This is a genomic window from Arthrobacter sp. TE12231 (assembly GCF_054062895.1).
Map to the genome: position 1 here is coordinate 2688220 of NZ_JBSSFS010000001.1, position 227021 is coordinate 2915240.

General features: G+C 67.6%; 212 protein-coding genes, 3 tRNA genes and 2 riboswitches. Of the genes, 63 read left to right on the forward strand and 152 right to left on the reverse strand.

The window, feature by feature from the left end:
* Positions 1–6: 6 nt before the first annotated feature.
* From ACVWYS_RS12110 to pheS, 3 genes are read right to left on the reverse strand one after another with little or no spacing between them, the layout of a single operon-like run.
* Positions 7–768, reverse strand: a complete 762-nt coding sequence (locus ACVWYS_RS12110) for a 4'-phosphopantetheinyl transferase family protein (protein ID WP_456509816.1) — start codon at positions 766–768, stop codon at positions 7–9.
* A gap of 48 nt (positions 769–816) precedes the next feature.
* Entirely contained in the window at positions 817–3360 is a 2544-nt protein-coding gene (gene pheT / locus ACVWYS_RS12115; protein ID WP_344362392.1) for a phenylalanine--tRNA ligase subunit beta, read from the reverse strand.
* A gap of 2 nt (positions 3361–3362) precedes the next feature.
* Complete coding sequence (gene pheS / locus ACVWYS_RS12120) at positions 3363–4424, reverse strand: phenylalanine--tRNA ligase subunit alpha (protein ID WP_091249929.1); 1062 nt, start codon at positions 4422–4424, stop codon at positions 3363–3365.
* A 387-nt stretch (positions 4425–4811) separates the two neighbouring features.
* Here pheS and ACVWYS_RS12125 point away from each other — a divergent pair, with 387 nt between their 5' ends.
* Both ACVWYS_RS12125 and ACVWYS_RS12130 read left to right on the forward strand, forming a co-directional pair.
* Positions 4812–5255 carry a hypothetical protein gene (locus ACVWYS_RS12125; protein ID WP_456509817.1) on the forward strand — a complete coding sequence of 148 codons (444 nt, stop codon included), beginning with the start codon at positions 4812–4814 and terminating at the stop codon, positions 5253–5255.
* 27 nt (positions 5256–5282) lie between these two features.
* Positions 5283–5921 carry an SIMPL domain-containing protein gene (locus tag ACVWYS_RS12130; RefSeq protein ID WP_456509818.1) on the forward strand — a complete coding sequence of 213 codons (639 nt, stop codon included), beginning with the start codon at positions 5283–5285 and terminating at the stop codon, positions 5919–5921.
* A gap of 51 nt (positions 5922–5972) precedes the next feature.
* On the opposite strand, the gene pcp is transcribed toward ACVWYS_RS12130, so the two are convergent.
* Complete coding sequence (gene pcp, locus ACVWYS_RS12135; protein WP_456509819.1) at positions 5973–6614, reverse strand: pyroglutamyl-peptidase I; 642 nt, start codon at positions 6612–6614, stop codon at positions 5973–5975.
* A gap of 278 nt (positions 6615–6892) precedes the next feature.
* Entirely contained in the window at positions 6893–7675 is a 783-nt protein-coding gene (gene map / locus ACVWYS_RS12140; protein WP_456509820.1) for a type I methionyl aminopeptidase, read from the reverse strand.
* A gap of 63 nt (positions 7676–7738) precedes the next feature.
* Between map and ACVWYS_RS12145 the strand changes: the two genes are divergently transcribed.
* Positions 7739–8041 (forward strand): helix-turn-helix domain-containing protein, encoded by a 303-nt coding sequence (locus ACVWYS_RS12145; RefSeq protein WP_116767789.1) that lies wholly within the window; start codon positions 7739–7741, stop codon positions 8039–8041.
* Between the two features lie 131 nt (positions 8042–8172).
* Complete coding sequence (locus tag ACVWYS_RS12150; protein ID WP_456509821.1) at positions 8173–9366, forward strand: Rv2578c family radical SAM protein; 1194 nt, start codon at positions 8173–8175, stop codon at positions 9364–9366.
* A gap of 20 nt (positions 9367–9386) precedes the next feature.
* Here ACVWYS_RS12150 and ACVWYS_RS12155 read toward each other — a convergent pair whose 3' ends face one another.
* The 4 genes from ACVWYS_RS12155 to ACVWYS_RS12170 all read right to left on the reverse strand — a co-directional run bounded on the left by ACVWYS_RS12155 (position 9387) and on the right by ACVWYS_RS12170 (position 12849).
* Positions 9387–10760 (reverse strand): NAD(P)(+) transhydrogenase (Re/Si-specific) subunit beta, encoded by a 1374-nt coding sequence (locus ACVWYS_RS12155; RefSeq protein WP_456509822.1) that lies wholly within the window; start codon positions 10758–10760, stop codon positions 9387–9389.
* Positions 10757–11152, reverse strand: a complete 396-nt coding sequence (locus tag ACVWYS_RS12160) for an NAD(P) transhydrogenase subunit alpha (protein ID WP_344362412.1) — start codon at positions 11150–11152, stop codon at positions 10757–10759. The genes ACVWYS_RS12155 and ACVWYS_RS12160 overlap by 4 nt, the downstream gene beginning before the upstream one ends.
* A complete protein-coding gene (locus ACVWYS_RS12165) occupies positions 11152–12294 on the reverse strand; it encodes a Re/Si-specific NAD(P)(+) transhydrogenase subunit alpha (protein WP_456509823.1) in 1143 nt (380 codons plus the stop codon). The genes ACVWYS_RS12160 and ACVWYS_RS12165 overlap by 1 nt, the downstream gene beginning before the upstream one ends.
* A gap of 90 nt (positions 12295–12384) precedes the next feature.
* Positions 12385–12849 (reverse strand): (deoxy)nucleoside triphosphate pyrophosphohydrolase, encoded by a 465-nt coding sequence (locus ACVWYS_RS12170; RefSeq protein WP_344362417.1) that lies wholly within the window; start codon positions 12847–12849, stop codon positions 12385–12387.
* A gap of 203 nt (positions 12850–13052) precedes the next feature.
* Between ACVWYS_RS12170 and ACVWYS_RS12175 the strand changes: the two genes are divergently transcribed.
* Positions 13053–14261: an MFS transporter gene (locus tag ACVWYS_RS12175; RefSeq protein WP_116767801.1), complete on the forward strand. Its 1209-nt coding sequence runs from the start codon at positions 13053–13055 to the stop codon at positions 14259–14261.
* 157 nt (positions 14262–14418) lie between these two features.
* Here ACVWYS_RS12175 and ACVWYS_RS12180 read toward each other — a convergent pair whose 3' ends face one another.
* A complete protein-coding gene (locus ACVWYS_RS12180) occupies positions 14419–15339 on the reverse strand; it encodes a cation diffusion facilitator family transporter (protein ID WP_116767803.1) in 921 nt (306 codons plus the stop codon).
* A gap of 230 nt (positions 15340–15569) precedes the next feature.
* Here ACVWYS_RS12180 and ACVWYS_RS12185 point away from each other — a divergent pair, with 230 nt between their 5' ends.
* Complete coding sequence (locus tag ACVWYS_RS12185) at positions 15570–15839, forward strand: GlsB/YeaQ/YmgE family stress response membrane protein (protein ID WP_091249893.1); 270 nt, start codon at positions 15570–15572, stop codon at positions 15837–15839.
* A 143-nt stretch (positions 15840–15982) separates the two neighbouring features.
* Here the strand turns inward: ACVWYS_RS12185 and ACVWYS_RS12190 are convergent, their stop codons facing one another.
* The 4 genes from ACVWYS_RS12190 to infC form a co-directional block, all read right to left on the reverse strand.
* Complete coding sequence (locus tag ACVWYS_RS12190; RefSeq protein ID WP_344362423.1) at positions 15983–16879, reverse strand: TrmH family RNA methyltransferase; 897 nt, start codon at positions 16877–16879, stop codon at positions 15983–15985.
* A gap of 65 nt (positions 16880–16944) precedes the next feature.
* Positions 16945–17415: a 50S ribosomal protein L20 gene (gene rplT, locus ACVWYS_RS12195; protein ID WP_091249887.1), complete on the reverse strand. Its 471-nt coding sequence runs from the start codon at positions 17413–17415 to the stop codon at positions 16945–16947.
* A 120-nt stretch (positions 17416–17535) separates the two neighbouring features.
* Complete coding sequence (rpmI, locus tag ACVWYS_RS12200; protein WP_009358635.1) at positions 17536–17730, reverse strand: 50S ribosomal protein L35; 195 nt, start codon at positions 17728–17730, stop codon at positions 17536–17538.
* 115 nt (positions 17731–17845) lie between these two features.
* Positions 17846–18922, reverse strand: coding sequence for a translation initiation factor IF-3 (infC, locus tag ACVWYS_RS12205; protein WP_237563488.1), 1077 nt, complete (start codon positions 18920–18922; stop codon positions 17846–17848).
* 440 nt (positions 18923–19362) lie between these two features.
* Here infC and ACVWYS_RS12210 point away from each other — a divergent pair, with 440 nt between their 5' ends.
* Positions 19363–19749: a DUF1844 domain-containing protein gene (locus ACVWYS_RS12210; protein WP_091249882.1), complete on the forward strand. Its 387-nt coding sequence runs from the start codon at positions 19363–19365 to the stop codon at positions 19747–19749.
* A gap of 172 nt (positions 19750–19921) precedes the next feature.
* On the opposite strand, the gene ACVWYS_RS12215 is transcribed toward ACVWYS_RS12210, so the two are convergent.
* The 8 genes from ACVWYS_RS12215 to ACVWYS_RS12250 all read right to left on the reverse strand — a co-directional run bounded on the left by ACVWYS_RS12215 (position 19922) and on the right by ACVWYS_RS12250 (position 26194).
* A complete protein-coding gene (locus ACVWYS_RS12215) occupies positions 19922–21235 on the reverse strand; it encodes an MFS transporter (protein ID WP_456509824.1) in 1314 nt (437 codons plus the stop codon).
* Positions 21236–21298: 63 nt separating this feature from the next.
* Complete coding sequence (locus ACVWYS_RS12220) at positions 21299–22225, reverse strand: SseB family protein (protein ID WP_344362432.1); 927 nt, start codon at positions 22223–22225, stop codon at positions 21299–21301.
* A 13-nt stretch (positions 22226–22238) separates the two neighbouring features.
* A complete protein-coding gene (gene priA / locus ACVWYS_RS12225) occupies positions 22239–22985 on the reverse strand; it encodes a bifunctional 1-(5-phosphoribosyl)-5-((5-phosphoribosylamino)methylideneamino)imidazole-4-carboxamide isomerase/phosphoribosylanthranilate isomerase PriA (RefSeq protein WP_344362433.1) in 747 nt (248 codons plus the stop codon).
* A 48-nt stretch (positions 22986–23033) separates the two neighbouring features.
* Positions 23034–23192 (reverse strand): hypothetical protein, encoded by a 159-nt coding sequence (locus ACVWYS_RS12230; RefSeq protein WP_175460408.1) that lies wholly within the window; start codon positions 23190–23192, stop codon positions 23034–23036.
* The gene (gene hisH / locus ACVWYS_RS12235) at positions 23193–23924 is read right to left on the reverse strand and encodes an imidazole glycerol phosphate synthase subunit HisH (protein ID WP_344362438.1); all 732 of its coding nucleotides are present in this window, start codon (positions 23922–23924) and stop codon (positions 23193–23195) included. It abuts the gene before it with no gap.
* Complete coding sequence (gene hisB / locus ACVWYS_RS12240) at positions 23921–24547, reverse strand: imidazoleglycerol-phosphate dehydratase HisB (RefSeq protein WP_091249867.1); 627 nt, start codon at positions 24545–24547, stop codon at positions 23921–23923. Before hisB ends, hisH begins: the two co-directional genes overlap by 4 nt.
* A 70-nt stretch (positions 24548–24617) precedes the next feature.
* Positions 24618–25736, reverse strand: a complete 1119-nt coding sequence (locus tag ACVWYS_RS12245; RefSeq protein ID WP_456509825.1) for a histidinol-phosphate transaminase — start codon at positions 25734–25736, stop codon at positions 24618–24620.
* A gap of 68 nt (positions 25737–25804) precedes the next feature.
* Positions 25805–26194: a LysM peptidoglycan-binding domain-containing protein gene (locus tag ACVWYS_RS12250; protein ID WP_344362445.1), complete on the reverse strand. Its 390-nt coding sequence runs from the start codon at positions 26192–26194 to the stop codon at positions 25805–25807.
* A 353-nt stretch (positions 26195–26547) separates the two neighbouring features.
* Between ACVWYS_RS12250 and lexA the strand changes: the two genes are divergently transcribed.
* Positions 26548–27297 (forward strand): transcriptional repressor LexA, encoded by a 750-nt coding sequence (lexA, locus tag ACVWYS_RS12255; RefSeq protein WP_091250045.1) that lies wholly within the window; start codon positions 26548–26550, stop codon positions 27295–27297.
* Positions 27298–27378: 81 nt separating this feature from the next.
* Here lexA and ACVWYS_RS12260 read toward each other — a convergent pair whose 3' ends face one another.
* Positions 27379–29526 (reverse strand): ATP-dependent DNA helicase, encoded by a 2148-nt coding sequence (locus ACVWYS_RS12260; RefSeq protein ID WP_456509826.1) that lies wholly within the window; start codon positions 29524–29526, stop codon positions 27379–27381.
* A complete protein-coding gene (gene hflX / locus ACVWYS_RS12265) occupies positions 29519–31117 on the reverse strand; it encodes a GTPase HflX (protein WP_116767818.1) in 1599 nt (532 codons plus the stop codon). Before hflX ends, ACVWYS_RS12260 begins: the two co-directional genes overlap by 8 nt.
* Positions 31118–31825: 708 nt before the next feature.
* Here hflX and ACVWYS_RS12270 point away from each other — a divergent pair.
* The gene (locus ACVWYS_RS12270) at positions 31826–32440 is read left to right on the forward strand and encodes a class I SAM-dependent methyltransferase (RefSeq protein ID WP_116767819.1); all 615 of its coding nucleotides are present in this window, start codon (positions 31826–31828) and stop codon (positions 32438–32440) included.
* On the opposite strand, the gene dapF is transcribed toward ACVWYS_RS12270, so the two are convergent.
* The 6 genes from dapF to ACVWYS_RS12300 all read right to left on the reverse strand — a co-directional run bounded on the left by dapF (position 32421) and on the right by ACVWYS_RS12300 (position 38319).
* Positions 32421–33374 carry a diaminopimelate epimerase gene (gene dapF / locus ACVWYS_RS12275; protein WP_344362452.1) on the reverse strand — a complete coding sequence of 318 codons (954 nt, stop codon included), beginning with the start codon at positions 33372–33374 and terminating at the stop codon, positions 32421–32423. The two genes, ACVWYS_RS12270 and dapF, sit on opposite strands and share 20 nt — an antisense overlap.
* A 51-nt stretch (positions 33375–33425) precedes the next feature.
* Entirely contained in the window at positions 33426–34355 is a 930-nt protein-coding gene (miaA, locus tag ACVWYS_RS12280; protein WP_344362526.1) for a tRNA (adenosine(37)-N6)-dimethylallyltransferase MiaA, read from the reverse strand.
* A gap of 61 nt (positions 34356–34416) precedes the next feature.
* Positions 34417–36018, reverse strand: coding sequence for a tRNA (N6-isopentenyl adenosine(37)-C2)-methylthiotransferase MiaB (gene miaB, locus ACVWYS_RS12285; RefSeq protein ID WP_344362455.1), 1602 nt, complete (start codon positions 36016–36018; stop codon positions 34417–34419).
* A gap of 79 nt (positions 36019–36097) precedes the next feature.
* Entirely contained in the window at positions 36098–36577 is a 480-nt protein-coding gene (locus ACVWYS_RS12290; protein WP_344362457.1) for a regulatory protein RecX, read from the reverse strand.
* 190 nt (positions 36578–36767) lie between these two features.
* Positions 36768–37820, reverse strand: coding sequence for a recombinase RecA (gene recA / locus ACVWYS_RS12295; protein WP_018774457.1), 1053 nt, complete (start codon positions 37818–37820; stop codon positions 36768–36770).
* Between the two features lie 262 nt (positions 37821–38082).
* A complete protein-coding gene (locus ACVWYS_RS12300; RefSeq protein ID WP_116767821.1) occupies positions 38083–38319 on the reverse strand; it encodes a DUF3046 domain-containing protein in 237 nt (78 codons plus the stop codon).
* 41 nt (positions 38320–38360) lie between these two features.
* Here ACVWYS_RS12300 and ACVWYS_RS12305 point away from each other — a divergent pair, with 41 nt between their 5' ends.
* Entirely contained in the window at positions 38361–38888 is a 528-nt protein-coding gene (locus ACVWYS_RS12305; RefSeq protein ID WP_116767822.1) for a MarR family winged helix-turn-helix transcriptional regulator, read from the forward strand.
* 60 nt (positions 38889–38948) lie between these two features.
* On the opposite strand, the gene ACVWYS_RS12310 is transcribed toward ACVWYS_RS12305, so the two are convergent.
* From ACVWYS_RS12310 to ACVWYS_RS12340, 7 genes are all read right to left on the reverse strand, one after another.
* On the reverse strand, positions 38949–39401 hold the full coding sequence (locus tag ACVWYS_RS12310) for a helix-turn-helix domain-containing protein (protein WP_066434909.1): 453 nt from the start codon (positions 39399–39401) through the stop codon (positions 38949–38951).
* Between the two features lie 139 nt (positions 39402–39540).
* Complete coding sequence (locus ACVWYS_RS12315; RefSeq protein WP_344362465.1) at positions 39541–40083, reverse strand: CinA family protein; 543 nt, start codon at positions 40081–40083, stop codon at positions 39541–39543.
* Positions 40080–40718 carry a CDP-diacylglycerol--glycerol-3-phosphate 3-phosphatidyltransferase gene (gene pgsA / locus ACVWYS_RS12320; RefSeq protein ID WP_456509827.1) on the reverse strand — a complete coding sequence of 213 codons (639 nt, stop codon included), beginning with the start codon at positions 40716–40718 and terminating at the stop codon, positions 40080–40082. Before pgsA ends, ACVWYS_RS12315 begins: the two co-directional genes overlap by 4 nt.
* Before the next feature lie 26 nt (positions 40719–40744).
* Complete coding sequence (locus tag ACVWYS_RS12325) at positions 40745–43726, reverse strand: DNA translocase FtsK (protein WP_456509828.1); 2982 nt, start codon at positions 43724–43726, stop codon at positions 40745–40747.
* A 298-nt stretch (positions 43727–44024) separates the two neighbouring features.
* The gene (locus ACVWYS_RS12330) at positions 44025–45716 is read right to left on the reverse strand and encodes a ribonuclease J (protein ID WP_116767825.1); all 1692 of its coding nucleotides are present in this window, start codon (positions 45714–45716) and stop codon (positions 44025–44027) included.
* 60 nt (positions 45717–45776) lie between these two features.
* On the reverse strand, positions 45777–46685 hold the full coding sequence (gene dapA / locus ACVWYS_RS12335) for a 4-hydroxy-tetrahydrodipicolinate synthase (RefSeq protein ID WP_116767826.1): 909 nt from the start codon (positions 46683–46685) through the stop codon (positions 45777–45779).
* A 104-nt stretch (positions 46686–46789) separates the two neighbouring features.
* Positions 46790–47554, reverse strand: coding sequence for a carbon-nitrogen hydrolase family protein (locus ACVWYS_RS12340; RefSeq protein ID WP_456509829.1), 765 nt, complete (start codon positions 47552–47554; stop codon positions 46790–46792).
* A 112-nt stretch (positions 47555–47666) separates the two neighbouring features.
* On the opposite strand from ACVWYS_RS12340, the gene ACVWYS_RS12345 reads away from it, so the two are divergent.
* A complete protein-coding gene (locus ACVWYS_RS12345; protein WP_456509830.1) occupies positions 47667–47939 on the forward strand; it encodes a hypothetical protein in 273 nt (90 codons plus the stop codon).
* Between the two features lie 131 nt (positions 47940–48070).
* A complete protein-coding gene (locus tag ACVWYS_RS12350) occupies positions 48071–49324 on the forward strand; it encodes a heparan-alpha-glucosaminide N-acetyltransferase domain-containing protein (protein ID WP_456509831.1) in 1254 nt (417 codons plus the stop codon).
* 101 nt (positions 49325–49425) lie between these two features.
* Here ACVWYS_RS12350 and ACVWYS_RS12355 read toward each other — a convergent pair whose 3' ends face one another.
* The 10 genes from ACVWYS_RS12355 to ACVWYS_RS12400 form a co-directional block, all read right to left on the reverse strand.
* Positions 49426–50163, reverse strand: coding sequence for a VOC family protein (locus tag ACVWYS_RS12355; protein ID WP_456509832.1), 738 nt, complete (start codon positions 50161–50163; stop codon positions 49426–49428).
* A 54-nt stretch (positions 50164–50217) separates the two neighbouring features.
* Positions 50218–50700: a hypothetical protein gene (locus ACVWYS_RS12360; RefSeq protein ID WP_091249818.1), complete on the reverse strand. Its 483-nt coding sequence runs from the start codon at positions 50698–50700 to the stop codon at positions 50218–50220.
* A gap of 5 nt (positions 50701–50705) precedes the next feature.
* Complete coding sequence (gene dapB, locus ACVWYS_RS12365; protein WP_091249815.1) at positions 50706–51464, reverse strand: 4-hydroxy-tetrahydrodipicolinate reductase; 759 nt, start codon at positions 51462–51464, stop codon at positions 50706–50708.
* Positions 51465–51533: 69 nt separating this feature from the next.
* Positions 51534–52040, reverse strand: a complete 507-nt coding sequence (locus ACVWYS_RS12370) for a molybdenum cofactor biosynthesis protein MoaE (RefSeq protein WP_456509833.1) — start codon at positions 52038–52040, stop codon at positions 51534–51536.
* On the reverse strand, positions 52030–52542 hold the full coding sequence (locus ACVWYS_RS12375) for a MogA/MoaB family molybdenum cofactor biosynthesis protein (protein WP_116767833.1): 513 nt from the start codon (positions 52540–52542) through the stop codon (positions 52030–52032). The genes ACVWYS_RS12370 and ACVWYS_RS12375 overlap by 11 nt, the downstream gene beginning before the upstream one ends.
* Positions 52539–53090: a cyclic pyranopterin monophosphate synthase MoaC gene (gene moaC / locus ACVWYS_RS12380; protein WP_456509834.1), complete on the reverse strand. Its 552-nt coding sequence runs from the start codon at positions 53088–53090 to the stop codon at positions 52539–52541. The genes ACVWYS_RS12375 and moaC overlap by 4 nt, the downstream gene beginning before the upstream one ends.
* Positions 53078–54301 (reverse strand): molybdopterin molybdotransferase MoeA, encoded by a 1224-nt coding sequence (locus ACVWYS_RS12385; protein WP_456509835.1) that lies wholly within the window; start codon positions 54299–54301, stop codon positions 53078–53080. Before ACVWYS_RS12385 ends, moaC begins: the two co-directional genes overlap by 13 nt.
* Positions 54302–54327: 26 nt before the next feature.
* Entirely contained in the window at positions 54328–56211 is a 1884-nt protein-coding gene (locus ACVWYS_RS12390; RefSeq protein WP_456509836.1) for a molybdopterin-dependent oxidoreductase, read from the reverse strand.
* 35 nt (positions 56212–56246) lie between these two features.
* Positions 56247–57611, reverse strand: a complete 1365-nt coding sequence (locus tag ACVWYS_RS12395) for a sensor histidine kinase (RefSeq protein WP_456509837.1) — start codon at positions 57609–57611, stop codon at positions 56247–56249.
* Positions 57598–58341 carry a response regulator transcription factor gene (locus ACVWYS_RS12400; protein ID WP_456509838.1) on the reverse strand — a complete coding sequence of 248 codons (744 nt, stop codon included), beginning with the start codon at positions 58339–58341 and terminating at the stop codon, positions 57598–57600. Before ACVWYS_RS12400 ends, ACVWYS_RS12395 begins: the two co-directional genes overlap by 14 nt.
* 132 nt (positions 58342–58473) lie before the next feature.
* On the opposite strand from ACVWYS_RS12400, the gene moaA reads away from it, so the two are divergent.
* Positions 58474–59613 (forward strand): GTP 3',8-cyclase MoaA, encoded by a 1140-nt coding sequence (gene moaA / locus ACVWYS_RS12405; RefSeq protein WP_456509839.1) that lies wholly within the window; start codon positions 58474–58476, stop codon positions 59611–59613.
* A 7-nt stretch (positions 59614–59620) separates the two neighbouring features.
* Entirely contained in the window at positions 59621–59887 is a 267-nt protein-coding gene (locus tag ACVWYS_RS12410) for a MoaD/ThiS family protein (RefSeq protein ID WP_456509840.1), read from the forward strand.
* Positions 59888–59916: 29 nt separating this feature from the next.
* On the opposite strand, the gene ACVWYS_RS12415 is transcribed toward ACVWYS_RS12410, so the two are convergent.
* The 9 genes from ACVWYS_RS12415 to ACVWYS_RS12455 all read right to left on the reverse strand — a co-directional run bounded on the left by ACVWYS_RS12415 (position 59917) and on the right by ACVWYS_RS12455 (position 71056).
* Entirely contained in the window at positions 59917–60414 is a 498-nt protein-coding gene (locus ACVWYS_RS12415; protein ID WP_456507097.1) for a DUF1579 domain-containing protein, read from the reverse strand.
* A 78-nt stretch (positions 60415–60492) separates the two neighbouring features.
* Positions 60493–61836 (reverse strand): M16 family metallopeptidase, encoded by a 1344-nt coding sequence (locus tag ACVWYS_RS12420; RefSeq protein ID WP_456507098.1) that lies wholly within the window; start codon positions 61834–61836, stop codon positions 60493–60495.
* 197 nt (positions 61837–62033) lie between these two features.
* The gene (locus tag ACVWYS_RS12425; RefSeq protein ID WP_116767853.1) at positions 62034–64286 is read right to left on the reverse strand and encodes a polyribonucleotide nucleotidyltransferase; all 2253 of its coding nucleotides are present in this window, start codon (positions 64284–64286) and stop codon (positions 62034–62036) included.
* Positions 64287–64532: 246 nt separating this feature from the next.
* Positions 64533–64802, reverse strand: coding sequence for a 30S ribosomal protein S15 (gene rpsO / locus ACVWYS_RS12430; protein WP_091249788.1), 270 nt, complete (start codon positions 64800–64802; stop codon positions 64533–64535).
* 202 nt (positions 64803–65004) lie between these two features.
* Positions 65005–66264 (reverse strand): kynureninase, encoded by a 1260-nt coding sequence (gene kynU, locus ACVWYS_RS12435; RefSeq protein WP_456509841.1) that lies wholly within the window; start codon positions 66262–66264, stop codon positions 65005–65007.
* Positions 66261–67115, reverse strand: a complete 855-nt coding sequence (gene kynA, locus ACVWYS_RS12440; protein ID WP_091249783.1) for a tryptophan 2,3-dioxygenase — start codon at positions 67113–67115, stop codon at positions 66261–66263. Before kynA ends, kynU begins: the two co-directional genes overlap by 4 nt.
* Before the next feature lie 99 nt (positions 67116–67214).
* Positions 67215–68198: a bifunctional riboflavin kinase/FAD synthetase gene (locus tag ACVWYS_RS12445; RefSeq protein WP_116767843.1), complete on the reverse strand. Its 984-nt coding sequence runs from the start codon at positions 68196–68198 to the stop codon at positions 67215–67217.
* Positions 68199–68400: 202 nt separating this feature from the next.
* Positions 68401–68784, reverse strand: coding sequence for a hypothetical protein (locus ACVWYS_RS12450; protein WP_456507101.1), 384 nt, complete (start codon positions 68782–68784; stop codon positions 68401–68403).
* A gap of 295 nt (positions 68785–69079) precedes the next feature.
* Positions 69080–71056, reverse strand: coding sequence for a DUF222 domain-containing protein (locus ACVWYS_RS12455; protein ID WP_456507102.1), 1977 nt, complete (start codon positions 71054–71056; stop codon positions 69080–69082).
* A 583-nt stretch (positions 71057–71639) separates the two neighbouring features.
* Between ACVWYS_RS12455 and ACVWYS_RS12460 the strand changes: the two genes are divergently transcribed.
* Positions 71640–72194: an NUDIX domain-containing protein gene (locus ACVWYS_RS12460; protein WP_116768807.1), complete on the forward strand. Its 555-nt coding sequence runs from the start codon at positions 71640–71642 to the stop codon at positions 72192–72194.
* Between the two features lie 82 nt (positions 72195–72276).
* On the opposite strand, the gene ACVWYS_RS12465 is transcribed toward ACVWYS_RS12460, so the two are convergent.
* The 3 genes from ACVWYS_RS12465 to truB all read right to left on the reverse strand — a co-directional run bounded on the left by ACVWYS_RS12465 (position 72277) and on the right by truB (position 74112).
* The gene (locus ACVWYS_RS12465; RefSeq protein ID WP_116768809.1) at positions 72277–72711 is read right to left on the reverse strand and encodes a hypothetical protein; all 435 of its coding nucleotides are present in this window, start codon (positions 72709–72711) and stop codon (positions 72277–72279) included.
* A 73-nt stretch (positions 72712–72784) separates the two neighbouring features.
* The gene (locus ACVWYS_RS12470) at positions 72785–73138 is read right to left on the reverse strand and encodes a hypothetical protein (protein ID WP_456507104.1); all 354 of its coding nucleotides are present in this window, start codon (positions 73136–73138) and stop codon (positions 72785–72787) included.
* On the reverse strand, positions 73138–74112 hold the full coding sequence (truB, locus tag ACVWYS_RS12475; protein ID WP_456507105.1) for a tRNA pseudouridine(55) synthase TruB: 975 nt from the start codon (positions 74110–74112) through the stop codon (positions 73138–73140). Before truB ends, ACVWYS_RS12470 begins: the two co-directional genes overlap by 1 nt.
* A gap of 108 nt (positions 74113–74220) precedes the next feature.
* Between truB and ACVWYS_RS12480 the strand changes: the two genes are divergently transcribed.
* Positions 74221–75447, forward strand: a complete 1227-nt coding sequence (locus ACVWYS_RS12480; protein ID WP_456507106.1) for a pyridoxal phosphate-dependent aminotransferase — start codon at positions 74221–74223, stop codon at positions 75445–75447.
* 91 nt (positions 75448–75538) lie between these two features.
* The gene (locus ACVWYS_RS12485; protein ID WP_091249763.1) at positions 75539–75748 is read left to right on the forward strand and encodes a hypothetical protein; all 210 of its coding nucleotides are present in this window, start codon (positions 75539–75541) and stop codon (positions 75746–75748) included.
* Between the two features lie 31 nt (positions 75749–75779).
* Here the strand turns inward: ACVWYS_RS12485 and ACVWYS_RS12490 are convergent, their stop codons facing one another.
* The 7 genes from ACVWYS_RS12490 to rimP all read right to left on the reverse strand — a co-directional run bounded on the left by ACVWYS_RS12490 (position 75780) and on the right by rimP (position 82829).
* The gene (locus ACVWYS_RS12490; RefSeq protein ID WP_116768803.1) at positions 75780–76127 is read right to left on the reverse strand and encodes a CU044_2847 family protein; all 348 of its coding nucleotides are present in this window, start codon (positions 76125–76127) and stop codon (positions 75780–75782) included.
* 65 nt (positions 76128–76192) lie between these two features.
* The gene (gene trxA / locus ACVWYS_RS12495) at positions 76193–76615 is read right to left on the reverse strand and encodes a thioredoxin (RefSeq protein ID WP_456509063.1); all 423 of its coding nucleotides are present in this window, start codon (positions 76613–76615) and stop codon (positions 76193–76195) included.
* Positions 76616–76815: 200 nt separating this feature from the next.
* Complete coding sequence (gene rbfA, locus ACVWYS_RS12500) at positions 76816–77325, reverse strand: 30S ribosome-binding factor RbfA (protein ID WP_091249753.1); 510 nt, start codon at positions 77323–77325, stop codon at positions 76816–76818.
* 239 nt (positions 77326–77564) lie between these two features.
* Positions 77565–80468, reverse strand: a complete 2904-nt coding sequence (infB, locus tag ACVWYS_RS12505; protein WP_456507107.1) for a translation initiation factor IF-2 — start codon at positions 80466–80468, stop codon at positions 77565–77567.
* A gap of 152 nt (positions 80469–80620) precedes the next feature.
* Positions 80621–81049: a YlxR family protein gene (locus tag ACVWYS_RS12510; RefSeq protein WP_425547149.1), complete on the reverse strand. Its 429-nt coding sequence runs from the start codon at positions 81047–81049 to the stop codon at positions 80621–80623.
* A gap of 182 nt (positions 81050–81231) precedes the next feature.
* Positions 81232–82212 (reverse strand): transcription termination factor NusA, encoded by a 981-nt coding sequence (gene nusA / locus ACVWYS_RS12515; RefSeq protein ID WP_091249742.1) that lies wholly within the window; start codon positions 82210–82212, stop codon positions 81232–81234.
* Positions 82212–82829: a ribosome maturation factor RimP gene (rimP, locus tag ACVWYS_RS12520; protein WP_116768785.1), complete on the reverse strand. Its 618-nt coding sequence runs from the start codon at positions 82827–82829 to the stop codon at positions 82212–82214. Before rimP ends, nusA begins: the two co-directional genes overlap by 1 nt.
* Before the next feature lie 87 nt (positions 82830–82916).
* Between rimP and ACVWYS_RS12525 the strand changes: the two genes are divergently transcribed.
* The 3 genes from ACVWYS_RS12525 to ACVWYS_RS12535 all read left to right on the forward strand — a co-directional run bounded on the left by ACVWYS_RS12525 (position 82917) and on the right by ACVWYS_RS12535 (position 86182).
* Entirely contained in the window at positions 82917–84182 is a 1266-nt protein-coding gene (locus tag ACVWYS_RS12525) for a ferritin-like domain-containing protein (RefSeq protein WP_456507108.1), read from the forward strand.
* Positions 84183–84262: 80 nt separating this feature from the next.
* Positions 84263–84991 (forward strand): VIT1/CCC1 transporter family protein, encoded by a 729-nt coding sequence (locus ACVWYS_RS12530; RefSeq protein ID WP_116768786.1) that lies wholly within the window; start codon positions 84263–84265, stop codon positions 84989–84991.
* A 51-nt stretch (positions 84992–85042) separates the two neighbouring features.
* A complete protein-coding gene (locus tag ACVWYS_RS12535) occupies positions 85043–86182 on the forward strand; it encodes an aminoglycoside phosphotransferase family protein (protein ID WP_456507109.1) in 1140 nt (379 codons plus the stop codon).
* Here the strand turns inward: ACVWYS_RS12535 and ACVWYS_RS12540 are convergent.
* The 10 genes from ACVWYS_RS12540 to dxr form a co-directional block, all read right to left on the reverse strand.
* Positions 86179–87588 carry a pyridoxal phosphate-dependent decarboxylase family protein gene (locus tag ACVWYS_RS12540; protein WP_456507110.1) on the reverse strand — a complete coding sequence of 470 codons (1410 nt, stop codon included), beginning with the start codon at positions 87586–87588 and terminating at the stop codon, positions 86179–86181. The two genes, ACVWYS_RS12535 and ACVWYS_RS12540, sit on opposite strands and share 4 nt — an antisense overlap.
* Before the next feature lie 99 nt (positions 87589–87687).
* Entirely contained in the window at positions 87688–88482 is a 795-nt protein-coding gene (locus ACVWYS_RS12545; RefSeq protein ID WP_456507111.1) for a sulfite exporter TauE/SafE family protein, read from the reverse strand.
* A 13-nt stretch (positions 88483–88495) separates the two neighbouring features.
* Entirely contained in the window at positions 88496–90307 is a 1812-nt protein-coding gene (locus ACVWYS_RS12550; RefSeq protein WP_456507112.1) for a proline--tRNA ligase, read from the reverse strand.
* A 434-nt stretch (positions 90308–90741) separates the two neighbouring features.
* Positions 90742–91629 carry a GNAT family N-acetyltransferase gene (locus ACVWYS_RS12555; protein WP_456509064.1) on the reverse strand — a complete coding sequence of 296 codons (888 nt, stop codon included), beginning with the start codon at positions 91627–91629 and terminating at the stop codon, positions 90742–90744.
* On the reverse strand, positions 91592–92758 hold the full coding sequence (gene ispG, locus ACVWYS_RS12560) for a flavodoxin-dependent (E)-4-hydroxy-3-methylbut-2-enyl-diphosphate synthase (protein WP_091249715.1): 1167 nt from the start codon (positions 92756–92758) through the stop codon (positions 91592–91594). Before ispG ends, ACVWYS_RS12555 begins: the two co-directional genes overlap by 38 nt.
* 49 nt (positions 92759–92807) lie before the next feature.
* Positions 92808–93101: a YciI family protein gene (locus tag ACVWYS_RS12565; protein WP_091249712.1), complete on the reverse strand. Its 294-nt coding sequence runs from the start codon at positions 93099–93101 to the stop codon at positions 92808–92810.
* A 57-nt stretch (positions 93102–93158) separates the two neighbouring features.
* Entirely contained in the window at positions 93159–93665 is a 507-nt protein-coding gene (locus ACVWYS_RS12570) for a hypothetical protein (RefSeq protein WP_456507113.1), read from the reverse strand.
* Positions 93662–94309, reverse strand: a complete 648-nt coding sequence (locus tag ACVWYS_RS12575; protein WP_456507114.1) for a MarR family transcriptional regulator — start codon at positions 94307–94309, stop codon at positions 93662–93664. Before ACVWYS_RS12575 ends, ACVWYS_RS12570 begins: the two co-directional genes overlap by 4 nt.
* Positions 94310–94605: 296 nt before the next feature.
* Positions 94606–95937 (reverse strand): M50 family metallopeptidase, encoded by a 1332-nt coding sequence (locus ACVWYS_RS12580; RefSeq protein WP_091249703.1) that lies wholly within the window; start codon positions 95935–95937, stop codon positions 94606–94608.
* Between the two features lie 19 nt (positions 95938–95956).
* Complete coding sequence (gene dxr, locus ACVWYS_RS12585) at positions 95957–97141, reverse strand: 1-deoxy-D-xylulose-5-phosphate reductoisomerase (RefSeq protein WP_456509842.1); 1185 nt, start codon at positions 97139–97141, stop codon at positions 95957–95959.
* Between the two features lie 175 nt (positions 97142–97316).
* Between dxr and ACVWYS_RS12590 the strand changes: the two genes are divergently transcribed.
* A complete protein-coding gene (locus ACVWYS_RS12590) occupies positions 97317–98795 on the forward strand; it encodes a lipase maturation factor family protein (protein ID WP_456509843.1) in 1479 nt (492 codons plus the stop codon).
* Positions 98796–98815: 20 nt separating this feature from the next.
* Here ACVWYS_RS12590 and ACVWYS_RS12595 read toward each other — a convergent pair whose 3' ends face one another.
* Together ACVWYS_RS12595 and ACVWYS_RS12600 are read right to left on the reverse strand one after the other, a co-directional pair.
* Positions 98816–99478: a response regulator gene (locus ACVWYS_RS12595; RefSeq protein ID WP_456509844.1), complete on the reverse strand. Its 663-nt coding sequence runs from the start codon at positions 99476–99478 to the stop codon at positions 98816–98818.
* Complete coding sequence (locus ACVWYS_RS12600) at positions 99468–101249, reverse strand: sensor histidine kinase (RefSeq protein ID WP_456509845.1); 1782 nt, start codon at positions 101247–101249, stop codon at positions 99468–99470. The genes ACVWYS_RS12595 and ACVWYS_RS12600 overlap by 11 nt, the downstream gene beginning before the upstream one ends.
* A gap of 242 nt (positions 101250–101491) precedes the next feature.
* Here ACVWYS_RS12600 and ACVWYS_RS12605 point away from each other — a divergent pair, with 242 nt between their 5' ends.
* Genes ACVWYS_RS12605 through ACVWYS_RS12615 form a run of 3 tightly spaced genes read left to right on the forward strand, consistent with a single transcriptional unit; the run spans position 101492 to position 104290 of the window.
* Complete coding sequence (locus ACVWYS_RS12605; protein WP_456507118.1) at positions 101492–102310, forward strand: ABC transporter ATP-binding protein; 819 nt, start codon at positions 101492–101494, stop codon at positions 102308–102310.
* 24 nt (positions 102311–102334) lie between these two features.
* Positions 102335–103228 carry an ABC transporter permease gene (locus tag ACVWYS_RS12610; RefSeq protein ID WP_344363854.1) on the forward strand — a complete coding sequence of 298 codons (894 nt, stop codon included), beginning with the start codon at positions 102335–102337 and terminating at the stop codon, positions 103226–103228.
* A 3-nt stretch (positions 103229–103231) separates the two neighbouring features.
* Positions 103232–104290 carry an ABC transporter substrate-binding protein gene (locus ACVWYS_RS12615; RefSeq protein WP_456507119.1) on the forward strand — a complete coding sequence of 353 codons (1059 nt, stop codon included), beginning with the start codon at positions 103232–103234 and terminating at the stop codon, positions 104288–104290.
* 151 nt (positions 104291–104441) lie between these two features.
* Here ACVWYS_RS12615 and ACVWYS_RS12620 read toward each other — a convergent pair whose 3' ends face one another.
* The 7 genes from ACVWYS_RS12620 to ACVWYS_RS12650 form a co-directional block, all read right to left on the reverse strand.
* On the reverse strand, positions 104442–105281 hold the full coding sequence (locus ACVWYS_RS12620; protein WP_456509846.1) for an HpcH/HpaI aldolase/citrate lyase family protein: 840 nt from the start codon (positions 105279–105281) through the stop codon (positions 104442–104444).
* On the reverse strand, positions 105278–105850 hold the full coding sequence (locus tag ACVWYS_RS12625) for a MaoC family dehydratase (protein WP_456507121.1): 573 nt from the start codon (positions 105848–105850) through the stop codon (positions 105278–105280). The genes ACVWYS_RS12620 and ACVWYS_RS12625 overlap by 4 nt, the downstream gene beginning before the upstream one ends.
* The gene (locus ACVWYS_RS12630; RefSeq protein WP_116768223.1) at positions 105847–106608 is read right to left on the reverse strand and encodes a CoA transferase subunit B; all 762 of its coding nucleotides are present in this window, start codon (positions 106606–106608) and stop codon (positions 105847–105849) included. Before ACVWYS_RS12630 ends, ACVWYS_RS12625 begins: the two co-directional genes overlap by 4 nt.
* 2 nt (positions 106609–106610) lie before the next feature.
* Positions 106611–107411, reverse strand: coding sequence for a CoA transferase subunit A (locus ACVWYS_RS12635; RefSeq protein ID WP_456507122.1), 801 nt, complete (start codon positions 107409–107411; stop codon positions 106611–106613).
* Between the two features lie 39 nt (positions 107412–107450).
* Entirely contained in the window at positions 107451–108614 is a 1164-nt protein-coding gene (locus tag ACVWYS_RS12640) for an acyl-CoA dehydrogenase family protein (protein ID WP_116768225.1), read from the reverse strand.
* A gap of 63 nt (positions 108615–108677) precedes the next feature.
* A complete protein-coding gene (locus ACVWYS_RS12645) occupies positions 108678–110927 on the reverse strand; it encodes an acetyl/propionyl/methylcrotonyl-CoA carboxylase subunit alpha (RefSeq protein ID WP_456509847.1) in 2250 nt (749 codons plus the stop codon).
* Between the two features lie 7 nt (positions 110928–110934).
* Entirely contained in the window at positions 110935–112542 is a 1608-nt protein-coding gene (locus ACVWYS_RS12650; protein ID WP_456509848.1) for a carboxyl transferase domain-containing protein, read from the reverse strand.
* 149 nt (positions 112543–112691) lie between these two features.
* Between ACVWYS_RS12650 and ACVWYS_RS12655 the strand changes: the two genes are divergently transcribed.
* Positions 112692–113381, forward strand: coding sequence for an SACE_7040 family transcriptional regulator (locus tag ACVWYS_RS12655; RefSeq protein ID WP_456509849.1), 690 nt, complete (start codon positions 112692–112694; stop codon positions 113379–113381).
* A 176-nt stretch (positions 113382–113557) separates the two neighbouring features.
* Here ACVWYS_RS12655 and ACVWYS_RS12660 read toward each other — a convergent pair whose 3' ends face one another.
* From ACVWYS_RS12660 to pdhA, 3 genes are read right to left on the reverse strand one after another with little or no spacing between them, the layout of a single operon-like run.
* Entirely contained in the window at positions 113558–114964 is a 1407-nt protein-coding gene (locus ACVWYS_RS12660) for a dihydrolipoamide acetyltransferase family protein (protein ID WP_456509850.1), read from the reverse strand.
* The gene (locus ACVWYS_RS12665) at positions 114961–115971 is read right to left on the reverse strand and encodes an alpha-ketoacid dehydrogenase subunit beta (protein ID WP_456509851.1); all 1011 of its coding nucleotides are present in this window, start codon (positions 115969–115971) and stop codon (positions 114961–114963) included. Before ACVWYS_RS12665 ends, ACVWYS_RS12660 begins: the two co-directional genes overlap by 4 nt.
* Positions 115971–117149 carry a pyruvate dehydrogenase (acetyl-transferring) E1 component subunit alpha gene (gene pdhA, locus ACVWYS_RS12670; RefSeq protein WP_456509852.1) on the reverse strand — a complete coding sequence of 393 codons (1179 nt, stop codon included), beginning with the start codon at positions 117147–117149 and terminating at the stop codon, positions 115971–115973. Before pdhA ends, ACVWYS_RS12665 begins: the two co-directional genes overlap by 1 nt.
* Positions 117150–117344: 195 nt before the next feature.
* On the opposite strand from pdhA, the gene ACVWYS_RS12675 reads away from it, so the two are divergent.
* Positions 117345–117818, forward strand: coding sequence for an Lrp/AsnC family transcriptional regulator (locus ACVWYS_RS12675; protein WP_091249664.1), 474 nt, complete (start codon positions 117345–117347; stop codon positions 117816–117818).
* 631 nt (positions 117819–118449) lie between these two features.
* A complete protein-coding gene (locus tag ACVWYS_RS12680) occupies positions 118450–118863 on the forward strand; it encodes a hypothetical protein (RefSeq protein ID WP_237563540.1) in 414 nt (137 codons plus the stop codon).
* A gap of 140 nt (positions 118864–119003) precedes the next feature.
* Here ACVWYS_RS12680 and ACVWYS_RS12685 read toward each other — a convergent pair whose 3' ends face one another.
* Together ACVWYS_RS12685 and ACVWYS_RS12690 are read right to left on the reverse strand one after the other, a co-directional pair.
* Complete coding sequence (locus ACVWYS_RS12685) at positions 119004–120620, reverse strand: solute symporter family protein (protein ID WP_456509853.1); 1617 nt, start codon at positions 120618–120620, stop codon at positions 119004–119006.
* The gene (locus ACVWYS_RS12690; protein WP_116768233.1) at positions 120617–120997 is read right to left on the reverse strand and encodes a DUF485 domain-containing protein; all 381 of its coding nucleotides are present in this window, start codon (positions 120995–120997) and stop codon (positions 120617–120619) included. Before ACVWYS_RS12690 ends, ACVWYS_RS12685 begins: the two co-directional genes overlap by 4 nt.
* A 251-nt stretch (positions 120998–121248) precedes the next feature.
* On the opposite strand from ACVWYS_RS12690, the gene ACVWYS_RS12695 reads away from it, so the two are divergent.
* The 4 genes from ACVWYS_RS12695 (at position 121249) to ACVWYS_RS12710 (ending at position 125162) form a co-directional block, all read left to right on the forward strand.
* Positions 121249–122460, forward strand: a complete 1212-nt coding sequence (locus tag ACVWYS_RS12695) for a sensor histidine kinase (protein ID WP_091250010.1) — start codon at positions 121249–121251, stop codon at positions 122458–122460.
* A gap of 47 nt (positions 122461–122507) precedes the next feature.
* Positions 122508–123227 (forward strand): LytR/AlgR family response regulator transcription factor, encoded by a 720-nt coding sequence (locus tag ACVWYS_RS12700; protein WP_456509854.1) that lies wholly within the window; start codon positions 122508–122510, stop codon positions 123225–123227.
* On the forward strand, positions 123224–123598 hold the full coding sequence (locus ACVWYS_RS12705) for a hypothetical protein (RefSeq protein WP_456509855.1): 375 nt from the start codon (positions 123224–123226) through the stop codon (positions 123596–123598). The genes ACVWYS_RS12700 and ACVWYS_RS12705 overlap by 4 nt, the downstream gene beginning before the upstream one ends.
* Positions 123599–123689: 91 nt before the next feature.
* The gene (locus ACVWYS_RS12710) at positions 123690–125162 is read left to right on the forward strand and encodes a sodium/solute symporter (RefSeq protein ID WP_116768236.1); all 1473 of its coding nucleotides are present in this window, start codon (positions 123690–123692) and stop codon (positions 125160–125162) included.
* Between the two features lie 25 nt (positions 125163–125187).
* Here the strand turns inward: ACVWYS_RS12710 and ACVWYS_RS12715 are convergent, their stop codons facing one another.
* The 6 genes from ACVWYS_RS12715 to rpsB form a co-directional block, all read right to left on the reverse strand.
* Positions 125188–125814, reverse strand: a complete 627-nt coding sequence (locus ACVWYS_RS12715) for a DivIVA domain-containing protein (RefSeq protein WP_456507129.1) — start codon at positions 125812–125814, stop codon at positions 125188–125190.
* Positions 125815–125847: 33 nt separating this feature from the next.
* On the reverse strand, positions 125848–126768 hold the full coding sequence (locus ACVWYS_RS12720; protein WP_116768238.1) for a phosphatidate cytidylyltransferase: 921 nt from the start codon (positions 126766–126768) through the stop codon (positions 125848–125850).
* Positions 126768–127325 (reverse strand): ribosome recycling factor, encoded by a 558-nt coding sequence (gene frr / locus ACVWYS_RS12725; RefSeq protein ID WP_091249643.1) that lies wholly within the window; start codon positions 127323–127325, stop codon positions 126768–126770. The genes ACVWYS_RS12720 and frr overlap by 1 nt, the downstream gene beginning before the upstream one ends.
* A 132-nt stretch (positions 127326–127457) precedes the next feature.
* Positions 127458–128195 (reverse strand): UMP kinase, encoded by a 738-nt coding sequence (pyrH, locus tag ACVWYS_RS12730; RefSeq protein ID WP_116768239.1) that lies wholly within the window; start codon positions 128193–128195, stop codon positions 127458–127460.
* A gap of 187 nt (positions 128196–128382) precedes the next feature.
* Positions 128383–129219: a translation elongation factor Ts gene (gene tsf, locus ACVWYS_RS12735; protein WP_116768240.1), complete on the reverse strand. Its 837-nt coding sequence runs from the start codon at positions 129217–129219 to the stop codon at positions 128383–128385.
* 143 nt (positions 129220–129362) lie between these two features.
* Positions 129363–130244 carry a 30S ribosomal protein S2 gene (gene rpsB, locus ACVWYS_RS12740; RefSeq protein ID WP_091249638.1) on the reverse strand — a complete coding sequence of 294 codons (882 nt, stop codon included), beginning with the start codon at positions 130242–130244 and terminating at the stop codon, positions 129363–129365.
* A 952-nt stretch (positions 130245–131196) separates the two neighbouring features.
* Between rpsB and ACVWYS_RS12745 the strand changes: the two genes are divergently transcribed.
* A complete protein-coding gene (locus ACVWYS_RS12745; protein ID WP_456509856.1) occupies positions 131197–131802 on the forward strand; it encodes a M23 family metallopeptidase in 606 nt (201 codons plus the stop codon).
* 109 nt (positions 131803–131911) lie between these two features.
* Here the strand turns inward: ACVWYS_RS12745 and ACVWYS_RS12750 are convergent, their stop codons facing one another.
* From ACVWYS_RS12750 to ACVWYS_RS12775, 6 genes are all read right to left on the reverse strand, one after another.
* On the reverse strand, positions 131912–133102 hold the full coding sequence (locus ACVWYS_RS12750) for an acyl-CoA dehydrogenase family protein (protein WP_456507133.1): 1191 nt from the start codon (positions 133100–133102) through the stop codon (positions 131912–131914).
* A 198-nt stretch (positions 133103–133300) separates the two neighbouring features.
* Positions 133301–133374 (reverse strand) — tRNA-Ile (locus ACVWYS_RS12755).
* 249 nt (positions 133375–133623) lie between these two features.
* Complete coding sequence (locus tag ACVWYS_RS12760; RefSeq protein WP_425547161.1) at positions 133624–134814, reverse strand: glycosyltransferase; 1191 nt, start codon at positions 134812–134814, stop codon at positions 133624–133626.
* A gap of 110 nt (positions 134815–134924) precedes the next feature.
* Positions 134925–135827 (reverse strand): DMT family transporter, encoded by a 903-nt coding sequence (locus ACVWYS_RS12765; RefSeq protein WP_344363900.1) that lies wholly within the window; start codon positions 135825–135827, stop codon positions 134925–134927.
* The gene (locus tag ACVWYS_RS12770) at positions 135827–136450 is read right to left on the reverse strand and encodes a CDP-alcohol phosphatidyltransferase family protein (protein ID WP_116768245.1); all 624 of its coding nucleotides are present in this window, start codon (positions 136448–136450) and stop codon (positions 135827–135829) included. The genes ACVWYS_RS12765 and ACVWYS_RS12770 overlap by 1 nt, the downstream gene beginning before the upstream one ends.
* 55 nt (positions 136451–136505) lie before the next feature.
* Positions 136506–137396 (reverse strand): phage holin family protein, encoded by an 891-nt coding sequence (locus tag ACVWYS_RS12775; RefSeq protein WP_456507134.1) that lies wholly within the window; start codon positions 137394–137396, stop codon positions 136506–136508.
* 184 nt (positions 137397–137580) lie between these two features.
* Here ACVWYS_RS12775 and ACVWYS_RS12780 point away from each other — a divergent pair, with 184 nt between their 5' ends.
* Positions 137581–138804 carry a multidrug effflux MFS transporter gene (locus tag ACVWYS_RS12780; protein ID WP_456509857.1) on the forward strand — a complete coding sequence of 408 codons (1224 nt, stop codon included), beginning with the start codon at positions 137581–137583 and terminating at the stop codon, positions 138802–138804.
* A 510-nt stretch (positions 138805–139314) separates the two neighbouring features.
* Positions 139315–139722 (forward strand): hypothetical protein, encoded by a 408-nt coding sequence (locus ACVWYS_RS12785; RefSeq protein ID WP_116768248.1) that lies wholly within the window; start codon positions 139315–139317, stop codon positions 139720–139722.
* A gap of 480 nt (positions 139723–140202) precedes the next feature.
* Here ACVWYS_RS12785 and ACVWYS_RS12790 read toward each other — a convergent pair.
* From ACVWYS_RS12790 to ACVWYS_RS12845, 12 genes are all read right to left on the reverse strand, one after another.
* Positions 140203–140275 (reverse strand) — tRNA-Asn (locus ACVWYS_RS12790).
* A 137-nt stretch (positions 140276–140412) separates the two neighbouring features.
* A tRNA-Asn gene (locus ACVWYS_RS12795) sits at positions 140413–140485 on the reverse strand.
* Between the two features lie 53 nt (positions 140486–140538).
* Entirely contained in the window at positions 140539–142536 is a 1998-nt protein-coding gene (dnaG, locus tag ACVWYS_RS12800; protein WP_456507135.1) for a DNA primase, read from the reverse strand.
* A 48-nt stretch (positions 142537–142584) separates the two neighbouring features.
* Entirely contained in the window at positions 142585–142836 is a 252-nt protein-coding gene (locus ACVWYS_RS12805; RefSeq protein ID WP_456507136.1) for a ferredoxin, read from the reverse strand.
* The gene (locus ACVWYS_RS12810; RefSeq protein WP_456507137.1) at positions 142833–144089 is read right to left on the reverse strand and encodes an NADH-ubiquinone oxidoreductase-F iron-sulfur binding region domain-containing protein; all 1257 of its coding nucleotides are present in this window, start codon (positions 144087–144089) and stop codon (positions 142833–142835) included. The genes ACVWYS_RS12805 and ACVWYS_RS12810 overlap by 4 nt, the downstream gene beginning before the upstream one ends.
* Positions 144086–144643, reverse strand: coding sequence for a ferric reductase-like transmembrane domain-containing protein (locus ACVWYS_RS12815; protein ID WP_456507138.1), 558 nt, complete (start codon positions 144641–144643; stop codon positions 144086–144088). The genes ACVWYS_RS12810 and ACVWYS_RS12815 overlap by 4 nt, the downstream gene beginning before the upstream one ends.
* The gene (locus tag ACVWYS_RS12820; protein WP_456507139.1) at positions 144636–145655 is read right to left on the reverse strand and encodes an FAD:protein FMN transferase; all 1020 of its coding nucleotides are present in this window, start codon (positions 145653–145655) and stop codon (positions 144636–144638) included. The genes ACVWYS_RS12815 and ACVWYS_RS12820 overlap by 8 nt, the downstream gene beginning before the upstream one ends.
* A gap of 1 nt (position 145656) precedes the next feature.
* Positions 145657–145959, reverse strand: coding sequence for a hypothetical protein (locus tag ACVWYS_RS12825; RefSeq protein WP_344363923.1), 303 nt, complete (start codon positions 145957–145959; stop codon positions 145657–145659).
* Positions 145960–146077: 118 nt separating this feature from the next.
* On the reverse strand, positions 146078–147376 hold the full coding sequence (locus tag ACVWYS_RS12830; protein WP_175460403.1) for a deoxyguanosinetriphosphate triphosphohydrolase: 1299 nt from the start codon (positions 147374–147376) through the stop codon (positions 146078–146080).
* On the reverse strand, positions 147360–148538 hold the full coding sequence (gene dusB / locus ACVWYS_RS12835) for a tRNA dihydrouridine synthase DusB (protein WP_091249593.1): 1179 nt from the start codon (positions 148536–148538) through the stop codon (positions 147360–147362). Before dusB ends, ACVWYS_RS12830 begins: the two co-directional genes overlap by 17 nt.
* A 100-nt stretch (positions 148539–148638) precedes the next feature.
* Complete coding sequence (locus ACVWYS_RS12840) at positions 148639–150174, reverse strand: YibE/F family protein (protein WP_456509858.1); 1536 nt, start codon at positions 150172–150174, stop codon at positions 148639–148641.
* A 125-nt stretch (positions 150175–150299) separates the two neighbouring features.
* Positions 150300–151673 (reverse strand): FAD-binding oxidoreductase, encoded by a 1374-nt coding sequence (locus ACVWYS_RS12845; RefSeq protein ID WP_344363930.1) that lies wholly within the window; start codon positions 151671–151673, stop codon positions 150300–150302.
* 249 nt (positions 151674–151922) lie between these two features.
* Here ACVWYS_RS12845 and ACVWYS_RS12850 point away from each other — a divergent pair, with 249 nt between their 5' ends.
* The 3 genes from ACVWYS_RS12850 (at position 151923) to ACVWYS_RS12860 (ending at position 154438) form a co-directional block, all read left to right on the forward strand.
* Positions 151923–152681, forward strand: coding sequence for an alpha/beta hydrolase (locus ACVWYS_RS12850; RefSeq protein WP_344363933.1), 759 nt, complete (start codon positions 151923–151925; stop codon positions 152679–152681).
* Complete coding sequence (locus ACVWYS_RS12855) at positions 152681–153493, forward strand: DUF1295 domain-containing protein (RefSeq protein WP_456507142.1); 813 nt, start codon at positions 152681–152683, stop codon at positions 153491–153493. The genes ACVWYS_RS12850 and ACVWYS_RS12855 overlap by 1 nt, the downstream gene beginning before the upstream one ends.
* Positions 153494–153583: 90 nt before the next feature.
* On the forward strand, positions 153584–154438 hold the full coding sequence (locus ACVWYS_RS12860) for a lysophospholipid acyltransferase family protein (RefSeq protein ID WP_456509859.1): 855 nt from the start codon (positions 153584–153586) through the stop codon (positions 154436–154438).
* Positions 154439–154525: 87 nt separating this feature from the next.
* Here the strand turns inward: ACVWYS_RS12860 and ACVWYS_RS12865 are convergent, their stop codons facing one another.
* From ACVWYS_RS12865 to ACVWYS_RS12875, 3 genes are all read right to left on the reverse strand, one after another.
* Positions 154526–155536, reverse strand: a complete 1011-nt coding sequence (locus ACVWYS_RS12865; protein WP_456509860.1) for a GNAT family N-acetyltransferase — start codon at positions 155534–155536, stop codon at positions 154526–154528.
* Between the two features lie 2 nt (positions 155537–155538).
* Complete coding sequence (locus tag ACVWYS_RS12870; protein WP_116768259.1) at positions 155539–156924, reverse strand: glycine--tRNA ligase; 1386 nt, start codon at positions 156922–156924, stop codon at positions 155539–155541.
* A 149-nt stretch (positions 156925–157073) separates the two neighbouring features.
* Complete coding sequence (locus ACVWYS_RS12875; protein WP_456509861.1) at positions 157074–158039, reverse strand: DMT family transporter; 966 nt, start codon at positions 158037–158039, stop codon at positions 157074–157076.
* 33 nt (positions 158040–158072) lie between these two features.
* Between ACVWYS_RS12875 and ACVWYS_RS12880 the strand changes: the two genes are divergently transcribed.
* Positions 158073–158309, forward strand: coding sequence for an RNA-binding S4 domain-containing protein (locus tag ACVWYS_RS12880; RefSeq protein ID WP_091249566.1), 237 nt, complete (start codon positions 158073–158075; stop codon positions 158307–158309).
* A gap of 31 nt (positions 158310–158340) precedes the next feature.
* On the opposite strand, the gene ACVWYS_RS12885 is transcribed toward ACVWYS_RS12880, so the two are convergent.
* Positions 158341–158997, reverse strand: coding sequence for an alpha/beta hydrolase (locus ACVWYS_RS12885; protein ID WP_344363944.1), 657 nt, complete (start codon positions 158995–158997; stop codon positions 158341–158343).
* A gap of 94 nt (positions 158998–159091) precedes the next feature.
* On the opposite strand from ACVWYS_RS12885, the gene ACVWYS_RS12890 reads away from it, so the two are divergent.
* Together ACVWYS_RS12890 and ACVWYS_RS12895 are read left to right on the forward strand one after the other, a co-directional pair.
* Positions 159092–159955, forward strand: a complete 864-nt coding sequence (locus ACVWYS_RS12890; RefSeq protein WP_116768281.1) for an SGNH/GDSL hydrolase family protein — start codon at positions 159092–159094, stop codon at positions 159953–159955.
* Between the two features lie 87 nt (positions 159956–160042).
* Positions 160043–160696 (forward strand): hypothetical protein, encoded by a 654-nt coding sequence (locus tag ACVWYS_RS12895; protein WP_456510288.1) that lies wholly within the window; start codon positions 160043–160045, stop codon positions 160694–160696.
* A gap of 2 nt (positions 160697–160698) precedes the next feature.
* Here ACVWYS_RS12895 and ACVWYS_RS12900 read toward each other — a convergent pair whose 3' ends face one another.
* From ACVWYS_RS12900 to ACVWYS_RS12915, 4 genes are all read right to left on the reverse strand, one after another.
* A complete protein-coding gene (locus ACVWYS_RS12900; protein ID WP_456509862.1) occupies positions 160699–161259 on the reverse strand; it encodes an isochorismatase family protein in 561 nt (186 codons plus the stop codon).
* A gap of 174 nt (positions 161260–161433) precedes the next feature.
* Positions 161434–162816 (reverse strand): MFS transporter, encoded by a 1383-nt coding sequence (locus ACVWYS_RS12905; protein ID WP_116768264.1) that lies wholly within the window; start codon positions 162814–162816, stop codon positions 161434–161436.
* Between the two features lie 169 nt (positions 162817–162985).
* The gene (gene metX / locus ACVWYS_RS12910) at positions 162986–164161 is read right to left on the reverse strand and encodes a homoserine O-acetyltransferase MetX (protein ID WP_456509863.1); all 1176 of its coding nucleotides are present in this window, start codon (positions 164159–164161) and stop codon (positions 162986–162988) included.
* Positions 164162–164172: 11 nt separating this feature from the next.
* Positions 164173–164288, reverse strand: a riboswitch (SAM riboswitch).
* A gap of 115 nt (positions 164289–164403) precedes the next feature.
* Positions 164404–165720, reverse strand: a complete 1317-nt coding sequence (locus tag ACVWYS_RS12915; protein ID WP_456507149.1) for a bifunctional o-acetylhomoserine/o-acetylserine sulfhydrylase — start codon at positions 165718–165720, stop codon at positions 164404–164406.
* A gap of 60 nt (positions 165721–165780) precedes the next feature.
* Positions 165781–165896: riboswitch (SAM riboswitch) on the reverse strand.
* 154 nt (positions 165897–166050) lie between these two features.
* Here ACVWYS_RS12915 and ACVWYS_RS12920 point away from each other — a divergent pair.
* Positions 166051–166689, forward strand: a complete 639-nt coding sequence (locus ACVWYS_RS12920) for a VOC family protein (protein ID WP_091249549.1) — start codon at positions 166051–166053, stop codon at positions 166687–166689.
* Positions 166690–166804: 115 nt separating this feature from the next.
* On the opposite strand, the gene ACVWYS_RS12925 is transcribed toward ACVWYS_RS12920, so the two are convergent.
* Positions 166805–167572: a CPBP family intramembrane glutamic endopeptidase gene (locus ACVWYS_RS12925; RefSeq protein WP_116768267.1), complete on the reverse strand. Its 768-nt coding sequence runs from the start codon at positions 167570–167572 to the stop codon at positions 166805–166807.
* A 120-nt stretch (positions 167573–167692) separates the two neighbouring features.
* Here ACVWYS_RS12925 and ACVWYS_RS12930 point away from each other — a divergent pair, with 120 nt between their 5' ends.
* Complete coding sequence (locus ACVWYS_RS12930; protein ID WP_116768268.1) at positions 167693–168373, forward strand: histidine phosphatase family protein; 681 nt, start codon at positions 167693–167695, stop codon at positions 168371–168373.
* 10 nt (positions 168374–168383) lie between these two features.
* Here ACVWYS_RS12930 and ACVWYS_RS12935 read toward each other — a convergent pair whose 3' ends face one another.
* The 5 genes from ACVWYS_RS12935 to tdh all read right to left on the reverse strand — a co-directional run bounded on the left by ACVWYS_RS12935 (position 168384) and on the right by tdh (position 175046).
* The gene (locus tag ACVWYS_RS12935) at positions 168384–169781 is read right to left on the reverse strand and encodes a phenylacetate--CoA ligase family protein (RefSeq protein WP_456507150.1); all 1398 of its coding nucleotides are present in this window, start codon (positions 169779–169781) and stop codon (positions 168384–168386) included.
* 54 nt (positions 169782–169835) lie between these two features.
* Positions 169836–171077, reverse strand: a complete 1242-nt coding sequence (locus tag ACVWYS_RS12940; protein ID WP_456507151.1) for an amidohydrolase family protein — start codon at positions 171075–171077, stop codon at positions 169836–169838.
* Positions 171078–171088: 11 nt separating this feature from the next.
* Positions 171089–172234, reverse strand: a complete 1146-nt coding sequence (locus ACVWYS_RS12945; RefSeq protein ID WP_456507152.1) for an NAD(P)/FAD-dependent oxidoreductase — start codon at positions 172232–172234, stop codon at positions 171089–171091.
* Between the two features lie 471 nt (positions 172235–172705).
* A complete protein-coding gene (locus ACVWYS_RS12950; RefSeq protein WP_456507153.1) occupies positions 172706–173914 on the reverse strand; it encodes a glycine C-acetyltransferase in 1209 nt (402 codons plus the stop codon).
* Between the two features lie 85 nt (positions 173915–173999).
* Positions 174000–175046, reverse strand: coding sequence for an L-threonine 3-dehydrogenase (gene tdh, locus ACVWYS_RS12955; RefSeq protein ID WP_116768272.1), 1047 nt, complete (start codon positions 175044–175046; stop codon positions 174000–174002).
* A 173-nt stretch (positions 175047–175219) separates the two neighbouring features.
* Between tdh and ACVWYS_RS12960 the strand changes: the two genes are divergently transcribed.
* Complete coding sequence (locus ACVWYS_RS12960) at positions 175220–176128, forward strand: LysR family transcriptional regulator (protein ID WP_116768273.1); 909 nt, start codon at positions 175220–175222, stop codon at positions 176126–176128.
* A 12-nt stretch (positions 176129–176140) separates the two neighbouring features.
* Here the strand turns inward: ACVWYS_RS12960 and gatB are convergent, their stop codons facing one another.
* From gatB to ACVWYS_RS12980, 4 genes are all read right to left on the reverse strand, one after another.
* Positions 176141–177646, reverse strand: coding sequence for an Asp-tRNA(Asn)/Glu-tRNA(Gln) amidotransferase subunit GatB (gene gatB / locus ACVWYS_RS12965; protein ID WP_456507154.1), 1506 nt, complete (start codon positions 177644–177646; stop codon positions 176141–176143).
* Entirely contained in the window at positions 177646–179235 is a 1590-nt protein-coding gene (gene gatA, locus ACVWYS_RS12970; RefSeq protein WP_456509864.1) for an Asp-tRNA(Asn)/Glu-tRNA(Gln) amidotransferase subunit GatA, read from the reverse strand. The genes gatB and gatA overlap by 1 nt, the downstream gene beginning before the upstream one ends.
* 4 nt (positions 179236–179239) lie before the next feature.
* The gene (gatC, locus tag ACVWYS_RS12975) at positions 179240–179536 is read right to left on the reverse strand and encodes an Asp-tRNA(Asn)/Glu-tRNA(Gln) amidotransferase subunit GatC (protein ID WP_091249523.1); all 297 of its coding nucleotides are present in this window, start codon (positions 179534–179536) and stop codon (positions 179240–179242) included.
* A 371-nt stretch (positions 179537–179907) separates the two neighbouring features.
* Positions 179908–181389 (reverse strand): CitMHS family transporter, encoded by a 1482-nt coding sequence (locus tag ACVWYS_RS12980; RefSeq protein ID WP_456509865.1) that lies wholly within the window; start codon positions 181387–181389, stop codon positions 179908–179910.
* A gap of 180 nt (positions 181390–181569) precedes the next feature.
* Between ACVWYS_RS12980 and ACVWYS_RS12985 the strand changes: the two genes are divergently transcribed.
* Positions 181570–183279 carry an ATP-binding protein gene (locus ACVWYS_RS12985; protein WP_456509866.1) on the forward strand — a complete coding sequence of 570 codons (1710 nt, stop codon included), beginning with the start codon at positions 181570–181572 and terminating at the stop codon, positions 183277–183279.
* Complete coding sequence (locus tag ACVWYS_RS12990) at positions 183272–183943, forward strand: response regulator (protein WP_456509867.1); 672 nt, start codon at positions 183272–183274, stop codon at positions 183941–183943. The genes ACVWYS_RS12985 and ACVWYS_RS12990 overlap by 8 nt, the downstream gene beginning before the upstream one ends.
* A gap of 67 nt (positions 183944–184010) precedes the next feature.
* Here the strand turns inward: ACVWYS_RS12990 and ACVWYS_RS12995 are convergent, their stop codons facing one another.
* The 10 genes from ACVWYS_RS12995 to ACVWYS_RS13040 form a co-directional block, all read right to left on the reverse strand.
* Positions 184011–185729, reverse strand: a complete 1719-nt coding sequence (locus ACVWYS_RS12995; RefSeq protein WP_344363985.1) for a SulP family inorganic anion transporter — start codon at positions 185727–185729, stop codon at positions 184011–184013.
* A gap of 65 nt (positions 185730–185794) precedes the next feature.
* Positions 185795–186178 (reverse strand): RidA family protein, encoded by a 384-nt coding sequence (locus tag ACVWYS_RS13000; RefSeq protein ID WP_091249516.1) that lies wholly within the window; start codon positions 186176–186178, stop codon positions 185795–185797.
* An 83-nt stretch (positions 186179–186261) separates the two neighbouring features.
* Complete coding sequence (locus tag ACVWYS_RS13005) at positions 186262–186765, reverse strand: GNAT family N-acetyltransferase (RefSeq protein ID WP_344363988.1); 504 nt, start codon at positions 186763–186765, stop codon at positions 186262–186264.
* A gap of 99 nt (positions 186766–186864) precedes the next feature.
* Positions 186865–187707, reverse strand: a complete 843-nt coding sequence (locus tag ACVWYS_RS13010) for an inositol monophosphatase family protein (protein WP_116766104.1) — start codon at positions 187705–187707, stop codon at positions 186865–186867.
* Positions 187704–190043: an NAD-dependent DNA ligase LigA gene (ligA, locus tag ACVWYS_RS13015; protein WP_456509868.1), complete on the reverse strand. Its 2340-nt coding sequence runs from the start codon at positions 190041–190043 to the stop codon at positions 187704–187706. The genes ACVWYS_RS13010 and ligA overlap by 4 nt, the downstream gene beginning before the upstream one ends.
* Before the next feature lie 67 nt (positions 190044–190110).
* Positions 190111–190899 (reverse strand): PP2C family protein-serine/threonine phosphatase, encoded by a 789-nt coding sequence (locus ACVWYS_RS13020; protein ID WP_344363994.1) that lies wholly within the window; start codon positions 190897–190899, stop codon positions 190111–190113.
* Positions 190900–191062: 163 nt separating this feature from the next.
* Positions 191063–192373, reverse strand: a complete 1311-nt coding sequence (locus ACVWYS_RS13025) for an adenylate/guanylate cyclase domain-containing protein (RefSeq protein ID WP_456509869.1) — start codon at positions 192371–192373, stop codon at positions 191063–191065.
* Positions 192363–192962 carry a PH domain-containing protein gene (locus ACVWYS_RS13030; RefSeq protein WP_116766133.1) on the reverse strand — a complete coding sequence of 200 codons (600 nt, stop codon included), beginning with the start codon at positions 192960–192962 and terminating at the stop codon, positions 192363–192365. Before ACVWYS_RS13030 ends, ACVWYS_RS13025 begins: the two co-directional genes overlap by 11 nt.
* Positions 192955–193896 (reverse strand): biotin--[acetyl-CoA-carboxylase] ligase, encoded by a 942-nt coding sequence (locus ACVWYS_RS13035; RefSeq protein WP_456507162.1) that lies wholly within the window; start codon positions 193894–193896, stop codon positions 192955–192957. Before ACVWYS_RS13035 ends, ACVWYS_RS13030 begins: the two co-directional genes overlap by 8 nt.
* 186 nt (positions 193897–194082) lie before the next feature.
* Positions 194083–194973 (reverse strand): SDR family oxidoreductase, encoded by an 891-nt coding sequence (locus tag ACVWYS_RS13040; protein WP_456507163.1) that lies wholly within the window; start codon positions 194971–194973, stop codon positions 194083–194085.
* Positions 194974–195177: 204 nt separating this feature from the next.
* On the opposite strand from ACVWYS_RS13040, the gene ACVWYS_RS13045 reads away from it, so the two are divergent.
* The 4 genes from ACVWYS_RS13045 to ACVWYS_RS13060 all read left to right on the forward strand — a co-directional run bounded on the left by ACVWYS_RS13045 (position 195178) and on the right by ACVWYS_RS13060 (position 200530).
* On the forward strand, positions 195178–196761 hold the full coding sequence (locus tag ACVWYS_RS13045; RefSeq protein ID WP_344364005.1) for an acyl-CoA carboxylase subunit beta: 1584 nt from the start codon (positions 195178–195180) through the stop codon (positions 196759–196761).
* Between the two features lie 5 nt (positions 196762–196766).
* Positions 196767–197018: an acyl-CoA carboxylase subunit epsilon gene (locus ACVWYS_RS13050; RefSeq protein ID WP_175460409.1), complete on the forward strand. Its 252-nt coding sequence runs from the start codon at positions 196767–196769 to the stop codon at positions 197016–197018.
* Positions 197019–197106: 88 nt separating this feature from the next.
* The gene (locus tag ACVWYS_RS13055; RefSeq protein WP_425547155.1) at positions 197107–198807 is read left to right on the forward strand and encodes a DUF885 domain-containing protein; all 1701 of its coding nucleotides are present in this window, start codon (positions 197107–197109) and stop codon (positions 198805–198807) included.
* Between the two features lie 268 nt (positions 198808–199075).
* The gene (locus tag ACVWYS_RS13060; protein WP_456507164.1) at positions 199076–200530 is read left to right on the forward strand and encodes a dicarboxylate/amino acid:cation symporter; all 1455 of its coding nucleotides are present in this window, start codon (positions 199076–199078) and stop codon (positions 200528–200530) included.
* Positions 200531–200630: 100 nt separating this feature from the next.
* On the opposite strand, the gene ACVWYS_RS13065 is transcribed toward ACVWYS_RS13060, so the two are convergent.
* On the reverse strand, positions 200631–201191 hold the full coding sequence (locus ACVWYS_RS13065) for a Clp protease N-terminal domain-containing protein (protein ID WP_344364010.1): 561 nt from the start codon (positions 201189–201191) through the stop codon (positions 200631–200633).
* Positions 201192–201431: 240 nt separating this feature from the next.
* Between ACVWYS_RS13065 and ACVWYS_RS13070 the strand changes: the two genes are divergently transcribed.
* The 3 genes from ACVWYS_RS13070 to ACVWYS_RS13080 are packed head-to-tail and all read left to right on the forward strand — an operon-like array spanning position 201432 to position 205157.
* On the forward strand, positions 201432–201830 hold the full coding sequence (locus ACVWYS_RS13070; RefSeq protein WP_116766095.1) for a YbjQ family protein: 399 nt from the start codon (positions 201432–201434) through the stop codon (positions 201828–201830).
* 56 nt (positions 201831–201886) lie between these two features.
* Complete coding sequence (locus ACVWYS_RS13075; RefSeq protein WP_344364014.1) at positions 201887–202588, forward strand: TetR/AcrR family transcriptional regulator; 702 nt, start codon at positions 201887–201889, stop codon at positions 202586–202588.
* A 1-nt stretch (position 202589) separates the two neighbouring features.
* Entirely contained in the window at positions 202590–205157 is a 2568-nt protein-coding gene (locus ACVWYS_RS13080; protein ID WP_456507166.1) for an MMPL family transporter, read from the forward strand.
* Positions 205158–205214: 57 nt separating this feature from the next.
* On the opposite strand, the gene ACVWYS_RS13085 is transcribed toward ACVWYS_RS13080, so the two are convergent.
* Genes ACVWYS_RS13085 through ACVWYS_RS13095 form a run of 3 tightly spaced genes read right to left on the reverse strand, consistent with a single transcriptional unit; the run spans position 205215 to position 207072 of the window.
* Positions 205215–206147, reverse strand: coding sequence for a hypothetical protein (locus ACVWYS_RS13085; protein ID WP_456509870.1), 933 nt, complete (start codon positions 206145–206147; stop codon positions 205215–205217).
* 17 nt (positions 206148–206164) lie between these two features.
* Positions 206165–206908, reverse strand: coding sequence for a cytochrome b N-terminal domain-containing protein (locus ACVWYS_RS13090; RefSeq protein WP_456509871.1), 744 nt, complete (start codon positions 206906–206908; stop codon positions 206165–206167).
* Positions 206905–207072, reverse strand: a complete 168-nt coding sequence (locus tag ACVWYS_RS13095; protein ID WP_456509872.1) for a hypothetical protein — start codon at positions 207070–207072, stop codon at positions 206905–206907. Before ACVWYS_RS13095 ends, ACVWYS_RS13090 begins: the two co-directional genes overlap by 4 nt.
* Positions 207073–207250: 178 nt before the next feature.
* Between ACVWYS_RS13095 and ACVWYS_RS13100 the strand changes: the two genes are divergently transcribed.
* From ACVWYS_RS13100 to ACVWYS_RS13110, 3 genes are all read left to right on the forward strand, one after another.
* A complete protein-coding gene (locus tag ACVWYS_RS13100; RefSeq protein WP_456509873.1) occupies positions 207251–207946 on the forward strand; it encodes a Maf family protein in 696 nt (231 codons plus the stop codon).
* 156 nt (positions 207947–208102) lie between these two features.
* Entirely contained in the window at positions 208103–209956 is a 1854-nt protein-coding gene (locus tag ACVWYS_RS13105; RefSeq protein WP_456509874.1) for an acetyl/propionyl/methylcrotonyl-CoA carboxylase subunit alpha, read from the forward strand.
* A 79-nt stretch (positions 209957–210035) separates the two neighbouring features.
* Entirely contained in the window at positions 210036–210767 is a 732-nt protein-coding gene (locus ACVWYS_RS13110) for a glutamine amidotransferase (protein ID WP_456507170.1), read from the forward strand.
* Positions 210768–210882: 115 nt separating this feature from the next.
* On the opposite strand, the gene ACVWYS_RS13115 is transcribed toward ACVWYS_RS13110, so the two are convergent.
* Positions 210883–212295, reverse strand: coding sequence for an MFS transporter (locus ACVWYS_RS13115; RefSeq protein WP_116766089.1), 1413 nt, complete (start codon positions 212293–212295; stop codon positions 210883–210885).
* Between the two features lie 316 nt (positions 212296–212611).
* Between ACVWYS_RS13115 and ACVWYS_RS13120 the strand changes: the two genes are divergently transcribed.
* From ACVWYS_RS13120 to ACVWYS_RS13130, 3 genes are read left to right on the forward strand one after another with little or no spacing between them, the layout of a single operon-like run.
* Positions 212612–214003, forward strand: a complete 1392-nt coding sequence (locus ACVWYS_RS13120; RefSeq protein WP_456509066.1) for an MFS transporter — start codon at positions 212612–212614, stop codon at positions 214001–214003.
* A 1-nt stretch (position 214004) separates the two neighbouring features.
* On the forward strand, positions 214005–216284 hold the full coding sequence (locus ACVWYS_RS13125) for a molybdopterin oxidoreductase family protein (RefSeq protein ID WP_456509875.1): 2280 nt from the start codon (positions 214005–214007) through the stop codon (positions 216282–216284).
* Complete coding sequence (locus ACVWYS_RS13130; protein ID WP_456509876.1) at positions 216281–217840, forward strand: FAD-dependent oxidoreductase; 1560 nt, start codon at positions 216281–216283, stop codon at positions 217838–217840. Before ACVWYS_RS13125 ends, ACVWYS_RS13130 begins: the two co-directional genes overlap by 4 nt.
* A 145-nt stretch (positions 217841–217985) precedes the next feature.
* Here ACVWYS_RS13130 and ACVWYS_RS13135 read toward each other — a convergent pair whose 3' ends face one another.
* Positions 217986–218312, reverse strand: coding sequence for a hypothetical protein (locus tag ACVWYS_RS13135; protein WP_456509877.1), 327 nt, complete (start codon positions 218310–218312; stop codon positions 217986–217988).
* Between the two features lie 419 nt (positions 218313–218731).
* Here ACVWYS_RS13135 and ACVWYS_RS13140 point away from each other — a divergent pair, with 419 nt between their 5' ends.
* Positions 218732–218953 carry a hypothetical protein gene (locus ACVWYS_RS13140; protein ID WP_456509878.1) on the forward strand — a complete coding sequence of 74 codons (222 nt, stop codon included), beginning with the start codon at positions 218732–218734 and terminating at the stop codon, positions 218951–218953.
* A 524-nt stretch (positions 218954–219477) separates the two neighbouring features.
* On the opposite strand, the gene ACVWYS_RS13145 is transcribed toward ACVWYS_RS13140, so the two are convergent.
* A complete protein-coding gene (locus ACVWYS_RS13145; RefSeq protein WP_456509879.1) occupies positions 219478–219729 on the reverse strand; it encodes a hypothetical protein in 252 nt (83 codons plus the stop codon).
* A 504-nt stretch (positions 219730–220233) separates the two neighbouring features.
* On the opposite strand from ACVWYS_RS13145, the gene ACVWYS_RS13150 reads away from it, so the two are divergent.
* Together ACVWYS_RS13150 and ACVWYS_RS13155 are read left to right on the forward strand one after the other, a co-directional pair.
* A complete protein-coding gene (locus tag ACVWYS_RS13150) occupies positions 220234–220872 on the forward strand; it encodes a hypothetical protein (protein ID WP_456509880.1) in 639 nt (212 codons plus the stop codon).
* Between the two features lie 67 nt (positions 220873–220939).
* Positions 220940–221644 (forward strand): hypothetical protein, encoded by a 705-nt coding sequence (locus tag ACVWYS_RS13155; RefSeq protein WP_456509881.1) that lies wholly within the window; start codon positions 220940–220942, stop codon positions 221642–221644.
* A gap of 21 nt (positions 221645–221665) precedes the next feature.
* On the opposite strand, the gene ACVWYS_RS13160 is transcribed toward ACVWYS_RS13155, so the two are convergent.
* Positions 221666–222211, reverse strand: coding sequence for a flavodoxin domain-containing protein (locus ACVWYS_RS13160; protein ID WP_116766081.1), 546 nt, complete (start codon positions 222209–222211; stop codon positions 221666–221668).
* A gap of 220 nt (positions 222212–222431) precedes the next feature.
* Here ACVWYS_RS13160 and ACVWYS_RS13165 point away from each other — a divergent pair, with 220 nt between their 5' ends.
* Positions 222432–223889, forward strand: a complete 1458-nt coding sequence (locus ACVWYS_RS13165) for a benzaldehyde dehydrogenase (protein ID WP_116766127.1) — start codon at positions 222432–222434, stop codon at positions 223887–223889.
* Between the two features lie 11 nt (positions 223890–223900).
* On the opposite strand, the gene ACVWYS_RS13170 is transcribed toward ACVWYS_RS13165, so the two are convergent.
* Together ACVWYS_RS13170 and ACVWYS_RS13175 are read right to left on the reverse strand one after the other, a co-directional pair.
* Positions 223901–224626, reverse strand: coding sequence for a hypothetical protein (locus ACVWYS_RS13170; protein WP_456509882.1), 726 nt, complete (start codon positions 224624–224626; stop codon positions 223901–223903).
* A 19-nt stretch (positions 224627–224645) separates the two neighbouring features.
* Positions 224646–226061 (reverse strand): NAD(P)H-quinone dehydrogenase, encoded by a 1416-nt coding sequence (locus tag ACVWYS_RS13175; RefSeq protein ID WP_456509883.1) that lies wholly within the window; start codon positions 226059–226061, stop codon positions 224646–224648.
* Positions 226062–226191: 130 nt separating this feature from the next.
* Between ACVWYS_RS13175 and ACVWYS_RS13180 the strand changes: the two genes are divergently transcribed.
* Positions 226192–227010, forward strand: a complete 819-nt coding sequence (locus tag ACVWYS_RS13180; protein WP_456509884.1) for a purine-nucleoside phosphorylase — start codon at positions 226192–226194, stop codon at positions 227008–227010.
* The last annotated feature ends 11 nt before the right edge of the window (positions 227011–227021 follow it).

Consider the following 227021-nt stretch of genomic DNA (forward strand, 5'->3'; position numbering starts at 1 on the left):
AAGCGCCTAGGGATAGACCGCCACGGCGACGGCGGCCACGAGGTATGCGGGCAGCCCGGCCTCTGCCGGCGGCAGGTCCCGGAGCCCGGCACGGCCGTTGACGTCCCCCTCCAGCACGTCATCCGGGGCGTCATCGAACACGTCGACGGTGTCCGGAGCCGTCTGCAGTCCCGTGCCGGTCATCTTGAGCCAGGCCTCCTTGCGCGCCCACAGCCGTGCCCGCGCGCGCAACAGCTGGGTGCCGGTGAGGGCCGCGAGGTGGGCGCGTTCCGCCGGGGTCAGCACTACGGCGTCGAAACCCTCGAAGTCGGTCCTGGCCGGATCCTCAACGTCGATCCCCAGGCGCAGGGCCGGGTCCGGGTCAACGATTCCGGCCAGCAGCGTCCAGCCGGCCGCACGGGACAGGCTGAGCAGCAACGGCGCCGCTGCTCCCCCGATCAGGTAGCCGGGACGGCCGTGGGAGATCTGCGTGCCGGTGCCGCAGCGCGGACAGCTGTACCAGGCTGTGAGGGCCGACGCCGGCACACCCAGCAGCCCGGCGGCAAACCTCCGCTGCGCCAGCCGTCCGGCGAGGAAGTCCTCCCGTGTCCGGGCGGTCATGGCCCGTGCCCGGTCCAGCTCCGGTCCGTCCAGAAGGGAACGCGCGTCGCTCTCCAGGAGCGAGGCAGCTGCCGCCGTTGCCGCGGCTGGTGCGGGGTCCAAGGGATCGCCGGAGCTCACGGGGACGCGAAAGGGCGGGCAGGCACGCACAACAAGGTGTGATGCCATGACCCGCCCTTTCAGCTCGCCAGCGCCGTCGTCAGCTCAGTGCCGCAGTTAGCGCTGCACAGCCCCGAAGCGTTCGTGGGCAGCGGCGACGGCACCCTCGCGGGCCGCCGATGCCTCGTCCGCCGTCAGGGTGCGGTCGTCGGCGCGGAAGCGCAGGCTGAACGCGAGCGACTTCTTGCCGTCCTCGATGCCCTTGCCCGCGTAGACGTCGAACAGTGCGACGTCCTCGAGCAGTTCGCCGGCGCCTTCACGCAGGGCCGTAAGCACCTCTCCGGCCGGGACGTCCTGCGGGACCACGAGGGCCACATCCTGGGTCGCCACCGGGTACGTCGAGATGTGCCGGGCCACGATCACATCGGCGGCGGCCTCGAACAGGGCGTCGGCGTTCAGTTCCAGCGCCACGGAGCGGGCCGGCATGTCGTAGGCTGCCAGCAGCTTCGGGTGCAGCTCCCCGGCATAGCCCACTACCTCGCCGGTGCGCAGGGCAATCTGCGCGGCCCGGCCCGGGTGGAAGGCCTGGTGCCGGCCCTGAGTGACCACGAGGTCGACGCCGAGCACGTCGCCGGCGACACGGGCGATATCCAGGGCGTCGGCCCAGTCCCACGCCCGCGGGGCGTGGCCCGGGGCTGCGGGAGAGTCGTGCCCCGTGAGAACCGCGGCGAGGTGCAGCGGCTGGTCCGGGACGCCGTCGTACAGGGCATCCAGCACCTCGTCGCCGGGTTTGACGCCGAGCGGCGGAATCGAGGCGGTGCCCAGCTGCTCGCCGGGCAGGAACACGAGCCCGGCCTCGAAGAGGGCGAGGTCGCGGAAACCGCGGGAGTGGTTGCGCTTGGCCACCTCGATCAGGCCCGGCAGGATGGAGGTCCGCAGGAAGCCGTGCTCCTCGCTGATCGGGTTCGCCAGTTTGAGGGCCGTGCGCGCCGCACCCTCGGCAGGAACGCCGAAGGTGTCGTTGGCGGCCTTGGACACGAACGGGTAGGCCAGCACTTCGGTAAGTCCGGCGTCGGCGAGGGCCTGGATCAGGCGTCGGCGCTGCTGCTGGACACGGGTCAGGCCACGGCCCGGCGGCGCAACCGGCAGGGTTGCCGGGATCTTGTCGTAGCCGACCAGCCGGGCGATTTCCTCGGTGAGGTCGTCTTTGGTTTCGAGGTCGTTGCGCCAGCTCGGGGCGGTCACCGTGTGGCCGGCGGCGCTCGTTTCGACGACGGCGCCGAGGTCCTCGAGCGAGGTCACGATGTGGTCCTCGGTGAAGTCGATCCCGATCCGGGCGGCAGCGTAGCCTGCCGGCAGTTCGATGGTGACGGCGTCCGGTGCAGTGCCGACGTCGGTCCCCGCCTCGTCGGCGGTGCCGCCGGCGAGTTCGACCAGCAGGTCCACCACGCGCTGGGCGGCGACGTCGGCAACCTGCCAGTCCACGCCGCGTTCGAAGCGCTTGGACGCCTCGGATGGGAGCTTGTGGCGGCGGCGCGATCGCGCGATCGAGACTTCGTCGAAGTGCGCGGCCTCGACCAGGACGTTGGTGGTGGAGTCCGATACCTCGGTGTGGGCACCGCCCATGACGCCGGCGATCCCGATGGGCCCGGAGGCGTCCGTGATGAGCAGGTCCTCGGCGTCGAGCGTGCGCTCCTTGTCATCCAGGGTGGTGATCTTCTCCCCTGCCGCGGCCCTCCGGACCACGATGTCGCCGGACAGCTTGTCCAGGTCATAGCAGTGGTTCGGCTGCCCGAGCTCGAGCATGACGTAATTGGAGATATCCACCGGCAGGGAGATGGACCGGATGCCGGCGAGCCGGAGGCGGGACGTCATCCACGGCGGGGTGGGCCGGGTGGCGTCCACGCCGCGCACGGTGCGGGCCACGAAGCGGTCGCAGCCGGGCTTGCCGTAGATCGGGGCGTCGTCGTTGAGCTTGACGCCGTAGCCGCCGGACAGCACCTGCGGGGCGTGGACCTTGGATGCCGGGTCTGTGAACTCGGTGCCGGTGGCATGCGCGTATTCACGGGCCACTCCGCGGATGGAGAAGCAGTAGCTGCGGTCCGGGGTGACGTTGATTTCGGCGGCCTGGTCATAGAGGCCCAGGAGTTCCATGGCGTCGGTGCCCAGTTCGGGGTCGAGGCCGATCCGGGACAGGACCAGGATGCCGTCGTGATCCTCGCCGATGCCGAGTTCACGCACGGACGCGATCATGCCGGCGGAGAGGTGGCCGTAGGTCTTGCGTGCGGAGATGTGGAAGTCGCCCGGCAGTACGGCACCGGGGAGGGTGACAACCACCTTGTCGCCTTCGACGAAGTTGTGGGCGCCGCAGATGATGCCCTGCACACCGGAGGGGTCGATGCCCTCACCGGTCAGGGTCTGCTGCTGGCCTTCGGGGACCACGCGGACCTGGCACCAGTTGATGGTCTTGCCGTTGGTCTGGGGCTCCTTGACGATGCTGAGCACCTGGCCCACCACGATCGGACCCTGGATGGTGTCCGTGGGACGGTGGACCGCTTCTTCTTCGAGTCCGACCTTGACGAGCTCGGCCATGACGTCTTCGGCCGTTGCTTCGGCCGGTACCTGCGCGAATTCGCGCAACCAGGAAAGTGGGATACGCACTGTTAGATCTCCATCCCGAAGTGCTCGCTGAAACGTACGTCGCCTTCAATCATGTCGCGCATGTCGCCAACCTCATTGCGGAACATGAGGGTGCGCTCGATGCCCATACCGAAGGCAAAACCTGAATAAACGTCCGGATCGATGCCGGCGGCGCGCAGGACGTTCGGGTTGACCATGCCGCAGCCGCCCCACTCGATCCAGCTGGGGCCGCCCTTGGCGCCCGGGTGCCAGATGTCCAGCTCGGCGGAGGGCTCGGTGAACGGGAAGTAGTTCGGGCGCAGCCGAATCTGTGCTTCGCCGCCGAACATCTGCCGTGCGAAGTGCTCCAGGGTGCCGCGGAGGTCGGCCATGCTCAGCTTCTTGTCGATGGCCAGGCCCTCGAACTGGTGGAAGACCGGGGTGTGCGTCGCGTCGAGTTCATCCGTGCGGAACACTTTGCCCGGGCACAGCACGTAGATGGGCAGTTCGCGTTCCAGCATGGAGCGAACCTGCACCGGTGAGGTGTGAGTGCGCATGAGCAGGTGCGCCTCGGGCGGCTCGACGAAGAACGTGTCCTGCATGTCGCGGGCGGGGTGGTCCGGCTTGAAGTTCAGGGCATCGAAGTTGAACCATTCGGACTCGACCTCGGGCCCCTCGGCGATCTCCCAGCCCATGCCAACGAAGATGTCCGCGACGCGGTCCTGCAGCGTGGAAAGCGGGTGGCGTGCACCGGCCCGGCGCCGGCGGGGCGCCGCCGTGACGTCGACGGTCTCTTCGACGAGGATCCGCGCGTCATTCTCGGCTTCGAGCTCGGCCGTACGGTCCGCGAGCGCCTTGTTGACGCGTCCGCGGGAGGCTCCCATGAGTTTGCCGGCGGCGGCCTTCTGGTCCTTGGGCAACGCGCCGATCTCGCGGTTGGCGAGGCTCAGCGCGGACTTCTCACCCGTGTGCGCGAGGCGCACGGCCTTGAGTTCATCGAGGGTCGCGGCAGCGGCGATGGCGGCAACGGCTTGGTCTACGGCAGCGGTAATGGCGGCTTCATCCAGAGGATTCGGGACGGCGGCGCCCGGCAAAGTTTCAGTCATCTACTGTTCTTAGCTACGAGTCGGATCATGCCGGCGGCACGCACGCAGGGCGCGAGTTGTCGGCAAGGCTTATTGTCACAGTTCATTGTCACAGCCCGTGATCACTGTTCCTGATCACTGTTCGCTGTCACAGTTCATTGTGCTGGATTCATTGTGCTGGATTCATTGTGCTGAATTCATAGTGCAGGCCAGCCGAAATCCCTCCGGCGGGCACTTCCTTCAGTCTAGTAGACGGCCGTCGGCCGCACGGCAACGCCCGCGTGACGTGACACATCACGGCGGCTCTCCTAAGGTCCCCGGCGCGCCCCCGGGGTCGGGCTTGCCTGACCACCGGACATGTCCCCCGCTCCCCTGACCCGTGGACATGTCCCCGGCTACCATGGCCTCATGACGTCCGGTCAACGGCTGCGGCAGATCGCCAACATGCTCAACGGCACCACCCTCCTGGGGCTGGTGCTGGCGGTCTGTGCCGGGACGAACGTCGGCAGGGGTCCGCGTGGGCTGCTGATCGCGAGCCGCTACCGCTGGCGGCTTCCCTTGGCCGGGGCCTTCACGGTGGGCAACGTGATCCTCTTCCGTGCCGGCCCGGAAGCCGCCCGCGCCAATCCGGCACTGCTGGGACACGAGGAGCGCCACAGCACCCAGTACGCCTGGTGCCTGGGGCTGCCCTTCCTGCCCCTGTACTTCATCGCCGCGGGCTGGTCGCTCTGGCGGACGGGCAACCCGGGCAGCGCGAACTTCTTCGAGCGCCACGCCGGGCTGGAAGCAGGCGGCTATCCCCGCGCGAGCGCCCCGGCGACCGATCCGCGAACAAACCGCACACGGGCGTGACGGCCCCCGAGCGATACGAGGCCTGACATGACACACAATCCCAGAAGCATTTCGGTCACCGGAACCGGCAGCGCGGAGGCGGTGCCTGACCTCCTCACGTTGTCAGTTGGCGTCGAATGCCGCCGGGCTACCGTGGCCGAGGCCTACGGCGACGCCGGAACACGCTCGGCCGCCATCACCTCGGCGCTCCGGCAGCACGGGGTGGACGGCCCCGACATGTCCACCTCCGGGCTGAACGTCCGGGCCGAAGTGAACTGGCAGGAGGGCCGCGGACAGACCGTCACCGGCTATCTGGCCTCAAGCACGCTCACCATCAGGATCCGAACGCTGTCTGCGTCCTCGGAGATCATTGCCGCGGCCGTTGCCGCCGGCGGGGACGACGTCCGGCTGAACGGCCTGACGCTCGGCTTCGCGGATTCCGCCGGCGTCGAGGTCCGGGCGCGGGAGGCTGCGTGGCAGGATGCCCGCACCACCGCCGCGCACTACGCCGCCCTCTCCGGGACAGGCCTGGGCAGGGTTCTTTCCCTCACCCAGCACACCGGGTTCCAGCCGCCGGTCCCGGTCGCGAAGATGCAGCGCGCGGTGGCGGCGGAAGCTCTCACCGTTGAGGCCGGTGAGTCGAGCGTCACCGCCACGGTCGGCGTCGTCTGGGAACTGCTCGACTGAGTCATCCTGTCGACGCTTGAGCCGCTGGCGGCCTGCCTGGCGCTCGGCCCGCTAGTGCGTTGTGCCGGCTGCGATCTTGAGATCCGCCGTCGTCGCGAGCGCGGTGCGGACGACGACGGCGAGCGCCGCCGCCATCTGGTGCGCCGGCAGCGACGGCGTGCTGCTCCCGGCCGGAAGCTGGCTGTCCTCGTAGGGGACGTGGACGAAGCCTCCCCTGGTGCCCGGCCGCAGCCTCAGTGCGTGCATGAGCGCATAGAAGGTGTGGTTGCACACATAGGTCCCCGCGCTTTGCGACACTTCCGCCGGGATCTGTTCTGCGGCCAGGGCCGCGAGCGCCGCCTTGACCGGCAGGGACGTGAAATAGGCTGCCGGTCCGCCGCTGACCACGGGTTCGTCCACGGGCCGGTTGCCGGCGTTGTCCGGGATCCGGGCGTCGTCACAGTTGATGGCCACGCGCTCCAGGGAGATGCGTGCCCTGCCGCCGGCCTGGCCGGTGCACAGCACGAGTTCCGGCCGGAAGCGCTCCAGAGCTTCCTCCAGCACCGTCGCCGATGTCCCGAAGACGCAGGGAAGTTCCACGGCCCGGACGTCGAGTCCTTCCGACCGGAGCAACCGCGCCGCCGAACGGGCCGCGGCCCAGGACGGGTTGGTTGTTTCGCCGCCGAAGGGCTCGAATCCGGTCAGGAGAATCATCGCCCCAGCCTAACAACGCGCCACCACGATGCGGCCTAACGATTCGCTCCGGCAGATCGCTCCAACACTGCGCGCACCGGCGCTTGTCGCGGCGAAAGGCGGCATGGCCGGCGTCGTACCTTCCAGTGAAGCACCCCGGGATCCGGGGGAACACGACATGATCCAACCGGCCGCCTAAGCATTCCTTCGTCGCGTAATCCAGGCTCGGCCCTTTGGACAGTCTCCGTACAGCGGATCCTGCATCAGATGCAGCACACGGGGCAGGTGTGGCTCCGATCTCACGGGTGCGCCTGCGTCGGCAAGGTGAGTATTTCGGCTCCGTCGCCGGTGATGGCGATCGTATGCTCACTGTGTGCTGTCCGGCAGCCTGTCGCACTTCGGAGCGTCCACCCGTCAGCGTCGGTGATGAGTTCAGCGGTGTCGGCCATGACCCACGGCTCCAGTGCGAGCAGCAACCCTGGGCGCAGTTTGTATCCGCGGCCCGGCCGTCCGGTGTTTGGAACGTGCGGGTCCTGGTGCATCGTCGATCCGATGCCATGACCGCCAAACTCGGTGTTGATCGGGTATCCCGCCTCGCTGAGGACCGAGCCGATGGCATGGGAGATGTCGCCAATGCGAGCCCCGGGTCGGGCAGCGGCTATCCCTGCGTTCAATGCGCGCTCGGTCGCGGTGATCATTGCGACGCTCTCCGGGGGCTTGGAGTCGCCCACGATGAAGCTGATGGCAGAGTCCGCAGCGACTCCTCGTTTGGAGACGGCGAGGTCGAGTGTCAGCAGGTCGCCGTCGGCGAGCGCGTAGTCGTACGGGAGCCCGTGGAGCACGGCGTCGTTGACGGCCGTGCAGATGTAGTGTCCGAACGGCCCGCGCCCGAAGGATGGCTCGTAGTCGACGTAACAGGACTGCGCTCCAGCGTCGACGATCATGCTCCGGGCCCACCGGTCGAGGTCCAGGAGGTTCGCGCCGACCGTGCTTCGGCTCTTCAGCGTCTGCAGGATGTCGGCGACGAGGGCGCCTGTTTCTTTTGCTCGGGCCAGTTCGGCGGGGTTCAGGATCTCGATCATGCGGCGCCTTTCTCACGCATCCAATAACTATACCGGCCATATTATCCCGGTATAATCGGGGTCATGGTCAGGTTGCCGCTTACATTCGAAGAGGTCGAGCGCGGACAGCGCCTCGGCGCCCTGCTGCGTCGCGCCAGGGGAGGGCGCTCGATGCTCGACGTCGCGCTCGATGCACGCGTCTCACCGGAGACCCTCCGGAAGATCGAGACGGGCCGTGTCGCGACCCCCGCCTTCCCGACTATCGCTGCGATCGCCGAGGTCCTGGGACTTTCCCTCGATGCTGTGTGGGCCGAGGTTAACCAGCCCAAACGTGGCGCTGAGCCGATCAGCTCCGATCACAACGCACGCGAGCGGCTGGCCTCGTAAGCCTCAATCCCGCAGCTGCGTTGGAGGCATCCAGGAGAAGCGCCTGGGGTCAGCCGCCAAGACAGCGAATCTCATCCGCATGGCCCGACGGCATTCTTGACATTGAGTCGAACATATATTCGAATAGTGGCATGAGATGGGATGCACAAGCACTGAAGCGCGGCAGCTCCGGAAGCGACGTCTCGACGGAAGACCCGTCCACCACGACGGAATCTGCCAATATCAGGTCCGCCACTCCCCTGTCCCCCGATGCCCTGTTGCCCCTGGCCGGACTGGTTCGGTCTGTCTCCACCCCGGAGTTTGCCGGGATCACTTTCCATGAGGTCACCGCCAAATCGGTGCTCAACAAGGTGGTCGCCGGTTCTCGGATGCCGTTCGACTGGACCATCAACCCGTACCGCGGCTGCAGCCATGCCTGCGTCTACTGCTTTGCCCGCAAGAGCCACACGTACCTGGACTTCGACGCCGGCCTGGACTTTGACAGCCAGGTGGTGGTCAAGATCAATGCTGCCGAGGTCCTGCGCAGGGAACTGGCCAAGCCCTCCTGGCGGCACGAGCACGTGGCCCTCGGCACCAACACGGACCCCTATCAGCGCGCCGAGGGCCGCTACCAGCTCATGCCCGGCATCATTGGCGCCCTCGCCGACTCCGGCACGCCCCTGTCCATCCTCACTAAAGGCACGCTCCTGGCCCGGGACATCCCGCTGCTGAAGCATGCCGCGGCCCAGGTGCCGGTCGGGGTGGGCATCTCGCTGGCCATGACCAACGCGCACCTGTCCGAGGCCGTGGAGCCCGGTACACCGGGTCCGCGGGCACGGCTGAAGCTCATTTCCCGGCTCAGGGAAGCAGGCCTGCCCTGCGGCGTCATGGCCATGCCGATCCTGCCGTGGCTTTCCGACGGTGACGACGCCCTCAACTCCCTCTTCGCGGCCCTGGCAGCGGCCGGCGCCACGGGGGTCACGGCCGGCGCGCTGTACCTGAAGCCGGGGACGCGTGAGTGGTTCATGCAGTGGATTGCCCGCGAACATCCGCACCTGGCGGGCAAGTACCGCCGGTTGTACGGCAGCGGGTCCTATGCCTCAAAGGAATACCGGGCGTGGCTGGCCGGTCGCATCCGCTATTTCAAGGACCTGCACGGCTTTTCCGGTTCGCAGGGCTTCAGCCACAGGGACCTCAGCGGCAACGCGGACCTCAGCGATGATGCCCGGGAAGAGGAAGCCCAGTACCCGGCTGGAAGCATCCCGGACACATCCCGGTACGCCACTAACCGGCACCCCGGCACGGTGCATGCCGGCCACCCGGCAGCGCAGCCGACGTTGTTCTGAAACGCGCCAGCTCCCTGACCTCAGAGCGCCTTGACCGCACCGAGCACCTTGGACAGCGAATCCTTGGCATCCCCGAACAGGAGCGTGGTTTTGGGGTCGTGCAGGAGATCGTTTTCGATGCCCGCGAAGCCCGGACGCATCGACCGCTTCAGGAAGACCACCTGCTGGGCCTGCACCACGTCCAGGATCGGCATCCCGTAGATCGGCGAACCAGGTGAAGACTTGGCCGCCGGGTTGACGACGTCGTTGGCGCCGACCACCAGCACGATGTCCGTGTTGGCGAACTCGGGATTTATTTCCGCCAGCTCCCGCAGGGACTCATACGGCACATCGGCCTCGGCCAGGAGCACGTTCATGTGGCCCGGCATGCGTCCCGCCACGGGATGTATGGCGAACACCACATCAATGCCGCGGTCGGCCAAAGCTGTGGCGAGCTCCGCCACGGTGTGCTGGCCTTGTGCCACGGCGAGCCCGTACCCGGGAACGATCACCACGCGCTGGGCATAGCCGAGCTGGACGGCTACGTCTTCCGGGGAGGATGAGCGTACGGGCCGGGCACTCACGGCGGTGGAACCCGCCGTCGAGCCGCCCTTGAAGGCGCCGAACATGATTCCGGTGACTCCGCGCCCCATGGCAGAAGCCATGACCTTGGTCAGGATGGTGCCGCTCGCGCCGACCAGAGTTCCGGCGACGAGCAGCAGGACGTTGCCCAGGACGACGCCGGACGCGGCCACCGCCAGGCCCGTGAAGGCATTCAGCAGCGAGATCACGATCGGCACATCCGCCCCGCCCACCGGCAACACGAGCAGCAGACCTGCCGCGAGCCCCAGGCCCAGCAGCGCCAGCGACCAGCCGACGGACCCGCTCAGGACGACCAGTGCCCCGGAGACGACCGCCCCGAGCATGACGGCCCCCATCACCCAGGGCATCCCGGGAAACAGCAGCGGACGGGTGCTGATGAGTTCCTGCAGCTTGCCCACGGTCACCGCGGAGCCCGCGAAGGACACGGCGCCCACGAGCATGGTGAAGACGACCGCCAGGCGCACCCACGGATCCTCGCTGTGGCTCAGTTCGAGTGCGGCGACCAGCGCTGCGGCGCCGCCGCCGACGCCGTTGAACAGTGCCACCAGTTGGGGCATCTGCGTCATCTGCACCCGCCGGGCCACGGGGACGGCTATCGCGGAGCCGACGGCGATGGCGGCCAGGATGAGCGGAATATTCTCCAGCCGGGCAGAGAAGAACACCGTGATGACCGCGACGAGCGCCCCGGCCGCACCGATGGCGTTGCCGCGGCGGGCGGTTTTTGGCGAGCTCAGGCCCTTTAGCGCCAGGATGAAGCAGACGGCGGCCACCAGATACAGCAGGGCTGTCCATTCCGGGGTCAGGAGGCTCATCTCGCCTCCCCTGCGCCGCCGCCGGAGGTGCCGTCACCGGCGAGTCCTTCGGCCGCCGTTCCGCCGGCTTTGGCAGTACCGGTTCCTGAGGGCTTCTGCGCCGATTTGCGCAGGGGCTTGTGCACGCTGAACATCTCCAGCATCCGGTCCGTGACCACAAAGCCACCTACCAGGTTCACGGTCGCCAGGACCACTGCCAGGAGCGCGATGCCGAGCACCCAGGGGTCGCCGGCTTGTCCGGCCACGATGATGGCGCCGACGAGGATGATCCCGTGGATGGCATTGGCGCCGGACATGAGCGGTGTATGCAGCTTGCTGGTCACCTTGGAGACGACTTCGAAGCCGACGAATACGGCAAGCACCACGACTGTCAGCAGCGCAACGGGGCCCATCAGATGTCCTCTCCCAGGGCTGCGGCGGTGGCGGAATGCCGTACGGCGCCGCCGTGGGTCAGGCATGTTCCGGCGACCACGTCGTCGTCGAAGTCCGGGGCAACGGTGCCGCCGTCGGTCATGAGGGCGAGGAAGTTGCTGACGTTCCGGGCGAAGAGCCGGGACGCGTCCGACGGCATGGCGGACGCGGCGTCCTGCAGGCCCACGAGTGTGACAGATCCGCCCTCAACCGGCACCTGGATGTCCTGGCCGGCGATCACGCCTTCCACATTGCCGCCGGACTCCGCGGCGAGGTCGACGACGACGGACCCTGCCCGCATGCCGGTCACCATGTCGGTGGTTACCAGCAAGGGAGCGGCCCGGCCCGGGATGGCCGCCGTCGTGATCAGGATGTCCGTGGCCGCGACGTGCGGGGCCAGCAGGCTGCGCTGGCGTTGCGCCCGGTCCTCGCCGAGGGCGCGGGCGTAGCCGCCGGTTCCTTCCGCCGCCGCGTCGAGGTCCAGATTGATGAACGTGCCGCCCATCGAGGCGACCTCGTCGGCGGAGGCGGCGCGGATGTCGTTGGCCGAAACGCGGGCGCCCAGCCGCTTCGCGGTGCCGATGGCCTGCAGGCCGGCGACACCGGCTCCCAGGACCAGTACCCTCGCCGGGGGGATGGTTCCGGCGGCCGTCATGTAGAGCGGGAAGAACCGCGGATACCGCACGGCGGCTTCCAGCACGGCGCGGTACCCGGTGACAAGGGACTGCGAAGTGAGTGCGTCCATCGACTGGGCCCGGGAGATCCTCGGAAGCAGCTCCAGGGCGAAGGAGGTGATCCCGGCGGCGGCCAGCGCCCGGACGGTCGGCAACTCGGAGGCTGGCGACGCCAGGCCGACAGTGATGGCACCGGGCCGCAGCCGGGCCGCAGTTTCCGGCGCGAGCGGACGAACATGCAGCAGGACGTCCAGGGCCGAGAGCGGGAGCTCCGAGATCACCGTGGCGCCGGCCTCTTTGAACGCTGCGTCCGCGAACCCTGCCTCGGTTCCTGCGCCGCTCTCCACCACGAGTGTGAGCCCGAGGGCCGTCAGCTGCTGCACCGTTTCCGGCGTGGCCGCAACCCGGCGTTCTCCGGCGCGCTGTTCTCGTCCGACACCGACCTGCACGGGCTGCTCCTCTCGATTGCGTTCAGAGTAGGCACATGCCTGACCGTTTGGCGAGAGGCGGCCGGGCGTATGCCGGTCGGCGTGTCCGGGTCAGCGGATCAGTTCGGCTCCCCCGCCGCGCAGCCTGGCGGCATGGACGGCGGCCAGGAGCGCTTCGACGATCGGGAAGTCGGCCGGGATCCACGGCAGGCCCAGGACGTCCTCGGAATTGCGGAGGTCAAGCCAGCGCAGTTCGTCGTGGTCCTCCAGCGGCAGGGGCTCCCCGTCCTCGAGTTCGGCGAACCAGACCCGCATCGCAGCCTTCTCGTTGAGCGGCCAGCCCGCCGCGGTCGCCGCGGGCAGCTCGGCTCCGAGCCGGACCTGCACACCGAGTTCCTCCCGGAGCTCGCGGTGCAGGGCGTCTTCGGCTGCTTCGCCCGGCTCCACTTTTCCGCCCGGGAACTCCCACATACCGGCAAACTGCGGTGGCGCCGTGCGCCGCGCCACAAGGAGTTTGCCCGGTTCCGCCAGGGAGTCCACTACTGCGCCGCCGACGACGTTGATGAGTCCAGTCACGCTCCCCAGTCTAAGGCGGGCGCCAGGGATCGACGTCGGCGGCCGGCGTCGCGGGGGCGTCGCCGCTGGGAACGGGTAAGGGACAATGGTGAAGGCGTTGCCGGGCAGCCTGCGGAATATTCGGCGCGCGCTCTCAGTTCTATAAAGCATATTTATCTGGCCGACTCTTCCCGGCATCTCCCGGAAATCACCCGAAAAGACGAATGACAACCACCACACAAGCTCCGGCGTCGTCCAAGACCGGCACCCGTCACCTTGCCCTCGCCATCATTGCCCTCGCCATGGGCGGGTTCGGGATCGGCACCACAGAATTCACCATGATGGGCCTGCTCAAGGAGATTGAGCAGGGCCTGAACATCAGCACGCCCGAGGCCGGCCACCTCATCTCCGCCTACGCCCTCGGCGTCGTCGTCGGTGCGCCCGTGCTGGCCGCCGTCGGAGCCAAACTGCCGCGCAAGCATCTGGCCCTGGGGCTCATGCTCTTCTTCAGCATCGCCAACCTCAGTTCCTTCCTCGCCCCTGACTACGGCTCCATGCTGGTGTCGCGGTTCGCGGCGGGGCTGCCGCACGGCGCCTTCTTCGGCGTCGCGGCCGTGATTGCCGCGTCCCTCGTGGCGCCGACCAAGCGGGGCTGGGCCATTTCGATGGTTATGGCCGGGCTGACTGTATCCAACGTCATCGGCGTTCCCTTCGCTACCTGGCTGGGCCAGAGCTACGGGTGGAGGCTGCTGTTCCTGCTGGTCGGCCTGATCGGCATCATCACGCTCGCCATGTTGTGGAAGTTCGTTCCGTTCCAGAAGCCGCACGCCGATGCCAGCTTCCGCCGCGAGCTCGGGGCACTCAAGCGGCTCCAGGTGTGGCTCGCCATCCTGGTCGGCATCGTCGGCTTCGGCGGCTTCTTCGCGACCTACACCTACATTTCGCACACCATGACATCCGTGGCCGGCGTCCCGGCGCCGTGGCTGCCGCTCGTCGTGGCGCTGTACGGAGTGGGCATGGTGGCAGGCAACATCGTTGGCGGCCGGATCGCCGATAAGTCCGTCATGGGGACGATCTACTGGGTGCTGCCGGCGACAGCCGTGGCCCTCGTGGTCTATGCCGTTGCGGCCCATTGGGCATGGTCGGCGCTGATCATGGTGTTCGTGGTCGGTGCCGCCGGGTCCATGCTGGTTCCCGCCTTGCAGACCAGGCTCCTGGATGCATCGCCTGATGCCCCGTCGCTGGCCTCATCCCTCAACCATGCGGCGCTCAACGTCGCCAACGCCTTGGGCGCCTTCCTCGGCGGACTCGTGATCGCCTGGGGCTGGGGTTACGTCGCCCCCGCGCTCGTGGGTGCCGTCCTGGCCATCCTGGGCCTCGGGGTCGCCGCCATCAGCGGCGCCGTGGAACGCCGGCGGCCGCTGGCCTCGTAGCCGCTGACCCGCCGCCCACGAAGAACGGCAGCCCGATCCAGTGATGTACTGGACCGGGCTGCCGTTCTTGTTTGCTGACTTCTAGCTGCGCTGTCTTCTACGGCGCTGCCTTTACTGCCCTGCCTTTTACTGCGCTGCCGTCGACGGCGGCCACCGGTTAGGACGCACTGACCCGCTGCACATCCGGCTCCAGGTAGATGACCCGGGCGATCGGGACGGCCTCGCGGATCCGGGCCTCTGCGGCGTCAATCGCCTTCGCGATGTCCTGGCCGGAGTCCGTGCGGCCGATGCTGATCTTCGCCGCCACCAGCAGTTCCTCGGGGCCCAGGTGCATGGTCTTGAGGTGAATGATGCCGGTGCCGCCAGCTTCGATCGCGCTGCGGATCTTGGCAACGTCGTCCCGGGTGGCCGACTCGCCCAGGAGCAGGGACTTTGTTTCCATGGCCAGCACGACGGCGATCCCCACGAGCAGGAGGCCGATCATGGCGGTGCCCAGGGCGTCCCAGATGCCGTTCCCGGTGATGAGTGTCAGGCTTACGCCGAAGAGCGCGAAGACGAGGCCCACGAGGGCGCCGAAATCTTCGAGCAGGATCACGGGAAGTTCCGGCTGCTTGGCGTTGCGGATGAACTTGACCCAGCTCTGCTTCCCGCGGAGGGGGTTGGATTCGGCGATCGCCGTCCGGAACGAGAAGGATTCGGCAATGATCGCGCCCACCAGCACAGCCAGCGGCACCCACCAGAAGTCACCTTCGATGCCATGCGGGTGCTGGATCTTTCCCCACGCCTCGTAGAGCGCAAAGAGACCGCCGACGCTGAACAGCACAATCGAGACGATAAAGGCGTAGATGTAGCGCTCACGGCCGTAACCAAAGGGGTGTTCCTGGCTGGCTTCCCGCTCCGCGCGCTTGCCGCCGACCAGCAGCAGCAACTGGTTGCCGGAGTCTGCGAGCGAGTGAATGGCTTCGGCCAGCATGGATGACGACAGCGTCAAAAAATAGGCGACGAACTTCAAAACGGCGATGGTCAGGTTGGCAGCCAGCGCCGCAATAATCGCCTTGGTACCGCCATTTGCAGCCACGTGAGCTTCTCCTTAACGGGGTTCTTCCGGGGTGTAAGCGGACACCGGAAGAACCCGGCGCCCGCAAGGAATACGCTACCTGTTTCCGGGCGGCCTCCGAACCGCGGCAGGGCCGATACCGCCACGTAACGATTGGGCACTTCCCTGCTGACAAGTAATCCGGCCTATGTTAGCTTGAAGCCATATTCGGGATTCACAATTTGGATACCGACGAATATGTAGGAGGAGACATGGGCTTTCTTGGCTGGATCATTCTCGGACTCATAGTAGGTGCAATCGTCAAGGCAGTCATGCCCGGCAGGGTCGGCGGCGGCTGGGTTACCAGCCTCGTGCTCGGCGTCGTCGGAGCCATTGTCGGTGGCTGGATCGGCGACCTTCTGTTTGGCGGCGGCAAGATGGAATTTTGGAATCTCGGTTCCTGGCTCCTGGCCATCGTCGGCGGCTTGGTGGTTGCCCTCGCCTACGGCGCCATTACAGGACGCAACAAGACCACATCATAATTCTGTACGGCTGACCTCACGCTTCGAGTGAGGCCCTAGGCACACTTCGACAGAACAGTACGACGGCGGAGCCCACCTTTGGCGGGCCCCGCCTTTTTTCTGCGCCTGCATCCGCCGGGATGCCTTTTCGGGCAGCCGGGTCTCTAGGGCACCTGCTGGGACCGGGCGCTGGCGTAGAGGCAGACGGTGGCCGCGGTGCCGAGGTTGAGGCTCTCCGCCTGCCCATAGACCGGCACGGCCACCCGGTGGTCGGCCAGCGCAATCTCGTCCTCGGACAGGCCCTGGGCTTCGTTGCCAAAAAGCCAGGCGGTGGGCTGTTCCAGCGCGTAGACCGATCCCGCGGCGGACGCGCCCAGCCGGCGGGCCGCATTCTCGTCCTGGAGACGGTCCAGGTTCAGCTGGCCGTAGCCATCGGCGGCGAGGACGCCGATCCCCCGTTCCTTGCAGCGGGCCACGATGTCAGCCGCATCGGCGCCAAGGACGATCGGCAGGTGGAAGAGGGATCCCGCCGTCGAACGGACCGCTTTGGGGTTGTAGATGTCCACGCTGGATCCGGTCAGGACCACCGCGTCCGCGCCGGCAGCGTCGGCGGCGCGCAGGACGGTTCCGGCGTTGCCGGGGTCGCGGACCTGGCAAAGGACGGCGATCAGCCGCGGCCCGGCGTCCAGCACCTCATCGAGGCCAACGTCCAGGAAACCGCAGACCGCGAGAACGCCCTGCGGGGTGACCGTGTCCGCCATCGCGGCGAGCACTTCGTCGGTGGCGAGGTAGGCGGTGGTGCCCTCCGCGAGTGTCTCCAGATCCGGATGCCGGTCCAGGCACGACTCGCTCGCGTAGACCTCATAGACAATGCCGGGTTGCCCCGCGGCGAGCCTCTTTTGGTGTAGGACGAGGGCTTCCCGGACCGCCTGCGGCCCCTCCGCCAGGAACTCGCGTCGCTTTAAACGGGCCGGGCGCCCGGCAAGTTGTGCCACCTTCCTCACCCGATCAGCTCGGGGGTTGGAAAGTGGAAGATCTTGCGGGCGCCCGGATTCGTTCATATAAGAACCTTAGTTGCTCTCGCAGCCGGTTCTTGAACGCTGCAGTTTTTCAACTGCTGCGGGAACTACTTTGCAGCCTCGTCGGCGGCCTTCTTGGCAGCAGGCTTCTTCGCGGGAGCCTTCTTGGCGGCCTTCGGAGCCGGAGCGGCCTCAGCCTGGACAGCCGGAGCTGACGTGTCGGCGGGCAGCGCGTCCTTGGCGACCTTGACCAGCGCGGCGAAGGCGTTGGCGTCGGAAACGGCGAGCTCGGCCAGCATGCGGCGGTCAACCTCAACCTCAGCGGCCTTCAGGCCCTGGATCAGGCGGTTGTAGGTCAGGCCGTTGGCGCGGGATGCAGCGTTGATGCGCTGGATCCAAAGACGGCGGAAGTCGCCCTTCTTCTTCTTGCGGTCGCCGTAGCTGTACACAAACGAGTGCAGCAGCTGCTCTTTGGCCTTGCGGTACAGGCGTGAGCGCTGTCCGCGGTAGCCCTTTGCGCGTTCGAGGATAACCCGGCGCTTCTTGTGGGCATTTACAGCCCTCTTCACACGTGCCACGTGCGTACTCCTTCAGAATTCTGATCCCAAGCGTCTACTGCCGGAAAAGTCCGGCTGGCCTGAGAAGCCTTTTTGGTAGTTGATTGCCGCCAGGTGGCCGGCAATCAGAGAACTTGGAACTTAGATGCCGAGCATCTTCCGGATGACCTTGGCGTCGCCCTTGAAGACGATCTTGTCGCCGGCAAGGCGACGGGTCAGCCGTGAGGACTTGTGCTCGAGGTAGTGACGGCGGTTGGCCTGCTGACGGCGCAGCTTGCCGCTACCGGTCAGCTTGAAGCGCTTCTTAGCACCGCTGTGGGTCTTCATCTTCGGCATGGGAACCGATCTCCTTACGTATCCGCAGAAAAGTCTGCAGCTCTTTCGTGCAGCCGCCCCTGCGGGCGGCATGCTGGTTGCTTGCTGCCGGACATTGCTGTCCGGCAGCCGTGAACTAGTTGGTCTTCTTGCTGCCGGGCTTGGCGGCAGCCCGGGGGGCGGCCGGCCGTGCGGCGGGCTTCGGAGCTGCAGGCCTCGGAACCGGCTTCGGAGCAGCGACCGGCTTCGGTGCTGCTGCCGGAGCGGCCGGAGCGGATTCCGCAGCCTTCTCCTCCGGAGCCTTAGCCACAGGGGCCTTAGCCACGGGAGCCGGGGCCGGAGCGGCCTTCGGAGCCTCGGGAGCCTTGGCTGCTGCCGGCTTCTCGGCCGCCTTCGGAGCCTCGGGAGCCTTGGCTGCTGCCGGCTTCTCGGCCGCCTTGGGAGCAGCTTCCTTCGGGGCTTCCTGGGCCGGAGCCTCCTCGGCCTTGGCTTCCTCGACCGGGGCGTGCGTGGCTGCCGCCGTTTCAGCCGTGGTCTCTTCGACCTTGGCTTCTTCGACCGCGGGAGCCTCCGTTGCAGGAGCCTCCGTCGCTACGACGTAGCCTTCGGGCAGGAGGTCAGACAGCGTCTGCGTGAGCGGGGCGTTGCCGCCGGAGACGTCGACGCGGCCCGATGCCTTGGCTTCGTTCTCAGCCTTGGCTTCCGCACGCTGCGTTGCGCGGCGGGCCTCTGCCTTGGCTTCAGCCTTATTCTTCAGCGGGCCCACCACCATGACCATGTTGCGGCCATCGATCCGGGGGCTGGACTCCACAACGCCAACTTCGGCGACGTCGTCCGCGAAACGCTGGAGCAGGCGGATGCCCATCTCGGGACGCTGCTGCTCACGGCCGCGGAACTGGATCATGGCCTTGACCTTGTCACCAGCGCCGAGGAAGCGGAGCGCGTGGCCGCGCTTCGTCTCGTAGTCGTGGGTGTCAATCTTCAGGCGGAAGCGGATTTCCTTCAGGACCGTGTTGGTCTGGTTCTTCCGGGCCTCGCGCGCCTTGACAGCGGCCTCGTACTTGTACTTGCCGAAGTCCATCAGCTTGCACACCGGAGGCTTGGCCTGCGGTGCAACTTCAACGAGATCAAGATCGGACTCGGCAGCCAAACGCAGGGCATCCTCAATACGGACAATTCCTACCTGTTCGCCTGCAGGGCCGACCAGCCGCACCTCGGGGACGCGGATACGCTCATTGATTCTTGGCTCGCTAATGTTAAAGCTCCTGTGTTCGTGAGGGGTATTCCACCGGCAAAAAGAGAAGGCCCCCAATTGCCGGAGCAATCGAAGGCCTCAAGATCGGAACTGCCGCCCTCAATGAGGCGGCATGCACTTTCGCCGGACCGGAGTCCGAGGTTGTGCCCGACCAGGTACCCGGCAACCTTGACTCCCGTGAGGGAGGGGCTTCCCGAAGGAAGTTTCGCGGCTGACGCGGGTGGGAGAGAACTCCGCTTGCAAACTAAAAGCCAATTCTACAGAAAGATACCCGCTCAACGCACGTGTGCGTCGCCGGGCACCGCCTACACCGGGAAGCACCAGTCAAAAACAGGCACCACAGGTAAGAAGCACTGCAGAATAACGACATTCAGTCGGTCTGTGACAAGCTTACCAGCATGAGCACTTCAGACAGTAATTCCCATGTCTTCGAGCCCGCAGCCGCACAGGCCGACGTCTCGCAGCAGATTCGCGACATCTCGGAAGTCCCCGCGATCGAGGTCATCACCACGGCCGCCGTGCACCTGATGAGTGCCGCCGCAGTGAAGCTGGGCCTCGCCGCCGAGGAAAATGCCCAGGAACTCAAGGACCTGGACGAGGCCCGCAAACTCATCACCGCCCTCGCCGGCCTGGTGACGTCCGCGGCACCGGAAATCGGCTCACAGCACGCCGGGCCGTTGCGCGACGGACTGCGTTCGCTGCAGCTGGCCTTCCGCGAGGAATCGATCATCCCCGACGCTCCGGGCAAGGGCCCGGGCGAGAAGTACACCGGCCCCGTCAACTAGTCACAGTCAACTAGTCACGGCCACCTCAGCACTTTCGTCAGCTATGACACGCCGGCGGGCGGACCCTCCGGGTCCGCCCGCCGGCGTCGTTAACTCTGCTTCGATCCATCGGGACTCAGTGCGGCCCCGGGCCCGGGCACGGCGCGGTCCCCCTGACAGGGACGGCCCGGCGTCAAGCGTGGGCCAGGCGGCGGCGGCGCATCTGCTGTAGGACGAGTCCTACGAGGCAGAGGCCCACGCCAGCCAGCCCCACGGCGACGAAGCCGGCCGACGGGCCGATGACGTCGATGAACAGCCCGGCGAGCGGCGCGCCCAGAGCCACGCCGCCGGTGAGCGAGGACCCGTACCAGCCCATCGCCTCGCCGCGACGGCTCTCGTCAACGAGTTCGGCCACCTTTTCCGAGGCCGCGGACAGCACCGGCGCGCACAGCAGCCCCGGCAACAGCGAGAGCAGGCTGAGGGTCCAGGTATCGGTCGCGAACGCCATCGGGACCGTCAGCGCTGACATTCCCAACAGCAGGAGGATCGGAGAGACGGGCCGGTGCATGGCGCCGTAGACTATGCCGCCCACTACCGAGGCCGCGCACCAGAAGACGAAGACGATCCCGATTTCGCCCTCGTGCCCGCCCGTCTGGAGGGCTGCGACGATGCCGACGTCGGTGCCGCTGAGGACCATGCCGGCACCGGCCGCGACGGCGAAGACGGCTCCCACGGCGGCGGTGAACCAACTGAAATTGTGGATGACTCGGTGGCGCAGGCCAGAGCGCCGCTGCCGCCGTTCCTCGGCCGCGGCCGCCAGGGGCGCCAGTTCGGCCGCGGCCTCCTGGAGGTGGGCCGGCGCGGCGGCGACGACGGCGGCCTCCGCGCACTCGAGCTCCTCCGCCTCGAGCCCGGCGTCGGGGGCCGCGCTCCGGGTGGGCGGATTGAACCACATGAGGAAAAGTCCGGAGACGGACGTGGCCACGCCGACTATTGTCAGGCCCAGGACCGACTGCCCGCTGGTGGCGACGACGGCGCCGACGGCGGGGCCGATCATGAAGACCAGCTCGGTGGCGATGGCATCGAGGGCGAAGGCGGTGCGGCGCTGGTCCCCGGTGGCCAGTACGCCCAGGGACTGCCGCACCACGCTGAAGATGGGCAGCGTGAGCAGGCCGCCGACGAAGACCAACGGCAGCAGGACCTCGTAGGAGACGTGCGGCACGATGGACCAGATCACGGTCTCGGAGATGACGGACGGGATGAGCGCCTTGCGCAGTCCCACGGTGTCGACCCGGCGTCCGCGCCAGGGCGCCCCGACGGCGATTCCGATCGTCATGACGGCGGCCGCCGCGCCGGCGGCCGCGTAGCCCTGGCCGAGGGTCAGGACGATGTGCAGGGTCAGCAGGACGCCGGCCGCCGAGTGCGGTATGCGGGCAATCATCCCGACCAGCAGGAGCCGCCTGATGGGCCGGACGGCGAGCAGCTCCCGGTAAAGCGCGAAATTCACGACACTACATCCTTCTGGTACTGCCCACGGCAGCACCGGGAGGTCCCCCCGTTGGGCCGTCAGCTATGGTGCTGCGCGCTGCAGCTTGACCTCGATTGAGTCAACCCGCTCGGCAAAGAATTCATTCCGGGCCCAGTCGTTGTTGAGGCCGGCGACGATGGACTGCACGCCGGCGGCGTCGAGTCCGTCCTCAAGGTACAGGACCACGCGGAGTTCCGGGCCGGATCCCCCGCCGGGGAGCCGCCTGCCATCGGCTGTAGCCGAGGCAATTCCACCCCCCGGATGAATTTCAACACGGCGGACCGCCGGAAAGCCAACCGCGCTGTCCCCGAGGGCGCGCGCGAGTTCCGGATCGGCATACGACGGCGTCCAGGTTTGCTGCTGGGCCAGTGCCCAGACCGCCGGTCTGCGGACCACGAACGTCAGGTCCGCGCCGGGATCCAGCACGAGCAGCTCGGCACCTTCCGCAACGGCGGACAGGGCCGCCCGGGCCGCGTAGACCGCCACAGGCCTGGCCTCCGGATGCCAGGCCTCCAGTGACGCCGCCGAGGTGAAGACCGGCATGGCCGTCCGCCCGTCCGGCGCTTTGAGCGTGACGAGGGCCATATCGGCCTGCTTGTCGGCATGGAGGCCGCCGGCGCCTTCCCCCTCCTCGGCGAGCTGGGCCAGGATGGGCACGAAGACCCGGGCGGTGGCGAGCGCGGCCACCACGGCTGCCTCGTCGCCGGTGCCGGCGGCGAGGTTGGCCACGGCCGCTAGGTAGCCGGCGTCGGCAGCGCCGTCGTCGTCCTCGAAATTGTGGATCTTCGCGGCTTCCCCGGACAGGCTGCGGCCCGCCCAGGGTTGGCCAGCGGAGTCCGTGGCGCCGCCGGCGCCGGCGAGGGCAGCCGCGATATGTCCGGGCAGATGCCGGACCGGAGCCGCGCCGGCGTCCGGCTGCCCTGCGTTGTGGGGGTCGTGGGTGTCGCCGGGCTCGCGGGTGTGCGTCATGACCGGTGACCGCTTAGCGGCGGCCGGCGACGTCGAGGGCCTGGGGCAGTGTGAAGTTGCCGTTGTAGAGGGCCTTGCCGATGATGGCGCCCTCAACGCCGAGCGGCACCAGGGACCGCAGGACCTGCAGGTCCTCAAGGCTGGAAATGCCGCCTGAGGCGACCACCGGCTTGCCCGTCTTCTCGACCATCTGGCGCAGGAGTTCGACGTTGGGGCCCTGGAGGGTGCCGTCCTTGGTCACGTCGGTGACGACGTACCGGGCGCAGCCTGCGTCTTCGAGGCGGCCGAGCACCTCCCAGAGGTCCCCGCCTTCCTTGGTCCAGCCGCGGCCGGCGAGCGTGGTACCGCGGACATCGAGGCCGACGGCGATCTTATCGCCAAAGCGCTCGATCACCCGGGAGGTCCATTCCGGGTTCTCCAGTGCCGCGGTACCCAGGTTCACGCGGGCCACGCCGAGGTCGAGCGCCTTTTCGAGGGATTCGTCGTCGCGCAGGCCGCCGGAGAGTTCCACCTTGATGTCCAGCCGCCCCACGACCTCGCGCAGCAGTTCAGCGTTGGAGCCGCGCCCGAATGCGGCGTCCAGGTCCACCAGATGCACCCACTCGGCCCCCTGCTGCTGCCAGTTGAGGGCGGCCTCCAGCGGAGTGCCGTAGCTCGTCTCGCTGCCGGCTTCGCCCTGCACGAGCCGGACGGCCTGGCCGTTGACGACGTCGACGGCGGGCAGAAGCTCGAGTACGGGCAGCGGGGTTTCGGTGGTCATCGTGGTGTCCTCAGCTCGGGATGGTGGGTCAGGAACGCGGCACGGTCGTCAGGACGCCGGCAGGGTCAGGAGATAGGCGGCCAGCAGCGACATGCCGGCCAGGATGTAGAACACGACCTCCACCCAGCGCGGACTTTTCTGCTGGCGGAAGGAGATTGCGCCGCCGACCAGCAGGCCGGCGACGCCCATGAGGACCAGGGACCACATCTAGGCGGTCTGTTCCGGTGCCGCGGGGCGCAGGCTGTCGACCCAGTTGCGCAGGAGCCGGGCGCCGGCGTCGCCGGACTTCTCCGGGTGGAACTGCGTGGCGCACAGCGGGCCGTTCTCCACGGCCGCAATGAACGGGGCACCGTGTTCGGACCAGGTCACCAGGGGCGCCGCCATCCGGGGCTGGATGACGTCGAAGTCCCAGTGCTGGACCCCGTAGGAGTGCACGAAGTAGAAGCGCTCACCCTCGACGCCGACGAACAACTTGGATCCCTCCGGGACGGAGACGGTGTTCCAGCCCATGTGGGGCACGACGTCGGCGGGCAGCAACTCGACCTTGCCGGGCCACTCACCCATGCCTTCGGCTTCCGTGCCGTGCTCGACGCCTGCCTCGAACAGCACCTGGAGCCCCACGCAGATGGCAAGCACGGGGCGGCCGCCGGCGACGCGGCGGCCGATCATGCGGATGGCATCCACGGACTTGAGCTCGCGCATGACGGTTTCGAAGGCGCCGACGCCGGGGACCACGAGGCCGTCGGCGTTGAGGACGTCCTCGGGCTTGGAACTGAGGATGACCTCGGCGCCGGCGCGCTCCAGAGCACGGACTGCAGAGCGGACGTTGCCGGAACCGTAGTCCAGCACAGTGACGGTCGGCTTTCCCTCCGGAGACACCGGTTTGGTTCCGGCGGCCGGGTCGATGATGGCCCCGTCGCGCAGGACCGGGCCGGTCACAGTGCGCCCTTGGTGGACGGAATGCCCTCGACCCGGGGGTCCGGTTCGACGGCTGCGCGCAGGGCCCGGGCGAACGCCTTGAACTGGGCCTCGACGATGTGGTGGGGGTCGCGTCCGGCCGTGACGTTCATGTGAAGGCAGATCCCGGCGTGGAGCGTGATCGCCTCGAACACGTGGCGGGTCAGCGAGCCGGTGAAGTGGCCGCCGATCAGGTGGTATTCCTGGCCTGCCGGCTCGCCGGCGTGCACAAGGTAGGGCCGGCCCGAGACGTCGACGACGGCCTGCGCGAGCGCCTCATCCAGGGGCACGGTCGCCTCGCCGAAGCGGCGGATTCCGGCTTTGTTGCCCAATGCGGTCCGCAGAACCTCGCCAAAGGTGATGGCCACGTCCTCGACGGTGTGGTGGACATCGATGTGGGTGTCGCCGGTGGCCTTGACGGTCATGTCAATCAGCGAGTGCTTGCTCAGGGCCGTCAGCATGTGGTCGTAGAACGGGACCGACGTGCTGATATCCGAGACCCCGGTGCCGTCCAGGTTGATCTCGACCAGCACCGAGGACTCACTGGTGGTCCGTTCCATGCGTGCGGTCCGGCCCTCGGCGGCGGTGGCTCCGGTGTTGCTCATGTAGATGTGTCCTTTGGAAGAAGGCAGGGTGCTGGGCAGTCTGGCGGGGCGCACTGGCTCCCCGTCAAGTCTAGGCCTGCGGCGTTGCGTGGCTGGTCAGGATGCGTTCAAGGGCTTCGAGGAAGGCTGTGGTTTCCGTCTCAGTGCCCGCGGTCACGCGAAGGTGCCCCGGGATGCCGACGTCGCGGATGAGGACGCCGGCGTCCAGCAGGCCCTGCCAGACGTCGTGCGGGCTCTCCAGTCCGCCGAAGAACACGTAGTTCGAATCGGAAGCCGCCGGCTTGAGGCCCAGGCGGGTCAGCTCGGACACGATCCGGTCGCGCTGGCGCTTGATGTCCTCGACGTCGGCCATGAGGGCCACGCGGTGGTGCAGTGCGGCCAGGGCCGTGGCCTGGGTGATAGCTGACAGGTGGTACGGCAGACGGACCAGCCGCAGGGCGTCGGTGACCTCGGGAGCGGCGGCCATGTACCCGAGCCGCGCCCCGGCGAGGGCGAAGGCCTTGCTCATGGTGCGCGAGACGATGAGCCGTTCCCGGCCGGGCAGCAGGGTCAGCGCGCTGGGTGTGCCGTCGTGGGCAAACTCGTGGTACGCCTCGTCGACGATCACGATGGTCTGGCTGGCCTGGCCGGCGTCATAGACGGCCTCGACGACATCAAGACCCAGTCCGGTACCGGTGGGGTTGTTCGGGGAGCACAGGAAGACAATGTTGGGCTGCAGTTCCCGGACTTGGCGGGCAGCCGATTCCGCGCTGAGCCCGTAGTCCGCCGCGCGGGCGCCGACGATGTACTCCGTGTCCGTGCCGGCGGCCAGCAGCGGGTACATCGAGTATGTGGGAGGGAAACCGAGGGCCGTCCGGCCGGGGCCGCCAAAGGCCTGGAGGATTTGCTGAAGGACTTCGTTGGAGCCGTTCGCGGCCCAGATGTTCTCCGCGCCCAGACCGTGGCCAAGGTACTCGGCCAGGGCTTCCCGCAATTCGGTGAACTCCCGGTCCGGATACCGGTTCAGCCCGACTGCGGCGGCGCTGACAGCCTCAGTGATAGCGGCGCGGACGTCGGCCGGGACACCATGGGTGTTCTCGTTGACGTTGAGCAGAATGGGGACGTCCAGCTGGGGTGCGCCATACGGTCGCAGGCCGCGCAGATTGGTTCGGAGGGGCAGTCGGTTGAGGCGCTCAAGCTGGTCAGTCACGTGACCAGTTTAAGTGGAAGCGGGACGGGCGCTGAAACTGTGACGCCCGGGACGGGCGCCGGCGGTACCTACTTGGACGGAACGAACAGCTGCTGGCCCGGCATTACACGCGCAGCGTCAAGGTTGTTCAGTTGCACGATATCGGCCACGACGTCCCGGGGATCGCGTTCCGGCGCGACGGTCCCCGCAATGGCCCAGAGGGACTCCCCCGGCTGGACCGTCACGGAAACAGTGGGCGTCACATTGAGCTGGTCCGCGGAATCCGCCGCCTTGGCCGGAGCGTTGAGGAATCCGCTGAACGACAAGATGAGCGCTGCCAGCAGGATCAGCGGGATCCCGAAGAAGACGAACCGTCCGCGCCGGGTGAGCCGCAGCGGCGCCTGCTTCGGCCGCCGGGTGACCCCGCGGTCCGTGATGCTGTGATCAAAAGTGCTGTGAAACGCGCTTGCTGCTGACATGAACTGAGCCCTCCTGGACCATACGGTGCCGCCGGCGTTCTCCACATACTCGCCGCCAACCGGCCGAACCTTCGAACATAGAACCGAAGAATGCACTCGACTCGCAAATCCTTGAATCGAACACATATTCGAACTTTGCTAGTTCTGTTTTAGCACTTAGTAACGAACGATGTCGAGACTCGCTAGAACAAATGTTTGAAAAAGCTCTGCCGCTGGCCTACTTTTGAGGGAAAGAACAACAGCTTGTGAACTCGTTCATCGGTAGTTGATCAGGAGGGTCTGACATTTCAGGCCGGAAGTTCCCGGTGACAGCAGCCACGGCGGCCGGGTGGAACGGAAAGGCGTTGGCGAACATGGCAGCACAAGCCACCGGCGGCCGGGCCAGTTCACGGAGCGCCCAGCCTGCACGGGCCCCCAAGAGCCTGACCGTTCGGCAGAAGAAAATCCTGGAAACGATCCAGCGCTCCGTCAGTGACAACGGCTACCCGCCGTCCATGCGCGAAATCGGCGACACCGTCGGACTCGCCAGCCTGTCGAGCGTGACCCATCAGCTGTCCCAACTGGAAAAGCTCGGGTACCTGCGTCGCGACCCAAAGCGTCCAAGGGCCATGGAAGTGCTCATGCCGCTGACCCTGGACGAGGGTACGAGGGCCATTTCGGGCGTCGAGAAGTCCAGCGGCCTCCGGGCCGTAGGTGGCCTCTCCGTGACGGAACTCGCCAGCGCCACCGACACGGCAATGGTGCCGTTCGTCGGACGCATCGCGGCCGGCGGACCGATCCTCGCCGACCAGGTGGTGGAGGACGTCATGCCCCTGCCGCGCCAGCTGGTGGGCCACGGCGAACTCTTTATGCTCAAGGTGGCCGGCGACTCGATGATCGATGCCGCCATCTGCGACGGCGACTGGGTGGTTGTCCGCCGCCAGGGCGACGCCGTGAACGGCGACATCGTGGCCGCGCTGCTCGATGATGAAGCAACGGTCAAGACGTTCCGCCAGCGCGACGGCCACACCTGGCTGCTGCCGCAAAACACCCAGTACGAGCCCATCCTCGGCGACCACGCCGTGATCATGGGCAAGGTCGTCTCGGTGCTCCGCTCCCTCTAGCCACCCCGTGGCAGGCCTCCCGGGGTAGCCACCCCCGGAACGGCTTCCAGGGGCCGGAGCCACGGCTCCGGCCCCTGCTTTTTAGTCCTTTCCGGAGTCCTTCGCCAGGCGCTTCAAGGCGGCCACGGCGATCGAAGGATCCGTGGTGGGCCAGAACGGCGGAAGCGCGGCGCGGAGGAACCCGCCGTAGCGCTCCGTGGACAGCCTCGAATCCAGCACCGCCACCACACCCTTGTCCGAGGTCGAGCGGATCAGCCGGCCGGCGCCCTGCGCCAGGCGGATTGCGGCGTGCGTGGCCGAGACGGACATGAAGCCGTTGCCGCCGGCCTGTGCCACCGCACGCGAACGTGCTGTCATGAGCGGGTCGTCCGGCCGCGGGAACGGAATCCTGTCAATGACCACCAGGCGGCAGGACACCCCGGGAACGTCGACACCCTGCCACAGGGACATCGTGCCGAACAAACATGTGTCCGGCTCGTCGGCAAACTGCCGCACGAGCGCCGTTATGCTCGACTCCCCCTGACACAGGATGCTGAGGCCCAGCCGTGGCCGCATCGCCTCGGCGGCCTCCTCCGCCGCCCGCCGGGAGGAAAACAAGCACAGGGCGCCCCCGCCGGAGGCACGGATCAGTTTCTCGAGTTCGTCCAGGGCCTCCGGGGACGTGCCGCGGCCGGGCTTGGGCAGGTGCTGGGCGACATAGAGGATGCCCTGCTTCGGATAGTCGAACGGGGACCCGACGTCGACGCCGGTCCAGCTCGGGGCGCCGCTGCCGACCAGGCCGAGGCCTCCGGCGGCCGGCTCGAACGCCGCCCCGATGGCGAGCGTGGCGGATGTCAGGATGACGGTGTGGTCCGCGAACAGTCCTTCACGCAACCGCCCCGCGACGCTCAACGGAGCCACATTGATCAAGGCCGGCGCGGTCTCGTCCGGCTGGGAGTAGCCCTGCGCCGGGTCGAAGCTGCTATTGCGGGAGAACCACACGACTTCGCGGTTTTCCCGCGCGGCCAGGAGTCGTTCGCAGAGTTCCAGGATGACCATGAGGCGGGACCGGGCGAGCTGGCGACCGCCGTCGGCCGTCGTGGAGCTGTCCCCCTTGGAATCGGAGAGCGCGGCGCGGCAGGCGTCGCGCAACTGGTCGATGCAGTCCAGCTGCTCGGTGTTCAGGCCGTTGGGCATCAACCCGCTGGGGACACCGTCGATGGCGAGTTCCAGGTGGGAGGCGGCATTGTTCAGGGCGTCCACGGTGATGCCGGTGTGCTTCCGGGCCCCGGAGGCAGCGGCGTGGACCATCGCGACGGAGAGCTGGCCGGAGACTGCGCCTGTGACGCGGTCCTGCAGTTCGTGGGCCTCGTCCACCACCACGACGTCGTACTCAGGCAGGACCGCCAGGCCTTCGAACGCGCTGACGGCGAGCATGGCATGGTTGGTGACCACGACGTCGGCATCGGCGGCGTTCTGCCGGGCCAGTTCACTGAAGCATTCGGCCGCGAGCGGGCACTTTTGCGCGCCGAGACACTCCATGGACGTGACGGAGACCTGCCGCCAGGCCCGGTCCGTGACACCGGGCATGAGTTCGTCCCGGTCTCCCGTGACCGTCTCCTCCGCCCATTCGCGCAGGCGCACGACTTCCTTGCCGAGCTGGGAGGACGGCCCGCCCAGCGCGGCGGCAAAGTGCGGCACGGACGTGTCCTCGCCGAGGGAGAACAGTTGTCCCTCAGACGGTTCCTCGGACGGGAAGCCGCCCTCGATCTTGTGCCGGCACACATAGTTGGACCGGCCCTTCACCAAGGCAACCTTGACGGGCCGCTCCAGGGCCGGGGTGATCGTCTTGAGCAGCCGGGGCAGGTCGCGGCCGACAATCTGGGTCTGCAGTGCCAGGGTCGCGGTGGAGACCAGGGTGGGCTTGTTGCTGGTCAGCGAGTGGGCGATCAGCGGAATCAGGTACGCCAGAGACTTGCCGGTGCCCGTGCCGGCCTGGACCAGCAGGTGGTCGCCGCTGTCGATCGCGCGCGCCACCTGCCGGGCCATTTCGTGCTGGCCGTCGCGGCTCTGGCCACCCATGCCGGACACGGCACGGTCGAGCAGCTCAATCACGAACTCCTCGCCGGTCCCGCCGGCCGTGTTGCCGCCCGCTGCGTCCTCGCCCGTCCCGCCATCGGCCGGTTCCGCGTCAGCGGCCCCGGCGTCCGGGGATCCGGCCTTGGCTTTGGTCACCGCAGCCTCAGTCATTGCTGATGAAGGGATCCAGTTCAGCGGCGAGTCCTTCGCGCACCATCACCACGGCCCGGGTGCCGGTTTCCTCGTGCTCGAGGCTGAGGATCTCAGCGTCGGTCTCGTGGAGCTTGTTGAGCAGATCTCCGCGGTTGTACGGGATCAACAGTTCAAGCTTCACGCCGGGGCGCGGAATGCCGTCACTGATGGCCTTGAGCAGTTCCGGGATGCCTTCACCTGTGCGTGCCGAGACCACCACGTGGCGCGGTTCGCGCTGCTTGAGCCGTTCGACCACAAACGGGTCGGCGGCGTCGGCCTTGTTCAGGACGATGATTTCCGGAACCTTGCGGGCGTCGACTTCGCTGAAGACTGCCCGGACTGCGGCGATCTGGCCCTCGGGGTCCGGGTGCGAGACGTCGACGACGTGCAGGATGAGGTCCGAGTCGGCCACCTCTTCCAGGGTGGAGCGGAATGCTTCCACGAGCTGGGTGGGCAGCGAGCGGACGAATCCCACGGTGTCCGCCAGCGTGTAGCCGAGGCCGTCGGCGGTTTCTGCCTTGCGCACGGTGGGGTCCAGCGTGGCGAACAGGGCGTTCTCCACCAGCACCCCGGCGTCGGTCAGGCGGTTCAGGAGCGAGGACTTCCCGGCGTTGGTGTAGCCGGCGATCGCTACTGACGGCACGGCATTACGACGGCGGTTGGCGCGCTTGGTTTCCCGGGCGGGCTTCATGGCGGCGATTTCGCGCCGCAGCTTGGCCATGCGGGTGCGGATCCGGCGGCGGTCCAGTTCGATCTTGGTTTCACCGGGACCACGGGAACCCATGCCGGCGCCGGCGCCGCCCACCTGGCCACCGGCCTGGCGGGACATCGACTCGCCCCAGCCGCGCAGGCGCGGGAGCAGGTATTCGAGCTGGGCCAGTTCCACCTGTGCCTTGCCTTCCCGGCTCTTGGCGTGCTGCGCGAAGATGTCCAGGATGAGCGCGGTGCGGTCGATGACTTTGACCTTGACGATGTCCTCCAGGCCGCGCCGCTGGGACGGGGCGAGCTCGGCGTCGACCACTACGGTGTCGGCGCCCGTGGACATCACGATGGCTTTGAGTTCCTGCGCCTTGCCGGAGCCGAGGAAGGTTCCGGGGTCGGGCTTGGCCCGGCGCTGGACGAGCCCGTCCAGGACCTCGGAGCCGGCCGTCTCAGCGAGGGCCGCAAGTTCACGCAGGGAGTTCTCGGCGTCGGCGAGGGTACCTTCGCTCCAGAGACCGGCCAGGACGACGCGTTCGAGGCGCAGCTGACGGTATTCGACCTCGGTGACGTCCTCGAGTTCGGTGGACAGGCCCGCCTTGCGGCGCAGGGCGTGGCGTTCCTCGAGGTCCTGCTGGTCGCCGTCGAAGTTGGTGTACACGTCGTCCAGGCGCGAGATGGCCTGTGCCGTGCCGAACACCGCCTTCTGGCCGCCGGCACTCGTGCCGGCTGCGTCGTGGGCTCCGGTGCCGCGGCCCGCGTTCGGGGCAGGGGCGTCCTTGGAGAGGATCCGGTCGATAACAGCCTGGATCTCCTCAGGGCTCATGTCCTGGGCGGCTGAATCGGGTCCGGTGTTGGGCTGGCTGGTCATGGTCTCCTTTAGGGGTTCGGCTATTTCAGAATAGTGCCGATTGGTGCTCTGTGGAGCGGTATTCGCGCTGGGCTGACGGCGAGGGGTCATGCAGGCCTCCTGGAATGCCCGCGGCAACGGTGCCGGGGCAGGGCCGGCTCCGGGCGGAGCGCTGGCTGGGTAAAGAGAAGGGCTAGGTAAAGAGAACAGCTAGGTGAAGAGAGCGGCTCGGTGGGAGAGGCGCCCGAGGCGCCCGGCTGCGGGGAACGCAGTGAGGTAATCGCCGTCCGCCGGGCCGGCCCGGAAGCGGGCCAGGCACGGTATCAAGGAAAGAAGGGCCGCCGTCAAGGCGTTGTCGAGAAAAGCGGCTGGATTCCAAGTGTTTCGTGCACCTGCCGGCGAGATAACTCGACGTGGCGATGGAGCACTGAGCGGAAGGCGTCTACCTGCGTCGCTGTGGGGACGGGATGAGACCCGTGCCGGCTACTTGGAGATCAAGATCATGCTTTTAAGCCTAGCAGACGCCGAAGCTCGCCCGGTTCACGCGGTCAGCTCCCCGGGGTGCGCCGTTCGGGGCGGGCCGCCGGGACCGTTCACGCCCCGTTCCAAGGCTTGGCGGCCGCTCCTTCCTGGCACCGCGGCCGTTCCGTTGCGTACCCGGGCCCGGACGCCGTTCCGCGTCCCGTCCGGTTTCCCATTCGGGTGGACCGCCAACTAATCTGGCCCATTATGGAGTCTGCACACTATTTCAGCGCCCAGCCCGCCGGGCCCTTCACCCGCAAGCCGCTCACCGTGGACCTTGCCGGTGAGACGCGCCGGCTGCAGACGTCCTCGGGGATCTTCAGCCCGGACGGGATCGACAAGGGAACGGCCGTGCTGCTGGCCGATGTCCCGGCTCCGGCTCCGCAGGGGAACCTGCTTGATATCGGCTGCGGCTGGGGCCCGATTGCCCTGACCATGGCCCTGCGGGCACCGCACTCCCGCGTCTACGCGGTGGACGTGAACGAGCGCTGCGTGACCCTGACCAACGAAAACGCCGCACTGCTGGGACTCACCAACGTCACCGCCAGCACGCCGGAGGCGGTGGACCCCGAACTGCGTTTTGACACCATCTGGTCCAACCCGCCTATCCGGATCGGCAAGGACGAACTTCACGCGCTCCTGCGCCTGTGGATTCCGCGGCTGGCGCCGGGCGGATCGGCGTGGCTCGTGGTCCAGAAGAATCTCGGCTCGGATTCGCTGCAACGTTGGCTCGCGGCGGAGCTCGATTCCAGCTTCACCGTGACCCGTGAGAGCACGTCGAAGTCGTTCCGGATCCTTCGGGTCAGGAAAGCGTCCCGGTAGCCACGATCACGGCCGGGCCGCTGAGCTCGACGTGTTCGTGTCCCTCCGGGCCGACGAAGAATTTCACACCGACCGCTCCGCCGGGAACGTGAACGTTCCACGCGTCCGGCGCGCCCTGCCCGGCCCAGTGGCGGATGGCGACGGCGGCGGCGCAGGCACCGGTGCCGCATGACTGGGTTTCCCCCACCCCCCGCTCGTGGACCCGCATGGTGATGGTGCCCGTGCCGTCGTGGACGAGTGGTTCGGAGGGCACCACGAATTCAACATTGGTGCCGTGCGGCGGCGTCGGATCCACCTTGGGCGCGGTGAACAGCTGCGTGGCCTCAAGTTCGGCCATTTCGGCCAGGGCCACCACTGTGTGCGGGTTGCCCATGCTGACCGACAGTGCGGGCCTGGCCACCTCCAGCCCCTCGGCGCTGACGAGCGAATCCATGGCCCGCGCGGTCGCCTCGCCCGGGAAAATGAACGCCCAGGGCCCCATGTCGACGGCGTAGCCGGCAGCGGTGCGGACGATCGTCTTCACGCCGCCCCGGGTGCCGATGACGAGGGATTCGCCGGCCGGCAGGTTCACGAGGCCTTCGGCGATGAGGAAGTGCACAAAGACGCGGACGCCGTTGCCGCACATCTCAGACAGTGAGCCGTCGCCATTGCGGTAGTCCATGAACCACTCGGCGTCGGGGTGGGCGGTCAGCAATTCCTGCCCCTCGGGCAGGAGCCGCGAGGGCACCGCACGGATCAGGCCGTCGCCGCCGATGCCGCGGTGCCGGTCGCAGAGCGCCGCGACCTGCTCGGGGCTGAGCGACAGTGCGCCGTTGGGGTCGGCGATCAGGACAAAGTCGTTGCCTGTTCCGTGGCCTTTGGAAAACTTCAGACCGCTGAGGGATGCGGTATCGCCGGCGGCAGGGGCGGCGGTTACGGCTTGGGATGCGTCCATGCTCCAAGGTTACCGTTCCGTATGGAGAGCTCCGGCACCGTGACGGGAAGGCTACGGCGGCGGCGGAACGGGCGCCGTCCGGCACAGGGCCGCGGCCCTGGCCACCAGGGCGGGATCCTGCCAGTCCAGCCAGATGACCCGGGGATCGGCACGGAACCAGGTCAGTTGCCGGCGCGCGAACTGCCGGGTGGCGATGATCGTTTCGTCCGTGGCCTGCTCGAGGCTGGAAGTGCCGTCGAGAACCCGGAGGAACTGGGCATAGCCGAGGGCCCGTGGCGCGGTCCTGCCGTTGCGGAGCCCCGCGGCGTCGAGCCGCCGGACTTCCTCCAGCAGCCCCCGGTCCACCATGGCGTGGACCCGCAGGGCCAGGCGCTCCCGGAGCAGTTCCCTGTCGACTTCGAGCCCGATCTGGACGGCAGGCTGGAAGTACTCGCGGGCGGGCATGAAGGAGCTGAACGGGCGTCCGGTGAGTTCGAAGACTTCCAGGGCGCGGACGATGCGCCGGGCATCGCCGAGCCTGCCGGCCGACACGGGGTCCACGGCTTCCAGCCGTTGCCGCAGCGGCGCGGGGCCCGCCGTTTCCAGTTCGACCTCCAGGCGCCGTCGGATATCTGGATCCGTGCCGGGAAACTCCAGGACATCGAGCGCGGCACGGACGTACAGTCCGGAGCCGCCGGCCAGGATGGCCCGCTTCCCGCGGGCGTGGATGTCTCCGATCAGGGCGCGGGCCTGCTGCTGGAAGTCCGAGACGCTCGCTTCCTCGGTCACGTCCAGGATGTCCAGGAGGTGGTGCGGGACTCCCCTGCGTTCGGCGTCGGTGATCTTGGCCGTGCCGATGTCCATGCCGCGGTAGAACTGCATGGAATCGGCGTTGATGACCTCGCCGTTGAGTTCCAGCGCCAGCGAAACGGCGAGGTCGGACTTGCCGGAACCGGTGGGCCCGACGACGGCGATCACCGGCGGCGCTGCCGCCGTCTGCAGCGCCGTGGCCGGCTGGCCGTGCACCTGCGCGACGGCGCTGCGTTGAGGTCCCGGCACGGCGCTAACGGCCGCGGACCGGGAGGCTGGGCATGCCCAACGACACGCCGGCCTTGCCCGACGCGCCGGTTTTGCCCGCCGGACTCGTCGGGCCGGCACCGCAGGAATCGGCCTGGGACCGGTCCCAGGCGTCACCGGCACGCGACCGGCGCAGGCTGTAATCCGCCGCCGAGGCGGGGTCGGCGACGAGGTGGAACGCGGCCGCTTCAGTGATGGTGACGGTCACGAGGTCGCCGGGCCGGGGCACGTCGGCGCCCTCGGGCACCGAGAAGTGCACCAGCCGCTGGTCCTGGGACCGGCCGGAGAGGCGGTGGGTTTCCTCCGCCTTGCGGCCGGACTGGGCGGTCACCATGACCTCGACGCGGCGGCCGAGCTGGCGGGCGTTTTCCTCGGCAGCAATCCGGTCCTGCAGGGCCGTGAGGCGCTCGAAGCGCTCCTGGACCACGGCCTTCGGGAGCTGGTCCGGCAGGTCCGCGGCGGGGGTGCCGGGCCGCTTGGAGTATTGGAAGGTGAAGGCGGTGGCGAAGCGGGACTTCTCGACGACGTCGAGCGTGGCCTGGAAGTCTTCCTCGGTCTCGCCGGGGAAGCCGACGATGATGTCCGTGGAGATGGCCGCGTGCGGGATCTTCTCACGGACCTTGTCCAGGATGCCGAGGAACTTCGCAGAGCGGTAGGACCGCTTCATGTCCTTGAGGACCTTATCCGAGCCGGACTGCAGGGGCATATGCAGCTGCGGCATGACGTTGGGCGTCTCGGCCATGGCATCGATGACGTCGTCGGTGAAGGCCGCGGGGTGCGGACTCGTGAAGCGGACACGCTCCAGGCCCGGGATTTCCCCGCAGGCACGCAGGAGCTTCGAAAACGCCTGCCGGTCGCCGAACTCGACGCCATAGGAATTCACGTTCTGCCCCAGCAGGGTCACTTCAATGGCGCCGTCGTCCACAAGGGCCTGGATCTCGGCCAGGATCTCCCCCGGGCGGCGGTCCTTTTCCTTGCCCCGCAAGGCAGGCACGATGCAGAAGGTGCAGGTGTTGTTGCAGCCAACCGAGATGGACACCCAGCCCGAATAGACGGAGTCCCGCTTGGTCGGAAGGGTCGAGGGGAAGACGTCCAACGATTCGAGGATTTCCAGCTGGGCCTCGTTGTTGTGGCGGGCCCGGTCCAGCAGGGCAGGAAGGGCACCGACGTTGTGGGTGCCGAAGACCGCGTCGACCCACGGCGCCTTCTTGAGGATGGTCTCCCGGTCCTTCTGCGCGAGGCACCCGCCGACGGCGATCTGCATGCCGGGATTGGCTGCCTTGACCGGGGCCAGGATGCCCAGGTTCCCGTACAGCTTGTTGTCGGCGTTCTCCCGGACCGCGCAGGTGTTGAAGACCACGACGTCGGCAAGCTCGCCGGTGGACGGTACGTAGCCCGCGGCTTCAAGCATGCCGGCCATACGCTCGGAATCGTGCACGTTCATTTGGCACCCGAAGGTGCGTACCTGGTACGTGCGGGGCTGAGCCGAACCGGAGTTGAGCTCCGTGGCAGTTGCATCTGCGCTGACTGCCGAAGATGCTGTGGGAGAAGTGGTGCCGGCCGCTGGGGAGGGAATGGTAAAACTCACCTGTTAAGGGTAACGGTTAGGGGTAACCGGTTGTGGCCGGGCCTGCGCGGACGCGGGAAGGGACGGCGGCTGCGAGCCCTTAGTCGCCGGCTCCGGCGGCCGCGGCATCGAGCGCCTCGGCGACGATCCGGAAGGCCAGTGCGGGCTGGTAACCCTTGCGGGCAAGCATCGACGCCAGGCGGCGGGTGATCTTGTCCCGCTCCGCACGGTCCTCGTCGCCGGTGAATCCCCGCAGTTTGCGCTCCACGAGCTCACGGGCGGCCGCCTCTTCGTCGGCGTCGCTGAGCTGATCGAGCGCGCTGGCAGCGGTATCCGGGTCGATCCCCTTGTCCGCCAGTTCGCGGCGCAGGGCCCCTTTGGCGAGCTTGCGCGTTTGGGACCTGCTGCGGACCCACATGTCGGCGAACTCGGCGTCGTCAACCAGCCGCACTTCCTCGAAGCGGTTCAGTACGGCCTCGGCCACGTCCTCGGGGACGTTGCGCTCGGCCAGCTTGCGGGACAGCTGCAGACGGCTCTTGGGCGAATTCGTCAGTTGGCGCAGCACGATGGCACGCGCCACCGCCGCAGGATCCGCGTCCGGGTCCAGTTCCGGTGACGGCGCCGTGGTTCCCCGGGACCCGTTCGACCCCCGGGAACTGCGCGAGCCCTGCGTTCCTCGTGAACCGCGCCGGGTCGACCCCATGCCGGGGTCGCCAGCGCCCGGGTCAGGGTTCCGTTGCCGGAACCCTGACCCGCTGCCGGCGCCGGGGCTAGAAGCCGTCAACGGCCTTCAGCTTCGGTGATTCCTCGGTCTCGGCGGGGGCCTTCACGCCGACGCCGAGCTTTTCCTTGATCAGGCGCTCGAGTTCGGCCGCCAGTTCCGGGTTGTCGCGCAGGAACCGGCGGGAGTTCTCCATGCCCTGGCCCAGCTGGTCGCCATCGTAGGTGAACCAGGAACCGGACTTCTTGATCAGGCCGTGCTCGACACCCATATCGATGATGCCGCCCTCGCGGGAAATACCCTGGCCGTAGATGATGTCGAACTCGGCGATCTTGAAGGGCGGTGCCATCTTGTTCTTGACGATCTTGGCCTTGGTGCGGTTGCCGACGGAGTCCGCGCCCTCCTTGAGGGTCTGGATCCGGCGGACGTCGATGCGGATTGAGGCATAGAACTTCAGGGCCTTACCACCGGTGGTGGTTTCCGGGGAGCCAAAGAAGACGCCGATCTTTTCGCGCAACTGGTTGATGAAGATGGCCGTGGTCTTGGTCTGGCTCAGTCGGCCGGTGATCTTGCGGAGGGCCTGGCTCATCAGGCGGGCCTGCAGGCCGACGTGGCTGTCGCCCATGTCGCCTTCGATTTCGGCACGGGGAACCAGAGCGGCAACCGAGTCAATGACAATGACGTCAAGGGATCCCGAACCAATGAGCATGTCCATGATTTCCAGGGCCTGCTCGCCGGTGTCCGGCTGGGAGACCAGGAGGGCGTCAGTGTCGACGCCCAGCTTGGCGGCGTATTCCGGGTCGAGGGCGTGTTCGGCGTCGATGAAGGCGGCGATGCCGCCCTGGCGCTGGGCGTTGGCAACGGCGTGCAGCGCCACGGTCGTCTTACCGGAGGATTCCGGACCGTAGATTTCCACGACACGGCCGCGGGGCAGGCCGCCAATTCCCAAAGCGACGTCCAGGGCAATGGAACCGGTGGGGATAACCTCGATGGGCGCACGGACTTCGTCGCCGAGGCGCATAACCGAGCCTTTGCCGAACTGCTTGTCAATCTGGGCAAGCGCTGCGTCGAGCGCCTTCTGGCGATCCGGGGCTGCGGCCATGATTCACACCTCTAATACTTTCTCGCTGTGGAGTGGCCGTGTAGGCCCTTCGTCTGTCATCACTGACGCTACTGGCACCCTCCGACAAAGTTGTCGCTGGGGACCCCTTATGTGGAAAACGCCGTATGTGGAAAACGCTCAAAAAAAGCATATCCCTATCCGAACAGATATTCGAACAATAATGCGGCGTGTCAGACGCCGGCCCCTGACGGCAGGAGGCCCGGCGGCGCATCCGGCGGCATGCCGGGCGGAGTTTCAGGCGTCAGCTGGGCCCGGCGTTGTCGCGGGGTTTGATGTCCCTGCCGAGACGGCGTTCCGGCGGGACGTCCTGGACGTCGCACAGGGCAAGCCACACCTGGCGGGGAGGGATGCCGGCGCTGAGGGCCTGGTCCGCGGTGCGTCCGCCGACGCCGGCCAGAACCAGCGAGCTGCTCAGGACACGGGAGTACCCGGCACCGAACTCGTCGTCCATAAGCCGCCAAAAGTCACTGATTCGCACCAGTAAAGTCTCTCACGGCGCGGGACTCTAGAATGGTTGCCATGAGCAACCCACCCGAGGCCGCTGCAGATTCCTCCCCTGGAGACACCGGCGTTGACGCCGTCGTTGACGCCGATGCGGCCCTGAACGCCGTCGAAAACCAGCTGAGCCTGCTCTGGCGTCGCGGCCGGTCCATTTCCAATCAGCTCTCCCGCGAGGTCCACCCGGACGTGGAACCCGCTGCGTATGGACTGCTCACCGTGATCCGCAAGCAAGGACCTATCCGGCTGACCGACCTCGCCTCCAGCATCGGCGTCGGCAAACCCTCGGTGAGCCGGCAAATCGCGTTCCTCGAGGGCCTCGGCCTCGTGTCGAAGGAAGCGGACCCCCTCGATGGCCGGGCGCAGGCCATCCGCCTGACGCCCGAGGGCGAGGAAAGGATGCACCAGGTCCAGGACGCCCGGCGTGAGGTCTTCCGGAAGCGCCTGGCGCAGTGGCCGGCCGAAGACCTACAGGCTCTCGCCACCTACATGGCAAAGCTCAATGCCACCTACGAACGCGATGGCTTCCCCCGGGACGAACACGCCTGAGACTCGAAAAGGACCCCCGGCCGAGCCGGGGGTCCTTTTCTAACGTCTGTGAGTTGGCGTCTAGCGTGCTCCGGAAAGGAGGCCCTTCGCCAGCTCGTCGTTGAGGTCGGAATTGAGTTCTCGGTCGAGGTCGCGGCCGTAGCGCTGCGCGAACTCCTGCGGGACGGTGTCCGGAACCGCGACACCCTCGGCGACCGCGACGCGGTCGCTGACTTCGCGGAGCATGCTCGAGAGCGGAACATCGAGGGCCGAGCAGATCGAGGACAGCAACTCCGAGGAGGCTTCCTTCTGGCCGCGCTCCACTTCACTCAGGTAGCCCAAGGACACACGGGCACTGTGCGAAACTTCGCGGAGGGTACGGCCTTGGCGCTGGCGGACATCGCGCAGGACATCACCGATTTCGTGACGAAGTACTACCATCTTGCGCTCCTTCTGTTCGCTCTTTGCCTGATCGGCGAGGCCCACATCCTTCCAGCGGACAACGCCGTTTACGGATACGGGCTGCTTTACCATCTGTATCGCCTTGCTCCTCGTACTGTCGAGTCCGCCGGTGGGGGCGGACTCTGCTGATGTTTTCATCCTAGGCGCCTCCCTTATTTGGAAGCGACACAATGTAACAACTATTCGGAATCAACTTTTGTTCCCGGCAACTTTACGCCGGGTAGCCTTCGGAAGATAGGGCCTCAAGCAGGCGTTCCAAGGCCGCGCCGCACGCGAGGGCGCGGATCTCGGCGCGGCTGCCGTCAAAGGAATACGGGTACGACGTCGAGCCCTCCGCCGTCGCGATGCCGACAAAGACCGTGCCCACCGCCTTGCCGTCGTGCGGTTCGGGCCCGGCCACACCGGTGGTTGACACGCCAATATCGGCGCGACAGACGCGCCGGGCACCGTCGGCCATCGCCGCGGCGACCTGCCCGTCCACGGAACCGACGGCGTCGAGCAGACCGGCGGGGACGCCCAGGACGTCGGTCTTGACCGAGCTGGCGTAGGACACGACGCCGCCCTGCAGCATCGCGGAGGCACCCGGCGTGTCGGCCAGGATCGCCGCGACCATTCCGGCCGTCAGGGATTCGGCGGTGGCAGCGGTCACCCCACGGCCGATGGCGCCGGTGACGGCCTGCTCCGCCAGCCGGTGAAGGTTGGGGTGCAGCTTGGGATGAAGATTGGGGTCCGGCTTGGCGTTCAAATCAGTCATGGCTTGTTCTCCCCTACCCGTGCTTTCTCTGCCTTGATGCCGGCGGCCCGCAGTTTGAGGGCCTCGATAACGTACTCGCCGCCGGTCCACAACGTGATGGCCAGCGCAGCCATCATGACGACGAACGCCACAACTCCGAGCCACGGGGCGATGGATGCCAGCGGTAGGACGTAGAGGAAGATCGCCACCGTCTGCACAACCGTCTTGAGCTTCCCGCCCCGCGAGGCCGGAATGACGCCGTAGCGGATAACGAAGAACCGCAGGGCGGTGATGCCCCACTCCCGGAGCAGGATCAGGATCGTCACCCACCACGGCAGTTCCTGGAGCAGCGAAAGCATGACCAGGGCCGAGCCGATCAGGAGTTTGTCGGCGATCGGGTCCGCGATCTTCCCGAAGTCGGTGACGAGTCCGCGGGACCTGGCGATGTCGCCGTCGAGCTTGTCCGTGTAGATAGCGACCGCGAACACGACGGAGGCCGCCCAGCGCCAGACGCCGTTCTGGGCCTGGAGCCCGGGGGCGTCGAGGACGAGGAACCAGACGAAGAACGGCACCAGCACTATCCGCAGCATCGTCAGGATATTCGGCAGGTTCCAGATCCGCGAGGCGGATCCGGCGTTGGCTTCGTCGCTATTCACCTTCCTAGGCTACCCGTCTTCCCGGACTACCGTCCGGTGAGGGACCAAGCGTCCTCCGAGCCGTCCTCGTCATCGGAGCCGCCGTCGGCGCCGTCGTGGTAGTCGATCGCCTGGGTGCGGTTGGCCAGGTCAGCCGCCACGAGGTCCTCCGCGTATCCGCCCTGGGCGATGTTCGCATTTGCGTTCTCACTGAGCGCCGCCGTCTGGGAATCCGCGACGGCGGGCGCGTCGAGCCCCTTCATCGCGGCCAGTACCGCGGCGAGGTCATCCGGCTTGACCAGCACGTCGCGGGCCTTGGACCCTTCCGAGGGTCCCACCACTCCCCTGGACTCGAGCAGGTCCATGAGGCGTCCGGCTTTCGCGAAGCCGACACGGAGCTTGCGCTGCAGCATCGAGGTGGAGCCGAACTGCGTGGTGACCACGAGTTCGGTCGCCTGGAGGAGGACTTCGAGGTCGTCCCCGATGTCGTCGTCGATCTGCTTCTTCTGTGCCTCGGGCGCGACGTCGTCCCGGTAGACGGCCTTGAGCTGGCCCTTGACGTGTTCGACCACCTTGTGAATCTCCGACTCCGTGACCCACGCGCCCTGGACGCGCATGGCCTTGGAGGCGCCCATGGGCAGGAAGAGGGCGTCGCCCTGGCCGATGAGTTTCTCTGCGCCCGGCTGGTCCAGGACCACCCGGGAGTCGGTGACGGAGGACGTGGCGAAGGCCATGCGGGAGGGCACGTTCGCCTTGATCAGGCCGGTCACGACGTCGACGGAAGGACGCTGGGTGGCGAGAACGAGGTGGATGCCGGCCGCACGCGCCAGCTGGGTGATGCGGACGATCGAGTCTTCGACGTCGCGCGGGGCGACCATCATGAGGTCGGCGAGTTCGTCCACGATCACCAGCAGGTACGGGTAGGGCTTGATGACGCGCTTGGAGTCCACGGGCGGGTGGACCTTGCCGGCCCGGACGGCCTTGTTGAAGTCGTCGATGTGCTTGAAGCCGTAGTTGGCGAGGTCGTCGTAGCGGGCGTCCATTTCCCGGACCACCCACTGCAGCGCCTCGGCGGCCTTCTTCGGGTTGGTGATGATCGGGGTGATGAGGTGCGGGACGCCCTCATAGGCCGTGAGTTCCACGCGCTTGGGGTCCACCATGACCATACGGACCTCGTCCGGGGTGGCCCGCATCAGGATCGAGGTGATCATGGAGTTCACGAACGAGGACTTGCCGGCGCCGGTGGCGCCGGCCACCAGCAGGTGTGGCATCTTGGCGAGGTTTGCCACGACGTACCCGCCCTCGACGTCCTTGCCGACGCCCATGACCATGGGGTGGTCGGTGCGGCGGGCGTTCTGGCTGCGGAGGACGTCGCCCAGGGACACGGTCTCGCGGTCCGTGTTGGGGATCTCGATGCCGATGGCGGACTTGCCCGGGATGGGGCTCAGGATGCGCACGTCCGAGCTCGCGACGGCGTAGGAGATGTTCTTGGACAAGGCGGTGACCCGCTCCACCTTGGTGCCCGGGGACAGTTCGATTTCGTAGCGGGTCACGGTGGGGCCGCGGCTGAAGCCGGTCACCTGGGCATCGACGTTGAACTGGTTCAGGGTCTCGGTGAGCGAGGCGACGATCGCGTCGTTGGCCTCGGTGCGTTCCTTGGGGATGGAGCCGGGCGTCAGCATGTCCGACGCCGGCAGGGTGTAGGTGACGTCGCCGGCCAGCGAGAGCTGTTCGGTGCGCTGCGGAATCGGGGTGGGCAGCGGTGCCGGCGCCACCGGGTTGGCGGGGACCTTCGGGGCTGCCGCGGCGGCGGGGTTGAGCGAGCCCGCGGCCACCATTCCGGGAGTCACCAGCGGGATGGCCTCGGTGGCGTAGTCTCCCGGCGATCCGGCGGCCGCGCCGAGGCCCTGGGCCGCCTTGATCTTCTCAACGGCGATCTCGGCCTGGGTGGGACGGCGGACACCGGGTGCGACGCCGGACTCGGCACCGGGTTCGACGTCGGGGCCGGCACCAGCCAGCGCCTTGGCGCCCCTGGCCCGTTTGGCGGGCGGCGCGTCGTCAGCTGCTTCCGCGTCGGCAATGAGCGCCCGCTCGAACGCTTCGTCGCCGACGTAGCCTTCCAGGCCGGCGTCGTCGTCATGGTCCCTGCCGAAGAGGCGCCTGCGCTTCTTCCTGGGCGCCGCCGCGGCGTCGTTCTCGTAGAGGTAGCTGCGGTCGTGACGGTCCCCGCCGTCGTCGTCCTGCAGGTCGATGCCCATCAGGTGCTCGTAGGCGTCCCGGAGGCGGCCGGGGATGGCGCCGAAGGGTGTCGCCGTGACGATCAGCAGTGAGGTGAAGGCCAGCAGGCTGTACACCGCCACGGGGACGGCGGGGTGGACCGCGGCCAGCGGGGCGGCGGCGAGGTAACCGAGCATGCCGCCCGCCTTGCGCAGGCCGTCGAAGCCGTCGGCCACCGTCGGCTGGCCGCCGATGATGTGGGCCAGGCCGGAGCCGGCGAAGGTCATGATGAGGAAGCCGATGCCGATCCGGTTGTTGCCGCGGCCGTCGTCGGGCTGGCGGAACAGGCGGAAGGCGCACACGAACAGCATGAGCGGCAGCAGCAGAGACATCCAGCCGAACGTGCCGTTGATGACCGCGAACACGAGGTCCGGGAGCCAGCCTTGGAACCCCCACCACGCGAAGGTGGCGACGAAGACGCCCAGGGCCAGGTTGAACAGTGCGGCACCGTCGCGGCGGTCCTCGGGGGCGAGGTCGCTGACGTCGTGGCCGACACGCCGGATGCCGGCGCCGACCACGTGGCCAATGCCAAGCCATGCACCGGCGAGCACCCGGACAATCCAGGGCTGGGGCGGCTCAACGGCGGCCAGCTGACGGGTCCGGGCGGTGCCGGTGGTTCTACCTGCGGTCCCACCTGCGGCGCCCCGCGGCCGGGCGGATTTGGATGCGGCGGGACTGGACCCCCGGCCGGGAGAACTGCCTGATTTGCCGCTTGAGTTTCCTCTAGGCGCGGGAGAAGTACGAGTCGCCATACCCGCCACGGTACCGGATGCCAGCTCTAAAACCCCGAATTTCCGGGCCGCCCGGGATCATGTTGTTCCTGGTTCCAACGCCGAACGGCCTCCCCCGCCCGCTGTAGCCCTGAGGCTGCGAGCGGGCCGGGAAGGCCGTTCCCCGGGCATCTGCCCGGTGTGCGCGAAGGGGTTTACGCCCGGCGAACCAACTGAGGCTCACGCCCGGCGAACCAACTGAGGTTTACGCCCGGCGAACCAACTGAGGCTTACGCCCGGCGAACCAACTGAGGCTTACGCCCGGTGAACCAACTGAGGCTTACGCCTCAAGGACCACCGGAATGATCATGGGCTTGCGGCGCAGCTTGCGGTTCACCCAGGTCCCCACGACCCGGCGGACGACCTGCTGGAGCTGGTGCGTCGTGTGGTCGGTTCGGTTCTGCACTGCTTCTTCGAGGGCCTCGTTGATCTTGGGGATGATCTCGTCAAAGACGGAGTCGTCCTCGGCCACGCCGCGAGCGTGGATCTCCGGCCCGGACACCACCTTGCCGGTGGCCCGGTGGATGACAGTGATGATGGAGATGAAACCCTCGTCGCCGAGGACCTGACGGTCCTTGAGGTCGGCGTCGGTGATTTCACCCACGCTGGAGCCGTCAACGTAGACGAACCCGACCTCGACCTGGCCGACGATGTCGGCCTGGTGGTCGCGGAGATCGATCACGGTGCCGTTGTCTGCGAGCAGGATGCTTTCCTCCGGCACACCGGATTCCAGCGCAATCTTGCCGTTGGCGATGAGGTGACGGGTTTCGCCGTGCACCGGCATGGCGTTGAGCGGCTCAAGGATGTTGTAGCAGTAAAGCAGCTCGCCGGCGGCAGCGTGGCCGGAGACGTGCACCTTGGCGTTGCCCTTGTGGATGACATCTGCGCCGAGCTTCAGCAGGCCGTTGATGATGCGGAAGACCGCGTTCTCGTTACCCGGGATGAGGCTCGAGGCGAGGATGACGGTGTCGCCCTCGCCGACGACGACGCGGTGGTCGCCGTTGGCCATGCGGGACAGGGCTGCCATGGGCTCGCCCTGGGAGCCGGTGGACATCAGCACAACCCGGTTGTCCGGCAGGTTGTCGATGTTCTTGATATCGACCAGGATCCCGGCCGGGACTTCCAGGTAGCCCAGTTTCGCGGCGATGGCCATGTTCCGGACCATAGAGCGCCCCACGAAGGCAACCTTGCGGTTGTGGTTGGCGGCGGCGTCGAGGACCTGCTGGACCCGGTGCACGTGGGAGGAGAAGGACGCGACAATGATCCGCTTGGAGGCCTGGCCGAACAGCCGGTCCAGGGTGGGCCCGATTTCCTTCTCCGCGGTGGTGAAACCGGGGACGTCGGCATTGGTCGAGTCCGACATGAACAGGTCCACGCCTTCTTCGCCCAGCTTGGCGAAGTGCCGGAGGTCGGTGATGCGGCCGTCGAGCGGCAGCTGGTCCATCTTGAAGTCACCGGTGTGCAGGACGGTGCCGCCCGCGGTGCGGAGGAACACGGCCAGGGCGTCCGGGATGGAGTGGTTGACGGCGATGAACTCGCATTCGAAGGGCCCGAACTTCTCGACCTGGCCCTCGACGACAATCTTGGTGTTGGGCTTGATCCGGTGTTCCTGCAGCTTGGCCTCGATGAGGGCAAGGGTGAGCTGCGAGCCCACGATGGGGATGTCGGCGCGCAGGCGCAGGAGGTAGGGAACGGCGCCGATGTGGTCCTCGTGACCGTGGGTCAGGACGACGGCGACGATGTCCTGGAGACGGTTCTCGATGTAGGAGAAATCCGGCAGGATGAGGTCGACGCCGGGCTGGGTCTCCTCGGGGAAGAGCACGCCGCAGTCAACGATGAGGAGCTTGCCCCCGATCTCGAAGACGGTCATGTTGCGGCCAATTTCCCCGAGCCCGCCGAGCGGCACGATCCGCAGGGTGTTGTTCGGGAGGCGGGGCGGCGTGACAAGGCCGGGAAGGGCGGTTTGGGTCATAGTGCACTACTTTCCAGGCGGAAACCGGGCTGGACTTTCACGATCAGGATTGGCTCCTGCTCAGGAAAAGACCATCCCCGCTTCCGCCAAATCCTCGCGGATGATTACGATCTCGGCCTCGTCCGGCTCCACGAGGGGCAAACGGACAACCGAGTTGGGCAGGACTCCCTGCCACTTAAGAACCTGCTTGGCAGCGACAGCACCCTGAATGTGGGTCATCACTGCGCGGACCACGGGGTCCAGTTCGAAATGTAGGGTGCGGGCGGTAGCAAAATCGCCTGCAAGTGCGGCATCGATCAGCGCGCGGAACTGCCGCGTAGCGACGTGCGCGGAGACGCTGACCAGGCCGACGGCACCTGCGGCCATCCACGGCAGAGTGAGGCCGTCGTCGCCGGAGTAGACATCAATGTCGGTGTTGGCCAGGACCTGGGTGAGCGCGGCGAAATCAGCCTTCGCATCCTTGAGGGCAACGATCCGGGGGTGGTCGGCGAGACGGATCATGGTCTCGGGCAGGATGGGCACCCCGGCGCGGCCCGGAATGTCGTACACCATGACGGGGAGGTCGGCGGCGTCGGCTACGGCTTCGATGTGGGCTTGGATGCCGGCCTGGCTGGGCTTGTTGTAATACGGGGTGACGATCAGCTGGCCGTGGGCTCCCGCCTTGGCGGCGCGCTTGGCCATCTCGATCGAGTGCGAGGTGTGGTTGGTCCCGGTTCCGGCGATGACCTTGGCACGGTCGCCGACGGCCTCGACAATGACGCGGAAGAGCTTCTCTTTTTCGTCGTCCTCCAGCGTGGAGGTCTCCCCGGTGGTGCCGGAGATGACGAGGGCATCATTGCCGTCGTCGACAAGCTTGCTCGCCAGTTCCGCCGACTGCTTGTAGTCGACCTCACCGTCCGTCGTGAAAGGCGTAACCATGGCAGTCACGAGGGTACCGAACGTGTAAGAGCGAATATCAGAGTCAGCCATATGAAAAACGTTACCTTGTCTGCGGCATGTTAGGACAATGGCGGCGGTGTGAGGAACGTCAAACTTGCCCGGCCGCGCGTCACGTTTCGGTCTTCCGGCCGGGCTCAGGGCCGCCGAAACCGGGCCAGGACACTGTGCTGAAGGCTCGCCGTCAGCACTTCCGTCCCGGTACCGGCCGCCTGCCGGAAAGGGAGTCCGTCAGGACCCCAGAATCCGCTCAGCCCGCACGAGGGACCCAGTGGCGTGGCGCCCGCCAGGTTCGCCAGGACGGAGAACATCCGGTTGTCCATGGCGCGGGCGCCAAGATGCAGCCCCAGCCGGTGGTCCTCCCCCGCCGTGTAGACGGCCGAGACGGCATAGACGTCCGCCCCTGCCCCAGCCGCCCACTCCGCGTGACCGGGGCGGGCGGCGTCGAAGCAGATCGCCAATGCGATCTTCCAGCCGTCGATCTCCAGGACCGCGGGGTGACTGCCGGCGACAAAGATCCCCTGCTCCGGACCGTGCAGCCAGGTCTTGAAGCTGGGCTCGATGGCGCCTGATGGGTGAATTGCCAGGGAGGCAAGCCGCGGCGTACCGTCGTCCTGCGTGAAAGCGGCCCCGACCACGGCGGTAATTCCAGTCCGGCGGCAGATTTCCCGGATGCCGTCCAGCCGTCGGTCTGCCGCGCTCAGCCACTCTTCGGGCCCCTCCAGCAGGTCCAGTCGGTACCCCGTCAGCGAGAGTTCGGGAAAGATGACCAGCCGGGCTCCGTGAGACTCGGCGTCTTCGATCAGGCGGATGTGTTCGGGCACATTGGCGGCAACGCCGCCGTCAAGGGCCTCGCATTGGATCGCGGACAGCGTCAGAGCAGTTATGGAGCCAGTGGTCACTCTGCCATCCTAGGCATCTCCCTTCCTCCCGCGGCGCCGAGCAGTAACGCCCGACAGCGGATTCGCGCAAAGACTCCGCCCAGGCCGCGAGCCGCTGGGCCGCCCGCACGTAGTGGAACAACTCGGTCGGAGTGAGGGCGTCGAGATCCGTCTCCGCCAGCCGCCGCGCCAGCTCCGCCCCCGGCGGCTGCACAGCCAACGCCGTGCCCTCCTGGCCCCACTGGACATCCTCTGCCGGCTCTCCGGCGACCAGCCGCCGGAAGAGGAAGTCCACGACGCCCGGGCTCATGGCTTTGAGAACGCCGGCTCCTGCCTCACAGCCGTCCCGACGGCCGCCGGGCGGAGTGTTGCCGGAATCCCGGCCCGAAGGTTTCCGGCCTGGTGAATCCGGAGTCAGGAAGGCGGGCTCTGAGGCGTTGTTCATGCGCTCATCTTATTCGAACATATATTCGAACACAAGGCTTTGTCGGGGACTGCGTGACGCTGTGGGCAGGCCTAACATGAGACGATCGAACGATGACCCCGCGCGGAATGACCACTGCTTCCCGGACCGCCAAGGCCACCTCCGCCGGCGTCCGCCTGGCCGGCATTGACGCCGCCCGCGGGCTCGCGTTACTGGCCATGATGGCCACGCACGTGCTGGCGACCTTCGAGTCGAACGCGCAGCTCACGCCCACATGGATCGGGCTCGCGTTTTCCGGGCGTGCTTCGGCACTGTTCGCCGTGCTGGCCGGCGTCGGCTTGGCGCTGTCCACCGGGAAACAGCAGCCCGTAGAGGGTTCCGCGCTCTGGGCCGCCCGCCGCGGCATCGCACTTAGGGCGCTGGTGGTAGGCGCCGTCGGACTCTCGCTGGGCGGCCTGGACGTCAGCATCGCCGTCATTCTGGTCCACTACGCGCTCCTGTTCCTGTGCGTGCTGCCGTTCGTCGGTCTCGGGGTCAACCGCCTGCTTGTCCTCGCGACCGCATGGATACTGGCTTCTCCTGTGCTGGCCTACCTGCTGCGGCCCTGGCTGCTGTCAGCAGATCCGCCCTTGCGGCTGGGACATAACCCCGGCTGGGAGGACCTGGCCACACCCGCAAGACTCCTCGGCGACCTCTTCCTCACGGGCTATTATCCCGTCCTGCAGTGGATCGCCTATCTCCTGGTGGGACTGGCGATCGGCCGGATGGCGCTGTCGAAGGCAGCCACGCCGTTCCTGCTGCTGGCTACCGGGACAACGGTGGCGGTCTTTGCCAAGTGGCTCGGGGCAGTCCTGATGGAGGACTGGGGCGGCCGGCAGGCATTGGAGTCGCAGATCGGCGATCCCGCCTACCCGCTGGGGAGTCTGCTGCAGGTCAACCTCGCGGGTGTCGACCAGTCAGGCTCAGTGTGGTGGCTGGCCACTAGCGCACCGCATGCGGGCACCACGCTGGACCTGCTTCATACCTCGGGAGTCGCCGCCGCCGTGATTGGCGTGTGCCTGCTGCTGGGCCGGCTGGGCGAATGGGTGGAGCTGGACCTGCTGCTACCGCTCCGCGGAATCGGGTCCATGACTTTGACCCTCTACACGGCGCATTTGTGCATCATGGCGGCCCTGCACGATCAACCGCTGGCGCCCGGCTGGACCGTGGAGGGCGTGTACTGGGCGCAGGCCGTCGGCATGTTGGTAGTCGGCGGGGTCTTCGCGGCCCTGATCTGGCGCGGGCCGCTGGAGTGGGTGTCCCACGCCGCCAACCAGGTGGGCCGCTACCAGCCCGCCCGCGGGCGTCAGCCTGCCCGTTTCCGCTAGGGAGTCTCACCCATGAGGGCGGTGGACCGCGCCGGATGATCGCCAAGCGGGTTCTCCGCGTCTGCATCGCCTGAACGCGCGTTTAGGGCTGAGGCCCTGCGTCAGCCCGGGGTGAGGACGCAGAACTCGTTGCCCTCTGAGTCGGCGAGGCACACCCACGGCACATCGCCCTGGCCGACGTCGGCGTCAGTGGCGCCCAGAGCCCGCAACCGGGCCACTTCTGCCGCTTGATCATCACCGGGGTAAGGCATCAGGTCTAGATGGACGCGGCCACACACGGTCTTCACGTCGGGCGTGCGAAGGAACTCCAGATACGGCCCGACACCCGTGGCGGAACGCAGTCTCGCATGATCGTCGGTCACCTCGTGCAGGGTCCAGTCCATCGCCTCGCTCCAGAACCGGGCCATGGCCCGCGGATCCGCACAGCTGACCACCACGGCGGCGATCGGCCCGGTATCCCGGTAGATCGATCGAGGCTCCAGCACGCGGAACAGGTTGCCCTCCGGGTCGGCCAGAAGCGTCCACGGCACATCACCCTGGCCCACGTCGGCGGGCGTCGCGCCGAGCTCCAACAGGTCCGCGACCAGCTCCGCCTGATGGGCCACGGAGGTGGAGGTGAGTTCGAGGTGCGCGCGGTACTTTACCGTCTCGGGGTCCGGGACGGTGACGACATCGACGCAGATGGCGACGGGGTCCGGCCAGACGAAGCCCACGGGTTCAACATTGGTCACACCGGGGCCCTCGCTGGAAACACCCCAGCCGAGCGCCTCGGCCCAAAACCGACCGAGCGCGGAGTCGTCCCGAGCCTTGAAATTCACCTGAACAAGGGGCAGCGCCATAGCGCCCGATCCTATCCAGTTCCTCCCCGATATGGGAGGAACGCTCAGCGCCGGCTAGGGCTTTTGCGCCCCGGCACGGAACATCCGTACGGCGTCGCGCATCGAAGCGCGGGCGCGCTTGCGGTCGCCGGCGGCATCGTAGGCACAGCTGAGCCGGAACCAGGACCGCCAGTCGTCGGGCGCAGCTTCGGCCTCGGCGCGGTATTTCTCAAATTCGAGGTCGGCGGCTTCGCGGATGATCCGGCCTGCAGGCGTGCGCGGCAGTGTGTCCTCCGGCAGTCCGCCTTCGGCTTCGAGGATCTTCGCCAAACGCTCGGTGCGGGCACCGAACAGCAATTCCCGGACCAGGGCCCACGCTCCGATGACCGGCAACACGAGGTAGGCCACACCGATCGCCTTCGCCACGAGGTTTTGGTCCGACATCAGGAGCAGGGAGCGCTCGAATGACACCACCAGGTAGAAGACGAGCAGCAGGGTGACGGCTCCCACCCAGATCTTGGTCCGGTTCGCTTTCAGGGCGCTCAAGGCTGCGGCCATCGGGCTCAGAGCCCCAGGTCCAGGTAGCCGTCGAGCCCCACGGTGAGGCCGGGGTGCGCGGCGACATTGCGGATCCCCAGCAGCACGCCGGGCATGAAGGAGGCGCGGTCGAAAGAGTCGTGGCGGATGGTCAGCTGCTCCCCCGGGCCGCCCAGCAGCACCTCTTGATGCGCGACGAGGCCGCTGAGCCGGACACTGTGGACCCGGACGCCCTCCACGTCGCTGCCGCGGGCGCCCTCGAGTTCCGTGGTGGTGGCGTCCGGGCTGGAAGGCACGCCGGCGGCGGTGCGCTCGGCCGAGATCAGCTGCGCCGTGCGCACAGCCGTTCCGGAGGGGGCATCCACCTTGTCAGGGTGGTGCAGTTCAATGATTTCGACGGACTCGAAGTACTTGGACGCCTTGGCGGCGAAGGCGGAAGCCAGGACCGAGCCGAGGGCGAAGTTCGGGGCGATGAGGACGCCGACTCCGGGCCGGTCGGCGAGGAGCTCCTCCAGACGGGCAAGCCGGCCGGCATCCCAGCCCGTAGTGCCGACGACGGCGTGCATGCCGTGTTCGACGGCGAAGCGGACGTTCGCTTCGGTGCTTTCGGGAACGGTCAGGTCCACCACGATCTGCGCGCCCGAGCTGACGAGCGATTCGAGGGAATCGTTGCGGCCAAGGGCCGCGACGAGCGTCAGGTCCGCGGCGGCGTCGATGGCCTTCACGGCCTCGGCGCCCATGCGCCCGTTGGCGCCCAGCACGGCGACGGAGAGTTGTTCGGTCATGCCATCAACCCTACCGCCGGGGCCGTTGCCCTCTGGAACCGGCGGCCTTGAGTTACACGGGCCGTGCGCCTACTCGCCGGCCCCGACCCATTCGACGGTGCCGTCGGCGAAAAACTGCTCTTTCCAGATGGGCACCTGGGCCTTGATCCGGTCCACGAGTTCGGCGCACACCTCGAAGGCCTGGCCGCGATGCGCTGCGGAAACGGCGCAGACCAGGGCGGGGTCGCCGATCTCGAGCATGCCGATCCTGTGCGCGGCCCAGATCCGCACCGGCTGCTGACGCTGTTCAGCGCCGCCGTCATCCGAAGATCCGTCGGACGCCGGGCCACCGGCCGGGACCGAGTGTTCCGCCACGAGCCGGGCGACGACGTCGGCCATCACCTGGTGCGCCGTCGGGTGGGCGCTGTAGCTGAGCCGCGAAACCCGCTTGCCGCCGTCGTGGTTCCGGACGACGCCGCTGAAGCTGACCACCGCGCCGGCGGTGTCCGATTCGACGGCCGCAATGGCCTGCTCCACCGAGATAGGTTCGGCGCTCAGGACGGCGTGCACCACTTCAAATCCTGTTTCAGTGCCCATGACTGCCTTCCAGCTGGTCGCAAAGATGTCCAAGGATGGGATCGAGCACGCTCAGGCCATCCATGACGCCCTTCGGTGATCCGGGCAGGTTCACGATGAAGGTCTGGCCGGCCGCGCCCGCGTGGCCACGGCTGAGCATGGCCATGGGCGTCTTGGCTGTCCCGGCACTGCGGATGCCTTCCATGATGCCCGGGATTTCCCGGTCCAGCAGGGGCAGGGTCTCCTCAGGGGTCGCGTCGGTGGGGCTGAGGCCTGTGCCGCCGCTGGTAATGATGACGGCCGGCTGCTGACTCAGCAGGGCACGCAGCGCGGCTCCCACCGGAGCCCCGTCCGGAACCACCAGGGCCGGGAACGGCTCAAAGCCGTGTTCGGTGAGCCAGTCGACGATGACGGGCCCCGTGAGGTCCTCGTATACGCCGGCGGCCGCGCGGGTGGAGGCGATCACGACGCCGGCCTTCCGGCCGGTGGCTTCGCCGTGGCGGTGCGGTTCGGGCATGTTCATAGGGTCCAGTCCCCGCTCTTGCCGCCACTTTTGGCGAGCACTTTGATATCGGTCAGGACCGCGTGCTTGTCCACGGCCTTGATCATGTCGTAGACGCTCAGTGCCGCAACCGACGCCGCGGTCAGGGCCTCCATCTCGACCCCGGTGACGCCGCGGGTCTTGACGGTGGCAAACACCGTGACGGAGGCGGTGTCGAGCTCGAAGTCGATGGTGACCTTGGCGATCGGCAGCGGGTGGCAGAGCGGGATGAGATCCGGTGTCTTTTTCGCCGCCATGATCCCGGCGATGCGGGCAACGGCCAGGGCGTCCCCCTTCGGGAGCTCGCCGCCGCCGAGGAGCGCGAGGACCTCCGCCGTGCTGCGGACGGTCGCGGTGGCCGTGGCTTCCCGGGTGGACTCTGCCTTGTTGGACACATCAACCATCTGGGCCGTGCCATCGTGGCGGAGGTGGGTCAGGCGGGTGTTGTCCCCTGCGCTATCTTCCGCTTTGCTGTTTTCCGCTGGCGCGGGAGTTGCCTCAGCGTTCTCTGCTTCATTCACAGAATCCATACTTCCACTTCATCGCCCGCAGCGAGAGCCGCTGTGCCCTCGGGAACGTGGACCAGGGCGTTGGAACGGGCCAGTGCGTGCACCAGGTGTGAGCCGGCACCGCCCTCCAGCCGGACCGTGCCGTCCGGAGCCAGGGTGCCGCGCCGGACCTGGTGCTTGCCCGGCGGGGAGGTCAGCGCCTCGGCCAGCCGGGCCCGGACGGCGGGCCGCGGCGCGGGAGCGCCGAAGAGTTCGGTGAGGACGGGGCGCAGGAACATTTCAAATGACACGAGGCAGCTCACCGGGTTACCGGGGAACCCCAGCACGGGGACGCCGTCGAAGCTGCCGATCCCCTGCGGTCCGCCCGGCTGCATGGCCACTGCAGTGAAGTCGACGTCGTGTCCGGCCATGGCCTGGCGGACCACTTCGTAGGCGCCCTTGCTGACACCACCGGTGGTGACGATCAGGTCCACGTCCGGGGCGTGCCGGCGCAGCAGCAGGGCGAGCTCCTCCGGCCGGTCCGTGGATATGCCCGTCCTGGTGACCTCGAGGCCGGCCTGGCGCATGGAGGCTTCGAGCAGCGTGCCGTTGGAGTCGAAGATCTTGCCAGGTCCCAGCGGGCTGCCCGGTTCCACGACTTCGTCGCCGGTGGTGACCAGCAGGACACGCAGCGAAGGACGGACGGGCACGTCCGTGAAGCCCATGGCCGCCAGGAGTCCCAGCTGGCCGGGGCCAAGGAATGTCCCGGAGCCGAGGGCGGGCTCGCCGGAGTGGATGTCACTGCCGATGTCGCGCACAAAAGTTCCCGCAGCCGTGGCCGGCAGGCGAACCGTGGCGGGCTCGCCGGGCGCGGGGAACGAATCGGGCACCGCCTGTTCAATGGGCACGACGGCGTCGGCTCCGGCCGGCATCATGGCTCCGGTCATGATCGGCGCGGCGGTGCCGACGGGCAGTTCCGCCGGTGCGGCGCCGGCCGGAACAGGCGCGACGACGCGCAGTTCCGTGCCGCCGTCGGGCACGTCGCCGCTGCGGATCGCGAAACCGTCCATCTGGGAGTTGGCAAAGGGGGGAAGATCCAGCGGTGCCGCGATGTCGACAGCGAGTCCCCGGCCCAAGGCTTCAAGCAGCGGGAGCCGTTCCACCCGGTCATCGGTGCGGAGCGGCGCGAGCAGGGCGCGGACCTTGTCCCGGTGCGCTTCCACGCTGATGTGCCTTGTCTCGGTGCGGTGCATGCGTGTCCTGACCTTTGCTCAGCTCACTAGGATTTCACGTCAACTCTAACCGTGTGAAAGCCGGTGGCCCCGCTCGGCGCGACGGGGGCGGACTCCTCCACTTGCGGGACGCCCTCGAGGTCCGTGGCCCGGACCTGGACCTCGTACCGGCCCGGAGTCAGCGGAAGTGCCAGCTTCCACTGGTACCACGTGTCCTTCGAAATGCCCGGGGCGAGCTCGGCCTGGTTCCAGTCGCCCCGGTTGACCCGCAGCTCCACCTTGCCGATGCCCGTGTGCTGGTCCCACGCGACCCCGCCGAACACCACGGTCCCTGCCGTCACGCTGCGCCCGTCCTGCGGCACGTCGATGCGGGACGAGGTCTTGATGGGCCCGCGCTCGCTCCAGCCGCGGGGCGTCCAGTAGGCGACATCGTCCGCGTAGCGGGTCACTTTCAGTTCGGTGACCCACTTGGTGGCCGAGACGTAGCCGTACAGCCCGGGCACGATCATCCGGACCGGGAAACCGTGCTCCAGCGGGAGCGGCTCGCCGTTCATTCCCACGACCAGCAGCGCGTCGCGGCTGTCTGTGAGGGCCTCCAGCGGCGTCCCGGCCGTCCAGCCGTCCGTGCTGCGGGAGAGCACCATGTCCGCTCCGGGCTTGGGTCCGGCCATGGCGAGCAGTTCGCGGACCGGCCAGCCGAGCCACTTGGCGTTGCCGATCAGGTCTCCGCCCACCTCGTTGGAGACGCAGGCGATGGTCACATGGCGTTCTGTCAGGGGTTTGGCCAGGAGGGTGGCAAAGTCGAGTTCAATCTCGCGTTCCACCAGGCCGGTGACCTTCAGCGTCCATTGCGCCGGGTCCACCAGAGGCACGCGCAGGGCGGTGTCGATCCGGTAGAAGTCCTTGTTGGGGGTCACGAGCGGTCCGAGGCCGTCCAGCCGGATCTCTGCGCCCGCGGGGATGGGCGGCGCCGGTGAGGCGGCCTTCGGGATGGCCAGCTTGCTGCGCACGTCACTGACGACGGCGGCGGCTCCCCTGAGGGTGGACGCGAGCACACCCGCGACGGCGGCAACCGCGGCGGTTCCGCCGAGGGCCAGCAGGAAGCGGCGCCGGGCAGGTCCGGCCTCGCCGGCCGGAGGCTCGGCGGCCGGAGGCTCGGCGGCCCGCGCGGCGGCAGGGGTTTCCGGCGGGGACGTCTCCGCGGCCGGGGCCACCACCGGGACAGACTGCGCCGCGGCCCGGGTTTCGGACGGGTCGGGCTCCGGCGGGACCGCCGCCGCGGCCGGCTCCCGGTCCGTGGCTCCGTCCGGGGCTCCGTTCGGGTCGGGCAGCCACGTCTCGAGTTTGCGGATGAGCCAGCGCAGCAGGGCGATCCCCACGAGTGCCACCAGCACCGGGACGGGGATGGCGTTCGCAGTCAGGTCGGCCCGGCTCAGGACGGCCACGAGGCCCACGGCGCCGAAGACCGCGATGATGGCCACCCCGGCGAATCGGCGCCGCACTTCCAGGACCCCGGACAAGGCGGCGAGCGCGGCGATGACCAGTGCCATGCCACCGAGGAGTGCCAGTTTGTCCGCGGTACCAAAGACGGAGATGACCCATTCTTTGACGCCCGGCGGGACGGCATCGATCACTGCCCCGCCAACGGCCGTCACGGGAGAAACTGTGGGGCTCACCAGGCTGGCCGTGAGTTCGCCGAGCACCACTGCGGTCCCGACGGCCACCAGTCCGGCCGCGGCGGCCCACAGGTCCCGCGTCCGCCGGTCCTTCGAACGGTCTTTCCTGGGCCGGCTTTGCGTGGACTTCTGCACCTGCGTTCCAGCGCGTTGCTGGTCCTGACCGGTGATTTCCTTATCCATGGCCTTGCCCGTGTCCTCATCCGTTGCTTGGGCCGTGTACTGGTCCAACCGCTTGTGCATGTCCTTGTCCATTTCGGCCCCCTGTTCGTCCAGGCCCGCGCCGCGGTTCACTGCGCGCGTCCGGTGTGGAGCGTCTCGTCCGCCGGGTCCGGCGGACGACTGTCCTGTTCCCCGCCCGCCGAGGACGCGCCGGGAGCGAGGCCGCCAGCGGACGGAACGTCCGCCGGGGATGCCGGCACCGCCGTCTCGTGGCCGGAGGCCTCCCTGGCAGGGACCTCCCTGCCCGAGACCTCCTGGCCGGGAAGCAGCAGCGAGAAGCGGCATCCGCCGTCGACGTTCTCCACGGTGACGGTCCCCTCATGGGCCTGGACGATTCCGGCGACGATGCTCAGGCCAAGCCCGGCCCCGCTGTAGCGCAAGGTGCCTGCCGGCTCGTCCGACCCTGGCACTCCCGCGTCGTCCGGAGCGGGCAGACGGCTCGCCGGGCGCCGGGCGGGATCCTTTTGCCAGCCGGTCTCGAAGACATGCGGCAGGTCCTCTTCGGGGATCCCGCCGCAGCCGTCGGTGACGGCGACGACGGCCCGGTCCCCTTCCCGCCCCACTTGGACGGTGACGCGGGAGCCCGGCGGGCTGTGGACGATGGCGTTCAGCACGACGTTCCGGATGGCGCGTCCCATCGAGGGGCCGTCGGCGAGAGCCAGGCACTCGCGCCGGCCGCCGCCGTCGAGCGTGACGCCATGCTGCTGCGCCAGCGCGGCGAGGTCGGCGATGGCGTCGCTGGCGACGTCGTACAGGTCCAGCGGCTCGGCTTTGAGCCGCATAGTCCCGGCATGGATCTTCGACAGTTCCAGGAGGTCGTTGACCATGCCCGCCATGAGGTCCGTCTGAGCGATGATCTTGCGGTAATAGCCGGGGACATCCGATGCCATGCCGTCTTCCAGCGCCTCGGTCATGGCCCGCATGCTCGCCAGCGGCGTCCGGAGGTCGTGGGAGATCCAGCTGACGAGTTCGCGGCGGGCGTTCTCGACGGCGGTCTCCCGCTGCCGGGACGCCTCCAGCTTCCGGCTGCTGGAGTCGAGCTCCGCGGCGAGGGCGGCCAGTTCGTGGCTCATCACCGGGGACTGGATCCCCGGGCTCTCACCGCGGCCGATGCTCCGAGCGGCCTCGACCAGGTGCCTGGCGTTCCGCGACACCCGCGATCCCAGCACCAGGGCGATTGCAACGGCCACCGCAGAGGCCACGGCCAGGACGTACCACATGACCTCGAGGTCCCGGGCCGAGATGAACATGGCGTTGAAGGCGCTGACCATTCCGGCGACCAGGACCGCCACGGCGGCGAGGACCACCACACAGATCTGCACCGCGAAGGAGGCCTTGCGCAGCGGTTTCAGCACGAGCAGGGATGCGGCCCCGATCACGGCGCCCCATGCCACGGCCCAGCCGATGATGGTCAGGAGTTCAGAGGTCTGCACCGGCGGTTTCTTCCTCGTCGCTGGGGTCCAGTCGGTAGCCGACGCCCCAGACCGTTTTCAGGATGGCGGGGCGGGTGGGGTCGTCCTCGATCTTCTCGCGCAGCCTGCGCACGTGGACCGTCACCGTCGAGAGGTCACCGTAATCCCAGCCCCACACGGCCTTCATGAGCTCTTCGCGGCTGAAGACCTGGCGGGGACGGCGCAGCATGAAGGCCAGCAGGTCGAATTCCCGCGCGGTCAGCGCCAGGGGCCGGCCGTGGCGGGTGACCGTGCGCGCGGCCGGGCTGAGGTCGAAGCCGCCCACTTCGATGGAGGGCTCGGGACTGAATTCGGGAATGCTCCGGCGCAGGACCGAGCGGACGCGCAGGACCAGTTCGCGGGGCGAGAACGGTTTGGTGACGTAGTCGTCCGCGCCGGCTTCCAGGCCCAGGATCCGATCGTCCTCGGTGCCCAAGGCCGTGAGCATGATGACCGGGACACTATGTGCTGCCCGCAGCCGGCGGCAGACTTCCACGCCGTCCAGGCCCGGCAGCATCCGGTCCAGCAGGACTAGGTCCGGCCTGCGTTCCGCGGCCAAGCGCAGGGCCGTGAACCCGTCGGCGGCGAGGACCACCTGGAATCCCGCCTGGACGAGATAGTCGCGGACCACCCCGGCGATGGTCGGCTCGTCTTCGACGAGGAGGATGCGCCGGTACTCCGTTGCATCCAAGGCCTGCTGGGTCGTGTTCACGCTTCCAGCATAGGTTCGCGGCCGCGCCGCGGGCAGGCATCCGAAGCCCTGCCGGACATCGTTCCCGAAGACGTAATATCCCTGCCGTCACGCGGCTGTGACGTCTGCCGCGGGGTGGCGTAGCCTGACTCTATGACAGTTCAACTGGGTATGCCCCAGCCCCGCGAGGCAGGCAGTCCCGGAACAGGCACGCCTGCCGCAGCCGCGCTGTCCGGGCGCCCGCACGGCCTGCCTGCCGGGCTCGTCGATCGTTACGGCCGCCGTGCCACGGACATGCGCTTATCGCTGACGGACAAGTGCAACCTGCGCTGCACGTACTGCATGCCAGCCGAGGGCCTGGAGTGGCTGTCCAAACAGGCGGTGATGTCCGCCGAGGAGATCGTGCGGATTGTGCGGATCGGCGTCGACATGCTGGGCGTGCGCGAACTCCGGCTGACCGGAGGCGAGCCGCTGGTGCGCGCGGATCTGCTGGACATTATCTCCGCGCTCCGCCGGGCCCACCCTGAGCTGCCGATCTCCATGACCACCAACGCCGTCGGCTTGGACAAGAAGGCTGCCGGGCTCAAGGCTGCCGGACTCTCCCGGATCAATGTCTCCCTCGATTCCCTGCACGAGGAAACCTTCGCCAAGCTGACCCGCCGCCCCTTCCTGGACAAGGTCCTCGCCGGCGTGGACGCCGCCTGGGCTGCGGGCCTGGGTCCGGTCAAGCTCAACGCCGTGCTCATGCGCGGCATCAACGACGCCGAGTCGCCGGCCTTGCTGGCCTGGGCGCTGGACCGCGGCTATGAGTTGCGCTTCATCGAGCAGATGCCGCTGGATGCGGACCACGGCTGGACCCGCCGGAACATGATCACCGCTGCGGAGATCCGCGGGCTGCTCTCCACCGACTACGTGCTCAGTTCCGACCCGCGGGACCGCGACGGCGCCCCGGCGGAACGGTTCGAAGTTCGTGCACGCGTTCCCGGCACCGGCGAGGCCACCGGCCCCGTGCTCGGCACCGTGGGCATCATCGCCTCCGTTACGGAGCCATTCTGCTCAGACTGCCGCCGCACGCGCATCACTGCCGAAGGCAAGATCATGAGCTGCCTGTTCTCGCGCGAGGAAGTGGACCTGCTGGGGCTGCTGCGCGAGGGTGCAAGCGACGAACAACTGGCCGAACGCTGGCAGGATGCCATGTGGATCAAGCCCAAGGCCCACGGCATGGACCATGTGGGGCTCGACGCCCCCGACTTTGTCCAGCCGGACCGCAGCATGAGCGCCATCGGAGGCTGACTTTTTCGTGAACGTACGCTACTTCGCTGCCGCGCGCGCTGCCGCCGGCGTGGATGAAGAACGCTTCGACCTCGCCGACGGCGACACCCTCGCCTCGCTGCTTGAGGCGATCCTCGCCGTCGAACGCCCCGAGCCGCCGGCCGGTACACCGCCGCTGGCACGCGTCCTGTCCCGTTCCAGCTTCCTGCTCAACGAGGTGGCCGTGCGTGACCATGCAAAGACGCTCCAGCAGGCCGACGTCGTGGACGTGCTGCCGCCGTTCGCCGGCGGCTAGGCCTCAACGGCGCGACGCATCGGCTAACCTCAGGCCGGGACGGAGGCGCCTTCAGGGACGCGACGGCAGACGGTGGTCATAAAGGTGGTGAACTCGCTCGCCTTGCCCAGGCGGAGCCCGGCAGCGTGCGTCAGGACGCCGTCGTCCACCCGGAAGGTGTGCCGCGCGGTGCCGCGGTCGCTGCGTCGTTCCACGGTCAGGGTGCCGGCTTCCCAGCTCGCGCGCGCGGGCGCCTCGGGCGGCAGCCCCATGCTGTTGACGTGGTACCAGAAGGTGTCGGGGCGATCCGGGTCCATTGTGAAGACGCCATGACCTTCGGAGCGGGATCCGTCTTCATCCGTGTGGCGGTAGCTCTGTGTCACAGCCAGCCCGGCGGCCGCCGGAGAGAAGATGATCTCGGATTCCGCGCTGCGCGCCGGACCCCATGCGGTGGCCTCCCAGTGTGTGGTCCCCGTCCAACGGCCCAGGAATGGCTCAAGCACGGCGCATGCACTGCCTGGCAGCGGCCGGTCTACAGTTCCTCCCATGCGGAGTTCCTCCCGAGTGACCCCGCCACCATCATCACGCCGTGCCTGCGCCGGTGTAAAGACCGGCGATTTACAAAGCTAGAGCCCGAACGTCTCGGTTTCCTCAAACGGACCCACCACCGTGACGGTCCGCGGCGCGGCCGCGAGCTGACGGGCGAGCTCCTGGACTTCCGCTGCGGTGACGGCTTTGATCTGGCGCAGGGTCTCGTCGATGTCCTGGTACTCGCCGGACACCAGCTCCGCGCGGCCCAGCCGGGACATCCGGGAACCGGTGTCCTCCAGTGCCAGCACGATGCCGCCGCACAGCTGTCCCACTGCCTTGCGGAGTTCCTCGTCGGAGATTCCGTCGGAGGCCAGCTTGTCCAGTTCTGCGCCGAGCAGCCCGATAACCTGCCGGACCTTCGACGGCGTGCAGCCGGCGTACATGCCGAAATAGCCGGCGTCGGCGTACGAGGAGGCGAAAGAGTAGGTGGAGTAGACGAGTCCGCGCTTCTCGCGGACCTCCTGGAACAGCCGGGACGACATGCCGCCGCCAAGGACGGCGTTGAGAACGCTCATGACGAAGCGGCGGTCGTCTGTGGCGACCAGCGACGGGCACCCCATGATGATATTGGCCTGTTCCACGGGACGCTTGACGACGTGCAGGCCGGCGGTGCCGGTGATGTCCGCGCGCTCGGTGGAGCGGCGCTGCACGGGAGCGGCGGCGGGCTCAAGGTTCCAGCCGGCGGAGTGCAGGGCATCCACCACAAGCCCGCAGACGACGTCGTGGTCCAGCCCGCCGGCGGCGGTGACCACGAGCTCGTCGGGACGGTAGTAACGGCGGTAGTGGTCCCACACCGAGTCGCGGGCCACGGCGCGGATGGCTGCCGGGGTGCCGCCGATCGGGCGGCCGAGGGGGTGGGATCCGAGGACGGCGGCGACAAAGTGCTCATGCGCGACGTCCGTGGGGTCGTCGCTGTCCATCGCGATTTCCTCGAGGATGACGTCGCGTTCCTGCTCCATCTCCTGCGGGTCCAGGACGGCCCCGGTGATCATGTCGGCGATGACGTCGATCGCCATGGGGAGGTCAGTGTCCAGGACGCGGGCGAAGTAGCAGGTGCTTTCCTTCGCGGTGGCGGCGTTTGATTCCCCGCCGACCTCGTCGAAGGCCGAGGCGATTTCCAGGGCGGTCCGGCGCTTGGTGCCTTTGAACAGCAGGTGTTCCAGGAAGTGGGTGGAGCCGTGCTGCCCGGGGGCCTCGTCGCGTGAGCCCACACCGACCCAAAAACCGATGGTTGCCGACCGCTGGCCGGGCATGGCTTCGGTCAGCACGCGGACACCGCCGGGAAGGACCGAGCGGCGAACCTCGGAACCGCCGTCGGCTCCGTGGATCAGGGTGTCTGCGTGCTGATTCTGCTCAAGCGGCAGGGGGACGACTGTCATCAAGGCCTTTCCATAAACCATCAAAATAATGCGTCAAATCTGCCTGCCATCGTACCAGCGGGCCACTCCCCCGGCGGCTGCTCCCTGGACATAAGCAGGAACATCTGCAGGGATACCTACGAGGGCATCCACGAGGGCTTTAACCATCGGCGGGGCCGGTGGATGATCCACCGGCCCCGCCGTTTGGTCGGGAGAGACTACTCTGCTGCGGCGTCCGCGGAGACCTCAGCGCTGTCTGCGTCCTCGGAGCCTGCCTCGTCGGCCACAACGGGCGACAGGGAGAGCTTGCCGCGGTCGTCGATCTTGGTGATTTCCACCTGGATCTTCTGGCCGACGGAGACGACGTCCTCGACGTTGTCCACGCGCTTGCCACCGGCGATCTTGCGCAGCTCGGAGATGTGCAGCAGACCGTCCTTGCCCGGGGTCAGGGAAACGAAGGCGCCGAAGGTGGTGGTCTTGACGACCGTGCCCAGGTAACGCTCACCGATTTCCGGGATCTGCGGGTTGGCGATGGCGTTGATCGCGGACCGTGCTGCGTCGGCAGACGGGCCGTTCGTGGCGCCGATGTAGACAGTTCCGTCGTCCTCGATCGAGATGTCGGCTCCGGTGTCTTCCTGGATCTGGTTGATCATCTTGCCCTTCGGGCCGATGACCTCGCCGATCTTGTCTACCGGGATCTTGACCGCGATGACGCGCGGCGCGAACTCGGAGAGCTCGTCCGGGGTGTCGATCGCGGAGTTCAGGACGTCCAGGATGTGCAGGCGGGCTTCGCGGGCCTGCTTCAGGGCGGCTGCCAGCACGGAGGCCGGGATGCCGTCGAGCTTCGTGTCCAGCTGGATGGCCGTGACGAACTCGGAGGTACCGGCAACCTTGAAGTCCATGTCGCCGAAAGCATCTTCGGCGCCGAGGATATCGGTCAGGGCAGCGTAGCGGGTCTGGCCGTCAACCTGGTCGGAGACCAGGCCCATGGCGATACCGGCAACAGCGGCCTTCAGCGGCACACCTGCGTTGAGCAGGGACAGCGTGGACGCGCAGACGGAACCCATCGACGTCGAACCGTTGGAGCTGAGGGCCTCAGACACCTGGCGGATGGCGTAGGGGAATTCCTCGCGGGAGGGCAGCACCGGCATGATGGCGCGCTCTGCGAGGGCTCCGTGACCGATTTCGCGGCGCTTCGGGGAACCGACGCGGCCGGTCTCGCCGGTGGAGTACGGCGGGAAGTTGTAGTTGTGCATGTAGCGCTTGCGCGTCACGGGAGACAGCGAGTCGATCTGCTGTTCCATCTTGAGCATGTTCAGCGTGGTGACACCCATGATCTGCGTCTCGCCGCGCTCGAAGATGGCAGAGCCGTGAACGCGGGGCAGGACCTCAACCTCGGCGGTGAGCTGGCGGATGTCCGTCAGGCCGCGGCCGTCGATGCGGATCTGGTCCTTGAGGATGCGCTGGCGCACAACCTGCTTGGTGACGGAGCGGAAGGCTGCGGACAGCTCCTTCTCACGGCCTTCGAACTGGCCGGCCAGGGAAGAAGTGACCTCGTCCTTGAGCTCGTCGGAGGCGGTGTCGCGTTCCTGCTTGTCGGCGATCTGGAAGACGGCGGCCAGCTTTTCGGCGGCAGCGGATTCGACGGCGGCGTAGACGTCGTCCTGGTAGTCCAGGAAGACCGGGAACTCGACGGTCGGCTTGGCCGCGCGGGCTGCCAGGTCAGACTGTGCTTCGCAGAGGGCCTTGATGAACGGCTTGGCGGCCTCGAGGCCTTCGGAGACAACTTCTTCGGTCGGGGCGGTGGCGCCCTGTTCCTTGATGAGGTTCCAGGAGTTGTCGGTAGCTTCGGCTTCAACCATCATGATGGCGACGTCATCGCCAGCAATGCGGCCGGCAACGACCATGTTGAAGACGGCGTTCTCGAGCTGGGAGTGCTTCGGGAACGCAACCCACTGCGAGCCGTGCTCGTCGGCGACGAGGGCAACGCGGACGCCGCCGATCGGGCCGGAGAAGGGCAGGCCGGAAAGCTGGGTGGACATCGAGGAAGCGTTGATGGCCACGACGTCGTAGAGCTCGTCCGGGTTGATGGACAGCACGGTGACGACGATCTGGACCTCGTTGCGCAGGCCCTTGACGAATGCCGGGCGCAGCGGGCGGTCCATGAGGCGGCAGGCCAGGATGGCTTCCGTGGAAGGGCGGCCTTCGCGGCGGAAGAACGAGCCCGGGATACGGCCGGCAGCGTACATGCGCTCTTCGACGTCGACCGTCAGCGGGAAGAAGTCGAAGCCTTCACGCGGGTGCTTGCCGGCGGTGGTGGCGGACAGCAGTGCGGTCTCTTCATCGATGTAGACCATCGCTGCGCCGGCGGCCTGCTTGGCAAGACGGCCGGTTTCGAAGCGGATTACACGCTTGCCGAAGCGGCCATTGTCAATGACTGCTTCTGAGAACTGGATTTCGGGACCCTCCAAGAGAGTCACCTCCGTTTCATGGTTCACGGAGCCCAGCCGCATCAACCCAGCCCAGCATCTGTCTACTGGCCTGCACTGCACCCGGTCATCGATCGAGACCCACGGGCCGGGCTTCAATCCTTGAAGCCGTTCCCGGGAATCACTACCGAGGACCGCGAATGCGTGATGCGGTTGATCCTCCTGTTTAGTTTTGTCCTGAAGAAGGCGGCCCTTTCCGGTCCGGAAGGGGCCGCCCCTTAAAGCTGACTAGCGACGCAGGCCGAGGCGCTCGATGAGCTGACGGTAGCGGGTGATGTCAGTGTTCTTGAGGTAGGTGAGCATGCGCTTGCGACGACCAACCATGGCCAGCAGACCGCGCTGGGTGTGGTAGTCGTGCTTGTGCACCTTCATGTGCTCAGTGAGATCCTTGATCCGCTGAGTCAGGACTGCAACCTGGACCTCCGGCGAACCGGTGTCGCCCTCGGACGTTGCGAATTCCTTGATGATGGACTGCTTTACAGCGGCTTCAAGTGCCACGTTAACTCCTAGAGATGTGCCGTGAGGCCCGAAAACAGTACTTCACTGCCGGGGGTGCCGTCCCGGAACACCCTGCCGAAGCCAGGTATCCCGTACACAACAGGAACCAGCCGCCACGGACTGCAGCCGGATCCAACGTTTAGTTTAGTGGCACGTCCGCGATCTTGTCGAAACCGCCTGCCGTGCCAGCCGGCGAAGGGGCTCAGTTCTCCGGGCCCGAAAGCAGCTCCCGGATGGCAGCGAGGCCGCGGTACAGCTCCTCAAAGGAGGTGCTGAGCGGAGACAGCCCGATCCTGATGCCCTGCGGGGCACGGAAATCGGGAATCACGTCCTGATCCCACAAGGCGGCCGTCATTTCACGGAAAGCAGGGTGGTCGATCGTCACGTGGCTGCCGCGCAGTTCGGGGTCCCGCGGGGTGGACAGCTGCACGCCGGCCGGTGCCAGCCAGGCGTCGTAGAGTTCGAGGGCGAAGGCCGTCAGCACCCGCGACTTCGCGCGGAGCGCGGCCATGCCCACTTCCTCGATCAGGTCCAGCGTGCCGCGCATGGCGAGCATCCCGAAGATGGCCGGGGTGCCGCTGAGGAAGCCGCGGATGCCGGGAGCGGCCTCGTAGCCGGGACCCATTTCGAACGCGTCCTTGCGTCCCATCCAGCCCCAGATCGGCTGCTGCAGCCCGGCCAGGTGCCGGTCGTTGACGTAGGCGAACGCGGGCGAGCCCGGTCCCCCGTTCAGGTATTTGTAGGTGCAGCCTGCCGCAAAGTCGACGTCGGCGTCGTCCAATGCGATCTCCACAGATCCGGCGGAGTGGCAAAGGTCCCACACCACCAGGGCGCCGGCGTCGTGGATTGCGGCGGTGACGGCCGGCAGGTCGGCGAGGAAACCGGAACGGTAGGCGATCTGGCTCAGGACCACGACGCCGGTGGCCGGCCCCGTCGCGGCCCGCACCTGCTCGACGGTGACGCCGGCGGCGGGATCGGCGTCGATCCAGCGCAGGGTCAGGCCCTGTTCGCGGGCGATTCCCTCCACCAGATAGCGGTCGGTGGGGAAATTGTCCGTGTCCAGGACGATTTCGGTCCGGGCCGGATCTGTGACGGCGGCCAGGGCGGCGCGGATCAGCTTGTACAGCACCACGGTGGTGGAGTCGGCAATGATGGTCTGTCCGGGCGCCGCACCGAGCACCGCGCGGCCGAGCTGGTCGCCGATGGCCTGGGGCAGTTCGAGCCACTCCTCATCCCAGCCCCGGATCAGGCGGCCGCCCCAGCTGTCCTGGATGAAGGTGCTGATGTCGGTGATGGTCCGTTTGAGCGGCCGTCCGAGCGAGTTCCCGTCAAGGTAGGACAGGTCGGTGTCCGTGCCGACGAAGTGTTCGCGGTAGTTTGCGAGCGGATCCGCGGCGTCGAGGTCGCGGGCGCGCTGCCACAGGGCGTCGGTGCCTGCGGTGTCCGCATTGATCGCGTTCACTGGCCGATCTCCGTCCGCACTGCGAAGAGCTCCGGGAAGAAGGTCAGTTCCAGGGCCTTCTGCAAGAACGCGGCCCCGCTGGACCCGCCGGTGCCGGCCTTCATGCCGATGGTGCGCTGGACGGTGCGCAGGTGGCGGAAGCGCCAGAGCTGGAAGTTGTCCTCGAGGTCCACGAGTTCCTCGCAGGCCTCATAGGCACCCCAGTTGTCGGCGGCGTTCTCGTAGATGTACTTGAACACCGGAACCAATTCCGGGCAGAACTCGTGGGCCTTGGTGACGTCGCGTTCCAGCACGGAGGCCGGGACGTCGAAGCCCTGGCGCTTGAGATACGCCAGGAAGTCGTCGTAGATGCTGGGGGCGTCGAGCAGTTCGCGCAGCATTTCGTGGGCCTCGGGGTCCGATTCGAAGACCGGAAGCATCTTGGCGTTCTTGTTGCCGAGCAGGAACTCGACCGCCCGGTACTGGCTGGACTGGAACCCGGACGAGTTGCCGAGGAAGCCGCGGAACTGCGAGTACTCGGTGGGCGTGAGGGTGGCCAGCACGGACCACTGCTCGGTAAGGGTCTTCTGGATGTGCTTGACGCGGGCGATCGCTTTGAGGGCGGAGCCGAGGTCGTCAGAACGCAGCCAGGCGGCGGCGCTGCGAAGCTCGTGCAGCACCAGCTTCAGCCACAGCTCCGTGGTCTGGTGCTGGATGATGAACAACATCTCGTCGTGGTGTTCCGGGGTGCTGACAGGCTGCTGGGCGCTGAGCAGGGTGGGCAACTGCAAATAGGATGCGTAGCTCATCCGCGTGCTGAAGTCGCGGACGATGTCCCTGTCCAGCTCCCTCGTGTTCTTCTCGATGGTCACGTCTCTTGCCTTCCTTGCCGCCTGGCTGTGATTCAGCGCGCGGCTCCAGTGAGTCAGAACGCCGTCGGCGCGGGGTTGGACGCCGGTCTGGCCCCGTTGTCAGCGGGCGAACAGGATGTCATGGGCCTGGACGACGTCCAGACGCATCTGCTCCACCAATGCCTCAGGCCCACGGTACGCCACCATGCCGCGCAGCCTGGAGACGAATTCCACCACAACTGTCTGGTCGTACAGATCGAAGTCCTCTACGGACTCCTCCGGGCGGTCGATGACGTGGGCTTCTACCTGACGGCTCACGCCGTCGAACGTGGGGTTGGAGCCCACGGAGATGGCCGCAGGCCAGCGGGTCCCGGCCTGGTCCACGAGCCAGCCGGCGTAGATTCCGTCCGCGGGAATGTACCCGCTCGCCGTCGACGCCAGGTTTGCCGTGGGGAAGCCAAGATCGCGGCCGCGTGCGGCACCGTGCACCACCTCGCCGCGCATCCGGTGCGGTCTCCCCAGTACGGCAGCGGCGGTGGCAACGTCGCCGGCGCGGAGGGCCTCGCGCACCCACGTGGACGAACAGCGGCGGTCCGTGCCGGCGTCGTCGTGGATGGGGAAGCCTTCAGAGCCGAACTCACTGATGACCAGCACCTCGAAACCGAACTTCCTGCCCAGTTCCTGCATGGTGGAGAGGTCGCCGGAATTGCCGCGGCCGAACCGGGCATCGTGGCCGATCACCACGTGGCTCGCTTTCAGGGCGTCCACAAGGACCGTGGAGACAAATTCTTCAGGTGTATGGCTGGCGAGCTCCAGCGAGTACTTCATCACCAGCACGGCATCGAGGCCGAGCTCACCCAGTGCCACGAGCTTGTCCTCCAGCCCCATGATCAGCTCGGGAGCCGATTCCGGACGGTGCACCTGCGCGGGGTGCGGATCGAAGGTGATCGCGACGGCGCGGGCGTGGTTCAAGCGGGCGGTGCGGATGAGCTGCGACAGCACCTGCTGGTGTCCGCGGTGAACGCCGTCGAAATTGCCGAACGTGACAACCGAAGGACCAAAGTCCGACGGGACTTCGGACAGATCGTTCCAGATGTGGACCATCAACCTCGCCTTTTGCTGCCTGCCATGAACTCTTCCGGAGGGACCGTGCCGGCTCCGGAACTCTCTAAGATTACCCGCAATCCGGGCAGCCTCCGGACGGCGCACGGGGCTTCCGGGGCAGCCTCGCGGGCACGGCCGGTGCGCCGTTCGGCGGGAAGCCGATTCAAAGGCGGCGTGGCGACGGCGTCAGCGCGCGTGGGGCCTAACGCCCCAGCAGGAGCCTGCGCTGGCTGTCCCGGACCGCGTGGATGCGCCAGTTCCGCCAGTGCAGCAGTGCGGCGGCGAGGATGAGCGGGACGTGGATCCCGGGCAGGTTTCGCGCGAACCAATGCGGCAGGTAGATATCCGTGACCGAGCCTTTGCCGTCGCCGAGGTCCCGCGCGACGGCGGTCAGCGGACAGTGGAAGCCGTTCGCGGCGAAGATCAGCGTCTCTACCGCGACCACGACGGCGGCAGCGCCCGCTTTCCGGTCGGTGCGGCCCCTGATACCCGTATAGAGGACGTAGGCCATGCATGCCTCGATCGTGAACCAGGCGATGGTGTGGAACGACTTCACTGCCCGCAGCAGCAGACGGCGTTGGTCCATGCCTCCACCCTAGACACTTATCGGCCGATGTGGCTCAGAGGCTTTCGGCCCGGGCCGCGGTTTCTTCTGCCAGCCACGTTTCCAATGCCCTGGGCCGCCTGAATACGATAACGCGCCGGGAACTCCCTCGGGCCGACGTTTGGCCTCCGGACTCCTGTCCGGTCTCCCGCCCGGGCGCCAGGTCCCAGCTGGCCCCCAGGTCCCGGCCGGCGTCCCAGGTCCCGCCCGGCGTTCTAGTCCCGCCCGCTCCGCTTTGAATCGTCCCGGCACAGGGTGACTCGCTCGCGTGACGCAATCACTGCCGGGGCATATCGGGGCGGAAGTATTTGTTGCGGCGGGGTGTTTGGCGGGGGTCGACGTGGGGTGGCGGGATGAACCAGGGGATGCCGCTGCGCATCTGGATGGTCCATTGTTCCTTGTGGATCAGATGGTGGTGGTGGGAGCACAGGAGGGTGCCGTTGTCCGTGCTTGTGGACCCGCCGCGGGACCAGTAGGTGATGTGGTGGGCTTCGCACCAGGGTGCGGGGATGGTGCATTGCGGGAAGGCGCAGCCCTGGTCCCGGGCGGTGAGGGCTTTGCGGATGTGGGGCGGGAAGATCCGTGCGGTGCGTCCGATGTCCAGGATCCGGCCTTCTCCGCCGAGCAGGACGGGGATGATGTCGGCGTCGCAGGCGATCTTGCGGATGGTGGAGGCGGTGACGGGTCCGGTGAACATCAGCGTTCCCGTGCCCGGGCCGGGCGTGGCGGCGGGGTCGTTGGGGGTGCCGGTGCGGTCGAGGCGGCCGAGGAGGTCCCGGTAGTCGATGGTGGCCATGACCTGGGGCCGGAGTCCGCCGGCGGCGGGCAGGGCCCCGGCGGCGAGGGCGGCGTCGCAGGCGCCGACCAGGCCGTCGAGCAGTCGTTGCGGCCGCGAGCGGCGGTCCAGGACGTCGGCCGCACCGGCCGTGGTGCTTACGGCCGCGTCAGACCGGGCGGCCGCTCCGGCGGCGTGTCCGCTACCGTCACGGATCCCGCCGGCCGCGGCCACGTCAGTGACCGCGTCGTCCGTTTCCACGCAAACCCCGCCGGCTCGTCCGGCAGAGGAGACGTCCGTCGCCGCGTCGGTGGCCGCGCCGTCGCCGGTGCCGGGGTCGGCTGTTGCGTCCGGGCCGGGATCGGCTGCTGCGCTGGTGCGGGGGTTGGTGGCGGTGTTCATGGCGGTGATGAGGTGTTCGAACTGGTCGGTGGTGGCGAAGATTTCCAGGTGGTGCAGGCCGTGCCGGGGTTTGCGGATGAAGGCGCCCTGGAGCCGGCGGAGGGCTTCCTCGGTAGGTTCGGCGCCGTCCTGGTCCAGGGCGTCGGTCCAGCGCCGGGCGATCCGGGTCAGGAAATCGGGGTCGTTCTCGATCGCGGTCAGGGTCAGGGCGTGTTCCATCGCGGCGGTGGTCCCGGGCGGGCACAGGTGCCGGACCCGGTCCAGTGCGGTGGTGATGATGGTCGCGGTCCGGGACGCGATCTGCCCGGCGGCGACGGCGGCGCCGAGTTCCTCGTGCACGGCCGGCACCGGTGCTCCGGTGAGTCCCTGGCGGGGCAGCAGGTCCGCGGCCTGGGTGAGCCGGCGCCGGGCTTCGGGGGCGCTGATCCGCAGCCGTGCCCGCAGGAACTCGGTGGCATTCTTGTAGCCGTCGTCGGCCGCGGCGCGCACGCCGGCCGGCCCGCCGCTACGGTCAAATGCCGTCCAGCCGTGCGTCCCCACCTCAGATCCGGCCCCGGCGCCGGCCTCAGATCCGCCGTCGAATCCTATGTCGGTCCCGCCGCCGGTTCCGGCGGGGGTGTTTTGTGTCCAGCCGGTGAGCCAGCCCGCCGGCGCCGCCGTTTCGGCGGCCCGGCCCGCCGGCGCCGGCCGGGTCCAGGCTGTTTGTTTGCGGGTCCGGTCCACCGCGGCGGCGGCGATGAGTTGGAAGTATTCGACCGTCCGGGAGAGTTCCTCCACGCGGCCGGCGAAGTCCGCGGCTTCGACCAGGGAGAACCGGGCCGCCTCGGCGGCCGCCGGGCCCAAGGATCGCAGCAACGCCAGCGCCGATTCCACCGCGCCGCCGCCACCATGGCCCGCAGCGCCGTTGGCGGCAGCAGTCGCGGCGCGGCCCAAAGTACCGTTCCCGGCATGGTCTGCGCCACCGACGTGTGATGCTTCAGACTCCCCGGCCGCGGCGGCCGGGCGGGAACGCCGCGAGGACGTGACCGGGCCGGCCCACGGGGCCAGCTCCGGGATGAACGCTCCAACGGCTTTCATGTCTCAACGATCCCAGAGGGGTCCGACAAAAAAGACCGAACCGGTTCCGCACCGACGTGGCGCCGCATCCGGCTGCCGCCCCGGCTACCAACGCCGGCCAGACGGGGAAGCCGCGAGGACATCGCCGGGCCGGCCCACGGGGCCAACTCCGGGATGAACGCTCCAACGCCTTCCATGTCTCAACGATCCCAGAGGGGTCCGACAGTATTGACTGACTTGCTGCCGCGTCTTGTGACGCCCTCCAAGGGATTTGTCTACGGGGCTTGGTCGAGGGGTTCAACAAGGACTTGGCCAGCGGTTACCGCAAGGTTTGCTGGAGGTTTTCGGGCCAACGCCTTCGGTGCGAGATCCTCAGGACAAGGGCTGAACTGCGGGCTGAGATCCACGATCCCCACGCCCGTGTCAGTGAATTCCCACCTGAGCCCTGGGCCCAGCACCCACCCCCAGCACCCACCCTCAGCACTCACCCAGCAGCACCCAGCCGCCCGAACCAGCAGCGGAACCCAGCCACCCTTACCAACATCCCGTAACACTGCGTACGCTTCCCGCGGTCCTACGAAGCGGCACGTGGCAAGCTGTAGGAATGGACAGCACAGTCGTACCCCAACCCGGGGATTCACCATTCGTAGGGCCCGTATCGGGCGAGCCTCGCCGCCCCTTGGGTCCCCGCGATCCGGGTGATGCCTGGGTGGAGGGCGACCGCGGCCGGTTCTGGGGACGGTTCGGTTCCGCCGGGCTCCTGGTCCACGACCCCGCCAAGGGCGTCCTGCTCCAGCACCGCGCCCTTTGGAGCGATCAGGGCGGCACTTGGGGACTCCCCGGCGGCGCGCTGCACCAAGGGGAAGAGGCCATCCACGGGGCCTTACGGGAAGCTCAGGAAGAAGCGGCCGTGCCCCCGGAGAACGTCCGCGTCCTCTTCACGTCGGTGTTCGACGTCGGTTATTGGACGTACACCACGGTCGTTGCCGAAGCGCTGCAGCCCTTCGAGGCCAAGATCAGTGACCCGGAAAGCCTCGAACTGCAATGGGTGGGGATTGACGCCGTCGCCGGCAAGGAACTGCACCCGGGCTTTGCGGCGGCCTGGCCCGGGCTACGGAGCCGGCTCGCGGAGGATCCACGCATCACCCTCCGGGCGTAACGTACGGTCCACGCTCGTCAACGCGTAACGTGCCACGCCGGAAAACCGCGGCCGGCCCAATCCGCCCGGGACGCGGCCCGCTCTAAGCCTTCCGAGCAGCAGGCCGCCGCCGGTACAGCCAGATGAGCCCCAAGATCGGCAGCAGGAGCGGAATAAACCCGTAGCCGCGTCCGAACAAGGACCAGACTGTCTCGTGCGGGAAGTTCACCGAGTCGAACACGCTCAGTGCCCCCACTACCAAGACGCCGACGAGTTCCACCAGAACCGCGACCACGGAGACTTTGAAGGCGGTGCGGCCCGGCCTCGCGAGGGACACCGTCGCCACAACGTAGACCACCGCGGCGAATGCGGACAACAGGTACGCCAGAGGCGCCTCGGAGAACTTCGTCAGAATCTGGTAGCCGGCCCGGGCCGTTGCAGATATGGCGAAGACGGCGTAGACGGCAATCAGCAGGCGGCCGGGCCCGGTGTTGCGGGTATCGGTCGACGCCGGTGCAGCGTCCGCCTGCCCGGTCATCCGGGAGGACACCTCCGGGGTGCCGGTTCCGTCCTGCGAGGATTTTGCACTCACGTTTTCTGCCTCTTCCATGTCAGTACCAGATCTGGTTCATGCGGGCCGCCATCACCACGGCGGTTACGCCGACGGCGGCCAGCACGAAGTTGCTCCAGCGGGTCCGCTCCAGAATGGCCCAGTACGCGGCACCGATCGGGAGGAGCAGCGCCGTCGCCATATAGCCCCAGAACTCCCACGGCTCCCCCGCGATCCGCTCCCCGCTGGCCACCCGGACAATCGACCCGACCAGATAGACCAGGAGGGAAAGCTCGACGGCGGCCACCGACAGGATCGTGGTGTCGTTGGGCGCCTTTTTCAGGAGGCCTGCGGTCACGCAGATGATGGTCGACAGCAGGCCTACCACCAGGATGATGTAAAAATACGCGTCCACTACTGGCCGGCCTGCTTGCCGTTGCCCTGTTTGGCGTTGCCGTGCTTTTCATTGTCCGGGGCGAACACCAGCACCGGCTTCGCGTAGCTTCCGGCGTCGGCCAGGAGGGCCACGAGTGTTCCGTCGGGCGCGAACGCCGCTGCCGGTTTGTCGGCGGTCGCCGCGTCCGGTGTGCCGGCAGCGGTTCCGGCGGCGATCCTGCGTCCGAAGGAAATCTCGGTGGTTTCGGCCTCGCTGAGTTCACGGTTCGGCATGAGCGCGCGGGCCGCGTCCGACATCTCCAGGACGTCCAGCTTCTCCGCCAGTTCTTCGAGCGTGTGCGCCTGGTCAAGCGTGTAGGGACCCACTTGGGTCCGGCGGAGTGCTGTCAGGTGACCCCCAACGCTGAGAGCTTCTCCGAGATCGCGGGCCAGGGCGCGGATGTAGGTTCCGGAGGAGCACTCCACCGTGACGTCCACATCCACCGCCTCACCGGCAGCCTCGCCCGCGTCCCCCGCGCCCACGCGGCGGATCTCGTGGACCTCAAAGCGGTGGATCGTCACGGGCCGGGCTGCCAGCTTGACCTCTTCACCAGAACGGACTCGCGCGTAGGCGCGTTCGCCGTTGACCTTGATGGCGCTGACGCTGCTGGGAACCTGTTGGATCTCTCCGGTCAGTGCGGCGACGCCGGCGCGGATGGCGTCTTCGGTGATCCCGGTGGTGGTGCGGGTGGCAGTGACTTCACCTTCGGCGTCGTCCGTCACGGTGGATTCGCCCAGCCTGATGGTGGCGGTGTAAGTCTTGGACGTGCCCACGATGTAGGTCAGCAGCCGGGTGGCCTTGTTGATGCCGACCACAAGAACGCCGGTGGCCATCGGATCCAGTGTCCCGGCGTGGCCGACCTTCCGGGTACCGGCGATACGCCGCATCCGTCCAACCACATCGTGGCTGGTCCAGCCTTGCGGCTTGTCCACTATCACCAGTCCAGAAAGCACGCCTCCCAGTATATGCGGGCCAGCGGTGCCCCACCGCCCACGGACCGGCCGCGGACCGGCGCCCGGCCTAAGCACCCATCGCGAAGGCCGCCCGTTAGGATGGCAGACATGCCCGAGCTTGCCGCACATGTCCGCGAGGTCCCGATCAACCAGATTCGGGAGATCACCGAAGCCGCCTGGGGAACGCCCGGTGCGATCGTGTTGAGTATCGGCGAGCCAGGTTTCGCCGTCCCCCGCCACGTCCTCGAAGCCGGAATGGCATGCCTCGAGCGGGACGAGACCAACTACACGCCCAACGCCGGGATCCCGGCCCTGCGCGAGGCCTTCGCCGCGCGGTTCCGCGAACACAACGCGACGCCGGTCGGCGCGGACCGCGTGTACGTGGTCGACGGCGCCCAGCAGGGCCTGCACTTTGCCATGAGCCTGCTGCTCTCCCCCGGCGACGAGATCCTCATTCCCAACCCTGGCTATCCGACCTTCGTGATGACCAGCTGCCTCCTGCACGCCGTCCCCGTCCGGTATCCGCTCTACCCGGAGCACGACTTCCAGCCGCGGATCGAGGACATCGAGGCCCTCATCACGCCGCGGACTAGAGTGCTGATCCTAAATTCCCCGTCCAACCCCCTCGGCGCTGTCCTGGGCGAGGACCTGACGCGCCGCCTCGTGGAGCTGGCAAGGCGGCACGATCTGTGGATCATCTCGGACGAATGCTACGAGGCGTTCACGTACGATGTTGCGCACGTCAGTCCGGCCAGGTTCGACAGTGAGGTCCCGGGAGAAGCGCGGGTGTTCACCTCGCTCACGCTGTCCAAAACCTATGGGCTGACGGGGCTCCGCATCGGCGCGCTGATCTGCCCGCCGGGGCTCGAGCAGAAGATGAACAATGTCATGGAGGCGATCGTGTCCTGCGTGGCGTCGCCGTCGCAGTACGCCGCGCTGGCGGCGCTGACCGGTCCCCAGGACTATGTCAGCCACGCGCGCGCCCACTACCGGGCCAACCGCGATGCGGCCTCGGCGGTGCTGCACTCCCATGGAATCCCGTACCTCACGGCCCAGGGCGCATTCTATCTGTGGGCGGATGTGTCCCACGTCAGCGGCGGGGACGTCCGGGCGTGGACGCGCCGCTTCCTGGCGGACCACGGTGTGGCCTTCGCCCCCGGCACGGCGTTTGGTTCGATCGGCGAGGGCTGGATCCGCATTGCCCTCTGCGGCAGCCAGGCCGACCTCGTGGAGGGCCTCGGACGCCTCCCCGCACGCGGGGCCGCAACCGGCCCATCCGGCGGAGCTGCCGGGTCCACAGACCCTATCGCCGGAACTGCCGGCGCCATAGCCTGAGCACACGGCGCCCCGAGCCCGCGCGGCCGACTTTGTTTCGGGTTGTCCTGGTTCGTCCGGGCGCTGTGGATTCCGGCCAAGGGAGTACATCGTGTGGTGGCAAGACCTGCTGTGGGGTTTCTGGAACGGGCTGACGGCATGGATCGTCCTGATCGCCCATGTCTTCGGGTTTTGGAATGAGTTCCCCTTCTACAACTCCGCCCGCGCGGGGAACTGGTACGACTTCGGTTACCTCCTGGGCATGGGATCTCCCGTGCTGGGCGGCGGCCTGGGAGCCCGGGGGCGTTCCCGGCGACGCTAGCCGGCGCCGCCCGCGGCCCACCGACGGGGAATCAGAGCATGATCTCTTCCTCCGGCGCTAAAGCCGCCACCGGAGCCTTGGTGAAGGACATCCGGATAACGAAGTGCGCTTCGGCGGAATTCTTGGCGATGATGGCTCCGGCCTCGCCCGCCAGCTTCACGCCGAACTGGAGTTCCAGGTGTTCCGGACCAAGTTCCTTCATCACCTCGGCGGCAGCGTTGGCCGCCGGCCGGACTGCCGAGAGTGCGTCCTCGAGGCGCCGACCGGCGTCGAGGATCCCCTGCTCGTTGCGGGAAGGCCGCTCAACGCCGAAGCTGTTGTCCTCGACCTCCACCAGCACTGTCCCCGACCCGACTTCGTAACGCAGGATCTCGGTCATTTCTTCCTCCATATCAACGCGCTGTGCGGGCTGTACAACGCGGCCGGGTAATGCGGGCCGGACGATCACCTCGGGGCTGCGGACAGCGCGGCGTCGAGCCAGCTGCGGAGGGCCGCGGCCGGCGGCGCTCCGGCCTGGCGGGCTGCCACCGCGCCGTTCTTGATGACAAGCAACGTTGGAATCGCTTGGATATCGAACCGCTTGGACAGCCCCGGAGAGGTGTCGACGTCGACCTTCACGAGCTTGAACTCCCCGGCCCGTTCCATCGCCAGCTTGTCCAGCACCGGGCTGACCATGCGGCACGGCCCGCACCAGGCCGCCCAGAAGTCGACGAGAGCCGGCACGGAGGACTTCTCCGCGACCAGGGGGAAGTCGGCGTCGCCCGCCGCGACAATCCACGGAAGGTCCCGGCGGCAGTTGCCGCAACGCGGATGCCCGGCAGCCACAGCAGGAATCCGGTTGGTTTTCCCGCAGTGCGGGCACTTCATCAGGCTGGATTCCACGACGCGCCGTCGCCTTCCCGCATACCCGCAGTCATGATTCCATGGGACTCCCCGCCCCTGAACGGGCGTAGAGTCAAAGGTCCCGCGGCCGGCCCCCGCAGCCGGAACCAGGAAACCGGAACGCCACCGGAAACAGCTGTGGCCGGACCCTTGGCGGGGTCCGGCCACAGCTGTTGAGGGCGGTACTACTTGTTGCGGTCCTCGTCGATCTGGTCTTTGTCGATCAGATCCAGGTCCTCTTCATCGAAGTCGTCCTCATCCAGCTCTACGTCCTCCGGGGTGTCGGACTTGTAAGGATCAGCGTCCCCGGCGTGCTTGGCGCCTTCGGCCAGCGCCGCCACCTCGGCGTCGCGCTTCTTCGCCGCCCGGAGCAGTTCCTCCAGGTTCGAGGCGTTGACCGGAATCTGGTCCGCCACGAATTCGAGGGTCGGGGTCAGCCGCACGGTGATGTTCCGGCCGACTTCCTGACGCAGCACGCCCTTGGCCTTCTCGAGCCCCTTGGCAGCATCAGCCTGGGCCACTTCGTCACCGAACACCGTGTAGTAGACGGTGGCGTGCTGCAGGTCGTTGGTCACCCGCGAATCGGTCACGGTGACGCCCTCAAGGCGAGGATCCTTCACCCGCCGGCCCAGGGCCTCAGCAACGACAACCTTAATCCGCTGCGCCAACTTGGCAGCCCGTGCGGGATCAGCCATTTCCACTCCTAAAATTTGGATGTACGACGGCGGGGCTGCGGTTTGGCCTTTTGAATTGCCTTTGCTGCCACGCGCCTATGGTGAGTCTATGACGATGCCGGAGAGTTTTGGGGGCGCCCGGGAGTGGCATCGGGCCTACCGGAGCTGGGCGGCACAGGATCGCAGATCCAGTGCCGCCCAGCGTAGGGGCGGGGCGCCCCCAAAACTCGGAGGCTCCCCGCCATAACTGCTAAACCAACCTAGACGCGCGGCTTTTCGCGCATCTCGAAGGTCTCGATGATGTCACCTTCGTTGATGTCGTTGTACGAGCCAAGACCGATACCACACTCGAAGTCCGTGCGGACCTCGGTGGCGTCGTCCTTGAAGCGCTTGAGCGTCTCAACGGTGAGGTTGTCGCCGATGATCTTGCCGTCGCGGGTGATACGGGCCTTGGCGTTGCGCCGGATAACACCGGAGCGGACGATCGAGCCTGCAATGTTGCCGAACTTGGAAGAACGGAACACTTCGCGAACCTCGGCGGTGCCAAGCTGGACCTCTTCGTACTCCGGCTTGAGCATGCCCTTGAGGGCTGCCTCAATGTCATCGATTGCTGCGTAGATGACGGAGTAGAAGCGCATGTCCACGCCTTCGCGGTCTGCCAGTTCGGCAACACGCTCGGCGGGCTTGACGTTGAAGCCGATGATGACGGCGCTGTCGACCGTTGCCAGGTTGACGTCGTTCTGCGTGATCGCACCAACACCGCGGTGGATGACGCGGAGCTGGACACCCTCGCCGACGTCGATCTTGAGCAGCGCGTCTTCGAGGGCTTCCACGGCACCGGACACGTCACCCTTGAGGATGAGGTTGAGGGTGTCGATCTTGCCTTCGGCGACGGCCTGGTCGAAGTCTTCCAGGCTGATGCGCTTGCGGCGCTTGGCCAGGGCGGCGTTGCGGTCAGCGGCTTCACGCTTCTCGGCGATCTGGCGGGCGGTGCGCTCGTCAGCGGTCACGAAGAAGGTGTCACCGGCACGTGGGACGTTGGACAGACCCAGCACCTGCACGGGGCGGGACGGGCCGGCCTCGGTCAGGGCGCTGCCGTCGTCGTCGAACATCGCACGGACGCGGCCGTGGGCCGTGCCTGCCACGATGGTGTCGCCGACGTGCAGGGTACCGGACTGAACCAGGACGGTGGCCACGGAACCGCGGCCCTTGTCCAGGTTGGCTTCGATCGCGATACCGCGGGCGTCCTTGTTCGGGTTGGCGCGCATGTCCAGGGCAGCGTCTGCGGTGAGCAGGACGGCGCCGAGGAGCTCGTCGATGTTGAGGTTCTGGCGGGCAGAGACCTCAACGAACATGGTGTCGCCACCGTATTCTTCCGGAACCAGGCCGTACTCAGTCAGCTGGCCGCGGACCTTGTCCGGGTTGGCGCCTTCCTTGTCGATCTTGTTCACGGCCACGACGATCGGCACGTTGGCCGCCTGGGCGTGGTTGAGGGCTTCAACGGTCTGGGGCATAACGCCGTCGTCCGCTGCGACCACCAGGATGGCGATGTCGGTGACCTTCGCACCACGGGCACGCATGGCGGTGAACGCCTCGTGGCCCGGAGTATCGATGAAGGTGATCTTGCGATCGAGGCCTTCGTGGTTGTGCGTGACCTGGTAAGCACCGATGTGCTGCGTGATGCCGCCGTGCTCGCCCGCCATGACGTCGGACTTGCGGATGGCATCGAGCAGTCGGGTCTTACCGTGGTCAACGTGACCCATGACGGTGACGACCGGAGGACGTGCCTCGAGGTCTTCGTCGCCTTCGGCTTCGAGCTCGGCTTCGAAGTCGATGTCGAAGGTGGAGAGCAGCTCGCGCTCCTCGTCCTCCGGCGAAACAACCTGCAGCTTGTAGCCAAGTTCCTCACCCAGCAGGGCAAACGTCTCTTCATCCAGCGACTGCGTGGCCGTGGCCATTTCGCCGAGGTGGAACAGAACGGTCACCAGTGCTGCGGGGTTTGCCTCGATCTTGTCGGCAAAGTCCGTGATGGACGAGCCACGGCGGAGCCGGACTACGGTGTTGCCGTCGCCGCGGGGCACGCTTACGCCGCCCAGCGACGGAGCACTCATCTGCTCCAGTTCCTGACGCTTGGCACGCTTCGACTTGCGCTGCTTGCCACGGCCTGCGCCGCCCTTACCGAAGGCGCCCTGGGTGCCGCCGCGACCGCGACCGCCCTTACCAAAGCCACCACCGGCCGGAGCGCCGCCACCGGCACCGGGAGCACCGGTACCCGGAGCGCCACCCGGACGGCCCGGACCACGGCCGCCGCCACCGGGACGGCCTGCACCTGCGGGTGCGGGACGTTCGGTGCGGTTAGGCATCATGCCCGGAGTCGGACGGTTTCCGCCGGCTCCTGCCGGACGACCAGCGCCGGGAGCGCCAGCCGGACGCGGGGCGCCGGGGCGGGGGCCGCCTGCGCCGGCTGCCGGACGGGGACCACCCGGACGGGGGCCGCCAGCACCTGCTGCGGGGCGCGGGCCGCCGGGGCGTTCGCCCTCGGTGCGGCTTCCGCCTGGACGCGGCATGCCCTGGGACGGGGCGAACGGGTTGTTGCCCGGACGCGAGGGACGTTCGCTATCGCCGCCGCGGCCTCGGGGCATGCCCTGGGACGTGGCGAAGGGGTTGTTGCCGGGACGGGGACCGCCCGGACGCGGTGCGGAACCACCCTGGCGTGCCGGAGCAGCCGGAGTTTCAGCCTTGGGGGCCGGACGCGCACCGGGCTTGACGCCCGTCGAGGGAGCAGCCGGGGCCTGGGCAACGGGGGCTGCCGGCGCCTGGGCGGCGGGGGCAACCGGAGCGGCGGGCGCGGTGGCAGGTGCCGCAGCGGCCGGAGCCGGAGCTTCAGCCTTGGGTTCTGCAGCCTTGGGCGCAGCGGGGCCGGGCGCAGGCGCCGGGCGGGTCGCTGCCGGGGCGGCAGTTGCCTGGGGGGCGGACGCCGGAGCTTCGGACTTCGAGGCTGCGGGGGCGTCGGGGTAAGCGTTGCGCAGTTTCCGCACAACGGGAGCCTCGATAGTTGACGAGGCGGAGCGAACGAATTCGCCCAGTTCCTGCAGTTTGGTTACTGCATCTTTGGAAGTAATACCGAGCTCTTTAGCAAGCTCATGTACGCGGACCTTGGCCACATTTCTCCTGTCTCGGTCCGCACCGAGCCAGGCACGAACCGTCTACTTCTTACTGCGGGCCTCCGCCGCGAATGCAGCTGAAAGGCCCATTGCAGAGCGCAACAAAGTTGTCATCGTTGCGCGCTCATCGCTGGGAACTCATCGGGTTTCCATCAGTTTTCTGACCCGCTTTCAGGTTGGACGGTTGTTGCTGCGGTCACCGTAGTGCCCACGGCTTGCGTGCCGGCAGTGATCCGGCGTTCGACGTCGGCAGTACCGGCTGCGCCGTTGAGGGCGCGGCCGAATGCTCGACGTTTCACCGCCAGTGCCAGGCACTTCTCGCTGGGGTGCAGCCATGCTCCCCGGCCAGCCATCCGGCGTCGTTCATCCACCACGACGGCGGACGAACCGCCGGCGCCGGCGACGAGCCGGAGTAACTCCGACCGCGATCCCTTTTGTCGGCATCCGATGCAGGTGCGCTGCGGCTGATTCCCGAGGTGTTGCACATGTGCCACGTTCGAGTATCTTCCTGCCAGTACATCTGTTTGGTGAAAATCTGCGTCCTCAGGGAATCCGGAAAAACCCGGACGCGCCAAAGACACACGGATACCGGCCGTGAGGCGCGGTCATGTCTATTCTAGCCCCTCCGGCGCCCGGGTCCGGAACCCGGGCGTGCCGGTAGTGACGAAACCAGAGTAGGCCCGTGAGGCAACACACAGACAGCGGGCCGCGACGGCGGCCCGCTGTCTGTCGTCGTGCCCGGGCGCGCGCGTGCGCCTGGACGCTATTTACTGCTGTTGACGGCGGCGTCGGAGACGATGTCGATCCGCCAGCCCGTGAGCTTGGCGGCAAGACGGGCGTTCTGGCCCTCTTTGCCGATGGCCAGGGAAAGCTGGTAGTCGGGAACAACCACCCGCGCGGAACGGGTCGCCTCATCGGTGATGGTGACCGAATTCACGCGCGACGGCGACAGGGCGCTGGCGATAAAGGTCGCCGGGTCGTCGCTGTAGTCCACGATGTCGATCTTTTCGTCGTTGAGCTCGGTCATGACGGCCCGGACACGAGACCCCATTTCGCCGATGCAGGCACCCTTGGCATTCACGCCGGGGATGTTTGCCTTGACCGCGATCTTGGTGCGGTGGCCGGCTTCGCGGGCGAGCGCCACGATCTCGACGGAACGGTCCGCGATCTCGGGAACTTCGAGTTCGAAGAGCTTCCGGACAAGCCCGGGGTGCGAGCGGGACAGCGTGATGGACGGGCCCTTGGTGCCGCGGTGGACGTCGATCACGAAGGCACGCAGCCGGTTGCCGTGGATGTACTTCTCGCCGGGAACCTGCTCGGGCGGGGGCAGCAGCGCCTCTACCGTGCCCAGGTTCACCTGAATCATGTGCGGGTTGTTGCCCTGCTGGATGGTGCCGGCTACGAGCTCCCCTTCACGGCCCTTGAACTGGCCCAGCACGTTGTCGTCCTCAGCATCCCGGAGGCGCTGCAGGATGATCTGGCGTGCCGTGCTGGCCGCGATGCGTCCGAAGCCCGCCGGGGTGTCCTCGAATTCGCCGATCGGGGCGCCGTCGTCGTCGATCTCCGTGGCCCAGATGGTCACGTGGCCGCTCTTGCGGTCCAGCTCGGCCCGGGCCTTCTCGAAGGCGCCCGGCGTCTTGTGGTAGGCCACCAGGAGGGCCTGCTCGATCGTCGGAATCAGGAGATCCAGGGGGATTTCACGCTCACGCTCCAGGAGTCTCAGCGCGCTCATGTCAATATCCATTAGGCCTCCTCAGAAGGTCCATTGTTTACTTTTTCCAGACCGGCCTCTTCGAGGTGGCTGAACTCTATCTCGACTTTTCCGCTGCGGATCCTGTCGAAAGGAAGCTTGACGGGCTCGCCCTGCTTGGGTTTCATACCCTTCTTGACGGCAATCTCGGGGACGAGGGTGACGCCTTCATCATCCACGGACTGGATCCTGCCGGTGACGTTGTCACCCTGGATCACATTGACGTTGACCATTCGTCCGCGGGCGCGGTGCCAGTGGCGTTCTTCGGTCAGGGGACGTCCGACGCCGGGCGACGAAACTTCCAGCTCGTAAGGACGCGCGTCCATGCTGGGGTCGTTGTCCAGGGTGTCCGAAAGGGTCTTGGAGATCTCGGCGATGACGTCGAGTCCGACGCCGCCGGTCTCCTCCTGCGGCAGGTCCACCACCACCTGGACCACCCGGTTGGCACCGGCGACGTGGATGGAGACGTCCTCCAGATACAATCTGTTCGCCAGCACTGCGGGTTCCAGGAGTGCATGCAGGCGCTCGGCCTCCACATTGTGAACGGGTGCGGCTTCAGCCTTCCCCGTTCCGGTCCGGTCTGTTGAAGTCGTGGCTTCTGCGTTGGTCATGATGCCGGCCGCCTCCCGCTAGATGATGTTGTGAGTACTAGCCTAGCGATTTTCCGGGCGGTGTGGTGCACGGAGTTCCGGGCCGGCATGACAACATGGTCTGTTGTGAACGACGACACCCGGGAAAAGCGATGGCAGGACCACTTTCCCCGGATGCTCCCCCGCTATGCGCTCCTGGCTTGCCTCGCCCTGGTGGTGGTGAGCCTGGGGGTGGTTCTGACGCCGGCCCGGCCGCCGGAACCCATGGAGACGCCCTTTTCCGAACGGGCGCGCGCCGCCGCGTTGACCGAAACCCTGCAGCTGTTGGCGGCTGGCGGCCGGCTTGGGACCGGGTCCCCGGACGGTTCGGCAGACCGCCCAGCGGGTGCCGGAAATGCCGCCGTCGAGCGGACTGTGACGTTGCTGACAACCCAGGCCGAGGCCCTCCTCTTGCCGGGGGAAAGCCCCGCGGGCGCGTCTGGCGCCTCGCCCACAGTGTCCGCCCCGTCAACGCCCCCCGGTCCGACGCCTTCCCCCGCCGCACCGGTGCCTTCCGCCACCGAGTCGCCGACCGCCGGAACGCCCACTTCAGGACCGCCCACGGCGGCTCAGCCGGCGACCGCCGCCGAGCTCGTGACCGCCCTTGCGGACAGCGGCCGCCGGCGCCTCGCGGACGCTGCCGGCGCCGACGGCGGCATGGCGCGGCTGCTGGCCGCCGTGGGGACCGCACAGTTGCTGCAGGCATCCAAGCTCGCGGCCGGCACCGGTACAGCGGCGCCGGCGCCGCCCGACGACGCTGCCCCGCAGCTGTCTGGCACCTGCCCGTCCGAGTCCGCGGGCGCCCAGTCCCCGGAGGCGTCTCCTGATGCTGCGGATACCCCTGCCGCGCCCGACGGCGGGGCGGGCGGCACACGCGGCGTAGCCGGTTCTCCCGGGTCAGATGCGGCCGTGGGAGCCGCCCTGGCGGCGGTCGCACGGACCGAAGCTCAGGCCATCTACGCCTATCAGGTGGCCCTCCCCCGGCTGGACGGGGACGCTGCGAAATCTGCGGCCGAAGGACTGGCGCGCCACGACGCGCTCCTCAGCGGCGCCGAAACCCGGGCCCGGCTGCACTGCTCCACCGTTCCGCCGCGCGAGGCGGGCTACACGCTGAACCAGTCCTTCCTGGGCTCTCCCGCCGCAGGCCTCGGCAACGTCGAAGCGGCCGCGTTGCCGGTCTACGGGGACCTTATTGCGCTAAGCGACGGAGAGACCCGGCAGTGGGCCCTCGCAGCCCTGCTCGGCTCCGCGAAACGCGCAGTGCTCTGGGGTGCGGATCCCGGCGCGCTGCCTGGCTTGGACCCGGCGTCGCTACCGTCATTGCCGGCAAACTGAGCGCCGCAGGCAAGCCTCGGCTTATTTTGCTTAGCCTTGGGATACTGGCCAGCCCGCCCCACGGGTGATTTGCTGTAGTCATGGACACGACAGGCACCCCGACCCTTCATGAGAACGAGCCCCACCACAACGACATAGCGCACCGCCTGAACTGGCTCCGTGCGGGTGTCCTGGGAGCCAACGACGGCATCGTCTCCGTCGCCGCTATCGTCGTCGGCGTCGCCGGCGCCACGACTGAAACCGGGCCGATCCTGATCGCGGGCGCCGCGGGAGTCGTGGGCGGTGCGATCTCGATGGCCCTCGGTGAATACGTTTCCGTCAGCAGCCAGAAAGACAGCCAGCATGCCTTGATCGAGAAGGAACGCCGGGAGCTGGAGGAACAACCGGAGGAGGAACTCGAAGAGCTCGCCGCGATCTACCAGGGCAAGGGCCTCAGCTCCGAGACGGCACGCACGGTAGCCAGGGAGCTCACGGCCCACGATGCCCTTGGCGCCCACCTCTCAGCCGAACTCCACATCGATGAGACAGACATCGTCAGCCCGTGGCATGCGGCCTTCGCCTCTGCCATCGCATTTCTGGCCGGCGCGATCCTTCCCATGCTGGCCATCCTGCTGCCGCCGGAAAGCATCAGGATCCCGCTGACCTTCGTGGCCGTGCTTGTGGCGCTGGCGGCCACCGGTGCTGTGGGCGCGTGGATCGGCGGCGGCTCGAAACTCAAGGCAGCCGTCCGCGTGGTGATTGGCGGTGCCTTGGCACTCGTGGCCACATTCGTGATCGGCAACTGGCTCGGCGCGAGCGGCGTCGTCTAATCCCCGGGCCCCACGTCCGGAGCCCCACGCCGGGCATCTACGATAGGTCCCGTGAGCCCGATCCCAGACGTCCCCATTCCGCCCGATCTTTCCCGCCGCTACAACCGCACGGCTGCCGGACGCGACTGGCTGGCATCCCTTCCCGGGCTGATCGGACAACGTCTGGACCAGTGGGAACTTGTGCCGGACCTGGCGCCGGGCGCCCTGCCCTGGAGCGGTCACGGCGGCGTCGCCATCCCCGTGCGGCGCCGGCACAGGGATGAGTCCACCGGCAATGGCAACGCCGGCCATGCCGGCAATGATGCCGTCCTCAAGGTGGCTTTCCCTCATGAGGAAGCCACGAGGGAACGCCACGCCCTCGCGTTGTGGGGAGGCCGCGGCGCCGTCCGGTTGCTGGCCGCCGACGCCGGATCCTGCGCCCTGCTCCTGGAGCGGCTGGACGCCGGCCGCTCCCTCCAGGACGGCCCGCTCGAAACCGCGGTGCCGGTGTGGGGCGCGGTGGTCCGCGAACTGAGCGTCGTCCCCGATGATCGGCCCGAGTGGCAGGAAATCGACCACGTGGCGGCGCGGGCCGAACAGTGGAGCGATGAATTCCCCGAGACGTGGGAGCACTTGGCGCAGCCGTTCCCCCGCTGGCTGCTCGAAGCAGCGCTTGAGGTCTGCCAGACGCGCGGCGCCGTGGGCAGGCGGTCCGGCACGGACGTGCTGGTCCATGCGGACCTGCACTACCTGAACATTCTGGCCCGGCCCGGCATCCCGGAGGCCGGCATCGGGCAGGAGGGACCGGCAGGGCTAGCGGAGCGTTACGCCGCGATCGATCCGCAGCCCATGATCGGCGAGGCGGAGTATTCCGTGGCCCCGGTGTTATGGAACAGGCTCCGGGAGTTACCGCAGAAGGATCCGGGACGGGCGCTGCTCGCGCGCTGCCGGGATTTCAGCCAGGCAGCCGGTCTCGACGCCGAAGCCGCCCGGCAGTGGAGCCTGGCGCGCGAGGTCGATAACGCCCTCTGGTATGCCTCTAAGCGACATCATGAAGGCGATCTGGCGCGTTCGCTGTGGGTGGCGAGCACGCTGGCGGGCCGGACCCTTCCCGGGCTCCCCGCTCCACAGGAACTCCCAGCCCCCGGAGAAGCGCATGGGGAAGGGCCTGGAGAAGTGCCCGGGGAAGCAGCCGGAACGGCGGCCGGTTAGCCCCGGACGGCCGCCAGTGCGTCGCGGACGGCGTCGACGGCAACTCTGACGTCGGCGTCGTCCGTGCTCCAGTTGCTCACCGAAATCCTAAGGATATCGCGGTCCTGCCAGCGCGAACCGGACATCCAGACCCGGCCGTCGCTGATGATCCGCTCCGTCACTGCGCGTGTCACGGCGTCGTCCCCGAAGGCCAGGGAAACCTGGGTGTAGTCGACGTCGTTGAGCACCTCGACGCCCTCCAGCGCAGCAAGCTGTTCCGCTAATTGCGCGGCCCGCAGCACGAGCGTGCGGACCTGGCCGGCGACGCCGTCGCGGCCCAGCGATTTCAGCGCCGCCCACACCGGCACGCCGCGCGCACGGCGGGACAGCTCCGGCACGCTCTCGAACGGGTCCCCGGCACCGTCCGCGGCCTGGATCAGGTAGCTCGTGTGCAGTCCCATCGCCGAACGCAGCGCCCGGGCGTCGCGCACGATCGCGATCCCGCAGTCATAGGGCACGTTGAGGGTCTTGTGCGCATCCGTCCCCCACGAGTCGGCCAGCCGGAGCCCGGCAGTCAGTGCGGATAGTTCCGGCACGGCCGCAGCCCAGAGCCCGAAGGCGCCGTCCACGTGCACCCAGGCGCCATGCGCTTTTGCGACGGCAATAGCCTCGGCGAAGGGGTCGAAGGCGCCCGAATGCAGGTTGCCGGCCTGCAGGCACACGAGGGCCGGGACCGGACCGCCCTCCCCCGCGCTGAGCGCAAGGTCCAGGGCGCAATCCAGCTCCGCCGGGATGATGCGTCCCTGGCGGTCCGACGGCACCACTGTGGGACGTCCCAAGCCCAGGTAGCGCAGGCCGAGGTCGATGGTGTCGTGCCGTTCCTGCCCCACGAAGCAGCGGATCCGGGGCGCACCGGCGAGCCCGTCGCCGTCGAGGTCCCAGCCGGCGTCGGCCATGAGCCGCCACCGGGCGGCGGCGAGCCCGGTGAAGTTGGCCATGGTGGCGCCGGTGGCAAAGCCGACGTCGGACTCTTCGGGAAGGCCCAGAAGCTCAAGGATCCATTTGCCGGCGGCCTCTTCGATGGCGGCCGTGGCGGGGGTGGCGAAACGCAGCCCCGCGTTCTGGTCCCAGGCACTGACCAGCCAGTCCGCCGCCAGCGCGGCCGGCAAAGTGCCGCCGATGACCCAGCCGAAGAACCGCCCGGACGGCATCGCCATGAGCCCCGGTTCGGCCTTGGCCGCGAGATAGTCCACCACTTCTGCGGCCGGCATGCCCTGTTCGGGCAGCGGGCCGCCGAAATCGGCCGCGAGCTCGGCCGCGGTGGCCTGCGGCCCGATTCGGCGTGTTCCCTGGCTCTCGAGCCACTGGCGTGCGTGCCCGGCCGCGGCCTCGAGGGCATCCCGATAGCGTTCCTCGCCTGCTGACATAGCTGCATGCTACGCCCGGGGCCACCGGACTGGGAGTCCCCCGCGGGAGGGGGCTCCCGCGTGCCGGCCCGCGCGCAGGCGTGCGCGCGGGCGTGGGTGCTAGGCGAAGTTGTCCTGCCAGACATCCGAACCGAGCTTGACGATCAGTGCTCCGACCACGGCAAGGAACACGATCCGGATGAATCTGTTCCCCTGTTTGACGGCTGTCCGGGCTCCGATGTAGCCGCCGGCCATGTTTGCCATGCCCAGGAGCAACCCGAGTCCCCACAGCACGGCACCGTGCGGTATGAAGAACAGCAGGGCGCCGGCGTTCGTGGCCATGTTCACGATCTTGGCCTTGGCGCTGGCTTCCAGGAAGGCGTAGCCCATGGCGGAGACCAGCGCGATGATCAGGAAGGAGCCGGTGCCCGGACCGATCAGCCCGTCGTAGAAGCCGATCACGCCGCCGATCAGGCAGGCCACCACGTAGTGCCGGTGCCCCGAATGGCGCAGCCTGGTCAGCTCACCGACGTTGGGCCGGAAGGCGGTGAACAGCGCGACGGCGATCAGCGCCGCCACGATGATCGGCTTGAATACGCTTGCCGGCAGGTTGGCGGCCAGCACCGCACCGCCGTAGCTGCCCGCCATCGCGATCACCGCCATGGGCAGGGCGGTACGCAAATCGGGTCGGACGCGGCGGTAGTACGTGACAGCGCTCGTGGTGGTGCCGAAGATGGAGCCCATCTTGTTCGTGGCCAGCGCCTGCACCGGGCTGATGCCCGGTACCAGCAGCATGGCCGGAAGCTGGATGAGACCGCCGCCCCCCACGACGGCGTCGACCCAGCCCGCCGCCAGACCCGCCACGACGATCAGGATGACGGTACCGAGCTGGATCGACTCGAGTCCTGAGACCACTACCTACGCGGCGTCAGCTGTTGCGGACGGCGTTGACCACGTAGTCAACAGCCTTGTCAACGGCCACGTTTTCGGCATTGCCGCTGCGGCGGTCCTTGATCTCCACGACGCCGTCCACGAGTCCCCGCCCGACGGCGAGGATGGTCGGCACGCCGACGAGTTCGGCGTCGCCGAACTTCACGCCCGGGGATACCTTGGGACGGTCGTCGTAGATGACGTCGAGGCCGGCGGCTTCAAGCTCCAGGGCCAGCTTTTCCGCGGCCGCGAAGATTTCCTCGCCGCGGCCCACGGCCACCACATGGACATCGGCCGGGGCGACGGAGCGCGGCCAGACCAGGCCCTTGTCATCGTGGTTGGATTCGGCGAGGGCCGCGACGGCACGCGTCACGCCGACACCGTAGGAGCCCATGGTCACCACGACCTGCTTGCCGTTCTGGTCCAGGACCTTCAGGTCCAGTGCCTCGGCGTACTTCCGGCCCAGCTGGAAGATGTGGCCCATTTCGATGCCACGGGCGGTTTCGAGCGGTCCGGAGCCGTCGGGCGCCTCGTCGCCGGCACGCACCTCGGTGCACTCGATGACGCCGTCCCAGCCGAAGTCGCGGCCTGCGACCAGGCCGAAGACGTGCTTGCCGGCCTCATTGGCGCCGGTTACCCAGGCCGTACCGCTGACGACACGGGGATCCACGAGGTAGAGCAGTTTTGCGGCACCCTCGGTGCCGAGCAGCGGGGCCTCGAGGGACAGGCCGGGGCCAAGGTAGCCCTTGACGATGAGCGGCTGCTTCTTGAGGTCTTCCTCGCCGGCGGCCTCAAGGGTGATCTCACCGGCGATGGGCAGGAACGCACCGATGTTGGCTTCGACGCGTTTGAGGTCGACGCCGCGGTCACCGGGCACGCCGATGACCACGATCTGGCGTTCGCCGGTCGGCAGCGTCACGGCGAGCACGACGTTCTTGAGCGTATCCGCGGCTGTCCAGGCGCCGCCGTCGGCCTCGCTGCGCGGAGCCAGCACGTTGGCGGCATCCACGAGGGTGTCGATGGTGGGCGTATCCGGGGTGTCCCGGACTTCCGCGGCCGGGGCGTTGCTGAAGTCGATCTCCGCGGGGACCACGGTGGTGACGGCCTCGACGTTGGCTGCGTAGCCGCCGGCGGAACGCACGAAGGTGTCCTCGCCGATCTCGGTGGGGTGCAGGAATTCCTCGCTCTTGGACCCGCCCATGGCGCCGGCGGTGGCAGCGACGGGAATGACCTCAAGGCCGAGACGCTCGAAGATCTTCAGGTAAGCGCCGCGGTGCGCCGCATAGCTGGCGTCCAGGCCGGCGTCGTCGACGTCGAAGGAGTAGGAGTCCTTCATGATGAATTCGCGGCCGCGCAGCAGGCCCGCCCGCGGACGCGCCTCATCGCGGTACTTGTTCTGGATCTGGTAGATGCTCAGCGGCAGGTCCTTGTACGAGGAGTACAGGTCCTTGACCAGAAGGGTGAACATTTCCTCGTGGGTGGGGGCCAGCAGGTAGTCGTTGCCCTTGCGGTCCTTGAGCCGGAAGATGCCCTCGCCGTATTCGGTCCAGCGGTTGGTGGCCTCGTAGGGCTCCTTGGGCAGCAGTGCCGGGAAGTGGACTTCCTGGGCGCCGATGGCGGACATTTCCTCGCGGATGATCTGCTCCACCTTGCGCAGCACGCTCAGCCCCAGCGGCAGCCAGGTGTAGATGCCCGGCGCGGCCCGCCGGATGTATCCGGCCCGGACCAGGAGCCGGTGGCTGGCCACCTCGGCGTCGGCGGGATCTTCGCGCAGGGTGCGCAGGAACAGCTGGGAGAGTCGAAGGACCACAGGTGGGGTATCCGTTTCTGGGGAAGTGCGGGCATAGCCGGGAAAACCGGAAAAGCATCTAGATACTAATCTACCGTCCGGATGGCCCCCGCTTACCGCAGCGCCCTGCGGCGGCAGCGCTCATGACATGCAAGAACGTGGAAGAGCCACGCCATGACTGATGGAAGCCCCTGGCCGTTTCCAGCTGGTCATCCCGTCATGGCGTGGCTCCGTGGCCCCAGCACCCCCAGATCTCAGGCTGTGAGCTACTTGGTGTCGCCTCCAGGCGTTGCCCTCCCCGGAGTTTGCGCCGGGGAGTGTGCGCGCCTATGCGACACGGCTAGGTAGAACCTATGTGACAGAGGGCCGGGAATCAAGAGTCTGCAACCGGATAAATTCTTTCCGGGCCCGGCGACTGCCGTTGAAAGTGTGGAAACTCCGCGGCGCACCGAACGCTAGAAGAGCACTGTAGCGAACGTGCCCACCTGGCGGAAGCCCACACGGTCGTAGGTGGCGCGCGCCTTGGTGTTGAACTCGTTGACGTACAAGCTGGTGACCGGCGCCAGGGTCTGCGCGAGGACGACGACGGCAGCCATATAGCCCGCGCTCAGGCCCAGGCCGCGGAACTCGGGATTCATCCAGACACCCTGAACCTGGGTGACTTCCGGTGTGACGGCGCCCAGTTCAGCCTTGAAGATCACCTCGCCGTCGGCGCTGAGGTGCACGAGCGAATGGCCCTGACGGATGAGGCTCTTGACGCGACGGCTGTAATACTCCCTGCCGCCAAGGTAGGGCGAGTATCCCACTTCTTCCTCGAACATCGCGGCGCAGGCGGGCAGGATCTTGTCGAAGTCGGCCAACTGGCCAAAGCCCAGCGCGGGCTCGGGCCGGACGGCGGGCGGGCCTTGGATGGTCAGCAGGGGCTGGTCGTCGCGGATTTCGTGGGCTGACTGGCCGAGCTGCTCCAGGGCCGTATAGAGGGCCAGGACGGTCTCGGCGGGGCCAAAAATCGAAGCGTAGCGGCGCCCGGAACGGTGCGCGGCCATGGCCATGACACCGGCGAGGTCCGGGTCCAGCTGCACCGGCACCAGGTTGGCGCCGGCCCAGCAGGCGCCGAGAAGCGTGCCGCCGTCGAACACGCCAAAGATACTGGCGCCCCCTGCCGTGGGGGATGCCGTACCCGCGGACTCCAGGTGCGACAGGATAAAGACATTGGCGACGGCGTCCCGATGAGCCAGCGCCAGCAATTGTCCGGTGTCCGCGCCACCGAGGACGCGGACTACGACGCCGGGAGTGGCGCCGTCCCTACGAGACGCTAACCACGGGGCTACCCTTGACAGCATCTTCGCCATCGGCGTCCCCCATCTCTTCAGCGATACGCATGGCTTCTTCGATCAGTGTCTCAACAATCTGGTCCTCGGGGACAGTCTTGATGACCTCGCCCTTCACGAAGATCTGGCCCTTGCCGTTGCCCGAGGCGACACCGAGGTCGGCCTCGCGGGCCTCGCCGGGACCGTTCACGACGCAACCCATGACGGCCACGCGCAGCGGGATCTCCATGCCTTCCAGGCCTGCGGTGACCTGTTCGGCGAGCGTGTAGACGTCCACCTGGGCGCGGCCGCAGGACGGGCAGGAGACGATTTCCAGTTTGCGGGGACGCAGGTTGAGCGACTGCAGGATCTGGTTGCCCACCTTGATTTCCTCGACCGGCGGGGCCGAGAGGGAGACGCGGATGGTGTCGCCGATCCCGCGGGAGAGCAAGGCGCCAAACGCGGTGGCCGACTTGATGGTGCCTTGGAATGCCGGTCCGGCCTCGGTGACGCCGAGGTGCAGCGGCCAGTCGCCCTTTTCAGCCAGCATCTCGTAGGCGGCCACCATGATGACGGGGTCGTTGTGCTTGACGGAGATCTTGAAGTCGTGGAATCCGTGCTCTTCAAAGAGCGAGGCTTCCCAGACGGCGGATTCGACGAGGGCTTCCGGGGTGGCCTTGCCGTACTTCTTCAGGATGCCGGGTTCCAGGGATCCGGCGTTGACGCCGATCCGGATGGAGGTGCCGTGGTCCTTCGCGGCGCGGGCGATTTCCTTGACCTGGTCATCGAACTTGCGGATGTTACCCGGGTTCACGCGCACGGCGGCACAGCCGGCCTCGATTGCGGCGAAGACGTACTTCGGCTGGAAGTGGATGTCCGCGATCACCGGGATCTGGGACTTCTTGGCGATGATCGGCAGCGCCTCGGCGTCGTCGGCAGACGGGCAGGCGACGCGCACGATGTCGCAGCCGGACGCGGTGAGCTCAGCGATCTGCTGCAGGGTGGCGTTGATGTCCGTGGTCGGCGTCGTGGTCATGGACTGGACGCTGATGGGCGAGTCGGAACCGACACCCACAGATCCGACCTTGATCTGGCGCGTCTTCCGGCGGGGGGCAAGGACGGGGGGCGGTGCTGACGGCATTCCCAGGCTGACCGAGGTCACGTGGACTCCCTTTTTGGTATCGAGGTATCGAAGGCGGGGGCGGAACGGGCTAGGCGGCGTGCTCGGCCAGCAGACCGGTCAGCGGCGCCCACACAGTGGTGCGGGTGCCCGAGATGGCACCGGCGGCGGCGAACGGGTCCTGCCGCAGGAGGTCATTCAGGGCCGCTTCGTCGGCCGCCTTGAAGATGAGCAGCGCACCCGCACCATCGCCGTAGGGGCCGCTCGCGAGCAGGTCGCCCTCGCGGGCAAGTTCCGCGGTCCATGCGCGGTGCGCCGGGCGGCTGGCATCGCGGACCTCGGAAGATTCGGCGTCGTACACATACTCCACAGCAAAAACAGTCATATGGATACACTATCGCCCAGTTTGCCCGGTTCCCATCCGGGGCCGTCCTGCACCCGGTCAGCCGAGGAAGAGGACCTTGGTCAGGGCGGCGACGCCGGATGCCCAGAGCAGGGACGTCAGCGTTCCGATGATGAACCTCTCGGCGGCCACCGGGGTGGCTTTCAACTCCGCGAAACGGCCAAGGCCCTTGATGGCCACGACATAGGCAATGGCGACGGGCTGGCCGGCGAGAATGGCCAGGCACACTGCGAACCGTTCCAGTACTCCGATAATGGCGCCGCCCCGCAGGATGCGCGCGTTGCTGATCGTGTCAGCGTCCGCGGCGGCCTGCGCGGCAGCGTCTGCTGCAGTAGCGGCGTCCACTGGGCGCTGGGAGCTCTCGCCGTCGGCGGTTGAGTCTGCGGCCGGATCCACGACCCCAGCGTCGCCGGCACCAGTGCCGGCGACGCCCGCGGAGTCGGCCCGGTCGTCAATGGTCCGCGCGAGCCGGAAGACCAAGGCGGTGACCGGCCAGCCGATGAAGCCGGCCGTGAGCAGGGCCAGGGTGATCCAGAGGGCGTTCACCGGTCTCCTTCCGTGCTGTCGTCGGCAAAGGACAGCAGCGTTGCGGCCGCCGGCCTCGCCGCCCATTCTTCCTGCCAGCCGGAGCGCAAGACGGCGCGGCTCACCGATTGCTCCGTGATTCCGAGTTTCTGCGCAGCGATTTTTTGTGTGCCGTGCGTGCCGGAACTGCCGGACTGTCCGTCCCGCACCGAACGCAGCACATCCACCACCTTCCACTGCGCCACGGTCCGGTCCTGGACCAGGCGTCCGATCAGCCGCAGCACCGCCTCCGCATTGGCGCAGGCACCAGGCCGCCGGCCGCTGCCGGCGACCACGGCGAGCGGCACGTGGGCTGCCGCGGCCTTGGCCCGGTCAACTGCGGCCCGGGCTGCCACGAAGGCAGGGCCGGAGCCTTCCCGCGGACTGGCGGGCAGCGGCTGGTCCACCTCCCCCACCCCGATCCCGACGTACCAGCGACCGCTGCGCAGGGCGTGCAGGGCAATCTCCACTACCTCGTCGGGCTGTTCCACGACGCCCTGGACCTCGTCGCCCACCGAGCGCTCAAAGCGCCCCGCGGTGGAGAGCGCGCCCAATTCCTTCAGGAGGTCGGGGACCCGGTCGACGTCGCCCGTACTGCCGCGCTGGTCGATTGTCATGACGTACATGGCCCCAGCCTAGAGAGGTGATTCTCAATAATCAATCATTTTCAACTGATTACTAATAATCAGCCGAAATAAGCTAATGAAGGAAAATCAGCGGAAGCGGGCTGAGAAGGCGAGGCCGGGCGGCCAGGCCTGGACTGACCGCGCACCATCCGGGGGCACTTCGACACGAAGCGCCGGGCGACCTCGTCCATTTCGCCGCCGGACCGCGGCAAAGTGCCCCCGGACCGCAGGGCTCAGCACGCGGACAAAGCCAGTGAACCTCGCGGGACATTTCCGCAGCCGCGGGGGCCGCCGCGTCACCCGAAGAGGTTGACCGGTTTGACGATGTCCGCGTAAATCAGCAGGGCGCCCATGCCCATCAGCAGGACGGCCACGACGTAGGTCACCGGGAGCATCTTGGCGATATCGAAGGCGCCGGGGTCCGGACGGCCGAACAGCTTGGCGACCTGGCGGCGGCCTCCCTCGTACAGCGCGCCGGCCACATGGCCGCCGTCCAGCGGCAGCAGGGGAATGAGGTTGAAGACGGCCAGGGCGAAGTTGAGTCCGGCCAGCAGACCTACCAGGGCGGCGAAGCGGGACTGCAGCGGAACGTCCTCCATGGCGGCGACCTCGCCGGCCACGCGGCCCACGCCCACCACGCTGATGGGCCCGTTGGGGTCCCGGGGTTCCTCGCTGAAGGCCGCCTTGGCCACGCCGGCCACGCGGTCCGGCAGGTTCACGATCACCCCGGCAACCTGCTTGATGTTCTCCCCCGCCATGGGCAGCACGGCAGACGCCGGCTGCTGGACGAGTGCCGTCTGGGCGCCGATGCCGAGGAAACCGACATCCTGGTACTGGAGCTTCCCGCCGGCGTCCTTGGCCTGCCGGCCGTCGGCGCCGATCACCGGGCGGGAGGAGAGCACAGGCGTGACTGTGGCAGTGACCGTGGCGCCGCCGCGCTGCACGGTGATGCTGACCTGTTTGCCCGCCGAGGCGCGGATCCAGCCGGTGAGTTCATCCCAACTGGTGACGGCCTTGCCGTCGAAGGAGGTAATGGTGTCGTTCGGCTTGAGCCCGGCCGCCGCCGCGGGGGTGAGCTTGCAGGCGGCGGAATTCGGGTCCACGGTCTCGCCCGCCTTGACCTGGCATTTGGAGACGTCGGCGATGGTGGTGGTCTGGCTGGCAACGCCGAATCCCATCAGCAGCACCCCGGTCAGCACGACGCCGATCAGCAGGTTCATTGCAGGGCCGCCGAGCATGATGATGATCTTTTTCCAGACCGGCAGACGGTAGAAGACCCTCTTCTCGTCGCCCGGGCCGATTTCCTCATGGGCCAGGGAGCGGGCATCGGAGGCCAGGGACTGGAACATGCCGGTGCTCGACGTGCGGACCGTGCCGTCTTCCTTGTTAGGCGGGTACATCCCGATCATGGACACGTAGCCGCCCAGCGGGATGGCCTTGAGGCCGTACTCGGTTTCGCCGCGCTTCCTGGACCAGACGGTGGGTCCGAAACCGATCATGTACTTGGTCACGCGGACCTTGAACAGCTTGGCCGGCAGCAGGTGCCCGACTTCGTGCAGGGCGATGGACACGGCGATGCCGATCGCCACGAAGACGACACCGAGGATGAAGAGGAGGACGGGGCTCATGTGCGTGATCTGCTGCTTCCTAGACGCTTCTGACGGCTAAACGTTCGTGGGTGCGGGCGCGTGCCCATCTTTCAGCATCCAGTACCGACTCCACCGTCAGCCCGGAGGATCCTGTGTGTTCGCTGAGGACGGCTTCGATGGTATCGACGATGTCGGTGAACCGGATCTGCCCGGCATGGAAGGCCATCACGGCTTCCTCGTTGGAGGCATTGAACACGGCCGGAAAGGTGCTGCCCTGCCGTGCGGCGTCTTTGGCGAGGCCGACTGCGGGGAACGCCACGGCGTCCAGCGGCTCGAAGGTCCAGCTGGTGGCCTGGGTCCAGTCGCAGGCCCGGGCAGAGCCGGGGACGCGGTCCGGCCAGCCGAGACCGAGGGCAATGGGCAGGCGCATGTCCGGCGGCGAGGCCTGGGCGATCGTGGAGCCATCGACGAACTGGACCATGGAGTGCACCACCGACTGCGGGTGGACCACGACGTCGATTCGCTCCAGCGGGATGTCGAAGAGCAGGTGCGCCTCGATCACTTCCAGGCCCTTGTTGACGAGGCTTGCCGAGTTGGTGGTGACCATGAGGCCCATGTCCCACGTGGGGTGGGCCAGGGCGTCCTGCGGCGAGACATCGTGGAGCTCGTCCCGGGTCCTGCCGCGGAACGGCCCGCCCGAGGCCGTGAGGATGAGCCGGTCCACTTCCGCTGCGGAGCCGGAGCGCAGGCACTGGGCAATCGCCGAATGCTCCGAATCCACCGGGACGATCTGGCCCTCGCGGGCAGCGGCCTTGACCAGCGAGCCGCCGACAATCAGGGACTCCTTGTTGGCCAGGGCCAGCGTGGCACCGGATCTGAGGGCGGCCAGGGTGGGGGCGAGCCCGATGGAGCCGGTGATGCCGTTCAGGATGACGTCAGCGGTGATTTCCGCGATCCGGGTGGAGGCGTCGGGTCCGGTGATGAGTTCGGGGCTGTACCCGAGGAGCCCTGCCGCGCGGGCGGCGTCGTGGATCATGTCCCGGAGCGCGGAGGCGTCCCCGGAGGCAACGCCGATGGCCTGGGCGCGGGTGTGGACGGCCTGCCGGGCCAGGAGTTCGAGGTTGCCGCCGCCGGCGCTGAGGGCGACGACCTCGAAAAGGTGCGGGGCGCCGTCGACGACGTCAATCGCCTGTGTGCCGATGGAACCGGTGGACCCGAGGATGACGATCTTGCGCGGCTGCATGATTCAAGTATCCCGTACCGCGCTCGTGCTCAAGTTGCGCCGCGGCCAGTATCGGGTTGGCATGTCACGGCAGTCCCGGCGCGCAACACTGCCGCGAAGTGCGCAGTCGGCGCCCGCATGGTTCTGCCTGCGACAGGACGTTGACGCCGGGAACCGCAGGCGTAACGTGGGGATCGTGGAGTGGACGGCCTGGCTGGACGCGCCGGAGTACGAGTTCGCCCGGCAGGTATTGCAGCGCGGCGTCGCCACCCTGTACTTCGTGGCGTTCCTTTCCTCACTCAACCAGTTCCCGGCCCTCCTCGGCGAGCGCGGGCTGTTGCCGGTCCCGGATTTCCTGGCCGGTTCCAACCGGCTGCGCAGGCCTACCCTGTTTAGCTGGCGTTACTCGGACCGGTTGCTGCGCGCGGTGTGCTGGGGCGGGATGGCGATTGCCGCCTCCCTTGTCTTCGGGTTGCCGCAGCTTGGGCCGCCCTGGGTTCCCCTGCTGGCGTTCCTGGCGCTGTGGCTGTTGTACATGTCGATAGTCAACGTGGGGCAAACGTTCTATGGCTTCGGCTGGGAGATGCTGCTGCTCGAGGCCGGCTTTACCGTGGCGTTCCTCGGCTCCGACCAGACTCCCCCGCCCAGGACCATCCTGATCCTGCTGGCCTGGCTGGTGTTCCGTCTTGAGTTCGGTGCCGGCATGATCAAGATCCGGGGCGGGCGGGAGTGGCGGGATCTGACTGCCCTGTACTACCACCACGAGACCCAGCCGATGCCCGGCCCGCTCAGCCGGCAGGCGCACCTGCTGCCCAAGGCGTGGCACCGGATGGAAGTCCTGGGCAACCATTTCGCCCAGCTGGTGGTGCCGTTCTTCCTCTTTGCCCCGCAGCCGCTGGCCAGCGTGGCCGCGGGCATCATTGTCTTCACCCAGCTCTGGCTGGTGGCGAGCGGGAACTTCGCCTGGCTCAACTGGATGGCGATCCTGCTCGCCTTCGCCGCGGTCAGTGATCCGGTGGCGCATGCCGTGATCCCGGCGATTCCGCTCGACTGGCACTCGGAGGCCTGGGGAGCCGGCGCTCCCGCCGGCGTCGGCAGCCAGGCGCCGGTCGCGTGGCTGGTGGTGGTGCTCTTTGGCACCGTCCTGCTGCTCGTGCTCAGCTACCGCCCGATCGAGAACCTGCTCTCCCATTACCAGCTGATGAACGCCGCCTTCAACCGCTGGCAGCTCGTGAACGCCTACGGCGCCTTCGGAACGGTCACGAAGCAGCGGATTGAAATCGCGGTGGAAGGAACCCTCGCCGCGGAGCCCGACGACACGGCGGAGTGGCGGGAGTACGGCTTCCGCGGCAAGCCCGGGGATGTCCGACGGGTCCCGCGCCAGTGGGCGCCCTATCACCTTCGCCTCGACTGGCTGATGTGGTTCCTGCCGTTGCGCACCGTGCACGAGCGGTGGTTCTACGCGTTCCTGGCCAAGCTGCTGGAGGCCGACCGCCCCACCCTGCGCCTGCTGCGGATGGATCCGTTCGACGGCGAACGCCCCCACTGGGTGCGGGTCCGCAGCTACCTGTACCGCTTCTCCACCCGGGCGGAGTTCCGGGAGACGGGCCAGCGCTGGATCCGGATCCCGTTGCACGAATCGATTCCGCCGCTGTCCCTGCCGCCGGACGACTGACGCCGGCGGGCTCAGCGGCGCTACGTTGCCCGGAGACTGTAGCGGTGTTCCGGTCGTCCGGTGGTGCCATAGCGCAGGTTGACGTCGACGGAGCCGTCCTCCACCAGGGCGGAGAGATAACGTTGCGCTGTTGCCCGGGAGATGCCGACGCTTGCGGAAACATCCACCGCGGTCAGGGCTCCCGGGGTGTTCCCCAGGGCACCGAGGACGGCGGTCTCCGTCACGGTGCGGGCCTTGGCAGTTTGCGCATCCGAGGCGTGCAGCTGGCGCAAGGCACGTTCCAGGACCTCCTGGTCCAATGCGGATTCCGAAGCGAGCAGGCGACGGTAACGGGCATAGCCGCGGAGCTTTTCGGCGAGCTGCTTCTCCGAAAAGGGCTTGATGAGATATCCCAAGGCTCCCCTCCGCATGGCTTTGCGGACGGAGGAAGGATCCGACGCGGCGCTGAGAACGAAGGCGTCAATATCCAGCCCCCGCAGGATATCCAGCCCGTTGCCGTCCGGGAGGTAGATGTCCACCAGGACAAGATCCGGGCGGAATGCGTGGATGGCCTCCAGGGCGGCTCCCCCTGTCCCCACCGGTTCCAGTGCCAGATAGCCGGGCGCGGCATTGACGTAGGTGGCATGGAGCCGGGCCACGTGGAAGTCGTCGTCGACAATCTGGACCCTCAGGTCATCCTTCAATTCGTGTCCTTTCGTCGTTAACTGCCAGGACCCGAGGCAATCGGGCACAAAACACGGCACCCGGCCCGCCGGGCTCGCCGAGGGAAATCACCCAGACATCGCCGCCACGGCTGCGCGCGATCTGGCGGGACAAGGTCAGCCCGAGCCCTTCGCCCTGCCCGGCGTTTCCTGCTTCCAGCCAGTCGGCCGGGCCCTGGTCGGGGTTCCGCTCCGGGTCCTGGCCCAGCATCCGTCCGGCGGTCGAGTAGCCCTCCTTGAACGGCGCCTCAGGGTCCACCCCCTGCAGCCCGTCCCCGGAATCAGCCACCGTGAGATGAAGCGTGGTGTCCTCGCTGAGAAGCTCGACTTCCACCCAACGGTCCAGGCACGCCCCCCGCACGGCGGCCGCCACCGCGTTATCCACCAGGTTCCCCAGGACCGTCGTGACGTTCTGCGGATCGGATACCGTCCCCGTGATCAAGGTGGCGTCGCCCAGGCGGAGGGGCACGCCCAGCTCCGCCGCCCGCAGCGCCTTCGCGCCAATGAACGCCTGGAGGTAGGTGTCCTCAAGCTTGCCCGCAAAGTCCACCGGGTACTTCAAGGGGCCCGATTTCAGCGTTGCCTGCAGGTAGCTGGCCGCCTCGTCCGCGCGGCCGACGTTCAGCAACCCCGAAACGGCATGTAACCGGTTGGCGAATTCGTGGCGTTGGGCCCTCAACGCGGTGGAGAGCGCCCCCACGGCATCCAGTTGGCGGCTGAGTGCCTCGACGTCCGTCCGGTCCCGGACCATCAGGACCCAGCCGAGTTTCCGCCGGCCCCGCACCACCTTGCGAGCCGTCATGATCAGCACGGAGCCGTTCACCATCATCTGAACGCTCTTGTTTCCGTCGGCGTTGGCGGGTTCGAGCAGAGCCAGCACCCTGGACGGGAGTCCGAGTTCCGCCAACGTGCGGCCGGATGTTCCCGCCAGGCCCAGAAGGCGGCGGGCCTTCCCGTTGCAGATGGTGACACGACCGTCTTCAGCGATGCCCAGCACACCTTCGTCGACACCGTAGAGCACCACTGCCTGGTCCTGCACAAGCTCGCCGATCTCAGCAGGTTCCAGGCCCAGTGTGTCGGTCCGCAGCCGCCGGCTCAGGAGGGCCGTTCCGGCAGTGCCGAGTGTCAGGGCCACAGCGGCAACTCCGAGGATGGGGAGGATGGCGGCCTGCAAGCCCGCGAGCACGTCTCGGGTGGAAAAACCGACGCTGACCTCGCCGACAATGGACCGGCCGTCGGCGGACCAGACCGGGACTTTCGAGCGAACGGAAGGCCCGAGGGTTCCGGTCTCCTGGACGGTGATCTCCTGTCCAGAGAGGGCGGCATCCGGGCTGGTGCTCACCGGCCGGCCGAGCTCGGCCGGGTTGGGATGTGACCAGCGCAGGCCGGACCTGTCCGTGACCACGACGAACAAGGCGTCAGTCCGGTCCCGGAGGACTTCGGCCAGTTGCTGGACGGGCCCTGTGCGCAGCGTGGAGTTCCCCGGGATGAGGTCAGCCGTGGCGACAGCGCCAAGTTCCTTGCGGATGGGTTCCTCCACCGCGAGGCTCTGCGCCACCGCCAGGGATTTCGATCCGATCTCATCGCTGAGCCGCTGATAGGTCAGCCAGCCATAGACGCCCGCGGTCAGGATAATCACCAAAGCCACAACGGCGAGCTGAAGGACCAGCATCCTGGTCGAAAACGCCAACCCTGACCGGTGCACCGCCCGGCGGTCCCCCACCTCCGGGACAACACTGTCCACTGCTTCCACCGGCTCCTCATTCACGTTCCGCACCGGACCCCGGTGACCCGGGACAACGTTAGGGCCATTGCCCCCCGGGCACCACTGGCGCGTGAGCACAAAGCGCACAAGGTGCATAAAGGGTTGTTTAGCGGCAATGGAGCTAAAGGGCGACGACGTCGATTTCACGCCGTAGCGTCGTGTGACGTGGCGCACAGGCAACCGAATTCCGGGCCTGCGCCGCAGCAACGCAAAGTGACGAAGGAGACACCATGCCAGCCAATAAGGCGCCGCTGATTGAGTTGAGGGCGGCGACGAAGAGATTCCCGAAGAACGGCGGGGGCATCCATACGGCCATCCGCGATGTGAACCTGGCTGTTGCCCCCGGGGAGTTCGTCGCCGTCGTCGGCCCCACCGGCTGTGGCAAATCCACCACCTTGTCCTTGGTCTCCGGCCTGCAGCCCGCCTCGGAAGGCGAAACGTATGTTCGGGGTGAATTGGTGACCGGCATCCCGGCCCGGGTCGGGTATATGTTCCAGGCCGACGCAACCCTTCCGTGGCAGACAGTGTTGGACAACGTGGCCTCGGGCCCCCGCTATCGGGGAGCGTCGAAGGCCGACGCCCGCATCCAGGCCCGGGAATGGGTGGAGCGGGTTGGACTGGGAAGGTTTGAAAAGTACTACCCGCACCAGCTCTCCGGCGGCATGCGGAAGCGGGTCGCGCTGGCCCAGACGCTGGTCAACGAACCCGAGATCATGCTGATGGACGAACCGTTCAGCGCCCTGGACGTCCAGACCCGCCAGCTCATGCAACAGGAACTCCTGCGGCTTTGGGGCGGCAGCGACGCCGCCGTTGTTTTCGTCACCCACGACCTCGAAGAGGCCATTGCCCTTGCTGACCGGGTGGTGGTCATGACGGCTAGCCCCGCCACCATCAAAGCGGAATTCAGGGTGGACCTTCCCCGTCCCCGCGATGTGGAGGAGGTCCGGCTCACGCCCGAGTTCCTGGCCATCTACCGCCAGGTCTGGGACAGCCTGCGCGACGAAGTGGAACAGGCCAGGGCCACCGCCGGGCAACCCGATGCAAAGTAAACGCAACCAGTTAGGACAACGACGATGACGTCACCCACCATCAGCGCCCCGCCCGCCGCACGGGGGCAGGAGCTCAGCGCCGAGAACGAAGCCGGCTTGCTCGCCGGTGCCCGCAGGTCCAGACGAAATGCCGGTTACAAGGTGTGGGCCTTGCGCGCAGTGATCGTCGCAGTGTGGCTTGGCAGCTGGGAACTGACTGCCACCTATCTGATCGACCCGTTCTTCTACTCCAAGCCGTCACTGATCTGGGACCGGCTGATCCAATGGTTTGCCTCCGGCACCCAGTTCGGCTCGGTGTGGGAGAACATCGGCTATACCGTGCTGGAGGCCACGGCCGGCTTCGCCATTGGCACGGTCGCCGGAATCGTGCTCGGCGTCCTCTTGGGCCGAAGCCACTACATGGCGGAAGTCTTTTCACCGTTCATCAAGGCCGCCAACGCCGTCCCGCGCATCGTCCTCGCCGCGCTGTTCATCATCTGGTTCGGTTTCGGCATCAGCTCCAAAATTGCCACGGTGGTGGTCCTGGTGTTCTTCGCGGTGTTCTTCAACGCCTTTACCGGCGCCCGGGAAGTGGACGGCAACGTGGTCAACAACGCGCGGATCCTCGGAGCAGGCAAACGCAAGATCCTGACGTCGATCGTGCTTCCCAGTGCCACCACCTGGATTCTTTCCTCACTCCACACGGCATTCGGGTTCGCGCTCATCGGCGCGATCGTGGGCGAGTACGCCGGGGCGAAGCACGGCATGGGCATGCTGATCGCCAACGCCCAGGGCACGTTCGACTCGGCGGGTATTTACGCCGGCATGATCATCGTCACCGTGGTGGCGCTGCTGGCGGAATCCGTCATTACCACTGCAGAAAACAAGCTCCTCAAATGGCGGCCGTCTCAGGCCCAGACTCAGATCAAGGGAATCTAAACCATGAAAACGAAACTACAGCGACGTAGTGTCCAGGCATCAGCCGTCCTTCTCACCATCGCGGTCGCCGCGGGAGTCAGCGGCTGCCAGGATTCGCGGGCGGCCTCGGTGGACAGCGCCAGCACACCGGAAGTCAACATCATTGTGGGCGGCCTGGAAAAGGTCATCTACATGCCTGCCAAGCTTGCCGAGGGACTGGGCCTGTTCGAAAAGGAAGGGGTCAAAGTCAACCTCCTCGGCGAGCAATCCGGCGCCACTGCGGAGAACTCGCTGCTGACCGGCAATGCACAAGGCGTTGAGGGGTTCTATGACCACACCATCGATTTGCAGGCCAAGGGACAGTGCATCACCTCCGTGGTGCAGCTGGCGAACATCCCCGGCGAGGCCGAGGTTGTCTCCACCAGCAAGGCCGGCACCATCACGACGGCGGCTGACTTTGAGGGCCGAAACCTGGGCATCACGTCGCTGGGGTCCTCCACCGACTTCCTGACCCAGGCCCTCGCCGGCCAGGCCGGTGTGAAGAGCTATACCCCGGCCAAAGTCGGTGCCGGCCAGACCTTCATCGCGGCCATGGACAACAATGGCATCGATGCGGGCATGACCACCGATCCCACCATCGCCCAGCTCGTTGAAACCGGCAAGGGCAAAGTGATGATCGACATGCGCACGGAGGAGGGAACCCGCAAGGCGCTCGGCGGCCTCTATCCCGCCGCGTCGGTGTACATGAGCTGCGACTTCGTGCAGAAGAACCCGCAAACGGTCCAGAAGGTGGTCAACGCCTTCGTGGGCGCCCTCCGGTTCATCAATAGCCACAGCGCCGCGGAGATCGCCGCCAAGATGCCCAAGGAATACGCCAACGCCGGACAGGCGCTCTATGAGAAATCCATCAACGACACCAAAACGATGTTCAACAAGGACGGAAAGATGGACGCCGACGGCGCCAAGAACGTGCTCAGCATCTTGGACAAATACTCCACCAACGTCAAGGGCAAAGGCTCATCCATCGACCTGAGCAAGACCTACACCACGGCGTTTGCCGACAAGGTCCCGGCAGAGAAGTAGCGGCTCCTAAGTAGCACCTCGGAAGTAGCGGCCGCGAACCAGAGGCAGCCGGACCGGGGAAACTGGGGAAGGATACCCAGGCACACATGAGGTGGCGGGTGCGTCCCGGGACGAATCCCGGAACGCACCCGCCACGTCGTTGCGGGAGTTCCTAGACCGTGCGCCCGGCCCGGCGGAGGGTGGACTCGGCGTGCTTGAGGATGGGGCCATCGATCATTTTGCCCTTGAACTGGAAGACTCCCGTGCCTGCGGCGGCGGCAGCGTCGAGCAGCTCGGCGGCAGCCGCGACCTCGGCCTCGGTTGGGGCGTAGGCTTCACGGACGACGGCCACCTGGTCAGGGTGGATGCAGGCCTTGGAGGAGAATCCCGAGGCCACGGCGTCGCGGGCCTCGAGCGCGAGCCCGGCGAGGTCCGGGATGTTGACGTAGACGGCGTCGATCGCGTCCTTGCCGAAAGCGCCGGCGGCCAGGAGCACGGTGGAACGGGCGTGCAGCGCGACGGCCCGGTAATCACCGTTCTCCGTCCTGCTGGAGGTCCCGCCGAGCGACGCCAGAAGGTCTTCCGCACCCCACATGAGCGCCACCACGTTGGGTTCGGCGGCGATGGCGGCGGCGTTGAGGACGCCGACGGCCGTCTCGCAGAGGGCGATGACGCTGTACCCCTCCAGTTCCTTCAGCTGTGCGGCGTTCTCGGCCTTGGCCAGCATGATGTGCCGGTAGGGCGTGTGCTTGAGGCAGTGCATGTCTTTTTCGAACTCGTCCGTGCCGGCCGGGTTGACCCGGATGATCGTGCGGCTCGGATCCAGTTCCGGAACGTCGCCGGCGGCGCCGAGCTGGGCGAGGATGGCGCCGCGGGCCCGCTGTTTGTCGGCGGGGGCGACGGCGTCCTCGAGGTCCACGATCACGGTGTCGGCGCGCTCGGCGGCTTTTTGGTACCGCTCGGGGCGGTCGGCGGGGCAGAACAGCAGGGCGGGACCCATCAGGAAACTCATGTCTCTATTGTCCCCTTTCGCGCCGCTTCCAGCTCGGCAGCGGCGTGAGCCTCGCGTGTCCACATCAGGCAGCTGCGGGCGGCGAGGGCCACCACGTCGCCGTGCTGGTTGCGCCCGGTGTGCTGCATGGTCACGATGCCCTGGCCGGGGCGGGACGCGGACAGCCTTTTCGCGGTGACCACCGTCTCCGTGTACAGGGTGTCCCCGTGGTAGAGCGGGCGGGGAAAGGACACGTCCGTCAGGCCGAGCTGGGCGATGATGGTGCCCTGGGTCAGCTGGGGCACGGACTGGCCCACGACGGTGGCCAGGGTGAACATCGAATTCATGAGCCGCTGGCCGAACGGCTGCCCGGCGCTCCAGGCCGCGTCGAGGTGCAGCGCCTGGGTGTTCATCGTCATGGTGGTGAAGAGGACGTTATCCGTCTCGGTGACGGTCCGGCCGGGCCGGTGTGCGTAGACCACGCCCTCTTCCAGCTCGTCGAAATAGAGGCCGCGCTGTTCAATCACCCGGGGGTTGCCGGTGCCTGTGCTTGTGCCAGTGCCTGGCGATGTCGTGCCGGTGTCACTCATACGGTCAGTTCCTGGTCTTCCTCGAAGAGTTCGGCTCCGGTGGCCGCCACGACGTCCTCCACGGACACGTTCGGTGCCAGTTCGCGAAGCACCAGCCGGGACTGCCCGCCGTCGGTCACGACGTCGATCACGGCGAGGTCGGTGATGATCCGGTCCACGCAGCCTTTGCCGGTCAGCGGCAGCGTGCAGGCCTCCACAATTTTCGGCTTGCCGTTGCGGTCCACGTGATCCATCATCACGATCACCTTTTTGGCACCGAAGACGAGGTCCATGGCGCCGCCCATGCCTTTGACCATTTTCCCGGGGATCATCCAGTTGGCGAGGTCGCCGTTCGCGGCGACTTCCATGGCGCCGAGCACGGCGACGTCGACGTGGCCACCCCGGATCATGCCGAAGGAAGCGGCGGAATCGAAGAACGCGGCGCCCTTGTTGACCGTGACGGTTTCCTTGCCGGCGTTGATCAGGTCCGGATCCACCTGCTCGTCCGCCGGGTACGGCCCGACACCGAGGATGCCGTTCTCGGAGTGCAGCACCACCTCGACCCCGGCCGGGATGTAGTTCGGGATCAGGGTCGGCATCCCGATGCCGAGGTTGACGTACTGCCCGTTGTGCAGTTCCTGCGCCACCCGGGCGGCCAGTTCATTGCGGGTCCAGCCCTTGCTCTCAACACCGGCGGGATGTTCGACGGCCGCGGGCCGGTATTCGTGGCGGACGGCTTCGGGACGGGGCGGGGCGCCCTGGGCGTTGTTCGTTTCCACGACTATGCTCCTGCCTGTTCTGGTAACTGTCTTGTTGCGCCGGAGGCGCCGGAGGCCACTGCCACCGTCCGCTTTTCAATGCGCTTTTCGCCGTGCGGGGCCAGCACCACGCGCTGGACGAAGATTCCCGGGACGTGGACGTGCTCCGGGTCCAGCTCCCCTGGTTCCACGAGTTCCTCGACCTCGGCGATCGTTATCCTCCCGGCCATCGCGCACAGCGGGTTGAAGTTCATGGCGGTCGCGTGGAAGACGAGGTTGCCGTGCCGATCACCCTTCCAGGCGTGCACGAGTCCGAAGTCGGGGGTCAGTGATTCCTCCAGCACGTAGTCCGTGCCGTGGAAGCTGCGGACTTCCTTCGGAGCTGAGGCGATCGCGACGTTGCCCCCGGCGTCGTACTTCTGCGGCAGCCCGCCGTCGGACACCTGCGTTCCGACGCCGGCCGGTGTGTAGAAGGCGGGAATGCCGGCGCCGCCGGCGCGCAGTTTTTCGGCCAGGGTTCCCTGCGGGGTGAGGACCACCTCCAGTTCGCCGGCGAGGTATTGCCGGGCGAACTCCTTGTTCTCCCCCACGTAGGAACTGATCGTGCGCCGGATCCGGCCGTCTTTGAGCAGGATCCCAAGGCCCCAGTCGTCCACCCCGCAGTTGTTGCTGACGGTCTCCAGGTTCGTGGCGCCGCCCCGGTGCAGGGCCTCGATCAGGGCGACCGGAATGCCGCACAGCCCGAAACCGCCGACGGCGAGCGAGGCGCCGTCGTGGATGTCCGCGACGGCCTCGGCAGCGCTGGCAACAACTTTGTTGATCATCAGTGATCCTTCCCTCGACGGTTGCGGCCAGCGGGCGGGTCAGAGACCCAGTTCGCGGGCGATCAGCATCAGCTGGACCTCCGTGGTGCCCTCGCCGACTTCGAGGATCTTGGAGTCGCGGTAGTGGCGTGCCACGGTGAATTCGTTGATGAAGCCATAGCCGCCGAACACCTGGGTGGCGTCCCGCGCGTTGTCCATGGCTGCCTCGCCTGCGACCATCTTAGCGATGGCCGCCTGCGTCTTGAACGGCTTGCCGGCGAGCATTCTGGCGGCCGCGTCGTAGTAGGCAAGGCGGGCGGTGTGGGCCCGTGCTTCCATCCGGGCGATCTTGAACGCGATGGCCTGGTACTTGCCGATGTTCTGCCCGAATGCGCTGCGTTCCTTGGCGTATTTCACGGACTGGTCCACGCAGCCCTGGGCCGCGCCGACGGCCAGTGCCGCGATCGCGATCCGGCCCTCGTCGAGGATGGACAGGAAGTTCGCGTAGCCGCGGCCCCGGGTGCCGAGCAGGTTTTCCTCAGGGACGTGGACGTTGTCGAGCGTCAGCGGGTGGGTGTCCGAGGCGTTCCAGCCGACCTTGTTGTAGGCCTTCTCCGCCTTGAAACCCGGTGTGTTGGTGGGCACCAGGATGGTGGAGATTTCCTTCTTGATGCTGCCGTCCGGGCGCTCATCCTGGCCGGTCACCGCGGTGACGGTGACGAGCCTGGTGATGTCCGTGCCGGAGTTGGTGATGAACTCCTTGTTGCCGTTGATGACCCACTCCCCTCCGCCCAACTTCGCGGTGGTCTTGGTGCCGCCGGCGTCGGACCCGGCCTCGGGCTCGGTCAGGCCGAAGCCGGCGAGGGCCTTTCCGGAGGCCAGCAGCGGCAGCCACTCCTCCTTTTGGGCGGCGTTGCCGAAGCGGTGGATCGGCATGGCTCCGAGGGACACCCCCGCCTCCAGGGTGATCGCGACGGACTGGTCCACCCGTCCGAGCTGTTCCAGGGCCAGCGCCAGGGCGAAGTAGTCCCCGCCCATGCCGCCGAACTCCTCCGGGAACGGCAGGCCGAACAGGCCCATATCCGCCATCTGGGAGACGATTTCGTAGGGGAAGCTGTGTTCTTCGTCGTGCTTGGCGGAGACCGGGGCTACCACTTCGTCGGCGAATTCGCGGACGGTGTCGCTGAGGACCTGGTAGTCCTCGCTGAGCTCAAAATCTGGCATGGGGTGACTCCTTTGTCTGTGTTGCTGTCTAAAAACTGTGGCCTGGTGTTGAAGCTGTGGCAGCTATTCCGCCGCGCCCATCGCGATGACGGCTTCCTCGATGGTGTCCTCGGCTCGGGAGGCTTCGGGCGGGTGGATGGTGGCGAGCACCTGGTCTGCCTTCACGAGGTCGCCGGACCCGACGCTGATGTGGACGGTGCCGTCCAGGGGTGCCACGAGCTGGTGTTCCATCTTCATGGCCTCCACCGCGAGCAGAACCTGGCCTGCCTCCACGGTGTCGCCGTTACTGACGGACACGGACACCACGGTCCCGGGCATCGGTGAGCGCACTGCGGGGTCCGCGGCGCCTTCCTCGCGCTCGATCGCTGCCAGCACGCGGGCCAGCCGCGCTTCGCGGGTAAGTACTTCGAGGCGGCAGGACCAGCCCTCGTTGCCGAGGAAGATCTCCGCGGGCGTCGCATTGTCCCGAACGGGTCCGGTAAACACCGGCGCAAGCGAGTAGACCAGGGCTTCGCCGCCGAGAACCAACTCGGCGTGGTCCCGGGCGGAAAAACGGAGTGATGCCGTGCGCTGCGCCCCTCCGTCGATACTCACCCTCGCCGTGCCCTGCCCCACCACGCCGAACACCTCTACCGTGGCGACACCGCCGTCGGGTGTTCCCAGGCTGATCCGCCGTGGGGCGCGAGCGCCAAGCCTCCACCCGTCGCGGAGGTCCCACGGGCCTTTCCCCTCGGTTTGGGCATCATGTTCCTGCAGGGAAGCGACGTAAATGGCAGCGGCGGCCACCTCGAAGTCACCCGCATGGCGGAAGCTGAACTCCGGCATCCTGCGTTCGATCAGGCCCGTGTCGAGCCGGCCGGCGCGGACGTCAGCGTCGTTGATCAGCAGGCGCAGGTATTCGACGTTGGTGTCGATCCCCAGCGCGGTGTACCCGGCCAGCGCCTCGTCGAGCGTGTCGAGGGCAGCGGCCCGACTCTCTCCCCACGCGATGACTTTGGAGATCATGGGGTCGTAGCTGGAGGAGATTTCCAGGCCTTCGATCAGCGCCGAATCCACCCGGACGCGGCCTGCTGAACCTGCTGAGTCAGCGGGCAGTTCGTCCAGAAGCACGACCCGCCCGCCGGAGGGCAGGAAGTTCCTTTCCGGGATTTCCGCATAGACGCGTGCTTCGACCGAGTGGCCGGTGAGGACGACGTCGTCCTGGCGGACGGTGAGTTCCTCGCCGGCGGCGATGCGGACCTGCCATTCGACGAGGTCGATGCCGGTGACCATCTCGGTGACGGGGTGTTCGACCTGCAGCCGCGTGTTCATTTCCATGAAGAAGAACTCGTCCGGGGCGTTGTCAGAGACCAGGAATTCGACAGTGCCGGCGCCGGAGTAGTTGACGCTGCGCGCGGCATTGCAAGCGGCTTCGCCGAGACGGGCACGGATGGCCGCGCCGTCGGGCAGGGATTCCAGCAGCGGGGACGGGGCTTCCTCGATGACCTTCTGGTGGCGGCGCTGCAGGGAGCACTCGCGCTCCCCGAGGTGGATGACGTTGCCGTGGTTGTCGGCGAGGACCTGGACCTCGATGTGCCGCGGGGTGGTCACGAGCCGTTCCAGGAAGAGGGTGTCATCGCCGAAGGCACTGGCCGCGACGCGCCGGGCGGTGGCCAGGGTGGCTTCGAGGTCCTCGGGCCGTTCGACGATGTGCATGCCCTTCCCGCCGCCGCCGGCGGAGGGCTTGATCAGCAGCGGGAAGCCGACACCGGCCGCGGCCTGGATCAGCTGCGCGTCGCTCATGCCCGGTTCGGCGATGCCCGGGACCACCGGGACCCCGTAGCCGGTGACGTGGTTCTTGGAGCGGATCTTGTCGCCCATGACGTTCAGGGATTCCACGCCGGGGCCGATGAACGTGATCCCGGCGTCCGCCAGCGCACGCGCGAAGTCGACGTTCTCGCTCAGGAAGCCGTAGCCCGGGTGCACGGCCTCGGCCCCGGTGTCCCGGCAGGCCTGGATGATGGCCTCGATCTTCAGGTAGCTCTCGGTCGCGGCGGCCGGGCCGATCCTGACCGCGACGTCGGCCTCGCGCACATGGCGGGCACCGGCGTCGGCGTCAGAATAGACCGCCACCGAACGGATGCCCAGGGCGCGCAGGGTCCGGATGACGCGGCAGGCGATCTCGCCGCGGTTGGCGACCAGGACCGTGCCGAACAGAGGCTCCCCGGCCTGCGGCGTCCCGGCTACGGGGGCGGCGGCCGGCGAAGAAGCCAACGGTGCAGTCGCTGGTGAAGTCGTGGGTGAAGAAGTAGTGGGCGTTGAAGTGGTGGTCATTGCTGGCTCACATCCGGAACAGGCCGAAGGAGGTCTCCGGCAGCGGGGTGCGGGAGACGACGTCGAGCGCCAGTCCCAGGACGGTGCGGGTGTCCGCGGGATCGATCACGCCGTCGTCCCAGAGGCGGGCGGTGGAGTAGTAGGGGCTGCCCTGGTCCTCGTACTGCTGTTTGATCGGGGCCTTGAACGCTTCCTCGTCCGCGGCGGACCAGTCCTCGCCGCGGGCCTCGTACTGGTCCCGCTTGACCGTGGCGAGCACGCTGGAGGCCTGGTTGCCGCCCATCACGGAGATCCGCGACGCCGGCCACATCCACAGGAAGCGCGGCGAGTAGGCCCGGCCGCACATCGAATAGTTCCCGGCGCCGAAGGACCCGCCGATCACCACGGTCAGCTTCGGGACCCGGGCGGTCGCGACGGCGGTGACCATCTTGGCGCCGTTCTTGGCGATGCCGCCCTGCTCGTAGTCCTTGCCGACCATGAAGCCGGAGAGGTTCTGCAGGAAGATCAGCGGGATGCCGCGCTGGTCGCAGAGTTCGATGAAGTGAGCGCCCTTGAGCGAGGACTCGCTGAACAGCACGCCGTTGTTGGCCACGATGCCCACCGGGTGGCCGTGCAGCTTCGCGAAGCCGGTGACCAGGGTGGTGCCGTAGTTCTTCTTGAACTCGTGGAAGCGGCTGCCGTCCACCAGCCGGGCGATGACCTCATGGACGTCGTACTGGGCGTTGACGTCGGTGGGGACGGCGCCGTAGAGCTCCTCCGGGTCCGCCAGGGGTTCGACGACGGCGTCGACGTCCCAGACGGGGGCGGCCGGGCGCGGCAGGGTGGAGACGATGTCGCGGACGATCTGGAGGGCATGCTCATCGTTCTCGGCCAGGTGGTCCGTCACCCCGGAAATCTTCGAGTGCACGTCGCCGCCGCCGAGCTCTTCCGCGGTGACGATCTCGCCGATAGCGGCCTTCACCAGCGGCGGGCCGCCCAGGAAGATGGTGCCCTGGTTGCGGACGATCACCGTCTCGTCGCTCATCGCCGGCACGTAGGCGCCGCCGGCGGTGCAGGAGCCCATGACGGAGGCGATCTGCGGGATGCGGGCCGCGGACATCTTCGCCTGGTTGAAGAAGATCCGGCCGAAGTGCTCCTTGTCCGGGAAGACCTCGTCCTGTTTGGGCAGGAATGCGCCCCCGGAATCCACGAGGTAGATGCACGGCAGGCGGTTCTCGAGCGCGATTTCCTGCGCCCGGAGGTGCTTTTTCACCGTCATCGGGTAATAGGTGCCGCCCTTGACCGTGGCGTCGTTCGAAATGACCAGGACCTGCCGGCCGTGGACCAGGCCGATCCCGGCAATCACGCCTGCGCCCGGGGAGTCGCCGTCGTACATGCCGTTGGCCGCGAGCGGGGCGATTTCCAGGAACGGGCTGCCGTCGTCGAGCAGCCGGTCAATGCGCTCCCGCGGCAGCAGCTTGCCGCGGGCCACGTGGCGCTCCCGTGACTTCACCGGACCGCCCAGCGCGGCCGTGGCGAGGCGTTCCTTAAGCTCGCGGGCCAGCCCCAGCTGGGCCTCGCGGTTCGCGGCGAAGGCGGCGCTCGTGGCATCCACCTGGCTGGCGATTGTCTCCATTGACTGCTTCCGTTCCCTGACCTGCGTGCCGGACCGGCTTCAGAAGCCGCCCGACTATTTCGGTTAGTGCCGCATAACTGAAATTTAGGTTAGTCTCTATTAACTGTGATGTCCAACACAGGAACCATCTGCAACGAGGGGATGCGCCGGTGACCGAGCCCAGCCAGACTACCCAAACGCCGCCGGCTCACGCCCCCTCCGCCGCAGCCCCTTCAACGCCTGCCCCTTCAACGCAGCGGAGCCAGGCCAAGGCGAACCGACGCCAGGCCCTCTTGTCCGCCGCCGCCACGCTGTTCGCCATTGAAGGGTTCAACCGCGTCTCCCTGGAGGACCTGGGCGCCGCGGCCGGGGTCAGTGGTCCTGCGGTCTACCGTCATTTCGCCGGCAAGCAGGCGGTCCTCGGCGCGCTGCTGCTCAGCGTCAGCCAGGACCTGCTCGACGGCGGCCGCCGCGTGGTTACCGACTCCGACGGCGCCCTGGCGGCGCTGGGCGGCCTCGTGGCGTTCCATGTGGACTTTGCCCTGAGTAATCCCGACGTCATCCGGGTCCAGGACCAGGACTTTAGCAACCTTGCCGGCGAGGACCAGGACGAGGTCCGCACGCTCCAGCGCAACTACGTCGAACTCTGGGTGGACGTTCTGGCCGGGCTGCACGAGGGCACGGAGGCCGCCGAGCTGCGGATGCGGGCGCATGCCACCTTCGGCCTGATCAACTCCACCCCGCACTCGGTGCGGAGCTCGGGACGGCGGATGGGGGTCCGGCGCGCCAGGCCGCTACTGGAAAGCATGGCGCTGGCGGCGCTCCTGGCACCGGCCGCGCCGCCCGAACCGTTCGGCTGACCGCTCGCCTGCCCCGGCACTCCGGGGGCACTTTGGCGCAGACACGCCGTCAACTATGGCGCCGACGTCGAACTTTGCGCCCAAAGTGCCCCCGGACGGCGGTAACCCAGCACCCAATAGAGCTGCCGGCGCCCCTCCTTGGCGGGAAGGGCAGCCGGCAGCTGTGATCGGGGTGCTTAGACCATCGCGAGGACCATGCCCGGATCGGCCAGCATGGTGCCGAGGTCCTGGAGGAAGCGCGAGCCCTGTTCGCCGTCGACCAGGCGGTGGTCGAAGGAGAGGCTGAGCGTCATGACCTGGCGCAGGGCGACCTCGTCCTGGTACTCCCACGGCATCTTCCGGACCGCGCCCAGGGCCAGGATGGCGGCCTCTCCCGGGTTCAGGATGGGCGTGCCGGCGTCGATGCCGAAGACGCCGATATTCGTGATGGAGATCGTCCCGCCGGAGAGGGCTTCGGGGCTGGTCTTGCCGGCCCGGGCTGTCTCGGTCAGCTCGGTCAGTGCCGTGGAGAGGTCCAGGAGGGACATCCGGTCCGCGTCCTTGATGTTCGGAACCGTCAGCCCCCGCGGGGTCGCTGCCGCGATGCCCAGGTTCACGTAGTTGAACTGGACGATTTCCTGATTAGCCTCATCCCACCGGGCGTTGAGCGTCGGGTGGTTCCGCAGCGCGATCAGCACGGCCTTGGACACCAGTGTCAGCGGGGTGAGCTTGTACCCGGCGAAGGCGCGGCTGGCCTTCAAGCGTGCCAGCAGCTCCATCGTGGGGGTGACGTCAACGGTCAGGAACTCCGTGACGTGCGGTGCGGTGAAGGCACTGGCCACCATGGCGGCGGCCGTGAACTTCCGCACGCCCTTGATCGGCGTGCGGGTTTCCCGCTCGCCCGGGGCCTGGGGGAGCCCGGCGGCCTGAACCTGCGCGCCGGCCAGTTCCTGAGCGGCTGCGGGCAGGTCCCCGCCGCCGACGAAGTTCCGGACATCCTCGCGGGTGATGAGCCCGTGCTCTCCCGTGCCGGTGACGGCTTCGAGGTCGACGCCGAGATCCTTGGCCAGCTTGCGCACCGGCGGCGTGGACCGCGGACGCTCGGCCGGCCTGGTTTCGACAGGCTTGGATTCAACCGGCTCAGCAACCCGGACAGGCGGGACTGGTTCGGCTGCCCGGACGGGCGTCACCGTCTCGGCGGAGGCAACCTCGACTACCGGGACAGCCGCCGGGGCGGCGAAGGTGCGGGCGCGGCGGGCGGGCCGGCCGGAAGCTTCGAGCACGGCGCCGTAGCCCACGAGATTCGGCTCGCGCTTGGCGGCCCCCGTGTCGGAACCGGAGCCGCCGTCGTCGCCCTCTATCTCGAAGGAGACGATCGGTTTGCCGACCTCGACGACGCTGCCGGGCTGTTCGTGCAGGGCCGCGACCACCCCGGCGAACGGGGAGGGCAGTTCGACGACGGCCTTGGCCGTCTCCACCTCGGCGATGATCTGGTTGAGCGTGACCGTGTCCCCCACCGCGACCTTCCAGGCGACGATTTCGGATTCCGTCAGTCCTTCGCCGAGGTCCGGGAGCCTGAATTCCTTAATCATGGTGGCGCTCATCCTTCCATCCCGCTGAGGGAGTTGGGGCGGCCCAGGGCACGGTCGACGCCGTCGAGAATCCTGTCCAGGCCCGGCAGATGGTGCATTTCCAGCTTCGAGTACGGGTAGGGGACGTCGAAGCCGGTGACCCGGACGGGGGCGGCCTCAAGATGGTAGAAGCAGCGCTCGGTGATGCTCGCGGCAACTTCGGCGCCAAGCCCGCCGGACTGGGCGGCCTCGTGCGTGATGACAAGCCGGCCGGTTTTGCGGACCGAGCCCTCCAGGGTCGCGAAGTCCAGCGGGGCAAGCGAGCGGAGGTCGATGACCTCGACCGAGATGCCTTCGTCGGCGGCCGCCAGTGCGGCATCGCGGGCGGTCTTGACCAGCGGACCGTACGCCACGAGGGTCACATCCTTGCCCTCCGTGACTACGCGGGCCTTTTCCATGGACAGCGCAGTGTTCAGGTCGATCGACTCGTCCACCTCGCCCTTGTCGTGGTAGCGCCGCTTGGGCTCGAAGTACAGCACCGGGTCATCCGAGGCGATGGCCTGCTGGATCATCGTGTAGGCATCCTGGGGGTTGGAGACGCTGATGACGCGCAGCCCCGAGGTGTGAGTGAAGTAGGCCTCGGGCGATTCGGAGTGGTGCTCCGGAGAGCCGATGCCGCCGCCGAACGGGACGCGGATGGTGATGGGCATCTTGACCGCACCCTGGGTGCGGTAGTGCATTTTGGCGACTTGGCTGACGATCTGGTCGAACGCCGGGTAGATGAACCCGTCGAACTGGATCTCCACCACCGGCCGGTAGCCGCGGTAGGCCAGGCCGACGGCGGTACCCATGATGCCGGACTCCGCGAGCGGCGTGTCCACGACGCGGTGCTTGCCGAAGTCTTTCTGCAGGCCGTCGGTGACGCGGAAGACACCGCCGAGGGCGCCGATGTCCTCCCCCATCAGGATCACTTTGGGGTCGTTTTCGAGGGACTTGCGCAGGCCCGAATTGATGGCTCGGGCAAAGGTCATCTGCGGCATCAGCGTGCACCTTCTTCAGAAGCGGCTTCTGCGGGATCGCCGAAGGAAGCCAGGTAGCGGGAGTAGTGGTCCTGCTGGCGGTCCAGCCAGGAGTTGGGCGTGCTGTAGACGTGCTTGAAGATATCCAGCGGCGCCGGCTCGGGCATGTTGATGGTGCCGTAACGGAGTTCCGCGGCCACGGCGTCGGCCTTGGCGGCGACGGCGGCCTCGAGCTCCGCGGTCAGCAGTCCCTTGCGGTCCAGCAGGGATTTCAGCCGGCTGATCGGGTCCTTCGCGGCCCAGTCCTCGAGCTCGTTGGCGTCCCGGTAGCGGGTGGGATCATCCGCCGTCGTGTGCGGGCCCATCCGGTAGGTGACGGCCTCAATGAAGGTGGGGCCGCCGCCGTGCCGCGCACGGTCCAGGGCAATGCGGGTGGCGGCCATGACGGCGAGGACATCGTTTCCGTCCACCCGCATGCTGGGGATGCCGAAGCCGGAAGCCCTGTCCGCAAGCTGGATGTGGGACTGTACCCGGACCGGTTCCGAGATGGCCCAGTGGTTGTTCTGGCAGAAGAAGACGACCGGCGCCTGGAAGCTTGCGGCGAAGACCATCGCCTCATTGACGTCGCCCTCGCTCGTGGCGCCGTCGCCGAAGTAGGCCACCGCGACGCAGTCGGCGCCGTCGTTCTGGATGCCCATGGCATAGCCGGTGGCGTGCAGGCTCTGCGCGCCGATGATGATCTGCTGCGTGGCCACGTTGACCGTGAACGGGTCCCAGCCGGCGGAGGCGTTGCCCCGCCAGGCACGGACGAGGTCTTCGACTTTCACTCCGCGGCAGTAGGCCACCCCGTTGTCGCGGTAGCTGGGGAAGACAAAGTCGTCCTCGCGCAGTGCGCGGGCCGAGCCGATCTGGGATGCTTCCTGGCCGAGGAGCGGCGGCCACAGGGCGAGCTCGCCCTGCCGCTGGAGCGCGGTGGCCTCGGCATCGATCCGGCGGATGACCACCATGTCCTCATAGAGCGAGCCAAGTTGCTCGTCGCTGACATCCTGGAGCCAGGAATCAAACTCGGGATGGCTGATGCGCTCACCCTCGGGAGTGATGAGCTGGACGAGATCGCCGCCCGTCCGCCTCGTTGTATCTTCACTGTTTCCGGGGCCCCCGGCGGAAATACCGCCCTTGCCCGCGTCGTCGGTAAACACAGTTGTCCGCACCTTCTGACGTCGTCTGACCGGAGCTCGCAGGACTCGTGATCCCGCGGCGCGCCAGCCGCCCGGGCGCCGTTGCCCCGGATAATTGTGACCCTACTCACAATGCTCATCGGGTACAACCACCCGTAAAAATACTGAGCATTATGCACTGTTTGGCACCGGCGGACCGTGCTAATCTTGCGCATTATGCAACCCTTGGATGGCACGGACACCCGCCTGCTTTCGGCCATGGCCCGGGACCCGCGGCGGACCGTGGTGGCCCTGGCCCAGAAGCTCGGACTATCGCGCAATACGGTGCAGGCCAGGATGGCCCAGCTGGAGAAGAAGCATGTTTTCCTCTCCTTCGAGCGGCGCATCAATCCGGTGTCCCTGGGGTACCCGCTCATGGCTTTCATCTCCGTCCATGTCCAGCAGCAGAAACTGGGCAGCCTCGCAGTGGAGCTCGCCGGCATTCCGGAAATCCTGGAGGGCTACGGCCTGACCGGCTCGGCCGATCTGCTCCTGCGCGTGGTGGCCCTCGACGCCGAGGACCTGTTCCGGATCAACGGCAAGATCCTTGCCTGCGACGGCGTGGACCGGACCGATACGGCCCTGGCAATGGGCGAACTGATCCCGTTCCGGATCCAGCCACTGCTGGAACGCGGATCCGCCGACACCTGATCTTCTGCATCTCCGGGCCCCGGCGAGGCTGCCCTCCGCAATGCCGTTCCGTGCGCCTGATCCGGGCACCTGATCCGGGCACCTGATCCGGGCACCTGATCTGGGCTAATGGTCCGCGCTGACGTTCTGCGCCCCTGCTCTGTGCCGTCGGCGGCCGCGGCGCTAGGCTGTGTCCATTGGGTCCCCCTTGAGCCCTTGGGGCCGCGCACGCGGCCCTGCACAACAGGCGGTGGATGTCTGGACTGCCGGAAAGGCTTGAACAGTGAGCAGTCCCGAGGAATCGCACCGCCCGGTACCGCCACAGCCCGGGCATGATCCCGCGGTCGGCCACCCGGCACCACCCGCACCGCAGCAACAAACACCCGCCCCCCCAGGGCAGCCGCCCGTTCAGTACTATGCGGCTCCGCCTGCCGGAACTCCGCCCTACGGTCCTCCCGCCAATGGGGTTCCGCCGGACGAGCAGCCGTACGGCGCCCCGCCGTACGGCGCCCCGGCCAGCGGCGCCCCGCCGTACGGCCCTCCGTACGGCCCTCCCGCGAACAGCGCCGCGCCGCCCGGCTACGCCCCGCCCTACGGTCCGCCATTCTACGGGGGCCCGGCCCAGCCTCCCCCGAAAAAGAGCCACAAGGCATTGTGGATCGTCTTGGGGATCGTGGGCGGTGTCCTGCTCCTGGCGGCTGCCGGCGTCGTCATCCTGCTCAATGTGGTGGGCGGAACCACGAACCAGGCGCGGGGCCTCGCGGACGACTTCAACAAGCTCATCATCGCCGGCGACGTCGACACTGCCTACGACAAGTACCTGGACCCCGCCCTCATGCAGAAGCTTTCACGGGAAGAGTTCGCCGCCGGGGTGCACAGCCTGGGGTTGGACGACAGCTGCAAGGCAAACTACACAAGCCTCAAAGTCAGTTCCAGCAACGGCACCAACGCGGCCGATGTCGCCGGCTCCATCGACTGCGACACCAAGAGCGTGGAGCTGGTCTACCGTTTCGAGGGCAGCGACGAGCTGAAGATGGTCAATATCCGGCTGCGGCCGCAGCGCTGACCCGGGTCATCGCTCCCTGCTGCAGCCCGCCGCCCCACAACAAAGGAGCTCCCGTGCTGCTGCACGTGAGCTCCTTCGTTGTGGAACCGGAGCTGTGGATCCGGAGTTGTGGAACCGGCCGGGCGCGTCGGGCGCGGGTCCTAGTGGTTGGTGGCCTTTTCGGCCCCCACGCCGGTCAAGGAACGGACCTCCATTTCGGCCTGCTTCGTAGGGTCTTCCTTCCGCTTGTCCAGGACGGTGCCGAGCCAGCCAAGGAAGAACGCGAGCGGGATGGAAACGATGCCCGGGTTACTCAGCGGGAAGATGGCGAAGTTGGCGCCGGGGATCATCGAGGTCTTGGACCCCGACACCACCGGGGAGAGCACGATCAGGATGATCGCCGCGGACAGGCCGCCGTACATGCTCCACAAGGCTCCCTGGGTGGTGAACCGGCGCCAGAACAGCGAGTAGAGGATGGTCGGAAGATTGGCGGAGGCAGCAACGGCGAAGGCGAGCGCCACGAGGAACGCGACATTCTGTCCATTGGCGAAGATGCCGCCGGCGATCGCCAGCAGGCCGATCACCACCACGGTGCGGCGGGCAACCTTGACCTCAGTGTCGGCGTCGGCCTTCCCCTTGGCGATGACGCTGGCGTAGATGTCATGGGCGAAGGATGCCGCCGCGGTGATGGTGAGGCCCGCGACGACGGCCAGGATGGTCGCGAAGGCCACAGCCGAGATGAAGCCCAGGAGTAGCGGGCCGCCGAGGTGGAAGGCGAGCAGCGGCGCGGCCGAGTTGACGCCGCCGGGAGCCGCCTTGATGGTGTCGGCACCCACCAGAGCAGCAGCGCCGTAACCGAGCACCAGGGTGAAGAGGTAGAAGATGCCGATCAGCCAGATGGACCACACCACGGACTTGCGGGCTTCCTTTGCGGTCGGAACCGTGTAGAAGCGCATGAGCACGTGCGGCAGGGCTGCCGTGCCGAGCACGAGGGCCAGGCCGAGGGACATGAAGTCAAGCTTGGAGGTCTCGGTCTTGCCGTATTGCAGTCCCGGGTTGAGCATGTTCGGGTTGCCCGAGGTTTCCACCGCGCCGCCCAGCAGGTCGGACAGGCTGAAGCCGTAGATCGCGAGGACCCAGAAGGTCATGACGGCGGCGCCGGCGATCAGGAGCATGGCCTTGATGATCTGGACCCACGTGGTCCCCTTCATCCCGCCGATCAGGACGTACATGATCATCAGGGCGCCGACGACGACGATCACCAGGGCCTGTCCGCCCCAGTCGCTGATACCCAGGAGCAGGGAGATCAGGCTGCCGGCACCGGCCATCTGGGCCAGCAGATAAAAGAAGCAGACCGCCAGCGTTGAGATGGCCGCCGCGATGCGCACGGGGCGCTGCTTGAGCCGGAAGGAGAGCACATCGGCCATGGTGAACTTGCCGGTATTGCGGAGCAGTTCGGCGACGAGCAGCAAGGCGACGAGCCAAGCGACCAGGAAGCCGATCGAGTACATGAAGCCGTCGTAGCCGTTGATGGCAATGGCACCGGTGATGCCCAGGAAGGACGCCGCGGAGAGGTAATCGCCGGCGATCGCCGTACCGTTCTGCGGGCCGGTGAAGGAACGGCCGGCCGCGTAGTAGTCGGCAGCCGTCTTGTTGTTACGGCTGGCCCTGATCACTATGACCATGGTGATGGCGACGAACACGGCAAAGATGCCCATGTTTAGCAGGGTGGTGTCTTTGAGGTCGGTGACATTGACCGCGGGGACCATGAGTGTCATTTTGCTGTTCCCCCTACCGGGTTGCCGTGCTTGTCGAATTCATGCCCTTCGATTTCGTGGCGGATCTCGGAGGCGATGGGGTCCAGTTTGCGGTTGGAGTAGCTGACGTACCAGCCGGTGATGGCGAAGGTGGAGACGAACTGCAGCAGGCCCAGGATCAGGCCGATGTTGATGTTGCCCCAGACCTTGGTCGACATGAATCCCACCGCATAGTCGGCCAGCAGGACGTAGGCGAAGTACCAGAGCAGGAATGCAATGGACATCGGGAAGACAAAGCTGCGGTGACGTTTGCGCAGTTCCTTGAACTGCGTCGTCGACTGGACTTCCTTGAAGTCCACGGCCGCCGCTGCGTCCGTTTCTTGGGCGTCGTGACCCATCGGTTCCTCCTCATTGAGACTGGTGAGTCCACACCGGCTGCCGTGGTCTACTCGGAACAACCTTCCGGCCAATGTGACTGCAATCACTGTGTACCGTGACGTGCATTACCTTCCAGTGCCGACGGGGTCCGCGTAGCCAAACGGTCGCCATGCTGCGCCAAGCGGCAGCCAAACGCTCCAGGACGTCGTCTCCCCTGGCCTCCATGCAGGCCAGCGCCGGCGGGCCCGGGACCGACGGTAGGCTGAGCACCATGCCGGACTCTCCCCTGTTCACCGCCGCCGCCGTAGCGGTGATCGCCATGGCGATCGCGGTGGTCGTCGCCGTCGGACTCAAGGTGCTGCGTTCCTTCCGCGACCTCGGCACCGATGCAGAGCGCGCCACCTACAAGACGCTGCATGCCGCATCCCGTGCCGGCCAGTACCTGCGGACCGGGCTGAACCCCGCCGGCGCGGCCAAAGCCAGCCGGCAGCTACGCGGCCTCCTGGGCTGCGACGCCCTCGCCATCACCGACACAACCGGTGTGCTCGCGTGGGACGGTGCCGGCGAGGAACTCAGGCCGGCCCTGATGGGGCTCGCGTCAAAGGTGCTCGACGGCGGCCACCTCGCTGTCATTCCGGCGGGTGAACTCCAGTTGCTGGCCGCCGGCGGCGGGACGCTGGCTCCGGAGGTGGAGCGCGCCGTCGTGATCGCACCGATCAAGACCGGCGCCCGGGTGGTGGGTGTCGTGGCCGCCTTCGCGCCGGCCGCCGGCGCCGGACTCGTCCGTGCCACCGGCGAGGTGGCCGACTGGGTGGCCACCCAGGTGGAACTCGCCGAACTCGACGCTTCCCGGACCCTCCTGATGGAGGCCGAGGTCCGGGCCCTGCGCGCCCAGATCAGCCCGCACTTCATCTACAACTCGCTCAACGCGATCGCGTCCTTCATCAACACGGACCCCGAACGTGCGCGGGAGCTCGTAGTGGAATTCGCCGATTTCACCCGCTACTCCTTCCGACGCCACGGCGACTTCACCACCCTGGCCGAGGAGCTGCGCTGCATCGACCGGTATCTGCTCCTGGAGCGGGCGCGCTTCGGGGACCGCGTCCAGGTAAGCCTGCGGATCGCTCCGGAGGTCCTCAGCACCGTGATCCCCTTCCTAAGCCTGCAGCCGCTCGTCGAAAACGCGGTCCGGCACGGCCTTGAAGCCAAAGAGGGCCCGGGCCATATTTCCATCACGGCGAACGACTCCGGCGCATTCGCCGAAGTGACGATCGAGGACGACGGCGTGGGCATGGACCCGGAACAACTGCGGTCTGTTCTTGCCGGACACAGCGACGGCGAGCACGTGGGCCTGCGCAACGTCGACGCCCGCTTGCGGCAGGTGTACGGGGACGACAACGGCCTGGTGATCGAGACGGCGCCCGGCGAAGGGACGCTGATCACGATGCGCGTCCCCAAGTCCCAGCCCCGCCACGACGCCTGATGCCGGCCCCAGGCTCTCGGAAATGCCTGCGGCAGTAGGCTATTGCCATGATTAACGTCCTCGTCGCCGACGACGAGCTCCCCGCCGTTGAGGAACTGGCCTTCCTGCTCGGCAAGGATGACCGGATCGGCGCCATCCACCGTGCCTCCTCGGGCGCCGAAGCTTTGCGTGCCCTGGCGGCCGAAGACGTCGACGCCGTCTTCCTCGACATCCACATGCCGGCGCTGTCCGGGCTGGATATTGCCCGGGCCATTTCCCGCAGTGCCCGTCCGCCCGCAGTCGTCTTCGTGACCGCAGACGAGGACTGCGCGCTGGAGGCGTTCGAGCTCGCGGCCGTGGACTATCTTCTTAAGCCCGTACGCGCCGAGCGGCTGGCGAAGTCGATCGGCCGCATCAGCGAACTGCTCAAGGACGGCGCCCCGGCGCCGGAGATGATCACGGTGGACCTGGGCGGAACCACCAAGATGATCCGGCGGGAGGACGTCACGTACGTCCAGGCGCAGGGCGACTACGCCCGGCTGCACACCGCGGACGCGAGCTACCTCATCCGGGTTCCGCTGGCCGACCTCGAGCAGCAGTGGGCCGACGCCGGATTCCTGCGCATCCACCGCTCCTACCTGATCGCACTGAGCCATGTCGGCCACATGAAGCTCGCCGCCGCGCGGCCCAGCGTCACCGTGGCCGGCGCCGAGCTTCCCATCAGCCGCCGGCATCTGCCGCCCGTCCGGGAAAAGCTCGAGGCAACCCGCATCCGGCCGCAGGCATGACCCGGGTCCGCGTCACGGCGCCCCGCAGCCTCACGCCGACCGCCGTCCTGACCGGCGGGCGCTCCGCCGCCGCGTTGCGCGAAGCGGCGGAAGAGTCCGACGCCGGGCAGCTGTTTGTCCGTTCACTCATCCGGTCCCAGCTCCGGCTGGCGCTCGTCGTGGCCCTGGGCTTCCTGCTGATCCTGCTGGCCTTTCCGCTCATGCTGGGTCTGGTCCCGGGCCTGGCAGACTCCACCATTGCCGGCCTTCCCTTCGACTGGGTCCTGCTGGGCGCCGGGATCTATCCTGTGATTGGTCTGAGCGCCTGGTTGTACGTGCGGACCGCTGCCAGGAACGAGGCCCGCTACCGGGACCTCGCCGGCGACAAGTGACGGCACGCATGTCCGGACGCATGAGGGGGCCGGCGACGGGGCAGGTGACCGGCCGGGCGGCGGGGCACCTGCCGGGACGGGCCGGCGGAACGTGAACCCCGTCGTCGGAGTGGCCGCCTTCGCCGCTGTCACGCTCGCCACCGCCGTTGTCGGTTTCTACGGGTTGAAGGTCTCGCGCACCACCGGGGACTTCTACGTCGCGTCCCGGACGGTCAAGCCGTGGTGGAACGCCTCGGCGATCGGCGGGGAGTACCTCTCGGCCGCGAGCTTCCTGGGTGTCGCCGGGCTCATCCTGCTTTCCGGCACCGATGCCCTCTGGTATCCGGTGGGCTACACGGCCGGGTACCTGATGTTGCTCCTGTTCGTCGCCGCTCCCCTGCGCCGCTCGGGCGCCTACACGATTCCGGACTTCACGGAGGCGCGTCTTGATTCGAGTGCCGTCCGCCGGGTCACAAGCCTGGTGGTGGTGGTGGTCGGCTGGCTCTACATCGTCCCGCAGCTGCACGGCGCGGCCCTGGCCATCCGGATCACCACGGGCCTGCCGGCGTGGGTGGGACCCGTGGCGGTGGTCGCCGTCGTCTGCATCACCGTGGTGGCGGGCGGGATGCGTTCCGTCACGTTTGTCCAGGCCTTCCAGTACTGGCTCAAGCTGACCGCGCTGGCGGTGCCCATCGTGTTCATCCTGTTGGTGCTGGGGGGCGCCACCGGCACAACCGCCCCCGCGGCGCCCCCCGCCGTGAATCCGTCGGCACTGGCTCCCGCGGGCCCGTATCAGATCATTTCGCTGCTCGTGGCCCTGCTCTTTGGAACCCTCGGGCTGCCGCACGTACTGGTCCGGTTCTACACGAATCCGGACGGGCAGTCGGCGCGCCGGACCACCCTGATTGTCCTGGGCCTGCTCTCGGTGTTCTACCTGCTCCCCACGGCCTACGGCATGATCGGCCGCGTCGTGGCTCCCGACCTCGCCGAAAGCGGCCAGGCCGATGCCCTGGTGCTCCTGCTGCCTGGCCGGGTGGTTGGCGGGATGGCTGGCGACCTGTTGTCGGCGCTGGTGGTGGCCGGGGCGTTTGCCGCGTTCCTGTCGACGACGTCGGGCCTGGTGGTCTCGCTGGCGGGCGTGATCAGCCAGGACGTGTTTGGCGGCAGTGTGCGGGGCTTCCGGCTGGCCGCACTCATCTCTGCGCTGGTCCCGCTCGGGATCGCGTCGATGACCGAATCGATGGCGCTGGCCGGCAGCGTGGGTCTGGTGTTTGCCTTTACCGCCTCCACAATCTGCCCGGTCCTGCTGCTGGGCATCTGGTGGCGGGGGCTGACGGATGCCGGGGCGATCGCGGGCATGGTGACGGGCGGGGTGTTCTGCGGCAGCGCGATGGTGGCAGGTTCGGTGCTGGGCGCGGCGGCGACGCCGTCGTGGCTGGCGCAGCCCGCCGCCTGGACCGTCCCTGTCGCGTTCGCCGTCATGGTGCTGGTATCGCGGGCAACGCAGGGCCGGGTGCCGCGGACCATGACACGCGTCATGACCCGGCTGCACACCCCGGAACGGCCGCTCGCGACGGAACGCTGATCCGACGTCGGGCCATTGGGGCGGGTTAGTCGATGGCGGCCATGAGCTCGACGGCGCGTTCCAGGAACGCGTCCACCTGGCTTTCCTCATAGCCGTCCCGGCCTATGGCGGGGCGGAACACCGCACGCCGGACGTTGTCCACGCTCAGCGGCTGGTCCTCCTCGAGGTAGCCGATCAGCTCGTGGCAGAGGTCATCAACGTCGGTGGTGTTGTAGCTGCGGGCTTTGGGCTTGGACGGACGCCGGAACCGCTGGCCGTCCGGGCGGTGCAGGCGCCCGCGCAGGACCCCCGCGAGCCGGCCGATTTCGCGCAGCCAGGCTTCCTCGCCGCGTTCGGCCACCAGCTCATCGCGCTCCAGCCGGGCGAGGGCGTCCTCAAGCCGGTCCAGCGCGGCATCCACACCGGAGGCGGCGTAGCCGCCCTTCACGGGGTCGAAGGAGACAGCGCGGACGTCGGCGCTCTTGATGGCGCGTGCGGCCGACGTCGGAGCTTCGAACGACACCCGTGCGCGCTGCAGGAAATCGTCGACCTGCTTGGCGTTGTAGCCGTACTGGTTCCGCTGCACGCGGTCAAAAGACGCAGGAATCTGCCGTTGAATGTCCACTGTTACTTTGTTCCTTCGATGCCGTTCGGCTGGTTTGCTCGGCACCATTCTAGGGGCCGGAAGGGCTGGTCCGGGATGCGCCTATGCGCCAGCGACGGCGGAGAAGAGAATGAACGCTGCCGGGGAGGCGAAAACGATCGAGTCCAGGCGGTCCATGACGCCTCCGTGGCCGGGAAGAATGCTGCTCATGTCCTTGATGCCGAGCTCGCGCTTGACCATGGATTCGGCGAGGTCGCCGGCGGTGGCGGCGGCCACCATGCCCACGGCAAGCACGACGCCGACCCACCACGGCTTGCCCAGTACGAAGACCGTGGCGAGCACGCCGATGATCACCGCTCCCGCGATCGAACCCGCGAAGCCTTCCCAGGTCTTCTTGGGGCTGATCTTGGGAGCCATCGGATGCTTGCCGAGGGAGGCGCCCACGAGGTAGCCGAAGGTGTCGTTGGCAACCACGAGGAGCAGCAGCGTCGCAATCTGCCAGGCGCCGGGCGGGATCACGCCGCCGGGCCAGAGCCCGACCGGTGTCTCGCCCTCGGGAGTGTGCAGCAGCAGAGCGGCGAAGCTGATCATGAACGGCACCCAGGACAGGGTGAAGACCCCGGCGAAGATGCTGCGCGCCGATCCGGCCGCGCCTTCAAGGGTCCGCCACAACAGCACCGCCACACTGCTGGCCAGCATGGCAAAAAGCAGGCTCTCGAGGCCGCCAAAGTAGGCGGCGATGGGCATGGCCACCGTGCCGACCATCACCGGGACGATCGGCACGCGGGTGCCGGCGGCCTCCAGGGCGCGGAAGACTTCCCAGACGCCGAAGATCGCGAAGGTCATGGTGATCAGGACAAAGCCCAGCGGGAGGAAAAGCAGTCCGCCGAGGACACACACGAGCATGCCAACGCCCACCACGGTAGCGGCGGGCAGGTTCCGGCCCGCCTTGGGCGTCGGGTTTTCGCGTGGTTTCCCCCGCCTCCGGGCGCGCGGCCCGGAGGCCTCCTGTGCCTGATTCATCAGACCTCGAGCAGCTCAGCTTCCTTGCGCTTGAGCAGCTCGTCAATCCCGTCCACGTGCGCCTTGGTCATGGCGTCCAGTTCCTTCTCGCCGCGGGCGCCCTCGTCTTCGCCGGCTTCGCCGTCCTTGACGAGCCGGTCCAGCGTTTCCTTGGCCTTGCGGCGGATGTTGCGGATGGACACCTTCGCGTCCTCGCCCTTGGACTTGACGATCTTGACGTATTCCTTGCGCCGTTCGCTGGTCAGCTCCGGAATGGTGATCCGGATGACATTGCCGTCGTTGGAGGGGTTGGCGCCCACCTCGGAGTCGCTCAGGGCGCGCTCGATGTCACGCAGGGCCGTCTTGTCGTACGGGGTGACGAGGATGGTGCGGGCATCCGGCACCGCGAAGGAGGCCAGCTGCTGCAGCGGCGTCGGGGTGCCGTAGTACTCGACGATGACCTTGTTGTACAGGCCAGGCGTTGCGCGGCCGGTCCGGATCGAGGCGAAGTCTTCCTTGGCTACCTCAACTGCCTTGTCCATCTTGTCCCCGGCTTCGAGCAAGGTTTCTTCGATCACGGTCTCTCCTCAGAAATTGGTGCGTCCCGGCGGCCGGGGCGCGGCACGTTTTCTTGTGCGCCTGTGCATTCCGCCTGGCGCCTGTGTTTTCCGCCTAGCAGCGGAAAGGTCCTGAAAACATCCTAGCCGTTGCTAGGGGGTGACGACGGTGCCCAGGTCTTCGCCGCGGATGGCGCGGGTGACGTTGCCCTCGCCTTCCATGCCGAAGACCACCATCGTGAGCTTGTTGTCCTTGCACATGGTCATCGCGGTCTGGTCCATGACCCGGATATCGCGGCGCAGAGCGTCGTCGTAGCTGAGTCGGTGGAGCTTCTCCGCCGTCGGGTCCTTCTTGGGGTCGGCGGTGTAGACGCCGTCGACGCCGCTCTTGGCCATCAGGACGACGTCGGCGTGGACCTCCATGGCGCGCTGGGCGGCCACGGTGTCCGTAGAGAAGTAGGGCAGGCCGGCGCCGGCACCGAAAATGACAACCCGGCCCTTTTCCATGTGACGGATGGCGCGGCGGGGAATGTAGGCCTCGGCGACCTGGCCCATGGTGATGGCGCTCTGCACGCGCGTTTCCACCCCGGCCTGTTCCAGGAAGTCCTGGAGGGCGAGGCAGTTCATGACGGTTCCGAGCATGCCCATGTAGTCGGCGCGGGAACGGTCCATGCCGCTCTGGGACAGTTCGGCGCCGCGGAAGAAGTTGCCTCCGCCGACGACGATGGCGACCTCGACGTCGGGAACAGCGGCCGCGATCTGCTTGGCCACGCCACGGACGGTGTCCGGGTCAACGCCCAGTTTCCCGCCGCCGAAGACCTCGCCGGAGAGCTTCAAGAGGACGCGGCGCCTGTTCTTCTTTGGCTGGGCTGAAGTGGTGACGGTTTCCATGGTGCCTTCCCGTTGGTGAACTCTGAGTTAGGTTATCGTGCTGGGGGCCCAAGGCGGCATTCCGGCGGTGGCCGAAACGGGTACCTCGTGCATGCATGCAAAAGGGGTGGCCACCGTGGTGACCACCCCCTTAGCATGTCTGGCTATTGTCCGACGTATGTCTGACCAGCGCCTGACTGTTGTCTGACTAGGAGCCGACGCGGAAGCGCGTGAAGGCAGTTCCCTTGACGCCGGCCTCTTCGAGGACCTGGGCGACGGACTTCTTGGCATCCTTGGCGAATGCCTGGTCAACGAGGACCTCGCCCTTGTAGAAGCCGGTAACGCGGCCTTCGACGATCTTGGTCATCGCAGCCTCGGGCTTGCCCTCGGCCTTTGCGGTTTCCTCGGCGATGCGGCGCTCGGACTCGACGAGCTCGGCCGGAACGTCCTCACGGGTGAGGTAGTTCGGAGCCATGGCGGCGATGTGGACGGCAACGTCGTGGGCTGCGGTGGCAGCTGCTTCGCCTTCGCCGTCAACAGCGAACAGGACGCCGACCTGGGCCGGGAGGTCCTTGGAGGTCTTGTGCAGGTAAGCGTCGACCGTAGCGCCCTCGATGCGGGAGAGACGGCGGACAACAACCTTTTCGCCCAGAACCGCACCCTCTTCGATGACGACCTCGGACAGCGGCTTGCCGTCAACCTCGGTGGCCAGCAGGGTCTCGAGGTCAGCAGCGCCGGACTCGACAGCCACGGCCAGGACCTTGTCGGCCAGCTGGATGAACTTGTCAGCCTTGGCGACGAAGTCGGTCTCGCAGTTGACTTCGATCATCACGCCGACGCCGTTGGCGACCTTGGCAGCAACCAGGCCTTCAGCGGTGGAGCGGCCTTCGCGCTTGGTGGCGCCCTTGAGGCCCTTGATGCGGATGATTTCGATGGCCTTTTCGGCGTCACCGTTGGCTTCGTCAAGAGCCTTCTTGACATCCATCATGCCGGCGCCGGTGCGCTCGCGCAGAGCCTTGATATCAGCGGCAGTGTAGTTCGCCATGTGAACCCCTCTGTCTAGAAATTTATGTGGTGTACGGACCGACAGGACGGCTGCTCACCGAGTGAGCGGCCATCCTGTCGGTACCCCCTGCGCCGCAGGCAGCTGCATGCAGCGTGAGGGGAGATCCAGATTTACTTGTCTGCCTACTTGGCTTCGTCAGCAGCCGGTGCTTCTTCGGCGGCCGGAGCAGCCTCTGCAGCCGGAGCTTCTTCAGCAGCCGGTGCTTCTTCAGCGGCGGGCGCTGCAGCAGCTTCAGCCTTGTTGCCCTCGAGGAGTTCGCGCTCCCACTCGGCCAGCGGCTCTTCCGGAGCTTCCGTGGTGCCGGTGGCGCGCTGGTTACGGGCGATGAGGCCCTCAGCAACGGCGTCGGCGACAACGCGGGTCAGCAGGTTGACGGAGCGGATGGCGTCGTCGTTGCCCGGGATCGGGAAGTCGACTTCGTCGGGATCGCAGTTGGTGTCCAGGATGGCCACAACCGGGATGTTCAGCTTCTTGGCTTCGTCGACAGCAAGGTGTTCCTTCTTGGTGTCAACGATCCACAGCGCGGAAGGCGCCTTGGTCAGGTTGCGGATACCACCGAGGTTGGTTTCCAGCTTGGTGAGTTCGCGGCGAAGGAGCAGCAGTTCCTTCTTGGTGTATGCGGAACCGGCGACGTCGTCGAAGTCGATCTCTTCCAGTTCCTTCATGCGCTGGATGCGCTTGGAGACGGTCTGGAAGTTGGTGAGCATACCGCCGAGCCAACGCTGGTTGACGTACGGCTGGCCAACGCGGGTGGCCTGCTCGGCGATGGATTCCTGCGCCTGCTTCTTGGTGCCGACGAAGAGAACGGTGCCGCCGTGTGCAACGGTGGCCTTCACGAACTCGTAGGCACGGTCGATGTAGGACAGCGACTGCTGCAGGTCAATGATGTAGATACCGTTGCGCTCCGTGAAGATGAAGCGCTTCATCTTCGGGTTCCAACGGCGGGTCTGGTGTCCAAAGTGGACGCCGCTGTCAAGCAGCTGGCGCATAGTTACGACGGGCATGCCGACGCTCCTTCCGGCAGGTCATTCATGAGAGAGCCCATGGCTCTCTTACCCTGCCCATAGTTGACGGTTATTTAGCAATCACCCGGGATGGGCGTTGCTCCTGGCATCCACTGCGCTTCCCATCCGTGCCGGAGGGAACGGACCGCAGGAGGCGCAGTCCTCCGCGGCGGAAGTTTGAGGCTTCTTTTGAGGAGGGCTGGATACGCGTAGTCAGCTGCTGCTCCCCCGCACCCCTGAATGAGGCGTGCCGGCTTGAACAATCACGACGGCCGCGACGACCATCACAATGCCTAACACGGTGACTGTCGCAGTGACTATCGCGGTGATCATCACAAGCGTGAGGGCACAGCAAACTGCTCCACCAAGTGTACTACAGCAGCCCCGCCCCGAAGGACCGCTTTCGCCGGGCACCGGGGCCGGGATCCGGGGGGTGGAGGGGGCCCGCCCGGGACTCGGAACGAGGACAGGTGGGCGCCGGGTCGGGACGTGGACCGGGGAACGCGCAGTCGCCGGGGTCCGGACGTGGACCGGGGAACGCGCAGTCGCCGGGGTCCGGACGTGGACCGGGGAACGCGCAGTCGCCGGGGTCCGGACGTGGACCGGGGAACGCGCAGTCGCCGGGGTCCGGACGTGGACCGGGGAACGCGCAGTCGCCGGGGTCCGGACGTGGACCGGGGAACGCGCAGTCGCCGGGGTCGGGACGTGGACCGGGGAACGCGCAGTCGCCGGGGTCGGGACGTGGACCGGGGAACGCGCAGTCGCCGGGGTCGGGACGTGGACCGGGGAACGCGCAGTCGCCGGGGTCGGGACGTGGACCGGGGCCGACGGGCACCGGCGGCCTAAGCCCCGCCCGGCGCCCGCCAAACTGCCGCCCGGGCGACGCTCGCGCTTTTCCACATAGCAGCCCAGGACGATTCCGCCCGGCGAGCTGCCGCGGCAGGCTGGAGGCATGAAGATCCCCATCGGCCTGACGGCGTTGCTCCTGGCACTGCCCACGGTGCTCACAGTTCCGGTCCCCCAGCGTCCTGCACCCGAGGCTTTCGTCGCCGCCGGGTCGGGCCCCGCCGGTCCCGAGGCTTCGATGTCCAGTGTCCGGGGCTCCCCGGGGGCACCGGCTGTCCCGGCACCCACCTGGGACTGGCCGCTCAGTCCGCGGCCGGCTGTTCTACGCGGCTTCGATCCCCCGGCAAAGCCGTGGCTCAGCGGTCACCGCGGGGTCGACATTGAGGCGGCATACGACGGCGCCCCGATGTTCTCACCGGAGGCCGGGACGGTGAGCTTTGTCGGAGTCGTGGTGGACCGGCCGGTCATCACCATCGATCACGGCAACGGGCTGCGCAGCAGTTTCGAACCGGTGGCCAGCGCCCTGACGGCGGGGGCCGCGGTGGCCAAGGGCGACATCCTGGGCCGCGTGCAGATCGGCCACTGCGGTCCTGCGCCGCCCTGCCTCCATTGGGGCGTCCGCCGAGGCGAAGACTACGTGAACCCGCTGGCCTTCGTAATGGATCTGAGGCCCTCAGTCCTGCTCCCGCCCCTGGTGACCGGCCCCGGTTGAGGGGCAGGCGGGCGGGCGCCGGTTGTACGCTGCAGGGTGCCCGGTACCGGTTGCCCGGCGCAGGGTGCCCGGTGCAGGTTGCCCGGTGCCGACGCGGAGCCGGGGTGCCTTAGACGATCGCGGAAATTCCGGTAATCGCGCGGCCGGTCACGAGGGTATTGATTTCGTGCGTACCTTCATAGGAGTAAATCGCCTCGGCGTCGGCAAACACTTTCGCCATCTCGAAGTCCGTCACGATTCCGTTGCCGCCGAGGATGCTCCGGCCCAGGGCCACACTTTCACGCATGCGCGCGGTGGTGAACGCCTTAGCCAGTGCGGACTGCTCGTCTTTGGCCTCGCCGGCGTCCTCCAGCTGGGAAAGCCGGACCATCATGCCCATGGAGCTGACGGCATTGCCAAGGATCTGCACGAGCTGGTTCTGAATCAGCTGGAACGAGGCAATCGGGCGGCCGAACTGGGTGCGCTCAACGGCGTAGCGCCGGGCGACGTCGAAGGCCGCAAGCTGCTGCCCCACCGCCTGCCAGGCCACGGCGAGGCGGGTGACTTTGAGGACTTTGTTGGTGTCGCGGAAGCTGTTGGCGTTGGCGAGTTTGAAGAAGTCGGGCACCACCACGTTGTCGAGGGTGATGTCGGCGTTCTGAACCGTGCGCAGCGAGATCTTGTTCTCGATCTTCGTGGCGCGATACCCCTCGGTCTTGGTGTCAACGAGGAATCCTTTGACCTGGTTGTCGTCGACGTCCCGGGCGTAGATGACCACCCAATCGGAGAAAGTGGCGTTGCCGATCCAGCGCTTGGCGCCGTTGAGGATCCAGCGGTCACCCTCTCGCCGGGCTGTGGTGCGGGTGCCGCCGGCGACGTCGGAGCCGCCGAGCGGTTCGGTCAGGCCGAAGGCGCCGATCTTCTTGAGGGAGTAGATGTCCGGAAGCCATGCATCTTGCTGTTCCTGCGAGGCAAGGGCTTCGATGGAGCCGGTGAACAACCCGTCATGGACGCCCATGAACGTCGCGATCGACGTGTCCGCGCGGGTGGCCTCGGCATGCAGGATTCCTGCGAAGAGGTTCGAGTAGCCCTGCCGCTTGACCGGGCTGACGAGGTCGATTTCGGCGAGCTTCGGGATCAGGCCCATGGGGAACTCGGCGCGGTTCCAGCAATCGACGGCGATCGGCTTGACCTCGCGGGCGAGGAACTCGCGAACTTCGGCCAGCCTGTCCCGCTCCTTAGCACTGAGAAGCTGCTCGAACGCGAAGAAGTCACCGTCGGCGTAGGGCAGGTTGTGGATGTCGATTCCAGCTTTGGACATGATGTTCCTTCACTCGTGATCAGCAGCGACCAAAAGGGCACGGGCTTCGCGCCTGCGCTATGTTACTCATCAGTAACTTACCGCAGTTCGGAGACCGCTGCAAGCAGCGGCGCCACGCAAAGGGAGCCGCGGCCGACGTCGGACGTCAGCCACGGCTCCCGTGGGTGCGGACCCGGAGAGGAGGTATCCGCACAAATGTAGGGCTACTCGGACTTGAACCGAGGACCTTAGGATTATGAGTCCCGCGCTCTAACCAGCTGAGCTATAGCCCCTTGCGCCCGGAGCCAGGCCAGACCCGTGGGGGCCGGACTGCTTCCGGGCAAAAACACTCTAGCAATAGTAGACGCAACCCACGTGCAGGCCGCCACTGCGGCTGGCGGCCTGCTGATGCCCGACGTCTCCGCCGGCCATGGCCGGCCTGCGCCGGGACTTGACTCAGCTGGAGCAGGACGAGGCCGGAAGACACTGCTAGGCCGGAGGACACAGCGAGACGGGGCACCGGCAGAGCAGATGCAGCCTGCCTAGACGACCAGGTCGTCGTAGCTGGCGCCCCGGTAGATGTCTTCGAACGTTTGCAGCGTCCGCTCGATGCCGTGGCTCTCTACCATTTCGCGGCTGATCTTCCCCATCGCCTCAAGCTGGTCTTCGGGCAGCGAGAGCACGCGCGCCAGCTTGGCGGCGAGATCATCGCTGTCGTTGGGGGTAAAGAGGTAGCCGTTCTCACCTTCGCGCACCAAGTGCGGCAGCGCCATGGCGTCGGCCAGCAGGACGGGGGTCGACGCCGACATCGCCTCCAGGGTCACGAGGGACTGAAGTTCCGCCGTACCGGGCATGCAGAACACATCCGCCGCGATGTACGCCTCGCGGAGTTCGGCGTCGCTGGCCAGGCCGAGGAACTTGACCCGGTCTGTCAGCCCGAGCCGGGCGACCTGGGCTTCGAGGGCCGGGCGCACTTCGCCGCCGCCGACGATCTCCAGATGGATGTCCAGGTCTTTGGGCGTCTTGGCGACGGCGTCGATCAGCACGTCCACGTGCTTTTCCTCGGCCAGCCGGCCGACGAAAAGTGCGGTGGGGCTGGCGTGGCGTTCAATCGTTTCGTCGGGACGCAGCTCGTAGGCGGCGGCGTCGATGCCGTTGGAGAGGGGCAGGACCTTGCGGAGGAAGGCGTGCTGGTGCATGGCCCTGGCAGCGAGCGGTGTGGGCGTGGTCACAACGTCCGCCTGGCTCATGACCTTTCCCATGTCGCGCCAGGAGATCCGGCCGATGATGTCTTTGAACCACTGCGGGAACGGCAGGAACGGGTTCAGGTTTTCCGGCATGAAGTGGTTCGTCGCCACCACGCGGATGCCACGCTTCACGGCCTCGTACAGGACGTGCTCGCCGATCATGTAGTGGCTCTGGATGTGCACCACGTCCGGTTGGATGCGGTCGAACAAGAGCGCGATTTCCTTCTTGATCTCCCAAGGGAAGGTGATCCGGAAGTACTCGTGCGTCGGCACGGAGTGGGAGCGCAAGCGGTGCACGGTGGCCTCTTCGCTGAACTCGGTGAAGCTCGGGCCCTTGCCCGGGCGGCATGCCAGTACGTGCACATTGTGTCCGCGGGCTGTCATCCCCTTAGCGAGACGGTAGCCGAACTGGGCGGCCCCGTTGACGTGGGGCGGGTACGTGTCAGCGGCAATCAGGATGGTCAGCGGAGGCTGGTTGTCGGACATGGTCACGTGAAGAGCTCCTGGTGGTCGCTGGCGGGCAGCTGGATCAAAGGTGGCCGGCTGGCGGTCGGTGCAGGCGCACCGGGCCTGTAGCCTAAGTCTGGACGGACGCCCTAGGACCTGCCCGCAGCCTTCCGCGCTTCCTTCTTGCGCTTGGTGACTTCCGGGTGGTGCCTGGAAAGGGCTATTACTCCCACGATAGCAAGGGATGCCGCCGTCCCCATGGCAATGGCCATAACGGGTTGTACGTCGGGACGCAGTTCTCCCAATATGACGATGCCGATTGCGATGCCCACAATGGGGTCGATCACGGTCAACCCGGCGATCACGAGGTCCGGCGGTCCGCCGGAATAGGCGTTCTGCACAAACCACGATCCCAGAACGCCGGCAGCAACGATCGCCACAAGGCTGTACCACGGCACATTCAGCAGGAACAATCCGTTCGGGTCCAGCAGATGCCTGCCGATGATGCGGGTCAGGACCGCTACGAAGCCGAAGAGAACCCCTGCGCCCAGGATGTAGACGAAGGCGCTCATGCGGTGCTTGAACAGGAGGGCGAGCGTGCCGAAGAGCCCCACCGCCAGGGCCAGGAGCAGGACGATGGTCAACTCGTCCTCGCTACTCACATTGTGGTTTTCCTGGGTCACGTTGACGGCCAGCACCACGAACATTGCTGAGCCGGTCACGCAGGCTGAGATGGCGACGATGGTGGCCCGGTTCATGCTCAGGCCCTGGTCCTTGGTATTGACCACGGTGGTGATGACCAAGGCGATCGCGCCAATCGGCTGCACCACCGTCAAGGGCGCCATGACGAGGGCGACGGCGTTCATCGCCATACCGACGCAGAGCAGCAGGAACCCAAAGACCCAGCGCGGATTGCGCACAAGCCGCAGCAACCCATGGGTGCTCAGCGCCAGGCCGCCGGTGTCGGCCTTGACCGCGCTCCCCTGGCGCTGGGCGCCGAAGGCCAGGCAGAAGGCGCCAAGTACCGCAAGCAAAACCGCAAGCCAGACCATCAGTCGGAGCCGCCGTCGTGCGTCCGCAGTTCCCTGCCCTTGCCAATGATGGCCCAGACGTAGTTGTAGGCCGCGATCCAGTGTCCCACCAGGCCGAGGCCCAGGAAGATCCAGGCGACCGTGGCGTAAACCTCGGCGGCCGGCACCGGGAGTTTGGACAGCACCAGCAGCGGCGTGCCCACCAGCAGCAGACCCGTGCGGATCTTTCCGATGCGGCTCACGGGCAGGTCCGGGTGGCCATGGAAGTAGAACAGTGACAGGGCCAGCAGGATCGCATCCGGGACCAGCAACGCGGCGAGATACCACCACTGGACGACGCCGGCGATCACGAGGGTCACGGCGACGGCGATCAGCGACAGCCTGTCGGCAATGGGGTCCATGACCCGGCCAAGGTTGGACATCTGATTGAAGCGGCGGGCAATGTAGCCGTCCACCCAGTCGGTGCTGGCCATGACAGCGAGCACGAGGGCAGCGTAGCCGTACTCCTGCTCCGCGAGGACGAGCCAAATGAAGAGGGGAACACCCAGGAAGCGCACCACGGTCAGGATGTTGGGAACCGTGAAGACCGCGTCGCGGTGGACGAGGGGCTGCCCGGGGCGGGCACCAGCGCCGATGAATTTCATCGATTCCCCCTTTCCGTGGACGGCAACGGTTTGGCGTGTGGGTTCAGGGATCTGCCTAGCCCTTGAGCAGCTTGCGCAGGAGGACCGCTAGTGCGGCCCCCGACGCTGCCAGCACCGCAAGGGGCTTCCAGCGCTGTTTGATCTGGCCGGCCAGGCTCTGCCCGTCGGCGGCTGTGGTCGGCGCTCCCGCCGAGGAACGGGCTGAGGCACGGGCCGCGCGGAAGCCCGCGATTTTGTCCTCGAGCTGCTCTTTGCTTTCCTGCAGCCGCGCCTGGGTGGCGGCCACCAGCCCCTGGGCCTGGGTCTTGACGTCGAGTTCCCGGCCGAGTTCGTCCCGCACGCCGGTGAGATGCGTGCGGCGCTGATCCAGCCGGCGTCGGAGTTCCGCCTCGGTGGGGGCTGGACCCAAGTCCGGCTTGGCGGCAGCCTTGGCTTCCTTCTCGGCCTTCGCCTTGGCGGCGGCGGCTTCCTTGGCGGCCTTTGCGGCCTTGTACTGTTCCGAGTTCGGGTCAAGGACGGCCGCGTCGAAGGCCGACCCTTCCTTGGCGATGCCGAGATCGTGCTTGAGTCCCCGGAGTGTGTCCTCGGGGACCAGCGGCATGGCGGCCTTGAACTTGTTAACGCCGATGAGCGCCCCGATCGCGGCGATGATCAGGAAGAAGGCGCAGACCAGCAGTGCGGCAAGCCAGGCCGGCATGATGGTGGCCAGACCCATGATGGCGGCAACGACCAGTCCGATCACCAGCAGAGCGACAAAGATCAGGGCGACGGCCAAGAAGGCGCCGGCAACGCCGAGCTGGATCCCCTTGCGCTTGATTTCGGCTTTGGCCAGAGCAATCTCGTCATTGAGCTGCCGGGGCGCGAGTTTGAAGATCATCTTCAGGGTTTTCGGCAACGCGGAAATGCGCAGCCCGCCGCCTGTCCCGCCGCTGTGACGTCCGCTCATCGGTCCTGCCTAACTGGTGCCATCCGTCGTTCCGCTCCCGCGGGCTTGCCGGGTCTGGACAGCTTCGCACAGACCCCGGGGTCAAAACTATCATTTCGGCTCTTGGGGGGCCTTTTCGGGCAAGGCGTGGCGCGCCCGCGCAACCACCCGCCGGCCGTCTCGGCGGGCCCTAGGATGGACCTCTGTGAGCACACCCCCCAATCCCGGTGATTCCCTGAGTCGCCGTCGCAAATTTCTCTACATCCTGACGCTGGGCGCTTTGACTGCCCTTGGGCCGTTCACGGTGGACCTCTACCTGCCCGCGTTTCCGGCATTGGAGGAGAACCTTGGTGTTTCCGCGGCGGCCGTGCAGCTGACGCTGACCGGCACCACCCTAGGGTTCGCGCTGGGACAGCTCGTGGTGGGGCCGCTGAGCGATAAGTTTGGCCGGCGGATGCCACTGATTCTGGCGACGGCGGTGCACATCACAGCTTCCCTGGGCGCCGCCCAGTCCACGGATATCGCCACGCTGGGCCTCTTCCGTGTGCTCATGGGCGTCGGGGCCGCAGGCGGCGGTGTTGTGGCCATGGCCATGGTCCGCGACCTGTTCAGCGGCTACGCGATGGTGCGGATGTTTTCGCGCATGGCCCTCGTCAACGGGCTGGCCCCGATCCTCGCCCCGGTCATCGGCTCACAGCTGCTGTTGCTGATGCCGTGGCCGGGCATCTTCTTGTTCCTGGCGGCCTATGGAACGTGCGTCATCATCGCGGCCTTGTTCGTGATCCGCGAAACTCTGCCGCCGGAGCTGCGCGGAAAGACCGGGCTGACCGCGCGCCAGCGCTACAAAGTGCTGTTCTCCGACCGGATCTTCGTGGGCCTGCTGCTGGTGGGCGGCATGAACTTCGCGGGCCTCTTCACCTATCTGTCCGCGTCGCCGTTCCTGTTCCAGAGTGTCTACGGCTTCACGCCCCAGCAATACGGGCTGCTCTTCGGCATCAACTCCCTCGGCATCGTGGCCGGCGTCCAGACCAGCGCAAGGATCGTCAGGCGCGTGCCGCCGCAGTGGATCCTGGCCTGCTCCACGGCCTGGATGTTCCTTATGGCCGTGCTGATTGTCATCTTCGACCAGCTGGGCTTCGGCCTGTGGGGCGTCCTGGTGCCCCTGTGGTTCTACATACTCGGTGCCGGTTTCACCTTCCCCACCGTGCAGGTGCTGGCACTGGCCAAACATGGGGCCCAGGCCGGAACAGCCGCCTCCTTGCTTGGCGCGGCGACGTTCATGATGGCGGGCCTGATCTCCCCGGTGGTCGGCTGGCTCGGCGTCAGCTCCGCAACCCCCATGGGCGCCGTCCAGGCCGCCTGCATCCTGATGGCCGCCGCAGCCCTGTGGCTGATCGTCCGCCCCAGCACGGTGCCGCCGATTCAGTAGGCCCGCGCCTGCTCCAAGGGAACATGCCCATCCTTCGAGCCCTACCCTCGCGGGACATGCCCCTGCATCAAGCCCACCCGCGCGGGACATGCCCATTCTTCGCGCCCGGGAGTGGGCATAGGGGCACTATGTCCACGCGCCAGGGCCAGCACTGAGCATGCCCCCCGGCCACCCCGCGCTACAGACGCCCCCCGATGGGACATGCCCATTATTCGTGCCCGCCGGGGGCATGCTCATTCTTCATGCCCCACCCGGCGGGACATGCCCATCCTTCAAGCCTCACCCGCGGGACATGCCCATTATTCGTGCCCGCCCGGCAGGACATGCTCATTCTTCGCGCCGGAGGGTGGGCATACGGGCACTATGTCCACCCGTTAGGGCCAGCGCTGGGCATGTCCCACGGCGCGCCCAGGGTGCAGCTGCAGGCACGGGACATGCTCATTCTTCCCGCCCAAGACTGGGCACAGTGGCACTCTGTTCGGCGCCCGTGGCGGGAGATAAAGTTGTTTCATGCCCGATTGGCAGGAACCTCAGCCCCTCCCCGCCACGTGGCAGCGGTGCGACACCGGAATCCTGCCCCTGTGGTGGGATCGCCTGTGCAGTCAGACCAGCCCGCAGTCGGCGGCCATGTACGCGGCAGGCCTGTTCACCGAAGACCGGCGCCGCCCGATTGCCCAGTGGTACAACCCGGCCTCCGACTCCGCCCTACTGGTGGCGCCCGAGACCTCCCCGGAGTGGCCCGTGCAACGGTTCGGCATTTTCTATGCCCCGCCGGGGGGCGGATTCACCCAGGTGCACTCTGCGCCGCATGAATGGCATCCGCGTGAGCCGAGGAAGTCCCCCACGGAGCAAGAAGCGTTCGAGGCCGCGGTCGCCGAGGCCCAGCGCTTCCTCCAGGTGGAAATGTACTTCGTCTGAGGTCCGGGCAAGCGTCCAAGCGTCCAAGCGTCCCAGCGTCCAAGCGTCCAAGCGTCCAAGCGTCCAAGCGTCCAAGCGTCCAAGCGTCCAAGCGTCCAAGCGTCCAAGCGTCCAAGCGTCCAAGCGTCCAAGCGTCCAAGCGTCCAAGCGTCCAAGCGTCCAAGCGTCCAAGCGTCCAAGCGTCCAAGCGTCCAAGCGTCCAAGCGTCCGAGCGTCCGAGCGTCCGAGGTCATGGTCACTGAGGCCGTGGAGACTTCACGCCCGGCGTCGCTGAACGCCCGTGGCGTCACTGAATACTCGGAACACCTGAACGCTCGGCCCCTGAACAGTGCGGCCACCCAAGACTCGGGCCACCGTAGGCCGCGGGCCACCGTAGGCCCCGGGCCACCCGGGTCCCCGAAGGGATCAGAGACAGGACCCGAAAAGAATGCAATAAAAAAGGTCCCGCGGCTGGTTTTCACCGGCCGCGGGACCTGTCCGCTCCTCCTGCTGGACTTGAACCAGCAACCCTTCGATTAACAGTCGAATGCTCTGCCAATTGAGCTAAGGAGGAATGAAGCAGGTATGACATTAGCAAAGGTTTTGCCGGTAGGGAAATCGGCCGGAGAACCCGTGGAAGCAGCCCGCGAAATACCCCCTCCGGGTATAAAAAAAGTCCCCGTCCCGGAAACCCGGAACGGGGACTGCGCGCTCCTCCTGCTGGACTTGAACCAGCAACCCTTCGATTAACAGTCGAATGCTCTGCCAATTGAGCTAAGGAGGAATGAAGCGGGTATAAGCCTAGCAAACACCAGCCCGGGAAACGAAATCGGCGCCTCAGGCGTCCGAGCGCAACGATCTCCGCTGCATCTCCAACTGCATGAGTTCGCGATTCAGCCGCTGGAATTCCTCGGGATCCGCCGAGGCATCCAGGCGCTGCAACTGCCCCATCTTCTCCGCCTTCACGCGGGTGATCTGGAGCTCAAACAGGCGGGCCAGGATGTCCCTGCAGTAGCGCAGGACGCCCTCAGGCGTGTTTGCCGGCAACGGCACCACCGCAAGTTCGGACACGAGCGGCCGCAGCGGCTCGGGAACCTCCCGCAGCAACTGCTCCACCCAGCGCACCGGGTCCCCCGCGGACCCGAGTCCGGTGGCGCGGATGGCCTCGTGGATGGCGAGATAGGCGGGCGTGGAGAACCGTGCCTCGGAGAAACGCTGCCACGTCTCGCCCTCCAGCATGCCGGGTTCCTGGAGCGCGACCTCGAGGGCCTGACGCTCCATCGCCGCGACCGGGTCCCGCGGATCGGGCCGGTTGAAGGACGGAAGAACGGCCGACGCCGGCAAGGGCGCCACGCCGGGTCCCGGCCCCGCGTAGCCGCGGCCGGACCCGGCATAGCCCGGGGCTCCCGCCTGTCCCGGGCCATGCCCGGTGCTGGGTCCGCCGGCCTGGGCGCCGCCCTGGCTGCGGCCCGGGCCGCCGCCCGGAGTGGCTGGGGCACCTTGTGCGGCGCGTTTGGTCGCCACACCGACGGCCCTGCTGACCTCCTCGACGGGCATCCCCAGCCAGCCAGCCAGTTCGCGGGCATAGGCCGGCCGGATACCGGCGTCGCGGATCTGCGCCACCACGGGCGCTGATTCACGCAGGGCCGCGATCCGGCCCTCGACGGTGTCCAGATTGTGCCGTTTGAGGGTGGCGCGGATGGCGAACTCGAACAGCGGACGGCGACTTCCGATCAGGTCCCGGACCGCGGAGTCGCCCTTGGACTGACGGAGCTCGCACGGGTCCGCGCCGCTGGGCTCCACAGCAACGAACGTCTGCGCGACAAAACGCTGGTCCTCTTCGAAAGCGCGTAGCGCCGCCTTCTGCCCGGCGGCGTCGCCGTCGAAGGTGAAGATGACCTCTCCCCCGCTGCCGTCGTCGGACAGCAGCCGGCGGGCGATCTTGATGTGGTCCGTGCCGAACGCGGTGCCGCACGTGGCCACCGCCGTCGGAATGCCGGCCAGATGGCAGGCCATGACGTCGGTGTAGCCCTCCACCACCACGAGCTGGCGGTCCTTGGCGATGTTGCGCTTGGCGAGGTCGATGCCGTAGAGGACCTGGGACTTCTTGTAGAGTGCGGTTTCGGGGGTGTTCAGGTACTTCGGGCCTTGGTCGTCCTCGTAGAGCTTGCGGGCGCCGAAGCCGATGGTGTCACCGGCAATGTCCCGGATGGGCCAGATCAGCCGTCCGCGGAAGCGGTCGTAGATGCCCCGGTTGCCTTCGGAAAACATGCCGGTCAGCTTGAGTTCGGCGTCGGTGTAGCCGCGGCCGCGCAGGTGCTTGAGCAGCGCGTCCCAGCCCTGCGGGGCATACCCTACCCCGAACTGTTCCGCTGCCGCACGGTCGAAGCCCCGGCCGTAGAGGAAATTTCGGCCCTCTGCGGCGCCCGGGGTCAGCAGCTGGGACCGGAAGAACTCGTCGGCCACCTTGTGGGCATCCAGCAGCCGCTGGCGCCGGCCGATGTCCTCCCGGTTGGGTCCGGAGCCGCCGTCCTCGTAGTGGAGCTCGAAGCCGATCCGATGGGCCAGCTTTTCCACGGCCTCGTGGAAGGAGATGTGGTCCAGTTTCTGCACGAAGGAGATGACGTCGCCGTCCTCGCCGCAGCCGAAGCAGTGGTACCGGCCCACCTGGGGTCGCACGGTGAAGGAGGGTGAGCGCTCGTCGTGGAAGGGGCACAGGCCTTTGTAGGAACCCAGCCCGGCTCCCTTGAGCGTCACGTAGCCATCGATAACTTCTTTGATGTCGGTGCGCTGGCGTACTTCGTCGATATCTTCACGTTTGATCAGGCCGGCCACAGTGCCATCCTAGTACGCCGGGCCGACACGGACCGGCCCGGCCGGGGACTAGCGCCGGCGCTGCGGGCCTCCGGAAGCAGGGTCCCGGAGGCTGAGGGCGAGTTTCGGGCAGAGCGAGACGGCGTCGCGCGCGGCGTCCGCGTCGCTGGGCCTGATGGGGACGTCGGTGCGCTCAGGACCCTGCCTTCCACGGGCCACCGGGTACCCCCAGTCGTCCCGTATGAGCACCCCGGCGAGCAGCTCCGTGCACAGGCCGCGGCCGTCGCACCTGGTCCAGTCGATGTGAAGGGTGGCGGTCATGGCGTCCAGCTTCCGGATCCGGAGCAGCGCCCGGTGAGATGGGACCGCACGTCGTCGGCGAAGACCTCCAGCGCACTGCTGATCAGCTGCGCTGTTCCGTCCGGGTGATGGCAGGCCCCGCGTCCTGAGACAAGCGTGCCGAGCCGGCCCAGTTCCTCCGGCAGCCGCGGGTCCTGTTCTCCTGCTGCGATCCGGTTGAAGATTCCCGCCATGGCGGGCAGCCCGAACATGCAGGGGCCGCATTGCCGGGCGGACTGCCCGGCCAGGTACGCCACGATCCCCGCGGTGGCTCCAAGCCCGCACTGCTGCGCCCCCAAGGCGTGGATGACGCCTGCTCCGGGCCGGACCACGTGGCCGGCGGGACCGCCGGGCGAGAGGACGTAGGCCGCCGGCCGCACCCAGCGGCCGTGGTAGCCGCCGACGAGAACGGCCGACAGGGAGGCCGGGTCCATGCCGGCGGATTGAACGACGTCGGTGAGCCTTGCGCCGCCGGGCACCTCCAGGACGACGTCCGGGCCGGGCCCTGGGCCGGACACGGACAGCAGCCGCGTGCCAGGGTCCGTGGGCGTCCCGACTTCGCGGAACCAGTCCGCGCCGAACCGTGCGATGAGGGCCACATGGGCCAGGGTTTCGACGTTGAGGACCAGGGTGGGGCGCCCCTTGAGCCCGGTGTCGCTGAGCCGGCGGCCTTTGTCGAGCGGGATCGCGGAGCCGGTGGCGATGCTGTTGACGACGGCGCTCGCCTCGCCGGAGATGAACGTTTCCGGTGACTCCACGAGCTGGGTCCGGCGGCCCCCGGGGTGTCCGGAGAGGGCCTCCTGCACCCCGGGAAGGCTGGCAGCAGGCGCATAGAGGTACATCTGCGTGCCCGAGACCGCCCGCGTCACGGCCAGCAGACCGTCAATCACCAGGTGGGGGGCGTGCGCCAGGAGCGTACGGTCCTTGAAGCTCAGCGGCTCCCCTTCGGCGCCGTTGGCGATCACGACGGGCCGCGCGGGAACAAGGCGCTTCCGCCCGGATTGTGATGTTGCCAGCGCCTTGCGCCAGGTCGCGAAGGCGGCGCCGCCGCGTCCGGTCAGCCCCGACGCGTCCAGCAGGTTCAGCAGCCCGGGTGCGACGGCGTCGGGATCAAGAGGCCCGAAAGTGTCCACGTGCCGGGCGTACCCGGCCTCCGCGCCGGCGGCCAAAAGACGCGCCAGCGGCTGCGCATTGGGCAGCGGCGGTTGAGGGAGCACGCCGGGCATCGAGCTCATTGGAGGTTACCTCCACGGGCTCTGGCGGTTTCGAGGAACGTTGAAGAGAGCCGCCACAGCAGGGCACCGGCGATCGCTGCGCCGGACGCGGCCGCCAGCAGGAGAAACCACTGGCCGGCGGCGTCCGTGCCGTTGCCGAGTGCATGGGCCATCGCCACCGGCCAGACCGCGTAGGCGAGCCAGTGCACGGCCTTAAACGCCCGGTGCCCGATCCGTTGCCGCAGTAGGGCTGTCACGATGACGGCCGCGACGAGGTCCAGTGCCACGGTCCCCAGGCCCTGCCAGAACGGCCGGAACGAGCCAAGGAACGGCACGACGACGTCGACAGGCCGCAGCTTCGCGAAGGAGTCCAACAATAGGGACCCAACGTGCAGCCCCAGGAACACCGTGGCCAACAAGGCGATATTCCGGTGCAGGATGCTGACGGAAAACCTCGGAAGCACCAGCAAGGGCCGGCCGGAGCGGGTGAGGATGCCCAACAGGACCGACACCGTGAACAGGGCAAGGGACATGAAGCCGCTCACCCGGCCGAACGCCCACATTGCCTCATCCACGGGACGCACGCACTTCCACGCTGTTGCTCTCCGCCGGCCAGCCGCCGGTGGTGACAACGCGTCCGCGTTGATCCACCAGCCGGGCCGTGACACCCGCGGAACGGAACCATTCGACGGCGGCGAAGCCGCGAACAATGCCGGCCGTGCTGAAGGCATTGGCTTCCAGGCACGTCGGAGCCGCCACCGTCACCGTCTTCCACACGGCCTCTGCGGGCAGCCCGAAACGGGGATCAAGAACGTGGTGGACGTCCGCTCCCGCGTGCTTCCACCGGCGTTTTTGCGTGCTGGACGTGGCCACGGCGGATCCGGGGTCCAGGGCGATGTGCTGGCTCGGGTCCGTGGGAAGGTCCTGGACCAGAACCTGCCACGGCTCTGTCGCTCCGGGGCCGGCTCCGGGGCCCCCGCCTGGGGCCGCAGCGCCGGGGCTTCCCGGCCCCGGGCCGGCGGTCGCCAGGTCGCCGCCCAAAGAGACGAGCACCCCGCATCCCAGTTGCGAATGCACCTCGGCTGCAGCGCGGTCCGCCGCGGCTGCCTTGGCGGTGGCGCCCAGATCCAGCCGGATGTCGGCGGGAACGGTCAGCGTCCGCCCGTCAATCCTGACCCGTGACCATCCGGGAACGCGCCGTGCCCTGACCGAACCGGCCGGCGGGACCAGGTGCGAACCTTGCGGACGGGGGTCGTCCGGCAGCACCTGCACGCTGACGATGTCCCGGTCATACCCGAGGGCGGCCAGATCCGTGCCGAGGGTCGGATCGACGGCGCCGTCCGTCCACCGGGCGGCGGCCAGGGCCCGCTCAACGAGGTCGAGGAGTGTCGGGCTAACGATCGCCCCGGCAGCCAGCTGCGGTTGGAGCCTGGTGAGTTCCGAGTCGTCCCGGAAGCGGCTGCATGCGAGCTCGACGTCGGCAAGGACGCTCTGGACGATCTCCTGGGCGGCGGCGAGCATTCCGGCGTCGGTAACAGCGAGGGAAGCGTCAAGGCCCCAGACGGTCCAAGCTGCCTGCGCCTCCACCTTAGGACCCCGAGGATTGACCGTGGGTGACGCTGCCGTTGCCCGGCCGGACGGGGGTTGATCCGTGCGAGCGGCTCGTGCCGTTATTCTGCGTGGTGCTGCCGCCGTCCGCCGTGCCGGAGCCGTGGCGCGCTGACCGTCCGGACGAGTTCGAGCTGGCGGTCGCAGGAGAAGTCTTTGAAGCGCTGGAGGGCGTGGCGGAATACACGACGGCGGCGGCGACGCCCGCAGCCGCGAGGCTGCCGATGCCGACTGCCGCGGTGATGCCGCTGGCCAGTCGCCTGCCCTTGTCCCGGGTATCCACGGGTGTCCCCTTCCTCTGCGGTTAGGCCTGTGTTCCCATGATCCCCGGAGTTCCTTTGTAAACCCTTAGACATTCCTGTCTATTGGGTGGTGGTCCTGCCTCCAGGCGGCTGGCTGGGTCACCACAGCGACGGCAGGCTGCCCACGAGACGCTCGTACATGGCCAGCGCCGAGCCGTCCGTCAGCGACGCGACCTGGTCGATCACGACGCGCAGCCTCCCGGCGTCGTCCCCCGCGTCGAGCCAGTCGGCGGCGAACATCGGCTCCAGGTGGCGGTCCTCCGTGGCGCTGAGGGCGGTGACGAGGGCGTGCAGGACCTCCCGCTGGCGCTCGTAGATGGGCTGGCGGTGCTCGGTGGTCATCACAAATGTGGTGGCCAGGCCCTTCATCACCGCGATTTCCATGACGGTCTCGTCCGGGACGATCAGTTCCGCGTGGTAGCGGGTGAGGTTCTCCGGGCCGTAAACGGCCCGGGTGGCTTCCAGCGCACTCTGGCAGAACCGGCCAATCAACTGGCTGGTCATGTCTTTGAGCGCCGCCATGGCCTTGCGGCTGCCGTCGGCCTCGCGCACCCAGACGCTCGTGGCCTCCAGCCGCGCCAGCGCGGCGTCGATCGCGGCGGGGTCGTTGTGCGGCAGGTACCACTGCTTCGCGTACCCGACGACGCGGGCACGATGGTCCGGGTTGTCCATCCAGCGCAGCTGGAAGTGCCCTGCGACGATCGCGTCCTCGACGTCGTGCACCGAGTAGGAGATGTCGTCCGCCAGGTCCATGACCTGCGCTTCGAGGCAGGACCGGCGTTCCGGGGCGCCTTCGCGAATCCAGTCGAAGATGGGGAGGTCGTCCTCATAGGCGCCGAACTTGCTGGTCCGCTCCCCGTGGATGACGGGCGCGTTGACGGCGGACCACGGGTACTTGGCGGCGGCATCGAGACTCGCCCGGGTCAGGTTCAGGCCTGCCGGACGGCCATCGGGGGCCAGGACCTTCGGCTCAAGCCGGGTCAGCAGCCGCAGCGTCTGGGCGTTGCCTTCAAAACCGCCGATCGCGTGGGCCACCTCGTTGAGCGCCGCTTCCCCGTTGTGGCCGAAGGGCGGGTGGCCGAGGTCATGGCTCAGGCAGGCGGTGTCCACGACGTCGGGATCGCAGCCGAGGGCGCGGCCGAGTTCGCGGCCCACCTGGGCCACTTCGAGGCTGTGCGTGAGCCGGGTCCTGACGAAGTCGTCAGTATCCGGGGCGACCACCTGGGTCTTCGCGCCGAGCCGGCGCAGGGCCGAGGAGTGCAGGACTCTCGCACGGTCACGCTCGAAGTCCGACCGGTAGGTGGTCTTGGGCGGCTCTTCGACCCACCGGGCGGAGTCGCGGGAGGTGTAGCCGTCCAGGACGGGGGCGGTGGTCCGGGTCTCAGCCACCGGAGACATCCAGCTCGGCGAAGGAGATGTCGCGGCTCTGCTCGTCATCCAGGGTCCGGTTCAGCAGCCAGTCCTTGGGCAGGGCGGGCTTCTTGGGCGAGCCGGCGCGGCCGCGCGGGCCCTCGGCATCGACCCCGGGGTACGGAGAGTCGAGGTCCAGCTGATCCAGGGTTGCGCGGAGCACCTCGAGGCTGGTGACGAGCGCGAGTTTGGTCCGCAGCTCGCTCCCGACCACGTAGCCCTTGAAGTACCACGCGATGTGCTTGCGGATTTCGCGCAGGGCCTTGCCCTCGTCCCCGAACGTCTCGACCATGAGCTCGGCGTGCCGGTAGACGCTTTCGGCCACCTGGCCCAGATCCGGCCGGTGCCGCTGGTCGCTGCCTTCGAACGCGGCCATGAGATCGCCGAACAGCCACGGCCGGCCCTGGCATCCCCGGCCGACGACAACGCCGTCCACTCCCGTTTCGCGGACCATCCGGACCGCGTCTTCGGCGGACCAGATGTCGCCGTTGCCGAGGACCGGGATGTCCGGCAGCGCCTCGCGGAGCCGGGCGATGGCAGACCAGTCGGCCTGGCCGGAATAGAACTGCGCGGCCGTGCGGCCGTGAAGAGCGACGGCGGCAACGCCGGAATCGCGGGCGATCCGGCCGGCGTCGAGGTATGTCAGGTGGTCCTCGTCGATGCCCTTGCGCATCTTGATGGTCAGCGGGATGTTGCCCTGGGAGGCTTCCTTGACAGCGGTCTGGACGATCGAGGTGAAGAGGTCGATCTTCCAGGGCAGGGCCGAGCCGCCGCCGCGCCGGGTGACTTTGGGGACGGGGCAGCCGAAGTTGAGGTCGATGTGGTCCGCCCGGTCTTCCTCGACCAGCATCCGGACGGCCTGGCCGACGGTCACGGGGTCCACGCCGTAGAGCTGGACGGAGCGGACTTTCTCGTCGTCGTCGTGCGAAATGATGCGCAGCGACTCCGGCGTGCGTTCCACGAGGGCGCGCGAGGTGACCATCTCCGCGACGTACAGGCCGCCGCCGTATTCACGGCACAGCCGGCGGAAGGCGGAGTTGGTGATACCCGCCATGGGAGCCAGGATCACGGGGGTGTCCACAGTGATCGGGCCCAGCTTCAGGGGCGGGAGTTCCAGCTTGGGGGCGGGAGGCGTTGCTACAACAGTCACCCGACCATTGTCTCAAAGACGGGCAAATCGGTCGGATCCGGCGTCGGTTATGTGGAAAGGCCGGGCTGTGTGGAAAATCCGGGCGCCGCCAAACGCCGTATCAATCGCGCAGGGCGGCACGCCGCCCCCGGCGCGTGGCAGGCCCGGCGTCGTCCGGTTCGGTCCCTCCCGGTGCGCCGGGCGCGCTGTCCGCCGACCGGCGCCCGGCGGACCCGCCCGGGTACCGGCCGACGTCGGCCCCAACGGAGAGCCCGGCCCGGCCGCCGTCCCTGACGCCGGCGAGCGCGGGCACTCCGACGTCGGGTGCACCGGCGAGCGCGGCCGCGGGGTCTGCGGTGCTGCCTTTGATCCCGGTGGCCTTGACGACGAGCACGGCAATGAGGGTGGTGACCGGCACGGCCAGGACCAGTCCCACCGAACCGACGAGGGTGCGGATGACTTCCTCGGAGAGTTCTGCACTGGTCAGGGCGTCCCCGAGCGGGCGCTCGTAGAGCATGACCAGGATCAGGACGGGCAGGGCCGCGCCGGCATAGGCAAACGCGATCGTGTAGACCGTGGAGGCGATGTGGTCCCGGCCGATCCGCATCGCGGAGGCAAAGAGCTGCCGGGCGCTGGTGTCGGGGGCGAGTTCCCACAGTTCCCAGACCGCCGACGACTGCGTGATCGTGACGTCGTTCAGCACGCCCAGGCCGGAAATGATCAGCCCGCACAGGATGATGCCGGAGATCGAGATGTTGTCGGAAATGTTGGTGAGCGTGGCGGCGTCGTGGCTGCCCACGCCGGCGAGGTTCGCGGCGTCGGTGGCCCAGGCGGCCAGCAGCGACGTAATGGCGAGGCCGAACATGGTCCCCAGCAGCGCCGTCGAGGTCCGGGCGGAGAAACCGTGGGCGAAGTACAGCACCCCGATCATGATCACCGTGGACCCCACCAGTGCCAGGAGCAGCGGCGGCTTTCCTTCGACCAGTCCGGGCAGCATGAAGGAGACGAGCACGACGTAGGCCCCGACGAGTCCGATCAGGGCCCGCAGGCCGCGCCAGCGCGCCACCGCAATCACCACGACGGCGTAGAGCACGGCCAGGAAGATGATCGGTAGAGTCCGGACGAAGTCGACGAAAACGTAGGCGGGCGCGCCCTGGGCTTCTGAGGCGCCCTGGGCCTTGGAGAGGTTGAGGTAGCGGATGTTGTCTCCGGGTTTCACCCCGTGGGATTTCGCGATGTCAGGGTTGATGACCACTTTCACCGGGTTGCCGCCCTTGTCCGGCTCGGTGTAGGCAAACGTGCATTGTGAGCCCGCCTGCGGCGGCTGGACGGCGGCGTCGGCCCCGGATGCGCCCTGGGCCGCGGGATCGCCGCTTGTCTGCGCATCCGAACAGCTGCCGACGACCACCTGCTGGATCTTGCCGGTATCGAACGTCACGCCCGGGGCCGCCGCATAGGGGCTGGCCAGCGTGATGCCCTCTTTGCTCCCCGACGGCCACAGCAAGGCCATGGCCGCCAGGGTCAGCAAAGTCAGCGGGATCAGGATGGCGGCCAGGATCCAGTTGGCCTTCTTCCGTGCCGCCCGCATGCGGGGCGTCGGCTCCGCGTGACCGGCGCTGGGGTGCCCGGCGTGGGAGTGCGAATGTCCGGCGCCCATCAGCAGTTCAACCTCATGCCGAAAACTCTACGGCGCTGTCGGCACCGCTCCGGACAGATGACGCCGCACGCTCCCGCCGCCCTGAGCCCGGTGCCCGGAGCTCCGGCGCCGCGGAGGCGGGCTGGTCAGGCCGGGGTGATGTTCTGGTTTACGTGGAAGAGGTTCTGCGGATCGTACTTGGCCTTGATCTCCCGCAGGCGGCTGTAATTGGGTCCGTAGTTCTCCGCGACCTTGGACATATCATCGCCGTCCATGAAATTGATGTAGCCCGCGGTCTCGGAGTACGGCTGCAGCGCAGCCGCGTAATCCCGTACCCAGGCGATGTTCGCCTCGCTGTCCGCCGGGTCCTCCCAGTGGCAGGCTATAACCGGGGAGAACTTGGCGTTCCGGTTGGGGAAGGCCGTATCCGTCACTCCCACACGGTGCACAGCGCCGTCGATTGGATAGATGTGCACGGCTGTCTGCAGGCTGGGCACACGTCGGCCAAACTCAAGGTGTGCGTCGATGGCGCCGTCGTTGAGTTCGGTCAGGAAGGCCGCCTTCCAGTAGGCCAACAGCCCCTTGGGATACATCGGGTCGAACGCCGAGTTCAAGGCCGGATACGGCATCGGCCCCACCATGGATCCGGCCACCGGGGCGACGTCGAGGAATGGTTGCCAGCGGGCCGGCCCTTCGGCGAGGTCGCCCGTCCACATCCCGACCACAATGCAGACCGGCTTCCCGTGCCACTGTTCCGGAAGGAACGGAACCGGCGGTCCCTGATGGAAGGCGAGGAACGCGCCGAACTCTTCAGGGGCTGCCGCCAGGTGCTCGCGGTAGAATTTCGCCACGGTTTCGGCGTGCTCGGCCGGGTAGATGATGATCCCCGCGTGGACCATGTCCACAGGATGCAGGCGGTATTCCAACGAGGTCACGACGCCGAAGTTGCCGCCCCCGCCTCGCAGCGCCCAGAAAAGGTCGTCATTCTCGCTTTCGCTCGCAGTGAGGAATTTCCCGTCCGCGGTGACGACGTCGGCCGAGAGGAGGTTATCGCAACTGAGCCCGTGCTTCCGGGAGAGATAGCCAATGCCCCCGCCGAGCGTGAGTCCGGAGACACCGGTTGAGCCGATGATGCCACCGGTGGTCGCCAGTCCGAAGGCGTGCGTGGCGTGATTGAAATCGGCCCAGGTTGCGCCGGCCTCGGTCCTCGCCGTCTTGTTCGACGGATCTATCCGGACGCCGGTGGTGGTGGAGAAGTCGATGACAACAGCGTCATCCCAGGTGCCAAAGCCCGGACCGCTGTGGCCGCCGCCGCGGACGGCCAGATCCAGGGAGTTGTCGCGGGCGAAGTTGACGGCCGCCATAACGTCCGCCACCTGGGACACACGGACCACAGCGGCCGGGTGCTTGTCGATCATGCCGTTGTGCACTGCCCGGGCCGCGTCGTAGTCCGCGTCGCCGGGCGTGACGACCGGCCCGCGGACTTGCTCGCGCAGGGTATCGAACTTTATTCCGTTCATTTTCAGTACCGTCGATTTCGTCGTGAGATTCGACCCGGACGGTTCTCTGCGCTCCCAGCCGGCGTGGCGCCCGGAGGTTTACGTGCACAGGCATACTCCTCCCGCATTCCCCCGTCAAGGGTCCGGCATCACCCGAACCCATCGCCGGGGGCTCCGGCTCCGAATCCACACTAGGCAGTGATTCCCTTGACGGGCGGAGGCTGCAACCTATGGTTGGTAATTGACGGACGAAGAACGGGAAGGACACGCGTGGCCAAGCGCAAACTAGATGACCGCGAACCGGAGGCGGGCCGCCCCGGACCTGCCGCCAAGGCCGTGCTGTCCATCGCCGATGCGGCCGGGGAGACCCGCGGAGTCGCCCTGGTCCTGCACGGCGGACGCGCGGACAGCTACGATCCCGTCCGCGGCCGGCACCTGAGCCCGGCCCGGATGCTGCCCTTCGCCCGGGCGCTGAACCGGCAAGGCGGACCGCACGGGCTCGCCGTCTGGACCCTGCGCAACCGGTACAGGGGCTGGAACGGGGAGGACATGTCCCCCGTTCAGGACGCCCGCTGGGCGCTTTCCCGGATCGGTCAGGAACATCCCGGCGTACCGGTGTACCTGCTGGGCCACTCCATGGGAGGCCTCACGGCACTCTGCGTGGCTGACGATCCGCAGGTGGAGGTCGTCGTCGCGCTCGCCCCGTGGCTCAATCACAAAACGCCGGTCCAACCCGTCGCCGACCGCCGGGTCCTGATCGTGCACGGCACGGAGGACCGCTGGACCAGTCCGTCGAATTCGCTGGACTACGCACGCCGGGCCGACGGCGTGGCCGCCTCTGTTGAGTACGTCTCCCTCACGGGTGCCGGGCATTTCATGTTCCGCCGGGTAGCGCTGTGGAACTCACTCGCCGATGACTTCATCCTGGACGCCTTCGGGGAAAGCACGGGGGCTGACGTCTCCGGCGCCACGGACGCACTGCGCAGCATTCTGCCGGCCGCCGGAACTCGCATGCCGGTGGTGCTGTGATGCAGCCGTTCCCGCTGGATGCCTTCCTCGCCAGCCTGCCGTGGGTCATCGCGGGACTGGCGGTCCTGCTGGCGCTGACCTTCGCCGTTGCCGTGCGGCAGAACCGCCATTCCGTCATCGACACCGTCTGGGGCCTCGGGTTCGTGGTGGTCGCGGCCATCTCCTGGGTACTCTCCGCCGGCCACGGCGACGCCGGCCGCCGGCTGCTGCTTCTGGCGCTGGTTGCGGTGTGGGGCATTCGCCTCGCGGTCCACATCGGTGTGCGTGCACGCGGCGGCCACGAGGACCCGCGCTACGTGGACATGCTCTCCGCCGCACCCGGATCACGCAACGTCTACGCGCTCCGGCGGGTCTACCTGCCTCAGGGCCTGGTGATGTTCTTCGTCTCGCTCACTATCCAGGTCGGCATGTTCGCCACCGGCAGCTTGGGCTGGCTGGCGTTCCTCGGCGTCCTGCTCTGGGTTCTTGGTTTTGTGTTCGAGACGGTCGGGGACTGGCAGTTGACGCAGTTCAAGGCCGATCCCGCCAAGCGCGGCACGGTCCTCAACACCGGTCTGTGGCGCTACACCCGCCACCCGAACTACTTCGGCGACGCCGCGGTCTGGGCGGGCCTCTTCCTCGTGACCGCCGATTCGTGGCCCGGTGTCCTGACCATCCTCTCCCCCGCCCTGATGATCTGGGCACTGGCGGGCCGCACCGGGAAGCCGCTGACGGAAAAAGCGATGTCTGCACGGCCCGGCTACAAGGAATACATCGAATCCACGTCCGGGTTCCTGCCCTTGCCGCCCCGGCGGCGCGCCGGCGGGCACTGATATGGCGGGCGCTGATATGGCCGGCACTTGCGCTGCGGGACTGGCGTGGCGGGCGCCGGCATGGCAGGTGCCGGCATGGGCCGGCGGCCGATGAAGTGGAGACCAGGGCCCAGCGACCGCTTTTACCGGTTCATCGTCCGCACCGGTCTCGCCCTGCGCTGGCTGTTCCGGATCCGCGTCCTCGTCACGGGGCGGGAGCACCTGCCCCAGCCCGGACCGCTCAATGATTCCCCCCAGGCTTCCCGACGCGGCCCGTCCCGCCGGGTGGTGCCCGGCCAGGGCGCGGTCGTCGCGATCACGCACTTCGGCTATCTCGACTTTGCCTTCGCCGAGATGATCTTGTGGTGGCACAACCGTGCCCAGATGCGCTTCCTCGTGACGCAGGGAGCCGCCGACCACTGGTTTGCCGGGCCCGCGGTCAGCGCGGCCGGCCACGTGGTTGTCGGCTACGGATCCGGAGTCCACGCCTACGACGCCGCGGTCGCCCGGCTATTGGCGGGCGAGTACATTGCCATCCTTCCGGAGGCCGGGGTAAGCCGCAGCTTCACCGTGCGCGAGTGCAAGACCGGCGCCGTACGGATGGCCTCCGAAGCCGGTGTGCCGATCATCCCGGTCTCCATCTGGGGCGCGCACCGGCTGATGACCCGCCAACATGGGTTCTCGCCGCGGCGGGCCTGGCGCGCCCCGGTGCGTATCCACGTGGGCGAGCCGATCCTGCCGGACTCGCTCCCGGACCCGGCACAGGACGCGCAGCCGGCCACCGCGCAGCTGGCCAGGACCCTCCAGCACGGGATCGACGTCGGTATGGCGGATTTCCCGCTGAAACCGGACCCCGGGGCCTGGTGGATGCCCGCCGCGCTCGGCGGCGGCGCCCCGACCGAGGAGGAACGGCGCCGCCTCGACGCGGCCGACGGCCCGCGGCGCCCGGGTGCCAGGCGCCGATAGATCGGGCCTTCAACGCAAACTGACTCGCAGCTGGGGCCGTTATCACGCTTCAAAACGGCCGCAACTGCGAGTCAGTCGGGTTAAGGGCTAGGCCGGGTCCGCAACCACGAGGGTTTCGGAGCCCTGGACGTGGGCTTTGCCGGTCTCGAGCAGCGGTTCGACGACGGCGCGCAGGGCGGTCATCGCATCGTCCAGTTCCAGCATTACCGGGTGCTGGTAAGCGATCAGGGCCAGGAGATCCCGCACGGCGGCGCGGGCCTCGTCCTCGCCGAGCTTGGGCTCGTGCCCGAGGAACACCTCGGTAGGCGCAGCGGGTCCGGCAGAACCGGCACCATCGACGTCGGCTCCGGCGCCTGGAGTGCCCTGCGCGTAGCTGATGGCGAACCCCTCCAGCCGGCCCTTGCGGCTCGCCGCTATGCCGTGCCCGAAGGCACTGGCTTTGGGTGCCCGCAGCACAATCGCGCCGTGGGCGCCGCTGAGGTCATCCAGGAACAACCGCTGCACCATGGCAACGCTCAACTCCCCCGGGCTGTCCCAAGTGTGCACGGCCGTGTAGTACCGGCCAACGACGTCGCTGAGCTCCACCGAGCCCGTGGCCAGGTCTTCGACCTGGTCGCTGGCCGCCGACTCGGAACCGTCGCCGAACACCGGCAGTTTCAGCGGCGCAGGGTCCACGACGATCAGGCGGGAGCGCTGGATCGAGGCCATGCCCGCGGCCTCGGCAAACGCCGCCCCGGGCGTGCCCGGCTCCACCTTGCAGCGGAGCTTGGACACTCCCGACGGCGACTTGGCGGCCTCGTGCCGAAGCATGGTCAGCAGGGTGGACCCAATGCCGGCGCGGCGGTGGTCCCGGGCGACCTCGATATACGCCCAGAGCCGTTCCGGGTGCAGCGAGGCCTCGTGGACCACGGCCGCCGCCACGGGAATGGCGACACCGTCGACGACGTCCTCGGCCACAATGCAGCGGCGCCACGGCGCATTGCCCGAGGGCGCCAGGGTGCCGCGGAACTGCCCGGCCTGCACGGTCTCCGGGCCGCCCCAGATTTCCAGCAGCGCAAGGTCGTCGCCCTCCCGCCATTCCCGGTATTCGATGGCCATGATCAGGCGCCGATCAGCCGCGCGGCCAGGTAGCCCTCCACCTTGTCCAGGGAGACGCGTTCCTGGCTCATGGTGTCGCGTTCGCGAATGGTGACGGCCTGGTCCTCGAGGGTCTCGAAGTCCACGGTGATGCAGAACGGGGTGCCGATCTCGTCCTGGCGGCGGTAGCGGCGGCCGATGGCGCCGGCGTCGTCGAACTCGATGTTCCAGCTCTTGCGCAGCTGGGCTGCGAGGTCCTTGGCCTTCGGGGACAGGTCCTCGTTGCGGCTCAGCGGCAGCACGGCTGCCTTCACCGGAGCCAGGCGCGGATCCAGCTTGAGCACCGTGCGGATGTCCACCCCGCCCTTGGCATTGGGGGCCTCGTCCTCGGTGTAAGCATCGATCATGAAGGCCATGAACGAGCGGGTGAGGCCGGCCGCGGGCTCGATCACGTACGGGGTGTAGCGTTCGTTGGTGGCCTGGTTGAAGTAGCTCAGGTCCGCGCCGGAAGCCTTGGCATGGGTGGAGAGGTCAAAGTCGGTGCGGTTGGCAATGCCTTCGAGCTCGCCCCACTCCGAGCCCTGGAAACCGAAGCGGTATTCGATGTCCGTGGTGCCCTTGGAGTAGTGGCTGAGTTTCTCCAGCGGGTGCTCGAAGAAGCGCAGGTTCTCTTCGCGGATGCCCAGGCCCGTGTACCAGGACATGCGTTCCTTCATCCAGTACTGGTGCCACTGCTCGTCGGTGCCGGGCTCGACGAAGAATTCCATTTCCATCTGCTCGAACTCGCGGGTGCGGAAGATGAAGTTGCCCGGCGTGATCTCGTTGCGGAACGACTTGCCGATCTGGCCGATGCCGAACGGCGGCTTCTTCCGCGAGGTGGTCAGGACGTTGCTGAAGTTCACGAAGATGCCCTGGGCGGTTTCGGGCCGCAGGTAGTGCAGGCCTTCCTCGCTGGCGACGGGGCCGAGGTAGGTCTTGAGCAGGCCGGAGAATTCGTGGGGCTCCGTCCACTGGCCGCGGGTGCCGCAGTTGGCGCAGGCGATGTCCTTGAGGCCGTTCTCGGCAGGACGTCCCTTCTTCTCCTCGTACTCTTCCTCAAGGTGGTCCGCGCGGTAGCGCTTGTGGCAGGACAGGCACTCCACCAGCGGGTCGGAGAAGACCTCGACGTGGCCGGAGGCTTCCCAGACCTGGCGGGGCAGGATGACGGAGGAGTCGAGGCCTACGACGTCTTCGCGGCCGCGGACCACGGACTGCCACCACTGGCGCTTGATGTTTTCCTTGAGCTCGGCGCCGAGGGGCCCGTAATCCCAGGCAGAACGCGAGCCACCATAGATTTCACCGGCCTGGAAAACGAAACCCCGTCGCTTGGCGAGGGAAATGATCTGGTCGAGGACGGATTTTGCTGCCATGGTAACTCCAATTTCTACAGGGCCGCTGGGTGCGGTCCGCGGTGTCAGGCCCGGGTCGCCGGCTGGTTGCCGGACGGGGTGATACGAACAGTGCGATGCGAAGTGTGCGATACGAACACGGCGATGCAATCTCCAAGCCTACCGGCACGCTACCGCTTCAGTGCGCCCCGCGGCCAGGGCAGGGTGGCCAGGATGATGGCACCGAGCGTCAGCAGGGTGCCCAGGACGGTGGGCACCGCGACGACGGTCCCGGGGACCGGGAAAACCAGGTCCAGTCCGAGGGATCCCAGCAGCTGCCCGGCGATCATCCCGAGGCCCGTGACCAGCACGCCCAGGCTGCGGACCAGGAGGGCGCCGACGCCGATGAAGACGCACCCGAGCGGCCCGCCAAGGTAGTACCACCACTGCCCCGGCAGAGGATTGCCGGCACCGGACACGGCAAGCTTGACCAGCCACGCCGCCCATAGCAGGACGGCCCCGGCGATGAAGTTCACGAGGGTCGCGGCGATCGGGGACCCGTAGTGGACGGTGGCGGTGCCGTTCATGGCCTGCTGGAAACTCATCAGGAACCCGGCCAGAAGCGGCAGCAGCACGGGAAGAAGCAGCTGCAGCACGGACTCTCCGGCGCTGAATCTCGGCGACACCGCCCACGCAACGGCGGCGACGGTGAGCACGCTGCCGAGCACCCGGATACCGGTGATGGGCCTCTTCCCCGCGGGCCCGATTCCCATCCGGTCCACCAACAGACCGCTGAGGGTCTGCCCCGTCACGGCGGCCACAGTGAAGAGGGCAACGCCGAGCAGTGCCACGGTGAAGGACTGGGCGAAGACGAAAAGCGCCCCGATGCAGCCGGCCAGGACGTAGTAACGCGGAAACTGCCGTTCGCGCACGGCCGGCAGGATCCGGGCCAGCCCTGCCCGGCCCTTGGGCAGTGCCACGGAAATGACGCCCATCACCACTAACCCGGTGCTGAAGCTGACGACGGCGGCACCAATGCCGTCGCGGAGCTGCACCCCGAGCGCGCCGTTGATCCGGCCCTGCAACGGTATGAACAACCCCGCCGCGACGGCCATAGGCAGCCCCGCGATGAGCGGGAGCCGGGGTGTGTGCGTCATTGGTGCCACCTTAGGTCAGGCATCATTGCCTATATGAGCAATCCGGAAATTGAAGACATCACCATCCGCGACACCATGATCCGGCTGGGCCAGCTGCTGAAGCTCGCGAATCTGGTGGAGGACGGTGTGGAGGCTGCGGACCTGATCAAGAACGGGCTGGTCAAGGTCAACGGCGAAATTGATGAGCGCCGCGGGCGGCAGCTTCACGACGGCGACACCGTCACGGTGAACGGCCAGACCGTGCGGATCAGCGCGCCCGCAGGATCCTAGCCGGCTTACCCCTGGCCAGCCGTCCGGGCGGCTACTTCCTGGAGTTGAGGACCGCGTGCGTGAGGAACTCGGAGACGTGACCGATTTCCTGCTGGTTGATGCCGTGCCACATGCCGGTGTACAGGACCTTGGTGAGCTTCACGTGCTTGCGCACCCAGCCCATGGTGAACTCGATCTTGTCCGGGGTGATCACCGGGTCCTGCTGGTCGCGTCCCCAGAACATCGGCACGGTGCCGTCCAGTTCGGCATCGCGGAAGCTGGGGTCACCGCCGGCGTCGACGGCAAAACCTGAGAGCCCGACGACGGCGGCGAAGTCCGCCGGCCGCTGCCGCAGCAGCGTGGTGGCCATGGCCATGCCCATCGAGAATCCGAGCAGCGTCACCGAGGGGTGGTCGGCCTTGATGGAGTCGATCCAGTCCTGCACGTACGCCGCGGCGGCCTTGACGGCGTCGAGCGAATAGTCGATGGACGCCGTCAGCGGGAACCAGGTGAACCCCGGTCCCATGGCGATCGGGGCGCGCACGGAGGCTACCGCGAATTCCTGCGGGAGCATGTCCGCCAGGCTGAGCAGGTCCTGTTCGTTGGCGCCGTAGCCGTGGAGCAGGACAATCAGCGGCTTGCCCGCACGTTCCTGCTCCGGCTTGGACCATTCGACGACAGGGGCGGGGAAGGCATCAGCGTGAGTCATGGAACCATTCTTACAGTTACCCGGCGGTAACAACCTACGGTGGCGTAGCTTGACAGGAAGAGTGCAGGATAAGAACGTGAGCGAAACCGAAGCCATGGAAAATTCACCGGAGACGTCAGCGGACACCGTCGTGACCCACCCGTGGACCCGTTACGTGGCCATGGGCGACTCGTTCACGGAAGGCATCGGCGATCCGGAGCCGGCGAGCCCGGGCGGCCACCGGGGCTGGGCCGACAGGGTGGCCGAGGAGCTCAGCCGCGGCCACAACGACTTCGCGTACGCCAACCTGGCCGTCCGCGGCAGGCTCCTGCAGCAGATCGTCGACCAGCAGTTGGCGCACTGCCTGTCCCTCAAGCCGGACCTCATCACGCTCTCCGCGGGCGGCAACGACCTCATCCGCCCTGGCGGGGATCCGGACGTCCTGGCCGAAAGGCTGGACTCGGTGGTGCAGATCCTGAGCCTGGGCGGCGCCACCGTGGTCCTGTTCAACGGTCCGGACACAGGATCCACGGTGCTCGGACGGATCCGCAGCAAGGTGGCCATCTACAACGAAAACCTGCGCACGATCGCCGCGCGCCACGACGCCGTGATCGCGGACATGTGGTCTCTGCGCCAGCTTAATGATCCGCAGATGTGGGATGTTGACCGGCTGCACTTTTCGCCGCTGGGCCACCATACGATTGCGGCGATGGTCCTGGATTCGCTGAACGTCGAACACACCCTGGAGCCGCTCGCCCCCAAGCCGATGCCGCAGCGCAGTTGGCGGGAGGCCCGCAGCGGGGACCTTGTGTGGGCCCGGGAATATTTTGTTCCGTGGGTGGTGCGGCGGCTGCGGCACCGTTCCTCGGGCGACGGCGTGACGGCCAAGCGGCCCCTGCCGGGGCCGGTGTTCGGGCCCGGCGTACCGCTGGGCTCGGGCGAAGGCCCGCCGGGCACCGAGGACGCGGTACGGTCCTGAGCCTGCGGGGCCTAAGCTGGAGGCACACTCCTCAGGCCCCGCAAATGAAGAGGCCCAGCAGCTGAAAGGCCCCGTACCGTGAGCAGTATGTTCTTCTGGATCATTGTGTTGTCGTTCCTGATTCCCATGGGAGTGCGCCTCTACCGGAGGTCCGCCCGCGGCCGGAACCAGAACGTGCCGGGCCAGTTCGGCCGGTTCCCCGGAAACCAAAGCAACCCGGCAAACCAAGGCAACCCGCCAAACCAGAGCAACCAGCCGCGGGACGGGTACACGCAGCAGGACTACTTTGGCGGCTTCGGCCAACTGGGCGCGCCGAAGCAGACCGGAGAAGCCAATCAGCCGTATCCCGGCCAGCAGTACCCGAACCCGCAGAACCCGGGCCAGCCGTACCCGGGCCAGCAGTACCCGAACCCGCAGAACCCGGGCCAGCCGTACCCGGGCCCGCGGTTCCCGGACCAGCCGTTCCCGACCGAGCCGTACCCCGGACAGCAGTATCCGGGCCCGGCCGGCTACGGATCACCCGTTCCCTACGAGGACAGCCCGGAGTACCTGAACAACCCGCCCCAGCCGCAGCGGCACGAACCCGACCCGGGTGCAGGGCAGCCGCAGGCGCCCGAGACGCCGTCGGCCCCGCAGGGTTACCGGGCCCGCAAGCTCGCCGAGCTGGACCAGCAGTACAGCGACGGCAAGCTGTCCATGGAGGACTACATGTCCCAGCGCGCTGAAATCATGAAGGGCTAGGATCACAAAAGGCTGGCGAAGTCGATATCGGCCGCGTTGACGGTTCCGGCCGTCCGCCCCGGGGCCTTGTGGTTCTGCCAGTACAGATTGGTGTGGGCCACCACGAGTTCCGGCGGCGGCGCGCCATATTCGCTCAGGTCCTCGGTGGTGTGGGCGTCCGCGACCAGCGTGACGTCGTAGCCTCGGGTGATCCCGCCGTGGAGGGTCGAGCGAATGCACTCGTCCGTCTGCGCGCCGGCCAGGAAGAAGCGGCCGATCCCGCGGTCTGCCAGCACCGACTCCAGGTCCGTAGCCTCGAAGGCGTCGCTGTACTCCTTGGGCACAAGCGGCTCCGCATCACACCGCACGAGCTCCGGCACGTACTGCCAGGCGTCGCTGCCCCGCGGGAGCTCCTCGCCGCCATGCTGCACCCAGATGACGTCCACCCCGGCGTCGCGTGCCCTCTGCACGAGGACGGCAATGGTCGCGACGACGTCGTCGCGGCGGTAGGCCCCCGCGACGACGCCGAGCTGCATGTCCACTACGACCAGTGCCGTGTTGGGTCGGTTGACGAGCGTGGTCACAATGCCTCCCGGATCCTGGGCTTGTCTGCCTGCCCACTCTAATCCCCGCGGCCCAAGCAACGCTGAGATCATGAGCAGCGTTAACGCCGAGGGCCCGGGTCCGCGCCGTGCGCGAATCCGGGCCGACGGCCACTCAACAGGTTTCCCCGGGCCGTGTTTCCCCGGGCCGGCGGCCTACCGCTTGCCGGCGGCGAGGAGGTCTGCGGTGCCCTGGGCGTCGGCGGCGTCGACGTCGTGGAGCGAGACGCCGCGGGTCTCCTTGAGGAAGAACACGGCGACGGCGGTGATCGCGCAGGCGATCAGGAGGTAGATGGCCACCGGGACGGAGGACTTGTACTGGCCCAGCAGCGCGACGGCGATGATCGGCGCGAGCGAACCGGCCACGATCGAGGTCACCTGGTAACCGAGGGACACGCCGGAGTACCGCATCCGGGTCGGGAACATCTCGGCCATGATGGCCGGCTGCCCGGCGTACATCAGGGCGTGGAAGAGCAGGCCGATGATGACCGCGGCGAGGATGATCAGATCGTTTCCGGTGTCCATCATCGGGAAGGCGAAGAAGCCCCAGGTCGCACCCAGAACGGCGCCGGCCATGTAGACGGGCTTGCGGCCCACCCTGTCCGAGAGCCGGCCGACCATGGGCACCACGGAGAAGTGGATGAAGTGGGCCACGAGCAGGAGCAGCAGGATCCGGGCGGTGTCGGCGTGGACCACCGTCTTGAGGTAGGTGATTGAGAAGGTGACCACGAGGTAGTACAGGATGTTCTCCGCGAAGCGCAGGCCCATCGCGGTGAACACGCCGCGGGGGTAGCGGCGGAAGACCTCGGCAACGCCGTAGCCCTTGTGCCCTGCCTCAACTTCCTTGCGTGCTTCCAGGAAGATCGGGGCGTCGCTGACCTTGGTGCGGATGTAGTAACCGATGAGGACGATCACGGCGGAGAGCCAGAAGGCGACCCGCCAGCCCCAGCTAAGGAAGTCCGCCGAGGACAGCACGGAGGACAGGATGAACAGCACCGCGGTGGCGAAGAGGTTGCCCAGCGGAACAGCGGACTGCGGCCAGCTGGCCCAGAAGCCGCGGGACTTGCTGGGGCTGTGTTCCGCGACGAGCAGGACGGCGCCGCCCCATTCCCCGCCGACGGCGAAGCCCTGGGCGAAGCGAAGGAAGACCAGCAGCGCCGGGGCCCAGTAGCCGATCTGCGCGAAGGTGGGCAGGCAGCCCATCAGGAACGTGGACACGCCCACCAGGATGATGCTGAGCTGGAGCAGCTGCTTGCGGCCGAACTTGTCGCCGAAGTGGCCGAAGACGATCCCGCCGATCGGGCGGGCAACGAAGCCGACGGCGTACGTGAGGAACGCCGCGAGGATTCCGTCCAGTTCGGTCTGCGAATTCGGGAAGAAGGCCTTGCCAAAGACCAGCGTGGCCGCGGATGCGTAGAGGAAGAATTCGTACCATTCCACCACGGTGCCGGCCATGGAGGCCGCCACCACCTTCTTCAAGCCGGACGTCTTGACGTCGGGCTCGCCTGCGCGCGTCGCGGCAGCGTTTTCCGTGCTCATGAGAACTCCTTCGGTGTCGCCTTCGACACCCCGTGGACCATTGGGCTGAGATGTTGTGTGAATTAGCACACACAGCGTTATTCCCAACGAGTATGGTTCCCGGAGCCCTGAGCCACAACGACCATTAGTGCAGGGAGCATCTGCAAAAATGCACAGCCGTGAGGGGCGGCTAGGCGAAGAAATTGCTCCGCAACTGGCCGCTGAGCTGCCCGATTTCGGTGAGGAAGCCGTCGTGGCCGATCGGCGCCTCGATGATGTGCAGCTCGGGGCCCCCCGGCAGGGCCTCGGCCAGTGCACGGGACTGGGCGGGGAAGTACAGGCGGTCCGAGTCCACGGCCGCCACCAGGAACTCGGCCGTGGCCGGGGCCAGGGAGTCCCGGAGGCTTCCGCGTCCGCGGCAGACGTCGTGGCTCATGAGCGCCTCGGTGATGGCGATGTAGCTGTTGGCATCAAAACGCCGGACCAGTTTGTTGCCCTGGTGGTCCAGGTAGCTTTCGACCTGATAGCGTCCGCGCCCGGCCAGCGATCCGGCTTGCAGGGGCGCCTCGGACTCCTGGGCGTTCCGGCCGAACCGGCCGTCGAGCTCGGCCGCGGAGCGGTAGGTGATGTGCGCGATCCGGCGGGCGAGGGCGAGCCCCGCTTCGGGTTCCGGGCCGCCGTAGTAGTCCCCGCCGTTGAAGTTCGGGTCCTGGCGGATGGCCAGGGTCTGGGCCTGAGCGAAGGCAATCTGTTCTGCGGTGCTGCTGGCGCCGACGGAAATCACGGCGCAGCGCCGGACCCGCGAGGGGTGGGTCACGGCCCACTCAAGGGCGCGCGCGCCGCCGAGCGAACCGCCCAGCACGGCGTACCAGCTGTCGATGCCCAGGGCATCGGCCAGCCGCGCCTCGGCGGAGGTCGTGTCCCGCAGAGTCACGAGCGGGAACCTCGATCCCCAGGGGCGGCCGTCGGGGGCCGGCGTGGAGGGTCCCGTGGAGCCGTAGCAGCCGCCCAGGATGTTGATCGATACGACGAAGTACTTGTCCGTATCCACGGGGGCCCCGGGTCCGGCCAATTGTTCCCACCAGCCGGGTTCCTCGCTGGCACCGCGGGTCACATGGGTGTCGCCGGTCAGGGCATGTTCAATGAGGACGGCGTTGGAGGCATCGGCGTTCAGCGTCCCCCACGTCTCAAAGCCGAGGACCACATCCGGCAGCTGGACCCCGGATTCGAGCTGCAGGTCACCGATCCTGAGGTACTGGACGGTCCCGTCCGGCACCCGGGCAGCTTGGGCGGCGGGTCTTGCGGAAACGGAGTTCCGGATTGGTTTGGTTTCGGGTTCACCACTGCGGGTGACGGCAATCGTCATATGAGGACCTAACTTCGCGCTTGCCTGCCGTCAGCTGACCGGCAGGCCAGGTCTTCACCCGGGGCACCCCGCCGCAAATGGAGGGTTGCCGGCCAGCAAGCCGGGGCTGTCGCTGGCACTCATGACCTTGTATGAGTGTACGAAACAGCGTGCGGAAATGACGAAGATTGTGACTTCCGTGTGACAGCCGGAGGCCGGCACTCCCCGTCCGCGGGAGGCCGGCCGCCGGTTGTCCGGTGGAGCTAGGCGCTCTTGGCCGCACGGAATCCGGCGTCGAGGTCCGCGAGGATGTCGTCAATGTGTTCCAGTCCGACCGAGAGCCGCACCAGGCCGGGGTTCACGCCGGCCACGGCCTGCTGCTCGGGCGAGAGCTGACTGTGGGTGGTCGACGCCGGGTGGATCACGAGAGAGCGGACGTCGCCGATGTTCGCGACGTGCGAGTGCAGCTCGAGGGCATCAACGAAGCGTTTGCCGGCCTCCGCTCCCCCGGCGATGTTGAACGCGACGACGGCGCCGGTCCCCTTGGGCCCGTACTTGCGCCCGCGCTCGTACCAGGGGCTGGATGGCAGCCCGGCGTAGGCGACGGATTCGACGTCGTCCCGCGCCTCCAACCATTCGGCCACCTTGGTGGCGTTGGCCACGTGGCGTTCAACGCGCAGGCTAAGGGTCTCGATGCCCTGGGCGATGAGGAAGGCGTTGAACGGGGACACGGCGGAGCCGAGGTCGCGCAGGAGCTGGACCCGGGCTTTGAGGATGTAGGAGAGGTTGGCCCCGAGCGCGCCGCCGGCGCCGAGGTCGCGGGCGTAGACCAGTCCGTTGTAGGTGGGGTCCGGGGTGTTGAAGCCGGGGAACCGTTCGGGGTCCTTGCCGAAGTCGAACTTGCCCGAATCCACGATCACGCCGGCGATCGCGGCGCCGTGGCCGCCGAGGTACTTGGTGGCGGAATGGACCACGATGTCCGCGCCCCACTCGATCGGCCGGATGAGGTAGGGGGTGGACAGGGTGTTGTCGACAATCAGGGGCACGCCGGCCTCGTGGGCCACCTTGGAAACGCCCTCGATGTCCAGCACGTCCTGGCGGGGGTTGGAGACCACTTCGCCGAAGAACAGCTTCGTGTTGGGCCGGACGGCCTCGCGCCACTGGTCCAGGTTGTCGGGGTCCGCAACGAAGGTCACGGAGATACCGAACTTCTTCAACGTGTGCGCGAGCAGGTTGTAGGTGCCGCCGTAGAGACTGGGGCTGGCGACCACGTGGTCCCCGGCCTCGGCGATGTTGAGGATCGCGAACGTCTCGGCGGCCTGGCCGGAACTGAGCAGCAGGGCGGCGAGGCCGCCTTCCAGGCTGGCCACGCGCTGTTCCACCGCGTCCTGCGTGGGGTTGCCGATCCGGGTGTAAATGGGGGCAAGTTCAGCGAGGGCGAAGCGGTTCGCGGCGCTTTCGGCGCTCGGGAACACGAACGACGTCGTCTGGTAGATCGGGAGGGACCGGGCGCCGGTGGCGGAGTCCGGCTCCTGGCCGGCGTGGATCTGGCGGGTTTCGAAGGACCAGGCAGTGGACATTATTGCTCCTGTCGGGACTGGGCACAGCACCGCCCGGGCCATCGGCCCAGGCCGGCACAGGCGCCGCGCTTGCCCTCCGGCGGGCGCCGGACGGCCAGGTCTTCACCCGGGGCACCCCACCGCGATACGAGGGTTGCCGGCCAGCAAGCCGGGGCTTTGCGCTGGCACTCATGACCTTGGTTCAGTGTAGGAATGGCGGCAGGCCGCTGGATAGCTTTATGACGAACATGAAGACGACGGGCACGCCGGCCTCCAGACACCCCGAGACATCCCATCATGGTAAGGCAAGCCTAAGCTGAGAGGTCCATCACAAAGTGCCAAGATGAGGGCATGCGCATGGATCACGTTTCTTACGCCTGTGAACACGATGGCTTGGCAGCCACCACTGAACGTATTGCGTCTGCCCTCGGCGTCGAAGCCGTGAAGGGTGGAGTGCACCCCCGTTTCGGGACACGCAACATGATTATCCCGCTCGCGGGACACAAGTATGTCGAGGTCGTGGAGGTCCTGAACCACCCGGCATCGGACAAGGCCCCCTTCGGCCAGGCAGTCCGGGCACGCTCCGAGGCCGGCGGCGGCTGGATGGGCTGGTGCGTCGAAGTTGACGACCTCGGCCCGTTCGAGGAGCGGCTGGGCCGCGCCGCCGTGAACGGCAACCGGAAGTTCCCCGACGGCCGCGAACTGGTCTGGAAGCAGATCGGCATCCTGGGCCTCATCGCCGACCCGCAGGTGCCCTACATGCTCAAGTGGGAGGGTGACCCGGAGCTTCACCCCTCCAATGCCTACGCAAGCGACGTCAAGATGTCCGCGCTGACCATTGCCGGTTCGGCAGAGCGCGTCACGGAATGGCTTGGCGAGCCCGTGGAAAAGCCGCTGGAAGACGTGGCCGTGAACTGGCTCGCGCCGCACGGCACGCCCGGAATCCTCTCCGTCACCTTCGAGACCGCCTCCGGGGCGGTCACGATCTAACGCTCCACCTGCCCCACACTTCGGCCGCCATCCCGCGGGTGCCAACGTTGTCACCCGCGAGATGGCGGCCGATATATTTTAAGTGCCGACTCTCCCGCGTTGCTTTGTGGGCGCCTCAGCCCAGGCCCACGGCCTTGCCGAACAGGCTGAATCCCACGAACGCCACGGTATCCAGGATGGCGTGGGCGATCACGAGGGGCATCACCCGCTTGGTGCGGGTGTAAACCAGGGCGAAGACCACGCCCATCACCGCGTTGCCGATAAACGGCCCGAACCCCTGGTAGAGGTGGTAGCTGCCGCGAAGCAGGGCGCTGGCCGCGATGGCCGCCGGCGTGCTCCAGCCCAGCTTCCCGAGCCGGTCCAGGAGATAGCCCACCACAATCACTTCCTCCACGATCCCGTGCCGGATCGCGGACAGGACCAGCACCGGCACCGTCCACCAGTAGGCGTCCAGGGCGCTGGGGATGATCGCCGTCGTGATCCCCAGCGCCCGGCCGGCGGCGTAGAGCGCCAGGGACGGGATGCCGATGGCGGCGGCGAGTCCCAGTCCCTGCAGGAGATCCTTGCCGGGACGGGCGAAGTTGAAGCCGATCCTCCGGAACGCCGAGGTGCCGTGTTCTCCGGCTGGCCAGCGCTCGGTGAGGAAGTAGATCACCAGGGCCACCGGGACCAGGGCAAAGAGGATGTCCAGCAGCTGGTAGGTGAGGTCGAAGTATTCGCGCGCGCTCTGCGAACGGTTCAGCGTGGACGTGCCCTGGGCCAGCGGCGCCGTGGTCATTTTGTCCAGCAGCTGCACCACGGAGTACACCGCGGACTGCCCCAGCGACAGTCCCAGGACAATCAACACTTCGAACCGCAGCCGACGGCGGGAGGGAACCAACATGTTCCTATCTTGCCTGCCGTTGCCGATAGTTTGCTGGTGCCCCACCTATTGCCCAGGAGGTGCGGCCGTGCGGGGTTTTGCCTGCGGCACCCGCTTCCGGGAGCCCTATGCTTGGGGTTTATGAGTGCGCCCCGGAAAATCATCATGATCCGGCACGGCCAGTCCGCCGCCAATGCCGACACCTCGATCTACAACCGTGTCCCGGACTACCGGATTCCGCTGACGCCCCTGGGACTGGAACAGGCGACGGCGGCCGGTGAGGAGGTCCGGCGCCAACTGGACGGCCGCCCGGTGTGCGTCTACGTTTCCCCGTACCTGCGTGCCTACCAGACCCTCGAGGCGCTCAACCTCGGCCCGCTCGTGGAACGGGTGATCGAGGAACCGCGGCTGCGGGAGCAGGACTGGGCGAACTTTCAGATCGCCGGCGACATCGAGGACCAAAAGGAGCTCCGCAACGCCTACGGCCACTTCTTCTACCGCTTCCGCGAGGGCGAGTCGGGCTCCGATGTGTATGACCGGATTTCCTCCTTCATGGAGACCCTCTACCGGCACTGGTCAAAGCCAAGCTACGCCCCGAACGCGCTGTTCGTGACGCACGGGCTGACCATGCGCCTCTTCTGCATGCGCTGGTTCCACTGGTCGGTGGAGTACTTCGAATCCCTGAACAACCCGGAGAACGCCGAGGTCCGCACCCTGCTGCGCACCGCGCGGGGCAAGTACGAGCTCGACAAGCCGTTCACGCAGTGGGAAAAGCGGCGCGTGGACGAGACCGTCCTGGACGCCCCGCCGATGTTCTTCTAGCTGCCGCCATTCAGTCAGGAACCCGAGCGATCACCTGCCGGAACTTCCCGCTCGTGCCGCTCTGCTCTAGCGGCTCGGCCGCGCGGACGACGTCGACGTTCCCCAGTTCCAGCCCGGCGAGGTACTCCGACAGCCTCGCGGAGGCCGCGCGCCACACCACTCCGGCATCGGCACCGGGTTCGGGTTCCAGCCGGAGGCGGATGGTTGTCGGTCCCGTCTGAACCAGCTGGCTGCGGTGCAATCCGGGCGTTTCGTCGACGACGGATCCGATGGCGAGCGGAAGAACAAGGAGGGCGGTCCCGTCGGCGGCAACGAGCCGCAGGACGTCGTCGCGGCGGCCGGCGACCCGGATGGCGGGCAGCGGGTTGCCGCATTCGCACGGACCGGTCTTTGCCAGCACTGAGTCGCCGAGGTCGTAGCGGATCAGCGGCTGGACCCGGTTTGCGAGGTTGGTCAGCAGCACGGTGTGGGACGGCTCCCCCGGGGGAGTAGGCCGGTAGTCCGCGTCGACCGGCTCCAGGATGGCCCAGTCGCTGTTGACGTGCAGCCAGCCGCGGGCGCAGTCAAACGCCAGCGGTGTGAACTCGGAGGCCGCGTAGGCGTCGTGGAGGGCGCCCCCGAACGCCTCCACGATGCGGGCCCGCACGTCCGGCCCGCTGGACTCGCCTGCCAACTCCACCACCACGGGTTTCAGGTGGAGCCGGCCGGCTGCCTGCTCCTCGGCGAGCAGCGCGAGGGCACTCGGATAGCCGGTGATAGCTGAGGGGTCGAACTCATTGAGGGCTGCCACGAGCCGCGCCAGCGGCTGTTGCACCGGAAAAGCCCGGAACGCGCGCCGGCGCCACCAACTGCGCCGGCCCTGCCATTGCACCCAGCCTGCCCCCGCGTAGTGTCCGCCAGTGCCCACAACTGCCGCCCAGCGCAACCCGCGGCGGCCCATAGCCAGCAACTCCGCGGGCGACAGCCAGGCTAGGTCGATGCGCAGAGTGAAGGCCTGGGAGACCGCGAGGGAACGGGGATCGTGCACGAAGATACCGGGGTGCCCGGTGGTGCCCGACGTTGTGCAGACGAAATACCGTTCCAGGTATGGCGTTCCGACCAAGGACGGGTCGGCGATGAAGGCTTCGACTCCGGCCCGGGTGACGGCGGGATCGGTGACCCAGTCATCGAAGTTGGCCATGAGCTCCTGTTTGGTGACCGGTGGCAGCTCCGTCAGGACGACGCCGTCGGCGGCCAGGGCGCCCTTCACGTCCCGGTAGAGGCGCCGGTAGAAAGGCGAACTGATCCGGGCGTGAGCGACGAGCGCCGCCAGCCGGGCGTCCCGGCGCCGGGCCAGGCCAGCCGGCCCCTGGCCCTGGGCCCACAGCTGATCGAGAGCGAAGCCCAGTTCCTCCAACAGCCTTGCCACAGTTACCTCCTGGGGTAAGCCGACAGGGTCGAAAGCATTAGGTTGAAACCAGAGTCACCGGGCGCGTACGCCCGCCCGCCACACGGCGCGGGTGAGCGGAATGCCGGGCCGGTAGGCCAGGTGTGTGGCCGAGGGCGCGTTGAGCAGGTGCAGGTCCGCCCGGTGCCCGACGGCGATCGAGCCCACGGCCCGTTCGCCGTCGACGTCTTTCCCGGACTCCCGCCCCAGGGCCAGCGCGCCGCCGTAGGTTGCCGCGCGCACCGCCTCGTGGACGCTGAGCCGCATCTGCAGCACGGCAGTGGTGACACAGAACGCCATCGAGCTTGTGTAGGACGTGCCCGGGTTGCAGTTGGAGGCCAACGCGAGCTGCACGCCGGCGTCGAGCAGTTCCCTTCCGGGGGCCAGCGGCTGCCGGGTGGAGAGATCGCAGGCCGGCAGGCAGGTCGCGACGGTGCCGCGCTGTCCCGTCCGCCGAGCGTCGGCGACCTGAGAACCGGTGCCGCCGGCGTCCTCCCAGCCGGACCAGCTGCCGGCGAGGGCGTCGATGTCCGCGGCCGAAAGGTAGTTCACGTGGTCCACGCTCGCGGCGCCGAATTCCACGGCCAGCCGGACACCCGGGCCCTCGCCGAGCTGGTTGCCGTGGACCCGCAGTCCCAGCCCGGCGTCCTTGCAGGCCTGCAGCACCCGGCGGGACTGGTCCTCGTTGAAGGCGCCCTGCTCGCAAAACACATCGGCCCAGCGCACGTAGGGCAGAACCGCGGCGAGCATCGGCCCGCAGACCAGCTCCGTGTAGTCCTCGGCGTCCATGCCGGCGGGCACGAGGTGCGCCCCGAGGTAGGTGACCTCGTCCGCGACCGTGGAGGCGATCCGGGCGCTGCGGGCTTCGTTCTCGACGTCCAGGCCGTAGCCCGTTTTGGTCTCGAGGTAGGTGGTGCCCTGCGAGACGGCTTCCGCGATGCGGCCCATGGCCAGCCGGGTGAGCTCGAAGTCGCTCGTGCTCCGGGTGGCGCCGGTGGTCACGGCGATCCCGCCGGCACTGTAGCTCTCCCCGGCCATCCGGGCCTCGAACTCGGCCGTGCGGTCCCCCGCGAAAATCAGGTGGGTGTGGGAATCGACCCAGCCCGGCAGGAGCGCCCGGCCGCCGGCGTCCACGGCTTCATCCGCCGCCGGCGCGCCGGCCGCGGGACCCAGCCAGGATATCCGCTCCCCCTCGATCACCACCGCCGCGTCGCGGAGGACGCGGTGTTCCGCGTCCTGGGTCATGAGTTCGGCGATGTTGGTGATCAGGGTGCTCATGCATCCATTCTTCAGCGCCGGATGGACCAGCGGGTCGCGGCCAGCGCCTCCGCTGTCCGGGATGCCGGACTGGCCTCCGCGGCCGTGCCTGCTACCGTGCCTGCGGCCGTGCCGGAAGCGGGGGCACCCTGCCCGGCCAGGATCAGCCCGGCGGCGAGTTCGGCGATGGCCGAAGACGTCTGGAAGCCGTAGCCGCCCTGGCCGGCGAGCCAGAAGAATCCGGTGGCCTCGGCGTCGAATCCCACCACCGGGACACCGTCCGCGGCTTCGGTCCGCAGACCTGTCCAGGCTTTGCTGACGCCGCGGATCCCGAGGGTCGTGATCGTGTTGAGCCGGGCGACGAGACCTTCGATGTCGCCGGGGTAGGGCCGGGCGTCTTCCGCTCCGCTCGGGACGTGCTCCGCGGGCGAGATCAGGACCTGGCCGTCGTCGGGCCGGAAATAGAAGCTGTCATCGGCCGCCGCCACCATGGGGCAGGTTGCCGGGAGGGGATGTCCGACGTCGACGATCGCGGCGGTGCGGCGGTACGGCTGGAGGCCGAGCTTCTCGACGCCGCTGAGGACCGCGAGCTCGTCCGCCCAGGCGCCGGCCGCATTGACCACGACGGCGGCCTCGAAGCCTTCCTGTCCGGCGCCGAGTTCCCAGCCGGTGCCCAGGCGCTGCGCCGAATGGACCCTGGCCCCGGTGATGATGTCCACGCCGCCGGCTTCGGCCCGCTGCCGGTGGTCCTCGAGCAGTATCGGGGCGTTGCAGGCGAAGGATCCGGTGTCCAGGCCGGCGGCGCTGAAGGATTCCGGGACCAGGACAGGGCACAGTTCCAGCGCCTCGGCATGGGTGATCCGGTGCATGTGGCCGCTGGCTTTGGCCCGGACGGTGGCGTCGTCGCCGATCAGCATGAAGCCGCGCGGCGTGAGCACCGGTGCCGGGCGTTCGGTGTCGCCGGCGGCGATGAGCTCCAGCGTCCGGACGGTGAGTTCCTGGACGACGGGCGGGCCGTAGCTGGGGATCAGCTGCCGGGCCGAACGGGCCGAGGTGTGGTACGCCAGGGTCTGCTCGGCCTCGACCAGGGCCACGCAGCAGCGCCCGGCCAAGGCGGAGGCAAGGGACAGGCCGGCGATGCCTCCGCCGACAATCACGACATCGTAAGTTGCTGACATGGTCCCATCCTTGCAGATTGTCGCGTCAAGTCGCGCCGGGACCTGCACCAGGGCGGGCGGGCGTCGCCGGTGTCCCGCGGAACAGCATTCGGGGAGGCGTGAGCCGGTCATGTCGGTTCTGGCCCCTGGACATGTCCCTTCCTAGTCCGCACCGCTGGACATGTCCCTCGTTGCGGCGGGCAGACCCGGGACATGCCCTCCCCTGATCCACGCGACTGAACATGTCCCTCGTTGCGGCGGCCAGGCCCGGGACATGCCCTTCCTTGGTCGCGGCCGTTGGACATAGTGGCATCATGTCCAGTCCTCGCGGCCGGAGCTGGGCATGTCCCGCGGAAAAAGCCAGTGGAAGAAGCCGGGATGAACGAGCAGGGCCGGACCCCTGGAGCAAGGCCGGACCCCTGGACCGGGCTGGACCCCTGGACCGGGCCGGGCCCCTAGATGAACTGAAGGGGCCCGGCCTCAGGGATCCGCCTAGGCCGCGACGGCGGCCCGGCTCCGGACGAACGCCTGAACGCAGGCCTCGACGTCTTCGGCGCTGTGGGCGGCGGAGAGCTGGACGCGGATGCGGGCCGCGCCCTTGGGCACCACCGGGTAGCTGAATGCCGTGACGAAGACGCCGTTGTGGAGCATAGCGTCGGCCACCTTGGCCGCCATGACGGCGTCGCCGAACATGACCGGGACAATCGCGTGCTCGCCGGGGAGCAGTTCGAAGCCTTCCTCGCTCATGCGGTTGCGGAACAGTTCCGCGTTGGCGAAGAGCTTGGTCCGCAGTTCACCGGAGTTCTCCACGAGGTCCAGGGCCTTGAGCGTGGCCGCGACGATGGCCGGGGCCAGCGAGTTGGAGAACAGGTAAGGGCGGGCCTTCTGACGGAGCATGGCGATGACCTCGCGGCGCCCGGAGACGTAGCCGCCGGAGGCGCCGCCGAGGGCTTTGCCGAAGGTTCCCGTGTAGATGTCCACGCGGTCCGAGACGCCGGCGTGTTCGGGGGTGCCCGCGCCGGAGGCGCCCATGAAGCCCACCGCGTGGGAGTCGTCCACCATGACCATGGCGTCGTACTTTTCGGCGAGGTCGCAGATCGCTTCGAGCGGGGCCAGGAAGCCGTCCATCGAGAAGACGCCGTCCGTGACGATGATCTTGCGGCGGGCCGGGTTCTCCTGCGTGGTGGCCTCGATCAGCTTCGATTCGAGGTCCGCCATGTCCTGGTTGGCGTAGCGGAAGCGCTGGGCCTTGCAGAGCCGGATGCCATCGATGATGGACGCGTGGTTCAGGGCGTCGGAGATGACGGCGTCCTCCGGGCCGAAGAGGGATTCGAAGACGCCGCCGTTGGCGTCGAAGCAGCTGGAGAACAGGATGGTGTCCTCGGTTCCGAGGAACGTCGAGACGCGCTTTTCCAGGGCCAGGTGCAGGTCCTGGGTGCCGCAGATGAAGCGGACGCTGGCCATGCCGAAGCCGCGCTCGTCCATCGCGGCCTTGGCGGCGGCGATGATCTCCGGGTGGTCCGCGAGGCCGAGATAGTTGTTGGCGCAGAAGTTCAGGACGTCCGCGCTGGACTCCCCGATCTGCCCGGCCTTGATGTGGTTGGCCTGCGGCGAGTCGATGTGACGCTCGGTCTTGAACAGTCCGGCGCTGCGGATCTCGTCGAGTTCGTGCTGCAGCTGGTCCTTGATGGTCGAATACATAGGTTGGCTCCTCAGCTGGTTGGATGCGGGGGCGAAATGCGGGGGCGAAATGCGGGTTCGGAAAGGGGGGCCTGGAGAGGGCGGCCTAGAAGACGGTCCAGTCGAGGACCACTTTGCCCCCGACGCCGGCGCGGGCAACCTCGAAGCCTTTTTCCCAGTCGGTGGCAGGCAGAGAGTCGGTGACGACGGCCGAAATGTTGGCGTGCAGGACCGGGTTGGAGGAGAGCATGGCGCTCATCGCATACCAGGTCTCGAACATTTCGCGGCCGTAGATGCCCTTCATGGTCAGCATGTGAGTGACCACCTTGCCCCAGTCGATGTCGATGGACTGGCTGGGCAGTCCCAGCATTGCGATCCGGCCGCCGTGGTTCATGTTGTCGATCATCTCAGGCAGCGCGGTGGGGTGTCCCGACATTTCCATGCCGATGTCAAAGCCTTCGCGCATCCCGAGTTCGCGCTGGGCGTCCTTGACCCGCATTTTTGAGACGTCGATCGCGAGGTCGACGCCGAGCTTCCGGGCCAGTTCCAGCCGGGGAGCGGAAATGTCGGTGATGGCGATCTTGCGGGCGCCGGCGTGCCGGGCGACGGCGATGGCCATGAGCCCGATGGGCCCGGCGCCGGTGATCAGGACGTCCTCGCCGACCAGCGGGAAGCTCAGGGCGGTGTGGACGGCGTTGCCGAAGGGGTCGAAGATGGCGCCCAGTTCCGGGGTGACGGAGGGATCCTGGTGGACCCAGACGTTGGTCTCGGGGATCACCACGTACTCGGCGAAGGCGCCGTCGCGCTGGACGCCGACGCTGACGGTGTTGATGCACATCTGCTTGCGGCCGGCGCGGCAGTTGCGGCAGATGCCGCACACGATGTGGCCCTCGCCGGAGACCCGGTCCCCCACTTTGACGTCCAGGACGTCCTCGCCGATCTCCACGACTTCGCCGTAGAACTCGTGGCCGGCGATCAACGGGGCGTTGATGATGCCCTGCGCCCAGGCGTCCCACGACTGGATGTGCAGGTCCGTGCCGCAGATGCCGGTGGTCATGACCCGGATCTTGACGTCACCCGGGCCGGCCTCGGGCTCCGGGCGGTCGACGAGTTCGAATCCTGCGTGGGCACCGGCCTTGTAGAGAGCCTTCATGGACTTTCCTAACTGTGTTTTGCTCCGCGTGTATTGCCCCGCGCGGTCTATTCCGCCGTGCGGCGCGGGCATGTGGGACAACTCACCCCATTAGACCCACCGAAAAAGCATTAGCACAACCGAATTCTTCTCAATCGACGATTTAGAAATAGCTGTTGCATAGAATGGCTGGCATGGAAATCCACCAGCTGGAGATGTTGCGTGAGCTCGGCGCCCTGGGCAGCGTCAAGGCCGTCGCCGAAACCCTCCTCGTGACGCCCTCGGCCGTGTCCCAGCAGCTGGCCGCGCTGCAGAAGACCGTGGAGGTTCCGCTGACCCGCAAGGAAGGCCGGAACCTGGTGCTGACGGAGGCCGGACAGGTGCTCGCGGACGCCGGGGCCGCCGTCGTGAGCGCGATGGCGGATGCGAAGATGGCGATCGGCGCCTATCACGGCTCGCCCGTCGCGCCGGTGACGCTCAGCGGTTTCCACAGCGCGGGGCAGGCGCTCTTCGCGCCGCTGGCCCGGCTCCTGGACGCACCTGGACAGCCGCGGATCCTGCTCTCGGACGAGGACGTGGCCCAGCAGGATTTCCCGGCCCTGACGGCCCGCTATGACCTTGTGCTGGCGCACCGGATGGATCACAGCCCGCGGTGGCCCGAGGAGCGCGTCGCGGTGATCCCGCTCGCGCATGAGCCGCTGGACGTCGCGCTGCCGGCCGGGCACCGGCTGGCCGGCCAGCGCGCGGTGACGGCGGACGACGTCGTGGGCGAACCGTGGGTGACCAGCCGCGCCGGCTACTCCCCCGCCGACGTGCTGTCCGCCGTCGCGGCCGTCTCCAGCCGGGAGCTGAACATTGTGCACCGGATCAACGACTATTCGACCGTGGCGGCTCTCGTCGCGGCCGGCGGGGTGATCGGCCTCTTGCCCCGGTATACGGCGCGGCCCGTGCTGAATCCGGGCATCGTGCTGCGGCCGCTGGAAGGCATCAGCACCCGGCGCAGGATCGATGTCCTGGCCAGGCCGGAGAACCTTAAACGCACTTCGGTCATGATGGTCTGCGAAGCACTGCAGACCATCATGACCGAATTGGTGGAGCGTTAGGGTTTTGGCCCCTTAGCCTTCGACGCCGAGGCGCTGAAGGATCAGTTCGCGGACGCGGCCGGCGTCGGCCTGCCCGCGGGTGGCCTTCATGACGCCGCCGACGATCGCACCGATCGCCTGGACCTTACCGCCGCGGATCTTGTCCGCGACGTCGGGCTGCGCGGCGAGGGCCGCGTCAATGGCTTCGAGCAGGGGGCCGTCGTCGGAGACCACGGCGAGGCCGCGCTTTTCAACGATCTCCGCCGGGGTGCCTTCGCCGGCAAGCACGCCGTCCAGGACCTCGGAGGCCATCTTGTTGTTGATCTTGCCCTCTTCCACCATCTTGTTCAGTTCCACGATGGTGGCCGGGTTGACGCCGAGCTGGCCCGGATCGACGTCGGCGATCTTGGCGCGCCCCACGATCTCACCCATCCACCACTTGCGGGCCACCGTGGGGGTGGCGCCGGCGGCGATGGTTTCCTCGATCTCGTCCATGACGCCGGCGTTGACGACGTCGCGGAACTCCAGGTCGGAGTAGCCCCAGTCGGCCTGCAGGCGCTTGCGGCGGGCGGCCGGCGGCTCGGGCAGGGTGGCGCGCAACTCCTCGACCCACTCGCGGGACGCGGTGATCGGGACGAGGTCCGGTTCCGGGAAGTAGCGGTAGTCGTCGGCGTCGGACTTGGCCCGGCCCGAGGTCGTGGTCCGGGTGTCCTCGTGCCAGTGCCGGGTTTCCTGGATGACCGGCTCGCCGGAATCCAAGACGGCGGCGTGGCGCTGGATCTCGTAGCGGACGGCGTGTTCGACGGCGCGCAGGGAGTTGACGTTCTTGGTCTCGGAGCGGATGCCGAAGCGTTCGCGGCCGTGCGGGCGCAGCGAAACGTTGGCGTCGCAGCGGACGTTGCCGCGTTCCATCTTGGCGTCCGAGACACCCAGGTTCTTGACGATCTCGCGGACGGCGGCAACGTATGCCTTGGCGAGTTCGGGCGCGCGGCTGCCCGCGCCCTCGATCGGCTTGGTGACGATCTCCACGAGGGGCACACCGGAGCGGTTGTAGTCCACCAGGGAGTAGTCCGCGCCCTGGATGCGGCCGGTGGCGCCGCCCATGTGGGTCAGCTTGCCGGCGTCCTCTTCCATGTGGGCACGCTCGATTTCGACGCGGAACACGGTGCCGTCGGCGAGCTCGATGTCCAGGTAGCCGTCGTACGCGATGGGCTCGTCGTACTGGGAGGTCTGGAAGTTCTTCGGAGTGTCCGGGTAGAAGTAGTTCTTCCGGGCGAAGCGGCAGGTCTCGGCGATCTTGCAGTTCAGCGCGAGGCCGATCTTGATCGAGGATTCGATCGCGGTCTTGTTGACCACGGGCAGGACGCCGGGCATGCCGAGGTCCACTTCGTTGACGTTGGTGTTGGGCTCGTCGCCGAAAACGTTGGGCGCGGAGGAGAACATCTTGGTCTTGGTGTTGAGTTCGACGTGGACCTCGAACCCCAGGACGGGATCGTACTTCTCCATGGCCTCTTCGAAGCTCAGGGTTGCGTCAGTCATTAGTGTGAACCTCCGTGGCTCGCGGGGGCGCCAGCAGCAACCGCCGGTGCTGAATCAGTCGGTGAAGGGGCCGTCAGTGAGGGGGCGCGGTCCAGGAGCGGGCCGCCCCACTGCGCCTCGAGCAGGGACTCCAACACGGCGCCGACACGGTACAGCCGGGCGTCCTGGCGGGCCGGGGCCAGCAGCTGGATGCCGACCGGCAGTCCGTCCTCGTCGGCCAGACCGCCGGGCAGGGAGAGCCCGGGGACGCCGGCCATGTTGGCGGGGATGGTGGCGACGTCGTTGAGGTACATCGCGAGCGGGTCGTTGAGCTTCTCGCCCAGTTTGAAGGCCGTGGTGGGGGCCGTCGGGGAAATCAGCACGTCCACCTTGGCGAACGCGGCCTCGAAGTCGCGCTGGATCAGGGTGCGAACCTTCTGGGCCGAGCCGTAGTAGGCGTCGTAGTATCCGGCGCTCAGCGCGTAGGTGCCCAGGATGATGCGGCGCTTGACCTCGTCGCCGAAGCCGGCGGCGCGGGTGGCGCCCATGACGCGTTCGATGGTTAGCGGTCCCTCTTCGGGAAGGACGCGCAGGCCGTACCGGACGCCGTCGAACTTGGCCAGGTTGGAGGAGGCCTCGGAGGGCATGATCAGGTAGTAGGCGCCCAGGGCGTACTTGAAGTTGGGGCAGGAGACCTCGACGATCTCGGCACCGGCTCCCCTGAGCAGCTCCAGGGACTCGTTGAAGCGGTTCTCGACGCCGGCCTGGTAGCCCTCGCCGTGGAGTTCCTTGATGATGCCGATCTTCATGCCCTGGACGTTGCCGGTCCGGGCCGCGGCCACGAGGTCCTCGAGCGGGTCCGGCAGGGAGGTGGAGTCGCGGGGATCGTGGCCGCCGATCACCTGGTGCAGCAGGGCCGAGTCCAGCACGGTGCGGGAGACCGGGCCGATCTGGTCCAGCGAGGAGGCCATGGCGATGGCGCCGTAGCGGGAGACGCCGCCGTAGGTGGGCTTGACGCCGACGGTGCCGGTGACGGCGCCGGGCTGGCGGATGGATCCGCCGGTGTCCGTGCCGAGGGCCAGCGGGGCTTCGAAGGCCGCGACGGCGGCAGCGGAACCGCCGCCGGAACCGCCGGGGATGCGGTCCAGGTCCCACGGGTTGTGGGTGGGTCCGTACGCGGAGTGCTCGGTGGAGGAGCCCATGGCGAATTCGTCCAGGTTGGTCTTGCCCAGGATCGGCATCTTGGCGGCGCGCAGGCGCTCCACGACGGTGGCGTCGTAGGGGCTGTACCAGCCTTCGAGGATCTTCGAGCCGGCCGTGGTGGGCTGGCCAATGGTGACGATGAGGTCCTTGACGGCGATCGGCACGCCGGCGAGGGCGTGCAGTTCCTCGGCTGCGCCGCCTCCCGCGGCGCGGATCGCGTCCACTTCGGCGGCCACGGCAAGGGCTTCCTCCGTGTTGACGTGCAGGAAGGCGTGGACCTTGCCGTCGACGGCGGCGATCCGGTCCAGGTAGGCCTGGGTGACCTCGACGGAGGTGACTTCGCGGGCGGCCAGCTTGTCGGCGAGCGCGGCGGCGGAGAGGCGGATCAGTTCGTTGTTCTCAGTCATGGTCTTAGTCCTCATCCAGGATTGCCGGGACCTTGAAGCGGCCTTCGTACGCGTCTGGGGCACCGGAGAGGGATTGCTCGGCGGTGAACGTGTGCCCCACGACGTCCTCGCGGAACACGTTGGTCAGCGGAATCGGGTGCGACGTGGCCGGGACGTCATCACCGGCAGCTTCACTGACGGACTTCACTGATTCGACGATGACGGCGAGTTCGCCGGCCATCCTGTCGAGCTCTTCGGCACTCATCTCGATGTGCGCGAGTTGCGCGAGATGCGCGACGTCGTCGCGGTTGATCGCAGCCATGGATCTCCCCTGCAAGTAAAGGATTATTTTCCGTCCCAGTCTACGTGGGTTGAACTCCGCTTACCGCCCGGCACGGTCTCCTTAACCGCCTCACCTTCCCGGCGCCGGGCCGGACGATCCTTTGGCTGCTCGCTCGTCCCTCGCTTAGACGCAGCCGGCAGGATGTCCGTCCCACCACCGGAGTGCGCCGCTCACCAACGACGGCTGCCTGGTCCGGAGAATCTCCGAACCAGGCAGGCTCGATATCGTCGTTGGGTTCCCCGCCTGCCGTGGTTGGCTGCCAGTGGCAGCGCGCAGGCATTCGGAAGCGTGCGTCTAAGCGAGGAACGAGCGAGCACGCGGAGAATGTCCGCGTGATGCCGCGGAGAGTGTCAGCCGATGCCGATGGCTCCGGTGGCTACTCCTACGCCGAGCATGACCAGGGAGATGACTGCCGTGCGCCAGAGGACCTTCTTGTGGTGGTCGCCGAGGTCCACTTTGGCCAGGGAGACCAGGAGCAGGATGGCCGGGACCAGGGGGCTCTGCAGGTGGAAGGGCTGGCCGGTGATGGAAGCACGGGCCATTTCGGCGGCGCTGATGCCGTAGTGTGCTGCCGTTTCGCTGAGGACCGGCAAGACGCCGAAGTAGAAGGCGTCATTGCTCATGAAGAACGTCATCGGGATGCTCAGGACGCCGGTGATGACGGCCATGAGCGGTCCCATGTCCGCGGGAATGATCTGCACCAGCCAGGTGGACATGGCCTTGACCATGCCGGTGCCATTGAGGACGCCGGTCAGGACCGCGGCGGCCATGACCATGCTGACGACGGCGACGATCGACGGTGCGTGGGCGATCAGCTGGGCGCTCTGGTCCTTGACCTTGGGGAAATTGACCAGCAGGGCGATGGCCGAGCCGACCATGAACACGAACGGCAGCGGCACGAGGTCCGCGACCAGCAGGACCATGATGGCGACCGTCAGGCCCAGGTTGAACCACTGGAGCTTGGGGCGCAGGGTGGGACGGTTGGGGTCCAGGGCGGTGTCCGCCATGGCCGAGTCGCGCTCGTCCACGAGGTCCTCGGCGCGTTCCAGGACGGCGACGGAGGAACCTCCGGTTGCAGGGCTTCCGACGGCGGTAGTTCCGCCGGCGGGGCCGGTCACCTTGCGGCCGAAGCCGAAGCGGCCGGTGCCGGTGCCGCCGCGCGAGGGGCCGGCGTCGGGCATCCGGGCGTCCCCGGTGCCCCAGATTTCCGGGGCGACGGCGCGGAGACGGTTGCGCTCCTGCAGGCCCAGCAGCCAGGCGAAGGCGAACACGACCACCAGGCCGGCGATGAGGGAGGGGATCATCGGGACAAAGACCTCGGACACGCTGATCTTCAGGGCGGAGGCGGCGCGGGCCGTGGGACCGCCCCAGGGCAGGATGTTCATAGTCCCGTTGGCCAGGCCGGCCACGCAGGTCAGGACCACCGGGCTCATCTTGAGCCGCAGGTAGACCGGCAACATCGCCGCGGTGGTGAGGATGAAGGTGGTGGAGCCGTCTCCGTCGAGGGACACCGCGGCGGCCAGGATAGCCGTGCCGAGGACCACCTTGGCGGGGTCGTTGCCCAGCTTGCGCAGGATGAACCGGACCAGCGGGTCAAAGAGGCCGACATCGATCATCAGCCCGAAGTAGATGATGGCGAACATCAGCAGCGCGGCCGTGGACGTCATGGACTTCATCGAGTCCAGCACCATGGGGCCGATACCGAGGCCCGCCCCGGAGAAAAGTCCGAAAATCGTGGGAACGATGATGAGCGCCAAAACAGGCGTCAACTTCTTCGTCATGATCAGCACCATGAATACCGCGATCATGGCGAATCCTAGTAATACCAGCACGGCCGGCTCCTTCTTCATTGAATGACACCACTCCGGTGTGATGCGCACTACAGACGTTAGAGTGGCGTCCGTCACGGCTGGGTCTTTGGCTCAATTGATTGGCATACTGCTTGTTGGATGCATTTTGCGCATTTTGCTCACGTCCTCAACCAGTCCGTACGAACCCTAGGCAGGAGCCCGATGAAGCGCCGCACAGCCCTGCCCGCCCTGCGCTTTTCAACCCAGACGCTGCTCCTGCAGCTCGGCGTCGTGGCGCTGGTGGTGCTCCTGAGCAGCGCCGTCCATGCCTGGCTGACGTATGACCGGCTGGGGCGCGAGGCGGAGAACCAGGCGCTGACCCTGGCCCGGACCGTCGCTTCGGACCCGTCCGTGCGGGCAGAGGTCCAGTCCATCAGCGCCCTTCCCGCTGCTCCCCCGGCGGCCGAGCTGCTGGCCGGGCCGCTCATGGCTGCCGCGGAGGGTGCCCGCACCCGCACCGGGGCGCTGTTCGTGGTCATTACGGACGAGACCGGCATACGCCTGGCGCACCCGGATGCGGAGCGGCTGGGCGAGAAAGTGAGCACCGACCCCTCCGAAGCCCTGGCCGGCAAGGAGGTCACCACCCGGAACACGGGCACGCTGGGGCCCTCCGCCGGCGCCAAAGTCCCGGTGTTCGCCCCGGAGTCCACGGCAGTGGTGGGTGAGGTGAGCGTGGGCTACTCGACGGAAACGATCAGCCAGAGCCTGGCCAGGGACATCGCTCCCATCGCCGCTACGGCCGCCGGGGCACTCCTCGCCGGGGTACTGGCGTCCTTCCTGCTCCGGCGCCGGCTTCAGCGGCTCACGCTCGGGCTGGAGCCTGAGGAAATCAGCACCCTCGTACACGACCAGGTGGCGGTACTGCAGGGGGTCGACGACGGCGTGATCGGCGTTGCGGCCGACGGCCGGGTCAGTGTCTTCAACGCCGCCGCCCAGCGGCTGCTCGGTGTTCCCGACCTCGCCGGCAGCGCCTGGGGCACCGCGCCGGTGCCGGCCCAGCTGAAGGCCCTGACCCGGGCCGACGCGGCCGAGGGCGACGCCGTGGAACTCGTGGCCGGCGGCCGGGTACTGGTGGCCAGCGCGCGCAAGGCCCTGCATGGTCGCGAGGACCTGGGCTGGGTGGTGATGCTGCGGGACCGGACCGAACTGCAGCAGCTGACCCGGCAGCTCGATGCCGTCGGCACGATGTCCGCGGCCCTGCGGGCGCAGCGCCACGAGTTCGCCAACCAGCTGCACACCATCGCCGGCTTCATGAGCATCGGCAAGCCCCAGCAGGCCCAGGATTATCTGGCCAGGCTGGCAGCCACCGGGCCGCTGACATTCCCGGTGGACCAGGCCGAGCTGCTCCAGGACCCGTATCTGCAGGCCTTCCTCGGGGCCAAGGGCGTTGAGGCGGACGAGCGCGGCGTGAGCCTTCGCCTCGGCCCGGAATCCGTGGTCCGCGGCCGCGTCGCTGAGCCGCAGGATGTCACCACCGTCCTGGGGAACCTGATCGACAACGCCGTGAATGCCGCCGTCGCCGGTTCCGCGTCCGAGCGCTGGGTGGAAGTGGAAGTGCTGGACGAACCGGGCGTCAACGGCGGCGCCGGCACCCTGCACATTGTCGTCGCGGATTCCGGCGACGGCCTGGGACCCGGGGTTGCAGCCGCAGGGGCCGAGGCCGTGTTCACGGAAGGCTATACGACGTCGGAACGGCCGGCGCGGGCGGGCGCAGGGCAGGGGCTGGGGCTGGCGTTGTCCCGGCAGCTCGCGCGCCGGCGCGGCGGCGACGTCCGGGTGCTGGACCCCGGCTCCCCCGGCGGCCCGGGCGCCGTGTTCGTCGCCACGCTGCCCGGGACAACAGAACCAACCGGAAAGGACACCGATGTCTGAGGATTTCAGGGTGCTGATAGTCGACGACGATTTCCACGTCGCCAAGCTGCACGCCGCCTATGTGGATTCCGTGGCCGGTTTCCTCGCGCTGCCTCCGGCCGGTTCGGCGTCGCAGGCGCTGCAGGCCATCCACAGCCTGCGCCCGGACCTTGTGCTGCTGGACGTCTACCTGCCGGATGCTTCCGGGCTGGACCTGCTGCACCAGCTGGACGTGGACACCGTGATCCTCAGCGCCGCCTCGGACACGGCCTCGCTCCGGCTCGCATTCCGCCGCGGCGCCCTGGGCTACCTGCTCAAGCCCTTCACGGCCGAAGCCCTGTCCCAGCAGCTGCGCTCGTATGCCCGCTACCGCCGTATCCTGGCCCAGCCGGGATCCGTCAACCAGGAGACGGTGGACCGCGCCAAGCGGGCCCTGATCGCGGGCGACGTCGCCCCCTCCGCGCGGCCCCGGTCCGCCACCGAGGCCGCGGTGCTCGAATCCCTGGTTCCCGGTGAGCAGTATTCGGCCGCCGACGTCGCTGCCCGGGTGGGGGTGTCACGGGCCACCGCCCAACGGTACCTGTCCTCGCTCGCGGACGACGGCGCCGTCGACATCCAGCTGCGCTACGGCACCACCGGGCGCCCCGAGCACCGCTACGGACTCCCCGCCGGAACCGGCCCCTAGGCCTCCGCAAAGCAACGCGGGGCCCCAGCAGGGCTGCCGCGATGGACCGTAAGTGCCCGCGTCGGTTCTAGCCGGTGTCCGCCCGGCCCCGTTCTGCGGCCGCTTGTTCCGCCTCGACTGCCCTGTGGATGTTGCCGTGGATCTTGTCCGCCCCGATGAGTTCGATCACGCCGTCGCGTTCGAGGATGGCCCGTACCGCCGGCTTCAGGCGGGTGAGGCGCAGGTTGACGCCGGCGTCCCGGGCCAGGGTCACGACGTCCGCCATCTTTGCCGCGCCTTGGGAATCTACGAAGTTGATCCCCCCGCAGTCGATCACGATCCCGGTCAGTTCCGGTTTTGCATGGATGACGTCGCGCAGGCGATCCTCCAGGGCGTCGGCGGTGGCGAAGAACAGGCCGCCGTCGAACCGGATCACGGCCACGCCGGGGAGGATCTCGTCGCCGGGGTGCCCGTCGGCTTCGCGGAAGACCTGCGTGCCCGGTTCGCGGCCAAGAGACGGCATCGCCGGGTGGGTGGCCACCGCGACCAGCCAGATCAGCGAGAGTCCGATGCCGATGATGACTCCCGCGAGTACGCCGAACACCAGGGTTCCGAGGATCGCGGCGACCGCGATCCAGAAGTCCACCTTTTGTACCCGGGCCAGCCGCCGCATCTCCGGCACGTTCATCATGCCCATGACGACGGCCTCGATGATCAGAGCCGCCAGCACGGGCTTGGGCAGGTTGGAAAAGAGCGGCGCCAGGAACAGCAGTGTAAGCAGGACCGTGACACCCGAGGTGAGGGAGGCGAGCCCGGTCTTCGCCCCGGAGTGGTCGTTCAGCGAGCTCGCTGAGAGGCTTGTCGAGACCGGCATCCCCTGGAACACGCCCGCGGCCAGGTTGGAGAGGGACTGCGCCGTCGATTCCTGGTTGATGTCGATCTGGTAGCGGTGCTTGGCGGCGAACGCGCGCGCATCGCCCGCGGTCTGGGAGAAGCCGATCAGGACCAACGCCACGGCGGCGACCGCGACCGTGCCCGCGTGGTCCCACATGAGCTGGCCGTCCGGGATCTTCAGCGCCGGGAGCCCCCGGGGGACGTCACCCACCAGCGCCACGCCCTTGGCGCCGAGATCAAACAATGCCGCCGCGAGCAGTCCGCCCACCACGAGCACGAGGGCGCCGGGGACCTTGGGAGCGATTGCCTTGAGCCCAAAGACGACGGCCAGCGCGATCACGCCGACGATCACCGTCGCCCGGTGCGCCTCGCCGAGCGTCCCCAGCCAGGACCACAGTTCCTGGATCGGATTGGAGCCGGTGACCTCGGTCCCGGTGAGCTTGGGGAGCTCCCCGATCACGACGTCGATCGCCGCACCGAAGAGGAAGCCTGTGACCACGGCACGGGAGAGGAACTGCGCGATCCAGCCCATCTTGAGGACGGCAAGGAGCAGGAACAGGACCCCTGAGGCAAGGGTGATACCGGCGACGAACGAGGCGATATCGACGTCGTTGGTAATGCCTGCCGCGAGCACGGCGCTCGCGGCCACCGCCGCCAGACCCGAGCTGGGACCCATCGAAATTTGCCGGCAGCTGCCGAAGATCCCGTACATGAGCGCGCCCGCGGCAGCCGCATACAGTCCGTTCTGCAGCGGAATCCCCGCGATGCCGGCGTACCCCAGGTTCTTCGGGACAATCAGGGCGGCGACGGTGACGCCGGCGATCAGATCGCCACGCAGCCATGCCCGGTCATAGGAACGGAGCTGGCCTAAAATGGGGACCCGGCTGGGGCCCTGTCCGTGCGCCCTGGTCATGCGCCAGTCTTACCCCAAGTCCGGCCGTTCCGCCAGAGTCCCGCCCGGCCCGGGCTCGAGCGCTTCTAGCTGGCGCTCTTCTGGGCGACGAGTTCGATCTCGACGAGCATCTTCGGGTCCAGGAACGGCAGCACATGGACCAGGGACAGCGTCGGGCGGATGTCGCCGAAGACCTCGCCGTGGGCGCGGCCGGCCTCTTCCCACTTGCTGATGTCCGTCAGGTACAGCTTGGACTGCACCACGTCTTCGAAGGCGAAGCCGGCCTCGGCCAGCACTGCCCCGAGCTTCTGCAGGATGTAGCTGGTCTGGGTGTAGAAGTCCTCGCCCACGATGCCGTCCTCGCCGCTCGCGGCGGTGGCGGAGATGTAGAGGGTGTTGTCCACCTGGACGGCCCGGGAATAGCCGAGCGTCTGTTCCCAGGTGGAGCCGGTGCCGAAGGTTTTGCGCATGGGGTGCCTTTCGCAGTTGCCGCAGGGATCGGCACAACTCTAGGGCGGATGGCCGGCAGGCCGATAAAACGCGCGCTTTTGTGTCAGAGGGCCTGGCGGTAGACGAGCAGTTTGATGTCCGTGCCCGGCACCAGCCAGTCACGGTCCGGTGCCCGGACGAAGCCGGTCTTGCGGTAGAGGCCGTGGGCGCTTTCCCAGCTGATGCCCGTAGTGAGGGCCACTGCGTGGATTCCCGGCAGGGACCTGGCGTGTTCGATGATGGCCTGGACCATGGCCTTGCCGGCGCCGCTGCGCTGGACAGCCGGGTCCACCACGAGCATGCGGAACTCAAGCTCGTCGCTCCGGGCGATGTCCGCATAGGGTTCCCCCGCGACCGCCAGTGTCACGGATCCGAGGATGCGGCCGTCGCGCTCGGCCACCCAGATCGTCGCGTCCGCCGCCCGCGTGGTGACGTCCTGGATCTGCCGCATGTAGGGGTGGTCGGCGCTCTCAAAGTAGCCCGCCGCCAAGTAGGCGTCCCGGGTGATGCGCGCTATGGCGTCGAAGTCGGCCGGAACGGCGGGGCGAATGAGGATCTGCGAAGGCACCTGTCAATGGTACGGGTGGCCGACACCGGCTACGTGCGCAAGGGCTGTTTCCGTGACTGAACTATCACTATTGCCGGGACCCGGCGTGAGGAGCACCCGTCAGAGCGGAAACTTACCGGAGAGTTCCAGCGAACCGGCGCACGTCCAGGCTGCCAGACGCTCGTCGTCGGACGGCCCGCCGGCCAGCGGGCTGGTGAGCCGAGGCCGCCGCACCCAGCAGCCGGCCTCCTCCGCGATCAGCGCACCGGCGGCGAAGTCGTGCTCGTTGAGCCCGCGTTCGCCGTAGGCGTCGTGGGTGCCGTCCGCCACGAGGCACAGGTCCAGCGCCGCCGAGCCCAGGCGGCGCATGTCCGCGAAGCCGTCCATCAGGCCGCCCAGGCCGCCGGCCTGTTCGGCCCGGACCCCGGCATCGTAGCTGAAGCCCGTCGCCAGGATCTGTCCGGTGCGCCCGGGGACGGGACCGAGCAGGGCCGTCAGCCGGCCCTGCTCCTCGAGCCAGGCCCCCTCGCCCCGGGAGGCGAAGTAGGTGCGGCCCAGCGCCGGGGCGCTGACGACGCCGGCCAGCCAGACGCCGTCGGGGTCGGCCACCGCCACGGAGGTGGCGTAGTAGACGATGTTGCGGATGAAATTAGTGGTGCCGTCGAGGGGATCGATGGACCAGCGGTAGCCGCTGGGCTCCGTCGGCAGGACCGTCCCGCCCTCCTCCCCCGTGATGATGTCGTGCGGCCGGGCGGCGGTGATGACGTCCCGGACGGCGGCTTCGGCGGCGAGGTCAAAGGCCGTCACCCAGTCTCCCGAGTCGCCCTTGTTGCTGACGTCGAGGGCGGCGGCCTTCCGGGTGGCCAGGACCGCGGCACCCGCGGCTGCGGCCGATTTGGCCAGTTCCAGCAGCGCCGCCGTGCCGGGCTCGGCATCGGGCGGGACGGAGGGGTGGGAGCTCATTGAGCCGCCGCCGAGTCGAAGCCGGGGGTGTCGCCGTCGTCGTCTTCCGAGTCAAGGTCCGGGTCAAGCTCCGGATCCGTGTCGCTGTCGGCCGCACCGGCCGGGCCGTTGGCCAGCAGGGCCCGGAAGCCGTCCTCGTCCAGGACCGGGACACCGAGCTGTTCTGCCTTGTCCAGTTTGGTGCCTGCGTTGTCGCCGGCCACCACGTAGCTGGTGTTCTTGGAGACCGAGCCGGCCGCCTTGCCGCCACGGATCAGGATGGCCTCCTTGGCCTCGTCACGGCTGAAACCCTCGAGGCTTCCGGTGACCACGACGGTCAGCCCCTCCAGGGTCCGGGGTGTGGACTCGTCGCGCTCGTCGGCCATCCGGACACCGGCGGCGGCCCAGCGGTCCACGATGTCGCGGTGCCAGTCCTCGGCGAACCATTCCGTCAACGCCTGGGCAATCACCGGGCCCACGCCGTCCACGCTGGCGAGCTCTTCCTCGGAGGCCTGCCGGATGGCGTCCATGCTGCCGAACGCGGTGGCGAGGGCGCGGGAGGCGCGCGGGCCGACGTGCCTTATGGACAGCGCCACCAGGACACGCCACAGCGGCTGGGACTTGGCCTTCTCAAGTTCGCGGAAGAGCTTGTCCGTGGTGGCCGTGGGCTTGGACGGGGTCTTGGTGGTGGCCTTGGTATAGAAGTAGGGCACGAGTTCGAATTCGCCGGTGGCCACGCCTTTGGAGCGCTTCTCCCGGCGGACGCGGACGTCCGCGAGCTGCTCCGGGGTGAGCTCGAACAGTGTCGCCTCGGTGGTCAGCGGCGGCGTTTCGGGCTCGGCGGGCTGGGTCAGGGCGATCGCGGCTTCCCAGCCGAGGGCCTCGATGTCGAAGGCGCCGCGGCCGGCGAGGTGGAAGACGCGTTCACGCAGCTGCGCCGGGCAGGATCGGGAGTTGGGGCAGCGGATGTCCACGTCCCCTTCCTTCCCGGGGGCCAGCGGCGTGCCGCAGGCCGGGCATTCGGTGGGCATTATGAAGTCGCGGACGGGCGGGTCCTGCTGGTCGCGGAGCGCCAAGACCGGGCCCACAATTTCCGGGATGACGTCTCCGGCCTTGCGCAGCACCACGATGTCGCCGATCTTAACGCCTTTGGCCTTGACCACTTCCTGGTTGTGCAGGGTGGCCATTTCCACGGTAGAGCCGGCGACCTTGACCGGTTCCATGATCCCGTAGGGGGTGACCCGGCCGGTGCGGCCGACGTTGACGGCGATGTCCAGCAGCTTGGTGTGCACTTCCTCCGGCGGGTATTTGTATGCCACGGCCCAGCGCGGCACGCGGGAGGTGTAGCCCAGGGCGCGCTGCGTGGCGAAGTCGTCCACCTTGACCACAATGCCGTCGATCTCGTGCGTCAGGCTATGCCGTTTGTCCCCGTAGCGCTTGATGAAGTCCAGCACGTCCTGCAGCCCGGCGAGGACCTCGAAGTACGGGCTGGTGGGCAGGCCCCATTCGGCCAACTGGCGGTAGGAGTCTGACTGGCTGACCGTCTGGAGTCCCTCTCGGGCGCCGATGCCGTGGACGTACATCCGCAGCGGCCGTTTGGCGGTTTCCGCCGGGTCCTTCTGCCGCAGCGAACCGGCGGCGGCGTTGCGCGGGTTGGCCAGCGGCGCCTTGCCGGCCTCGATCAGGGCCTCGTTGAACTCCGCGAACGCCTTGGACGGGATAAAGACCTCGCCGCGGACTTCCATTTCCGCCGGGAAGCCCGTGCCGCTGAGCTGCTGCGGGATTTCCTTGATGGTCAGGACGTTGTGCGTGATGTCCTCGCCGGTGGTGCCGTCGCCGCGGGTGGCGGCCCGGACCAGCACGCCGTCGCGGTAAAGCAGGTTGACGGCCAGGCCGTCGATCTTCAGTTCGGTGAGCCACGCCGGCGGGTTGCCGCCGTTGCCGATCTTGGCGACGGACGCCTCGGCCTTGGCAATCCAGGCCTCAAGCTCCTCGAGGGAAAAGACGTCTTCCAGGCTGTACATGCGCTGCAGGTGTTCGACGGCGGCAAACGCGGCGGACACCTCGCCGCCCACTTCCTGCGTGGGCGAATCGTTGGCCACAAGCTCCGGATGCATGGCCTCGAGGGTTTCCAGCCGCCGGTAGAGCTCGTCAAACTCGGCGTCGGAGATGATCGGCGCGTCCTCCTGGTAGTACGCAAAACGATGTTTGCGGACCTCCTCCACGAGGTCTTCGTACTCCGCGCGGACATCCCCGGACGGGACCTGCTCCCCCGCGGGGCGTTCAGGATCCGTGACGTGCCCCTGGGCTTCGTCGGCTGCTTTTTCAGTCTCTGCTGCGGTCTTTCCTGTGCTCACAGACCTATCCTGCCCTAGATCATTGCCATTGTCCGATCAGCAGGCTGTCCGGCCGGCAGCCCGCCGGTCAGACGGGCGTATCCCCGACGGCGGTCCGGGCATCGACCACAATCGCGGTGACGTTGTCCCGTCCGCCGCTCCGCAGGGCGGCCTGGATCAGTTCGTCGACCGCCGCCTGGGGGTCCGGCTCGGATCCAAGGATGCCGGCAATCCGCTCGTCGCTCAGTTCCCCGTTGAGCCCGTCCGAGCACACCAGCATCCGGTCACCGTCCTCGAGCGGTATCAGCCAGTAGTCGGCCTCGGATTCGTCTCCCGTGCCCAGCGCGCGCGTCACCACATGCCGGCGCGGATGGACGGCGGCCTCGGCTTCGGTGATCTGGCCGGCGGCCACCAGTTCCTGCACTTCAGAGTGGTCCACACTGACTTGGGTGAGGCCACCGTGGCTGAACCGGTAGGTGCGGGAATCGCCGATGTTCAGGACCAGCCAGTACGGGCCGTCCGGCTGCTCCACCACTATGACGCCGGAGAGCGTGGTTCCGGCGCGGGAGTCCGTGGCCTGGCGGATGCCCTCGTCAGCTATGAGCAGATAGTCCTGGACGAGGCCTGCCGTTGCGTCCCGGCTGCCGGTCTTCACCTGCGGAAGCTCCGCCAGGGTGCGCACGCAAATGCTGCTGGCGACTTCGCCTGCCTCGTGGCCGCCCATGCCGTCGGCCACCGCGAAGACGGGCTCGGCGGCAATGAAGGAGTCCTCGTTCATCTCACGGCGCAGGCCCCGGTCCGTGCCGCAGCCCCAGCGCAGGCGCGGTCCCCGCGCCCCGTCCGAAGCGGGAAGCGGGGCGTCTGAGGTAGGGTTCATGGCCGTCCTAGCTGAAGTGGTGCTCGCGAAAGTTGGCGGCGGTCACACACCCGGCCGGGTGGCAGCTGCCGGTCCGACTATTGCATATGCGCCGCACAACTGAGAAGCCCGTGCCCTTAGTCCTGCGCGTGGCGGGTGATTAGCGCTGCGCTTAGTCCTGCGTTCAGTCCAGGACGAGGCCGCGGCCGCTGCCGGGCTGCAGCTGCACCGGGTGGATTTCGCCGAAGCCGCGGACGTCCTCGGCCGGGCGGGGCACCAGGACGAAGCGTTCGTCGTCGTCCAGGGCGGCCGCGGTCATGGAATCCACCAGCACGGTGCCGGGATCTGCGAGGGCGGTCAGGCGGGCGGCGAGGTTGACGGTGGGTCCGTAGATGTCCCCCAGACGGGACAGGATTCGGCCCCAGACCATCGCCACGCGCGCCTGCGGCAGGATCTCGTCCTCCGTGAAGGCGCGGGACAGGGCCAGCGAAATCTCGGCGCCGGCCGCTGGTGTTTCGGCGATGTAGAGGACTTCGTCGCCCACCGTCTTGACCAGCCGGCCGCCGCCGACGGAGATGATCTCGGCGCATTTGTTCTCGAAGCGCTGCACCAGCTGGGCGAGCGTCTTCTCATTCATCCGCCGGGACAGGCTGGTGTAGGACACCAGGTCCGCGAAGCCTACGGCCCGCGCCAGGGGCAGCGGCGCGTCGTCCTCGTCGCCTTCGCGGCCCTCTTCGCTGGACTGCAGCCCGGCTTCGGCCCGGACGGCCAGGCGCTGGACGCCCGCGTTGAGCTGGCGGCGCCAGGAGTAGACGAGCATCTCCTCAAGGGCGTCAATGAGGTTCGGCAGCTCGCTGACAAGGCGCTTGCGGGCCACGGCATCCGGCACTCCCTGCTTCTGGACCATGTCCTCGACGAGGGCCTCGATCTGCCACACCACCATCCGGTCCGTCATCTGGCCGATGGCCCGCGTGATGGAAATGGCGGCTTCCTCCGTGAGCTTGCCGGCACGCACCAGGTCCACGATCGTGGACAGGGCGGACTGGTCGCGTTCGGTGAACGCGACGTCTTCATCACCGAGGTTGGGAAAGCCGAGGGCGCGCCAGAGTTTCCGGGCGGACAGCAGCGAGAGCCCGGCACCGGCGGCGACTTCACGGCGTTTGAGCTTGCGTTCGCCGCCCAGCAGACGGGCTTCGAGGGCCTTGGCGGCGAGCCGTTCGGCGGACATGGTTCCGGTGGGCGGAGCGACGGGTTCAGCGGCATCGGCCGCGGCCGGTTCGGCGGCCGGGTCAACGTGCGAGCTGGCGTCGGCGGGCTCTACGACGGCGGGAGCGTCGTCGATGCCGGCGGCACCGGGTCCGGAGCCGCCGTCGTGGGTGGCCTCAGGCGTTGACGCCGGGGTGACGGCTGCCGGCTCCGAGATGACGTCTTCGGGTTCCCGGGGCAAATCCGGGGCGGCGAGTTCGGTGTCCTGGTGGACGTTCTCAGCGTTCATCTCTTCCACCTTCTCTCATCTCCCACGGCAAGTCCTCGCCCGGGTTGTTCGTCGTGCCCTCGGCCCCGAAGGCGTCGCCCCTGGGGAGATCGCCGATGGCGTCAAGAATGAAGTTTCGGAATGTCGCGACCTCTGGAACGTCGGGAACCTTGGTTCCCAAGGGGTACCCGGTCTCCAAGGATATATTCCCGGAGCGCAATAGGCGCTGCAACAACGATTGCTCAATGGCCACATGGCGGACTGCGGCGAGCGGGATCTGCTGATCGCGCCGCCGTAACATGCCGTAGCGGGTAACTAAGCGCTGGCTGGTCAGGATGTAGCGCGTGGCCTGCCATGTGATGACCCGCGGGAGGCAATAACCGAGCAGGACCCACGCCGCCAGCCCCAGGCACACGGCGATCAGCCAGGGCGTCCATTCCTGGGGGATGAGGGGCACAAGCTTCGCCGGGCCGCCCTTGACGACCCAGGCGCAGGCGTACGCGGCCAGTGCCGGCACCACAATGAACAACAGCGCCGGGACAATCAGCATCCTGGGCTGGGGCCGGGTTACAACAATCACTTGCTCACCCGGCAGGAGCACTTTACGCATAACCGCTTTCTGCTCCGCCGCGGCCGCCTCCACCCTTTCCGTCTGCTGCCGCCGGGTTCCACGGCCTCAAGTGCACGACGTCCCCGGCGGTCACCACATGTTCATGGCCCGTCGCGTCAACCACCAGGAGCGAACCGTATTCGTCCAGGCGCGTGGCGTGGCCGATGATCTCGTGGTCGCCGGGCAGCTGGGCGCGGACCTGCTTGCCGAGGGTCGTCAGCAGGTGTTCCACCCTCTTGTGCAACGAAGGGCCGCCGGCCATCCCGGCGGCGGGGTCGCCGTCGGCGTTGCAGAAGCTGCGGTACAAGGTGGCGAAGCGGGACAGGTAGCTCTTCAGGAGTTCCGTCCGGTCCACCGTGTCCGGGTTCTCCAGCAGCACGGACGTGGCGGTGGGCACCGGGAGTTCCGGCTCCGTGAGGGTGACATTCAGACCGGTGCCGAGGATGACCGGCGGCGTGCCGACGCCGCCGAGCGGGCCAAGCTGGGCCAGGATTCCGGCGATCTTCTTGCCGCGCACCAGGACGTCGTTGGGCCACTTGAGTTCCGCCGGAATGCCGGCGGTTTCCGTCAGGGTTTCCCGCAGGGCAAGGGCGGCGAGCAGGGAGAGCCACGAGTAGCTGTGGGTCGGCAGCGGCCGGCCGGTCGCGTTGACCGGACGCAGCACGAGCGAGACGGAGACGGAGCTACGGGCCGGGGCCTCCCAGTGCCGGTCGAGCCGGCCGCGCGCAGCGGTCTGGTATTCGGCGGTGAGCACCGACAGGTCCGGCCAGGCGCCGGGATCCTCGGTCACGCCGCGGAGGAGATCGGCGTTGGTGGAGCCGGTGGTCTCCACCACGGTCAGGCGCGGAATCCCGTTGGCGGACAGGAAAGCCTCATCGCTGAGGGCGTTGAGGTCCAGCGGCGGACGGTCCGGGGTTTCCTGCACGGCTTCCATCCTTGAATCCTACCGAGGAAAGCGCGCCCCGGCTCCGGCCACGTTCACTCACGCACCTCCGCTGGTACTCCCCACCTTTGGCCGGCGCGCGCGGCGTGTCGGCCCGACACACCGGAGATTCCCGGCGTCGGGTCCGCAAACGAGGGGAATTTCCGCGGGGGATGCCGCCGAAAACACTCAGCAAGCTCAGAGGAAGATGTCCGAGACCAGCCTGCCCTCTGGCGCGCCGAGGCTGTAGGGGCTGAAGTCGGTCACGCCGGCCGCCGCGAGAACCTGCTCGTCGGTGTAGAAGTTGCCGCTCCAGCTGCCGGATTCCGGTATCGCGTTGCTGGCAGTCAGCACGGCGTGGGCCGCGTCGGCCATGATCTCCGGGCCGCGGGCGCCTTTGACGATCATGTCGCCGCCGGGCATGTTGCGGATCGCGGCGGTGTCGATCAAGGTGCAGGGCCAGAGCGAGTTGACGCTGATGCCGTCCACCTTGAGTTCCTCGGCCAGGCCCAGAGTGGTTAGGCTCATGCCGTATTTGGCCATGGTGTAGGCCAAATGCATCCCGGCCCATTTGGGATCCAGGTTCAGCGGCGGCGAGAGCGTCAGGATCTGCCCGGCCTCTGACTCGCGCAGCGCGGGCAGAGCCAGCTTGCTCATGAGGAAGGTGCCGCGGACGTTGATGTCCTGCATAAGGTCGTAGCGCTTCATGTCCAGGGCGTCGGTCTTGGACAGGTCGATCGCCGAGGCGTTGTTGATCACGATGTCGATCCCGCCGAAGCGTTCGACGGCGGCGGCAACCGCGCCGGCGACGTCGGCGTCGTTGCGGACATCGCCCACCAGCGGCAACGCCCGACCGCCGGCGGCCTCGATCTGTTCGGCGGCGGTGTAGACGGTGCCCTCCAGCTTGGCGTGGGGCTGTCCGGTCTTGGCCATCAGGACGATGTTGGCGCCGTCCCGGGCCGCGCGGAGCGCGATGGCCAGCCCGATGCCGCGGCTGCCCCCGGAGATGAGGATGGTGCGGTCCTGAAGGGAACCGGCGGCCTGGTACGGCCCTGCAGCGGCGCCCGAAGCATCATTGCTTGAAGTCATGAGCCCACTCTAGCCGACCAATGTTACTGGCCGGTAACAAGGAGACGCGGGAGCGTTGCGGCGCGAAAATTGTAGGTTCCCTACAGCGGCACCGGCCAATACCGTCACTAGACTTGCCAGCAGAGCCCTGCTTTTGTGGATTCCAGCCAAAGGAGCCAGCGGGCCGGGCACCGAACAACCTAGCAACAGAGCCGGAGACACTTGATGAGCCACGATCTGACCACGACTGCGGGAAAGCTTGCAGATTTCCGCGACCGCCAGGCCCGTGCCGAGCAGCCCTCCGGCCCGGAGGCAGTAGTCAAGCAGCACGCACGCGGCAAGAAAACCGCCCGCGAGCGCATCGACCTCCTGCTGGATGCCGGCTCGTTCGTCGAGTTCGACGCGTTGGCCGTGCACCGCTCCACCGCGTTCGGCATGGAGAAGAAGAAGCCGCTGGGTGACGGCCTCGTCTCCGGCTACGGCACCGTGGACGGCCGCCCGGTGGCCGTCTACAGCCAGGACTTCTCCGTCTACGGCGGCTCGCTGAGCCAGGTCAACGGCGAGAAGATCGTCAAGGTCCAGGAATTTGCACTGCGCAACGGCTGCCCGGTGGTCGGCATCCTCGACGGCGGCGGTGCCCGCATCCAGGAGGGCGTCGCCTCCCTGGCGATGTTCGCGGACATCTTCCGCAACAACGTCCACGCCTCCGGAGTGGTCCCGCAGATCTCCCTCATCATGGGCCCCTCGGCCGGCGGTGCGGCCTACTCCCCCGCCCTGACCGACTACGTGGTCATGGTGGACAAGACCTCGCACATGTTCATCACCGGCCCGGACGTCATCAAGACGGTCACGGGTGAAGACGTGGACATGGAGACCCTGGGCGGCGCGCGCCAGCACAACGCCAACACCGGCACGTCGACCTACCTGGCCTCCGACGAGGCCGACGCTGTGGAGTTCGTCCGTGAACTGCTGGACTTCCTGCCCTCCAACAACCTCGCCGAGGCCCCGGTGCTCGACCACCAGCAGGAGCTGGAGATCGACGACGACGACCTCGCCCTCGATACCCTGATCCCAGACTCGGCCAACCAGCCCTACGACATGCGCAAGGTCATCGAGCAGATCGTGGACGACGCCCACTTCCTGGAGATGCAGTCCCTCTACGCCCCGAACGTGATCATCGGCTACGGCCGTGTGGAGGGCCACACGGTCGGCATCGTTGCCAACCAGCCCATGCAGTTCGCCGGCACCCTGGATATCGCCGCGTCGGAAAAGGCCGCCCGCTTCGTCCGGCACTGCGACGCCTTCAACATCCCCATCATCACCCTGGTGGACGTCCCGGGCTTCCTGCCGGGCAAGGACCAGGAGTTCCAGGGCATCATCCGTCGCGGCGCGAAGCTGCTCTACGCCTACGCCGAAGCCACCGTGCCCAAGCTGACCGTCATCACCCGCAAGGCCTACGGCGGGGCCTACATCGTGATGGGCTCCAAGAAGCTCGGCGCGGACCTCAACCTCGCCTGGCCCACCGCCCAGATCGGCGTCATGGGCGCCCAGGGCGCGGTCAACATCCTGTACCGCCGTGAACTCGCCGCGGTGGCCGAGGCCGGCGGCGACGTCGAGGCCAAGCGTGCCGAGGTGATCCGCCAGTACGAGGAAGAGCTGCTCAACCCCTACCAGGCGGCCCAGCTGGGCTACGTGGACTCGGTCATTGCCCCGTCCGAGACCCGGGTGCAGATCATCAAGGGGCTGCGCGCCCTCCGGGACAAACGGGCCGCCCTGCCCGCCAAGAAGCACGGGAACATCCCGCTGTGACCCCCGTGCACGAACCCGCTGAACCGCTGGAACCGGCTGAGCAGCCGGGCAGCGATGCGTCGCCGGCACTGCTTTCCGTCGTCAAGGGCGAGCCGACGCCGGAGGAGCTGGCGGCGCTGACCGCCGTCGTGCTGTCCATGGGGCAGGCCCCGCAGGCGGCACCGGAAGCTCCCGGCGTCCGGCACTGGGTCCGCCGGCAGCAGCTGCGGCTCGCACCCAAGCCGGGTCCGGACGCCTGGCGCCGCAGCCTCGGCTAGCCGTCCGGCTAAGCGGCCCGGCTGGGCCGCCACCGAAAAAAGTTCAGCGAGTCTTTCATAACCGCGACGGCCGGGCTAGTCTCGTCGGGTGACTACCGAAACCATAGCCTCAGACAACTCGGCCCCCGCGCGCCAGCAGACAGCTATTGACGCCGTCGCGGACGCCTACACGGACACCCTCATCCGGCTTAACCCGAGCTTCGCCACCGAGCTCGGCCTGCCCGGGCACGAGACCGAATACCCGGACTTCTCCCCCGCCGGACACGAGGAATTCGCGGCCGCGGCGCGCGAGGCACTCGCGGCGCTGGACGGTCTGGAGCCGGTGGACGACGTCGACGCCGTCACCCTCGACGCCATGCGGGAGCGGCTGGGCCTGCAGCTGGAAATCCACGAATCGGGCTGGGACGCGGCCGACCTGAACAACATCGCCTCGCCGTCGCAGGACATCCGCGCGATCTTCGACCTCATGCCGACGGACACGGCCGATCAGTGGGACCACATCGCCGGCCGGGCCCACAACGTCCCCGCCGCGATCGACGGCTACATCGAATCGTTGCGCTCGGCGATGCAGGACGGCAAGGTGGCCGCAGCCCGCCAGGTATCGATCGTGATCGAGCAGGCCACCAAACACGCAGCCGACGACGGTTTCTTCGCGAACCTCACGGCCGGCGCCACGACTGCGGACGGCCCGCTCCCGCCGGAACTGCAGTCCAAGCTCGACGCCGGCACGGCGGCCGCCCGGGTGGCCTACGCCCGGCTAGCGGGATTCCTCGAGTCCGAACTCCTGCCCGTCGCCCCGGCCAAGGACGCCGTCGGGCGCAGCCGCTATGCGCTGGCCTCACGGTCCTTCCTCGGCGCGACCGTGGATCTGGAGGAAACCTACGCGTGGGGCGTGCAGGAACTGGACCGCCTGATCGCCGAACAGGAACGGGTGGCCGGGGAAATCCGGCCCGGCGCCACGATCGAGGAAGCCAAGGAGATCCTGAACAACGATCCCGCCCGCCAGCTCAAGGGCACCGACGCCCTCCAGGCCTGGATGCAGGAACTCTCCGACAAGGCCGTGGCGGAGCTCGCCGGCGTCCACTTCGAGATCCCGGACGTCATGAAGACGCTGGAGTGCAAGATCGCCCCCACCGATGAAGGCGGCATCTACTACACCGGCCCCTCGGAGGACTTCAGCCGTCCGGGCCGGATGTGGTGGTCCGTGCCTGCCGGTGAGGACACCTTCACTACCTGGGCCGAAACCACCACCGTCTACCACGAGGGAGTGCCCGGCCACCATCTGCAGGTCGCCACCGCCACCTACCGCCGCGAGCTGCTGAACAAGTGGCGCCGGAGCGTGTGCTGGACCTCGGGCCACGGCGAAGGCTGGGCCCTCTATGCCGAGAAGCTCATGCAGGAACTGGGCTACCTGAAGGATCCGGGCGACCACATGGGCATGCTCGACATGCAGCGCATGCGGGCCGCCCGCGTGGTGTTCGACATCGGAGTGCACCTGGAGTTGGAGGTGCCCGAGCGTTGGGGGTCGGGCACCTGGACCCCGGAGAACGGCTTTGACTTCCTCCGCGCCAACCTGCCGATCAGCGAGGGGCAGCTGAAGTTCGAGTTCACCCGCTACCTCGGCTGGCCGGGACAGGCACCCTCCTACAAGGTGGGCCAGCGGCTGTGGGAGCAGATCCGGGCCGAGCTTGAATCCCGCCCCGGCTTCGACCTCAAGGCGTTCCACACCAAGGCCCTGAACATCGGCTCGGTGGGCCTCGACACCCTCAAGCGCGCGCTGCTGGGGTAGGGCGGTTCCCGGGAGCAGCCATCCTCCCGCCATCTCCCTAGCCTCGCAAGCCCGGCCAGGGAGATGGCGTGGGCCCAGGCGTGCTCGCTCGAACACCCCACCGTCCCCCAGGGGAGATAAAGGCCACACCGGAGGTTGGAATAACTTCACAATCGGGTAGTCTTCCGGCGTATTTCCTGGGATTGCGCGACCGGACCTAACAACTTGCCGCGTAATATTTCTCAACATCCTTTCGCCGTGCTATCGGCGCTGGTCCTAGCGTGTTCCGGTGAGCATTCAGACAAGCACCCCCGCACCCGCTGGAAAGACCGGGTTCCAGCTACCCAAATGGGCCGGCTCGTTCGGTTTCCAGATCATCGCCGCGCTGATCGTGGGCCTCGGCCTTGGCCTTCTCGCCAAGTACACGGGCAGCACCAAGGCGAACCCCAATGCCCTCGGCACCACCCTGCAGACCATCGGTTCGAGCTACGTCTCGCTGCTGCAGACCGCCGTCGTTCCCCTCATCTTCACCGCCGTCGTCAGCTCCATTTCCAACCTGCGCGCGGTCTCCAACGCTGCCCGGCTCGCCTGGAACACGCTGCTCTGGTTCGCCATCACCTCGCTGATCGCCGTGCTGATCGGGATCGGACTCGGCGTGCTGCTGCAGCCCGGGGCCGGCACCGGCATCAACCAGGAAGCCAAGTACGCCGGCAAGTCAGGCGACTGGTGGGCCTTCCTCTCCGGGCTCTTCCCCAAGAACTTCCTGGGCCTGGGCGCGACCACCACCGTCACTGACGGCGTGGCCACCATCGCGGTCAGTTTCAACGTGCTCCAGATCCTCGTGATCGCGATCGCCGTCGGAATCGCCGCACTCAAGGTGGGGAAGGCCGCCGATCCGTTCCTGAACCTCAATGCCTCCGCCCTCGCCGTCATCCAGAAGGTCCTCTGGTGGATCATCCGGATCGCGCCGATCGGCACCGTCGGCCTGATCGGCAACGCCGTGGCCGTCTACGGCTGGGACACCATCGGCTCGCTCGGCAAGTTCACGGTGGCAATCTACATCGGCCTGGCGCTCGTGCTGTTCGTGGTCTACCCCGTCCTGATCCGCAGCCACGGCCTGTCCGTCAAGCAGTACTTCTCCGGCGTGTGGCCCGCCGTGCAGCTGGCCTTCGTCTCCCGCTCCTCGATCGGCACGCTGCCGCTGACCCAGCGGGTGGCCGAACGGAGCCTGGGCGTCCCGCGCGCCTATGCCTCCTTCGCGGTGCCGCTGGGCGCGACCACCAAGATGGACGGCTGCGCCGCGGTCTACCCCGCCGTCGCTGCGATCTTCGTGGCCCAGTTCTTCGGCATCCAGCTTGATTTCACCCAGTACCTGCTGATCGCGCTGGTGTCCGTGCTCGGCTCGGCCGCGACCGCCGGCACCACCGGCGCCGTCGTGATGCTGACGCTGACGCTTTCCACGCTGGGACTGCCGCTGGCCGGCGTCGGGCTCCTGCTGGCGATCGACCCGATCCTGGACATGGGCCGCACCGCCGTCAACGTGGCCGGCCAGGCCCTGATCCCTGCAATCGTGGCCAAGCGCCAGGGCATCCTGGACGAGACCCTCTACAACGCGCCGCGGAACGGCGATCCGTTCAGCGACGACCTCGCCGACGCTTCCGCCGACCTTGTGGCCGCGCCGGCTGCTGATCCGGCCTCAGCGCGGCCGACGGCGGAGCGCGAACTGGCGGACGCCACGGCCTAGCCGGTCCGGTCGGACAGGCAAAAGTGCGACGGCGAAGTCCCCGGAATTTCCCGGGGACTTCGCCGTTTCTGCCGTTGAACGGGCCAGAGGGAGCTGGCCCTTAGCGCCCGCCGATCACGCCCTTTTCCGCCGCCTTGGTGACGGCATCCGCTTCAGCCTGGGTCAGGGTGCCGTCCTTGACGGCTTGGTCCAGCCGGGGCTTCAGCGCGGCGGCGTGCTGGGCCTGCTCCGCGGTCCGGATTTCCTCCAGGGCGGCCGTGACCTTGGCTTCATCGATGCCAAGGGACTTCGCCAGGGATGCGGCCAATGCCTTCTCCATCGCGGCGCGGTCCGGCTTCTGTCCTTCGGCCGGCGGGGTGGTCGGCTTGTTCGCGTCGCGGAAGGCCTTCAGGGCGTCGGTGACCTTGGCCTCGTCAACGCCGAGTTTGGCGGCGAGGTCCTTGACACGGGTGCCGAGCTCGGCGCCCGCAGGTCCATGGCCGTGGCGCCCACCGTGCATGCCGTGCCCGTCGGAAAAGGTGCCACCCGGGGCGCTGGAGCTGGGGGACGGGGTGGGGCTCGGCGTCGTCGTGGCAGAGGCCATCCCGGCGACTCCGAGCCCGGCGCCGAGTGCCACCGCCGCGGCCCCAAGGCCGAGCGCGATTTTGGTTGTGCGTGACATGTGTGTCTCCTGGATCTGCCGCGCGGTGACGGCTTTTTGTTGCTGACGGCTCTCCTTGGGAAGTCGGTACCACCAGCGTTTCCAGTCTGCACCCGCCTGAGCAGAGATAGCTGTCTCCCAGCTTTCAGGTTCCTGTGAATCCTGCTGTGAATCCGGCAACGGATCCCGGCCCTGGCGCAGACGTGAATCCCGCTGCATGGCTGCCCTCGCCCAGGCCCCAAAAATGGATAGGCTCTGGGCATGCTGATCGTCACATCGAATGACATCCCGGGCCACCGGATCGACGCCGTCTTCGGCGAAGTCATGGGCCTGACCGTCCGCTCCCGGGACGTCACCGCCCAGGTCATGGCGGGCTTCCGTTCCTTGGGCGGCGGCGAGGTGCGGGAAATGACCCGGGCCCTCTACGACAGCCGGCAGCAGGTCATGGCCCGGATGGTCTCCGAAGCCGAGCAGCGCGGCGCCAACGCCATCGTCGCCATGCGCTTCGACACGTCAGCGATCGGGCCCAACTGGACGGAGATCTGCGCGTACGGCACGGCCGTCTTTGCCATTCCACTCTCACACAACGAGCCCGGAGCGACGGGCCAGTCGATCTACCTGACCGGTTCCGGCGACGCGGCCGGCGAACTCAAACCCTGAGCCTCAAGCCCTGAAAATACTTGCTCAGAGTGCAAACATGCACGTAGTGTAAGGGCGTGTCTTCACTACCATCCTCTGCCGGCGGCCAGGCTGCCGCATCCGGTGAACCCGGCGTCCCGTCACGCCGCGAACTAAATAAGGCGGCCACCCGGCAGGCCATCACTGATGCCGCACTAAACCTGCTCCGGTCGCGGGGCCCCGGAAACTTCACGGTGGAGGACATTGCCGACGCCGCCGGGATATCCCGCCGCACCTTCTTCAACTACTTCGGCAGCACCGAGGCGGCGCTGGCCTCGGTGACATTCGGATTTCTGGACACGGCGCTCCAGCAGTTCCGGCTGCGTCCGGCCGACGAACCCATCCTGGACTCGGCGCGGGCAGCCCTCGTTGAACTGGCCGATCCCATGACGGTTGCACCGGTAGCCGAGATCTACAGCCTGGGCCAGACCAATCCCCAGCTCAGCCGCTCCGAACTGGAAGCCTGGGACCACTGCACCGAACAAATCATCGAGGCCGCCCGCGAACGCTTTGCCCGGACGGCCGGCCACGACATCGACGAACTCTATCTGCGTGCCCTCGCCGGTTCGGTCATCTCCTGCGGCAAAGCAGCCCTGGACGTGTGGTTCGCCCGTTGCGGCGGCGACCTCAGCCCGGATTCCCTGTCCGTCCTGCGCCAGCTCCTGATCGAATCCATGGGCCTGCTGGGCTCCGGCTTCGCATCCCACTCCCCCGCCACCCCTTCCCCAGATCGGCACTGACATGGCCCTATTGCTTTACCGTCTCGGCAAGTTCTCCTACCGTCACCGCTGGCTCGTCATCTCCCTCTGGCTCGCCATCATGGTGGCCGTCGGTGGTGCGGCAGCCGCCTTCCACGGCACCCTGTCCAATAACTTCCAGATTCCCGGCACCGAAACCCAGCAGATGGCGGACAAGCTCAAGAGCGAGCTTCCCTCGTCCTCCGGCGGCTCCGCGAGCGTCGTGTTCGAAGCCAACGATGCCCAGTTCAGCCAGGCCGGAAAGGATGCGGTCACGGCTGCGCTGGCAAAGCTGAAGACGCTACCCGATGTCCAGGGCACAGTTGACCCGTTTGCCACCCAGGCGCAACTGGACAAGGCCGCCGCCGACCTCGCCGCGGGCAAGGAGCAGTCCGCTGCCGGCAAAGCCCGGCTGGACCAGGCCGCGGCCGAGTTGGCCGCAGGAAAGGCCAAGCTGGACGCTGCCGAGCAGCAGATGACGGCGGCCGGCATGCCGGCCGCCGTCATCGAGGCGCAGCTTGGCCAGCAGAAGGCGGCCCTCGCCGAAGGTCAGGCAAAGCTCGACGCCGGCACCAAGGAACTGGAAGCCGGCCAGGCAAAGCTGGCCCTGGGCACACGTCAGCTGGAGGCATCGAAGGGCCTGCGCTTCGTCTCCGAGGACGGCAAGGCCGCGATCGCGCAGATCCAGTTCAAGACTTCCATCAACGGCCTCAAGCCTGAGGTCCGGCAGGAAGTCCAGAACATCGTCAAGGAGGTTTCCGCCGCCAATGTGACCGCCCTGCCCAGCAAGGAGATCAGCGAGGACATTTCCGAGATCTTCGGCACCGCCGAAATTCTCGGCATCGCGGTGGCAGCCCTGGTCCTGATCATCATGCTCGGAACCCTGATCGCTGCCGGACTTCCGCTGCTGATGGCCATCGTCGGCGTCGCCGTCGGTGTGGGCGGCACCTTCGCCCTCAGCGGCGCCATGGATATGAGCTCCATCTCCCCGATGCTGGCGCTGATGCTCGGCCTTGCCGTCGGGATCGACTACTCCCTGTTCATCGTCAACCGCCACCGCGGCCAGCTGCTCGGCGGTATGGACCCCGAGGAATCCGTGGCGCTGGCCACCGGCACGTCCGGCAACGCTGTGCTCTTCGCTGGCCTTACTGTCATCATCGCCCTCGCAGCCCTCGTGGTCCCCGGCCTTCCGTTCCTGGCCGTCATGGGTCTCTCGGCCGCCGCGACGGTAGCCGTCGCCGTCGTCGTTGCCCTGACCCTGACGCCCGCCGTCCTCTCCCTTGTGGGCCGGAAACTGATCTCCAAGCGAGCCTGGGCCAAGGCAGAGAAGCACAACGCCGCCCCGGGCCACGAGACCGAGGACCGGGCCCGCGACGAACGCCGCAGCACCCACGGCTGGGGTGGCCTCGTCACCCGGCACCCGGTCCTGACCCTGCTGGCCGGCGTCCTGCTGTTGGGCATCGTGGCGCTGCCGGCGAGCCAACTGCGGCTTGCCCTGCCCGATGCCAGCTCCGAGCCGGTCGCCTCGCCAGCCTTCAGGGCCTATGACGTGACCAAGCGAAGCTTTGGCGAGGGCATGACGGGCCCGATCATCGTGGTGGGCGACCTCCCCGAAGGACTCAGCGAAACCGACGCCACGGCCAAGCAGTTCGACGTCGCGGACATCCTGCGCAAGACCGAGAACGTCACCGCCGCCGTGCCCCTGGCCCTGAGCGAGGACCGCCGCACCGCCGTATTCCAGGTCATCCCGAACGAGGGTCCGGCCAGCGCGAGCACGGTCCAGGTGGTCTCCGAACTCCGGGCCGAAAAGGCCCAGATCAAGGACTCCACCGGGGTCAGCATCGGGCTCACCGGGCAGACCGCCGGCAACGTCGACGTGTCCACCAAGCTCGGTGACGCGCTGCCGCCGTACCTGGCAATCGTGGTGGGCCTCTCGCTGATCCTCCTGCTGCTCGTGTTCCGCTCTATCTGGGTGCCGCTGCTGGCCACCGGCGGTTTCCTGCTCTCGCTCGCCGCCGCGTTCGGTGCCGTCGTCGCCGTCTACCAGTGGGGCTGGCTGGGGGGCGTATTCGGCGTCGAGAATCCGGGTGCCGTGCTGAGCTTCCTACCGATCATCCTGATCGGCGTGCTGTTCGGCCTGGCCATGGACTATCAGGTTTTCATTACCTCGGGCATGCGCGAGTCGTTCATGCATGGTGAATCGGCCAAGCACGCGGTCCGCACCGGCTTTAGCCATGCCGCGTCCGTGGTCACCGCCGCCGCCATCATCATGGTCAGCGTGTTCTCCGGCTTCATCTTCTCGCACCTGAACATGGTCCGGCCGTTGGGCTTCGCCATGGCTTTCGGCGTGCTGGTGGACGCGTTCGTGGTCCGCATGACGATCGTCCCCGCCGTGATGTACCTGCTCGGCGAGAAGGCCTGGTGGCTTCCCCGCTGGCTGGACCGGATCCTGCCGGACGTCGACGTCGAGGGCGCCAAGCTCCACCAGCCGGCACACGCCGCGTCGGCCTCCACTGAGGCCGAGCCCGAAGCCGAGCCCGAAGCCGAGTCTGAAGAGGTCGCAGCACGCTGACGTTCGCCAGCGCGGTACGACGGTAATGCGCCGCCCGCTAGAGCAACGCGGGGTCACTCAGCGATTGCGGTAGTAGTCCTTCCAGACCAAGCGGTGAAGGGGGATCCAACGCGGCAGCGACCTCAGACCGGGGATGAACGGCAGCAGGGTCAGCAATGCCGTGAGCACGAACATTGTGACGACAACCAGCGCATCGGCATTCGGGGCGGACTTGAACGGTTCCACCTGATAAAGGAGCGAGAAGAGCCACAACCAGGACTGCCCCGGCGTATCGCCGGTTTCGTTCATCACGCCCCACTGATCCCCGGAGAGGTGTTGGCTTGCTGCGAGACCCGGGAAGTAGCTGCCGTCCCCCAGGAACAGGAGGCTGCGCGTGTAGTCCGTGTTGTAGAAGTTTCCGCCGTTCTGCAGCACGCCGTCCAAATTGCCTTGGCGCGCCATGGCGAGCAACGCGCCGGTCAGCGCGGGGACCGGGCCGTAATCACCGTCGGCTACCTTGGCGGGGTCGTTATCGGGCGCGGCGGCGAGGGCGTCGGAATAGGCGGCTGCCCAGCCTGAGCGCTGCTGATCCGTGGCCGCCATCCAACGTGCCAGGTCTGCCGGCGGAGACGGCAGCGTCGCCAGCGGGACGATCACGAAGTCATTGGCGGTGTCTACGGGAAGGCGGACGCCGGAGAGACTTTGCAGGTCCACGGGGCCGATCGTCTGCGACGCACCTGGAGTCGAGTTGTAGGGCGGGCCGTACCCCGCAGAGTCGCTGGTACCGGCCAGTTCTTTTGCCGCGGTGCCAACGAAATCCGCCGGGGCGGCCGTGGCCCACGCTTTCAAGCTGACGCTGGGCTCATCAGGGGACCCGAAGAGGGCGGATACGCCGAGCACGAGCAGCCCGACCACCACAACACCGATGATCAGTTCCTTGATGAGGTCATATTCGCGGACGCTGCCCGTCCAGGGCCGGCTGGCAACGTCGTCCGTCTTCCGCCAAGACATGCTGTTGGTTTTCCTGGTCATCGCACTGCGCCCCCGGATTCCGCGGTCTCCGGTGGTGCGCTGGGCTCCGGAGGTTCCGCGGGCTCGGGGCGGTTGTGAAGCAGCTGGGCGTCGGACTCCGGGGCCTCAAGCGGAGGGACAACGCCGTGGACCCGGACCAGCAGGACATGCAGGATCACCACGGCGCCCACGCCCAGGGGCAGCAGTGTGATGTGCCAGGTGAAGAGCTGCCCGACGTTGGCGACGTTGAACCAGGCGCCTACTCCGACCGCGTTCAGCGCGTCCTTGGCTTCGAAGGCAATCCACTGGGAATCGAAGTTCGTCTGGAGCAGATATCCGGTGAAGGCCGCCACGATGGAAACGACAAAGGAGATCACGCCGGTGATCCAGGTCAGGACCCGGCCCCCGCGCCAGGCCGCCATCCAGAATTTCAGCCACAGGTGCACCACCATGAAGATGAAGAAGAGCTCCACGCTCCACAGATGGGTGCTGTTGACGAAGTGCCCCAGCGATGAAACGTGGTACCACTGGGGTCCGTTCAGTCCCAGCACGATCCCCGAAATGACGATCCACAGCAGTGAAGCGATCGCCCCCATGCCGAAGACGTACGCCCAGGATGCCACATAGCTCGGCTGGTCCTCGGGCAAGAGCTTGTCCGGAGGAAGCTTCTTAAGGAGCCACCGGCGGGCTCTGCCCGTCCAGGTGTGGGCGTCAGGTTCCTCGACCGGAGTGCCAGGCCCCGGTGTCGCCTGGGCGGTCATTTCCGCCGCTTCCCGCCGGGAAAAGGCAGGACCAGAGCCAGGACAAACAGGACGATCATCACGACGATCACTATCAGGTTTCCCGACTGGATGGTGAAGCCGTCCCAGCCAAAATATGTTCCGTCCCCAACGCTGCCAACGCTTGCCACTAGCCATCCGGTCATGGGCTGCTCGATTCTCTGTAGTGTCCCGAGGCAACCACACCATGATCAAGTATCCGCAGCCAGAGTCTTTCGCCCCGGCCGAGGGCTAACAGACGGCGCTACCTGGCGCCCCTGGAGGCCTCCGGATGGGCCGTAAGTGACCCCGCGTTGCTGAGCTGCGGTGGATTAGGCTGGATCCGTGACCCGCCTCATTCTTGCCTCCCAGTCCCCCGCCCGCACCAAGCTACTCAGCCACGCCGGGATCCGGCACGAGGTCCTTGTCTCCGACGTGGACGAGGACGCCGTCCAAGCCCGCTACGGCGTGACGGACCCGCATGACACCGCCCTCCTGCTCGCCCGGGCCAAGGCCGAGGCCGTCGCCTCGCTGCCGGAGGCCGACGGCGCCCTCGTCATCGGCTGCGATTCGGTCTTCGAGTTCGACGGCGAGGCCCACGGCAAGCCCTACACGGCCGACGTCGCCCGTGAGCGCATGCTCCGTATGAGCGGCAGCATGGGCGTCCTGCACACGGGGCACTGGCTCGTGGACTGCCGCGACACCGACGGCGGAAACACAGACGACGGCGGCGGGGACATCACCGCCCGGGGCTCCGGCGCCACGCTGGGCTCGGTGTCCTCGGCCGAGGTGCACTTCATGGACATGAGCGCCGAGGAGATCGAGACTTATATCGCCACCGGCGAGCCGCTCCAGTGTGCCGGCTCCTTCACGATCGACGGCTACGGCGGGGCATTCATCCGGAAGGTCGACGGCGACCCCCACACCGTCGTCGGGCTTTCCATTTCCACGCTCCGGGCGCTGCTCAGCCAGGCAAATGTGGGAATCACCGAGCTCTGGACGGGCGGGGCCATTGACCCGGCGGACGTCCGTGCCGAGTGAGAGCAGAGGGACGGCCAGCGACGGCGGAATGAGCCAATTCGCCGCCCTTTGTGGCAACCCTACAAAGGAAGGGCCGTTTACGCGCGGAATCCGCAAGTAATATCGGCGGAACCCTCAAAACCGCGCTAGGCTCCCTGAAGGAAAGAAGGAGACGCCTTGTCAGCAAATTCGGAGCAGTCCGCAACCACCGTGCCGGGATCAACGCAGTCACTTGCAGCAGAGGGCAGCCGCCCGCTCAGCAAAGTGCTGATCGCCAACCGCGGAGAAATTGCGGTGCGCATCATCCGCGCCGCGCGCGATGAGGGCATCGCCTCGGTGGCCGTGTACGCGGATCCTGACCGCGACGCGCTGCACGCCCGGCTCGCCGACGAGGCTTACGCGCTGGGTGGCAACACCGCCGCTGAGTCCTACCTCGTAATGGACAAGATCATCGACGTCGCCCGCCAGTCCGGCGCGGACGCCATCCACCCGGGGTACGGCTTCCTGGCCGAAAACGCCGACTTCGCCGCCAAGGTCATCGACGCCGGCATCACGTGGATCGGGCCCTCCCCCGAGGCGATCTCCGCCCTGGGCGACAAGGTCCAGGCCCGCCACATCGCCGAGAAGGTCGGCGCCCCGCAGGTCCCCGGCACCGCCGATCCGGTCAATTCCGCCGAGGAAATCCTCGACTTCGTGGACAAGTTCGGCCTGCCCGTCGCCATCAAGGCGGCCTTCGGCGGCGGCGGACGCGGCATCAAGGTGGCCCGCACCCGCGAGGAAATCCCCGAACTCTTCGAATCCGCCGTGCGCGAGGCCACCGCCGCCTTCGGCCGCGGCGAGTGCTTCATTGAGCGCTTCCTGGACGCCCCGAGGCACGTCGAAACCCAGTGCCTCGCCGACGCCTACGGCAACGTTGTGGTCGTCTCCACCCGCGACTGCTCGCTCCAGCGCCGCAACCAGAAGCTCGTCGAGGAGGCCCCGGCCCCCTTCCTGACGGAGGAGCAGAACCGGCGCCTCTACGAATCGTCCAAAGCCATCCTGAAAGAGGCCGGCTACCTCGGCGCGGGCACGTGCGAGTTCCTCGTCGGCCAGGACGGCACCATCTCCTTCCTTGAGGTCAACACGCGCCTGCAGGTAGAGCACTGTGTCTCCGAGGAGGTCACCGGGATCGACCTCGTGCGCGAACAGTTCCGGCTGGCCCGCGGCGAGGAGCTCGGCTACGGGGACCCGGAAGTGCGCGGCCACTCGATTGAATTCCGCATCACCGGCGAGGACCCGGGCCGGAACTTCATGCCCGCCCCCGGCACCATCACGACGCTCAAGAACCCGACCGGCCCCGGCGTCCGCATCGATTCCGGCGTGGAGCAGGGCGATGTCATCAGCGGCAACTTCGACTCCATGCTCTCCAAGCTGATCGTGACCGGCGCCACCCGCACCCAGGCCCTGCAGCGGTCCCGGCGCGCGCTCGAGGAGATGGTGGTGGAAGGCATCCCCACCGTCATCCCGTTCGACCTCGCGGTGGTTTCCAACCCGGACTTCGCACCGGCCGAGGGCCCCTTCAAGGTCCACACCCGCTGGATCGAGACCGCCTTCGTCAACGACATTCCCGCTTGGGCCCCCACCGGCACCGAGGCTGAAGCGGCCGACGCCGGCGGCCGCCAGCGCGTCGTCGTCGAGGTCGGCGGCAAGCGCCTGGAAGTCGTCCTCCCCGCATCACTCGGCTCGGTCAGCACCACGGCCGGCGCCAAGCCGGCCAAGGCCAAGAAGCGCCTCCGCAGCGGCGGCGCAGCCGTGGCCGCGAGCGGCAACGCGCTGACCTCGCCTATGCAGGGCACCATCGTGAAGGTGGCAGTCGCCGAGGGCGACGCCGTCGCTGAAGGCGATCTCGTCGTCGTGCTCGAAGCGATGAAGATGGAGCAGCCGCTCACCGCGCACCGCGCCGGCATCGTCATCGGCCTCTCCGCCGCTGCCGGCGAGACGGTCTCCGCCGGCGCCATCATCGCCCTGATCGAGGACGGCGCGGCCGAGTAGCTTCGGCCCTCAGCATCCCCCGGGCGGGACGCAGGCGCGCCTCTGGCGCCCCCGCGTCCCGCCCGTGCAAACTTGGTCTGTGAAGCCATTTCTGCTCCTCGCCTCCCGCGCCGAGGACGAGGCCGCCGAGGACGAATACCGGGCCTACCTGCGCTACGGCGGACTGGAACCCGGGCAGCTGCACCGCGTCCGGATGGAAGCCGGACCGTTGCTTGAGCTGGAGCTGTCGCGCTACTCCGGAGTGATTGTGGGCGGAAGCCCGTTCACCTCCAGCGACCCTTCCGAGCACAAGACCGACACCCAGCACCGGGTGGAGCGTGAGCTCGCCGCGCTGTTGGACAGGATCGTCGCTGAGGATTTCCCGTTCCTGGGCGCCTGCTACGGGGTGGGCACGCTGGGCCGGCACCAGGGCGCCGTGATCGACCGCACCTACGGCGAAGGCCTGGGCGGCGTCACCATCAAGCTGACGGACGAGGGGCTCGCGGATCCCCTCCTGCACGGGCTGCCGGAGAGCTTCACGGCCTTCACCGGCCACAAGGAAGCCTGCACCGTCCTGCCTGCCCACGCGGTGCTCCTGGCCAGTTCGGCCGCCTGCCCGGTGCACATGTTCCGGATCAAGACCAACCTCTACGCCACCCAGTTCCATCCTGAACTCGACGCCGAGGGGCTGATCACCAGGATCGACATCTACCGCCATGCCGGATACTTCCCGCCGGAATCGGCCGAGATGCTGATGGAGGACGCCCGGCAGTTCGCGGCCACCGAACCGATGAAAATCCTCCGGAACTTCGTCGAGCGCTACGCGAGCTAGTCCCGCCGGCAGTCACCAGGTACGGACCGACGAGATAAGGAAGTGCCGGACGCGTAAATGCCCGGCGTGTTCAGCGAACACGCCGGGCATTTCCGTCAGCGGCAGGCCTGGAACGTCAGGCTACGTTGTTCTCGTAGTCGAGGTCCCGGGTTTCCTTGCTCACGAACAGGGCGATCAGTGTCAGCACGGCCATGGAGGCGAGGTAGACGCCCACCAGCACGGTGCTGCCGCCCGCCAGTTCCCAGAGCCAGACGGCGATGAACGGAGCCACGGCCGCGCCAAGGATGCTGGAGACGTTGTAGCTGATCGCGGAGCCGGTGTAGCGGACGTTGGTCGGGAACAACTCCGGCAGGAGCGCGCCCATGGGGCCGAACGTCAGGCCCATAAGCGAGAAGCCGATGACCAGCAGTGCCATGGCGCCCACGAAGCCGGCGCTGAACAGCGGAACGAACAGCAGGCCGAAGGCGAGGATGCCGAAGGTCACGGCGATCAGCATCTTGCGGCGGCCGAATTTCTCGGCCAGCGGGCCGGAGACCAGCGTGAAGATGCCGAAGAACACGACACCGGCGATCAGCATCCAGAGGAAGTCGTTCCGGGTGTAGCCCAGACCCGGAACGAATGCCGCGGCGGCGGCATCGGTCATCGGCTTGCCGGCCTTTACGGCGGCGGCCTTCGCCGCGTCCAGGCTGGCCGCCCGGGTCCCGTAGGTCAGCGTGAATGTGGTCATCAGGTAGAAGAGCACATAGGTTGCGAGCATGATGAACGTGCCGAGGATCAGCGGGCGCCAGCTGGTCTTGAAGACCCGTGCCAGCGGCAGCTTGGCGACCTCTTTGGATTCGAGGACCTTGGTGAAGGCGGGGGTTTCGATCAGCTTGAGCCGGACGTAGAGGCCGATGATCACCATCACGGCGCTGGCCAGGAACGGCACGCGCCAGCCCCACGCCTCGAATGCCGCCGGGGTCAGGGTGTAGCTGAAGATCAGGAAGAGCACATTGGCGATGATGAAGCCGATGGGCGCACCCAACTGCGGGAACGTGCCGTAGATGGCACGCTTGTTTGCCGGGGCGTTCTCGGTGGCGAGCAGCGCCGCGCCGCTCCACTCCCCGCCAAGGGCAAGGCCCTGGGCGAAGCGCAACACGACGAGCAGGGCCGGGGCCCAGAAGGTCCAGCCGGGAACGGTCGCCGTCGGGAGGCAGCCGATCAGGAAGGTGGCAATGCCCATCGTCAGCAGCGAGGCCACGAGCGTGCCCTTGCGGCCGAACTTGTCACCGAAGTGGCCGAAGACGATCGAGCCGAGCGGCCGGGCGATGAACGCGACGCCGAACACGGCGAAGGATGCCAGGAGCTGCGTGGTCTCGTTCTGCCCCGGGAAGAAGAGCTTCGGGAAGACCAGCACGGCGGCGGTGGCGTACACGTAGAAGTCGTAGAACTCGACGGTGGTGCCGATCAGGCTGGCGACGATCACGCGGCCGCGCGAGTTCACCTGCTTGGCAGACCCATGCTCCGCGGAGGTTGCAGTGGAGGACATGTAGTAACGCTTTCATGATGACCGGACGGATGTTCCCCAGGGCCCGATGCCCCGGGCCGCCGGCTAGGGATTCGTATATGTCTGATAATAGTTCCCATCGTCCACCCAATGGACAAACGTTCCACTATTTGGACATTTTGGTTCGTCTCACGTGGTGGTCGTCACAGCGATTCTCACACCGTCACATAAGCCCCGATAGGCAAACGTCACAGCACGTTAATAAACCGCGACCGTCCCTGAAACGCGGCGTACCTACCGTTGAAGGACAACACCCCCCAAGGAGGTCTCCTAAGTGACTGCTGAACGCACCGCCGAAATCGGCACCGCAGATGCCGGCGCCGCCCGCACTGCCGACACCCTTACCCTCGAGCACCGGCCCGGCCGCTGGATCGCCAACTGGGATGCGGAAAACAAGGAACAGTGGGAATCGGCCGGCCGCTGGATCGCCCGTCGCAACCTGAACTGGTCCATCTTCGCCGAGTTCCTGGGATTCGTGGTCTGGCAGCTGTGGTCGATCGTGGTGGTCCAGCTTCCCGCCGCAGGCTTCAAGTTCTCCACCAACGAGATCTTCTGGCTGATCTCCATGCCAAGCCTCGTGGGCGCCACGCTGCGGATCCCCTACACCTTCATGGTGCCGCGCTTCGGCGGCCGCAACTGGACCATCGTCTCCGCACTGTTGCTGCTGATCCCGACGATCGGACTGGGCCTGTGCGTCGCCAACCCGGCCACCCCGTTCGGCGTCATGCTCTTCGTGGCGGCCCTGGCCGGATTCGGCGGCGGCAACTTCGCCAGCTCGATGGCGAACATCACCTTCTTCTACCCGGCCCGGGAAAAGGGGTGGGCCCTGGGCCTGAACGCCGCCGGAGGAAACCTCGGCGCCGCCGTCGCACAGCTGGCCGTGCCGATCGCTATCACCCTGCTGGCAGCCGGCACCGTGAACCTGCCCGTCGCCGGGTTCATGTGGGTTCCTCTGATCCTGCTGGCCGCCTTCGGCGCCTGGAAGTACATGAACAACCTCACCAGCGCCAAGGGCGACGTCGCGGGTTCGCTGGCGGCGCTCAAGGAACCGCACCTGTGGATCATGGCGCTGCTGTACATCGGCACCTTCGGCTCGTTCATCGGCTTCGCCGGCGTCTTCCCCAAGCTCATCAAGGACTACTTCCCGGCATTCTCCTCGATCTCCGTCGGCACCGTGGCCCTGTCCCTGGCCTTCCTCGGCCCGCTGGTCGGTTCCCTGGCCCGCCCCTACGGCGGACGCATGGCGGACCGGATGGGCGGGGCCCGCATGACCGTCGCAGCCTTCGCCGCCATGGCCGTCATCACCCTGACCATGCTCTGGACGCTGCCCATGAAGAACTTCTGGCTCTTCCTGTTCCTGTTCCTGCTCCTGTTCACCGCGAGCGGTTTCGGGAACGGCGCCACCTACCGCATGATCCCGATCATCTTCGCCACCTCCAGCCGGGCCGCCCGCTCCGGGGCGAGCACGCACACCACCCAGCGGCTCGCGTCCTCGGCCCTCGGCCTGATCTCGGCCATCGGTGCCTACGGCGGATTCATCATCCCGCAGGTGCTCAACGCCTCCAACACCGCCAGCGGCTCCTACACCTCGGCCTTCTACGGATTCGTCGGGGCATACGTCCTGATGCTGGCCGTCTGCTGGTTCTGCTACATCCGCAACGCCAACCGAAACGCGATGGGACACGTCTAACATGACCGCCGGCGCCGACACGCACTGCCCCTACTGCGCCCTGCAGTGCGCCATGACGCTCACCTCTCCAGCGGCTCTGACCCCGGCTCCCCAGCCGGGGTCAGACCCCGTTGACGCCGCACCGGCGCCGGCACCCGCCGCCGCTGTGTCACCCGCAAACGGGCCTCTCCTCACTGTGACCGGCCGGGACTTCCCCACCAACCGCGGCGGCCTGTGCCGCAAGGGCTGGACCTCCGCGTCACTGCTGGACCACCCGGGCCGCGTCACGGAACCGTTGCTGAAGGACGACGACGGCGTCCACCGCCCGGTCAGCTGGGACGAGGCCCTCATGCGGATCGTCTTCGCCGTGAAGAAGGCCCGCGCCGAACACGGAGCGGACGCCGTCGGAGTCTTCGGCGGCGGCGGCCTCACCAATGAGAAGGCCTACCAGCTCGGCAAATTCGCCCGGCTGGCCTTGGGCACCTCGCGGATCGACTACAACGGACGGTTCTGCATGTCCTCCGCGGCTGCGGCCGGCATGCGCGCCTTCGGCCTGGACCGCGGGCTGCCGTTCCCGCTCGCGGACCTCGACGCCGCCAGCACTATCCTGATGCTCGGCTCCAACGTCGCCGAGACCATGCCGCCCTTCGTCCAGCACCTGCAAGGCGCACGCGACGCCGGCGGGCTGATCGTCGTCGACCCCCGGCGCTCCGCCACCGCCGCGTTTACCTCCGACGGCGGCGGCCTGCACCTGCAGCCCCTGCCGGGCACCGACCTCGCCCTCCTCCTGGGCATTTCCCACGTGGTGATCCACGAGGGCCTGGCCGACGCCGCGTTCATCGCGGAACGGACCGCCGGCTACGACGCCGTGGTCCGCAGCGTCGGAAGCTTCTGGCCGGAACGGGTCCAGTCGATCACCGGTGTCCCGGCCGGACTGATCCGCGACACCGCCCGCCGGCTGGCCGACGGCGCCCGCAAGGGCGGCAGCTACATCCTCACCGGCCGCGGCGTCGAACAGCACGTCGACGGCACTGACACCGCCACGGCCGCCATCAACCTCTCGCTACTGCTGGGCCTGCCGGGCTCCGCGCGGAGCGGCTACGGCACGCTCACCGGCCAGGGCAACGGCCAGGGCGGCCGGGAACACGGCCAGAAGGCCGACCAGCTCCCCGGCTACCGGAAAATCACCGACCCCGCCGCCCGCGCCTACATGGCAAAAGTCTGGGGTGTGCCCGAAACCCTGATCCCCGGTCCCGGCCTCCCCGCCGTCCAGCTCCTGAAGTCCCTGGGACAGCCCGACGGCGTCCGGTGCCTCTTCGTGCACGGCGCCAACGTGGCGGTGTCCGCCCCGGACGCCAACGCCGTGATCGAGGGCCTGCGCAGCCTGGACTTCCTCGTGGTGTGCGACTTCTTCCTCTCCGAAACCGCCGCCGAGGCGGACCTGATCCTGCCCGTGACCCAGTGGGCCGAGGAAGAGGGAACCCTCACCAACCTCGAAGGCCGCGTGCTCCGCCGCCGCCGGGCCCTCACTCCCCCGCCCGGTGTCCGCAGCGAGCTGTGGATCATGACCCGGTTGGCCGAGCTCCTGCACGCACCCTCCACCTTCAGCGAGGACCCGGAGACGGTGTTCGAGGAACTCCGGCTCGCGTCCTCCGGCGGCCTGGCCGACTACTCCGGAATCGACTACGCCATGCTGGACCGCGGCGAGGCCGCCTACTGGCCGTACCCGTCGGGTGGCACCGGCACGCCGCGACTCTTCCTGGACGCCTTTGCCCATGCGGACGGGCGGGCCGTCTTCACGGCGGTGACGCCCCGGCGTCGTTCTGTTTCTCGGGGCTCCGCGTCCGCGGCGGAGCGCGGCAGCGCTGATCATTTGGGCAAGCCGATGACGCTGATCACCGGCCGTCTCATGGAGCACTACCAGTCAGGGGCGCAGACCCGCCGGGTGGCCGCGCTGGTCGAGGCCCGGCCGGAGGCGCGACTGCAGCTGCACCCCGCCGCGGCCGCCGCCCAGGGCATCGCCGACGGCGACTACGTCTCGATTTCCAACGAGCGCGGCGAGGTCAGCTGCCGTGCCGAGCTCAGCACGGACATCCGCCCGGAGACGGTGTTCCTGCCGTTCCACTTCCCGGAACTCGAGAGCGCCAACCGGCTCACCGAGGCGGCCACGGACCCCATTTCCGGGATGCCTGAGTTCAAGACCAGCAAAGTGTGGATTCGCCCGGCAGTGTCCGGGGACGTCCCGGCCGGTGATCACAGCGGTGTTCAAGCCCGCGTTCTTCAAGCAGAGGAGACCTCATGACTGAGCGGATTGTGGTGGTGGGCTTCGGGCCTGTCGCCGCGCGGCTGATCGACGAGCTGCTGCCGGCCGTGCGCAGCGGAATCGCGCACCTGACGGTAATCGGCGAAGAGTCCGAGGCCGCATACAACCGGGTCCTCGTGGCGGATCTCGGCGTCGGCCGGACCACGCAGGCCGCCCTGGCCCTCGCGGACCCGGCCGCGCTGGTGGCCGACGGCGTCGACGTCCGGCTGGGCGTCCGCGTCCGGCGCGTGGACCGCGCCCGCCAGCAGGTTGTCCTCACCGACGGATCCACCCCGGGCTACGACCGGCTGGTCTTCGCCACCGGTTCCCGGCCGGTCATCCCGAACCTCACCGGGCTCAACCCGGACCCGGCCGCCCCGGTGCTGCCGCCGGGCGTGACAGCCCTGCGCGATCTCCGCGACGCGTCCGTGCTCCACTCGGCGGTGGCCGGCGGCAAGCGCGTGGTGGTCCTGGGCGGCGGCGTCCTGGGCCTGGAGACCGCACTGGCTGCGGCCGAGGAAGGCGCCACGGTCACCGTAGTGCACAACGGCCCGCATCCCCTGGGCCGGAACATCGACCGCGGCGGTGGCGCCGTGCTCGCGGCTTCGCTGCGGAACTGCGGCGTGCGGGTGGCCGGCAACGCCCGCTCCACCGGCGTCGAGCACAACGCCCCCGACGGCGGTTTCTCCGCGCTGCTTTTGGATGACGGTTCCGCGATCGACGGCGACCTCCTGGTCCTCTCCTGCGGCGTCCGGCCGCGGACCCAACTGGCCCAAGGCTGCGGCCTCTCCACGGCCGCCGGAATCCTGGTGGACCACAAGCTCCGCGCCCACCACGAGCCCCACATCTTTGCGATCGGCGACTGCGCGGAGGTCCGTTGCCCGGACCCCGAATGCGTGGAGTGCCGGACCGCGCGCGGCCCGTCCGGGCTGGTGGGCCCGGGCTGGCGGCAGGCCGAATGGCTCGCCGAGTATCTGACCCTGCTGGCGTCCGGCGCTCCTGCCGAGGCGGAAGCATTGCCGGCGCTGGCCGCGGAGTTGCCGGGCGTGATCGTGCTCAAGGCCCGCGGCATGAACATGGCCGTGGCCGGGGATGTGTCCGCCGAGCCGTGGGACGAGGAAGCCCTCACCGCGGGAGCAGTGAACGGCCGCGCCCGGCTGCAGATTGCCCAGTGGGCCGATCCGGAACACGGCCGCTACGTGAAGATGATCACCCGCGCCGGCGTGCTTGAGGGTCTCGTGGCCGTGGGTATGCCCCGCACTTCGGCCGAGCTCGTGCAGCTGTTCGAGCGCGGCGCCGAACTCCCCGCTGACCGCTCGCTGCTGCTGCGCCTGGACGGGCCGGACCAGCTCGCATCGCCCGGAGCCGCCGACCCTGCCCGGACGGTCTGCCGGTGCGCCGGCGTCAGCGGAACGGCCATTGCCGCCGCGGCCTCCGACGGCTGCTCCACGGTGCCCGAGGTTTCCGCGGCGACCCGTGCCGGCACGGGCTGCGGCGGCTGCCACGACGACATCAAAGGAATCATCGAGGCCCATTTTCAGGGGGCGGTTGCCTGACCGCGGGGACGACGTCACGCTTTGAACGCGCAAAAGGCTAGCATGGCGGCGAACTTTAGCCGCGCGATTTCCACCACCGGTGCCCGCGAGGCATCACTGGACGGGACCGAGGTTCTGAAGCCCCGGAGGCCGGCTCGGCAGCGTTCTACTGCGCCGTGTTATCGAACATCTTCTGCCACTGGGCATGCTCGCGGCCGGCGTCTAGCCGGCGGCTGGCAGTCCACCTGGGCAGATAGTCCGGCGCGGGCAGCTCGCGGGAAGGCTTCAGCGCGGGCACAGGCCGGGTCTGGACAGGCTTGGCCACGGGCCGGGTCTGAACGGCCTTCCGGCGGTAGCCCGGCGTCGGGTCGGCCACCGTCCAGTTGATCACGGCGCGCAAAAGGAGCACGAGCACCCAAAGACCGAGCCCCGCCACGATGTATTGCCAAAACAAGACCAGTAGCACGATCGCCAATAGCACGAAAATGAACATAACGACACTATTACACGCGCGACACGCCCGGAGAAAGGGGTTTACTCCCTGATCACCCGCATGGGAGTTGTCGGCCACGGCACGGAAGCCCCGGCATTGTTCAGACACACTGCAGTACCGACGCAACGATGCGCTCGCTCTGCAAGGTGGACGCGCTAAGCATCCGGCCAAGAGACGACTCTCCCAGTTAGCGGGTTCTGGCGGGGCTGTAGGTTGCGGATAGGTCTGCTGCCAGAAAAGTCGCCTTTCGCAAGGTTGGGGCAGGTGGCGCTTGACGAAGCAAGCTTCACCGTAGACCGCGGACGAACCCGAACGGTTGCATGGCGAGTGGCATTGCCGGTGGGAAGTGGAACGCTTAGTTATCTGGCGCTAGTTGGATTAAACTGGGGGCACTAAACCCCTTCGAGGACTGGTTGCCCGTGGAGACGATATTCTTCCTGGTCGTAATTCTCACCGCAGTGTGGATCCTGCTCGGCCTCTTGCTGAGACTCAAGAAGAGAACCCGCCGCAAGGGCTCCGATTACTACGTACCCACCTTCAAAGCCAACTTCGACACATGGGAGAGCAAATGGACCATGGACCGAAAGCTGCAGGAGAGATGGGATAAGGCACTGTGGCAGCAGGAGTTTAATCGTCTGTAGAGCCGGCCGGCCTACTTGGAGCTGGCTGTCGCCATTCCCCGGAAGAGGAACATCAGTACCGCCGGATGCTGTGAAGCGCATTCATGAACCCACGGATCACCCTGCGGACGAGGTACATCCCATTCCACGCCCGGTACAGTGCGTCCAAAGAACTTTGTTCTCCGGCACGGGCACTGTGACCGACGTCTGCCGCTTGCTGGCGCCGCAACCCCCGACAAACGCGGGCGCCCCGGCAGTTGCCGGGGGCGCTTTTGCCTTCAAATCGGCCAGCCCGGAAATTACTCAGACACCGTTCAAGGCGGCCGCCGCAGCGCCCTAAAGACTCGGCACCCGGAGAGTGGCTGCTACCGTCGAACTACATTGAGCAGCATTAGCAAGGTCGCCGCTCCGTTGCCCAGACGACACAGGGCGTCTACATTGTCTGTGGGCCTGGCAAGCGTGCCTTTGAGGCGTTGGGCGCGGCCTGACCAGAACACAGAAACCCGCCAGTCGTGACGACTGACGGGGTCTTCTGCGTGTGGTGATTAGTAGCGGACGACGTACGTCCTGCTGAACCGATAGCTGACCTTGCCCGCCAACGTGCCCTTGACGCGCACGACGTACTTGTCGCCTTTGCTGTCCCTGCCCGGCGGCCCCCAGACCCTAGTGGTTTCATGCCAGCCGCCCGCAAAGACTTCGCCGTTCAGGAACCAGCGGTATTCCAGCTTGGTGCCCTTGGCCCAGCCATACGTGTTCGCCCCCAGGATTGTTCCTGGAGTGACGTAGACGGTGGACACGCCGGCTGTGCAACTCGCGGTAGTTTCAGCACATGACGCGGGGCACCAAATGAATGCCGGTTCACAGCTTGCGGCGCTGGCCGGGGCCGCAACGGTGACCGCTCCGGCTCCCAGGGCAACGGACAGGGCGGCAGCGGCCGCCGCTTTACGGAAGATTGATCGTTTCAATGCTGGCACGGTTCCCCGTACCTCCTGTCGGTTCGTTGGCAGATATCTTGTGACTGCTGAACGCTTCCGACATACACCGGCTAAGGCGCCCCCAAGCATGAGTATAGCCACACGGGTAACACTGGCAACACGAGTGCTCAGCATGCATGTCTGCTAGAACGCGCTCCACGGTGCGCCGAGTTTGCGTGGATCGAATAAAACTCTGGAAGCCCGAACTTCAGTGCGACCCGTTCGGAGCAACCGGGCCCCTGCGAAACGGGCCTTTCTCCCCTTGGCACAGCCGCTGGGGCAGGAATCCAATGGACGTAAGCCCCGTTCGTCTGCAGGAGGCATCCCATGAACGTTCCGGTCATTTTGGCGCTCGGCGCGATTGTTGTGGTCGCCGTCGTGATGGGTGTTGTGTTTGCACGTGAAAAGGATCCACAGCGGCGCGCCACGGCGCTGACACGGACCGGGGCGGCCGTCATGGCCGTGTTCACGGTCCTCGCGGGAATCTTCATCGGTGGCGACGCCATGCAGGATCCTGGCGGAACGGCGGGAACGCTGATAACGCTCGCCTGGGTGGTGCCGATGCTCATCCTCGCGGTCGCGGCGTGGTTCTGGCCGGCGGTGACCTCTCCCCTGCTGCTCGCCCTGTCCTCCGCCTTCATCGCGGCCTGCATCTGGCTCGCCTTCGACCCGGCGGCCCTGCGCAGCTTCCTCAGTGACAACGGACCTGTCATAGCCGTCAGCGTCGTCGCGCTGGCATTCCCGGCCGCCGTGCTCGGCCTGAAACGCACCGCGCTGGCCGGCTGGCTGCTCGTGGCCCTAGGCGTGCTGCCGCTCCTGATCACGCTCATCGCGCGGTCCGGGCCGCTGGCATCGCTCACCGCGGCCAGCGTGGTCCCCCTGATCGCGGGAATCAGCTACCTTGCCGCGGTCCGGATGGCGCACGGAAGCTCGACGTCAGAGCATCCCCGGGCAGCCGCCGCCTAGAACCCGGCAAGCCCCTGCCGCGTAACGCGAATCGGGCCAGGAACAAACGGCAGGTAGCATCGGGGGCATGAGCGCCGACGACGACGACATCACGGAAGAACTACTGGCCGACGCCGAAAAACTCACCGGGCTGAGCCTGGAACTGCTCGGACTCGATCCGCACCCGGACGACATGACGGCCGAACAGCGGCTCCAGTTCGATCCCGAAGACCTGGAGGAAATGGCCGCCGTCCCGCCGGAGGACCGTCAGAAATCCGTGCGCCAGACCCGCCTGCTGGCCGGACTCCTGTGGAATTCGTCGAGCATCCTGATTGACCAGCTGTTCCGCGATCTCGGAACGCTCGGCACCCTGGACGTTGTCACGCCGGCCGATATCGCCGGGACCTCGGTCCTGTCCTCGCTGCCGCCGCAGTTCGCGGACAGCTACGACGCGAAGTTCACCCAGAAATTCATCGTCGTCGCCGCGGATGTCACCGCATCCCTGGTCCGGGGCTGGACCGCGCCGGGCTGCCTCGCCGCGGAGCTCGCCGTCCGCTGCCTCCTCGATCAGGCCGAAATCACCGAGGACATCTACGAACTGGACCTTCCGGAGGGCTGGCGGGCCGACGTCGAGGAAGTCCTCCTGGAGGACGCGGACAGCGACGCGCTCTACCCCGACGACGACGCCGACAGCCAGAACCGTGCCGACGCCGACTCCGGTAGTCTGGCGTTCGAACGGTGGTTCAGGCCCTTCGCGCCCGGCGACGCTGTTCCGCCCTACGCCCGCTCCTGAGCCCTACGCCTTAACAAGGTCCTACTTCTGACTGCCCAGCTTGGCCAGCCATGCCAGGTAGTCCTCGGTGAAGCGCTGGACGCCGTCCCATTCCGTGTAGACGTAGTCACGGGTGGTGTCCGTGTCCGGGGACCCTTTGTCGCTGGCGATCTTCTTCATCATGTGCTTCTTGATGAACCCGTAGTGGCTGTAGAGCAGCGCGCCGGCGAACAATCCGACGTGCGAGGGCCGCCAGCCCGTGTCTTCCTCGAACTTCGCCACGTAGCTCTCCGCGTTCTCCTCGTCCCCGTGGGCGGCCAGGCTCACCGAAACCAGGGCGGAGGGCAACCGTTCGAGCTCGGCGCGGTTCTTCTTGACGAAGTCCTTGACGTGCCCCTCGTGCTTGCCCATGTGAACCGAGGCCGCCACGATCACGCCGTCGTAGCCGCCCGGAAGGGTGTCGCCGGAATGTTTGAGGTCCGCCGTCTCTGCCTGGTGCCCGTGCGCCCGGATCAGTTCGGCCATGTAGTCGGCGATCTGTGCTGTCTGTCCTTCAACGGTCCCGTACGGGATATAGATCTTGGCCATGTTCCATGGTGTCCGCGCCGGGCCGCGTCGCGATACGGCCGAAGGTCCCCCGGGGCCGGGCGCACACGCACTCTTGGCGACGGGACTCCCAACTCCAGCACTCCTGACGCCCGAACCCTTGACGGCAGCGGCCCGCCGACATGAGATGGACGAAGGCACGGTCCGGTTCGGATTCGACCGGCCGGTCCAGAAGCATGACCTCACGACGAAAGGACAGGACATGTCCCTGCTCGACTCCGCCCTCTGGGAGGGCAAGATCCACCTCAACGGCTGGCGGCCCGGACGGGGCGGGATCGGCGACGCCGTCGAACCCGCAACCGGCGAGACGCTGGGCCACTATGGCGTGGCCTCAGTGGAGGATGTCCGCGAAGCCGCTGCCGTCGCCGCGACGGCGCAGAAGGACTGGGCCGCCCGCAACCCGGAGGACCGCGCCGCGGTGCTGCGCCGCGCGGGACAGCTCTGGGAGGAACACGCCGCGGAAATCGGGGACTGGATCGTCCGCGAATCGGGCGGCATCCCGCCCAAGGCCGGGCTGGAAACCCACATCGCGGCCAACGAATGCTACGACGCCTCGGCGCTGCCCTCGCTCCCGGCCGGCGACGTGCTGACCTCGAACGAGAACCGCTGGTCCTTCGCCCGACGACGCCCCGTCGGTGTCGTCTCGGTGATCGCGCCGTTCAACTTCCCGCTCATCCTCTCGATCCGCGCCGTCGCCCCGGCCCTGGCCCTCGGTAACGCCGTGCTGCTCAAGCCTGACCCGCGCACGGCGGTCTGCGGCGGCGTCACCCTGGTCCGGGTGTTCGAGGAGGCCGGCCTTCCGCCGGGCCTGCTGTCGCTGCTGCCGGGCGGTGCCGAGATCGGCGCGGCCGTCGTCGAGGCGCCCGAGGTCCGCGTCATCGCCTTCACAGGGTCGACGGCGGCAGGCCGCAAGGTGGGCGAAGCTGCCGGCCGGCTGCTCAAGCGCGCCCATCTGGAACTCGGCGGGAACAACGCGATGATCGTGCTGCCCGGCGTCGACCTTCCCAAGGCCGTCTCGGCCGCCGCGTTTGGCTCCTTCATGCACCAGGGACAGATCTGCATGGCGTCCGGCCGGCACATTGTGCACGAGGACATCTACGAGGACTACGTCAGCGCCCTTGCCGAGAAGGCCAGTCATTTGCCGGTGGGCGATCCCAAGAGCGGAACGGTGGCGCTGGGCCCGGTGATCGATGAGAAGCAGCTGCACCGCGTGGACACGATCGTCCAGGATGCGGTGCAGGGCGGCGCGCGGCTGGCCGCCGGCGGCAGCCACGACGGCCGCTTCTACCGGCCCACCGTGCTCGCGGACCTCGATCTCGCCAGTCCGGCGTGGAAGGACGAAATCTTCGGCCCCGTGGCGCCGGTGATGAAGTTCTCCACCGTGGACGAGGCCGTGGCCCTGGCCAACGACAACGAGTACGGGCTCTCCATCGGGATTCTCGGCGACGTCGGCATGGCCATGACGATCGCCGACCGTCTCGACTCCGGCAAGGTCCACATCAACGAACAGACCGTATCCGACGAGGCCAACTCGCCCTTCGGCGGGGTCAAGAACTCGGGCAACGGCTCGCGGATCGGCGGGCATCACGCCAACATGGAATCCTTCACGGAAATCCAGTGGCTGACCGTTCGGCCGGATATCGCACCGTACCCGTTCTAGAGGAGAAAGGTTCAGTGCCCCGCGGCGAGGTGCGTGGCGGGGTCGAACGGCTCGAACACTGACGAGCCGATCATGAAGATGCCTCGCTGCGGGATCCAGAAGTCCCCGAGCCTGTCCTGGACGGGCAGTGCTGAAGCCTGCCCCAGATTATGCCCCTGCAGGTGCGCTTCGCTCTCGCGGACAAACCACATCTGCCGCGGGCGCGCCCCAAAGGTCTGGCCGTTGGGCACCTTGCCCGTCAGCCCGATGTGCCCGGCCCCGAGCACCGGGCCGGCAACAGCCCCCATGGCGCGCAGGAACGTCCGGTTGCGCCACAGTTGCTCCGGGACCGACCCGGCCACCGCCGACATGAGCCGGGTGATGGGCGTTGCAGCCAGCGTCACGTCCCAGCCCAGGTCCACCTCGTCTCCGACTTCCACGCGGAAAGAGTAGTCGTCACGCCACCGGATGGAGATCCCGCCCGTCGACGCCGATCCGAGGGCGCTGCCGAAGTAGCGGGGGCATGAGGACCCGGGATTGGTGGTGCTGTGCATCGTCCAGACGCCGGCAGGATCGCGGATCCAGACCGAGTTGTAGCCCGGGCCGACGGAGGAGGCAGGAAAATGCCGCAGGGCCAGGATGTAGCCGGAGCTGAAAGGAACGCCCATCACGCCGTAGCCGGCAAACCGTTCTTGAGGGCCGGACGGCAGCCCGGGGTTCTGTTCCGCGGACTCAACAGCGGTGCGAGGACTTTGCATGGCTACGGCCTCCGTTTTGCTACATGTGAACGTGGAGCCGGCGCGCCGCTTCGGAGATGGAGCCGCTCAGCGACGGGTACACGGTGAAGGTGCTGGCGACGTCGTCGACGTGCAGTTTTTGGGTGACCGCAAGCGAGATCGCGAAGATGAGCTCCGAGGCGTTCGGGCCTACGACGACCCCACCGATCACTGTGCCGGAGCCCTTGCGGGCGAAGATCTTGACGAAGCCGTCGCGGTGGTTGCGCATCTTGGCGCGGGCGTTGCTGCGCAGGGACAGCTTGATGACGTCGGCCTGGTACTGGCCGGAGTCGATCTCAGCCTCGGAGACGCCCACGTTCGCGATCTCGGGCGAGGTGAAGATGTTGGACGCCACCTGGTGCAGCTTGAGCGGCATGACGCTGTCGCCTAGGAAGTGCGCGATCGCGATGCGGCCCTGCATGGCGGCCACGGACGCCAGCGCGAGGACGCCGGTGCAGTCACCGGCGGCGTAGATGTTCGGCGCCGTGGTGCGCGAGACGCCGTCGACCTTGATGTGGCCGCTCTCGGTGAGCGCGACGCCGGCTTCCTCCAGGCCGATGCCGGCCGTGTTCGGGATGGAGCCGACGCAGACGAGGCAATGGCTGCCGGTCACCTTCGAACCGTCGCCGAGGGTGACCACGACGCCGTCGTCCGTGCGTTCGACGGTCTCGGCGCGGGCACGGGAAAGAACCTTCAGCCCGCGGCGTTCAAAGACGCCCTCAAGCACCTCGGCGGCGTCCGTGTCCGAGCCCGGGAGCACCCGGTCGCGGCTGGAAATCAGGGTGACCTTGGAGCCCAGCCCGTTGTAGGCGGAGGCAAACTCCGCGCCCGTCACACCTGAACCAACCACGATGAGTTCTTCGGGGAGTTCGTCCATGTTGTAGATCTGGGCCCAGTTCAGGATGCGCTCACCGTCCGGACGGGCGGTGGGCAGCTCGCGGGGGTGGGCTCCGACAGCGAGCAGGATGGTGTCGGCTTCCACCGTTTCGGTGCCGTCGGCGGTCAGGACCTCGATGGTGTGGTTGTCCAGCAGCCGGCCGGAACCGATCAGGATGCGGACGTTCTGGTGTTCCAGCCCGGACTGGATGTCCTCCGACTGCTTCCGGGCCAGCCGCAGCAGGCGGTCGTTGATGTGCTTGAGGTCAGCGCGCATCGTCGGGCTGCAGTCGCCGCCGTCGAGGTCGAATTTAACGCCGAGCTCGCCGGCCTCGCCGACGCGGGTCATCAGGTCCGCCGTCGCAATGAGGGTCTTGGAAGGAACGACGTCGGTCAGCACCGCGGATCCGCCGAGTCCCGCACGCTCGATGATGGTGACCTGCGCCCCCAGCGAGGCGGCGACCATGGCGGCTTCGTAGCCGCCAGGCCCTCCGCCGAGAATTGCAATACGGGGTGAGCTGAAGTCAGGATGCGTAGTCACAATCAACCATTGTCCACCATCCGAACCGGAGCCACCAAGAATCCGGGGCGCCGCGGGTGCGGCCGCCCGCTATGGCGCCCGGGCGGCGCGGGTGCTGGGCAGCGGGCCCGGCACGCGATAGCTTGTACCAGTGAGCTATACAGAATTCCTGAACGCGGACCCCTTCGACGCCGCGCGAGACGCCGCCGCCTACATCGCCGAAGAGACGGGTGTCGATTCCCACGACGTCGCGCTGGTCCTCGGATCGGGCTGGGGCGACGCCGCCGAACTGATCGGCGAGACCACCGCCACCCTGTCCGCCAGCGAAATCCCCGGTTTCACCGCACCGTCGGTGGAGGGGCACGTGGGCACCATCCGCTCGGTGCTGACCAAGGAGGGCAAGCGGGCCCTCGTCCTGGGCGCGCGCACACACTACTACGAGGGCAAGGGCGTCCGCTCCGTGGTTCACGGCGTGCGCACCGCCGCGGCCACCGGCTGCAAGACCCTGGTGCTCACCAACGGCTGCGGCGGCCTGAACGAGGGCTGGGCTCCCGGCACGCCCGTGCTGATCAGCGACCACATCAACCTCACGGCCACCTCACCGCTGGAAGGCGCCACGTTCGTGGACCTGACGGACCTGTACTCGTCCCGGATCCGCGGCCTGGCACGCGAGGTTGACCCCTCGCTGGACGAGGGCGTGTACGCGCAGTTCACGGGACCGCACTACGAAACCCCTGCCGAGGTGCAGTACGCCAAGCGGATCGGCGCGTCCCTGGTCGGCATGTCCACCGCGCTCGAGGCCATTGCCGGCCGTCACGCGGGCATGGAGGTCTTCGGGATCTCGCTCGTGACCAACCTCGCCGCCGGGATCAGCCCCGTGCCCCTGAGCCACGAGGAAGTCCTCGAGGCCGGCCAGGCCGCCGGACCGCGCATTTCCAAGCTCCTCGCGGAGATCATCGCCAAACTCTGATCCGTGTGTTC

Coding starts and splice junctions, on each gene's coding strand:
- ACVWYS_RS12110 (WP_456509816.1), bottom strand. CDS start 768: ATGGCATCACACCTTGTTGTGCGTGCCTGCCCGCCCTTTCGCGTCCCC.
- pheS (WP_091249929.1), bottom strand. CDS start 4,424: ATGACTGAAACTTTGCCGGGCGCCGCCGTCCCGAATCCTCTGGATGAA.
- ACVWYS_RS12125 (WP_456509817.1), top strand. CDS start 4,812: ATGACGTCCGGTCAACGGCTGCGGCAGATCGCCAACATGCTCAACGGC.
- ACVWYS_RS12130 (WP_456509818.1), top strand. CDS start 5,283: ATGACACACAATCCCAGAAGCATTTCGGTCACCGGAACCGGCAGCGCG.
- pcp (WP_456509819.1), bottom strand. CDS start 6,614: ATGATTCTCCTGACCGGATTCGAGCCCTTCGGCGGCGAAACAACCAAC.
- map (WP_456509820.1), bottom strand. CDS start 7,675: ATGATCGAGATCCTGAACCCCGCCGAACTGGCCCGAGCAAAAGAAACA.
- ACVWYS_RS12145 (WP_116767789.1), top strand. CDS start 7,739: ATGGTCAGGTTGCCGCTTACATTCGAAGAGGTCGAGCGCGGACAGCGC.
- ACVWYS_RS12150 (WP_456509821.1), top strand. CDS start 8,173: ATGAGATGGGATGCACAAGCACTGAAGCGCGGCAGCTCCGGAAGCGAC.
- ACVWYS_RS12155 (WP_456509822.1), bottom strand. CDS start 10,760: ATGAGCCTCCTGACCCCGGAATGGACAGCCCTGCTGTATCTGGTGGCC.
- ACVWYS_RS12160 (WP_344362412.1), bottom strand. CDS start 11,152: ATGGGCCCCGTTGCGCTGCTGACAGTCGTGGTGCTTGCCGTATTCGTC.
- ACVWYS_RS12175 (WP_116767801.1), top strand. CDS start 13,053: ATGACAACCACCACACAAGCTCCGGCGTCGTCCAAGACCGGCACCCGT.
- ACVWYS_RS12185 (WP_091249893.1), top strand. CDS start 15,570: ATGGGCTTTCTTGGCTGGATCATTCTCGGACTCATAGTAGGTGCAATC.
- ACVWYS_RS12190 (WP_344362423.1), bottom strand. CDS start 16,879: ATGAACGAATCCGGGCGCCCGCAAGATCTTCCACTTTCCAACCCCCGA.
- rpmI (WP_009358635.1), bottom strand. CDS start 17,730: ATGCCGAAGATGAAGACCCACAGCGGTGCTAAGAAGCGCTTCAAGCTG.
- ACVWYS_RS12210 (WP_091249882.1), top strand. CDS start 19,363: ATGAGCACTTCAGACAGTAATTCCCATGTCTTCGAGCCCGCAGCCGCA.
- ACVWYS_RS12220 (WP_344362432.1), bottom strand. CDS start 22,225: ATGACGCACACCCGCGAGCCCGGCGACACCCACGACCCCCACAACGCA.
- priA (WP_344362433.1), bottom strand. CDS start 22,985: ATGACCACCGAAACCCCGCTGCCCGTACTCGAGCTTCTGCCCGCCGTC.
- ACVWYS_RS12230 (WP_175460408.1), bottom strand. CDS start 23,192: ATGTGGTCCCTGGTCCTCATGGGCGTCGCCGGCCTGCTGGTCGGCGGC.
- hisB (WP_091249867.1), bottom strand. CDS start 24,547: ATGAGCAACACCGGAGCCACCGCCGCCGAGGGCCGGACCGCACGCATG.
- ACVWYS_RS12250 (WP_344362445.1), bottom strand. CDS start 26,194: ATGTCAGCAGCAAGCGCGTTTCACAGCACTTTTGATCACAGCATCACG.
- lexA (WP_091250045.1), top strand. CDS start 26,548: ATGGCAGCACAAGCCACCGGCGGCCGGGCCAGTTCACGGAGCGCCCAG.
- ACVWYS_RS12260 (WP_456509826.1), bottom strand. CDS start 29,526: ATGACTGAGGCTGCGGTGACCAAAGCCAAGGCCGGATCCCCGGACGCC.
- hflX (WP_116767818.1), bottom strand. CDS start 31,117: ATGACCAGCCAGCCCAACACCGGACCCGATTCAGCCGCCCAGGACATG.
- ACVWYS_RS12270 (WP_116767819.1), top strand. CDS start 31,826: ATGGAGTCTGCACACTATTTCAGCGCCCAGCCCGCCGGGCCCTTCACC.
- dapF (WP_344362452.1), bottom strand. CDS start 33,374: ATGGACGCATCCCAAGCCGTAACCGCCGCCCCTGCCGCCGGCGATACC.
- recA (WP_018774457.1), bottom strand. CDS start 37,820: ATGGCCGCAGCCCCGGATCGCCAGAAGGCGCTCGACGCAGCGCTTGCC.
- ACVWYS_RS12305 (WP_116767822.1), top strand. CDS start 38,361: ATGAGCAACCCACCCGAGGCCGCTGCAGATTCCTCCCCTGGAGACACC.
- ACVWYS_RS12310 (WP_066434909.1), bottom strand. CDS start 39,401: ATGGTAAAGCAGCCCGTATCCGTAAACGGCGTTGTCCGCTGGAAGGAT.
- ACVWYS_RS12315 (WP_344362465.1), bottom strand. CDS start 40,083: ATGACTGATTTGAACGCCAAGCCGGACCCCAATCTTCATCCCAAGCTG.
- ACVWYS_RS12325 (WP_456509828.1), bottom strand. CDS start 43,726: ATGGCGACTCGTACTTCTCCCGCGCCTAGAGGAAACTCAAGCGGCAAA.
- ACVWYS_RS12330 (WP_116767825.1), bottom strand. CDS start 45,716: ATGACCCAAACCGCCCTTCCCGGCCTTGTCACGCCGCCCCGCCTCCCG.
- dapA (WP_116767826.1), bottom strand. CDS start 46,685: ATGGCTGACTCTGATATTCGCTCTTACACGTTCGGTACCCTCGTGACT.
- ACVWYS_RS12350 (WP_456509831.1), top strand. CDS start 48,071: ATGACCCCGCGCGGAATGACCACTGCTTCCCGGACCGCCAAGGCCACC.
- ACVWYS_RS12355 (WP_456509832.1), bottom strand. CDS start 50,163: ATGGCGCTGCCCCTTGTTCAGGTGAATTTCAAGGCTCGGGACGACTCC.
- ACVWYS_RS12360 (WP_091249818.1), bottom strand. CDS start 50,700: ATGGCCGCAGCCTTGAGCGCCCTGAAAGCGAACCGGACCAAGATCTGG.
- dapB (WP_091249815.1), bottom strand. CDS start 51,464: ATGACCGAACAACTCTCCGTCGCCGTGCTGGGCGCCAACGGGCGCATG.
- ACVWYS_RS12370 (WP_456509833.1), bottom strand. CDS start 52,040: ATGGGCACTGAAACAGGATTTGAAGTGGTGCACGCCGTCCTGAGCGCC.
- ACVWYS_RS12375 (WP_116767833.1), bottom strand. CDS start 52,542: ATGAACATGCCCGAACCGCACCGCCACGGCGAAGCCACCGGCCGGAAG.
- moaC (WP_456509834.1), bottom strand. CDS start 53,090: ATGGATTCTGTGAATGAAGCAGAGAACGCTGAGGCAACTCCCGCGCCA.
- ACVWYS_RS12385 (WP_456509835.1), bottom strand. CDS start 54,301: ATGCACCGCACCGAGACAAGGCACATCAGCGTGGAAGCGCACCGGGAC.
- ACVWYS_RS12390 (WP_456509836.1), bottom strand. CDS start 56,211: ATGGACAAGGACATGCACAAGCGGTTGGACCAGTACACGGCCCAAGCA.
- moaA (WP_456509839.1), top strand. CDS start 58,474: ATGACAGTTCAACTGGGTATGCCCCAGCCCCGCGAGGCAGGCAGTCCC.
- ACVWYS_RS12415 (WP_456507097.1), bottom strand. CDS start 60,414: ATGGGAGGAACTGTAGACCGGCCGCTGCCAGGCAGTGCATGCGCCGTG.
- ACVWYS_RS12420 (WP_456507098.1), bottom strand. CDS start 61,836: ATGACAGTCGTCCCCCTGCCGCTTGAGCAGAATCAGCACGCAGACACC.
- ACVWYS_RS12445 (WP_116767843.1), bottom strand. CDS start 68,198: ATGGTCCACATCTGGAACGATCTGTCCGAAGTCCCGTCGGACTTTGGT.
- ACVWYS_RS12450 (WP_456507101.1), bottom strand. CDS start 68,784: ATGGACCAACGCCGTCTGCTGCTGCGGGCAGTGAAGTCGTTCCACACC.
- ACVWYS_RS12455 (WP_456507102.1), bottom strand. CDS start 71,056: ATGAAAGCCGTTGGAGCGTTCATCCCGGAGCTGGCCCCGTGGGCCGGC.
- ACVWYS_RS12460 (WP_116768807.1), top strand. CDS start 71,640: ATGGACAGCACAGTCGTACCCCAACCCGGGGATTCACCATTCGTAGGG.
- ACVWYS_RS12465 (WP_116768809.1), bottom strand. CDS start 72,711: ATGACCGGGCAGGCGGACGCTGCACCGGCGTCGACCGATACCCGCAAC.
- ACVWYS_RS12480 (WP_456507106.1), top strand. CDS start 74,221: ATGCCCGAGCTTGCCGCACATGTCCGCGAGGTCCCGATCAACCAGATT.
- ACVWYS_RS12490 (WP_116768803.1), bottom strand. CDS start 76,127: ATGACCGAGATCCTGCGTTACGAAGTCGGGTCGGGGACAGTGCTGGTG.
- trxA (WP_456509063.1), bottom strand. CDS start 76,615: ATGAAGTGCCCGCACTGCGGGAAAACCAACCGGATTCCTGCTGTGGCT.
- rbfA (WP_091249753.1), bottom strand. CDS start 77,325: ATGGCTGATCCCGCACGGGCTGCCAAGTTGGCGCAGCGGATTAAGGTT.
- nusA (WP_091249742.1), bottom strand. CDS start 82,212: ATGGATATTGACATGAGCGCGCTGAGACTCCTGGAGCGTGAGCGTGAA.
- rimP (WP_116768785.1), bottom strand. CDS start 82,829: ATGACCAACGCAGAAGCCACGACTTCAACAGACCGGACCGGAACGGGG.
- ACVWYS_RS12525 (WP_456507108.1), top strand. CDS start 82,917: ATGACAACATGGTCTGTTGTGAACGACGACACCCGGGAAAAGCGATGG.
- ACVWYS_RS12530 (WP_116768786.1), top strand. CDS start 84,263: ATGGACACGACAGGCACCCCGACCCTTCATGAGAACGAGCCCCACCAC.
- ACVWYS_RS12540 (WP_456507110.1), bottom strand. CDS start 87,588: ATGTCAGCAGGCGAGGAACGCTATCGGGATGCCCTCGAGGCCGCGGCC.
- ACVWYS_RS12555 (WP_456509064.1), bottom strand. CDS start 91,629: ATGCTGTCAAGGGTAGCCCCGTGGTTAGCGTCTCGTAGGGACGGCGCC.
- ACVWYS_RS12565 (WP_091249712.1), bottom strand. CDS start 93,101: ATGACTGTTTTTGCTGTGGAGTATGTGTACGACGCCGAATCTTCCGAG.
- ACVWYS_RS12575 (WP_456507114.1), bottom strand. CDS start 94,309: ATGTACGTCATGACAATCGACCAGCGCGGCAGTACGGGCGACGTCGAC.
- ACVWYS_RS12580 (WP_091249703.1), bottom strand. CDS start 95,937: ATGAGCCCCGTCCTCCTCTTCATCCTCGGTGTCGTCTTCGTGGCGATC.
- dxr (WP_456509842.1), bottom strand. CDS start 97,141: ATGCAGCCGCGCAAGATCGTCATCCTCGGGTCCACCGGTTCCATCGGC.
- ACVWYS_RS12605 (WP_456507118.1), top strand. CDS start 101,492: ATGCCAGCCAATAAGGCGCCGCTGATTGAGTTGAGGGCGGCGACGAAG.
- ACVWYS_RS12610 (WP_344363854.1), top strand. CDS start 102,335: ATGACGTCACCCACCATCAGCGCCCCGCCCGCCGCACGGGGGCAGGAG.
- ACVWYS_RS12615 (WP_456507119.1), top strand. CDS start 103,232: ATGAAAACGAAACTACAGCGACGTAGTGTCCAGGCATCAGCCGTCCTT.
- ACVWYS_RS12620 (WP_456509846.1), bottom strand. CDS start 105,281: ATGAGTTTCCTGATGGGTCCCGCCCTGCTGTTCTGCCCCGCCGACCGC.
- ACVWYS_RS12625 (WP_456507121.1), bottom strand. CDS start 105,850: ATGAGTGACACCGGCACGACATCGCCAGGCACTGGCACAAGCACAGGC.
- ACVWYS_RS12635 (WP_456507122.1), bottom strand. CDS start 107,411: ATGATCAACAAAGTTGTTGCCAGCGCTGCCGAGGCCGTCGCGGACATC.
- ACVWYS_RS12640 (WP_116768225.1), bottom strand. CDS start 108,614: ATGCCAGATTTTGAGCTCAGCGAGGACTACCAGGTCCTCAGCGACACC.
- ACVWYS_RS12645 (WP_456509847.1), bottom strand. CDS start 110,927: ATGACCACCACTTCAACGCCCACTACTTCTTCACCCACGACTTCACCA.
- ACVWYS_RS12650 (WP_456509848.1), bottom strand. CDS start 112,542: ATGGAGACAATCGCCAGCCAGGTGGATGCCACGAGCGCCGCCTTCGCC.
- ACVWYS_RS12660 (WP_456509850.1), bottom strand. CDS start 114,964: ATGAGCGCCACCATGATTAAGGAATTCAGGCTCCCGGACCTCGGCGAA.
- ACVWYS_RS12665 (WP_456509851.1), bottom strand. CDS start 115,971: ATGCCGCAGATGACCTTTGCCCGAGCCATCAATTCGGGCCTGCGCAAG.
- ACVWYS_RS12675 (WP_091249664.1), top strand. CDS start 117,345: ATGCAACCCTTGGATGGCACGGACACCCGCCTGCTTTCGGCCATGGCC.
- ACVWYS_RS12685 (WP_456509853.1), bottom strand. CDS start 120,620: ATGACACTCATGGTCCCCGCGGTCAATGTCACCGACCTCAAAGACACC.
- ACVWYS_RS12690 (WP_116768233.1), bottom strand. CDS start 120,997: ATGGGTCACGACGCCCAAGAAACGGACGCAGCGGCGGCCGTGGACTTC.
- ACVWYS_RS12695 (WP_091250010.1), top strand. CDS start 121,249: ATGCCGGACTCTCCCCTGTTCACCGCCGCCGCCGTAGCGGTGATCGCC.
- ACVWYS_RS12700 (WP_456509854.1), top strand. CDS start 122,508: ATGATTAACGTCCTCGTCGCCGACGACGAGCTCCCCGCCGTTGAGGAA.
- ACVWYS_RS12705 (WP_456509855.1), top strand. CDS start 123,224: ATGACCCGGGTCCGCGTCACGGCGCCCCGCAGCCTCACGCCGACCGCC.
- ACVWYS_RS12715 (WP_456507129.1), bottom strand. CDS start 125,814: ATGGTGCCGAGCAAACCAGCCGAACGGCATCGAAGGAACAAAGTAACA.
- ACVWYS_RS12720 (WP_116768238.1), bottom strand. CDS start 126,768: ATGAATCAGGCACAGGAGGCCTCCGGGCCGCGCGCCCGGAGGCGGGGG.
- pyrH (WP_116768239.1), bottom strand. CDS start 128,195: ATGGAAACCGTCACCACTTCAGCCCAGCCAAAGAAGAACAGGCGCCGC.
- tsf (WP_116768240.1), bottom strand. CDS start 129,219: ATGGCGAACTACACTGCCGCTGATATCAAGGCTCTGCGCGAGCGCACC.
- rpsB (WP_091249638.1), bottom strand. CDS start 130,244: ATGCCCGTCGTAACTATGCGCCAGCTGCTTGACAGCGGCGTCCACTTT.
- ACVWYS_RS12745 (WP_456509856.1), top strand. CDS start 131,197: ATGAAGATCCCCATCGGCCTGACGGCGTTGCTCCTGGCACTGCCCACG.
- ACVWYS_RS12750 (WP_456507133.1), bottom strand. CDS start 133,102: ATGTCCAAAGCTGGAATCGACATCCACAACCTGCCCTACGCCGACGGT.
- ACVWYS_RS12760 (WP_425547161.1), bottom strand. CDS start 134,814: ATGTCCGACAACCAGCCTCCGCTGACCATCCTGATTGCCGCTGACACG.
- ACVWYS_RS12765 (WP_344363900.1), bottom strand. CDS start 135,827: ATGGTCTGGCTTGCGGTTTTGCTTGCGGTACTTGGCGCCTTCTGCCTG.
- ACVWYS_RS12770 (WP_116768245.1), bottom strand. CDS start 136,450: ATGAAATTCATCGGCGCTGGTGCCCGCCCCGGGCAGCCCCTCGTCCAC.
- ACVWYS_RS12775 (WP_456507134.1), bottom strand. CDS start 137,396: ATGAGCGGACGTCACAGCGGCGGGACAGGCGGCGGGCTGCGCATTTCC.
- ACVWYS_RS12785 (WP_116768248.1), top strand. CDS start 139,315: ATGCCCGATTGGCAGGAACCTCAGCCCCTCCCCGCCACGTGGCAGCGG.
- ACVWYS_RS12805 (WP_456507136.1), bottom strand. CDS start 142,836: ATGACCGCCACCCTTCACATCGACTGGACCAGGTGCGACGGCCGCGGC.
- ACVWYS_RS12810 (WP_456507137.1), bottom strand. CDS start 144,089: ATGAGCTCGATGCCCGGCGTGCTCCCTCAACCGCCGCTGCCCAATGCG.
- ACVWYS_RS12830 (WP_175460403.1), bottom strand. CDS start 147,376: ATGTCTCCGGTGGCTGAGACCCGGACCACCGCCCCCGTCCTGGACGGC.
- ACVWYS_RS12840 (WP_456509858.1), bottom strand. CDS start 150,174: ATGGGCGCCGGACATTCGCACTCCCACGCCGGGCACCCCAGCGCCGGT.
- ACVWYS_RS12845 (WP_344363930.1), bottom strand. CDS start 151,673: ATGAACGGAATAAAGTTCGATACCCTGCGCGAGCAAGTCCGCGGGCCG.
- ACVWYS_RS12855 (WP_456507142.1), top strand. CDS start 152,681: ATGCAGCCGTTCCCGCTGGATGCCTTCCTCGCCAGCCTGCCGTGGGTC.
- ACVWYS_RS12860 (WP_456509859.1), top strand. CDS start 153,584: ATGAAGTGGAGACCAGGGCCCAGCGACCGCTTTTACCGGTTCATCGTC.
- ACVWYS_RS12865 (WP_456509860.1), bottom strand. CDS start 155,536: ATGGCCATCGAATACCGGGAATGGCGGGAGGGCGACGACCTTGCGCTG.
- ACVWYS_RS12870 (WP_116768259.1), bottom strand. CDS start 156,924: ATGGCAGCAAAATCCGTCCTCGACCAGATCATTTCCCTCGCCAAGCGA.
- ACVWYS_RS12875 (WP_456509861.1), bottom strand. CDS start 158,039: ATGACGCACACACCCCGGCTCCCGCTCATCGCGGGGCTGCCTATGGCC.
- ACVWYS_RS12880 (WP_091249566.1), top strand. CDS start 158,073: ATGAGCAATCCGGAAATTGAAGACATCACCATCCGCGACACCATGATC.
- ACVWYS_RS12885 (WP_344363944.1), bottom strand. CDS start 158,997: ATGACTCACGCTGATGCCTTCCCCGCCCCTGTCGTCGAATGGTCCAAG.
- ACVWYS_RS12890 (WP_116768281.1), top strand. CDS start 159,092: ATGGAAAATTCACCGGAGACGTCAGCGGACACCGTCGTGACCCACCCG.
- ACVWYS_RS12895 (WP_456510288.1), top strand. CDS start 160,043: ATGTTCTTCTGGATCATTGTGTTGTCGTTCCTGATTCCCATGGGAGTG.
- ACVWYS_RS12905 (WP_116768264.1), bottom strand. CDS start 162,816: ATGAGCACGGAAAACGCTGCCGCGACGCGCGCAGGCGAGCCCGACGTC.
- metX (WP_456509863.1), bottom strand. CDS start 164,161: ATGACGATTGCCGTCACCCGCAGTGGTGAACCCGAAACCAAACCAATC.
- ACVWYS_RS12915 (WP_456507149.1), bottom strand. CDS start 165,720: ATGTCCACTGCCTGGTCCTTCGAAACCCGCCAGATCCACGCCGGCCAG.
- ACVWYS_RS12920 (WP_091249549.1), top strand. CDS start 166,051: ATGCGCATGGATCACGTTTCTTACGCCTGTGAACACGATGGCTTGGCA.
- ACVWYS_RS12925 (WP_116768267.1), bottom strand. CDS start 167,572: ATGTTGGTTCCCTCCCGCCGTCGGCTGCGGTTCGAAGTGTTGATTGTC.
- ACVWYS_RS12930 (WP_116768268.1), top strand. CDS start 167,693: ATGAGTGCGCCCCGGAAAATCATCATGATCCGGCACGGCCAGTCCGCC.
- ACVWYS_RS12940 (WP_456507151.1), bottom strand. CDS start 171,077: ATGAGCACCCTGATCACCAACATCGCCGAACTCATGACCCAGGACGCG.
- ACVWYS_RS12945 (WP_456507152.1), bottom strand. CDS start 172,234: ATGTCAGCAACTTACGATGTCGTGATTGTCGGCGGAGGCATCGCCGGC.
- ACVWYS_RS12950 (WP_456507153.1), bottom strand. CDS start 173,914: ATGTATTCGACCATCAAGGACCAGCTGCAGCACGAACTCGACGAGATC.
- tdh (WP_116768272.1), bottom strand. CDS start 175,046: ATGAAGGCTCTCTACAAGGCCGGTGCCCACGCAGGATTCGAACTCGTC.
- ACVWYS_RS12960 (WP_116768273.1), top strand. CDS start 175,220: ATGGAAATCCACCAGCTGGAGATGTTGCGTGAGCTCGGCGCCCTGGGC.
- gatB (WP_456507154.1), bottom strand. CDS start 177,646: ATGACTGACGCAACCCTGAGCTTCGAAGAGGCCATGGAGAAGTACGAT.
- gatA (WP_456509864.1), bottom strand. CDS start 179,235: ATGACTGAGAACAACGAACTGATCCGCCTCTCCGCCGCCGCGCTCGCC.
- gatC (WP_091249523.1), bottom strand. CDS start 179,536: ATGGCTGCGATCAACCGCGACGACGTCGCGCATCTCGCGCAACTCGCG.
- ACVWYS_RS12985 (WP_456509866.1), top strand. CDS start 181,570: ATGAAGCGCCGCACAGCCCTGCCCGCCCTGCGCTTTTCAACCCAGACG.
- ACVWYS_RS12990 (WP_456509867.1), top strand. CDS start 183,272: ATGTCTGAGGATTTCAGGGTGCTGATAGTCGACGACGATTTCCACGTC.
- ACVWYS_RS12995 (WP_344363985.1), bottom strand. CDS start 185,729: ATGACCAGGGCGCACGGACAGGGCCCCAGCCGGGTCCCCATTTTAGGC.
- ACVWYS_RS13000 (WP_091249516.1), bottom strand. CDS start 186,178: ATGCGCAAAACCTTCGGCACCGGCTCCACCTGGGAACAGACGCTCGGC.
- ACVWYS_RS13010 (WP_116766104.1), bottom strand. CDS start 187,707: ATGAGCTCCCACCCCTCCGTCCCGCCCGATGCCGAGCCCGGCACGGCG.
- ACVWYS_RS13020 (WP_344363994.1), bottom strand. CDS start 190,899: ATGAACCCTACCTCAGACGCCCCGCTTCCCGCTTCGGACGGGGCGCGG.
- ACVWYS_RS13025 (WP_456509869.1), bottom strand. CDS start 192,373: ATGAACGCTGAGAACGTCCACCAGGACACCGAACTCGCCGCCCCGGAT.
- ACVWYS_RS13030 (WP_116766133.1), bottom strand. CDS start 192,962: ATGCGTAAAGTGCTCCTGCCGGGTGAGCAAGTGATTGTTGTAACCCGG.
- ACVWYS_RS13035 (WP_456507162.1), bottom strand. CDS start 193,896: ATGGAAGCCGTGCAGGAAACCCCGGACCGTCCGCCGCTGGACCTCAAC.
- ACVWYS_RS13040 (WP_456507163.1), bottom strand. CDS start 194,973: ATGACTTCAAGCAATGATGCTTCGGGCGCCGCTGCAGGGCCGTACCAG.
- ACVWYS_RS13045 (WP_344364005.1), top strand. CDS start 195,178: ATGAGCCACGATCTGACCACGACTGCGGGAAAGCTTGCAGATTTCCGC.
- ACVWYS_RS13065 (WP_344364010.1), bottom strand. CDS start 201,191: ATGTCACGCACAACCAAAATCGCGCTCGGCCTTGGGGCCGCGGCGGTG.
- ACVWYS_RS13070 (WP_116766095.1), top strand. CDS start 201,432: ATGCTGATCGTCACATCGAATGACATCCCGGGCCACCGGATCGACGCC.
- ACVWYS_RS13080 (WP_456507166.1), top strand. CDS start 202,590: ATGGCCCTATTGCTTTACCGTCTCGGCAAGTTCTCCTACCGTCACCGC.
- ACVWYS_RS13085 (WP_456509870.1), bottom strand. CDS start 206,147: ATGTCTTGGCGGAAGACGGACGACGTTGCCAGCCGGCCCTGGACGGGC.
- ACVWYS_RS13090 (WP_456509871.1), bottom strand. CDS start 206,908: ATGACCGCCCAGGCGACACCGGGGCCTGGCACTCCGGTCGAGGAACCT.
- ACVWYS_RS13095 (WP_456509872.1), bottom strand. CDS start 207,072: ATGACCGGATGGCTAGTGGCAAGCGTTGGCAGCGTTGGGGACGGAACA.
- ACVWYS_RS13115 (WP_116766089.1), bottom strand. CDS start 212,295: ATGTCCTCCACTGCAACCTCCGCGGAGCATGGGTCTGCCAAGCAGGTG.
- ACVWYS_RS13125 (WP_456509875.1), top strand. CDS start 214,005: ATGACCGCCGGCGCCGACACGCACTGCCCCTACTGCGCCCTGCAGTGC.
- ACVWYS_RS13130 (WP_456509876.1), top strand. CDS start 216,281: ATGACTGAGCGGATTGTGGTGGTGGGCTTCGGGCCTGTCGCCGCGCGG.
- ACVWYS_RS13135 (WP_456509877.1), bottom strand. CDS start 218,312: ATGTTCATTTTCGTGCTATTGGCGATCGTGCTACTGGTCTTGTTTTGG.
- ACVWYS_RS13150 (WP_456509880.1), top strand. CDS start 220,234: ATGAACGTTCCGGTCATTTTGGCGCTCGGCGCGATTGTTGTGGTCGCC.
- ACVWYS_RS13155 (WP_456509881.1), top strand. CDS start 220,940: ATGAGCGCCGACGACGACGACATCACGGAAGAACTACTGGCCGACGCC.
- ACVWYS_RS13160 (WP_116766081.1), bottom strand. CDS start 222,211: ATGGCCAAGATCTATATCCCGTACGGGACCGTTGAAGGACAGACAGCA.
- ACVWYS_RS13165 (WP_116766127.1), top strand. CDS start 222,432: ATGTCCCTGCTCGACTCCGCCCTCTGGGAGGGCAAGATCCACCTCAAC.
- ACVWYS_RS13170 (WP_456509882.1), bottom strand. CDS start 224,626: ATGCAAAGTCCTCGCACCGCTGTTGAGTCCGCGGAACAGAACCCCGGG.